Here is a 230,686-nt window from a genome sequence, read left to right as displayed (position 1 = left end):
TGGTCGGTCCGGGTGCGGTGCTCCGCCGGGTTCATGAGGGACGACCTGATCTATGACCAGCCCATCACGGTGCGCTGAGGTTCCCGCCGCCGATGAAGCTGCTCGCCGCCCTCCGTCGCTCGAAGCCGTCACGCTCCGCGGAGCCCGCCGCGCCGCTCGCCGCCCGCGGTCCTTACCGGAGCGGCGGCTCCGGCGGCCCCATCGAGCGCTACCGCGCCGTGCTGGATCGGCTGCCGTTCCCCGACGTGCGCACGGCGCCGGGCGCGCACCTGCCCGTGCGGCTCCTGCCCGACACGACCCCCGTCGGCCCGCCGAGCCATCGCGTCCAGGTGGCGGTCGTCATCGCCGCCGTCTCGCTCTACGTTCTGGTGGCTTCGCTGGCGCGCCCCGGGGGCGTATCGCTGCTCGCGGCGCTCGGCCTTGCCCTCGGCGCGTCGATGGTCTGGTGGTCCCTGGTCGGCCACCTCCGGCTAGCGCGCCGGGACCTCGCCATCGAGCTCGCGGAGGAGCCGCTGTTCCTCGGGGCCCCGCTGCGCGCCCGCCTTGTCCTGCGCGGGCCGCGGCGCGTGCGCCGCGCGCGCGTCACGCTCGTCTGCGAGGAGCGGGTCCAGTACCAGAGCGGCTCCGACCCCGAGTCCGAAACGCACCTCCTCTCGGAGCGGGTGCTGCTCCTGGCGGAGGACCTCGACATCGCGCGGGAGAGCGCCTGGAGCCAGGAGATCACGGCGGACCTGCCCGAGCAGGCGATGCACTCCTTCCTCTCGGCGAGCAACGAGATCCGCTGGGCGCTCCTGGTCGACATCCAGCCCGAGCGCGGGCCGAAGGTGACGCTGGCCTATCCCGTGCGCGTCTTGCCGCCGGCGTGACGTGGGCCCAGCGCGCGGTGACCGGCGGCGAGGGGGAGCGTCGTGTCCAGGACACCGAACACGTTGAAACCCCGAGAAAAAAAAAATGAACCACAGAGGCACAGAGGGCACAGAGGGAAGAGAGAGATAAAGAAATTTCTATCTTCTCTCTCCTCTGTGCCCTCTGTGCCTCTGTGGTTCAAATCTCTTCATTCCTGAGCGTTTCAAGCTCTGTGGTTCAAATCTCTTCATTCCTGAGCGTTTCGAGCTGATCGGCGCTCTCGCTGGAGATGGCCTTCACGGCGCTGTCGTTGCGGACACCGGCGCTTGCACGAGGCCGGCGCCGACATCCGAGGCGGGCGCGTTGAGCTGGCGCGCCGTCGCCAGCATGCGCCGCCATATCTCCGGGGCGCTCGCGTGCGGATCGGCCTCCATGAACAGCGCGAGGACGCCCGCCACGTGCGCTCCCGCCGTGCTGGTGCCGCTGAGGGTTTGGTAGGCTTGCGGCAGCGGCCACGAGGAGAGCACGCCGACGCCCGGCCCCACGATATCGATCTTGCCGCTGGGCGAGAAGTTCGCGATCCGGAGGCTGCTGTCCAGCGCCCCGGCCGAGAGGATCGTCGCGACGTTCATGACGGGCGCCTCGGCCCGAGGTGGGCTCGTGTTCTGGATGGATTACCGGGTGTCGGACGCTCGCGGCGAGGGGATCTGGACTCCACCCCTCTCCATGATGGGGCCCTCGCTCTGCGCGGGCGGCGAGGAGGGGGCCGACGCCTTCTGCTTCCCGATCGGCTCCTCCTGCTCCGTCCTCGCAGACACCGGCGCCTGCACCAGGCCAAAGCCGACATCCGACGCGGGCGCGTTGAGCCTGCGCCCCATCCTCTGCAGGCGCCGCCAGATATCCGGGGCGCTCGCGTGCGGATCCGCCTGCATGAGCAGCGCCAGGACGCCCGCCACGTGCGGGGTCGCCATGCTGGTGCCGCTGATGCTGTTGTAGCCCTGCGGCAGCGGCCACGAGGAGTGCACGTTGACGCCCGGCGCCGCGATGTCGATCTTGCCGCCGTTCGAGAAATCCGCGACCCGCAGGCTGCTGTCGAGCGCCGCGACCGAGAGGATCGTCCCGGAGTTCGCCGGCGCGCCGGTATACTGGATGTCGCCCCGGGAGCGATGGCTGGCGTTGCCCGCGGCGGCGACGATGATCGCGCCCTGGTTCAGGGCCCGCTCGCCGAGCGCCCGGTACGCCTCCACGGGAGGCCGCTGGCTGCCGAGGGACATCGAGATGACCCGGCACCCGTTCACGAGGGCCCAGTTGATCCCGTTCATGATCCAGCCATCCGCGCCGGCGCCCTCCGGGCCGCCCAGGACCTTGCCGATGTACAGGTCGGCCTCGTACGCGACGCCGTAGCGCGGCCCCTGCGCCGAGGCCTGCGGCCCGCAGGCGGTGCCGGCCGTGTGGGTGCCGTGACCGGCCTGGTCCTGGACCGTCTCTCCGGGCACGAAGGACTGATGGACGACCTTACGACCCCTGAAGTCCGGATGGCGCAGATCGAGCCCCGTATCGAGGACGGCGACCCGGATCCCGCGCCCCGTGAACGGCGAGGCCTCGACGCCGATCGCGTTGAGACCCCAGGTCACGTTCCCCTGCCCGAGCGGCCTGGTCCCAGGCTCGTGGAGCTCGTGGCCCGGCCTCTCCTCGCGGACGCCGCTCGGGGACTCGCCGCGCGCGCGGGCCTCTCTCGGGTACCCCTCTGTCGCCGCAGGCGCGCCCCCGGAGAGGAGATGATCGATGAGCCCGTTCACGCCGGCCCGATAGCCATCGAGGTACTCTCGCTGCGAGGACTGCAGGGCGGGCGCGGAGATGGCGTAAACGTACCCCTCGTCCTCCACGGAGAGGATGACGCCGCGCGCCTGGAGCTCCTTCATGACCGCGAGGGCCGCCGGTGACGGGTCGGCGACGACCATCGTCTGGAGCCTGTCGAACACGACCGCGTCGGCCGTGAGCATCTTGTCCGGCGGCACGGCGCCGCCGTACTGGGAGGCCATGACCACCTCCATGCCGACGGCTTCCAGCGCGCTCGCCATGGCGGCGATGTTCACGGTCGGGCTGAGCACGACGAGCTTGCGGCCCGTGGTCCTGTGCTCGTCTCTCGGCGTATGGATGTCTGTCATGGCTCACTTCTCCAGGGTGAATCGACAGTTCGGCAGCACGGAAACCCCATCACGGGGCTCCGCGTGAGTCTATGAAGTCGACCTCTCACCACGGCAAGCTGACCGTCCGAGCTGCTCAGAGCAGACTCCGCGCAATCCAGCGCCGAGCGCGGGCACGCTGGTTTCAGCGGACTCCACGCAATCCAGCGCCGGGAGGTCCAGCCTCTCTCCTTTCGCGGAGAGGGCTGGACCCGAGGCATCCCCTCGAATTCCTCGAAAGAAAATTGAACAGGGAGGCGGGGAGACGGGGAGACGGGGAGACGATCCTCAAATACCCCCTGTCTCCCTGTTCAATTTTCCCGCCGAAAGTGGCTGCAAAAATGAGCGGATTCCTCAGGGGCTGGGCCCGAGAGAGCTGCTCACCCTACGCCGCGAACGCCGCCGCGTGCTCCGCCGCCCACTGCGCGAACGTGCGCGCCGGCCGCCCTGTCACCTGCTCGACCGTCGGGACGACGGTTTTGCCGATCTCCGGCGTGTTCCCGTAGATCTCGACGAAGAACTCGATGGCCTCCGGCGAGAACCCCGCCGCCGCCCACCGCTCCCGCGCCTGCTGCTCGGTCAGCTCGACGAGCTTGATCTCGCGACCTGCGGCGGCGGCGAGGAGCTCGATCTTCCGGCGCAGACTCAGCACTTCCGGCCCGGTGAGGGTGTACGTCTTGCCCGCGTGGCCGCCCTGCGTCAGCGCCGCGACCGCGACCGCGGCGATGTCGGCCTCGTGGACCGCCGCGCTCAGCCGATCGCAGAACGGCTCTCGTACCACCCCCTCGCTGCGGATCGACGCCGCCCATTCGAGGTGATTCGCCATGAACTCCACCGGCTGAAGGAAGGTCGCGTCGACGCCGCTGGACGCCACCGCCGCGTCGAGCGGGGCGGACGATCCGCCGAGCAGCACCGAGATCCGGCGCACCCCCGCTCGCCTGGCGAGCGCGACGATCTGCTCCCCGGTCTGCAGCGGCGCGTAATCGTCGCCGCCGAAGTTGATCAGGTGCAGCGCCTCGACGCCCTCGAAGGCTGCCGCGAACGTCTCCGGCGCGGCCAGATCGCCGGCCACGGCCTCGACGCCCGCGGGGAACTTCACCCTGCCCGGGTTGCGGCTCAGCGCGCGGACATGGTGACCGCCCTCGGCGAGCTGCTTGACGATCTCGCGGCCGACGGTGCCGGTCGCGCCTGTGACAAGGATCTTCATGAATTTTTCCTGTACCTTTGTAAACACCGCCGATGTCCCGGCGGCCTCTCGGCGGTTGTGCTCGACGCCTCGAGGCGCGGATTCAGCGCCTGGAGACGGTGAACGGCGCCCGGAGCGTCGTGGGCTCCCCGGCGGCCGTCGCACCCACCAGCCTGCGCCACCCCTCCTGACAACCCGTGGCAGCAACGCGCGCGACGCGATCGCGCCGCGCCCTCGCCGGCCTCACGCCGGCGCGCCGCCGCCGCGCTCCCAGGCCTGACGCCACTCCTTCGTCAGCGTCCGGCGCGGCTTGCCGTAGGGCTGCGCGGTGAGCGCGAGGCCGGCGATGCGATCGGCGCGAAAATGCCGGAACGACGCGCGCAGGCAGCACCACGCCGCGATGATCTGCTTGCCCTCGTAGTACGCGATCTGCACCGGCCAGACGTCGCGCTCGGTGCTGCTCCCCGACTCGCTCCGATAGCGCATCGCGAGCGCGCGCTCGGTTCGCATCGCCTGCCGCACGAGGCCGAGCACGGGCTGCGGCGCGGCGCCGGACCCCGCGAGCACGACGGGCCAGAGCCCCGTGTCGTCGATGCGGCCGCGGAGGTCGTCGGGAGAGGCGGCCGCGATCTTGGCCACCGCGTTCTGCGCGGCGCCCGCGAGGCCCTCGTCGGCCTGCGAGCCGACCCAGCGCGCGCCGAGCACGAGCGCCTCGAGCTCCTCCGCGGTGAACATCAACGGCGGCAGGAAGAAGCCGGGCCGCAGCACGTAGCCGACGCCCGCCTCGCCGTCGATCGGCGCGCCGAGCCGGATCAGCGTCTGCACGTCGCGGTAGATCGTGCGCACCGAGACGCCCTGCTCCTCGGCGAGCTGCGCCGCGGTGACCGGGCGCCGGTGGCGCCGGAGCGCGTCCATGAGCGCGAAGAGGCGCTCGGTCCTGTCCATCGCCGGCGACGATCGCAGGACGGGCGGCCCGTGTCGAGCGCCGGACCGAGCACGGCGCCCGCGCCGCTCCCGTCGGTTCGCCGGCGGCCGGGCTCGTTCCTGGTTCCAGGAGAGAGGGAACCACAGAGGCACAGAGGGCACAGAGGAGAGAGATACACAACGTGGATCAGGCGCGCCTCCGTGGCCCGGATCGTCGGCGCGCACTGCCCACGACGCGACATCGACGCTCGCGGCGGTCTCGCCCATTGCGGGTCTCCACACCGCGCCCGCGAGCGCCCTACATGCGTTGCTCGCCGGAAGATCTTCACAGCGTCATCGCGCAGTGTTCGAGAACCTCGATGCGAGTCGCCCTCACCGTCGACTCGCGCGCTTGCGTCCGGGAGACGCGCCGCGTATCGTCGGCCGTCGAGAGCCCTCCGCGGCGGTGAAGGCGCGCGGGCCAGTCGAGGTTACGCCGTGCGAACGCCCTGGCCGCTCCCCGTCGTCGCGCTGACGCCGGCCTCTTGCGGGGCCGTGCGGTGGCGCATGCAGGGCGCAGAGCGGCTCACGGTCATCGTCAAGGCCACGTTCGCGCTCGTGCCCGACCGGAGCGCGGAGCTCGCCGCCCCGGCGGACCTCATCGGCTCCGATCGGCCGCGAGACGGGCGCGGCAGCCTCGAGGAGGCGTGTGAGACAGCGCCTTACCTGCCGAGCGCAGGGGTCCTGGTGCGCGGGCACGCGGCCGCGCCCGCGGGCACGACCGCGACGGCGCTGTCGGTGCGGGTCGCGCTCTTCCGCGAGGGTCGCTGGATCCTCGACAAGGTGCTCCACGTCCACGGCGACTGGACCCGAGAGGCCCCGAGCCCGCGTCCCTTCAGCCTCATGCCGCTCGTGTACGAGCGCGCGTACGGCGGGCCGCACATCGACGCGAACCCGGTCGGCGTGGGCGCCGGGGCGGCGCTGCCGAACATCGTCGATCCGACCGATCCGGCGAGGCCGGCGGGCTTCGGGCCGATCGCGAGGCACTGGGCCCCGAGGAGCGGCCTCCTCGCGCGCGATCGGTCGATCGAGCCCTCGGCCCCGGAGCTCGATGGGGGCTTCGACTTTCGCTATTTCCACGCCGCTCCGGCGGACCAGCAGATCGAGTTCCTCCGCGGCGACGAGTGGATCTTCCTCCAGGGGCTGCACCCCCGCTGTCCGTGGATGCGGTCCCGCCTGCCCTCGGCGCGCGGGCTCGCGCGGCTCCATCGGACCGGGGCGGGAGGGGAGGAGCACGCGCAGCCGATCGAGCTCGTCGCGGACACGCTGACCATCGACGCGGACCGCCTGCGCTGCTCGGTGATCTGGCGCGGAAACGTCGCGCTGCTGCCCGACGACGCGCCGGCGCGCATGCGCGTTGTCGCGGGCGTCGAGATGCCGGGGTGGCCCCTCCTCTGGCCCTCGACGGCGGCCCCTGCTCCGCCCCCTTCCTCGAGGGCAGCGCCGGGGCCGCCTCCCTCGGCTCCAGCGCCGGGACCGCCCCCCTCGAGGCCAGCGCCGGGGCCGCCCCCCTCGGCTCCAGCGCCGGGGCCGCCCCCCTCGGCTCCAGCGCCGGGGCTCACCGGGGACGAGCCAGCGACCGAGAACGACGCGCGCGCTGCGATCGAGGGCGAACGTGGGGCCGCGGCCGGGCCTGGTGGGCTCGCGCTGGGCGTCGCTCGGCCGCTCGCGCCCGTCGTGATCGCCGACGCGGCGAGCGCGCCCGTCGACCGGGGCGTGGAGATCCCGGCCGGGCACTGGAGCGTCGTCACGCAGCAGGTGACGCGGCTCCACGCGACGCCTGCCCTGCCCTTCGTGCAGCCCGAGGGGCCGCGACTCGGGCCCGAGGAGCCGCGCCTCGGACTCGAGGTGCCGCGCCTCGGGCCCGAGGAGCCGCACTGGAGCGCCGTCACGCAGCAGGTGCCGCAGCTCCACGCGACGCCTGCCCTGCCCTTCGTGCAGCCGGGGAGCCGCGCCTCGGGCCCGAGGAGCCGCACTGGAGCGCTGTCACGCAGCAGGCGACGTCGCTGGCCTCGGCGCCTCCCCTGCCCTTCTTGCCCGCGCCCGAGCCGCCGCCGCGCCCCGAGCCGCCGCCGGGATCGGTGCCGTTCGCGATGCCCTTTGCGCGCGCCGGGGCCGACGCCTCCTCGCCCGAGCCGCTCCCCGCGGTGCTGGCGCCTCCGCTCGCCGGACTCGACGAGACGCACCCCGTCGTCCAGCCGCCTGCGACGGTGCCGCCGCCGCCCGCGATGCTCGATGACACCAACGCTGCCGCTGCCGCGCCCCAGCCGCCTGCGACGGTGCCGCCGCCGCCCGCGATGCTCGATGACACAGCCGCTGCCGCGGACACAGCCGCTGCCGCGGACACGGCCGCTGCCGCGGACACGGCCGCTGCCGCGCCCCAGCCGCCTGCGACGGTGCCGCCGCCGCCCGCGCCGCTCGACGACACCAACGCTGCCGTGGACGGCCCGCGTTCGCTCGCCGCTGAAAGGCTCGCTCCGGCGCCCGCGAGCGCCGCCACTCCCGCCGTCGCTCCGCCCACCGACGCTCCGCCCACCGACGCTCCGCCCGCCGACGCTGCACTCACGGGCGCCGCCGGCTCCCCTGCGGCCGCGCCCGCCGAGCCGCCCCCGCCGGAGCCGGAGGCCCGCGGCCTGCGCGCGGAGGTGATCGCCCGCCTGAAGAGCGGCCAGCCGCTCTACGACCTGGAGCTCGCGGGCGCTGACCTCGAGGGCGTCGACTGGAGCGGCGCCTCGCTCGAGCGCATGAACCTCGCCGGCGCCACGCTCGCCCGGTGCAACTTCGCCTCGGCGCGCCTGGCGAGAGCCAACCTGAGCGGCGCGGACCTGACCGCCGCCCGTCTCCACGCGGCCGACCTGACGCGCGCCGATCTCTCCCGCGCCACGCTGGACGACGCGCAGCTCTGCTCGGCGAAGCTCGACGGCGCGGACCTCACCTCGGCCAGAGGCGCCAACGCGCGCTTCGACGGCGCGTCGCTGGACGGCGCCGACCTGCGGCGAGCGCGCCTCACCGAGGCCGTCTTCGACCGGGCCAGCCTCGCCGGCGTCAACGGGAGCAAGGCGGACATCCCGCGATCGAGCTTCGCGCGCGCCAACCTCTCCGGCGCCATCCTGCGCGCCGCGAAGCTCAAGGAAGCGCGGCTCCCGTGCGCCAACGTCGACGGCGCCGACCTGCGCGAAGCGGACCTCACGGGCGCCAACGTCTATGGCGTCACGCTCGCGAACGCGAAGTCGGGCGGTGCAATTTTGCGCTCCTTGGTCGAGATCCCGCCTCCTGACGACGAGTTTAACGTTTCTTCACAACGTTGACTCCGTCGCTCACTTCCGCCTAGCTCCATGAGACGCGTCCCCTCGGGACGTCCAGGCGGAGCATTCATCACCTCGCACCCCGGAAGAGACACGGTCATGAGCGATCTCATCACGTTCTCCTCGAGCGTCCTGCAAGGCCCGGCGCGCGTCGTCGGCTTTCGCGGGGTGGAGGCGATCTCGCGCCCGTACAGGCTCGAGATCTTCCTCTCGATCCCGAGCGATGGAGAGGACGACACGAACTTCGCGGAGATGGTCGGAGCGCGAGCGCGCCTCTCGATCGACCGCCAGGATGACGTCGTTCCGCCTCACGTGTTCAGCGGCGTGCTCGCCGGCGTCGATCTCGTGCACGAGTTCGGCGGCCGCGCGCTGCTGCGGGCGGTGCTCGTGCCGCGGCTCTGGGGGCTCACGCTGTCGAAGCACAGCCGCATCTTCACGAAGAAGAGCGTGCCCGACGTGATCAAGCTCGTGCTCGAGGAGAACGGCATCACGAGCGCGGACATCGAGCTCAACCTCGGCAGCTACGAGCCCGAGGAGCACATCTGCCAGTACCGCGAGAGTGACTTCGACTTCATCTCGCGCTGGATGGAGCGAGAAGGAATCTTCTATTATTTCGAGCACACCGAGGACGGCGAGAAGCTCATCCTCTGCGACGACAAGAGCTACCCCGCCGAGGCGCTCGGCGCGCCGGTGCGCTACCACCCGCAGGCCGGCCAGGACCGGAGCGCCTCCGCCTCGTTCCGCACCTTCTCCTGCCAGCACGGGGCGCTGCCGTCGCGGGTGAAGCTCAAGGACTACGACTATGTCCGGCCGCAGTTCCCGCTCGCCGGCGCGGCGCCGGTGTCCCAGTACGGCGCCGGGGAGATCAGCCTCCATGGCGAGCGCTTCTTCAGCGCCGACGCCGGCAAGCGGCTGGCCCAGCTCCGCGCGGAGGAGTACCTCGCCCGCGAGGCGGTCTACCAGGCCACCGGCGCGCGGCTCCACCTGCGCTCGGGGTACACGTTCGAGCTCGAGGACCACCCGCGCGCGCGGTTCAACGCGAGGTACCTCGCGGTCGAGCTGCGCCACCACGGCAACCAGTCCGCCGGGCACAGCGACTTCGAGGAGCTCGTCGGGCTCGCGCACGAGGAGGTCTATCTCGTCGAGGTCTCGGCGATCCCGGCCGCGACGCAGTTCCGGGCCGAGTCGCGGACGCCGTGGCCGCGCATCTACGGGTACGAGAACGGCACGGTCGACGGCTCCGCGTCGAGCGAGTACGCGCAGATCGACGACCACGGGCGCTACCTGGTCAAGCTCAAGTTCGACGAGGCGAGCCCGCGCGACGGCAGCGGCTCGACCTACGTGCGCATGATGCAGCCGCACGGCGGCGGCGTCGAAGGGTTCCACTTCCCGCTGCGCCGGGGGACCGAGGTCGTGCTGAGCTTCCTCGGCGGCGATCCGGACCGCCCCGTGATCTCCGGCGTGGTGCCCAACGTGCTGACGCCGAGCCCGGTGACGAGCGGCAATCACACGAAGAACGTGATCCAGACCGGCGGGAGGAACCGCCTCGAGCTGGAGGACCAGGCCGGGGCGCAGCGCATCACCCTGTCGACGCCGTACGCGAACTCGTACATGCGCATGGGGGCGCCCAACGCCGAGCACGAGCTCATCGGCAAGACGGACGGGAACATCCTGCTCGACAGCGGGGTGAACATGGACTTCGAGGTCGGCGCCGACTGGACGAGCAACGTGGTGACCAACATCACGACCACGGCCGCCGGCGGCAACATCACGACGACGGCCACCGCCGGCGACATCTCGACGACCGCCACCGCCGGCGACATCTCGACGACCGCCACCGCGGGCACGCTCACCGAGAAGGCCAAGGGGGACGTGACGATCACCTCGGAGGCCGGCAGCGTTCACATCAAGTCGCTGGCCGCCGACGTGAACGTCTTCGCCCAGGGTCACTACAACATCGAGGCGAAGGGCAACAAGAACGAGACCATCACGGGCGACCACAACACGACGAGGCACGGCAACTTCAACCTGACCACCCATGGAAGCGTCACATCCATGGTGTTCGGATCGAGCACGTCGATCACCAAGGGGAACGGGTTCGATCTGAAGAACGGCACGTTCGAGTCGCACACGTTCGGCACGACGAAGGAGTTCAAGCACAGCGACGCCGAGACGCACACGGACGGCAGTTCGTACGAGCACAAGAAGGGCACCTTCACGTCGGTCGTCGTGGGCGGGACGCTCGACGCCAAGCTGTCGGGGGCCCTCGAGTTCACGATCGGCGCCAAGCTGTCGATGGCGTGCAGCCTCTCCACGGAGATCATCATGGGGGTCAAGACGTCGATGAACGTCGCGGCCAACATCGACATCAAGAGGGGTACGACGGTGACCGTCAAGTCCGGTCCGGAGCTGGTCCTCCAGAGCGTCGTCTACGAGAACTCGGCTGTCAGGATCAGGAGCAGGGCGGTCTCGCTGGCGCGGACCGCGGCCGAGATCAAGAAGAGCGGCATCTTCATGGTCGCGTGAGCCTCGCCGCGGCTCACCCCCTCCGCCGGCGCGGCGCCGGCGTCCACCCGCGCCGAGGCCCTCGCCAGGCGCTCCGGCAGCGACCCACGAATCGAGCCCCATGCGCGTCATCAAGCCTCTTCGCCTGTCCGTCCTCCAGCGCGTGCTCACGATCAGGCGCAACCATCACCTGAGCGTCGGGATCCTCGTGTTCTTCCCGCTCGACGCCCCGGAGGCGCCGTTGCCGGAGGTCTCGATGTGGCAGCGGGTGATGCCTGCGCTCGGCAAGGAAGCGCTCCTCGACGAGGGCATGCCCAAGCCGCGGGGCGAGGTCCTCGTCTTCGGCAAGGCGTTCTCGCCCGGGGGGGAGCCGCGGCCGGCGTTCGCCGCGGGCGTGACGGTCGGCCCGGCCGACACGCCGCTCATCGACAAGTCCATCGCCGTCGTCGGCAAGCGGCGGTGGCGCCACGGCGCGCCGACCGAGCCGGAGCCGATCACCGAGATGCCGCTCGTCTGGGAGAACGCCTTCGGCGGCCCGGACTACCCGCTGAACCCGAAGGGAATGGGGCTCGGGCCGATCGACGAAGAGGGCGCCAAGGTGCATTACCTGCCCCACCTCGAGGACCCGCGGCGCCTCCTCAAGTCGCCAGGCGACAGGCCGCCGCCCGCGTGCTTCGGGGCGCTCGACCCCACGCTCGCCTCGCGGATTGCCAGGCTGGGCACGTACGGCGCCGAGTGGCTCCAGCAGGATTTCCCCGGCTTCGCCCGGGATCTCGACCCCGAGTACTTCCAGGTGGCCCCGGAGGATCAACGGCTGTCGGAGTACTTCGAGGGAGGAGAGCCGGTCAGCCTCAGGAACCTTCACCCGAGGCGGCCGCACATCGAGACGCACGTCCCGAGGCTCCGCGCCCGGTGCTTCGTGCGGCAGCGGGGCGGGGCGGAGACGGGCGGCGAGGAGGGCCTCCGGGAGGTCGCGACGCGCCTGGAGACGGTGCTCCTCTTCCCCGACCTGGAGCGCGGCGTCGCGATCTTCCGCGGGGTGGTCCCGGTGACAGAGGACGACGCCGACGACGTGCGCCTGCTGGTCGCCGGCCTGGAGCGGGCCGACGCGCCGAGGCCCGTCGAGCACTACCGTGCGGTGGTCGAGAGGCGGCTCGACAAGGACAAGGGGCACCTCCACGCCCTCGATGACAAGGGGCTCCTGCCCGAGCCCGAGCCCGGCGCGCCGTCGTTCCCGGACGAGGTGAGCAGCGACATGGATGCGCTCCTGCAACGCGAGCAGGCCATGGAGCAGCGATCGCTCGCGCGGGCGCAGCGGGAGCTCGACAAGGCGCGGCTCACCCTGCTGATGCTCGGGATCAACCCGGACGACAGGCTCCCGCGGGAGATCGAGCGGCCGGAGGAGCCGAAGCCCGACGAGCTCGCGGAGTACACCGAGCGGATGGAGCTCGAGGCCGAAGGCCTCGAGAAGGAGGCCGAGTCGCAGCGCAGGACCGCCGAGGAGGAGGCGCGGAAGCTCTGCGCGGAGCAGGGCATCGACTTCGACGAGATGGTCGCGAAGGGCAAGCGCGAGGGGGGCGGACCGCCGAAGTTCAGCGCCGACGAGGAGGTGGCCCGCCTGCGCGAGCTCGCCGAGGCGGGGCGCAAGGCGGGCGCGCCGCTCGCGGAGCTCGAGGCGAAGCTCGCGGACCCGGCGTTCGCCGCGAACCTGCGCACGATCGAGGAGGGCGCCCGCTCGACGTACCGCGCCTTCGCGCACTTCCTCCCTCCGGTCGAGCCCGCGGACGAGGGCGCGCGGACCGGGCTCCGCGCCGAGGTGGAGCGGGCGCTCGCCGCCGGCGAGTCGCTCGCCAGGCGCGATCTGACCGGCGCCGACCTCCACGAGCTCGGCCTCGCGGGCGCCGATCTGCGCGAGGCGCTCCTCGAGGGCGCGGACCTGTCGGCCTGCGACCTGACCGGGGCCGATCTGACCGGCGCGGTGCTCACGCGCGCGAAGCTCGAGGGCGCGCGGCTCGGCGGCGCCAAGCTGCGCGGGGCGAACCTCGGCGAGGCGCGCGCCTCCGGCGCGAGCTTCGACGGCGTCGACCTCCGCAAGGCGGTCCTCCACAAGGCGTGGCTCGAGGGGGCGCAGCTCTCTGGGGCCGACCTCGCCGAGGCCGATTTCCTGGAGGCCAGGGTCGCCGGCGCGGACTTCAGCGGCGCCCAGGCGGACGACGTCCTCTTCTTCCAGCTCGACCTCGCGGGCGCGCGCTTCACCAGGGCGAGCCTGCGCAAGGCGACGTTCTTCCAGTGCACGGGCGCCGGCGCGGACTTCGGCGAGGCGCAGCTCGAGGACGCGGCCTTCGTCGACTTCAAGGGCGAGAAGGCCTCGTTCCGGAAGGCGCGGGCCACGGCCCTGCGCGTGGTCTCGGCCTCCGCGCTGCCGGGCGCTGACTTCTCCGGGGCCGAGCTCGCCCGCGCGAACCTCCGCGGGGTCGACCTGGAGGGCGCGACCTTCGAGGGCGCCTCGGCGGACAACGCGGATCTCAGCGAGGCGAACCTCCGGAAGGCGCGCCTCGTGGAGCTCAGCGGCAAGGGCGCGCGGTTCATGCGGTCGGACCTGACCGAGGCGGACCTGACCGGCGCAAATCTCATGGACGCCATGCTGCAGAAGGCGAAGGTGCCCGGCGCCCGCTTCGAGAAGGCGAACCTCTTCCGCGCCACCCTGCTGGACGCGAAGGGCGATCAGCGGACCACCTTCTCCGACGCGCACATCAAGCACGTCGTGTTCACGGGGCAGAACAAGTGACCCGCGACGAGCTGCTCGCGAAGGTGGAGGAGGGCGAGGTCATCGCCGGGGAGGACCTGTCGCAGCTCGACCTCTCGGGGCTCGACCTGTCGGGCGTCGTCTTCGAGAAGACGAGCTTCCGCGGCGCCAGGCTCAAGGACGCGAAGATCAGCGAGTCGATGTTCAACGGCTGCGATCTCTCGGGCGCCGACCTGTCCGGCGCGCGCGCCCGTCACGCCGTGTGGACCCAGTGCGCGCTCCTCCACGCGCGCCTCGACGGCAGCGACCTCGTCTCCGCGAGCTTCGCCGGGTGCGACGTCTCGCGCGCGAGCTTCGAGCGCGTGAACCTCACGATCGGGAGCATGGTCCAGGGGCGCGCCGACGAGGTGAGCTTCCGCGAGGCCAACCTGGACCGGTTCTCGCTCCTGGAGACCGACACGGCGCGCCTCGTGCTCGACGGGGCGAAGCTCAGGCAGACCTGCCTCATCAAGGCGGATCTGTCGACCGCGAGCCTCCGCGGCGCGACGATGCACCTCGCGGCGCTCATCGGCGCCAGCCTGCGAGGTCAGGACCTGTCGGGCATGGACCTCACGCTGACGCAGTTCATCGACGCCGACCTCGCCGGGTGCGACCTGCGGAACGCCAGGCTCGTCCAGGCGAGCTTCAAGGGCGCCGATCTCACCGCCGCGAAGCTCGACGGCGCCGACGCCGAGCGCGGCATCTTCGTCGGCGCGCGGCTCGCCGGCGTCTCCGCGGCCGGCCTCAAGGCGCGGCAGGCGATCTTCTCCGAGGCCGACCTCGAGGCGGCGAACCTCACGGGCGCCGACCTCTACCAGGCCATCTTCCAGCGGGCGTCGTGCCCGCTGGCGAGCTTCCGCGACGCGGACCTGACCTACGCCGACCTCTCGCACGCGAGCGTCGAGAAGGCCGACTTCTCCGGCGCGAGGCTCTTCCGCGCCCGCTTCCACCAGGCGCGCGACGCGGGCGCCGTCTTCACGAGCCGCGCCGCCGCGCTCGGCGACGACCCGGATCTGCTCGAAGCCGAGCGCTGGACACCCTGAGGGGACGCCCCTCCCGACAGCAGGAGAGAGAGACGATGCGAGACAATCTGGCGAGACAGCGGGTGGAGACCTTCGCGATCCAGGAGGTCGGCACGGTCATCGGGTCGGTCGACAGGTCGTTCCAGGTGCGCGTCGGGTCGGGCGACTACGCGGCGAAGCGCGCGGTGAGCTGCCTCGTCGAGCCGGCGCTCGGCGACCGGGTGCTCGTCGCGATGCACGACGCCGGGTGCCACGTGCTCGCGGTGCTCGACCGCGAGGGCGACGCGCCGACGCGCCTCGTCGCCGAGGGGGACCTGGAGGTGAGCGCCCCGGGCGGGCGGTTCACGGTGACCGCGGGCGAGGGCGTGCGCCTCGTCACGCCGGCCGAGGCGACGGTGGCCGCGGGCAAGGTGCGCGTCGCCGCGAGCGAGGGGTCGCTCGCCGTCGGGGCGATGACGTACGTGGGCGAGCGGCTCGTCGCGCAGGTCGACCGCGTGAAGACGGTCGCGCGGTCGGTCGAGTCGATCGCGGACCGCTGGGTGCAGCGGCTCGATCGGGCGTACCGCTTCATCGCCGAGTCCGAGCAGGTGCGGACGCAGTACTACGAGGTCACCGCGAAGGCCGCGGTGAACATCAAGGCGCAGGCGACGCTCGTCTCCAGCGGCGAGCTCACGAAGATCGACGGTGGGCAGATCCACCTCGGCTGACAGGAGGCACCGATGTTCGCGAACACGCAGATGGGAGGCATGGCCCTGGGCGGGCCTGACGTGTGCCTGACGCCGCCGGCGCACCTGCCGGTGCCCTACCCCAACCTGTCGGCGCAGCCGATGGGCGTGCCGGCCGTGTACAACGTCCTGTTCATGTGCACGCCGGCGCACAACATGACGACCCAGGTGCCGCTGACGAACGGCGACAACGCCGGCCTGGAGACGGGCGTCGTCTCGCACACGGTGATGGGCCCCGCGCGCCACGTCACGGCGGCGTTCACCGTGCTCGTGGGCAGCGCGCCCGCCACGCGCATGACGAGCGTCACGCTCCAGAACTCGGTCAACTCGCCGGGCGTCAGCCTGGTGCCGAGCCAGGTCAAGGTGCTGCTCCTCGCCCCCTAGGCAGCACATCGCATTCCGCTCGGTACGCCCGCTCCCGATGGATCCGCTCGAGACGGGGCGGACTCAGCCTTGACGCGCCGGGCCGGCCGCTCGGCGACAGGGGTGGGGTTCGAGGCTATGCTCCGCGGATGAGTACCACAGAGCTCAGCGCGGCGAACTTCGAGCAGACGGTCGACTCGAACGACATCGTCCTCATCGACTGGTGGGCGCCCTGGTGCGGCCCCTGCCGGGTCTTCGCGCCCGTCTTCGAGAAGGCCTCCGAGAAGTACACGGACATCGTGTTCGCGAAGATCAACACCGACGAGCAGCAGGATCTGGCCCAGGCGTTCAACATCCGATCCATCCCGACGCTCTTCATCTTTCGCGAGAAGGTCCTCCTCTTCGCGCAGGCGGGCTCCCTGCCGGCGTCGGCGCTCGATCAGGTGATCGAGAAGGTGCGCTCGCTCGACATGGACGAGGTGCGCACGAAGATCGCCGAGGAAGAGGCCAAGCGGACGGCCGGCGGCGCCGAGGGCGGCGAAGGCGCCTGAGGAGCGCCGGCGCCTCGGCTCGCCGAGGCGCCCGGAGCGCGGAGGCGCGGTGTCAGCTCTGGCTGCCCGTCTTGTTCCCGCGGTAGTCGGCGACCCCCGGGATGGGCGGGAGCCAGGGGACGCGGTGCACGGTCCAGATCTGGAAGGACGGGGGCGGTAGATCGCTGGGCCTGTCCATCGAGCCCAGGAAGATATCGATCTCCCGCGCCCCGTCGCGGCGCCAGAACAGCGCGGATCCGCAGGTCGAGCAGAACTGGCGGACAGCGATGCTGGAGGACCGATAGGTCGCGGGAGAGCCGGAGAGCACCGCGAAGCGCTCGTCAGGGAAGGTGGCGAACGCCGGCATGGGTGAGCCGCTCTGTCGCCGGCACTGGTTGCAGTAGCAGAGGTTGGTGCTCGAGGGCGCGCCGCGCGCCTGGTAGCGGATCGCGCCGCACAGGCAGCCGCCGGTGTGGTGAGCCTCGGTCATGGACGTCGCCTCCGTTCTCCTGGATGGTGCGAGCGCCAGCCTGGCCCCTCCCGGCGCACGTCGCAACCGCGCGCGCGCCGCGACCGCCGCGGTGCGGCGGCTCATGGCGAGGCCCGGAGCGGCCGGCAGAGCGCGTAGCCAAGGGCGCAGCCGAGGCCGTACAGCGGAAAGTCCATCAGGTCGAATCCGCCATTTCCGCCGAGCAGGAGCCGCCCCGGCACGGTGCTGCGCGCGGCCCACAGCCAGGGCGCGTCGCTGAGCTGCAGCAGCTCGATCGCGCACGTGGCGGCGAGCACCGCCAGCGCCAGCCGGTGGGTGCGGGCGGAGATCCACACGAATTGCGCCGCGGCGATCCACACGACCTCGTAGAGCACCGCACCCGCGCTGTTCCGCAGCCACGCCGGACCGCCGTGGAACCGGGCGATGAGGCCGACGGGGACGACTGCCACGATGAGGAGGGCGAGCAGGATGCGCTTGCGCGCGGCGTCCGGCATTCGCGCAGCCTACAGCGCCGCCCGCGTGGAGCGAGCACGACCGTGAAGACGCGTGCGCTCCTCATCGACGGAGCCAGCGCGCAAACCGCCCTCGACCACCACGGCGGCGGACAGACAGAGAGGAAAACTCCTCGCCTGCTTCAACCACGGTGCCGCTTCGACGGCTCTCGCGAGGCAGGAGGGCCAGTCCTGCCGTGGGAGGTAGGGATGGTGCCCCCGCGGAAACACTGGTAAGTTTCAAGGCCTGTGCCGGCTGCGTCGTCCGCGCTCGCCCTCCGCGCTGCCCGAACGGCCGGGAGCGCCGTCGCCTGCGCGCTCCTCGCCCTCCCTGCCGCGGCGGACGAGCCCCGCGCCGCCCGCGGGCCGGTGCTCGTCCTCGCCGCCTCCTCGGGCGCCGACCGCCTCGACACGCGGGCCGTCGACCTTGTCGCGGCCCACATCCGTCCCCTCGGAATTCGCCTCCAGATCGTCCGTTCCGGCGCGCCGCGGCCCGCGCTGCAAAGGCTCCTCCCCGACGCCCGCGCGCTCGCCGACGCGTGGGACGCGCGGGGCGTGCTCTGGGTCGACGCCGGATCGAGGGGCGAGCTCGCCCTGTACGTGGTCGAGCGCGACGGCCATCAGATCTACGGCCGCCGCATCCCGGTCGTGCCCGGGCAGACCGCGACGGCCCTCGAGTCGCTCGCCAACATCGCCGGCGCGGTCGCCGAGGAGCTCCGCGAGGGGCACGTCGCCGCGCTGACCGAGGTGAAGGTCGCCGCGAGCGAGGCGGGAGCAGTGGCTCCGCCCGAGCCGGCGGCTGCGCCCGCGCCGGGCGCGCCCCTCGCCGCGCCGGGCGGGCCCCTCGCTGCGCCGGGCGCGCCCCTCGCCGCCCCCGCCGCGCCGCCGAGCCCGCGACCGCCCGTGGCCCCGCCGGGAGCCCTCCGCGCGCCGGTCCGGCTGCCCGCGGTCGCGGTCCTCGCCGGCTATACCGGCGCGAACTTCAGCAGCGAGGCGCCCTGGCAGAGCGCCGCGGCGATCCGCGCCTCCTGGGCGCCGGTGGACCGCGCCGTCCTCGGCCTGGGCTACGAGCTCATGCCCGCGACCACGATCGGCGACGAGCAGTTCGGGTTCGAGCTCGCGCGCCACCCGGTGACCACCACCGGCCAGATCCGGCTGCGGCTGCCGCTCGGCCTCGACCTGCAGCTCGGGGCGCGCGCCAGCGTCGATATCGTCCAGCGCGTCCCGCAGGGCGGCGCGCCGCCGCCCGCGCGGCAGCCGCAGGCGGCCCCGCCGTGGAAGGGCGATACGCCGCCGCCGTACTACCCGCCGCCGTACTACCCCCCGTGGCCGCCGCCGCCCTCCTACCCCCGGTGGCCGCCGCCGCCGATGACATGGCCGCAGATGGCGCCCGAGGAGCTGCCGCCGCTGGAGACCCAGACCGACGTGCTCGTCAGCGTCGCGCCGGTCGCCGAGCTCGGGTACCCGATCACCGAGCGGCTTCGCCTCAAGGCGATGCTGGGCGTGGACTTCCTCCTGACGCAGCCCGACGCCTCCGTGCACCCGAGCCTCGCGCTCCAGCCCCACCCGGTGCGGGTCGTCGCGGGCCTCGGGCTGGAGCTCGGGCTCGCCCTGCCAGAGCCGCCGGCAGCGGCGGGCGTGGTCGGGCAGTGAGCGCCCGCGCCGCGTGAGCCGACGCAGAAAGAAAATTGACCCGGTTCGGCCGAGGCGCCGCACCAGGTCACGGCGATGGACGCTGAGCACTCACGAGCGCTTCGCGCGAGCCTCGGTCCGGTGCCCGAGCTGCGCCTGGCCAGCGCCATGACGCGCCCCGTCCCTCCCGCGGCCTCCGCCCCCGCGGCGACCGTGCCGCTCGACCTCGAGCGGATGCGCCGCGCCGGCGCGGGAGATCCCGCGGCCCAGGCCTGGCTCATGACGCAGGTGATGTCGCGGGTGCGCCGGATCGCGCGCGCGTTCCTCCGCAGCTCGGCCGACGCCGACGACGCCGCGCAGCTCGCCCTGCTCGCGATCCTCGAGAGCGCCTCGACCTACCGCGGCGAGGCCGCCGTCGAGGCCTGGGCCAGGCGCGTCGCCGTGCGGACCGTCCTCCGGTACGTCAAGCAGCAGCGCCGGGACGGCGTGCCGGTCGCCCCGGAGAGCGCGATCGACGAGGAGGTCGCCCAGGCGCCGCACCAGCCCCCGTTCGAGTCCCTCCCGCGCGAGGCCCGCGCGTACCTCGACGCGCTGCCCGAGGCGCAGCGCGACGTGATCATCCTGCACCACGCGCTCGACTACTCCATCGACGAGATCGCCGGCATGACCGACGTCAGCCCCGACACGGTGAAGAGCAGGCTCCGCCTCGGGATCGGCGCGCTCCGCAAGCAGGTGCGCCAGGACATCGCGGTCGGCCGCAAGAGGACAGCATGACAGGGACGCAGAAGTCCGAGATCGACCTGGACCGCCTGCCCGCCATCCTCGCCGCCGACGCGCGCGGCGAGCCGATCGGCGCGGAGGACGCGGAGCTCCTCCGCCGCGCCGAGCAGGACGACCCCGCGCTGCGCGCCGAGGCGCCGCTCTGGGCCGCGATCGGCGAGCTCGGCGATCCGCGCGCCGACGGCCGCGAGCTCAGCGACGCCGCCATGCTCCAGCGGGTGCTCGCGCGCGCCGCGGCGGAGACGGCGCCCGCGAGCGCGGCGCGGCCCCGCGCGGCGCCGCGGCCGGCGCTGCGACGCGGGTTCGCGGGGTCGATCGCCGGCGTGGCCGCCGCGGCGACCCTCCTGGCCGCGCTCGCGGCGGAGCTGGTCGACGGGCCCGCGCAGGCGCCCCCGCCCGCGCCGGGCGGCGGCGAGGCGCTCGATCCGGGCGGCGCGGGGCGGGAGGTCCCGAGCGTCCCCCCGCCCGCGCCGGGAGCGCCGGCGCTCGACCGGGGCGCGGCGGCGAGCGAGCCGCCGCCCGGCCCGCCGGCGAGCGCGCCCGCGGCCGACGGCGCCCCGGCGAGCGAGCCGCCGCCCGGCCCGCCGGCGAGCGCGCCCGCGGCCGACGGCGCCGCCGAGGCCCAGGGGCGCGCGCCGCAGCCGCCCAGGCCGCGCGCGGAGGAGCCCGCGGTGAGCGCCGAGGCGCTGCTCCTGCGCGCCCAGTCCCGGCTCGCGCAGGGGAAGACCGCCGAGGCGAGCGCCGCGTACCGCGACCTGCTCGCGCAGCACCCGTCCAGCCCCGAGGCGCGGGCGGCGCTGGTGTCGCTCGGGCAGCTCGCGCTGCACCAGGGCAAGGCGGCGGCGGCGCTCGGCTATTTCGAGCGCTACCTCGCCGGCGGCGGCGGCTCCCTCGCCGCCGAGGCCCGCGTCGGGCGGGTGCAGTGCCTGCGCCGGCTCGGGCGCACGGCCGACGAGCGCGCGGCGATCGCCGACTTCCTCGCTCGCCACGCCGCGAGCGTCCACGCGCCGCGGCTGCGCGCGCGCCTGTCAGAGCTCGGCGGCGGGTGAGCGCGAGGGCCCGCGAGGCCCGAGATCCCGAGATCACCGGGGTTCGCGCCGGTGCGCCGCCCGTAAAAAACTTTGACCCGCGATCTCGCATGGCCACCACCTGGCCACCGAGATGTCGCAAAAACTTCTTCGAATCGTAAAATTCCTTTCCCGCGGCGCGTGGCGCGTCAGCGCCCTCGGCGGGGTCTTGAGCCTCCTGACTGCCAGCTGCTCGACCACGACGACGGGCAACAACCCCCCGGACCCCGACGGGGCCGGAGGGTCGGATGGCTCGACCGGGGAGGGGGACTCCACGCTCCTCATCGGCGCCTTTCAGGTGCGCTCGTCGCCTGCCGCGCCCTCGGGGGACGGCGCGCCGGAGGCGGCCGGGACCACCGCGGTGCTCGGCAAGATCTACGACGGGACCACGCCCTCGCAGATCATCTGGGAGCTCGCGGCCGAGGAAGGGAGCTGCCGGCTCCTCACGCCGCGCGTCCCGTTCTGCAACCAGCCCTGCGGCGGGAGCGCCGTCTGCGTGGAGGACGACACGTGCCAGGCCTACCCGGCCGCGCACAGCGCCGGAGACGTGACGGTGCTCGGCCTGAACCTCCAGTCGGGCGAGGCGTCCTTCGTCATGAAGCCCACGGCGAACAACTACCAGCCGCCCGCGGGCGTGAAGCTCGGCTATCCGCCCGCCGACGAGGGACAGACGGTTCGCCTGGACGCGAGCGGCGATTTCTTCAGCGCCTTCTCGGTGGAGTCGAAGGGCGTGAGCCCCCTGGAGCTCCTGAACGACGCGGTCAACCTCGAGCCCGACCAGGCCGTGCAGCTCACCTGGACCCCGCCGGGGCAGGCCGGCATCTCGGAGGTCTACGTGAAGCTCGATATCAGCCATCACGGGGGCACGAAGGGGATGATCGAGTGCTCCGCCGAGGACACCGGCTCGCTCGACCTCCCGGCGTCGCTCGTCACGCAGCTCCTCGACCTCGGCGTCGCGGGCTTCCCGACGATCGTCGTCACACGCAGGGCCGTGGGCTCCACGACGATCCAGCAGGGCCGGGTCGATCTCGTCATCTCGTCCCAGATCGAGCGGTCGGTCGTGATCGCGGGGCTCACCTCGTGCAACGACGACTCGCAGTGCCCCGAGGGCCAGACCTGCCAGAGCGATCTCACCTGCAAGTGAGCCTCACCGGTTCCCGGTGCGACGAACAGTCCAGCTTAATAGAACAAAGGAAACAGAGACCATGACCATCGCTTATCGCTCTCTCTCCCTGCTGCCCCTCGCCCTCGCGCTGTTCTCACCCGTCGTCGGCTGCTCCGGCTCGGACCCGGAGGTCTCGGACAACGGAGCGACCGGCACGTCGTCGAGCGCCGGCGGCGGCACCACGACCACCGGCGGCGGCACCACGACGACCGGCGGCGGCACCACGACGACCGGCGGCGGCGCCACGACCACCACCGGCGGCGGCACCACGACCACCACCGGCGGCGGCACCACGACCGAGAAGTTCAGCTTCTTCGTGACCAGCCTCGTCGCCATGCAGCAGCTGTCGGGCTCGCAGGAAGGCTTCGGGGGCGATCTCCGCTTCGGCGAGACGGGCCCGGGCGCCGGTCTCCGCGGCGCGGACAAGATCTGCGCGGCGATCGCCGAGAAGAGCATGCCGGGCGCGGGGAGCAAGGGGTGGCGCGCGTTCCTGAGCGCCGCGGCAGGCGAGGACGGCAAGCAGGTCGACGCGATCGACCGGATCGGCGAGGGGCCCTGGTACGATCGGCTCGGCCGGCTGGTCGCCAACAACAAGGCGGAGCTGCTCAACGATCGTCCCAGCGCGGCCGACGAGGCGATCATCGACGATCTGCCGAACGAGGACGGCGTCCCGAACCACCAGCCCGATCCGAGCCAGCCCGAGGTCGACAACCACGATATCCTGACGGGGACCAACGACGAGGGCAAGCTCTACAGCGCGACGGCGACATGCAAGGACTGGACGTCCGCGGAGGGCAACAGGGACACCGAGGGGAGGCCGCGCGTCGGACACTCGTGGCCGAGGGACTTCGGAGGAGGATTCGGAGACGGCGGCGGCCCCGGCTTCCCCGGCGGCGGGCCCGGCGGCCCCGGCGGCCCCGGCGGCGATTTCAACATGGCCAACTGGATGTCGTCCCTCGACGAGTCGGGGTGCGCGCCGGGCGTGAGCCTCGTGGAGATGGGGCCGCCGCAGCTCGACGTGCCCACGGTCGGATCCGGCGGCGGTTACGGCGGGATCTACTGCTTCGCCCTGACGCCCTGACGCCCTGACGCAGGCGTACCGCCGCGCGCCCCCCTCGATCAGCTTACTTGTCTCAGGAGGATTCATGGTTCATCGCAATCGCATCACGTCCATCCTCGCGCTCGCCCTGCTCGCCGCGGCGCTGCCGGGCGCGTGCGGCGGCGGCTCGCCCGACGACGTCGGCGCGACCCCAGAGGTCTGCGAAGGCACGAGCGAGGACGGGTCGACGGAGTTCCTGAAGCGCGTGGGGTGCGCCGCGGACTTCGAGGCGCTCGCGTCGGCGCCCGTCGACGCCAGCCTGCCCGGCGCGCGCTCGGTCAAGGTGGTCCTGGACCGCGCCGATCAAGACGCGCTGTATTTCCAGAACAGCGTGCTTTATCAGATCCACTACGACTTCGTGTCATCGCACCTCTCCGGCGACCCGCTGCCCTACGTCCCTTCCCTCGCCGAGTTCAACGCGACCGAGTACTTCACGCCGGATCGCCGCTTCGTCCTCGGCGCGGTGACGCATTACCAGGGCCCCGACGTGTGGGCGCTCGAGCTCTCGCCCTATGACACCGCGTCTGCGGACATGATCACCGCCCTGTTCAAGGCGGTGAAGGCGGCCTCGTTCTTCGGAACGAAGCTCGCCTTCCACCCCACGTCGGAGGCCGTGGCGGTCGAGGCGCAGAAGCTCCCCGCCGACATCCCCGTGGTCAGCACCGGCGATCTCTACGCCGGGATCGACTACCAGCCGCTCTCGCTGGGCACGGCGGTGGGGCGGCTCCACTTCGCGAAGGCGGCGGATCTCGCCGACGAGTACCTGTCCCACCAGGACATCGTGGTCCTCGACGAGGCGCCCAACGACATCTCGGTCGTCCAGGGGATCATCACCGAGGAGTTCCAGACGCCGCTCTCGCACGTGAACGTGCTCTCACAGAACCGGCGCACGCCCAACATGGGGCTGCGCAACGCGATGAGCAACCCGGAGCTGCTCGCGCTGAAGGACAAGCTGGTCGAGCTCACCGCGGGGCCGTCGTCCTGGAGCGTCCGCGAGGTCACCGAGGCGGAGGCCGAAGCGTTCTGGGAGGCGCACAAGCCCGAGCCCGTCACGCTCCCCGAGCTGGATCTGACGGTCACCGATCTGCGCGACATCGAGGAGGTGACCCCCGACCCGAAGGACGGCGAGCCGCTCCGGGACGCGATCAAGAAGGCCGTCCTCGCCTTCGGCGGCAAGTCGGCCCACTACTCCATCCTGGCGAGGATCCCCGAGGTCCCGATCCAGAAGGCGTTCTCGATCCCTGTCTACTACTACGACCTGTTCATGAAGGAGAACGGCTTCTACGATCAGATCGAGTCGCTGCTCGCCGACCCGCAGTTCAACACCGACGCGGCGGTGCGCGACAAGGCGCTGAAGGCGCTCCGCGACGCCATGAAGACCGCGCCCGTCGACGCCGGGCTCCAGGAGCTCCTCAAGGCGAAGATCGAGGCGGAGTACGCCGGGCACCCGATGCGCTTCCGCACCAGCACGAACAGCGAGGACCTCGACGGGTTCCCGTGCGCCGGCTGCTACGACTCGAACACCGGCGATCCGGCCGACTGGGAGGATGTCCTCGACGCCATCCGCAAGACGTACGCGAGCGCCTGGAAGCTCCGCACCTTCGATGAGCGCACGTATTACGGCATCGATCACCGGACCATCGGGATGGCGTTGCTCGTGCACCACAACTTCCCGGACGAGGAGGCGAACGGCGTGGCGCTGACCAACAACCCGTTCGACCCCACCGGGATCCAGCCCGCCTTCTACGTCAACGTGCAGACGGGCGGCGACGTCGAGGTCGTGGCCCCGCCCGCCGGCGTGACGAACGACGAGATCCTCTATTTCTTCAACCAGCCGAACCAGCCTGTCACGTACCTCACCCACTCGAGCCTCATGCCGGAGGGCCAGACGGTCCTCACGGCGGCGCAGATCCATCAGCTCGGCGTGGCGCTCGACGCCATCCATGAGCGGTTCTCGCCCGCCTACGGCGCCGCGGCGGGCAACAACGGCTGGTACGCGATGGACGTGGAGTTCAAGTTCGACGACGACGCGAACCCGGGCGAGCCGGCGACGCTCTACATCAAGCAAGCGCGCCCCTACCCCGGCCGCGGGGCGGCCGCCGGGGCGCCGTGAGGCGGCTCCGCGCGGCGCTCGCGCTCCAGAAGGCCGGCCCCGCGATCACCCTGGCGCTCACGCTCGGGGCCGCCCTGTGGCTCCACCTGGACATCAGCCCGGGCGGGCAGGTCCTCGGATTCGCGGTCGCCCAGCCGGGCGAGCCCCCGCAGCCCGCGGGCGCGGGCTCGCGCGCGCACGCGGTCGCCTGCGTCCCCGAGCGCGCCTCCCTTGGCTTGCGCGAGGGAGACGCCGCCGAGCTCCGCGTCCATGGCCAGCGCGGCGACTCGATCCCGGGCACGGTCGTGGCGGTGGGCCCGCTCGTCTCCGCGCTCCCGCTGCACTGCTGGCCGACGCCGAAGGTGTCCGCATGGGGCCGCGTGGTCACGATCGCGCTCGACACGCCCGTGGCGCTCGCCCCCGGTCAGGCGCTCGACATCACGCTCGACAGCCCCCGCGGCGACGACGGAGGCCGCCTGGTACGCCGGGAATGATGAGGAAGCAGCTCGCGGTGTCAGAGGGGCAGACCTGCCAGGGCGATCTCACCTGCCGATCAGCCTCGCCGGACACGGCGCGACGAACAACGTGGCTTGATCAGGACAAGGAGACCGACACCATGACCTTCGCTTATCGCTCCCTGTGGCTCCCTCTCACCATCGCGCTGTTCTCGCACGTGCTCGGCTGTTCCAGCGGGGAAATTGGCGCCTCGAGCGACGGCTCGAGCGACGGCGCGACCGACGCGTCGTCGAGCTCCGGCGGCGCTGCGACCACCGGCGGCGGCTCCGCGACCAGCGGCGGCTCCGCGACCAGCGGCGGCGCCGCGACCTCCGGCGGCGGCGCCGCGACCAGCGGCGGCGCCGCGACCTCCGGCGGCGGCTCCGCGACCAGCGGCGGCTCCGCGACGGCCAGCAGCAGCTCCACCGGCGGCGCGACGACGGAGCCGTTCAGCTTCTTCGTGACCAGCCTCGCGGCCATGCGGGAGCTGTCGGGCTCCCAGGACGGCTTCGGGGGCGATCTCCGCTTCGGTGAGACGGGCCAGGGCGCCGGTCTCCGCGGCGCGGACAAGATCTGCGCGACGATCGCCGAGAAGAGCATGCCGGGCGCGGGGAGCAAGACGTGGCGCGCGTTCCTGAGCGCCGCGGCAGGCGAGGACGGCAAGCAGGTCGACGCGATCGACCGGATCGGCGAGGGGCCCTGGTACGATCGGCTCGGCCGGCTGGTCGCCAACAACAAGGGCGAGCTGATCGGCGAGCGTCCCAGCGGGGCCGACGAGGCGATCGGCGATGATCTGCCGAACGAGGACGGCGTCCCGAACCACCAGCCCGAGCCGAGCCAGCCCGAGGTGGACAACCACGACACCATGACCGGGAGCAACCAGCAAGGCCGGCTGTCTGGCCCGACGGCGACGTGCAACGACTGGACGAGCGCGTCGGGCGACATGAACTCCGGGAAGCCGCGCGTCGGACACTCGTGGCCGAGGAACTTCGGCGGCGGGGGCGGCGACTTCAACATGGCCCACTGGATATCGGCCCACGAAGCGCCGGGGTGCTCGCCCAGCGTCAACCTCGTGGACGCGGGGGGACCGGCGCCGGGCGCGACAGGCGTGGGATCCGGCGGCGGTTACGGCGGGATCTACTGCTTCGCCCTGACGCCCTGACGCCCTGACGCCCTGACGCCCTGACGCAGGCGTCCCTCCGCGCGTGGCGCCGACGGAGGCCGCCTGGTAAGCCGGGAATGATGAGAAACCGTGGCACTTTCCCCCTCCTTTCCCTGCCCCTCGTCGTGGCGAGCCAGAGCGGCTGTCCGGTCGACGAGGGGGCCGCGTCCGCGGTGGTGTTCGACCGGTCGGTGCTCCACAGGGTCGAGATCACCGTCGACGACGCGCATCTGAACCAGCTCGCGACGGACCTCGACGAGCGCGTGCCGTGCACCCTGACCTACGACGGCGAGGTCGTCGCCGGCGCCGGCATCCGGCAGAAGGGCAACGCGCTCGTGGATCTCTCGGAGAAGCCGAGCTTCAGCCTCAAGTTCGACGAGTTCGACGAGAAGGCGGATCTGCACGGGCTCAAGAAGCTCCTGCTGAACAGCGCCAAGCAGGACCCGACGTTCATGCGCGAGCAGGTCGGCGAGGAGCTGCACGCCCGCGCCGGGTTGCCCGCGGCGCGCAGCGTGCACGCGGTGGTGACGCTGAACGGCGTCGACAAGGGGATCTACGTCGTCACCGAGGCGATCGACAAGCGGTTCCTGAGGCGCCATTTCGGCGAGGTCAACGACGAGGGGGCGCTCTACGAGGGTCCGTGCTGCGGCGACTTCGTCGAGGATATCGACGCCGTGGAGCTCGACGGCGGGGACGACGACGGCGCGGCCGAGCTCCGCGCGCTCGCCGACGTCATCCGCGACGCGCCGGACGAGCAGCTCGCCGCGCAGGCGAGCCAGCACCTCGACCTGGATCGGTACATCACGACCTACGCCCTCGAGGCGCTGATGGGCCACTGGGACGGCTACGCGTACCGGGCGAACAACTACTATCTTTACGAGAACCCCGTGGACGGGCGCTTCGTGTTCATGCCCCACGGGATGGATCGAATCCTGGAAGACCCGTGGTTCGACACCGAGACGGCGCCCGTCGCCGTGCTCCCGGGCCGGATCCGCGAGATCCCGGCGCTCGACGAGCGCTTCCGCGCGGAGCTCACCCGCCTCGCGAGCGAGGCCTGGGACGAGGGCGCCTTGCTCGCGGTCGTCGATCAGGCGGCGCGGGTGATCGGCAACGCCAGCGCCGGCGAGGCGACCCGCGCCGATCTGCGCGAGTTCACCGCGAACGTGAACGCCCTGCGCGACGACCTGAAGCTGCGCCGCGACCTGATCGATCCCGCGGTCGCGTGCGGCGACGGCGACGTCGGGGGGCTCGAGACGTGCGATGACGGCAACACGACGGGGGGCGACGGGTGCAGCGCGAGGTGCCGCATCGAGCCGTGATCGGCGGCGCCCTCACGCCGCCCCGGGACCGCCGATCACCCCGTGATCCCCAGGACGAGGCGCGCCGGCGCGGGCAGGAGCTCGGCGTCGTCCACGAGGGTTGACGGCATGCCGCGGTGCTCCCGCGCGACGAAGCCGCACTGCAGCGCGCGCCGCGGGGCGCCGCTGCGGTTGCGGGTCCCGGCGTGCCAGAGGTGGCCGTTGAAGATGAGCAACGAGCCCGCCTGGGCCTGGACCGTCGTCTCCTGGGGATGACGGCTCGCGGGATCCGCGAGATCTTTCGGCGGCCTCCGGCGCAGCTTGTGAGACCCCGGCACGAGCCGCGTCGCGCCGTTCTCGGGCACGGCCCTGTCCAGGTAACACAGCGCTGTCACGACGTGGAACAGGCCCGGATCCCCCTGCGCGCCCCAGTCCATGTGCAGGCCCTGCTGCCCAAGGCCGGGCCGCGGGCAGCGCCACGCCACCGCCCCCAGCGCGAACGGCCGGCGGAGCACGTGCCGCGCCGCCGCGAGCAGCCGCGGCCACTGGAGGACGCGGAGGACGGCGCCCTGGCGCTCGCCGAGGCACGCCAGCTGCTGGTTGCCGCCCTGGGCCGTGACGCCCTCGCTCCCGTCGCAGTCCGCGCGCAGCGCCTCGAGCCACGCCGGGTCGATCGCCGCGCGGAACAGGACGTGGCCCGCGTCGTCCAGCGCGCGCTTCTCGTCGGCGGAGAGCGCAGCGGGCCCCGCGCCGAGCGCGGCGAGGGCCTCCTCGAACGCGCCGTCCGGGCCGAGCGTCGGATCTCCCACGGCGCCCAGCATACACCGGCGGCAGCCGGGCCGGACCGCCGAGCCGCCGGCGCGCGGGGCGACATCAGGGCGACGTCACGCGCCGCCGCGCGCGGGGCGGAGCGCGAGCGGCGCGGTGCCGGCGAGCAGCCCCGCCGCGAGGGCGACCACGCCGCCGAAGCCGACGCAGGCGCAGCCGAGCGCGCCCGTCAGCGCGGCGACGCCGCACGCCGACGCCCACGAGGCCCCGAGCCGCTCGGACCGGCGCAGCGCGCGCGAGAGCAGCACGCCCGCGGCGACGCCGCCCGCCAGGCACGCAGGGACGCAGATCGACACGCACCCTTCCGGCGTGCACAGGTGACCGTAGACGCGCGCCGCGTGCGCCGCCGCGAACGGCACGAGCCCCGCCGCCACGCCCGGGAGCACGCCCCGCCCGAGCTGCCGCCCTCGCCAGGAGAGCAGCGCCGCCGCGACGTAGAGCGCCGCGCCGATGACCGCGGTGGCGAGCGGGCGGTCGCTCATCAGCGCCGCCACGAGCGCGATCGCGAGCGTCGGGGACGCCGCCCAGGCGGCCTGTCGCGCCCTCCCGCGCTCGTACGCGCGATAGGCCCTCTCCTTCAAGCCCACGAGCGCCTCAGGTTCCATAGATCCTCCTCCACGCCTCCCGGAGGCGGGCAAATGCGCGCTCGCGGCGCTTGCGGAACGCCGCGCCCGACAGCGAGGGGTCGCGATCGCTCTCCAGCACGGTCGCCCGCAGCGTCTCGCGATCCGCCTCGGCCAGCGTGCCGAGCACCTCGCGCGCCGCGTCGTCGAGATCGCGGGCGATCGCCGCGTCCTCGGGCGTGGGCGCGTCGGCCGCGATCGACGGGACGAGCTCGTCCGGCGCTTCCCTGGACCGCGACCGCCGCCGCCGCGTCGTGCGGCACTCCCACGCCGCGATCGCGAGCGCCCAGGTGAGCGCGTCCGCCTCGGGCTCGAACGAGCTGGCGCGGTCGAAGACCTTGAGGAGCGCCTGCTGCGCCGCGTCCTCGGCGTCCGCCTCGCCCCCGAGCATGCGGCGGCAAAACGCGCTGATCGCCGGCCACAGGGCCGCATAGACAGGATCGAACGCCGCGCGATCGCCGTCAGCAAGGCGTCTCATCGACGCGTTGAGCAGCGATCGCGCGCGCGGTTCCAAGGGCGATGGTCCTCAGCCGCAGGGGCAGTCCGGGCAGGGGCAATCCGCGCACGGACAGCCGCCCGCGAGCTGCGTACCCGCGTAGGCCGCCGTGGGAATTCCGAGGACGGCCGCGATCAGGGTCACCTTGAGCCAACGACGCATGGGCGTTCTCCTTTTCTGCTTCTTGTTCCGGTCCGGCCGGCTGTCGTCGCCTGCCTTCCTCGGCTCTAGGCGCGAGCAGGGCCGAGCGTGACACCCGCGGCGATCGAAATCCTGGCGCGCCCGTCGTCGCAGCCCTGTCGTGCTCGGTTTACCGCCGGCGGCGCTCGCGCGCGTCCGGATTCCAGCTTTGCAGGTCATTCCGCCAGACAGGCTGAACGTGCTAGGGTGGCGCGCCTATGTCCGGCCGCTTGTGCACCGCTGCCCTCGGCGTCCTGTGGCTCGTCGGGTGCACGCCGTCGCGGCGCGACGCCGGATCGAGCGCCGGCCCGGCGGGGAGCACCGGCGTGGCGGTCGCGGAGCCCGCCGGCGCGCCCCCGGCGGACGCCCCCGGCGCCGTCGCGCCGGCCGTCGCTCCGGCGCCCTCGCCGGCGGCTCCGGCCGCCGCGGCCGCGCCCGCCGTGGCCGCAGCGGAGCCGCCGGCGGCGGTCGCCCGCGTGTACGCGAAGAGCCGCGAGGTGATGATCCGGGCGGCCCCGCGGCCGAAGTCCCAGTGGATCGGCCAGCTCACGATCGGCAGCTCGGTCCGGCTGAAGAGCGCCGAGCCCCTCCGGGGCGCGGGCGACTGCCCGGCGTTCTACGCCGTCGAGCCGCGCGGCTACGTCTGCGTCGACGGCGAGCGCGCCACGCTCGACGCGGCCGATCCCATGCTCCAGACGCTGGCCTCCCACGCCCCGCTCGCGGATCAGCCGTTGCCGTACCGCTACGGCGAGTCGCTCGGGCTCAAGCGCCTCTTCCAGGTGGAGGGCATCGAGACCCCGGAGTGGCCCTCGGGGATGCACGATACGCGGCACATGCAGGTCCGCCCGCGGTCGTCGGTCGCGTGGACGAGGGAGGTCGAGGCTGGCGGGGCGACGTGGCTCTGGGCGTCCGATCTCACGTTCGTGCCGAAGGACAAGGTCAAGCCGTACGAGGGCGCCACCTTCCAGGGCGTGCACCTCACCTCCGAGGTCCGCCTCCCCGTCGCGTTCTTCCGCCGCAAGCCGCGCCCCAAGTACCGCCTCACCGAGGGAAACCAGATCGAGAAGACCGACGCCGTGTGGGAGCGCCTCGACAGGGTCGGGCTGACGGGCAAATCGAGGCAGGTCGGCAAGCTCACCTACCTCGAGACCCGCGACGACGGGCACTGGGTGCTCGAGCGCGACGCGGTGGTCGTCAAGCCGCGGAAATCGCGGAACCCGTGGGGGCGCCCCATCCAGCTCGGCGGCGGCGCGCCCGAGGCGGTGGCCGAGGGGCCGAGGAACACGTGGATCGAGATCGCCGCGCTCGAGGGCTGGCTCATCGCCTACGAGGGCGACCGGCCCGTCTTCGCGACGCTGATCTCGGCCGGGCGCAACGGGGCCGAGGATCCGGAGAGGACCGAGGCCGAGCCGTTCGTGCCGCCCTCGACGACCCCGCTCGGCCAGTACCGCATCAACCGCAAGTGGATCACGAAGACGCTGATCACGCCCCACGTCGACGAGGACGACTGGATCGAGGCGGAGGTGCCGTGGAGCCAGCACTTCTTCAGCAAGTACCTCCTGCACGCCGCGTACTGGCACAACAACTGGGGCGATGGGCAGAGCGGCGGGTGCGTGAACCTCTCGCCGGTCGACGCGAAGTGGCTATTTCACTGGACCGAGCCGGCCGTGCCCGAGGGGTGGTACGCCGTCCAGGTCACGCGCAAGGACCCGTCGACCCGCCTCGTGATCCACCGCTGATCCGCGGCCGCACACGCGCTCATCACGCGCTCATTTCGCCGCCGGCGCGCCGCCGCCGCGCTCGCCCGCCGCGGCCATGCGCCGCATGCAGAGCTTCAGGCCGGCGCGCAGGTTGCTCACCGTCGTCACGCTGGACAGGTCGAGCCCGAGCGCGATCATCGTCTGCGCCACGTTCGACCGGATCCCCGTGATGATCCCCTCCGCCCCCAGCAGCCGGATCGCGTTGATCATCTCGATCAGGTAACCGGCTGTCCCCGTGTCCACCGCGTCCACCCCCGTGAGATCCAGGATCGCGAACCGAGCGTCCTTGTTCACGATCGCGTTGAGCAGGTTGTCCATCACCTCGGAGATCCGAAGGCTGTCCACCACCCCCACCATCGGCAGCGTCAGCACCTTGTCCCATACCTCGATGATCGGCGTCGACAGGTCGCGGATGACCCGCTGCTGCTTCTCGATCAGCTCCAGCTTGCTCCGGAGCTCCTGCTCTCGCTGCCCCGCCGCGGTGGCATCCATGGTGATGCTGACCGCGCCGGGCTCCCCGCCGTGGCGCACGGGGATGACCCATGTCTCCCAGTTGATGCCGTGCGCCTCGGTGACCGTGTGCGACGCCTCCCCCTCGATCGCCTGCCGAACGGACTGCACCGCCTCCGGCGCGCCCGCGTAGAGCTCGTAGAAGCTCTTGCCGACGTGCTCTCCCGGCTTGATGCCGGAGACCTCCAGCCCCTTGCCGTCGTGGAACCTGAAGGTGCCCTCGCGATCGTACCGGCACACGGCGATCGGCAGGTTGTCGAGGAGGGTCCGGAGGAGCAGCTCTGCCTCTCCGGGCTCCGCCTCGGGCTCATTGTCGATCTCCGCGCCCGTCAACGGCTTCCCTGCCCCCATGACGCGACCGCTATTTCGCCGCCGGTGCGACGCCGCCCTCGCCCGCCGCGGCCATGCGCCGCATGCAGAGCTTCAGGCCGGCGCGCAGGTTGCCCACCGTCGTCACGCCGGACAGGTCGAGCCCCAGCGCGATCATCGTCTGCGCCACGTTCGACCGGATCCCCGTGATGATCCCCTCCGCCCCCAGCAGCCGGATCGCGTTGATCATCTCGATCAGGTAACCGGCCGTCCGCGTGTCCACCGCGTCCACCCCCGTGAGATCCAGGATCGCGAACCGAGCGTCCTTGTTCACGACCGCGTTGAGCAGGTTGTCCATCACCTCGGAGATCCGCAGGCTGTCCACCACCCCCACCATCGGCAGCGTCAGCACCTTGTCCCATACCTCGATGATCGGCGTCGACAGGTCGCGGATGACCCTCTGCTGCTTCTCGATCAGCTCCAGCTTGCTCCGGAGCTCCTGCTCTCGCTGCCTCGCCGCGGTGGCATCCATGGTGATCGTGACCGCGCCGGGCTCCCCGTTGTAGCGCACGGGGACGAACCATGTCTCCCAGGTGATGCCGTGCGCCTCGGTGACGGTGTGCGTCGCCTTCCCCGCGAGCGCCTGCTGGATGGCCTCCACGGCCCCCGGCGCGCCCGCGTAGAGCTCGTAGACGCTCTTGCCGAGGTGCTCCCCCGGCTTGATGCCGGAGACCTCCAGCCCCTTGCCGTCGTGGAACCTGAAGATGCCCTCGCGATCGTACCTGCACACGGCGACCGGGAGGTTGTCGAGGAGGGTCCGGAGGAGCAGCTCTGCCTCTCCGAGCTTCGCCCCGGCCTCATTCTGGATCTCCGCCCCCGTCAGCGACATCGACGTACCGCCCCCCGTCATGGAAGCCTTCTACCCCGCGCGCGTGCTGCTCGTCGAGGGTCTGTCGACCGCCGCCGGAACGTTTCGTGAACCCGCCGGAGGAAATATCGCACCGCATCGCTGAGCTCGCCTGGCGCTCGCGGCGCGATCAACGCACTCGCCACCTCCGCGGCTCCCGTGCTCGCCAGAGGATCGCCGCGCGCCTTACTATTTCGCCGCCGGCGCGCCGCCGCCGCGCTCGCCCGCCGCGGCCATGCGCCGCATGCAGAGCTTCAGGCCGGCGCGCAGGTTGCCCACCGTCGTCACGCTGGACAGGTCGAGACCGAGCGCGATCATCGTCTGCGCCACGTTCGACCGGATCCCCGTGATGATCCCCTCCGCCCCCAGCAGCCGGATCGCGTTGATCATCTCGATCAGGTAACCGGCTGTCCCCGTGTCCACCGCGTCCACCCCCGTGAGATCCAGGATCGCGAACCGAGCGTCCTTGTTCACGATCGCGTTGAGCAGGTTGTCCATCACCTCGGAGATCCGAAGGCTGTCCACCACCCCCACCATCGGCAGCGTCAGCACCTTGTCCCATACCTCGATGATCGGCGTCGACAGGTCGCGGATGACCCGCTGCTGCTTCTCGATCATCTCGATCTGTATCTGGAGCTCCCGCTCTCGCTGGCTCGCCTCGGTGGCGTCCAGCGTGACGGTGATGAGCCCCTCGGGCTGCCCGCGCTGGTCGCGCACCGGGACTTGCCATGTCTCGAAGACGACGCCGTGCGCCTCGTGGATCCGGTGCGAGGCTTCCCCCGCCAACCCCCGCCGCAGGTCCTCCACGGCCTCCTCGTGATCCGCGTAGAGATCGAGCACGTTCGCGCCGACGAGCTGTCCCGGCTTCATGCCGACGGCCCCGAGCCCCTTGCCGTCCTGGAAGGTGAAGACGCCCTCTCGGTCGTACCTGGCCACGCTGATCGGGAGGTGATCGAGGACGGCGCGGAGCAGCAGCTCCGCCTCTCCGCGGTCCTCCGCGAGCTCATTCTGGATCTCGTCGCCCGCCGTCAGCTCGCCAGCGCCCGTCATGGAAATCTTCTACCGCGAGCGCGCGCCGCGCGTCGAGAGTTTGCCGATCTTCGCGGAGCCTTTCGCGAACGCGCGGAGGGAAACATCGCGCCGCCTCGCGGAGCAAGCCTGAGCCCGCCTGGCTCGCCGACGCGCGCATGAAAAGACCCCCCGGCGCCCGCTCGTCCCCGCGCGCCGCGGATCCGGAAAGTGTACATCGGACACCGATGTTCGTGTACAGGATACACCGATGGAGGATCGCATGTCTGTCTCGTACGAGCACCCGCGGCCGGCGCTGACGGTGGATTGCGTCGTGTTCGGCCTCGACGACGGGGACCTCAAGGTCCTGCTCATCCGGCGGGACCTCGAGCCGTTCCGCGGCAGGTGGGCGCTCCCGGGCGGCTTCGTGCGCGTCGACGAGGCGCTGGACGACGCGGCGCGGCGGGAGCTCGCCGAGGAGACGGGGCTCTCGGGGGTGTTCCTGGAGCAGCTCTACACGTTCGGCGCCCTCGGGCGCGACCCGCGCGAGCGCGTCGTCTCGGTGGCGTACTACGCGCTGGTCAAGCTCGGGGATCACCGGGTCAAGGCGGCGACCGACGCCCGCGAGGCGGCGTGGTTCGCGGTGGACGACACGCCGGCGCTCGCCTTCGATCACGAGGAGATCCTCGCGGCCGCGCTGGAGCGGCTCAAGGGCAAGGTGCGGTACCGGCCGATCGGGTTCGAGCTCCTCCCGCCGAAGTTCACGCTGTCGCAGCTCCAGCGGCTCTACGAGGCGATCCTCGAGCGCCCGCTCGACAAGCGCAACTTCCGGAAGAAGGCGCTCGGCACCGGGCTGCTCGTCGAGCTCGACGAGGTCGAGCAGGACGTCGCGCACCGCGCGGCGCGGCTCTACCGGTTCGACCGGCGGAAGTACGAGCGGCTCGAGAAGGACGGCTTCAGCTTCGAGATCTAGGCGCCCGCCGCGGCCCGGCGGCCCCCGGGCGCCACATCCCTCCGGCCTGCGCCCGCGCAGGGCGCGCTCCGCCCGGCGAGGGCGGCCGGCCCGCCTCCGGCCGGGTTGACAAGTGTACGATCGACACTAAGCTTGGTGTGTAAGCAACACGAACCGCCGGCCGCTCACCGAGCCCGGGCGCAGGAGGGAACACCATGCCTCGCGAGGTCGCTTTCTTGGCTGACATGGGTGGCGACGCGGCCTTCGAGGTCGCCGGCGGCACGGTGACCGGGACCGACCACCTCGCGGCGGGGCGGCCCAACCAGGACGCCTATGCCTTCCGGATCGAGGGCGGCTGCCTGGCCGCGGTGGTGTGCGACGGCTGCGGCAGCGGCGCGCGCAGCGAGGTGGGCGCGGCGCTCGGGGCGAGGATCGTGACCGAGCAGGTGCTCGGCGCGCTCGGGCGGGGCGGAGACATCGAGTCGCCGGAGACGTGGGAAGAGGTGCGGCGCGGCGCGCTCGCGCCGCTCCGGGCGGCGGCCGGCGCCATGGGCGGGCGCCTCGCCGAGGTCGTGTCGACCTTCTTCCTGTTCACCGTGGTCGGCCTCGCGATCTCCGGCGACAGGGCGTGCGTGTTCTCGCTCGGCGACGGCCTCATCGCGCTCGGCGACGACCTCCTGCGGCTCGGCCCGTTCCCGGGGAACGAGCCCCCGTACCTCGGGTATGGCCTGCTCGATCGCCCGCCCGGCGGCGAGGCGCCGCGCTTCACCGTGCACCGCGCGTTCCCGGCGAGCGCGCTCCGGGCTGCCCTGCTCGGGACCGACGGCGCCGTCGATCTGCTGGAGTCGTCGGCGCGGCAGATCCCGGGCGGCGGCGGCGAGGTCGGCCCGCTGTCGAGGTTCTGGGAGGACGATCGGTATTTCCGGAACCCCGACGCGGTGAGGCGGCGGCTCGCGCTCATCAATCGAAACGTGGCGCGGCCGGTGTGGAAGGAAGAGCGCATGGATCGCGAGGGCGGGCTGCTCCGCGACGACACGACGCTGGTGGTGGTGCGGAGATCCCCGCGGCAGCGCGATTGACGCGCGCCGCGCGCGGCTCGGCGGAGGACAGCTCGGCATTTCTTGCGCCCGAAGGAGGCGAAGGTGGACGTGTATCTGGGCACGAAACGGATAAAGCTCGATCCTCGGGCCTCGATCGGCAAGGGCGGGGAGGCGGACGTGTTCGACCTCGGCGACGGCCGCGCGCTCAAGGTCTGGAAGACGCCCGATCACCCGGATTACGCCGGTCAGGACGCCGAGCAGCGCGCCGCCGAGGCCCGCATCGAGCGCCACCAGGACAAGCTGCGCGCGTTCCCGGCGGCGCTGCCCGACCAGGTGATCGCGCCCGCCGAGCTCGCGACCGACAGGTCGAAGAAGCGCATCGTGGGGTACGCCATGCGCCTCGTGCGCGGCGCGGAGCCGCTCCTGCGCTACGGCGAGCCGTCGATGCGCCACGGCGGCCTCTCGGCGGCCGCCGTGTCCGGGGTGCTCGCGCGGCTGCACCGGACGGTGGCGGCGATCCACGACCGGGGCGTGGTGATCGGCGACTTCAACGATCTCAACGTGCTTGTCGCCGGCGGCGAGGCGTTCGTCATCGACGCCGACAGCTTCCAGTTCGGCCCGTTCCTCTGTCAGGTGTTCACCGAGCGCTTCGTCGATCCGCTGCTCTGCGACCCTTCCCTCCCCCGCCCGATGCTGGCGCGGCCTTACGCGCGCGAGTCCGACTGGTACGCGTTCGCCGTCATGGTCATGCAGAGCCTGCTCTGCGTCGGCCCGTATGGCGGCGTCTTCCGGCCGCGGTCCGCGGCGGCGCGGGTGCCCGAGAGCGCGAGGCCGCTCCGCCGCATCACCGTGTTCGATCGCGAGGTGCGGTATCCGAAGCCGGCGATTCCGTACCGGGTCTTGCCCGACGACCTGCTCGACGCGCTGTACCGCGTCTTCGTCAAGGACGAGCGCGGCGTGTTCCCGCGCCGGCTGCTCGACGCGCTCGCCTGGACGAGGTGCCCTTCGTGCGGCGTCGAGCACGCGCGCGCCGCCTGCCCGACCTGCGCTTCCGCCGCGCCGGCGGCCGTGAAGTCGTCCACCGTGGTGCACGGCGAGGTGCTCGCGACGCGGATCCTGAGCACGCGCGGGGTGATCCTTGCCGCGTCCGTCGGCGCCGGCGGGCTCTCTGCCCTGGTGCACGAGGGCGGGCGCTTCGTGCGGGAGGACGGCGCCGTCGTCATGTCCGGCGCGCCCCACCCCGCGATGCGCTTCGCGGTGCAGGGCGGGGCGACGCTGATCGGCCGCGGCGGCGAGCTCGTGGTGCTCTCGCCGGGCGCCGCGCCCGAGCGCATCCAGGTGGATTGCCTCGGGACGAGGCCGATCTTCGCCGTCAACGCGCGGGCCCGTTACTGGGCGCGCGGCGGCCAGCTCCTGCGCAGCGGCAGGCCGGGCGCGGCCGCGCTCTCGGGCGAGGCGGGCTCGGTCGCGATGGGCGATGTCCTCGAGGGGCAGACGATGTTCTGGGTCGGCCCCAGGTTCGGCCTCGGCTTCTACCGCGCCGGGAGCGTCTCGATCGCGTTCGTCTTCGACGCCGAGCGGCCTGGCCTCAAGGACACGGTCAAGCTGCCTTTCCCCGGCGGCAAGCTCACCGCGGCCACGTGCGTGTTCGACGCGGGCGCCGGGCGAAGCGCCGGCGGCGCGCGCTCGCGCGACGACCGCGCGCGCGCGTGGCTGTTCCTCGCCGCCGAGCAGGCGGGGCGCACGGTGCACCGCTGCGTTGTCGTGCGCGAGGACGGCGAGGTCGAGGCCGCCGCCGACGGCGACGCGGGGGGCGGCTCATGGCTCGGGGCGCTCACCGGCAAGTGCGCGGCGTCGGGGTTCCTGCTCTCTGCGACCGACAGCGGCGTCGTCCGCGTCGAGGTCCGCGGGGGAGCGCTCGTCGAGGCGCGGCAGTTCCCCGGCACCGAGCCGTTCGTCAACCAGGCTTCCCGGCTGCTCGTCGGCCCCGAGGGGCTGTTCGTCGTCGACGCGCAGGCGATCACCTTGCTTCGCATCTCGTGAATCCACGGCTGTTCTTCAGGCCCGCGCGCGCGGGCCGTTCGAGAGGAGAGAGACAATGAAAACGACAGAGCTCCCGCTGCCCGCCTTCTATGATCCGAAGAACGCCGAGCGGTGGGGTCATCACCCGGACGAGACGGCGCTGCACGGCGCGGCCGCGGCGTGGAGGAAGGCGCACGGCGTGAAGCCGTCGGCCGCCGACGCGCAGAACGTCCACCTCCTGCTCATCGACGTGCAGAAGGACTTCTGCTTCCCGCAGGGCTCGCTCTACGTCGCCGGCAGGAGCGGCACGGGCGCGGTCGACGACAGCCGCCGCATCGCGGAGTTCATCTACAGGAACCTCGGGTCGATCACGAACGTCACCGTCACGATGGACACCCACTTTGCATACCAGATCTTCTTCCCGGCCTTCTGGGTGGATCGCGAGGACCGTCCGCTCTCCGCGCACCGCGAGATCACGACGGCGCAGATCGACGCGGGCGAGGTGCGGCCGAACCCGGCCGTGGCGCGGTGGCTCTGCGGCGGCAGCTATCCGTGGCTCATGAAGCAGGTCCGGTATTACTGCGAGGAGCTCGAGAAGGCGGGCAAGTACAAGCTCTACCTGTGGCCGCCGCACTGCATCCTCGGCAGCGACGGGCACGCGCTCGCGGGGGTCGTGCACGAGGCGCGGATGTTCCACGCGTTCGCGCGCGGGGTGCAGTCGTGGGTGGAGGTGAAGGGCGGCAACCCGCTCACCGAGAACTATTCGGTGATGCAGCCCGAGGTGCTCACGCGGCACGACGGTCAGCCGCTGGCGCAGCGGAGCACGCTCTTCCTGAAGACGCTGCTCCACGCGGACGCGGTGATCATCGCCGGCCAGGCCGCGAGCCACTGCGTGCGCAGCTCGATCGAGGACATCCTGACGGAGATCGCGCTGACCGATCGCGCGCTCGCGAAGAAGATCTACGTCATGACCGACTGCATGTCGCCGGTCACGGTGCCCGACGGCAAGGGCGGCTTCCTCGCCGACTTCACCGCCGAGGCGGACAAGGCGCTGAGCCGCTTCGCCGCGGCCGGCATGAACCTGGTGAAGAGCACCGACCCCATCGCGCGCTGGCTCGTCTAGCGCGGTGGTGACCGGGCCGGTGAGGTGAAGAAGAGAAGAGAGAATTTGAACCACAGAGGCACAGAGGGCACAGAGGAAGAGAGAAAGAGAGAAAGAGAGAGAGAGAGAGAGAGAGAGAGAGAGAGAGAGAGAGAGAGAGAGAGAGAGAAGAGATAGATAGAGATAAATATTTTCTCTCCTTCTCCCCTCTGTGCCCTCTGTGCCTCTGTGGTTCAAATCTCTTCTCTTCCTCTCATCGAGCCAAGGAAGAGCGCCGGCGAACGCGCGACCAGCGCCGGCCGCCCCTGATTTCGCGCGCTTGAAACGTGTGACCGTGGAGGTTTCGATGAACATGAGCAAGGACGACGGGAACAGGCCGGCTCGCGATGGCTCGCTCGATATCGAGCAGCTCTTCGAGGCGGCGCGGGACGAGGGCGCGCTCTCGCCCGAGGCGATGCAGGCGCTGCACATCACCGACATCGGCGCCCAGATCCAGGCCGGCTTCGGCGTGCAGGTGGACGACGTGGCGTCGTCGGAGGTGGTGCTGGTCACGGTGATGCCCGACGACTCGGGATCCATCAAGTTCGCCGGCAACGCCAAGGCGGTGCGGGACGGGCACAACCTCGTGGTGAGCGCCCTCGCCGACTCCAGGCAGCGCGACTCCATCCTGGCGCACAATCGTTATCTGAACGGGACGGTGCTGTACCCGTATTGCCCGATCGCGCAGGCGGTGAAGATGGACACGAAGAACTACGATCCCCAGCTCGGCACGCCGCTCTACGACCAGACGGTGGTGCTCCTCGGCACGGTGATCGCGAAGGCGCAGGAGTTCGCGCTGAGCGGCGTCCCGGCGCGCACGGTCACGCTGATCATCTCCGACGGCGCCGACGCGGGCTCGACGTGGGCCAAGGCAAAGGACGTGTGCGCGCTCGTCCGCGACATGCGGCGCGCCGAGTCCCACATCGTGGCGGCGATCGGCATCCACGACGGCAACACCGACTTCCACGCCGTCTTCCGCGACATGGGGATCGAGGACCGCTGGATCCTGACGCCGAAGAGCGACGCGGCCGACATCCGCAAGGCGTTCGCGCTGTTCTCCCAGTCGGCGGTGCGCGCCAGCCAGGGCGGCGCGTCATTCTCGAAGACGGCCGCCGGGGGCTTCGGCGGATAAGGCGGATCAGGCCGCGGCCGCCAGGGGGAGCACGCCGTAAAGGCGGCGCAGCTCGTCGAGATCCACCGCCATGACGGACCAGAAGTCCCAGTCATCCATCAGATCGATGTTCATCCTCGTGCCTCGAACGAACGATCGCACGATGTCGTCGGCGAGCCCGGGCGTCGCGAGCATCCCCTGCTGCGCGGGCGCGAGCACCGTGAGCTGGACCCCTTGCTGGAGCTGGACGAGCAGGAACACGAGGATGCCGAACGGGTTCTCGCGGCGATACCCCGCCTGGAAGGCGATCGTCATCGCCTCGCCGCGCAGGTCCGTGCCGTAGCCCGCGAGGATGTGGCTGAGATCGTGGGTGAGCACGCCCTCGGGCACACCGCGCTTCTCGCCGGGAAAAGCGAAGCCGTTCGCTCGATAGAAGGTGAAGAGCGCCTTGCCGAGGGTGCCCTCCCTGTACCCCTCGAGGGAGCGATAGCGCGCGGCGACGGGCTCGTTCTCCGCGAGGCCGGCGAAGCTCGCGAGGTTCCTGGCAAGGCCGTAAACACCGCCCTCGTCCAGCATGCGCCGCACGCTCTTGCCGAGCAGCGCGTTGCGGGCGATGTCGATGCGCAAAAGCAGCAGCCGCCGCTCGTGGAGGCGATGGATCTGGCGGACCGCGTCGGGGCGGGCCCCCAGCGCCGCGGCGAAGCGCTCGACCTCGATCAGCTCGCGCTCGTCGATGCGCTCGCCGCACAGCGTCATGGCGCACAGGCCGTTGACGAGCTGCTCGCGGAGCGCGGGGTCCCCGACCGCGCGCGCGAGCTCCTCGGGCGTGATCGGGGCGAGCGCGTCGATGTCGAGGTCCGTGTGGAGGAGGTGCCGCTGCACGGCGGCGATGGCGGCGCGGCGTGGCTCGTCGAGGGGGCCGGCCGAGGTGAGGACGTCCTTGATGGCGCGCAATCCCGCGTGCGCCTGCGCCTGGCTCGGAATGATGTACGTCATGCCAGCAAGGATGCGGACGAGCGCGCGTCCCGTCCTTGACCGGCGGCGCCAACGTGTTGTCCGGGCGCGCCGTCAGGCCACGGTCAGCACGACGTTCCCCCGATGGTGGCGATGGCGGGCCCGGCGGCTACGGCGGCCCAGGGCGTGGCGGCGACTCGATCGGCGTCGCGCGTCGCCTACCTCGACGAGGACCAGCTCACGCTCGAGGGCGTCACCTTCGAGATCGGACCGGCGGGCCCTGGCGGCACGAGCTGGAATCACGCGACCAGCGCTTCGAGCTCGCGCGCTGCGGCTTCGAGCTCGCGCTTGGAAGCGATGCCGCGTGGAGTCTTCGGCGTTCGTCAACCACCTGGTCGACGAACGGCCAGTCACCAGCGCCCGATGCGTCCCTCGACCTTCACGGCCGGCTCCGCGCACCGGCCAGGCGGACACTGACGGCCCCGAGCCCGGCTCGCGGGCGTCCACCTCGTCCCCGCGGCCGCTCTGCGCTCAGCCTGGCCGCGGCACAGGCCCGCGCTCGAGGACCTCACCGGCGACCTGGCCGAGCTCGGCCGGATCGATGAGCTCGCGCGCCAGGGAGTGGCCGTCCTGGCGCCTGGTAGGACGGGCGCGCGGGGAAGTGCAAAGGATGACCAGTCATCATCGACGGATCCAGACGTACATGGACCTTGAAACGAAATCGCTGCTCGTTGCTGCGGAGCGTGCCCGCGTGCTTGACCACAACGGAAACCGCGGTTCCGACGCAGAGCACGCCAGCAGGGAGTGGCTGCGGCGCCACGTCGAGCCCGAGTACACGGTTTCCTCTGGCGAGATCATCGACGCGTTCTCGACAAATCGGAATCGCTTTGCGCGGACTATCCTCAGCGAGCACCATGCCAGTCCCACCGCACCCGTGAATCGCTCAGCGCGTGAGTTAGCGACGGGAGCTCACCCGGTATTCCCCGGCTCGCGGTGGTGGCCGAGGCTCCGCCGCTCCGATCCTCGCGTGTCGATCGCCTCGTTCCCGAGCCACGATCCCAACCTGGGTCGGAGCGCCGGTCGTCGGGCTGGCGCGTCAACCGCAGGCTGACGCGCCGACGGCCGGCTGACGCGCCAGCGCGCCGGCGTGACAGGCCCCGCGCAGCCGAGAGCGCACCTCGAGGCGCGCGGCCCGCAGGGTGCCCTTCGCGGGCGTGTGGCGCCCCGGGTTGCCCATAGGCCCCCGTCGGCGGGCGGCACGTAGCTTGCGAGTACTGCCAAAGCCCCGGCATGAATTGAGCGCCATGCCCTCGCAGCGCGCCATCGCGCGTCGACCCGTGAAGCGTGCGCGCCGCCCGACGGCGCAGGGGCCCGCAACGACTCGCCCCCGGCCGATCTTCACCTGCGCCCGCCACGGGCCCGTTGCCAGCTCTCATCACAAAGAGGTTCATACTTGTCTATGCTACGCCACCGAACGTTCGCCGCCCTTCCCCTCGCTTTTCTCGCCGGCATCGGCGCGTGCGACGCGCCCGTCGACGACGCCGACGCCACGGCGCCCGAGCCCGTCGACGCGGTCGCCTCGCCCGCCGTGGCAATTGCGTGCGAGACCGGCCTCGAAAGCGAACCGCCCCTCACCTCGTGCGCCCCCCCCGCAAATCAGCAATGCCAATACGTTTCTTGCGGCGGCTACCCCTGGCCGAATGCTCGCATCCCCTTCCGGTTCGAGGGCAACTATTCGTCGCTCGACAAAGCTCGAATTCGTCGCGTCACCGAGCTCTGGGAGCAAGCGACCAGCGGGGCGCTCGACTTCGTCGAGTGCCCCGCCAACAATTGCGCCGGCGAAGCGAGATGGCTGACCATCAACCTGCAGAGAAACAATGGCGGTACCCCGACCGACGCGGGCAACTGGGATATGGGCATCGACGCCAACCAGTCGCCCCAAACCATTGCGCACGAGCTGGGTCACGTTATTGGGCTGCCCCACAACTTCGAGCGCCACGACCGCGATCGGTACGTCCGCCTTTCAAAATCGTATTTCTGTGAAGAGCCCGAGACCGCAGGCGCGCCGCCGCGCGGCTTGCCCTTCAAATGTCGCGCCTGGCCCGCGGCCTCAGCGGGCGACCAGCCGAGCATCACCGGCCTTTTCGGCCCCTTCGACTCGACCTCGGTCATGGGCTACCCAAACTCGACCGATATCTGCGAGCTCGACCATCAAGAGGCCAACCATGATGGCTGGGTCCCCGCCGGCTCGGCCAACGAAGCGCCGAACAACGGGCCCACGGCCGCCGACGGCTCGGCCGTGCTCGAACTCTACCGGTCGTACGCCGGCTGGGTGCCTTTTCACAACCTGGGCAAAGATATGGGCGCCGACCACCCCCTCGAGCACGTGCTCGCCGGCTCGGGCGCGAGCGCCGTGTACATGGCCGGCGACCCCGCGGTCACATCGTGGGGCGCCCCCGACCTGTCTTTCTTCGTTCGCGGCGAAGACGACAAAACCAACCACGTTGGGCGCATTTACCAAAAATACAAGACCTACAACGGGGGCGCGTTTCAATCGTGGTCTGACTGGGTGCAACACCCGCTGACTGGGCTGCCCGCCGGCGTCATGTTCAACAGCGACCCTGCCGTCACGTCGTGGGCCTCGGGCCGCACCGACCTCGTCGCCCGGGCGTCGAACAACAACATTTACATTCGAACCTACTCAGGCACGTGGAGCAACTGGTCGTCGATCGGGGCGCCCGCCGGCGGCGCGGCCTCGGCGCCCGCGATCGCGTCGTGGCTCAACCACCTCGAGGTCTTCGTGCGCGGCAGCGACAACCGGTTTTACGTGCGCACTTTCGACCAGGGCGTCGGCTGGTCGGCCTCGTGGTCGGCGATCAACACGGGCACCTTCGTCGGCAAGCCCGCGGCCGTCTCGGCCGCCGCCGGCATGGTACACGTCGCCGGCCACGGCATCGACGACCGGCCTTGGATCTCGGTCAAGAGTGGCGGCGCATGGGGCGGCCCCCAGCCCCTGGATGGCACCTTGCTTTACCCCGGTTCGGCGCCGGCCATCGCGTCGTGGGGCCCTGACCGCTTCGATGTCTTCGTGCGCGGCCTCGACGGCCGCCTCTGGCACAACCAGTGGACGAGCACCACGAGCTGGTCGGGCGCCGTCCCGCTCGGGGGCATGCTCGGTTCGTCGCCGGCCGCCGTCGCCACCCGCAACGTGCAGCGGCTCGAGCTCGCCGCCCTCACCGAAGACTTCTTTCACAACGACCCGCCCGGCAACCAGAGACACCTCGGCCTTTGGTACAAATACTGGCCTGATTTTACCTTGACAGATCACTATTACGGCATCAACGACCCCGTACATCAAGTCTGCCAATGAACGCGTTGCCATGATTCGCTCCAGACCGTCGAGAAGGCTCGCCGTCACCGCGTCGATCGGGTCGGGCGGGGGCCCACCGCCCTGACCAGCCGGCGGGCGACGTAGCGCGCTCTTCGGGCCCCCTAAACCCGCCTCTGGCGCAAACAGCAGGGACCCCGCCCTCCGAGCGCGACGTCACCGGCCGGCTGGAGGCAACGGCGAGCGACCGCGCTGCGAGACGCATGCCGACAATCGCAGTGGGCAACAGCGCTGCAGTACGCATGCCGATAAGCGCAGCAAGCGACGCCAACGCAAAGCGCATGTCGACAAGCACGGCGAGCAACGTCGCTGCCCCAGGACGCCTGCTGACAAGCGGCGGTTGACGTTGCGCGCCGTCGTGTGTTCCGAGCGCGGGCGGTGCGGGGCCGCCCCCACTGGACGCGCCAGCGCATCGGCCGCTTGTCTCTCGCGTCGTACCAGGCGACCCGATTCTGTGTCTGGAGGCACCTCGACTGCCTTCGGGCGGTCGACCTCGGTGTCGAAGGGGCACGCGAGCTGCCTCGGGAACGAGACATCGATGCCGGGGAGGCACCTCGACTGCCCTTCGGGGGCCGAATTCGATGCCGGGGAGGCACCTCGACTGCCCTTCGGGGGCCGAATTCGATGCCGGGGAGGCACCTCGACTGCCTCTCGGGGGCCGAATTCGATGCCGGAGGGCAGTCGGACTGCCCCAAGGGGGGCCCCTTCCTCCCCCGAGAGGCACCCTGACTGCCCCCTGCCACTGACGACTACCACTCTAATCAAAAAGCCGGTTTCGTGGACCTCAACGACAGCGGTGCGGCAAATGTCACCCGCGACCGCCAGCACCGGCACGGGCGCGCGCCCATGGCACCGTACAGCTCCCCCGGCCTCCCCGCGCTTGCCGCGTAGCGGCCGGGTACAGCAGTCAACATTTCGAAACCATTCAGGATTATTTCTGCATCCATGAATTGTTTTCCCCTTGCACGCCAACGAGGCCTACGCGGCCGCGTTCACCAAGGGGCCGCATGATAACCCTGCCGATCATGCGCACGTTCGCCGTGTCCGACGTTCCCCGTGCAGAGCGCCCCCTCCGGCCCGTCTCCTGACCGACCCCGAGCAGCTCGCGCCCTTCGATGCGCTCGTCAGGCGGAGCGGCGGTACGCGGCGGGGCTGTGCCCGGTCCAGCGGCGGAAGGCGCGCGAGAAGGCGCTCACCTCGGAGAAGCCCAGGAGGAACGCGACCTCGGAGATGGTGCGGCCGCGCTCGCGCATGTGGGCCACGGCGAGCTTGCGGCGCGCCTCGTCGAGGACGCTCTTGTAGCTCTCGCCCTCGTCGCCGAGCCTCCGTTGCAAGGTCCGCGCGCTCATGCCGAGGGCGCGCGCCGCGGCGGCGACGTCGGGGGCGCCGCGCCCGAGCGACTCGATGAGGTGGCGCTCGAGCGCGCTGCGCACGCTGGGGTCTGCCGGGAGGCCGGCGAGCAGCTCGTCGGCGTGCCGGCGGAGGACGGCGCCCAGCGCCGGATCCGCGCGCAGCGTGGGGGCGTCGAGGAACGAGGCGTCGAACAGGACGGCGTTCTCGTCCGCGTCGAAGGCGAGCGGCACGCCGAGGAGACGGTCGTACTCGGCGCGATCCGCCGGGGCGGCGTGGGCGAAGGTGACCCGGTGGGGCGCGAACGGCACGCCGGTGAGGGCGCGCGCGCGCAGGACCCACAGGCCCATGATGAAGCTCGAGAGCTGGGGCGGCGCGACGGCGCCGACGAAGCGCTGCGAGATGCGGGCGCGCGCGCCGTCCACCGTGAGCCGCACGTCCAGGGCATCGTGGATGAGCCGCTGATACCGCAGCACGCAGCCGATCACCTCGCGCACCGTGGCGCACTGGCCGGTGACGAAATCGACGACGTCAAACAGGTGGTCGACGAGCAGCTCGGCCGCGTGCAGGCCGAACGCGGGGTCGCGCGCGAGATCGGGGACGCGGGTCCACGCGCGGACGACCGTGTCGTGCGGAACGCGGGCGGTCGGGTCCTCGAGCAGGGCGGGGTCGACCTCGGCGGCGGCGAGGGCCGCGCGCGGGTCGACGCCCGCGCGCGACGCGGTGAGGACGCAGAGTCGGATGGCCTTGATACAGCCGGTGGGGCCCATGGCGCTCGACTCCCTGTCCTATCCGATCTCCGGCCCGCCATCACGGGTGCGCGCCGCTGCGCGGTGGGCGGGGGCGCCGCGCGCGGCCCCGCGGGACCGGCCCGCGCGACCTGGTGGCCGCGGTCGCCATGGGCTACCCATGCCCCTCCGGGCTCGCCGCGGACGATCCGGAGCGCCCGGGCTCGGAGGTGGTTCTTCATGGCGGTCGTGCGGTGGAAGGCACTGGAGCGGCGCGTGATCCAGCACTCGCCGTGGCGGAGGATCGAGGACGTCACCTTCGAGCTTCCGGACGGGCAGGTGCGCACGTTCTCGCTCAAGAAGGAGGGGCGGGTCGTCTGCATCCTCCCGATTTCACTGGAGAATCGCGTGATCCTGGCGCGCCAGTACAGGCCGGGGCCGGACCGGATCCTCGACGAGCTCCCCGGCGGCGGCGTCGAGCCGGGCGAGACCCCGGAGGACGCAGCGGCGCGCGAGCTGCTCGAGGAGACGGGGTATGTCGCCGGGCGGCTCCTTCCGCTCGGCCGACCGCTCGAGTGCGCCTACTCGACGATCGAGCGGCACGCGTTCCTCGCCGTGGAGTGCGCGCGTCGCGGGGCGCAGTCGCTGGACGAGACCGAGTTCATCGACGTGATCGAGAAGCCGATCGAGGCCTTCGTCGCGCAGCTCAGGGAGGGCGCGTGCACGGACCCGGAGGTCGGGTGGATGGGGCTTCACGAGCTGGGGTATCTGAAGGCGCACGAATGATCCGGCCCGCTCCGGCGTAAGCGCGGCGTCGCGTGCGCCGCCCGCACGTCCATCGCTGCCAGGCGCGCGCGCCGCGCTATGTTGCGGCCGATGCCCAAGCGAGATCGCGCCCCCCTCGCCCCGGGCGTCGACGGCTCCGGTCGCACGCCCAACGCGCCATCGACCTCGGGCGGCAGGGCGCGCGCGCGCCTGCCGCACGTGGACGACCGGCTGGCCCCGCCCGAGACGCGGGTGGAGTACCTCGACGGCGCCGAGCTGTTCGCCGCCCCGGCCGAGCCGCCGCAGGCAACCCAGCACTTCGATCTGACCTACGTGCTCGGCGCCCACGTCGCGAAGGGCTACCGCGGCGCCGTCGACATGCTCACCCGGACCGACGAGGCCAGCGATCACGCGCCCGACGCCAGCGTCTTCGCGCAGAAGCCCGACCGCGGAGGCCGCCGGCGGCTGGAGGAGATGGCGTTCGAGATCTGCGAGAAGCAGGCCCTCGCCGTCCCGACCGATAAGGCGCGCCGGCTCATCGGGCGCGGCGTGCGGCGGGTGTTCTGCATCCTGGTGAAGCAGCGCCGGGTGCTGGAGTGGTCGCGCGAGACCGACGGCTGGCAGCCCCTCCCGAAGAACGCGACCATCGAGGACCCGTGCCTCGTGCGCCCGATGCCGATTCAATCGTTATTCGATGCCGCGTCCTCGGACGACGCCGTGGCCCGGGCGCTGCTTGACAAGCGCGTGCCCGCGCTCGTGGAAGCGCTCGCCGCACGCGTGGCGCGCAGAGTGGCCCACGGCGAGGGCCGCGGCACGGCCGTCGGCGAGGCCGACGGCGAGGCCATCGACGAGGCCCGCGGCGAGGCCATCGGCGAGCTCAGGATGGCGCAGCAGGCCATCACCACCGTGCTGCGGTCGCGCGGAATCGCGATACCGGCCGGGGTGGCGCGCGCGATCGCCGGCTGCAACGACGTGAACAAGCTGCGCCGATGGCTCGCGAAGGCGGCCACCGCGACGACGGCGGCCGCGGTCGTCGCGCGCTCCCGGCGCAAGCGCTGACGGCGAGCGCGGCGCGACCGCGCCCCGCCTCACTCGGCGTGGCCGCCGCGGCGCACCTGCTTCTTCTCGCCCGTCCGCCGCTTCTCGTCGAGCCGCCGTGCCTTCGACGCCCGCGTCGGCCGCGTCGGCCTCCGCAGCACCGGCGGCTCGAGCGCCCGCAGCAGCAGCGCGCGCAGCTTCTCGCGCGCATCGTCCAGGTTGCGCTGCTGATCGCGCGTGAGCTGGCTCACGATCAGCAGGCGTCCCTCGGCGTCGAGCCGCCCGCGGGCGATCTCGCGCAGCCGCGCCTTGGCGTCGGCGGCGAGCTCCGGCCACGCCGCGAAGTCGAGGCGCAGCTCGACCTTCGAGGCGACCTTGTTGACGTTCTGACCGCCGGGGCCCGACGCGCGCACGGCGCTCCAGCTCAGGAGGGCGACGGGGACGGTCAGATCATCCTTGATGACGAGGGGGTGGGACACGGTGGCTCGCTCTGCCCAGCGGAGGCCGCGCGCGACGCGCGGGCGGGCGCCCTGCACCTAGCACATGCCGCGGACGAGCTCGGCGCCTCGCGTGGCGGGTTGCCCCGACCCTCGCCACGATCGGGGCATGAAGCGACACCGCCATCCACCGTGCCGAGGCTGCCGGGCCGGCGCGCAGCCCCTCACCCCGCGGCCATCGCGGGCGCCGGGGCGTCGTCGCGCCGCACGCGGCGGAGGATGAGCTCCTCCAGCCAGCGCTCGAACGCCTTGCCCTCCTGCTCGTCCGGGTCGTCGCGCGTCACCTCGACGCCCTTCTCCGCGCGGCCGCCGCTGCGCTCGATGACCGTCTCGACCAGCGAGGTCCACGTGTACGTCTGGATCGCGCCGCCCAGCGTCTCCATCACCAGCAGATCGGCCAGGGTCGACGCGCGGTTCCACGTCTGCACCTCGAAGCGGACCGCCCCGTCGCCCGCCGGCTCGGCCAGGAAGCGCACGGCGCCCGCGAGCGGGTGGCCCTCGAGCGTCGCGAGGGTGATCGCGCGGGGCGCGACCTCCTCGACGCGCACCTGGACGTGCCCGCGCAGCGGCAAGGCCATCGTGAGCGTCGCGCCCGGCGCGATGCGCTTCGGGCTCGCGGGCTCCGCGCCGACCACGACCGTCTCGCGCGGCGCCAGCGACGGGAACTCGTCGCGCAGCAGCGCGATCAGCCCCTCCGCGTCGAGGCGCGAGCCGCGGATCACCGCGCGGTACAGCTTGCGGTGCATCGGGCCGATCCCCTCGGACGGCAGCCGCTCGGGCAGCGAGTCGCCGAGCTTGCCCAGCGCCTCGTCGAGCGGCGTCGCCTGGACGCCGAGCACGTCGAGGGCGTTCTCGCGGCCCTCGGGGATGACGTTGCCCTCGGTCACCATCGTGATCTGGTCGGCGTTCACCGGCGTCTCGATGCCGAACTTCGCCGCGAGCTTCGCCCCCGTCGACTCGATCCACGCCGGCAGCGGGAGCCGGGTCGGGTGCCTGTCGGTCATGGCCTCGAAGCGGTCGAGCACCTTGTTCATCGACGTCACCTCGGCGCCCGCCAGGTCGAGCTCGCGCCCCGCGAGGTCGGCGCGCTCGGCCGCGGCGGCGAGCGCCTCGCCGCAGTCCTCGCACCAGACCGGCTGGAACGGATCGTCCCCCTTCCCGACGAGGGGCACGACCGGCAGCGTGCGCATCATCTTGAGCAGGAGCGAGATCTGCTCGTCGCCCGGGCCGAACACGTTGCCGGGGCGGACGATGATCCACTCGCGCGAGAAGGTGCGGGCGATGTCCTCGCCCTGCTTCTTCGAGCGGTGGTAGGCCGACTCGCCCCGGTCGGCGCCCAGCGACGAGACGTGGACGAAGCGCAGGACGCGCGCCCGCTCGGCTTCGGCGACGAGGTTGCGCGTGCCCTCGACGTTGACGCGCTCGAACGTGACCTCCGGCGGCCGCTCCGCCACCACCGCCGCGAGGTGGACGACCGCGTCGCACCCCTCGGCGGCGCCGTGCACCGACGCGGCGTCGCCGATGTCGCCGTCGAACGCCTCGACGTCGCCCTCGAACGCCTTGCGATCGTCGCTCGCGTGGCGCGACAGGAGCCGGACGCTGTGCCCCTTCCTCAGGAGTCGCCGCACCACCTCCGGGCCCACCACCCCTGTGCCGCCGGTCACCAGTACCTTCATCGCGCGTTCTCCTTTGCACCCATCGGTGGCCGTCGACAGGCGAACGCCGTGCCAGGCCCGGCCCGCGGCGCGCCCGGGATTTGCTGGAGCGCAGCCGCATGAGCCCCCGCGCGAACGCCTCACGGCGCCCCGCGACCGCCCCGCAGCGCGCCGGAAGCGCCCCGCAGCGCCCCGCGAGCGCCGCGCCGGCGCCGCTCGTGACGCCCGACGGTCGCTACCTGATCGTGCGCGGGCGCCTGTGGCGTCGGACCAACCCCGCGCTGCCGGAGGACGTGCGCGAGCGCCTCGTCGCGGAGCTCATGGCGGCGCGGCGCGAGGTCGGGCGCGCGCTGCGCGCGGGCGACGAGCGGGCGCTGCGGGAGGCGCGCCGCCGCGTGCACGCGGCGAAGATCGCCCTGGGCGAGCGGGGTCCGCCGTGGTGGACGGACGGCGCTCCCGACGAGAACCGGCGCCTCGTCGCGTCCACGGCCTACGCGCGCTGGTACGACGAGCTCCGCAAGGGCGAGGCGCCTGTGCGATAGAGGCGCGCATGCAGCGCCAGCCCGACCCTTCCGCCACGCCGCCGGGCGCGCCGCGCCGCGGCCGCGCGCCCGCTCCCCGCGTGAGCCCGCTGCGCTGGCTCGGCGTCGCGTCGGGCCCGGCCGCCGCCCTCGCGATCGCGCTGATCCCGAGCGGGCTCCACGCCATCCCCGGCCACGGCCACCGCCCCGCGTACGCGGCCGCTGTCGCGGCGTGGATGGCGCTGTGGTGGCTCTTCGAGGTCCTCCCCATCGCGATCACCGCGTGCTTGCCGCTCGTGCTCTTCCCGCTGCTCGGCGTGTTCGGCCGCGGGCCCGCCGGCGACGCGGCCCGCGCCGTCGCGCCGTTCCTCGACGCCTACATCTTCCTGTTCCTGGGCGGCATGGCGATCGGCGCGGCCATGGAGCAGTGGAGCCTGCACCGGCGGGTGGCCCTCCACATCATGCGGGCGATCGGCGCCGATCCGAGGCGGCTCCTGCTCGGCATGCTGGTCGCCACGAGCGCCATCTCCCTCTGGATCTCCAACACCGCGACCGCCGTGATGATGGTCCCGATCGGCCTCGCCCTGCTCGCGCAGCTCGAGTCGGCCGCCGGCGGGCGCCGGCTCTCGCACTTCGGGACGGCGATCATGCTGGCGGTGGCCTACGCCTCCAACGTCGGGGGCATCGGCACGAAGATCGGCACCGGCGTGAACTCGATCTTCTGCGGCTTCCTCGCGGAGAAGCTGCACCGCGACGTCGGCTTCTTGCAGTACATGGCGATCGCCCTGCCGTTCGTGGTCCTGTTCGTCCCGCTGCTCTGGCTCGCCCTGTGGCGCGTGGGCAGGCGGGACGGGCTCGCCGCCGGCCACGCGCGCGACGTGCTCGACCGCGAGCTCGCCGCGATGGGCCCGATGAGCCGCGGCGAGAAGAAGGTCGCCGCGGTCTTCGCGGCGGCCAGCGCGCTCTGGATCCTCGGCGACCCGCTGCGCGCCGCGATCGCGCCGCACCTCCAGGCCGCGCTCCGGGGCCTCGGCGCCGCGACGGGATCGGACGCCGTGGCCACCTTCGCGGTGCGGGGCAAGCACGTCGAGGCGGGCGTGGCGATCCTCGCGGCGTCGAGCCTGCTCGCCATGCGCGCCCTCTCGCTCGCCTCGCTGCGGCGGATGCCCTGGGGCACGCTCGTCCTGCTCGGCGGCAGCTTCGCGATGGCGGCCGGCATCGAGGGGGGCGGCCTGTCCGCGTGGATGGCCGCGCAGCTCGCGGCCGTCGCGGAGGCGCCGCTGCTCGCGCAGATCGGCCTCGCCAGCGCCGGCACCATCGCCCTCTCGGCGCTGGCCTCCAACACGGCGACGGTCAACGTCGCCCTCAACGTGCTCCCCCGCGACCTCGGCGTGCTGTTCGCGGCCACCATCGCGGCGTCGTGCGACTTCATGCTGCCCGCCGGCACGCCGCCCAACGCGATCGTGTTCGGCAGCGGCTACGTGCGCCTCCCGGCGATGATCAGGACGGGCTTCCTGCTCGACGTCGCCGCCGCCCTGCTCATCACCGCGTACGTCTACGGCTATGCGCGGCACCTGTTCGTCGGGTGAGCGCAAGAGGCTTCGCGGCGAGAATTCGTGTATATACGCCAGGAATTGCGTCGATCTGGGCCCGCGGGAGGCAGGACGCCGATGGAGGGAAATGTCATGATCGCGACAGACATCCTGTCGAGCTCGCCAGGCAGCGCGCCGCATCCGGCGGATCGGATCGAGAGCACGGGAGAGCGGGGCACATGAAGATCGCCACCTCGGCGTCCACCGCGGCGGCGGCGAGCACGGCGTTCGGCGAGGCCATGTCCGCGCTCCGCGCGAGCCTCGGCGCGGAGCCCGATCACGTGTTCCTGAGCTACACCGAGCCCTACGACGTCGGCGAGCTCGCGCGCGCCACCGCGGCGCTGCCGCCGTCGGTGCGTGTCCACGGATCGAGCTCGTGCCTGTCCGTCATGACCGGCGCCGGCGTCCATGGCGCGCCCGGCCCCGGCCTCGCCCTGCTCGGGCTCGCCGACGCGGAGGGCGCTTATGGGGTCGCGGCCGAGCGGATCGACGGCGCCCCGCGCGCGGCCGGCGCGCGCGCGGCGCGGCGCGCGATCGAGGACGCGGGGCGCGCAGGCGAGCTCCCGGCCCTGCTCTGGCTCACCGCGCAGACCGGCGCGGAGGAGGACGTCCTGCTCGGCATCGAGGACGTGGTCGGCCCCAACGTGCCTGTGTTCGGCGGCTCGTCGGCGGCGGACTCCCTCGACGGGCGCCAGTCGCAGCTGGAGCGCGGGCGCGCCCACGAGGGCGCCGTGCTGCTGTCCGCGCTCTACCCGTCAGGGGAGATCTCCTATGCATTCAGCAGCGGCTACGTCCCCACCGAGCACCGCTGTCGCGTGAACCGCGCCGAGGGCAGGCGCCTGCCCGAGATCGACGGGCTGCCGGCCGCCGAGGTCTACAACCGCTGGACCGACGGTCTGATCTCCGCGCAGCTCGGCGGCGGATCGATCCTGGAGCAGAGCGCGTTCCACCCGCTCGGGCGGCCCTCGGGCTGGATCGGCAAGGTCCCCCAGTTCCTGCTCATCCACCCGAGCACCGTGGAGAAGGACAACTCCATCACGCTCAGCGCGAACATCCACGACGGGGACGAGCTCGTGCTCATGCACGGATCGCGGGAGAGCCTGATCGGCCGGGTCCGCTCCGTGATCGACGCCGCGCTGGAGGCCGCGCCGCCCTCGTTCCGCGTGCAGGGCGCGCTCGTGATCTTCTGCGCCGGGTGCATGCTCGCCGTGCGCGACGAGATCGAGCGCGTCGCCCAGGGGGTGGTCGCCTCGCTCGGGGCGACGCCGTTCCTCGGCAGGTTCACCTTCGGCGAACAGGGGTGCTTCGCCCGGGGCAAGAACCAGCACGCGAACCTCTCCATCGGCGTCGTCCTGCTCGGCCACTGAGATGTGATGGAGGACGAGGCCGCCCGCGAGACCATCGCCGAGCTGCAGCGCGCGCGTGAGGAGGAACGGGCGCTCCGGCTGGAGGCCGAGGGGCTGGCGGAGGCGCTCCTGCTCTTCACCGAGCCGGGGACCTTCGCGGAGACGCTGGCGCGCGTCGTCGACGCGACCGCGCAGCGGGTCGGCGCCGCCGCCGGGCTGGTGATCGCCTTCGCGGAGGGGCCGGACGGCCACGTCCTCCTCTCGACCGATCCAGGCCTGTCCGGGACCGCGTGGGAGGCCGGGCCCGCGTTCACGCGCGCGCTCGCGGGCCGGCCGGTCGCCAGCTTCGATCTGAGCCAGCTCGTCGAGTGGCAGCGCCAGCCGGAGTCCATCCTCCAGCGCTACGGCTCCGCGCTCCACGCGCCGCTCGAGGCCGGCCCCCTGCGGGCGCTGCTCGTGCTCGTCCATCCGACCCGCGCCTTCTTCGACGCGCGCCACGTCAGCCTCGTGCGCCGCCTCCTGCCCGCGGCGGCGCAGGCGCTCGCGCGCGCCCGCGCCGAGGAGGAGCTCGCCCGGGCGCGCGAGCTCGCGCACGAGCGGGAGATCACCGAGAAGCTGACGCTCATCGAGCACCAGCGCGCCGTGATGCGCGCGCTGTCCATGCCCATCCTCGAGGTCTGGAGCCGGATCCTCTGCGTCCCCGTGATCGGCTCCGTCGACGAGGAGCGGTGCGCGCACCTGATGGAGCGGCTCCTCGCCGCCGTCACGGCCAGGCGGGCGCGCGCGGTGGTCATCGACGTCACCGGGCTCGACCGGATGGAGGCGAGCGCCCTCACGCTCTTCCTGGGCGTGGCGACGGCGGTGCGGCTCCTCGGCAGCGCCTGCGTGCTCGCGGGCATCGGCCCGGAGGTCGCCCGTGATCTCGTGCGGGAGGGCGCGCCGTGGGGCGAGCTCATGACGTACCGCCGCCTGCACGACGCGCTGAAGGCGCTGCTCCCCTCCTCCCGCCGGTGATCCGGGAGCGGACCGCCGGGCTCGGCAGCGGCGCCCGCGCGCGGCTCAGGACGCCTTTCGCCGCGCCGACTCCCAGCCGCGCCGCACGGCGCCCCTGGCCTGGTCCCAGGTGCGCCCGCTCTTCATGTCGTTCCACTCCTCCCGGAGCTTGCTCTCGACCCGGTCGTCCCAGTCGCTGTGCTCGCTGTACTGGCCCGCCGCGCCCCAGCCGTAGCGCAGCCCGGGCTCGACGTCGTCCCAGTTGCTGTTCGGCACGTGGGGCGGCGGGATCGGCTGCTTTCCGAGCGCCTGCTTCACCGTGTCGTCGATGTCCTGGTTGAGCTCCTGCCCCTTGTTGTTGGTGAAGTCCGCCTTGGTCTGCTCCCAGTCGCGGCGCAGCGCTTCCTTCACGCGCTCCCACCCGGACGTCTTGTGCTCATCCCACCACCTCGGATTGCTCGCATGGCTCATCGGTACCTCCTTGGATTCGATCGAAGGGGCGCCGGCCCGGAGGCCGAGCGCGCTGCGAGGAGGCGCTGATACACGAACGGTGCCGTCGCGTTCGAGCGCAGGAGACCTGCACGAATCACCATGTCTGCATGCAGCACGCGCGATCGCGGTCTGCCCTCTCCTCCGCTCCCCGGGGCGCGCCTGCGGCAGGCGGCCACGGGTGGGACAAGCTGCCTCAAACCGTCCCTTCGAGGCTGCTCCGCGCCGCGACGCTCCCCGAGGCGCTTCGATTCAAACGAGGCAGGTCGGCCGGTCGTGTACGATGGCCCGCATATGACCGAACGGGCGGGGCGGGACGGGGCGCGGCTTCGCGCAGCACCAAGCTTGTCCTTCTGGGTTGCAGGGCCGCTCGTCTTCGCGCTGCTCGTCTTCGTGGGGCCGGGGCTCTGGATCGCCGCGTGGGCCATCGAGCGCGCGATCCTCACGAACGAGCTCGGGGTCCACACGCGCACGCACGACGAGTGGACCCGCCGCATGAACGACCGCCTGATCGAGGCGGAGGCGAGCGTCGCCCGGTACGCCCGCATCCTCACCATGGCGCTCGAGGAAGACCCGGCGGGCTCGCCGGAGCGGTTCGACGCCCTGGTCGGGCCCGCGCGCGACGGCGGGATGGTGTCGCGCAAGGCGGGCTTCGCGCCCGGGCGAGACGCCGTCGTCTGGCTGCCGGCGGGCTACCCGCTCGACGACAGGGAGAAGCTCTTCCTCCTGGAGGCGAAGCGCGTGACCGAGCTGTACTCGGCGGGAGCTCCGGGGGAGCCCATCAACACGTGGCTCATCCCCAGCCGGAACGGCCTCGTGATGTACTGGCCCAGCTACACGAGCTACATCGACCAGGTCGACACGACCGTCGATTTCGTCAACTCCGAGTGGATGACGCTCGTGCTCCCGGCGAACAACCCCGAGGGGAAGCCGCGCTGGACGCCGACGAGCTACGACCCGGCGGCGCGCGAGTGGATGGTGAGCGTCGTGGCGCCGCTCTTCCGCCGCGGGGTGTTCGCGGGCAGCGCCGGGCACGACGTCACGGTCGACGCGGTGATGGCGAGCTTCCGGGAGCTCTCGCTGTACCCGGGAACGGAGAACGCCCTCGTGAGGGGCGATGGAACGCTGCTCGTGTCGAGCGTCCACCAGCGCGCGATCCACGACAGCAAAGGGACGCTGACGGTCGACTCCGTGGGCGACGCGGAGCTGAAGCGCGCCTTCGAGGCGGCGAAGGTCGCGGGCGCCGGCGCGGCGCGCGTGGTCGGCGGCAACGATCAGCGCGTGATCGTGGCGGCGCGCCTCGCGGCGCCGGACTGGTACCTCCTCACCGACGTGCCCCGCGCGGCGCTCCTCTCGTCGGTGAAGGGGCTGTACTGGAACTACTGGCTGATCGCGGCGGTCTCGATCCTGGCGATCGTGGCGCTGCCCGTGCTCGTGATCATGCGCGTGACCTTGCCTTCCGTGCGGAAGCTTGTCACGGCGGCGGAGCGCATCCGGGGCGGCGATCTCGATCAGCGCTTCGAGGCGTCCGGCACCCGGGAGTTCGTGCACATCGGCGACGCGCTCAACGCCATGGCGCAGCAGCTCCGCGCGTCGTTCGCCGCCCTGGAGAAGACGAACGAGGAGCTCGAGCAGCGCGTCGAGCAGCGCACCGCCGAGCTCAAGGAGGCCACGGTCGCCGCGGACGCGGCCAACCGCGCGAAGAGCGACTTCCTCGCCAACATGAGCCACGAGCTGCGGACGCCGCTGAACGGCATCCTCGGGTACGCCCAGATCCTGAGGCGCTCCACGCGCCTCGGTGAGCAGGACCAGCGCGGCGTCGACGTCATCGCCGAGTCCGGCGCCCACCTGCTGACCCTCATCAACGACGTCCTCGATCTGGCGAAGATCGAGTCGCGGACGATGGAGCTCCACCCCAACGATTTCGACTTTGCGTCGTTCCTGCGCGCGACGGTCGAGATCTGCCGGATCCGCGCGGAGCAGAAGGGGATCGAGTTCGTCTACAAGCCAGGCCCCGCGCTGCCCGCGGGCGTGCGCGCCGACCAGCGGCGCATGCGCCAGATCCTGCTCAACCTGCTCGGCAACGCCATCAAGTTCACCGAGCGGGGCCGCGTCACCTTCACGGTCGCGGTGGTGCAGGACGGCGCGCGCGAGAGCCTCCCGGACGACGGCGCGGGCCGCGAATCGCGGACCGGGAAGCGCACGATTCGCTTCGAGATCGAGGACACGGGCAGCGGGATCAGCGCCGAGCACCTCGACCAGATATTCTTGCCCTTCAAGCAGGTCGGCGACAAGAAGCGTCACAGCGAGGGCACCGGGCTCGGGCTGGCCATCAGCCAGCGGATCGTCGCGCTGATGGGCAGCTCCATCCAGGTCAGGAGCGAGCTCGACAAGGGCAGCGTCTTCTGGATGGACCTGACGCTCGCCGAGGCGCCGAACTGGATCGACAAGGCGCGGCTCACCGAGCAGGGTCGTATCGTCGGCTACGAGGGCGCGCGGCGGAAGCTCCTCGTGGTGGACGACAAGCGCGAGAACCGCGCCGTGATCGTCAACATGCTGGAGCCCCTCGGGTTCGCGGTGACGGAGGCGAGCGACGGCCAGGAGGGCCTGGACAGGATCGCGAACGAGGCGTTCGACTTGATCATCACCGACATCGCGATGCCCGTGCTCGACGGCTGGGAGATGATGCGCCGCGTCCGGAAGATGCCAGAGCGCGCGGGGGCGATCCTCATCGCGTCGTCCGCCAGCGCCTTCATCACCGACCAGGACAAGAGCCTGGAAGCAGGCGCCAACGACTTCATCGCCAAGCCGCTGCAGATGGATGAGCTCCTCGAGAAGGTACAGCGACACCTCTCGCTGGCGTGGATCCACGAGCGGCAGGACGGCGCGCGCGAGGAGGCGGAGCCCAGGCCCGACCCGGGGGCGACCCCGGCGGTCGACCCCGCGGACATCCCCCCGCCCCCCGTCGAGGATCTCAGGGCCTTGCGCGACCTCGCGCACAGGGGGCTCGTCAACCAGATCCAGAAATACGCCGACAGGCTCGATCAGGCGAGCCCCGGGAACGCGCCGTTCACCAGGCACCTGCGCAAGCTCGCCAGGGACTTCCGGCTGGACGCCATTGAAGAATTCCTCGGCCGGCACCTCGACAGCGGCGCCCCGTGAGCGGCGCCACGCGAGCGCGCCTTTTTCATTGTGAAAATTTTCACTTCACGTACGTTCGCAAAATGCTGCCCGCATGCTGCCTGCGCCGCATCCTGGCTGTATGCACCGGTGCTACAGCCGCTCTTCTCGCTGCCGCTCTCCCTGCGGCGGCCGCCACGCCGTTCACGACCTTCGAATCGGGCCAGGTCCGCCCCATGGCCCTGTCGAGGGACGGCAAGCTGCTCTTCGCGGTGAACACGCCCGACAACCGGCTGGAGATCTTCCGCGTCCAGGCGGATCGTCTGCGGCTCAAGGCGTCTGTGCCCGTGGGCCTCGAGCCCGTCGCCGTGGCCGCCCGCGGTGACGATGAAGTCTGGGTGGTGAACCACCTGTCCGACAGCGTGAGCGTCGTCGATGTTCGAGACGAGGAGAAGGCGCGCGTCGTTCGCACGCTGCTCGTCGGCGACGAGCCGCGCGACATCGTGTTCGCCGGGCGGGGGCGCTCGCGGGCCTTCATCACCACGGCCCACCGCGGGCAGAACATCCCCTTCGATCCGCAGCTCACGACGCCAGGCGTCGGGCGCGCGGACGTCTGGGTGTTCGACGCCGACCACCTCGGGACGTCGCTCGGCGGTACGCCGCTCTCCATCGTGACGCTCTTCAGCGATACGCCGCGCGCGCTCGCGGTGACGCCGGACGGCAGCCGCGTCTATGCCGCCGCCTTCCACTCGGGGAACCGCACGACCAGCATCGACGAGAGCCTCGTGCCGAACGGCGGCGAGGCCGAGGGCGGATTGCCCTGGCCCACCACCAATTTCGAGGGCATTCCCCAGCCGGAGGTCGGGCTCATCCTCAAGTTCGACGGGGCCCACTGGGTCGACGAGCTCGGTCGTGACTGGGACAGCGCGGTGCGCTTCTCGCTGCCCGACAAGGACGTCTTCGTCATCGACGCGCTCGCCAATCCGCCGCGCCAGGTGGACGGGCCGGGCGGCTTCTTCACGGGCGTGGGGACGATCCTGTTCAACATGGTCGTGAACCCGGTGAGCGGGAAGGTCTATGTGTCCAACACCGACGCCCGCAACGAGGAGCGGTTCGAGGGGCCGGGCCTCTTCGCCGGCCACAGCGTGCGGGGCCACCTGCACGAGAGCCGGATCACCGTCCTCGGCCCGGGCGGCGTCGTCCCGAGGCACCTCAACAAGCACATCGACTACGACGCCTGCTGCGCGCCGGTCTCGAACGGCGAGAACGCGAAGAGCCTCGCGCAGCCGACGGGAATGGCCGTGACGCGCGACGGCGCGACGCTGTATGTCGCGGCGCTCGGCTCGGACAAGATCGGCGTGTTCGACACCAGGCAGCTCGAGAAGGGCACGTTCGTGCCCAGCACGGCGAGCCAGATCCACGTCCCCGGGGGCGGCCCGACCGGCCTCGTGCTCGACGAGGACAGGCAGCGGCTCTACGTGCTCACGCGCTTCGACAACGCGATCTCGGTCATCAACACGCGGACGCGCCGCGAGGTCGCGCGCGTGCCGATGCACAACCCGGAGCCTCCGAGCGTCGTCCGGGGGCGCCGCTTCCTCTATGACGCGTCGCTGAGCTCGAGCCACGGCGACTCGTCGTGCGCGAGCTGCCATATCTTCGGCGACTTCGACAGCCTCGCGTGGGACCTAGGGAACCCGGACGGCACCGCGCTGGTGAACCCGGGGCCGTTCTGCACCGATCTCTTCGGCCAGGACCCGACCCTCCATCCGATGAAGGGGCCGATGACGACGCAGAGCCTGCGCGGCATGGCCAACCACGGGCCGATGCACTGGCGCGGCGACCGGACCGGCGGCCATGACGCGCCCACCTCGCAGCCGGACAGCGGGGTATTCGACGAGCGGGCGGCGTTCCAGAAGTTCCGGACGTCGTTCGTCGATCTGCTGGGGCGCGACGAGCCAATCTCGGAGGAGGACATGGAGGCCTTCACGGACTTCATCCTCCAGGTCACCTACCCGCCCAACCCCATCCGGGCGCTCGACGACTCGCTCACGCCCGATCAGCGCGCGGGGCGCGACTTCTTCGGGGGGCCTGTCTCGAGCATCCTCGGCGAATCGTGCATCGGGTGCCACGACGTCGACCCCGGCGCCAACCCGGACGACTTCGCGCCTGGCTTCTTCGGCAGCGACGGCGGATCGGCCAACGCCAACGAGTCCCAGGTCTTCAAGGTCCCGCACCTGCGCAATCAGTACCAGAAGATCGGGATGTTCGGCATGGCGGAGTCGTTCGTGTTCCCGTTCGGCGGCTCCAACGCGCACATGGGCGATCAGGTCCGCGGCTTCGGTTTCCTCCACGACGGCGGGGTCGATACGCTCTTCCGCTTCAACTCGTTCTCCGATTTCGTCCAGATCCCGGAGAACCCCGGCGGCTTCCCCATCGGCCCCGAGGGGGACCTCCTGAAGCACCAGGTGGCAGCGTACATGCTCGCGCTGGAATCGAACCTGAAGCCGATCGTCGGCCAGCAGATCACGCTCACGTCATCGAACGCGGCGGTGGCCGGTCCGCGCATCGCGCTGCTCATCGCGCGCGCCAACGCCGGCGACTGCGATCTCGTGGTGAAGGGCTGGTCGCACGGCGAGGAGCTGGGCTTTCTCTACACCGGGAATGGCCGGTTCGAGCCCGACCGCGCGCGCGAGCCGCGGCGTTGGGACACCGAGCTCCGTCAGCTCCCCCGGGGGCACCGCGGCGAGCTGACGTACACGTGCGTGCCGCCCGGATCGGGGGAGCGGATCGGCATCGATCGCGACGGCGACGGCTTCCGCGACGGTGACGAGCGGGACGCGGGCAGCGACCCGGCCGACCCGACGAGCGTTCCGTGACGGAGGGTTGACGGGGGATTGCGGGGCTGGCCCGCGACCCGCCGCCGGACGAGCCGCCGTGGCGATCCGTTGCTTCCCCCGAGAATTCGGAGGGGCGCGGCGACGGATTGCAGCCCCTTGGGGATGGCCCCAGCCCGGACCCGACCGGCGAGCCCGAAGAGAGACCGTGCGCTCCGCCGGCACCGCCCCGCGCCTCGTACCGGAGAACCCGCCCCTCGTCGGGCAAAACCCCTGCCTGGTCATCCGTCGCTCGATCTCGCCACCTCGTCTGGCAACGTGGGTGTCCCATGACGTCCCGTACAAGACGAGATTCTCCGTCGATGGTAGTTGCCCTCACCGCGCTGATGGTTCTGAACACCGCCTGCGGGTCGAGCTCCGGTACGCCGGACGCGCCTGACGACCTCCGCAACGAGCTGAATCGCCGCCTCGATGCCGCGGCGATGGCCGGGTTCTCCGGATCGGTGCTGGTCACGGTGGACGGGGTCACGGTGCTGGCGCGCGGCTACGGCCTCGCGGACCGAGACAATGGCGTGCCCGACGTCGCCGACACGGCGTACGATTTCGGCTCCGTCATGAAGGACCTCACGGCGGCGGCCATCTTCAAGCTCGAAGGCGAGGGCAAGCTCAGCGTGACGGACTCGCTCGCGACCCTCTTCGACGACGTGCCGGCCGACAAAGCCGAGATCACCGTCCTGCAAGTCGTCCAGCACAGCGCCGGGTTCGACGAGTACCACGACACCGAGGGAGACTTCGAGCCCATGGCGCGCCTCGAGGCCCGCCAGCGGATCTTCGCGCAGGAGCTGCGGTTCGAGCCGGGAAGCAGGGTCGACTACTCGAATTCGGGCTATACGTTGCTGGCCGACGTCGTCGAGACCGTTTCGGGGCGAGGGTTCACCGATTACGTGCGCGACGAGCTCCTGACGCCGGCCGGGATGCAACACAGCGGCTTCTTCGGCGACCCGGTGTGGGAACGGGTCGACACCGCCATCGGGTACGGTGACGCGACGTTCGGGAGCAACGACCCGGCCGCGTGGCCGTACACGTGGTCGCTGGTCGGCAACGGCGGGCTGGTCACGACGGTCTCCGATCTGGAGCGTTGGCTGGTCGCCGTCTGGGGCGGGGACGTGCTGGACCCGGCGGCGCTCGACGCCTACCGGACGCTGTACCTTTCGGGCGGAACCTTCGAGGGCAAGACGGTTTACGGCTATGCCGGGGGCAGTGACTACGGCTTCGGGGGATACGCGGTGGACTGCCCGGAGGCGAACAGCCGCGTGATCCTCGGGACGAACGCGAACGACGCGTTCGATATCGAGCCATTCGGGGGCGAGCTGGCCCAATTCGTTCTCTCGGCGAGATAGGACGAGCTCAGCCTGGCTGACGAATGCCCACGGTGTTCTCCAGCAGCTGCTGCCGGACCTCCCGCGCCCGATCGCGCGACACGGGGACGCGGAGCGTGGGGCCGACTTCGACGATCAGCTCTCCCGCGAGCCGGCTCAACCCCTGCGCGTGCGCGGGGGCGATGAGCCAGTTGCGGTGCACGCGTAGAACGCGGCTGCCCAGGGCGGCCCCGAGCGCGTTGAGGGAGAGGTCCATCGAGAATACACCATCGACGTGGTGGACGTAGGTGAGGCGATCCACTGTCTGAAACGCCAGCATGCCATCGAGGTCCAGGAAGACCAGGCTGTTGCTCTTCCGTGCGACCAGACGCCGCCGCGCGGCGCCCTGGGTCGGCGGCCGGCGCCGCTCGAGCAGCCGTGCCGCGCACGTGGTGATGCGATCGAGCGTGAACGGCTTCAGGAGATAGTCGACGACGCCCAGCTCGAACCCGTCGAGCGCATACTGCGCCGAGGCGGTGGCGAGCACCACCGCCGGGGGGCTCGCCAGGCCGGCGAGCGACCGGGCGAAGTCGAGCCCCGAGCGATCCCCGGGCCGATCGACGAGGCGGACGTCGACGAACGCGACCTCGATGCCGAGCTCAGGGCGCGCGAGCACCTCTCGGGCATCCTCGACGCTCGTCACCGCGGCGATGTCCCCGAAGCTTCCAGTGTCGCGCAGCAGCTCTACCAGGAAGTTGCGAGCGGGCCATTCGTCATCGATGATCAGAGCGGACAGGGGCTTCATGCGGTCCTCTTTGGCAACACGATCTCGACGCGTGTCCGGCCGGGCTTCGCGTCGACCCGCAGCGAAGCGTGGGCGGATTCGAGGGCGATGCGGCGCCGCACCAGGTCTAGCCCCCGGCCCCCGGGGCGGGCGGAGCCCGGGTCGAAGCCTGGTCCGTCATCCTCGACGATGCAGCGTAAGCGGTCCGCGTCGTGGGCGATCCGCAGGGCGACACGGCCGCGGTCCGGCCGACGGAGCGCGCCGTGATGAACCGCGTTCTCCAGCAGCGGCTGCAGCAGCAATGCCGGAAGGACGCAGTCCTCCGCCGAGCGGTCCACGTCCCACTCGAACGCGAGCCGCCCGACGTGCCGGGACTCCAGGATCCGAGCGAAGCCCCGGAGCCAGCTCACTTCCTCGCGCACCGTGTGACGGTGGCGTCGCGGCTCCTGCATGGCGTCTCGCAGCAGGTCCCCGAGCGTCGCGATGAGGTTGCGGGCTTCGCGCGGCTCTTCGGTCACGAGGCCTGCGATCGTGTTGAGGGTGTTCAGCACGAAATGAGGTTCGAGCGCGGCGCGGATGCGCGCGAGCTCGGCCTCCTGGCGGAGCGCGTGTCGCTCCTGCTCCAGCCTTCGCTCGGCGCCGATCCGGCGCGGCAGCTCGACGAGCAGGGCCCAGAAGCCGAACAGCGCGTCACCGTCGAAGAACCCGACGACGGCGGTGGCCCCAAACGTCTGCCGCGGGCCTTCGGCGAAGGACTCGGGCAGCGCCATGACGAGCAGGAGGACGGCGAGGTGGGTCAGCGAGCTGGCGATGCCGGCCGTGAGCGCGAGGGCAAGCAGCTGCCGCCAGACCGGCATGCGCTGCGTGTCGAGCCTGTGCGCCACCACCGTGAGCGCGCCGAGAACCGCCGACACCCACGCCGCGATCCCCAGTGCTTCCCGGGCGTCGAACTTGCTGGTGCTGACCCAGTCGAGCAGCCAGAGCACGGCCGTCGTGATCAGCACGGCCTTGCCGAGGTGGGCCTTCCCGTGGCTGGTGGGTTCGTGCGCCGCCGCCGTGACGCCAGCAGTCTGGGCTAGCATCGTCCGGGTTCGGCCATGGGTTCCTGGGGAAAAGACATCACGGGAACGTGGCGTCCGCAACGTCATCGCCGCGCGCCGACCCGGCGGAGGGCCACCGCGACGAGCACCCGCCGAGGGTGGCGCCGGCGAGCGCGGCGAGGGTGAGGCGGAGGCGACGAACGCGCACGATACCAGGGTACACGGCATCGCGCGGCCGAGCGGGACGCTGGCGCCCGCCCGCGCCCATGAGCCCGGGGGTGCATTCCGGGGCCCAATGCCCACATCGAACCACCCGTGAACGACCCGGGCCGCCACCTCATCCCCAAGGGCGACATCGCGGCTCAGGGTGCTGGCGAGCGAGGCGACCACGGCCACCCGAGGCGACGGATCGGTCACGGCGAGCTCCCCAGGACAGGAGAGAGAGAGAGAGCAAGGTGGAGAGGCGAGAGGTGGGGAGCAGCGTTCGAGCCTGCTCGCTTGGGCTCGACTGCTTCCAGGTCGCTCATTTGCATGGCGGCCCCGCCTGGTACGCCGCGGCGCGGAGGCAGTTCGGATCTCCCGATTTCGCATCGAAGACGACCACGCCGGCATCACCAGCCGCCTCGCATCGACGCCGCCCCAGGCAGTCGGCGCCGACCCAGATGGTTTGAACGACAGCTCCCATCTCTCGCCTCCCCGCCTCCCCGCCTCCCTGTGAATCTCTCCTTCTTCCTCTCCGCCCAACTCTCAGTCGATTGGTCAACCGAAGCCGCCGGATCAGGTCACGGCCCCGGCGCCCGCGAGGATGGCCAGCGGAATGCCAGCGGCGAGCGCGCGGCCCTTGATACGAGCCGGCATCTCGAGATCGATAGCCACGATCTTGACCTGCATACCCCTCTCCTATCGATTGCAGGTCGGAGCCTATCGGCCACCCGGGGCCGCCTCCATGGTCATTTTTTCGCGCCGAGGCAGCTTCCGCGCAACGCTAGGGCAGGCGCGCAGCGGCGAGCGCGCGGCGCGAGGGAGCACCGCATTTGTGCAGGACGGCTGCGACCTGGTTCGCCACGGTGCGGATCGAGCGCTCGCGCAGGCGCGCGATCTCGGCGTTCGTCAACCCCCGGCGCAACAGCTCGAGCACGTCGCGCTCCGCGGGCGTCAAGGTCGCGACAGGGGCGTCCGACGAACGCACCCCAAACATGGCCACCGCGACCTCGACGAGCGCGTGTCGCGACCGAAGACCGACCTTCGCCGCAGCGCTGGCCAGCGCGGTCGACACCGAGCTCGGCGGCAGCCCGAGAGCGTAGGTGATGCCCTTGCCCGTGAAGCCTCGCGCCGCCAGACGCAACACGTCGATCTCCCGCGCCGAGAAGCGCGCGTGCGACTCTGCGACGGCGGCGTTGCGGATCAGCAGGTAATGACGTTTTCCATCGGTATCATCGCGCGGGACGACGCTGTAGCGCCCCTCGATGAGGGCTTGCCAGTCGTCGAGGGCGGCGGGGTCCTTGCGGCGGCCGCGCAGCCTCGCGCGCTCGAGCGTGATCACGCGTTCGGTGAGGCGCTCGCGCTGGGCGCTCTCGATGCTCGCGTCGTCGAGGTCGAGGAACCGACCGGAGGGCGAGAGCACGGCGGCGATCGCGAGATCGGGGCGATAACGGAGGCGCAAGGAGCTGTCGAGGTGCCCGGCGACGCGGAGCAAGACGCGCTGCTCGGCGCGGGAGAGGGTGAGGTCGTGATCGACCGGGACGAAGAGCAGGACGGGCAGCCCGGGTCGGGGATAGGCAAAGAGCGCGAGGCCGTCGCGACCGCCCCAGGGATCGCGGGACGCGCAGAAGCAGGCCTTGCCCTCCTCCGTGAGCGTCGCCGCGACCTCGCTGTGCGTGACCACCGGCCGGCCGGGATAGTACGCGGCCCGGAAGACCTCGCGGTTGGCCATGGCGATCTTCGAGCGATCCGAGATCGCCATCAGCGACGGCTCGGACACGGCGGAGAACATGAACGCGGGGTTCTCGTAATCGTCCTCGTGGGCCACCACGCCCATGCACAGCCCCCGCGGTGCCTCCACGACGCCCCCGATCGCGACGAGCAGATCGCCAGCCCACCGGGTTGTATCGGGCTCCGGCTGGTAGAGCGCCTCCAGTACCGAGATGAAATCCGTACCTGCCCGAACGATGGACGGCATGGTCCCCTCACACGTGGAGCGATGGCCTTTGCGGGGCCAGGCATCCTAGGAACGTGGCGTCCGCAAGGTCAACCTGCTGGTGCCCGCACCTCGGCGAAGCGCCTTACCGACGTGCGCAGAGCCAGGCTGTGGGAGTGAAGGCGGCCCCTTCGACGCGTGGATACATCATTGACATAACGTCGCTTTCCAGGCGGGCCGGATCGCATGGAAGGGTATCCTGTCAACCCAGAGCAGGTCCCGCAGCGGGTGCTTGACGCCGCCGAAATCCCGCCAGGATCCACAGCCCGGGCGAGTACGACGCCCTCAAGGCTTGAGCGGCCGCCGCGCTGAAGCATCCCTCAACTTCTTCGGAAAATTGAACAGGGAGGCGGGGAGACGGGGAGGAAAATCTTCAAACACTCCCTGTCTCCCCGCCTCCCTGTTCAATTTTCTGCTGAAAAGGACTGCGATAAGGGGATTCCTTATGTCGCCAAGGTGAGCGCCGAAGGTTCTGCCGGAGCGGCAGTTTTTCTCAATTGGGCGTCTACGCAGGGAGCGTAGGAGATGCTCGGGTATCCGTGATAGGGTCGGCTCGTGATGGCATCGGTCATCGGGGGGAGCCGTGGCGACGGGCGCGGGCATCGGCGCGGGCCGTCCGCGAGCTGGGTCCTCGCGGCGGCGCTCGTGACGGTCGCGTGCGATGGGAGGATCACGCGAGGGACCGAAGAAGACGAGGATGGTCCGGCACCGAGCGCCGGCGCGGACGAGGGCGGGGACACGGCCTTCTTGCTGACTGTTCATCGCGGGCAGCGCCTACGGCGCCGAGGAGAACCCGATGCTCGTCCGCCTCACCGCCGACGGCACGCCGGGCGAACCGGAGGTCTTCAACGCGCCCGGACGCTTCTTCGCCGTCTGCACGGGAGGAGAGCGCTCCGTCTACCTCGCCGGCCAGCTCGACGGTCCCGATGACTTCGGCTTCGGACCTGTCGGCGGGCAGCGCGAAGTCGTCGTGGTGCGGTTGGTCAGATAGCTGTTGACAGAACATTCTTCCACGCGATCCGACTCTCATGAAAAACGACGCTCTATCTACAATCACTCCATGCATCCGACGGACCGCCTCCACGGCACAGCCCGCCGAGCGGCGGCTGCCCCCCCGCGAAGCACCGGCGCCGGCTGCCGGCGAATGTAAGGAAACAGGAGCACTGGTACGACAAAGCGGATTGTCTCCGCCGTGTTTCTTGTCGCTAGGCTCTTGCTTGGTTTCCCCGCACACTCGTACAGTCACCGAACATAGTAAACCTTGCGAGTAGCGTGAATCCTGCGCCGAATGCCTTATCCAGCGCCCCGGCCGAGCTCGGTCCCGGGTCCGTGCTGGGTCGTTACGAGCTGCTGCTGCCGATCGCAGCAGGCGGCATGGCCATGGTGTGGGCGGCGCGGCTGAAGGGGACGCGCGGCTTCCAGAAGATCGTCGCCGTCAAGACGATGCTGCCGCAGCTCTCCGAGGACGACCAGTTCGAGCGCATGTTCCTCCTGGAGGCGTCGCTCGCGTCCCAGATCCGCCACCCGCACGCCGTCGAGATCCTCGATCTCGGCGAGCAGGACGGCGTGCTGTTCCTGGCGATGGAGTGGATCGACGGCGTTCCGCTCAGCCAGGTGATGAAGACCTCGAAGCGGCAGAACGGCATCCCGATCCCGATCGCCGTGCGCATCGTGGTGCAGGCCTGCGCCGGCCTGCACGCCGCGCACGAGCTCAAGGACGCGAGCGGCAAGCTCGTCGGCCTGGTGCACCGCGACATCTCCCCGCAGAACATCCTGGTCACGTACGACGGCATGGCCAAGGTGGTGGACTTCGGCGTCGCCAAGGCCACCGCGTTCAACGACAGCACGACGCGGGCCGGCCAGCTCAAGGGCAAGGTGAGCTACACGGCGCCGGAGGCGGTGCGCGGCGACGCGATCGACCGGCGCGTCGACGTGTTCGCGATGGGCATCTTGCTCTACGTGCTCACCACCGGCGTCCACCCGTTCCGCAGAGAATCCGAGGGCGCGACGCTGTTCGCCATCTCGTCGCCGGACCCGGTGGTGGCGCCGCACACGTTCCAGCCCGGCTACCCGCCGTTGCTCGAGGCCGTGCTGCTGCGCGCGCTCGAAAAAGAGCGCGACCAGCGCTACGACACGGCCAAAGACCTGATGCGCGCGCTCGACAGGGCGCTGCCGCCCAGCCAGCGAGCCACCGACGAGGACGTCGCGAATTTCATCCGCGAGCTGTTCGAGGACCAGCAGCAGCGAACGCGCGCGGCCCTCACCGAAGCGCTGGAGCGCGCCGACCGCAGTCCGGTGAGCGGCAACCTCGGCATCTCCGACGTGACCGGCACGAGTCACTCGACGGTGAGCGCCTTCCACACCGTCGACGTCCGCCGCGCGGCCTCGGGTGAGACCGCGACGAGCACGCCCGACATCGAGATCCCTCCGTTCGCGCGCTCCAGCAGCCGCGTGCTCCCCGCCGTCGTGATCGCCGGTCTCGTCGCCGCCGGCGTGCTCGCCTTCCTTCAGCTCCGAAGCGCCGACGCACCAGCCGCTCTTCCTTCCCTCACCACGCCCGCCGCCCCGGCGCCGGCGCTCCCCAGCACGGAGGCGTCAGCGCCCGCGCCCCCCGAGGCGCAGACGCCCCCTGCGGCCGAGGCGGACGCCGACGGCGTGCCCCCGGTCGCGCCGTCGGCCTCCGCCTCGGCCAGCGCAGCGCCGGCGACGGCTCCGCGCCCGGTGTCACATCCGAGCGGGGCGCCCCGCCGTCAGAACAAGCCCGCCGAGCAAGCCAAGCCGCCGAGCCCGGCGCCAACCCCCGCGCCGCCCAGGTCGTGGAAGCAGGATCCGGGGTTCTAGCTCGACCCGCTCAGAACGCTCCCGAGAGGCTCGCGCCCATCTCGGAGCCGCCCACGATGGGCACGAGCTCGAGCGAGATCTTCTCGGGCTCTTTCGGCTTCTTCCTCTGAAGGAGCAAGATCGCGGTCGCCGTGCCGACCGCGGCGACGCCGACGCCGAGCGCCACCTGCGCGCCGTAGTGATAGAACTTGAGGTCGTCGTAGCGCGACTCCATGGAGGCCGGGCACGACTTGCCGCCCGGACCGCAGGCGTCTTCCAGATCCTTGAGCGCTCCCTGGCGGAGCACGAACAGCACCCCGGAGCCGATCAGGCTCGCGGCGCCGACGCCCCCGATGACGTACGGCACCACCTTGGACGGCGGCTTCTCCGGCGAGGCGCCCGCCTGGATCAGCAACTCTTGCGGCAACGCTTCGAGCGTCACCTCGACGCGCGTCACCCCGCCCTCCTTCAGCTCCACCGTCTCTTGAAACAGCCTGTGATTGGGAGCCTTGGCGGTGAGCGCGTGAGGCCCGGGATCGAGCGGCACCTCGACGCCGATGGACGTACCGCCGAGGGCGACGCCGTCGAGCTCCATGGCCGCAGAGCCCGCCCCTTTGCCGCGCACGATGACGAGCTTCGGGATCCGGGAGCGCAGCCGGCCGATCGCCTGCTCGACCTCGGCACGGAAATCGGACCCGACGGCGTCGGCCTCGGCGAGCGCCAGCTCGTAGCCGCCGAGCGCGGCCACGAGCCGCCCCAGATTCTCCTCGCACACGGCGATGTGGAAGCGGACCTGCGGGGTCATCCGCACCTGGCCGACCTCGCGGAACCGCTGCAGGGCCGCGGCCCAGTTACCCGCCTGCTCGAGCTCGGTCGCCTGCTGGAACTGCGCGCGAGCTCGCTTGAGCTCGTCGGCGTCCTGCGCGAGCGCGGGCGCCTCCAGCAACAGCAGCAGCACCGCTGCGACAGGGAACATTCGTGGAAAATTCCTCACCGCTGCGGCGCGGAACATTCGTAGAAAATTCCTCACCGCTGCGACAGGGAACATTCGTAGAAAATTCCTCATGCGACGCTCACCATCGTGAGTTTACCATAGTGACTTGCCTTCTCCGCCGCTGTCAACGCGGCGTTCGCGGCGCGCGACGCCGCGCCGCGTCGTCGGAGGTGCGAGCGTGCCGGCAGAGCTCCGCGCGCGGATCCTGACGCTGGCTCGATTTATGGCCGCGAAATCCGCCGGAGAATGGTACTTTTGTCGTTGGATGTCGACCCCGACCCTTCTACGTTGCTTCGCGCTGCTCCGCGCGTTCTCGGCCGCCGCGCTGACGGCGGGGATCTCCGCCGTTTCGTGCAGCGTGCCGGACTTCGAGTTCGCGCGTCCCGGCCTGCCGGCGCACTGTACCGACGACGTGCAGTCCGACGGCGAGACGGGCCTGAACTGCGGCGGCGAGTGCGATCCATGCCCGCTCGGCTCCGCCTGCGCCGCGAGCCGCGACTGCGCCGAGGGCGAGTGCATCGACGGGCTTTGCCAGGAAGCGGGTTGCATGAACGGCGCCCGCGACGGCTCGGAGTCGGACGTCGATTGCGGCGGCAGCTGCGACAAGAAGTGCGCGACCGACGAGACCTGCAACGAGGCCAGCGACTGCGAGAGCCTCGTGTGCCGAGAGGGCCTGTGCGTCGGGGCGACCTGCACCGACGGCGTGACCAACGGCGCCGAGAGCGACGTGGACTGCGGCGCCGAGTGCGAGCTCTGCGAGGACGGCGAGACGTGCCGCTCGAGCAGGGACTGCCTGAGCGACGATTGCATCGGCGAGGTGTGCGGCCCCACCTGCCCGGATGGCTACGCCAACTGCGATCGTCTGGTCGAGGGTGAGTGCGAGGTGAACGTGCGCGCCGACGCGGACAACTGCGGCGGCTGCGGCCAGAAGTGCGCGCTGCCGCACGCGACGGCCGACTGCCAGGGCGGCGCCTGCAGGGTCAAGGCGTGCGAAGCGCCTTACGCCGACTGCGACGGTGATCCCGAGAACGGCTGCGAGGTGAACACCTCGACCGACTCGAGCCACTGCGGCGGGTGCGACGAGCTGTGCCCGGCCGCGAACGGCGACGCGTACTGCGAGCAGTCGGAGTGCAAGGTCGAGTGCGACGAGGGCTTCACCGACTGCAACGGCGACATCGACGACGGCTGCGAGAGGGCGACCACCCGCGACGTGTTGCACTGCGGCGGGTGCGGCATGGCGTGCACGCCCACGGAGGGCGGCAGGCCCTGGTGCCGCAACGGCGTGTGCGGCGAGACGGTTTGCCCGGCCGGCAGGGGCGACTGCAACGGCGACCCCGAGGACGGCTGCGAGGTGGACCTGGCCGCCGATCCGGAGAACTGCGGCACGTGCGGCGGCCTGTGCACGGTCGCCAACGGCACCGGCAAATGCACGGCCACCGGCTGCGCCATCGACAGCTGCGCGCCGGGCTTCGCCGACTGCGGCGGCGGCTACGCCGACGGGTGCGAGACCAGCACGGACACGAGCCTCAGCCACTGCGGCGGCTGCGGCGAGGCCTGCACCATCGCCGGCGGCACCCCCAAGTGCGAGGCCGGCGAATGCCAGGTGAGGACCTGCAACAGCGGGATGGGCGACTGCGACGGCAATCCGGACAACGGCTGCGAGACGAACATCAACGTCAACCAGACCCACTGCGGCGCCTGCGCGGCCGCCGGCGGCGTCGACTGCAACACCATCTACGCGAACGCCACCGCGACCTGCCAGGCCGGCACCTGCACCTTCGCCGGATGCAGGGCGGACTACGCCAACTGCAACAGCTCGCTGACCGACGGCTGCGAGGCCAACATCAGGACCGACGAGGGGCACTGCGGCAACTGCAGCACCCAGTGCAACACCCTCCACACCACCAGCAACCAGTGCCTCGACGGCACCTGCAACCCGGTGTGCACGAGCACGCAGTACGACGACTGCGGGGTACCGAAGAACGGCTGCAACATCGACCTGTGGAACGACGAGAGCAACTGCCTCGGCTGCAACCTCGTGTGCCAGAGCGGGTCCAGCGCCCACGTCGTCAGCAACAACTGCAGCGCGTCGGGCTGCAGCCCCGTGTGCAGCGGCCTGTGGCGCGACTGCGACGGCAACGCGATGAACGGCTGCGAGAAGGACACCTCCAGCGACATCAACGCGTGCGGCGCTTGCAACACCCGGTGCCTCCTGGCGCACGCGAGCGCCACCGCCTGCACGGCCGGCACCTGCGTGCCCACCTGCGACCCGGGCTGGAAGGCTTGCGGCGCCCCCAGCGCCGGCTGCACAACCCAGCTCGGCACCGCCAGCAACTGCGGCGACTGCGGCCACGTGTGCTCGGGGACGAGGTCCATCTGCTCGAACGGCAACTGCGTCGTCACGCCGGACATCGTCGTCGTCAACTCGGGCACGACCGGCACCTTGAGCACCATCGGGGACTCGGCGCCCCTCATCAACGTGAACCACGCCCTGCAGACGCCGCGGGACCACGATCGCATGGTCCTTGTCGGGGTCGTCGCCTCCGAGAACTCGCTCGTGCCGGTGAGCGTCACCTACGACGGCACGCCGATGACGCTCTTCAACACGCAGCGGGTGCCGGGCGAGAGCAACGCCGCGGCGCACATCTATTACCTCCTGGACAGCCAGCTTCCGGCCGCCGCCGGCAACCAGCCCGTGGTGGTGCAGATGGCGAACTCGAACACCTGGGGCGTGTACTTCGCCAACGTGGTGGAGCTGAAGGGCGTGCACCAGGCGAACCCGTTCGCGAGCACCACCACGACCGGCATCCACACCAGCGCGACGGACTGCGGCGCCACGGCGATCCGAGGGGTCAGCACCAACTTCAGCGCGAGCGGGTCGTTCGTGTACACGGTGATGGCGGCGCGCAACGCCAACGCCAGCCCCACCATCAGCCCCGGCGCGGCGACCTCCCTCATGAACCGGCGCCTGACCGAGCCGGCGACCATGGTCGCGCTGGCCGGCTACCTCGTGGCCAACTCCAACACAACCATCTCCTGGACGATGGGCGGCTGCTGGAGCACCGCCGGCGTCGGCGTCGCCGTACGGCGCGCCGGCCTCTGAGCACCTCGAGGCGCCGCGCTCGATGTACGCGGCGCAGAGGTCGCGTGCGGGGCGCCTGGGTGCTCGTGGGTCTGCTGCTCGGGTCCGGGGGCGCGTGCGCCGCCGCACCGGATCGCGCCGGCGCCCCACCCGCCCCGCAGGCCGCGGCCGCGCCCGGCGCAGCGCAGCCGCCGCGGCCGGCGCTGCCCACGCCGGCGCGGGGCCGCCTCGACGCGGCCGTGGCCGCGAACCGCGCCTGCGAGGGCTGCCACGACGAGGTGGCGCGGGAGTGGCGCGCCTCGCTGCACCGCAGCGCCGACACCGAGCCGGCCTACCGCCGGGCGTTCGCGATCGAGCCCATGCCCTTCTGCCGCGGCTGCCACGCGCCCGAGGCCGTGCCGGTGGAGCCCGAGACCGAGGCCGTGGGCGCCCTCGGCGTCGGCTGCGTGACCTGCCACGTCACCGCCGCCTCGTCCGCCGACGCCTCGGCCGGCGTGCTCGCCGCGCCCTGGACCCGGCCCGGGCCGCCGCCCGCCGCGCCGCACCCCGTCGTGCGCGACGCCCGCTTCGCCGGCGCGGCCGCCTGCGCCTCCTGCCACGAGTTCTCCTTCCCCACCGCGCGCGGCAGCCGCAGGCCCGAGCACCTCATGCAGTCGACCCTCACCGAGCACCGGCGCTCGCCGGCCGCGGACCGGCCCTGCGCCGACTGCCACATGCCCGCGGGCGCGGCGGGCCGGCGCAGCCACGCCTTCGTGGGATCGCGCGACCCGGCCTTCGTCCGCAGCGCGGTCTCGGTGTCGGCCCGGCGCACCTCGGCCACGGCGGTGGAGATCACCCTCGCGCCCGCGAACGCGGGGCACGCGTTCCCGACCGGGGACCTCTTCCGGCGCCTGGAGATCAGCGCCGAGGCGCTGGGGCCCGACGACATGGTGCTGGGGCAGGCGGACCGATTCCTCGCGCGCCACTTCGCGATCAGGCCGGGCCAGGTCGGGCGGCACCTCGCCGCCGACGACCGCGTGCACGCCGCGCCGGTGACGGTGGCGCTCGAGGTGGGGCCCGCCGGAGAGGGCCGGGAGATCGCCTGGCGGGTCGCGTACCAGCGGGTCGCGCACCCGGGGGGCGTCGGCGAGCGCGACGCCCTCGTGGAGGGCGAGATCACGGTGGCGTCCGGGAGGCTCGCGCCGTGAGCGTGGCGGCTTGCGGGCGAGCGACGAGGAAACGAGCGGAGGAGGCCGAATAGCGATGCGCGGAAGATCGATGGGAGCGGGCGTGCTGTGGATGATCCTCGCGGGCTGCGGCTCCGCGCCGCCGCCGGATCCGGCGGGCCCTGGCGCGGGCGCGCCCCCGTCCGGCGACGCGCCGGCGGCGGCCGGCGACACCGCCCAGGGGGCGCAGCCCGCGCCCGGGGCCTCCGCGCAGGCGGCGCCGGCCTCGCCGTTCATCCCGGTGGCCCGCGCGCCCTTCGACGAGGTGCGCCTCTTGCCCATCGAGGGCGCGATGCTCCTCGCCGGCGGCGTCAGCATCAACGACGAGGCCGACGCCTGGTGGGGCTACCCGCTCGGCGTGCTGCTGCCGGACGGCACGATCGAGGTCCAGAAGTCGCTGCGGCTGCCGTCCGGCCTACGCCAGGTGGCCGGCGTGGTGGGGCGCTGGCCCGACTCCCTCGACGTCATCGCGACCGGGGATACGGGGCGGACCGGCATCGCCGAGCTCTGGACCCTGGGGCCGCGGGGCTGGCAGCAGCGCCACGAGAAGCACGGGAACTCGTTCGTGGGGCTGGCGAAGATGGGGGCCTCGGTGGTCGCGCTGCAGGCCCCGGTGATGGCGCCGTTCTTCGATTCGCAGTTCGTGGCCGTGCGGGGGCCGAAGCCCGGGCTGAAGCTCACCCCCTCGGTGAAGAAGGAGTGCTTGATCGAAGGCTGGGACCACCCCATCCAGCGCACGGCGGTGCTCCCGGTCGCGGTGGGCTCGACCGGCGACGGCAAGGTCCTCAGCTACGGGCGGAGCTGCGCGGGCGACCCGTCGCTGGAGCTATGGCAGCCCGGCGCGACGACCTCGACGATCCTCGGGCTCGATCGCGCGAAGCGCGAGGACCACCAGAGCGCCTCGCCGCAGGTCCTCGCGGGCGCGGCGAACGACGCCTGGATCTTCGACGGGTTCGTATCGCGCTTCGACGGCGCGACATGGAAGGAGGTCGAGGGGCCGAAGCCCGAGGCAGGCGTCGCCGACGCCGCCGTCGCCGGCGACGGGACGCTCTGGGTGCTGAGCGACGGCGCTGTGTTCGCGCGCCGCGGGGAGACGTGGGAGCGCACGCCCCTGCCCGAGGGCGTCAAGGCCCACGACCTGGCGACCGCGAGCGACGGCACCCTGTGGATCGCGGCCGGCGGGGCGCTCCTGCGCCACGGCAAGCCCGGCGAGCGCTCCGGCGCGCCCGGCGGCGCGACCGTGCCGCTCGACAAGGGGCCCGGAGCGGAGCCGAAGTCCCCGCAGCGTCGCCTCGTCAAGCCGGGTGGTCCGGCCTGCCCGCGCAACCTGGTCGTGCTCTACACCTTCAGCAAGGTCACCCCCGACGACTACGACTTCCCGCTCACCCGCAAGGCCCTCAAGGGGCACACCGAGTTCGCGAGCGCGCGCTTCGCGGTGACCCGCGACGGCGGCCAGAGGTTCTTCGCCGCGCTCGTGCCGAGCTTCGACATGGGCCAGAAGCTCTCCGCGCTCATCCGCAAGGAGGTGCAGGGCTCGAGCCCCAACGTCGTCTGCGCCGACCCGGAGGTCCTGCGCGAGCTGAAGCTCGATCTGAAATCGGGCGAGGTGGTGAAGTAGCCCTGAGGGATCCCCTTATTTAGCAGCCCTTTTCAGCGGGGAGCGGGTCAGAAGTCTTGCCAGGGATCTGCCTCGCGAGAGGAGAGATTCAACGCAAAGGCGCAAAGGCGCAAAGGCGCAAAAATGCATGAATTTATTCTTGATCTTGCGTCTTTGCGTCTTTGCGCCTTTGCGTTGAAATCTCTATCCGGATCCATGGCCGGACTCCTGGAGGGCGGAACTGGTCCTTGTCATCCGTGTGATGGGAGGCCGACGCTGGCGAGGTAGCCTTCCAGAGCCGGTGCATGATCGGACGACACGATGGCGCCGATATATCCGTCCGGCCGGACGAGCACCCAGTCGCCGGGCGACACGCCGTAGGCAGCGCGGAGATGACCGCCATCATCAACGATGTCGCCGTGCGGCCCGACGGCGTGGATGTGGAGCCCGGGGCGCGGCTCGACGGCCGAGAGCCGGTCCAGCCCGTAACCCAGCAAGGTCCAGTGCGGCCCCTGGAAGAGCTTGAAGAGCCGTGTCGGCATCCCCGCCACGCCGCGGACGGGGGCGTCCGGCGCTCGGTCGCCCGCGAGGATGCCGCCGCTGCGCTCCGGCGTATTCATGGCCAGCGACGACTCCGGGTATCCCAGATCGAGCTGATGCACCTCGCGCCCGCGGCGCATGACGCCTCGCTTCGCCGCCTCCAGCAGCTTCGTCGCCAGGCCGAGCATCCCCGCGGCGATCGGCCGGCGCTCCTCCTCGTAGGTCGCGAGCAGCGCCTCCGGCGCGCCTCCCAGGACGGCGGCGAGCTTCCAGCCGAGGTTGTAGGCGTCCTGCACGCTCGTATTGAGGCCCTGCCCACCCGTCGGCGGGTGGATATGCGCGGCGTCGCCGGCGAGGAAGACGCGCCCGTCCCGGTAACGGTCGGCGAGGCGCGCGTTCATGGTGTAGGCCGAGGCCCACGAGACCGAGCGGATCACGATGTCGCCCCGGCCCGTGCGGCCCGCGACCATCGAGGTGAGGCCTTCCGCGGAGAGATCGACATCGCCCTCCAGAGGGATCGGCGCCTGCAGCTGGAACATGTCGGTGCCGGCGAGCGGGCACAGCGACATCCGCGTTTCCATCGATGCTGCGTTGAATTGATGCCAGGCGGCCCTGCTGAGCCCATCCAGGACGACGTCGGCGACGACGGCGCGCACCCCCAGGGTCTTGCCGGGAAAGCCGATCGCGAGCGCGTGCCGTACGACGCTGCGGCCGCCGTCCGCTCCGACGAGATAGCGGGCGCGGACGGTCTCCTCGCCCGTCGGGCCTGCGATGCGGGCGTCGACGCCCTCGCCATCCTGCTCGAAGCTCTTCAGCTCGCGGCCGAACTCCGGGTAGCTCCCGAGCTCCGCCAGGCGCTCGCGCATCGCGGCCTCGGTCAGGAACTGGGGCACGAGGAGCGCCAGACGATAGGGCTCGCCTGGCGTCGGGTCCTGAGGCTCCATGATCTGCGACTCCTCGTAGCCTCCGTCGTCGCGATACTCCCGCTGGGGTGGGTACAGGCCGCCGGCCGCGACGACGCGGTCGAGGATGCCCAGATCCTCGAACACCTCCTGGCTGCGCGGCTGGATCCCCTTGCCGCGCGAGCCGGGAAACGGCCCGTCCAGCCTGTCGATGATCCGGAACGCGACGCCCCGGCGGGCGAGCTCGATGGCCAGGGTCAACCCAGCAGCACCTGCGCCAACGATCAGGACGTCGGTCGAAAAATGTGATTCCACGGCGAGCTCCGATATTTCTTGAACTGCGTTTCAGATATGTGTACTATGCATATAGTTACGCCCGCCGAAGCGTCAAGAGAATTTGTGCAAAATACACGGACTACAAAAAAGAAGCTCCGCGAGCTCCACGGAGCCATGGTCGATCTGATGGCGCTCATGAATCAGCCGCAGCGCGATCAGGCGCTGCTCGCGGAGGCGGGCGTCTCCCTGGATCGAGCCCTCTTTCCGCTGCTGGTGGGGATCGAGCGCTACGGGCCGATCGGCGTGGTCGAGCTCTCGGAGCGAGCCGGGCGCGATTACACGACCGTCAGCCGCCAGGTCGCGAAGCTCGAGAGCCTGGGGCTGATCGAACGTCGGCCAAGCCCAACCGATCGTCGCATCCATGAGGCGGTGATCACCGACAAGGGGCGGCAGATGACGGACGCACTGGACGCCGCGCGTCAGAGGATCGCGGCCCCCATCCTCGCCAGGTGGAGTGAGGAAGACTTCAGCGACCTGGTGCGCCTGATGCGCCGGTTCGTGGACGACTTGATGTCGACGTCGAGCGGAACGGACAGGACCTGAGGGGCAGGTCACGCTCCTCCTCGACGGGGTGTCGCCTGGGAGCGGACGCCGGTGGCGGCCAGCGGCCGGCTTGCATTTGCGGGTTCGCGACAGGTAGCTTGATGGAGCCGCGGGCGCCCAACCTGGGTCGGTCTCCCGCGGCCTCGTGCCCAGGAATCGCCTTGCTTTCGATCGTGGCACTGGGTTTGCCTGGGGGCGTTCGCCCGGCCGGCGGGCGAGGAGGTTGTGGACGATGCGCAAGCTGTGGGCGGCTACGGTGATGGCGGCGGTGGCGCTGACGACAGCGCCACGACCCGCCGAGGCGTGCGGCGGATTCTTCTGCGGACGACAGCCGGTGGACCAGACCGCGGAGCGGATCTTGTTCGCGACGAACCAGGACGGCTCGGTCACGATGGTGACGCAGATCCAGTATGCGGGCGCGGCGCCGGACTTCGCCTGGGTGATTCCGCTCGCCGAGGTGCCGGCGGCGGGCAGCCTCGATGTGTTCCCGCAGCTCGCGCTCACCGCCCTCGATGCAGCGACGGGCCCGCAGTTCCAGTGGCCCAACGACCCGAGCTGCTCCCCCCCCGTGTTCGACAGCGCGGGGCCCACCGCCGGCGGCGGCGGCGTCGATGACGGCGGCGTCACGGTGCACCTCCGGGAAGAGGTCGGGCCGTACGACGTGGCCGTGATCGAGTCGACCGATCCCGCGGCGCTCGTCGACTGGCTTCGTGACAACGGGTTCCGCGTCAATGACGCGATGGCGCCGTACATCCGCATCTACACGAGCGAGGGGATGAAGTTCCTCGCGCTGCGGCTCCAGCCGGACGCCGAGGTCAGCGACATCCAGCCGTTCCGCTTCACGCTTCCGTCGGGGTCGCCTTCGATCCCGATCCGGCTGACGGCGATCGCGGCCGAGCCGGAGATGGGCATCACCGTGATGATCCTCGGCGACCGTCGCTACGGGCCGGCCAACTGGCCGGACGTCGAGATCGACGACGACCAGATCGTCTGGAGGCCGTACGAGTGGCCGCTGCAGACGAACTGGACGGCGCTCGTCGCGCGCGGCGTCGACGAGGCCGGCGGCCGCGGCTTCGTCACGGAGATGAGCGGACCGACGGCCAGCATCGCCGAGCAGGTCCGCAACACGATGAGCTCGGACGAGGCGCAGGTGGCCGCGCGCGACGCGCTGCTGCCGCTCCTGGAGGGCAACGCGACGATCACCCGGCTCTATACCCGCCTGTCGCCCGAGGAGATGACCGTCGATCCGATCTTCCGGCGCACCGACGGTCCCGAGGTATCGAACGTCCGCGTGCTCCCGCGGTACGTCGAAGGCCGCGACCTGTGCGTGGCCGCTCCGGGCGGCGAGTCTGCCGCCGCGTCGCCGTGCGACTTCGCGGCGTGCGGCGCAGGCGGCCTGTGCCGCGTCGTCGAGGTGGAAGGCGGCGCCCAGCCTGTGGCCGCCTGCGCGTGCGTGCCGGGGACGACCGCGCGCACCACGTTCGATCCGTCGGGTCGGCCGACGGTGACCTGCCAGGACCTCCGCATGTCGTTCCTCAACCCGGGTGACCGGGCGCTTCCGGACGCGCCGCCGCTCGCGGATCCCTGTGCGACGTTCGATTGCGGTCCGAACGGCGAGTGCGTGCCCATGAACATGACGCCGACCTGCCGCTGTTCGACGGGCTATGTGGCGGTCGGCGCCATCGCCGCCGACGGCAGCCGGGAGACGACCTGCGTGCTCCCCGACGAGCCCGTCCCCGCGTCCTTCTACGACGGGCGCGTCCCGCAGCTGCCCGATTCGCTGCCGGGCGGCCGACCTGTCGACGTGCCGCCGCCCGCCGTCGAGGCCACCTCGGGAGGCTGCAGCGCCGGCGGCCATGCTGGCAGCGCCGGCGGCCTCGGCGGCGCGCTGCTCGGGCTGCTGTTGGCCGTGCGCCGCCGCCGGCGCGCGTAGGAGTCGCCGCCGTGGCCTGCTCGACGTCCGCCGCCGGTCTCGTCGTGCTCCTCGCGCTCGCCCCTGGCTGCGCCGGCGGGGACGAGCCGCCGGCGCCGGGCGTCGCCGAGCTCGGCACCGGCGAGTGGCAGTTCGAGCCGCTGGCCGACGGCCAGGAGGTCGAGCTCGCCCACGGCGCGCAGGGCGGCTGGCACCTGTGGACCAGCGTCCGGACGCTCGGCCTGGAGCCCGAGGGCGTCGAGCTCGAGGTCACGACGACCGTGATCGGCGACCCCTCCTCGGCGACGACCAGCCGGGGGAGGATCGAGCTCACGGAGCTCGAGGACGGCCGGTGCGAGTTCATCGGATGGCCGGCCGTGCTCGGCGAGCCAGCTTGTGCCATCGGCCAAGCGCTCCGGATCAGGGGGGTGGTGACCGACGCGCGAGGCACGGTCGCGATCGGCGAGCGGCAGGTGCGCCCCCGATGGAACAGCGACGAAGCATGTGCTGGGCGGCCGTAGAACATCGATCACGTTGAACGAGCGAGAAATGAACCGCCAAGAACGCCAAGAACGCCAAGAAGAGAACAATATCTTGGCGTCTTTGGCGCCTTGGCGGTTCGAAGCTCTGCTCTTTCGAGCGGTTTCAAGCTGCTTGTCGCTCTAGCGCTGTCGCCGGACATCGCTGCGATTGGGCGCATGGACCGCGCAGGGGTCGTGGTGACCGCGCTCGGCGACGCGCCGTACGATTTCGTCAGCCGCTACTTCGCGCCGGCCAAGGGGATCCCGGAAGATCCCGTCACAGGCGGCGCACATTGTGCACTGACGCCGTACTGGGCTGGGCGACTGAACAAGACGGCATTCTTCGCGTTCCAGGCTTCCAGGCGAGGCGGAGAACTTGTCTGCCGGCTGGTCGACGGCCGTGTCGAGCTGGAGGGCGCGTGTGTCTTTTATCTCGAAGGCAAGGTAGCGATCTGAAACCCATCACCCGCACGATCCTGGACGACGGCGTGCTGTCGCCAGAGGACGTGGGCCGGGCGCTGGGCGGCCCGAGCAGCCGGCCGATCGCCGAAGCGCGCTGTATCAAAAAATACTCGCCACACCACCATCCTGTGGCGTGAGGCGGTCGAGCGGGCGGACGGGGCAGGCCACAACAAATTCATTTGAAGGATCGATCCCCGTCGCGGCATCAAGAGCACCGAACAGAAGCTCCCGCTGCCAGGCAGCCAATGTCGGTCGCACCGCATCGTTGGTCCTCGTCGCCCTGTGTCCGTAGGATCCTCGGCGCGCCCAGCGCTGCACCCGACGTCGGCCGCCTGGCTCCGTCCGGTCTTGTCCGGCGATCCATTTCGACGGAGTTCAATATGAAATTTTACACCATTCTTGCTTCGTCAGTTCTCCTTTCGGCGTGCATGGGACAGATGGATGACGTCTCCACCGATGGGACGGGCGGCAATTCCGCCGCAACCCTCGGAGGCGCTGCCGATGGCGCGCCGCTCTCGGGGGATCGCCCGCCGACGCGCGAGGAGGCGGAAGCGATCCTCGATCGCGTTGTCGCGCTCTACCAGGACCACGCCGCGGCCGCGAATCCGGCGGGTACCCACAAGATCTCGTGGAGACTCGACTGGGACAGCGATGCGGTCAGCGCCCATGTGCTGCTCAAGCCCGGGGAGGACTGGACGATCGAGGTGAGCAAGGGATACCTCACGGTCGCGAGCATGACGACGGAGGTGTTCGCGCTCACGATGTGCCACGAGATGGGGCACTTCATCGGCGGGTTCCCGTTCAAGACCTCCCGCAGCGGGGACAGCACCGGCGCGCTGGGCACGTCGGTCTCCTCCGAGGGGCAGTCCGACTACTTCGCCACAAAGGATTGCTTGCCGCGGCTGTGGGCGAATGAAACCGAGGCCAACGCCGCGGCGTTCGCCGCGCTCGACCCTTCCGCGCGCGAGCGTTGCACCGCGGCCTACAGCGACCTCGCGAGCCAGCAGCTCTGCGGCCGGATCCTGCTCGCCAGCCTGCAGACGGGGCGGTTCTACGAGGAGCAGGACGTGCTGCAGGCTCCCAGGGAGCTCGTCTACCCGCGGTTCGACACACCGGACACGACCGAGGCCGCGGTGACGAAGGAGGGCCATCCTGCGCCCCAGTGCCGCCTCGACACGCTGGTGGCGGGAGCCGTGTGCAGCGTGAAGGCGACGGGGACCGGGATCCCGGGGTTCGTGCCGCCGTACGCCGAGTACAGCGACGCGAGCGAGGAAGCAGCGCGCCCGTTCGCGTGCCAGACCGGCCCCGGGGCTCGACCGAGGTGCTGGTTCCAGCCGGACACCGTGGCCACCGACTGCTCCGAGCTCGGTGAGCACACGTGCGTCGTCAACGACGACGGGGCACATGGGGTCCGGTACTGCGACACGACGTCCGGTGTGGACTACTACTGGTGCTTCGCGGACGAGGTGTGCAAGACGAGCAGAGACGGTTTCTCGGACTGCTATGCTCCCGATGTCGATCCCGACGAGGGATCTCCCTGAAGCGAGGTCGACGCCGCGTGTGAAACGGCGGCGACACTGGGCCTTCTGGCGTATACAATTTGCGTCTTCCGGCGCGAGCCAGGCTGCCGGATAGAGCACCTCGGGCGGCGATGGTGAGCCCACCTGGACGGACGCGCCTCCGGCGGGGCCCGCGAGCACAGGGGTTCCGCCCTCATTTCGAGGAGATCCGTCGTCCGGAGCGCGAGGCCACGACCCGGGCAGCTTCCTTGCATGGCGGCGCCGTCTGCAGGAGGTACGATGAACGCTCGAACCGGGGCGCGGCTCGCCGCGCTCGCCGCCGTGTTTGCGACCGTCGCCGGGTGCACGCTGTACGATTACTCCGACCCCTTGGAAGAATTCGAGTATCCGGAGGGCGGCTCGTGGACAGGTCCGCCCCCCCGTGTCTCTGCGGTGCCGCCTCCCCCGGTGAGCGGCGGAACGCTCCTCGTGACCGCCGACAACACGCTGGCCGTCGCTGCGGATCCGGATCGCGACAGGATATCGATCATCGACCTCTTCGACGACGAGGTCCACATTCTCCCTCTGGAGAAGGGCGACGAGCCAGGGCGCGTGGCCGAGGGGCCCCTTGGCGTCGCTCATGTGGCGCTCCGCCGGGGGGGCGCGGTGGTCACGATCGACCTGGCGACCAGGGAGGTGCACCGCAGGCCCGTCTGCCCCGCGCCTCGCGGGCTCGCCCACGACGCCTCGACAGGCCTGCTCCACGTGGCCTGCGCGGGCGGCGAGCTCGTGACGCTCTCCTCCGACGTCGAGGCCCCGCCCGTCCGCGAGCTTCGCCTGGACCGCGACCTGCGCGACGTCATCGTCCAGGGGGACTCGCTCCTGGTGAGCCGTTTCCGGTCCGCCGAGCTCCTTGTCGTCGCGAAGGACGGGACGGTGGCCGAGCGCATCAAGCCGCCTGTCTTCTTTCATTCCGCCCCCAGGGCGAACAGCGGCGTCGAGCTCGAGTTCATGCCGGGGGTGGCGTGGAGGACGCTCTCGCTGCCCGGGGGCGGCGTCGCCATGGTGCACCAGCGCGGCGTCGTCAACCCCATCGACGATACGCAGCCCGGAAGCTATTACGGCAAGAATTGTCAACAGAGGATACTCCACTCGGCGGTGACCGTGATGCGCCCGCGTCCCGGCGAACCCGGATCGCCGCCCACCCCTTCAAGGTCCGACGTGGGCGGCATCGGGACGGGCGTGCTCCCGGTCGACATCGCTGTATCGCCGGATGGGCTCAACGCCGCGATCCTGCAGGCGGGCAGCAAGAGCGTGCTCGAGACGCCGCTCGTGACGCTCGAGCGGCGCGACGCGTTCGACACCTGCTCGGCCTCCGCTGACCAGCGTGTGCTCGACGTCGAGATGAGCGGCGATCCCATCGCCGTCGGCTACGACGCAGAGGGAAACCTGCTCGTGCAGCTCCGACAGCCGCCGGGCATCGTGCGCCTCTCGGCCCTGAGCGGCAAGCCGATCAACCTGATCGAGATTCCTGGCGAGAGCCGGCTCGACGACGCCCATTACTTCTTTCATCATGGCGACTGGTCGCAGACCTTGACCTTGGCGTGCGCTTCCTGCCACCCGGAGGGGCACGAGGACGGCCGGGGCTGGCACTTCGCGTCCACCGGGTGGCGCCGCACGCAGACGGTCGCAGGCGGCGTGCTCGCGACGGCGCCGCTGCACTGGGGGGGGGAGCTGGCGGACTTCGGCGCCCTCGTCGAGGAGGTGTTCCAGCGACGGATGGGCGGCTTTTCCCAGTTCCCCGAGGAGGTCGCGGCGTACGCGGCGTGGATCGACACAATCGAGCACTTGCCCCGGTCGAAGCCGGCGGACGAGGCCGCCGTCGCGCGCGGCGAGGTGCTCTTCAACGACCCGACCCTGGCGTGCGCCACGTGCCATTCCGGAGAGCGGCTGACGAACGGCGAGACCATGGACGTGGGCACGGGCAAGCCCTACCAGGTGCCGTCGCTGCGCGGGCTCGCGGCGCGGGCCCCCTACATGCACGACGGCTGCGCCGCGACGCTCCACGACCGCTTCGAGCCGTGCGGCGGGGGCGACCTGCACGGCGTCACCTCGGCGCTCACGCCGGCCGACATCGACGATCTGGTCGCGTACCTGGAGACGCTCTGACCTCGAAGCGCACGCGCGCGGCGCCGCCCGGCGACGGCGCCCGTGCGCAAGGCACCTGCCATCGAGCCCGTCAACGCGCGTCGCGACACGCGTCGTCGAGAACGCCAAAGGGACGCATTCACCGAGCCTGCACGTAGAGCGAGAACGGGAAATTGCCCTCCCCGCCGACGAAGGTCGCGTCAGGGACGTCGATCACGAATTCGTGCATGCCGGCGCTCGCGGCCCCCCACGGGACGATCCGGGTGTCGATCACGTCGCCAGGGCACCAGTTGCTGAACGACTGCCACTCCTCGTCCGACCGCGGGGAGAGCCCGTAGATGCCGTTGCTCTGGGTATTGTACTTGCGAAACGGCTCGCACGACGCGCGCCCGGGCTTGTACTGCAAGGCGAGCTTGCCGTCGACGTAGGCGTAATGCTCGCGGCGAACATACTCCTCGCCGCCCTGGTTGGCGCCGTGGTTCGACGTGATCAACACGAGCTGCGCGTTCTGTGTATCTGCCGGCAACGCGAACCTGACGGTCTTGCGGGTCGTGCCGATCTTGTCGCTGGCGCCCATGGCATAATTGTTTAAATCTTCGCCGATCGCCAGCGGCAACAGGACGCTGAAGTCCTGGGCCTCCTGCGTGCTGTCGGTGTACAAAAGCAGCGATCCGAGCTGCGTGTCATTGCGACCAGCGCAACCGGCGACCTCGTCGTTTGCGGCGTAAGGCACGCCGAAGATGCTCAATTCGAACCAGACATCGTGATCGGCCAGGAGGTCGGCGTCTCTCAAGATCGGCACGAGGTTGCTGGCCTCCCATTCGTAGGGGACCGTCGTCGGCTGCCTGTTCATGTCCATGAACGGCGTGACGAACCGAGCGACCTCGATCCGGTCGACCTCGCCGGGATCGTAGGTCTGGGCCCCCTTGGGGACCAGCGCCAGGTTGACCGAGCCGAGTCGGTCGTAGTTGTCGCACAGCGCTCCCACGACCACGCGGATCTTCAGCGCGGTCTGGACCTTGGCGAGCAGCTCGTCGGTCAGCCTGGTCGCAACGAGCGAGTTGTTGTGGCGGATCACGCCGTCCGGGATCGGTTCGTCGACCGTCGCGGCGTAGCCGTCGTAGAATGCGACGTTCTCCAGCACCGGGACCTCCTCGGGTTCCGGGAGCGGCACCTCGCTGCTGCCGTCACCGCCGCCACTGCCGTCACTGCCGCCGGTGCCGCCGGTGCCCGCGCTGGTCCCGCTCACTGCGCTCGTGCTCCCGGTGCTCTCGGAGGTCCCCGTGCCTCCGCCGGCGCCCACGTCAGAGCCCTGTTCCTTCGTGCACGCGGCGAGCAGGGCCAACGGACAGAAGTAGGGGATCGCGCGGCGCAGGTTCATTCGTCGAACCTATCAGATCGCCGACTCGATGTCGCGATGGCGCGGCGGCCCCACCACGCCCAGGTGGGTGGTGTCCTGTTCAGGGCGCTCGGCCTTCACGATAGCTTCCCGGGATCAGCCGCTGCGGGGGGAGCGGGCCAGTGCCAGCCGACCGAGGACCACCCCGATCAGCCCCAGCGCCAGGGCCACGATGGCCCCGCCTCGCCCATTGCCGGTGCCGACACCACCGGTGGAGGTGGCGAGGTGCAGCCCGGCGAGGAGCATGCCGATCACGCCCAGCACCAGGGCCACGATGGCCCCGTCACGCCCGTTGCCGGCGCCGATACGACCGGCGGAGCGGGCCAGCGCCAGCCCACCGACGGCCACGCCGATCAGCGCCACCACCGCGGCCACGGTGGCCCCGGCTCGCCCGGAGCCGGTGCCGATGACCCCTTGCGCGGCCGCCGGCGCGGCAAGCCCGACCCCCCCGAGCAGGGCGGCCGCGGCCGCGAAGCGCTTCCCTGCCCCGTTCACCCTGACGGTGTCGCGCGGCCGTGCGGCCGCCCGCGGGGCTGCTTTGCACTTGTTCCCGGGATCGCCGACCTTCGTGTCAACCTGGAGCGAGCGTTGCGTCATGACCCAGGTGTACGACCGTCGGGCAACCCGGTCTTGGACGAATTGGAAGCGGCCCGGCGCAGAGCCTTCGCGGTCATCGGATCAGGACACCTCGAGGTCGCGCGTGGCGCCGGCCCCTTCCCCGCGCCCCCTCCGGCGCGGCTGACGCGGCGATGGCGATGTGGTGCAACTTGACGCGTTCGCGGGACGACTGGGCGACGAGCGCGGTCGGCGAATCACCGGCGAGGGCCACGAACTCGCGGATGAGGTGCGACTGATCGCAGAACCCCGACGCGGCGGCGAGCCGGGCCCAGTCCGGCTCGCGCTCCCTCTCGGCCCACGAAAGCGCCCGCCGAAAGCGGGTGATCCGGGCGAAGGCCTTCGGGGCGAGGCCGGTCTCGGCGGTGAACACGTCGATGAGCCGGCGGTGGCTGATGCCGAGCGTGGCCGCGACGTCGGCGACGCGCCTCTCGCCTCCCTCGAGCGCCGCGATCGCGTGCGGCACCAGGGGATGACCTGGGCGCGCATGCGCCAGGCGTTCGAGCAGCGCGCGCTCGAGCAGCGCGAAGCGAGCGCGCGGCTCCGGCGCCGCGCACAGGCGCTCGCGGAGCTCCGCCGCTCGGTGCCCCCAGAGCTCCTCGAGGTCGACGTGCGTGTCGGTCAGCGCGCCGGGCGGCGCGCCGAGGAACGGCCACGCGCCGCCGGGGCGGAAGTGGACGCCGACCATCGACGCGTGCTCGCGTGTGTCGACGCCGAAGGCGGACTGGTACGCGCCCGACACGACGGCGCCGGCGTGGCGGCGAACGGCGGGGCCGTCGTGGGTGCGAAGCTCGTCCTGGTCGAGGTTGACGACCAGCTGGAGGGTGCCGGAGGGCAGGATGCGCTCGGCCGCGCGGGGCGGAGCAGCCGAAAGGCACCAGAGCTCGGCGACGTACGCCGAGAGCGGCGGACCCGGCACGTGGCGGACATACAGCACGTGGACATCATGGCCGACGATCACATCGCCGGCCACACCGCTGCGCGGCGCTCGCCCGCGCCGGCGAGCCTCTCGGCCGGGTGGAGCGTCCCGCGGCGGAACGCTCACTTCATGTAGCGTCTGTCGAGCTTGCCGAGCTGGCTGGTGAAGCCGGCTCTCTGCATCTCCGTGGTCTGCGGATCGTGCAACGCGTGAAGCGTCACGGTCATGTGCGCGCCGTGCGGCAGCGGGGTGAAGAGGACCTCGATGTGGCTCTCGTAGGCCTCGACGCCCGGGAGAAAGTCGATGACGCTCGTGATGGTGAGCGCCTTCTGCGGCGAGAAGGCGCTGAAGCGGGCGCGCACCTCGTGGGACGTCGGCTGCCCGCCGCGCTTCATGGCCTCGATCATCTCCTGGGAGTCGGCGATCATCGTGTAATGGAGGAGCCCGTTCTCCTTCGGCTCGATCGCGTGGACCTCGACCCGGAATCCCTCGGGACCCCACCAGGATTCGAAGCCGTCCTTGGTCGCCCAGAGCTCCCAGAGCTCCGAGACCGAGGCCGGGTAGGTGCGTTCGATGAGGATGCTGGCTTTATTGGCTATCGCGTTCATTCACTTCGTCCTTTCTTGGTCCCGCTCTTCCGCGCCGTTCGTCTCGCCTCGAGCGCCTCGCCGAACCGATCCAGGCGCTTCTCCCAGAGCGACCGGTAGCGCCCCACCCAGTCGTCGAGCTGCCGGAAAGGCTCCGGGCGCAGCGAATAGAGGCGCCTCGTGCCCTCCGCCCGCACCGCGACGAACCCGGCCTCCCCGAGGATCCGCAGATGGCGCGAGACGCCGGACTGCTGGATCGAGACGATCTCGACGAGCTCACCGACCGCGCGCTCGCCGTCGAGCAGCGCCTCCACGAGGAGACGCCGCGTCGGGTCGGCCAGCACTTCGAACAACTCCGAGCTGGGCATGGGCGGAGTATGCATGATCGTGTATATTCACGCAAGTGAATATTATCGCGCGCCGGGGCCCTCGGCGCCGCGCCCGGCGGCCTCACCGCCGGCGCTTCGCCACCTCGCTCCTGGAAGCGTCGGGCGAGAGACACGCCTCCAGCGCGTCGCAGATCCTCGACAGCTCCTCGCTCGTGTGGGCCGCGAAGCCGAATCGAAACGCGGGTACGGACCCGGCCGCGACGTGCGCAGACCCCGGCGTGAGGGCCAGGCTGCGCGCGAGCGCGCGCTCGACGAGCTCTTCGGACGTCACGCCGCGCAGGCGCATCCAGAGCGCCAGTCCCCCGCCGGGCGGGTCGCAGGCGATCGCGGCGCGCAAGGGCGACCTCGACGCGAACTGCTCCAACAGGTGGTCACGGCGCTGCCGGTAGAGCTGCCGGGCGCGCCGCGCGTGACGCTGGACCTCGCCGTCCTCGATGAGCTCGGCCACGGCGCGCTCGAGGACGACGTCCCCCTGACGATCGAGCAGCTCGCGCACCGCTCTCAGGCGCGCGACAACGGACCTGTCCGCGATGATGTATCCGAGCCGGATGGCCGGGGCGATGAGCTTCGAGAGCGAGGCGATGTAGATGCAGCGCGACGAGAGGTCCTTGGTCGCGGAGAGGGGCAAGAGCGGCGCGCCCTCGAAGTGATACTCGTAGTCGTAGTCGTCCTCCACGATGTAGAGCCGGAACGACTCGCAGATCCGCCGCAGGTGCATTCGACGCTCGGCGGACATCGCGACGGTCGTGGGGTATTGATGGTGCGGCGTCACGTACACCGCCTTGAGGCGCCCCTTGAGCCTCCTGGCGTGCGCCTCCAGCTCATCCGTCCGAAGGCCGTCGGCGTCGACGGGCACATGGACGACCTCGGCCCGAGCGAGCTGGAACGCGCGCCAGGCTGGCGCGTAGCCGGGGTGCTCCGCGGCGACGACGTCTCCGGGCTCCAGCATCGCCAGCGCGAACAGGCTCAGCGCGCCCTGGCTGCCGCGCGTCAGGACGACCTCCTCCGAGGAGCACGAGAGCCCGCGAGCGTGATTGACGAAGCCCGCAAGGACATCCCTGAGCACGGGATCGCCGGCAGCGTCTCCGTAGCCGAGGCCCGTCCGGGCCAGCGATCGGAGGGCGCGCCGCTGGGCGCGCGCGACAGCGTCCACGGGCGCGATCCGGGCGTCTGGAACCCCGTCGCTCACCGCGATCACGGCGGCGCCCCGCTGGACGAGCGCCGTCTCGACGGAGCGGCGGCCCTCGGCGTCGGCGACAGCGAGCGTCGGCAGGTTGAGCGCGACCCGGGTGCCGCGGGCGGGCAGCGCCTCGAGCCACCCCTGGGCCACCAGGTCGCCGACGGCGGCGACGACGACCTTCCTGTTGACGTTGAGCTGGTCTGCGAGCGTCCGGCTGCCCGGAAGCGTTGAACCCGGCAGGAGTCGTCCGCGCTGGATCTCCTGCACGATCGCGCGGCTCAGCTGCGTTTGCCGCGGCACCGACGCGCCGCCGTCGAGCACCAGATCGAAGCGCCAGGGCCGACCAGCTGGACCCGTCGATATGTTCGTTCTGGAGCCTTTCATGGGTCCAGCTTCGCGCTATTCCTTTTCCTGCGCAAGGCGCTCTTCGCGCCGACAGGGAGCAGAGATGAGCGATCGATTCCATTCAGCAGACTTCGACAAGACGCCGCCGCGGCCTCGCGCGGTGATGCCAGAGAAGCTCGCGCACCCCGCGGTCGAGTCCGCCGGGCATCGCGGCGACTACTCGAGAAAGAGGAAGCACGCGGTCTTCTTCGTGGACGTCCCGTCCCACGCGATCAGCATGACCATCGGCTGGCTCGAGCCGGGGCAATCCTCGAATCGGCATCGGCACACGTACGAGACCATCCTCTACGTCCTCGAGGGAGAGGGCTACTCGTACGTGGGCGGGAAGCGCCTCGACTGGAAGCAGGGGGACGCGATCTACGTCCCGGTGTGGGCCTGGCACAACCACGTCAACACCGGCGCGAGGCGGGCGCGCTACCTCGCCTGCGAGAACGCGCCGATGCTGCAGAACATGGGAGGGGTCGCGCTGCGCGAAGAGGTGCCAGACCGGGGTGACCAGCTCTTCGACAGCGACCACGAGGCGGAAGGCGGCGCGCGATGACCTCCTCTCTCCGTGGGATCGTCGCTTACCCCATCACGCCGTTCACCGAAGCCGGGCGCGTCGACGAACAGCTCCTCGGCCGCATCGTCGACGACATGCTCGCCGCGGGCGTCCATGCGATCGCGCCGCTGGGCAGCACCGGGGTGTTGCCCTACCTGTCGGACGAGGAGCGCGAGGCCGTCACCGATCTCGTCGTCAAGCGCGTGGCGGGCCGGGCTCCGACGCTGGTCGGCGTGTCGAGCCTCACCACGGAGCGGACCGTGCATCACGCGAAGTACGCGGAGAGGGCTGGCGCCACCGCGGTGATGATCCTCCCGATGAGCTACTGGAAGCTCTCGGACAGGGAGATCGTGGCGCATTTCGAGACCGTCGCGAAGGCCATCTCCATCCCCATCGCCGTGTACAACAACCCTGCGACGGGCGGCCTCGACCTGAGCCCCGACACGATCGCGCGGCTGCTGCGCATCCCGAACGTCACGATGGTGAAGGAGAGCACCGGAGACGTGAACCGGATGCACCGGCTCGTGCAGCTCTGCGGTGACCAGGTTGCCTTCTACAACGGAAGCAATCCGCTCGCGCTCGCCGCGCTCGTGGCCGGGGCCCGCGGCTGGTGCACGGCTGCCCCGCACGTCATTCCTCGCCTCAACGTCGAGCTCTACGACGCGGTGACGCGTGGCGACCTCGACGCCGCTCGGCGTTCCTTCTACCGCCAGCTTCCTTTCCTTCAGTTCATCGTCGCGCACGGCCTGCCGCGAGCCATCTCGGCGGCCCTCGAGCTGATGGGCCATCGGGTCGGGCCGCTGCGGGCCCCGCTGCAGCCCCTCGAGAGGGAGCGGGTCGAGGAGCTTCGACGGATCCTCGTCGATCTCGCCGTGCTGCCATCCGCCTGACGCCCTCTTCGCGGTGAGCGCTGCTCGCCGGCGAGGGTCGAGGACGTCGTCAGGCGCCACGCCCGACGTCGCCGACGCGATCGCGGTGTACAGCACCAGCCCGGGCGAGGGCGGGCTCACGGGGGCGCATCGCCGCAATACGTGGCGGTGTAATCGCCATCGATCTCGCCGTTGTCATAGGGCGGCTCCCCCCAGTCGAGCTTCACGGAGACGGAGCTCGCGTCGCTGCTCACGATCTCGAGCGTCTTCTCCCACTTTCCCGACTCGAGGGTAGTGCCGGTGCTCCAGACCTTCCACGCCCCCGAGCCGGGGCTGTCGCCGATGCTCCCGGCGTAGGGGGGCTTCCAGAAGCCGTGATACATGCCGATGCGATCGTCCCTGAGATCGATGAGGCCGGGTTGATTGAGCTCGGGCGGGATGACGAGGATCACCTGCCAGAAATAGCGCGGGTCTGCGCCCGGGTCCGCCGGCAACTCGGTCAAGGGCCGGAGCACCGGCTGGCTGCACTCCTGGACGGATTCGCTGAAGGCGAGCACGAGCGCGTCGGGATGCGGCGGGGGGTCCAAGAGGTACGATGAGAACTCCGTGAAGAATGTTGGAGCGACCACGGGCGGCAGCGGCCAGTCGCCGGCGCGCATTGCGAGGGCGTTGGGGGATGGCGGGGGCGGCTCCTCTTCCGCCGACTGAGGCTCCACGGGAACGAGCACGATCGGGTCGCACCCGCCGTTCATCATCGTCACCGCCCCGATGGCCGTGATCCAGCGCTTCATTCGATTCCCTCCAGGCATGTTCCTGAGGTGAAGTCCTCCGACGGGGCCGCCGCGGCTCATCGAAAACGACCAACCTCGACGCCCGTCGGGCGCCCCGCTGGGCGCGCGCCGGCGGCGTGGGCGCGCGCCGGCGGCGTGGGCGCGCGCCGGCGGCGTAGGCGCGCGCCAGCTGATGCGGAAGATGGTGTCGCGGCGGATCGGGTCGCCGGCGCCGAGCGCCTTCGCGCCGATCGTATCGACGTGCACCTCGCCGCGCCGGCTGACCAGCGTGACCAACCCCGGCACCTCGGCGCGCTCGACATGGCCGGCCATGACGTGGCCGCCTGCCTCGGATGGTGACGCGCAGGGGCTGACAGTCCAGCAGACACAACAGATCCGCGCATCGAAGGGGCCGTCTTCGCTCCGGTGGCGGGCGGGCGGAAAAGATGTAATGTCGCCGGAACATGCATCTCATGCATCCGTCGAGGAAGACACGTCGATCCAGGGCATGCGGGGCGTTTGAGGAGAGGTCGCCCGCGTGCCGCCGCTCCTGATCCTCACCTACGTGGGGTTCGTGAGCCTCGGCCTGCCCGACGCGGTGCTCGGGGTCGCGTGGCCCTCGCTGCGCGCCGCGTTCGCGCTCCCGCAGAGCGCGCTCGGCGCGCTCCTGGTCGGGACGGGCGTCGGGTATTTCTCGTCCAGCGTCGCGGCGGGGAAGCTGGTGGACCGGCTCGGCGTGGGCAAGCTGCTGACGCTCAGCAGCGGGCTCATCACGGTCGCCATGCTCGGTTACGCGACGACGCCGGCCTGGCCGCTGCTGATCCTCTGCGGGCTGATCGCCGGGCTCGGCTCGGGCGCGATCGACGCAGGGCTCAACACCTATGCGGCGAGCAACTTCTCCGCCCGCCACGTGAACTGGCTGCACGCCTGCTACTGCGTCGGCGCGGCGCTCGGGCCGCTCATCGCGACGGCGGCGCTCGCGATCACCGGCTCATGGCGCTCGGGCTACGCGATCATCGGCGCGATCATGCTGCTCCTGACCACGGCCTTTGCCGTGGTCAAGGGAGCGTTCCGCGCGCGGGCGGCGGCCGCCGGAGGCCCGCAGGAGGCGCCGGGCGTCCCCGTCCCGCTCGCCGCGGCGCTGCGGCAGCGCCGCGTGTGGCTGCAGATCGCGGTGTTCTTCCTCTACACGGGCCTCGAGTTGATACTCGGGCAGTGGAGCTTCACGCTCAACACCGAGGCGCGCGGCGTCGCGGCGGAGACGGCCGGGGTGTGGGCGAGCGCCTACTGGGGCAGCATCGGCGTCGGGCGCGTCGTGCTCGGCATGGCGATCGATCGGGTGGGCGCGGACCGGCTCCTGCGCATGGCCACGCTGACGGCGCTGCTCGGAACCGTGCTGTTCGCGGTCGGCCCGGCCTGGCCAGGGGCCGCGGGGCTCATGCTGGCGGGGCTCGGCCTCGCGCCGATCTACCCGACGTTGATGTCCCGCACCCCGGCTCGGCTCGGCCCTCATACCGCGCACGCGATCGGGTTCCAGGCGAGCGCGGCCATGGTCGGCGGCGCGGTCCTGCCGAGCCTCGGCGGCGTGCTCGCCGCGCATGTGGGGCTCCCGTCGATCGGGACGCTCGCGGTGGTCACGGCCGCGGGCCTGTGGCTGCTGCACGAGGTGCTGCTCCGGTCGACGCCCCCTCAGGGCACGAGCGACGTCGCGTAGGCGCTGCGCGAGCGCCACAGAGGCCGCTTGCCACCCAGACGCCGCTCGCCTCACCCGAAAGGGTGGCCGCCGCGCGGCGTGATCCGGGCAGGCCTCGCGCCACGGGGCCGCCGGGCGGCCCGCCTCACCCCATGGATGACCCCGAGCGCAGCGAGCATCCAGCGCGGCGCGCCGCTCGAGGCCCCCGCCGGCCGCGATATGCCACATCCTCCGGCGGGGGCGTCCAGGGCGACCACCTCGACGCTGGCCCGGCCCTCTGCCGTGTTCTCGGCGAAGTCGCGCGCCACGAGTCGAATCTCGTAAGACCCTATCTCGAGATCGAACGGCCCGAACGCGTCAGCTCCGAGGCTGTGGGACTCCCGGGCCCGGGGTCGACCGAGCTCGTCGACGATCGAGAGCTCGGCCTGCCGCACCCCCCATCCTGTATCGCTCACCCGAGCCGCGATCTCGACGCTGGCGGTACCCTGCTCCGAGGCGACCAGCGTCCTGGATCGTGCCTCGATCCGCACCGAGGGAGGCCAGACATCGGCGACGTCACCCCCGAATGGCTCCCCGCACGTGCTCGAGAACGGCCCCGAGACGCGGCCGGCGACGGGATCCTCCGCGGCGGCGCCATCATGGTCGCGGCAATCTGGAGACGGCGCCCACTGGCCGGAGGGCGCTCCGCACGGCGACACGTCACATCTCGTCTGCTGCTCGATCCACTGCACGAAGCCGGCGACCGGAGTGTAGTATGAAGGGCCATCGCCACAATCGTAGGTCTCCCCGGCCGACAGCACCCCCGCGACGCGCCAGGCTCGGCCGTCCACGCGCACGAGCGCCGGTCCGCCCGAGTCGCCCGCGCATGTGCCCACGCCCGCGGAACGAACCACGATCTCCGCCCCGACGTCCTCGATCTTCGCAGGCGCTGCTCTCTTGATCCCGAGGCCGTGATCCTGGTCGTCGTGCGCTCCATACCCGACCATGAGCACGTCGGCACCAGGCGTGATCGCGTCTTCCTCGCACCCCAGCACCGGCGGGATCACCTCGACATCGTCGAACGCCTCGGCGAGGCGACAGATCGCGATGTCCGTCCCGTAGAAGGCCGCTTCAGGGTGCATCCAGCACGCATCCACCGCCCGGGAAGCGCCGGAGGAGGCTCGAGCCGACACGAACCCCGTGCCGCAGTGCGCCGCGTACAGCACGACTTCAGGATGGATCAGAACACCCGTGCAGACCTCGTCGAGCGCGACGACACCCGACCACGCCGAGGTCGGTGCGCCGTTGTAGATCGGCGCAGCATGGGCAACTACGTCGTCGGCGCTGGAGCTCGCGGCTCCAGAGCAGCCGAGCATCGCGACGGCCGCGGCCGTGAGCCCCGCCCGTTGCCCGGCTCGACTCATCGATGGACTTCCGGGGTCGGCTCTTTGATCCCCACCGTGATACGACCGACCGAGCATTCGGGCGGGCAATCCGGACCGTTGGGCCGCTCGACCGCATAGATCGGCGCCGCGCGGGTATCCGAGAGGACCGCCTGGTCACGCACCACGCGGAGCGCGACCACCTTCGGTTGCATTCGGGGGATCGTGATGGCCGCCAGGGAGCCGTCGCCCTGACGGATCAGGCACTCGGGCATCATCTCCTGCTGGCTGGGGTTGGGCAGGGATGCAGAGCAGCGCCGCGTCACGCCGTCCAGATCCACGATGAAATGATAGCGACCGGGCGCTACCAGCTCGGGTTCGAACTTGATCTCGACCTCATCGCCGCAAGCGGCTTCCGTGCACGCCTTGGTGCCTCCGGGCCGGCACGACGCCAGCCCGATGAGGAGGATGGCGGCCGCGGCGCGACCGAGCCTGCGCGACGTGGATGCTGACGACATGCGTGTTCTCCTGATGTTCTGAGCACCGCCTGCAGCAGCGCGGGGTCCCGGAACGCTCATCTAGCACGACTCCAGAAGATATCGCCAGCGCTTCCAGTCGCGCGACGGCGGCGCGGTCGGCGTGGATGGGCGCTAATAGCCGGCAAATTGCTGGAGGAAGGTCACGACCTCGCTGGTGAAGCGCCGCCCTCCGTTGCTCTGCGTGAAGTACCCGGGGTCATAGCCCCAGTGAACGGCGCGCACGTACTGGAGCCCTCCAGACTCTGTCCAGTATGGGGCGCCGCTCTGGCCGCGGTTGCTGTCATTCTGGTGCCAGAGCTGTGTCGGGTACAGGGGGGCGCTCGATGTATAGCCGGAGTTGTTCGTATGCGTGAACATCTCTGCTTCGAGCCAGAGCCCGCCAGGCGCAAAGGACGCCTCCTTGTCGGGGTAGCCGGCTACCGTCCCGGAGAGCCCGGTCACGCCGGAACCGATGGTCTGGTACCCGAAATAGCCAACGTTGTAGGTCGACGAGACGCAGTTGGCGCCCCCGCCACGAAGACCGAGGACGGCGTAATCGTAGGCCTTGTCATTGGATGCGTTCCAGCCAGCGGGGACGGTCCTGAAGTTGCAGGCAGCCGTCGCGAAGCCGGTCGGCGACGGACTCGTGGCGGAGTGGCCGAAGCCGATGGCCCGCGGCGCCAGCCATGAGGTCCCATCATGCTGGGAGTGCGCGGCGCCCATCGCGGTGTAGTGGTTGTGCACCTTGAACACCGTGGCGAAGGCTGCCGTGGCGGACCCGTAAACGCCGATCCACTTCATCGGGGGCAAGAACCAGGGTGAGGGAACGAGCACCCTCTCCTCGAATCCGAAGACCCCTCGGGGCACCCTCACCCCGTTGGTGGCGAGCGGCTCGGGGACGTCGGTGTACACCTGCTCCGGGTCCACTCGCTCTGACGGGCTGCTCTCGTGAAACGCCTGTGCGGCGTCCCTCTTCACCTTTTCTGCGAACCTCCAGAGGCTCGCCTCGTCGAGCGTGTACTCTACACCTTGAAACTCCATCAGCGGCCGCATCTTCTCCGCGATCTCACGGACTGACATGTCTGCGATGTTCGGCTCGTCTTCAGGAGGCCCGATCTCCGGCCCGAGGACGGCTGCAGGGGCTTCGCCGTCCTCCGCGTAGGTGACATCGCGAACCTTCACCCAGCGCATGCCCTGCGGGTCTGTGAAGCTCGATGAGTCCTCGTCGCCATCCACGACGACGGAGTCCGGGTCGGCCAGGCACCCGGTGGCGAGGGTGGCGGCTGTCAGCATGATGGCTATCCGGTGCTTCATGGTGCTCCTCTGTGTTTGTTCGTGTCGACGACCTCGAGCTCCACACCAGGGCGGCTTGGCGCCGTTCATGGATGCCGACAGATCGCAACGTAGGGTGCTCGCCGCGAGGCCCCGCCTCCGCGGACCTGCAGGTATTCAGTCCTGAGGGTGGTCGCAGCCTGAGCAACGTGCGTGCCCGCGGTGTCTTCTCCTCCTCGCCATCTGTCGACGGTCGAGCTTGGCGATTCGCGTGCCGCGGAGATACAGCCGCGCCGGAAGATCGCTGCTGGGATGCGCGCAATGAGAGTTGATGCGCGTCGGAGCCGGCGAAGGCGAGCGGGAACTCGTGACGAGCGGCTCCGGACGACATGCCAGCGTGCCAGCGTGCCAGCGTGCCAGCGTGCCAGCGTGCCAGCGTGCCGGCGCGAGCCCTGACAGACCTTCTGCCCGCGGTACTATCCGACGGAGGGCGCCCCGGCGGGCGGCGCTGCGGCCGGCGGCGCCTGTGTCCCGGCGCCGTTCGGCGCGGCGGCCGGCGCTGCGCCTGCGGCCGGCGCTGCGCCTGCGGCCGGCGCTGCGCCTGCGGCCGGCGCTGCGCCTGCGGCCGGCGCAGGCGCGGACGCGCCGGGGGTGGCGTCGGTGTCCTCGGGTTCGGGCGCGGTGTCGCTGGACGACGCCGCGCGGCCGCCGCGGCCCTTGTAGAGCGACGGCGCGAGCGTCTCGGCGTCTCCCTCGTTCCAGCGCAGGTAGGCCACGGCGCGGCGGGTCTGGTCGTAGGCGTGCACGAGCAGCGCGAACGCGCGCGCCCGCCTGTCTGCGGCCTCGGTCGGCCCGGGCCCCTTGCCGTGCTCCCGCACGCCGAGGGCGGCGAGGAGCTGCGGGCCGATCTCCCCGGCGCGCTTCACCTCCTCTTCCGTCGCCGCCGTCTTGCCGGCGATGGCGGACCAGCTCCCGCCGAAGAGCGCCGAGAGCGCCACGAGATCGTTGGCCAGGTCGATGTGCCCCTGCCCCGCGCGGATCTCCGCGACCGTCGCCGCGTCGAGCAGGCCGCGGCGGGCGAGCGCCTCGGCGTCGCTCAGCAGGTTCTCGCGCAGCGGGGCCGCCTCCGCGAGCAGCGGCTTGAGCGCGTTCTCGGCGCCTCCGCTCGACAGCCACGCGAGGTGCGCGTACCAGGCGGCGAGCGCGTAGGTCTCGAGCCGGTCGAGCAGCGCGACGTCGTGCGTTTGCAGGTGCTCCGCGATGGCGGGCCGCAGCGCGCGCAATCCAGGCAGCACGCCGAGCACCTGGGAGACGGCGCGCGGGATATCGATCTTGATGGAGATGAGCCGATCCGGGCTGAGCGCCTCGATCTCGGGGAGGATGCTGTCGAACGCCGCCGCCGCCTGGGGCGGGGCCGCGGGCTTCCTGGGAGCAGGCTTGTTCTTGATCGGAGCGGAAGGCTTGGCCATGAGGGGAACACCTCTCGTTGAATGTCCTTCGCCGGGTGACGAAGCGACATGATGGCCATGTCCCCTGCCCCCCGCGCCGGACGTGATGTGAGCGTCCGGCGCACACCGGAGTCCGGCCAGGGGTAAGCACCTGTGTCGGTGGGTCAACGAGCCTGGCAAGGTCCTGACGGCGGGTCGCCCGACGTCGTGATCGTGCGCCTGGCCTGAGCCGATCGGCGGCACCGCCGGCGAGGACCGGTTGCGGTGCCCGGGGCAAGCACGGCGAACCCAGGAGGCCGGTGCCGGAGCCGGAGGAGAGCTCAGCTAGCCGGGCAGGACCGCTGCCGGTGCCGGAGGAGAGCTCAGCTAGCCGGGCAGGACCGGTGCCGGTGCCGGAGGCAAAGCTCAGCTAGCCGACCCAGACCGCATCCGGTGCCGAGGGCAAGCTCAGCTACCCCGCCCGGACCGTTACCGGTGCCGGAGGAAAGCTCAGCTACCCCGCCCGGACCGTTACCGGTGCCGGAGGAAAGCTCAGCTACCCCCGGGACCGTTTCCGGTCCCCCGAGGGCAGCTCCGCGGGCCCCGGGCAACCGCGGGCGGTGACCGGGAGCGCCTTCGTCGCGTGCACCGGGCGGTGCGTTTTCGAGACGGACCCGGGAAGCTCCGCGCAATTCTGGGTATGAGCACACGCGTCGCTGCCTCCGACGACACCTCCCGCGATCTCACCTGGAACGCTGTTCACGCCGCCGCCCTGAACGTCCTCCCCCGCGCGCTCCGGCTGCTGGGGGTCGACGAGACCGACATCGACGACCTGTACCAGGAGGTCCTGCTCGCGGCGTACGAGAGCCTGGATCGGTTCGATCCCGCCTACCCCGCCTCCGCCTTGCCGTTGCCGCCGCTCGAGACCGCCTCCGCGGGCCATCCGCCGCCGCGGCGGGAGGGATGGCACCCGAGCGGCGGCAGCGCGGAGGCTCGATGGGTCTTCGGGATCGCCTTGCGGAAGGTCAGCCGCTACCTGGACCGCGCCCACCGCCGCCGCGAGGTCCCGAACGGCTTGCACCCCGCGCCGTACGGCCAGCCCGTCGATCCCGTGCCGAGCAGCGAGCAGCGCATCGCGGAGCGAGAGCGGCTCGCGATCGCGCTCGAGGTGCTCGGCACGCTCGCCCCGGAGCGGCGGATCGTCCTCGTCCTGCACGAGGCGTACGAGGTGCCGATCGTCGCGATCGCGCGCGAGCTCGCCATCAACTACAACACCGCCTGCAGCCGGCTGCGCCTCGCCCGCGAGGACTACCGCGCCGCCGTCAAGCGGCTGCGACCGGAGCGGCGACAGGCGCTGCGCGCCTGCTGGCTCGCGTTCCCGCTGACGTCGGACTTCCTGGCGCGCGATGACGGCGCGAGCTCCTCCGCACCGCCCGCCCCTGCGCCGCACGCGCCTGCGCCGCCCGCCCCGGTGCTGCGCGCGCCTGCGCCTGTACCGCACGCGCCCGCGCCGCACGCGCCTGCGCCGCCCGCCCCGGTGCTGCGCGCGCCTGCGCCTGTACCGCACGCGCCCGCGCCGCACGCGCCTGCGCCGCCCGCCCCGGTGCTGCGCGCGCCTGCGCCTGTACCGCACGCGCCCGCGCCTCCGCCGCGCTCGCCTGCGGCCTCGGCCTTGCGGCGGAGGCTCGCCCAGATCGGCCTCTCCTTCGGGTCGGCCGCGGCGGGCGGCGCCGGGACCGTCGCCCTGCTGCTCGCCCTCGCCCCGCCGCCGGTCCTGTGGGCTGGCCGCTTCGGGACGCTGCTGCCCGAGAGCCTGCCCGCGCGCAGCGCCTGCCTCGCAACGGCCCCGCCGCAGCAGGCGCACGAGCTGCCGCCCGTCCCTCCCGCGGCCCAGGCGCCCTCTCGCCCGTGCGCCGCCGCGCCGCGGGCAGCGCCACCCGCCGCCGATCGGGACGGCTCGGAGGACACGTTCCAGGAGGAACGCCGGCTGCTCGCCGCGGCGCACGAGGCGCTCGCCGCCGGCGATCCCGCCGGGGCGCTCCGGCAGCTCGCCGCGCACGAGGCGCGGTTTCCCGCTGGCCGGCTGAAGTCCGTACGGGAGCAGCTACGCACCGTCGCCCGGGCGCGGCTCGCCCATGCCGCGCAGAGCCCGGCAGGAAGCGAGCCGTCGCGATGAGAAGGCGCAGCATCGGACACGCGCGCCACGCGCGCCGGGCCCGCTGCGCCCCCGGACCGCTGCGGCGCGCTCGGCTCCCGGCGCGCGCCGCGGTGGCCGCGGCCATGGGTCTGTTCCGCGTCGTGGACGCGCACGCCGCGCCGGAGCCGCCCCGGCCGGCGATGCGGCTCGAGGTCGTGCAAGGCCCCGGCGCCGAGGAAGCCGCGCCGGAGCCGCCCCGGCCGGCGATGCGGCTCGAGGTCATGCAGGGCCCCGGCGCCGAGGGCTGCCCCGACGCGACGTTCCTGCGCGCGGAGGTGGCGCGCGGGCTCGGCGCCGACCCGTTCCGTGGTGACGCGCCGGAGGTGCTCACGGTCAGCATCGCCCGGGAGGGGCCGGAGCTCACGGCCTCGCTGGCGCTGCGCGACCGCGAGGGAGAGACCCGGTGGGCAGAGGCCTTCAGCACGCAGAGCCGCTGCGACGAGCTGCTCTCCGGCGCGGCGCTCGCGATCGTGGCTCACCTGCTCGGCATGCAGGAGCGCTCACCGCCGCCCGGGCGCTCACCGCCGCCCGGGCGCTCACCGCCGCCCGAGGCTCCGCAGCCCGAGGCTCCGCAGCCCGAGGCTCCGCCGCCCGAGGCTCCGCCGGCCGAGGCTCCGCCGCCCGAGCCCTCGCGGCCCGAGCCCTCCACGCCGCCTCCGCAGGCGAGGCGCGCATCGCCGGAGCCACCTCGCCGGGCCGAGCTGCCGCAGGCGCGATCGCGGCCGGACGCGGCGCCGGCGCCCGCGGAGCGGCCGCGGCTCGAAGCGGGGCTCGGGGCGACCCTGGGCCTGGGGATCACGCCCGGGGCCGCGGCCGGGATGACGCTGTCCCTCGGCGTTCGCCGGTCCGGGTGGTCGATCGCGATCGAGGGCCGAGGGCTCGTGTCCCTCTCGCAGGAGGTGAAAGAGATGGCCATCAGCACGAGGGCCTTCACGGCGACCGGTGTGGGCTGCGTGCACGGCCACCACCTGTTCGGCTGCGGGGTCGCGACCGTCGGCCTCGTCCGGTTCGTCCCCCGGCATCCGTGGGACATGACGTTGCGCGACGACGCGCTGTTCAGCGCTGGAGCGCGGCTCGGCATCGACTGGCCCCTCTCGGACAGGTGGACCGCGCACGCTCACGCCGAGGCCACCGCGATCGTGGCGGACGCGGTGCTCCGGCGCCAGGGCGAGCGGCGCGAAGCCGCTGGATCCCTCACGTGGTCATCCCCTCCGATCGGCGCGGCGCTCGGACTCGGTATCAAGGCGACGTACTGAACGACCTCGTCCACGTCGTGCACTTCGTGCCGTCCTCGCAAGAAGACCCCATCGACTTCATTTTTTGAAACGAAACCACAATGCTCTACGTAACAGGCTATTTCGCGCAGATCGCCCGTTGTCAGCGCGAGGGCTCCTTGAGTACCTTGCTGGGCATGCGAATCGTCCCGTTGCTGCTCGCTGGAATCCTCTTGTTGCCTGGCTGTCCCGGAGATCCGACCGTCTACGGTCCCTGTCAGCCGCAGGAATACGGCAACCCAGGCTGCCCGTGGCCCGAGGAGGGCGGCGGCGGGGCCGGCGGCGAGGGTGGAGGCGGCGGCGGAGGCGGCGGTAGTGACGGCAACGGCGGCGCCGGCGGCGGCGACGAGACCGCCTGCGCCGGCGACTGCATCCCGCCTGCGCCGCTCGGGTGGTTCGGCCCGGCGCTCCTCTGGTACGGCCCGCCGGACCAGGCGCCGGACTGCCCCGCCGCCGCGCCGAACGTCGGCTACGAGGGGTTCGCCGACCTCGCGCCCGCGCCGCTCGCCTGCGCCGCCTGCCTGTGCGACCCGCCCGAGGCGGCAGCGGCTTCATGCCAGCTCCCGCTGGGCTGGTCGGCGCACGCGGCGACGTGTGCCGCGACGGTCCCCGGCACCGCCGAGACCGCCTTCGCGGCGCCCGAGGCCTGGGACGGCGCGTGCACCGCCGTCAACGCGATCCCGGCCGGCCAGGACTGCGGCGGGCAGCCGTGCGTGCAGTCGCTCTCGATCGACGCGCCCGCCGTGCTGGTGACCGCCGCGTGCACCCCCAGGGTGGACGAGCCACCGGCGCCGGAGCGCCTCGATCCGTGGCAGACCCGGGCCCTCGCCTGCGTCCCCGGCGCCTACACCGAGTGCCCCGGCGACCGCAGCACCTGCATGCCGTCGCCGGACCAGCCCGGGGTTCCGCCGCCCGGCGGCTTCCTGACGTGCATCTTCCACGAGGGCGACGTCACGTGCGAGGAGCCGTATCTCGACCGGCACGTCTTCCACGGCGGCGCCGACGACACGCGCGGCTGCTCGGAGTGCGGTTGCGGAGAGCCCGAGGGCGCCTCGTGTACGATCCTGGCGTCGGTCTACAGCGACGGCGCCTGCGCGGACGTGCTTGTGTCGGCCGTCGTGAGCTCGACGACGCCGTTCTGCGGGGTCACGCCGCCCGGTGTCGCCCTCGGCAGCAAGTCCGCGGAGATCGTCGCCGTGGATCCCGGCGGCTGTGCGCCGAGCGGCGGCGAGCCGCTCGGCGACGTGGTGCCGACCGAGCCGTCGACGTTCTGCTGCCTGGCGTAGGCGTCGCGCCCGGCCCTGATGAGGCTACGCAGCGACCGGCGCCTCGAGCGTCAATCGCTTTCCACGCAGATGGCATCACCGAGCGGGCGGGAGTCGGTCGCGCGGACGTTGCAATCGTAACCTGCACCGTCGATGGAGCCCCCTCCACCGATCCTCGCAATGCCCCAGAGCCCGACGTGCGAGCAGATCTCCGCCGAGTTGGCGGAGACGGTGGCGAAATCCGCGAGCTCGAAGCCCTCCAGGCACTGCTCTCCGCCTCTCACGACCGCAAAGGTGGTCCCGCCGATCTCGAACAGCTCGTAGTTGGGCTTGCAGAGGACGTAGTCCAGCTCGCGGGTATCGTCAGCGTGCTGCTGGCAGCCGTTCCACGGGCCATCGATCGAGGACCCGTCTGCGAGGCGAAAGACTCCTGAATAGGGGAGCTCATCGCAACTGAAGACAAACGTCCAGAAGGCGTCGAGCGGGGTCAAGGGCGTGTATCCTGCGGGGCAGGTTTCACCTTCGTAGACTCCGTACTCCACCGCCTGAGCTTCAGCGGGTGCGCTCAGCGAGATGCCTCCGACGACGAGGCTGCAGATCAGGGCGCGCATGGGCGTCATGTGAGAGATGTGTTTCATTTGTTCGCCAATGTTTTGTCAGGATGAGTTATGTTTCCAGACCAGGCGCGTGGCCGGGCGCAGGGACTCCTTGGTGCGTCCGGAGACAGGCGCATCCCGCCCGCCCCGCAACCGCGCCGGGATCACGTCCAGAGTATGCGGCGACACGGTATGCGACGCCAGACAGCGAGATGAAACGGCGGCGTTCGAGGAGTGGAACAGTGCTATCGCTGCTGCGGCTTCATTTTTGCGGCCCTTCTCAGCGGAAAATTGAAGGGATGGCTCGGAAGAGGCACACGAAGGTCACATGGCATGACGAATCCGGGAGGCTGACCGGAACTCTTGGGATGAGAGACGGCTGCTTCGGCCGGTGCGGTACCCGCCGCAGGGGCCAGGCATGTCGCTCGAGGATCCAGAATGCCTGTAACCATCCGAGAGACACCCCGATGCGCTCAGTGACCCATGAAGCCCTGGTGGAGCTGTTCAAGAACCGGCCGAAGCTGGCCGCCGAGATGCTCCAGGACGCGCTCGGCCAGCCGGTACCGCTGCCCGACGTGGCTGCTGGTCGTGGCCATCGACGCAGATGTGGCTCGGTGGTGCGCGCGGCCAATCGACGCGGGCCACCCCGGCTTGCCGCTGACGCCGCTGGTGCTGGGGCCCGAGGGCGTCCCGGTCGTCACCGACGCCGGGCAGGCGAGTGCGGCGCCCGAGGTGGTCGTGCTGTCGGCGATGGCGCACGGGCAGGGAGAGGCGGCGGAGGCGATCGGCGTGGCGTTCCTGGCGGCGGCAGCCGGGCTCGATGAGGAGCGCCGCGCCATGTACGGACTTCTGGTGCTATCCTCGCTGAACGCAGCGGCGAGGCGGACGTTGGAGGCGATGATGAAGGCTGGATACGAGTTTCAGAGCGAATTCGCGCGCAGCTATGTAGCGAAGGGGGAGATCAAGGCTAACGCGCGGGCCGTCCTCGCGGTGCTCGACGCCCACGGGCTCGAGGTCCCCGCCGAGGTGCGGGAGCGCGTCCTCGCGGCCTGCATGTTATTACCCGCCGCCAGGCCCTACGACGCAACTGATTGCGACGTTGGCCGGTCGAAAACCGTCGCAATTGACAGGGCCGTGGCGTGCTGATGTTGATGTGCTCGTTCGGCCAGCGGGTGCGCAGCAAGTGCTTGCCACCTCCCTCCCGTTCGGGTAATTATTCGGCTGGACCATTCCAAATGTGCAAGCAACGAAAACCACAAGGGCGGCGACATGACCAGCAATCCCGCTGACTTGGCGCAGCTCCAGCGCAATCGTCTGCGCGCCCAAGCGGATCTGTTCGCGGCGGTCGCGTCGCATGGCACGATTGTCGGGACGGCACGCGAGATTGCCCTAACCGAGTTCTTCCGAGGGCTGGTGCCTCGACGATTCGAGATACTTTCCGGAGCGATCGCTCTTACCGAGGGCGGCAAGCTCCAGAAGGCTTCGAATCAGCTAGATGTGCTCGTCGTTGATACGTTGGACTATCCGACCGTTTTGCGCACTGGGGACCTCGCAATCACCCTGGCGCCCTCCGTGCGGGTCGTGGTCGAGTCCAAGAGCGATCTCGCGAGGGGCGATAAGTTCCTCGACGCGATGGAGCAGATTGGTCAAGCGCGAAGCTTGACCGGCGGCGGCGCGCTATCCGCGCTGTACTGCTTCGGTGATCCCACCAATGCAAGCACTCTGCGCACCTGGATCGACGATCTTCTCACGCGCAGGAGAGAGCTTGTCAACTGGGCGCGGGACGCCGAGGCGACGCGTCAAAAAAAGTTCAAGTCATGGACCCCGGCGCAGCTGCTGACGGTTGCCGCCACCTATTCGGCAGCGAACTTGCCGGACGTCATTGTTGCCGACTCCGGCGCGATTGCGCTCCGCGTTGATGAGAACGGGAAAACTCGCTTCGAGTTCTATTCACCATTAGATGGCGCGCCCAGCATCGTTGCCCTCGCGGCGAAGGTGCTTGCCCATGTTTCGCAACACGTCGTCTCAGCCGCGGCTCCGGCAGGGCAGACGGGGGGCGCGACGGGTGCATTCCAGCTTCTCGTCACCCATTTCGAGGCATCACTTGAGAAGGCCGATGTCGACCCACTCGACGTGACGGACCCCCAGCCGTCATTGGGAGGATAGTAAGATGTACGCTGTTCAGATCAGCGATCGCGCAACGTTTGTCCATAAATCGAAGGAGCTCGGTGGTCCTGTTGTCGTCGTGCGCACAGCGACCGTAATTCCGGTGCAGCAGGGAAGTGCGGTCCTCATGCACCCAGCCGTTACAATCGAATACGCCATTGAGTTTGAGGACCGCACGATGGGTCCGACGAGGTGGACATTTCGAGAGGTCGTTCTTACCGACAACAGAGGAGAAGCGCTGATCTCTGATTCGCTCTGGGGCATGCTCAGCGAGGAATCGATACCGGTCCGAATCATCCAACGGAGCGGGTCCTTCTAACCGTACGCATGGGCGTGCAGCGCGCACCAAGAGCGAGGGCGCGGGCTCGTCTTGAGCGCGCAGGAATACGGCCCAACCGGACATTGGAGGCGATGTTGAAGGCCGGATACGAGTTTCAGAGTGAATTCGCGCGCAGCTACGTGGCGAAGGGGATGGTGGAGGGCAAGGCGCAGGCCGTGCTCGCCTTGCTCGACGCCCGCGGGCTCAAGGTCCCCGCCGAGGTACGGGAGCGCGTCCTCGCGAGCACGGACCTCGCCGAGCTGGACCGCTGGATCCGCCGGGCCGCCGTGGTCAGCGACGCCAGGGAGCTCCTCACTACCAGCGGCTCCTGAGCCGCGCGGCCGCTCCGAGCGCGCCCGCGGGGGGCCGTAGCACCCGCCCCAGGTCGGCGACCCGACCCAGGGCGCCCCCACCCCGCTTCATCGCAACGCACGTGCCACCATCGTGGAGCGGGGCGCGGTGATCAGCTCGCGCTGGGGTCGGCGATGCGGCCGACGAACAGGACGCTGCCGGTCGCGTTGTCGCGGATGAGGAACAGGAAGGGATTCACGAGCGCGAGCGACGCCGGCGAGGGCGCCGACTCGTCGCCGACGATGACCGCGGTCGCCGCCGCCGCCTCGGTGCCGGCCTCGTTCACGCCGACGAACGCCTTGTGGATGACGTCCTGGATGAAGGGCTTTCCCTGGGCGTTGATCCCGGTGAAGTCGGCGGCGCCGGGCGTGAACGCGACCTCCATCCCCATCGCCTCCAGCGTGTCCTTCAGGCTCAGCTTGTATTCGAATTTGAACTTCGGCATCGTTGTGTCGACCAGGTGCTCGCTCATCGCGCCGACGATGTCGTCGACCTTCGCCGCGTCGAGCGACGCCTCGAACGCGTCGAGCGTGCCCGCCTCCGGCAGGAGGATCACCATCGACAGCTCGTCCCCGTCGTAGGGCATCGCGACCGCCTGGTAGCCGTCGCCCTCGGCGTACGGTATCTCCAGGCTGCCGTGCATCAGGGGCACGGTCACGTCGGTCCCGTCGGCCTTCGTGAACGGGCCGTCCTCCGTCGCGGTGGTCTCGAACGGGGTGCGCCACGCCGCGTTGAAGTAGATGGCGTTCGTGAGGATCAGCACCGTCTCGGGGGTGACCGCCTCGACGGGCACCAGCTTCTCGATCTTGCCCTCGGTCTGTTCGCTGACCCAGCCGTTGACGAGATCGACCGACTCCTGCGGCTGGCCAACGAAGTCGACGACGTGCATTCCGGCGCCGTAGTTCAGCCCGAGCGTGTCCAGGAAGGCAGTCTCGAACGGATAGCCGATCTGCCCCCAGAGCGCGTTCACGACGTTGAGGCGAAAGCCCTTGCCGTCGGCGCCCTGGGCGCCCTGACCGCGGCTCTCGAGCTCCTGGTCGATCCAGTTGAACGCCGGGTGGAGCTCGTCCTGCCCGAGGTCGAAGTGCAGCGTGGCGGCCATGGCCGTCTCGGTGTCGCCCTTCGCGCCGGCCCACGTCATCGCGAGCGCCGTCGAGATGCTGTAGGGCGAGTAGAAGACGTTGCCCGGCTCCTCGCGGAGCTGCTGGTAGAGGTCGAGCGCGAAGGCGGAGTTGCCCGAGACGAGCGCCGCCTGGTCCTCCGCAGGCACGTCCGGGGTCGAGATGCGCTGTTTGTCGGAGGCGACCACACATCCGGGCGTGTCGTGGCACGTCTCGCCTCCCGGGTCGGGGTCCGGGCCCTCGTTCGGCGGATCGGTGGAGGAGGTCTGGCAACCGAGGGTCGCGGCCAGGGACAGGGCGAAGAGCGGAGCGAAGGTTCGAAGGGTTCGCATCATGCCGCTCCGCCGAGCATTCGCCGTGCCGCGCCGGCGCCCGATCGCGGGCTCCTGGGCTCCGAGGCGGCCCGCGCGGCGAGGACGAGCCGCCGCACGCCGCGCGCGGCCGAACCCTGACATCCGGCGAGAGGGCTGGCCCGATCTGGCACACGGAGGGTTCGTGAGCATGCCGGGGAGACCGAGCTGCCCGATCACGGATCGCGGCGGGCGTTGAGCCACCGCAGCTTGTCGGGATTGGCCATCGCCCGGATGGCGCGCACCACGCCGCCGTCGATCTCGAGCGTGATGACGACGCGGATCGCTGCGTCCGTGCGGCCGCGCAGGACGAGCGCCGGCTCACCGTTGATGTCGCCGATCGCCGCGTCGAAGGGGCCGGCCGGGAGCCGCGGGGTCGAGGCGACGAAGCCCGCCACCGCCTCGCGGCCGCGCAACGGCGCCAGGACGGCGCCGGAAAATCGCCCGCCGCTGTCGGCGTCGAGCACGACGTCCTCGGCGAGCAGGTCGATCAGCCCGCGCAGGTCGCCCGAGCCCACGCTGCGGGCGAAGCGCGCGACCAGCGCGCGGTGGGCCTCCGGGGTGGGCGGAAACCGCGGCCGCTGCCGTTCGAGGTGCTCGCGGGCGCGGGACCCGAGCTGGCGGCAGGCGGCGGGCGTGCGCTCGACGATCCGTCCGATCTCGGCGTAGTCGTGGTCGAACACCTCGTGCAGGACGAAGACCGCGCGCTCGAGCGGCGAGAGCTGCTCCAGCGTAGCCGCTCCGCAGACCGCGTCTTTTCCCTGGCCAGCTTCGGTTGCACGCTACGCGGCGTCCGATGAGGGCCGTGCCCTCGTCGAGCGAAGAGGAGCGAGCGATGCCAGGAAGCAGGGAGCTGGTGCAGCTGCGTGCGGAGCTGTCGAGGTATCGAGAGCAGAAGAGCCGTGGGAAGTACCCGGGCGAGCTGCGAGAGCGAGCCGAGGCGTACGCCAGGGAGCGTTCCCGGGCGGGGGCGACGCCGACCGAGATCGCCACGGAGCTCGGTGTCCACAAGATGACGGCCGACCGATGGGTGGCTGGCGGTGAGCGCGCAGATGAGGGGGCGTTGCCAGCGACCATCAAGGCGGCTCAGCATGTTTCGTTCCTACCCGTCGTGGTGCGCCCGGAGCGCCGAGAGGCGCCGCCTTTGCGGCTCAACGTCGCATTTGCCGATGGGACACGGATGCAGGTACGTGGGATAGGCGCGCGCGACCTCGTGGAAGCGATCGAAGCGTTGCGGAGGGGGCAGTGACGCCCGCGACGATAGCCGTGTATCTGGCGGTCGGACCAGTGGACTTGCGTGGCGCGTTCGACCGGCTCGCCGCGATCACCCGGCAGGTGCTGTGCCTGGACCCGGCCAGCGGCGCGCTGTTCTTGTTCCTTAACAAGAGGCGCAACCGGCTGAAGGCACTTTGGTGGGACCGCAACGGATACACAATTCTGTACAAGCGTCTCTCGAAGGGTGCGTTTGCTCTGCCCTCGTTCACCGAGGCCGACGGCAAGTGTATAGAGCTGTCAGCACAGGACTTCGCGCAGCTGCTCGCCGGTCTACCCGTGGAAGAGCTGGCAAGCCGCCGCCGCGTGGTGCACTGAGGTGTCTGCGCCGGCGCTCGTCCACCGCGCTGCCGGACACCGCGCTACGGGCGCCAGCGCGGCCCGATGGCGGCCGGCTCAGCCCGATGCCGAGGTGGAGCAGGGCGCGAGTTGCATCATCCCGAAGACCTCGCGACAGCGCAGCGCCGAGGGCGCATCACGCTTGTTCCGCGTTCCCACTTTCGACAAAATATTCTCATCAAAAAACAGCGGAAAGTGTCTACGTAAGGTACTTGCCAGGAGCAAGCGGAGCGGGCATCCATGGCGCGCTTTGACCTCGACGACACGACCCGGTGGGACCGAGCTGCCGCAGTCGGCGGAGACAGAGCGCCTTGACGGCGCGGCGCTCGTGCTCGGCTATCTCCAGGCCAGGGGACAAGGACAGGGGAGCCCCGCCGACCCCGCGTCGGCGGTCGACGCGCTGCTCCGGCGGGTGCAGGAGCTCGAGGCGAGGCTGACCGAGCTCTCGACGGCGGAGCAGCAGGCCCAAGAGCTCGCTCGCTCCGTCGAGTCGCTCAAGGCGTACAATCGACAGCTGCAGGAGACGATTCGGACGTTGGAGATCGGGTTCCGGCGCCACGTCTCCGAGCAGATCTCGCCTGACCAGCTGCGGCTTTCGCTGGCCGGTGAGCCAGGCGCCTGTCCGGCTCCCGCGTCGCAGGCCGAGAGCCTCGGCACCTCGCCCGAAGCGGACCCGAGCGAGGGCAGCAGCCCGCCGCCGGACCCCGCGAGGCCGCCGGAGCGTGGGGGGACGGCAGAGTCCTCCTCCGGCTCCGATCCCGGAGGTGGCAAGCGAGTTAAGCGCCACGAGCACGGGCGCCGTCGCATCGGTGTCATCCCGAGGGTGATCATCGAGACGCTGCCGCCGGAGGTGCTGCTCCAGGGCATCGAGCGCTTCGAGCGTGTGGGCGTCGAAGACAGCTCGGTTATCGGCCACCGGCGCGGCGGCCCCGTGGAGATCGTCTGGCGTCGACCCAAGTACGTGGCCAAGGCGGAGGTACCGGCGGCGAGCCGCGCAGCGGGCCAGGAGCCTGCTTCTTTGCCAGCCGTAGGGTCGGCCTTCACGCGCGAGCTCGACGAGCCCCTCGTCCTGCGGGAGCACGAGTTCCTGGGGATCCCCACGGACACGGGCTTCAAGCAAAGCCCCTTCGTCGACGGCGTCCTCGTACGCTACACGCCCGAATCGGACGCTGAGGAGGACAGCGGCGGACCGGTGAAGATCGCCTCGCTGCCGGAGCGCCCGATCGACAGGTGCCTTGCCGATCCGAGCCTCTTGGCCCACCTGTTCGTCCACAAGCTCGACTACCACATGCCCTACTACCGGCAAGAGGTGGAGTCGGATCGCCACGGCTTTCGCATCGGCCGCAGCAACATGACACGCTGGCAGTACGATTGCGGCGGCATCGCGATGCGCATTGCCGATGCCATGTGGAGCGACGCGCTTTCGAGGTCGTGGTTCGCCATGGACGCGACGGGCACCGCCATCCGGGCCAAGGAGAAGCACCGCTATGGGCATGTCTTCGTCCTGGTCGCGCCAGGCGATGGCGTGCTGTTCCGCTATACACCGACGTACGACGGCCTCACCGTCGCGAAGCTCTTCGGCGGCTACCAGGGGACGCTCGTCGCCGATGCTTCGGCCAACCACAACGTGCTGTTCGGGCCGGGCAAGGCCCGCGAGGCCGGCTGCTGGAGCCATGCACGGAGGCGCTTCTTCAAGGCGTTCAAGGCCGGGGCGGGCAAGGAGGCGGCGTTCGCGCTCCAGACCCTCCAGGCGCTCTTCCGCGTCGAGGAGGAATGCGCCCTGTGCAGCCCGGACGAGCGCCTCGCGATCCGGCAGCGCGAGTCCGCACCGCTGATCGAGAAGCTCTTCGCCTGGGCCGAGGCGCAGCGGCAGGTCGTCCCGGAGCATTCGCCGTTGCGCGAGGGGCTGGTCTATTTGCACAACCAGAGGGAGGCGCTCTGCGAGTTCCTCTCCAACGGGGAGATCCCCATCCACAACAATGCCAGCGAGAGGGCTCTGCGCCGCGTCGTCAAGGGACGGCGCAACTGGCTGTTCCACGGCAGCGACGAGCATGCTGTCCGGGCGTGTGCCATCACGTCGCTCATCGCGACCTGCCAGATGCACGGGCTCGACCCCGAGCTGTACTTGCAGGAGATCCTGACCGTGGCTCCGAGCTACCCGCTCCGTCGCATCCTCGACCTGAGTCCCAAGAACTGGGTCGCGACGCGACAACGCCTCATCGCCGAGGGGCGGCTCAAGTACCTGGACCTGGCTCGGATCACCGGCTCGCGGCTCGCCTTCCGCGACCGCTGATCGTGCGGCGTTGCCCGCTTCCGTCGCGCCCACAGCGCTCGTCGCGTCCGGAGCGGCCGAGTGGGGCGCGCGTCCTCTCCGCGCCGAGGTGCGTCGGCTCGTCGAGCCGGTGCTGTCGTCGCTTCGCCCCGCCACCGTCGAGTTCGTCTTGGCGGGGCGCCTTCGGGTCGCTTCGCTTCGGCGCGGCTTGTCCGCGCCTCCGGTCGGCGGCCGTTCGCCCACCTCCTCCGCGAACGGCTGGGCGGCGGTCTTGCGGCGCCGCACGCCGGCGGCCTCGGCAACTCCCGCGCGCTCCTGCTGCGAGGCCGCGCGACGCGGGCGCCCCTTCGCGCGGGCGGGGGCGTCCTCGCGGCCCTGCCACGCGACATGCGGCGCCGACAGCTTCAGCACCGCCGTCGTCAGGCTCGGGACTTCGGCGCCTGCGTCCCCGCTCCGTCGCTTCGTCATCGCATCGCGACTCTACGCACGTGGCCGCCCTCCACAAGCACGCTTCAGAACGCGCTCTGCGGAGCGGCTACGCTCCAGCAGCACCAGAAACGCCACCGACACCGACTGCCAGCGGTCCAGGGGGGACGAGGCGTCGAGCGCGTCGGCCTCGCTCCAGACCGGCTCGGGCAGCCAGCTTCCGACGTAGCTCTCGCGCCGGCGGCGCGCCGAGCCCAGCAGGTTGAGGCACAGCCGCGTGACGATGGTGGCGAGCAGGGCCTTCGGCGACTCGACCTCGGTCTCGGGCACGGCCAGGTAGCGGATGTAGGCGTCCTGCACCACGTCCTCGGCGTCGGCCCCGCTGCCGAGCAGGCGGTAGGCGATCGCGAACAGGAAGCGGCGGTGGATCTCGACGTCGGATTTCATGGTCATGGCTTGCCTCGATCCTGAGACAGCGCGGCCGGCGCGGATGTGACATCCGCCCGGATGTCACACGGCGACCCGCTGCGTGGTCTCGCCGGCACCATGCGCAACCTCGTCCTGCTCGTCCTCGTCCCGCTGTTCCCCGCCTGCAATGGATCCTCCTCGCCGCCGTCGGGCTTCGAGGGCACCTGGAACTACGACCTGCCTGACCGCGCCAGCGGCACCAACCTGGCGCACGTGTCCTGTCCGGCCCAGAACGGCGCCCCCGCGGTGGAGCTCGACATCCCGCAGATCGGCAATCTGGTGCTGGCCCGCGACGGCGACGGGACGCTCGCCGGCCGCACCGATCAGGGTTGCTCGTGGACCTTCCACGACGCCGACGACGAGCACGCGAGCTTCGCGTCGGCGGAGGCGACCTGCGATAACCCGGTCATCGGATCGAGCTACACCATCACAAGCTGGACACTGGCCCGCGACGGCGCCGAGGCCACCGAGGTCGTCGACGCCATCAGCCACCGCCCCGGCGGCGCCGACTGCGACTTCGTGCTCGCCGCCGGCAAGCGCACCTGGGTCGACCCCGACGCCGACGACGATCCCGCCGCGGCGTTCGTCGGCTCGTGGGCCTACGCCCCGCCCGACCCGCTCACCCGCACCAACGTCGCCACCGTCGCCTGCGCCGACGCCGAGGGCAACCCGCTGCCGCCGAGCTACGAGCCCCAGGTCGGCAGCATCGCGATCGAGCGCACCGGACCGCACGCCGCCGCCGCCACCGACGGCGACGGCTGCACCTGGACCTTCGCGGTCCACGGCAACACGGCGTTGCTCGACCCGCCGGCGCAGCGCTGCGGCCCGCTCACGCTCCATCACTGGGCCCTTGCCGGCGACGGCGGCCACGCCTTCGAGGTCCGCAGCGGCGAGCGCGCCGGCTGCCGCGTCCTCCTGACCATCGGCGAGCGCGCCCGCCTGCAGGAGATCAGCCCATGATTGCCGCAGCGCCAGGCACGCTCGCGCCGAGCTCGGCGAGGCGACCGCCTGTCCCCCCATCGCTTGGGGCAGCATGGTTGCAGGCGGTCAAGCCTGGGTTGGTGAGCCCACGGCGCTCCCGGCCCAGGCTTCCCGAGGAACATCCGCTGCAAGGCTGGTGCACCAGCTTTACCGTTCACCGGGAGCGTCCGTCAGATCCGCGCACGAGGGCGGGCGGCGCTACCTCCGGGAGTTCGAGTCGCCGGAACGCGGCGGGGTGCAGGCCGACACGCGCTGGATCCGCGCAGGTCGCTGCGCACTGGCGCACGCTCTGGACGGTACGACCTCTGGCCCGTGTAGTGTTCTCGTCTAGATTCTGTTTGACGCCGATCCTGTGATCAGAAGAATGGGCCGCCTCGCCACGCTGCTCGCGTGTTTCGGACGACCGTGAGGGAGACGATGAGCACGACAGACCGGCAGCTCTCATCGTCGGCAGTGTTCGCTCTCCTGCTCAGTGTCGTTCCGACGCAGACAGACGCGTCCGAGCTGAGTGCCGGAATTAGCTTCGGGGGGATCCAGGCTGGCACCGTGACGCACCTGGCGGTGAGCCCACACGCGGGAATATCGTGGCGCATCAACGGCAATACCCTATTCAATGTTCACGACCTGCTCAGCGTCGTGCTTCCAATCCAGACAGGTGGGGCCGGCGTCTACAATAGCACCATCGCCGCTCTCGGATATGGTTGGAAGAACGGCGACTTTAGCGCTGGCCCATCCGTCGCGATCTACTTCATGCCGGCTTGCGGAAGTACATTGTGTGGGCACGTTGCCGGGATGGCGGTAGGCGCGCATGCGCAAACCAACGCATACGTTGCAGGACCGCTCGGCGTGTCGCTGAGCGCCAATGTGGATTGGGTCGACGGGAGCAGCCTCGTGCTCCCAGGTTACGTGTCCGTGCTTGTCGTTGTCGGTCCTGTGCTTCGGTGGAGCATCAGATGAACGCAAAAAGAATTCTGCTGATGATTCTGGGCATTGCCATCTGCATGCTGACGGCATGCAACTGGACGGTAGGGGACTGCTATCCCCGCGAGGAGTGGGTGAAGGGTGAGGGCGCAGGTGGACCAATCGGGCCGCCCGTTCCCATCTTCAGCTCCAGCGCATCGGGGGACTTCGGGGCTGCGCCGCCGGAAGGCCCGCAGGATGGCGACAAGGAGAAGATCCAGTGCAACAAAACGGAGGACGAAGAGGAGGAGGAGGAAGAAACGCACCCGACTCCGAGCCCGGAGAAGCCGGCAGATCCCTGCCAGCAGAGCGGCGCTCCGAGCATGGGGTGCACCGGTACTAAACCGATTGACCCGCGGGCGTTCAATTTTGTTACGATCGTCGCCGACGACGGGACTGTGAGCGGTTGGCAGGAGGCAAAGGCAAATCTGTTTTTTAGTCACAACCAAGAGGGCGACGACGCGTGTGTTATTCGCATCGGGATGCCTATCCGAAGTGAGATCTGGGGCAAGATCTCCCCAGATAGAGCAGCATCCATCAGCGCTGATGTGACGAATGCGTCGGCGAGAGAATTGTACGAGAATCAAGGGGGCGAGGATCTTCCACCTGGCATATTCTGCGATCGGCTCAAAAGCGAGATGAGAATACGGTTTGCAAAAAGATACGATGGTCTCGGCGCTAGGGTAATGAGTCCATGAAACACAACCTGGGCGAGCTGCTAGATCTTGTCTACAGATACTATCCACGCGGGGTTGGGATAACCCATGACGTCGACGAACAGCTCCGCAGCAAAACCGAAGAGCACGCCCGGCTAGTGGCCGCGCGGATCCAGGCTGCAAAGGACGCGCGCTGGCACGCCATGCGGCGTCGCGTCGGAGAACGCTTTCCCGGCATGCTCACGGATCAGTCGCTACATCTCCTCAGCGGTGGCTGCGATGGTTGCTATTCCTTTACGATCAATCTGCCACAGTCTGCCGGCCGAACGCTCTGGTTTGAAGTGAGCTTTCTCGCTCCTTACTACATCATCCACAGTCCTCGCACGATCGAAATAGTGAAGGATCCAAGGGATGCTTTCTCGATCACCTTTCGGGACATGCTGTTCATCGTGTCTCGAAGCCCGCTCGATCCGAGGCTGATCTCAAACCCGGACCATGAACGCCCAAGGACCGTCACCATAACGCGGCAATACGTCACCTTCGATCTGTCGCCTGACGAGCAGCCGTACGCGGACTGGATCGCCCACGAGATCGAAGCAACCTTCGGTTGCGAGCGCATGCCGCCGGAGGTCGGAACCGTCCTCGTGCCGGATGTGACGGCAGGCGTGCGACTTCCCGGTGAGGCCAGACTCTACGACTGCTTGTTCTCGGACCAGCATACATGGGTGAAACCGTCGCCGTCCGAAGAGCCGGCACCCCGGGTAGAGGTCGATGCGAGCAGCCTCACGGAACGGTTTGTCGATGTGCTTACCGTGCTCCGGGCGCACCACCAGATTGGATTGATCCTCAGGTTACCAGCGATTGCTCGAAAGCTGCCGGAGCCAGAACGCCAGTCGCTAGCGGTCTTTTTGTCGGCGTCGACGGATGGATTCCTGCACAAGGATAAGATGCTACAGGAGCTTGCGCGCATGCGTCCGCACGACGAGTCGCCGGAGACTCTCCGCGCCATGGCGGCCAAGCGCGAGCTCGAGGCGCTGGTCGCGTCGTGGGACGGTGAAGGCGAGCCGCCGGCCGCCATGGTAGCCTGGGCCTCCAGCTTCCTGGCGAGCTGGCCCGTGGACTCGGAGTCCGAAGTTTCGTCGTAGCCGTCGTGGAGATCCGCGCCGTCCTCCCCTGACGTGACTGCGGCTATTCGGGGAAGCGAAGCGTCGGGTGAGCGCTCCGTCGTCACCTGGGACCCTCCTCTACGCCTCAGCCTCGTGGGCCGCGCAGGATGCACCAGCGCGATCACGAGCGACGATCCGCGCGATCACGACCGTGATCCCGCTGATCACGATGCTCATCCCGGTGATCACGATGCGCTGATCCGAGCGATCACGATGCGGTAATCTCGGTGATCACGATGGCGTGAAATCCGCACCTACTGCGCTGTCGGTCTGGGCGTTCCGGGGAACATGCGCTGCAACGCAGGTGCACCAGCCTTCCCGTTCACCGTGAGCGTCCCGTCCGCTCCGCGTAGCCGCTCCGCAGACCGCGTCTTTTCCCTGGCCAGCTTCGGTTGCACGCTACGCGGCGTCCGATGAGGGCCGTGCCCTCGTCGAGCGAAGAGGAGCGAGCGATGCCAGGAAGCAGGGAGCTGGTGCAGCTGCGTGCGGAGCTGTCGAGGTATCGAGAGCAGAAGAGCCGTGGGAAGTACCCGGGCGAGCTGCGAGAGCGAGCCGAGGCGTACGCCAGGGAGCGTTCCCGGGCGGGGGCGACGCCGACCGAGATCGCCACGGAGCTCGGTGTCCACAAGATGACGGCCGACCGATGGGTGGCTGGCGGTGAGCGCGCAGATGAGGGGGCGTTGCCAGCGACCATCAAGGCGGCTCAGCATGTTTCGTTCCTACCCGTCGTGGTGCGCCCGGAGCGCCGAGAGGCGCCGCCTTTGCGGCTCAACGTCGCATTTGCCGATGGGACACGGATGCAGGTACGTGGGATAGGCGCGCGCGACCTCGTGGAAGCGATCGAAGCGTTGCGGAGGGGGCAGTGACGCCCGCGACGATAGCCGTGTATCTGGCGGTCGGACCAGTGGACTTGCGTGGCGCGTTCGACCGGCTCGCCGCGATCACCCGGCAGGTGCTGTGCCTGGACCCGGCCAGCGGCGCGCTGTTCTTGTTCCTTAACAAGAGGCGCAACCGGCTGAAGGCACTTTGGTGGGACCGCAACGGATACACAATTCTGTACAAGCGTCTCTCGAAGGGTGCGTTTGCTCTGCCCTCGTTCACCGAGGCCGACGGCAAGTGTATAGAGCTGTGTACGCGTTCTGCGGACCCCATCCTGTCTTCGAGCCTCTGCGCCGCTTAGAAACCGGCGCCGGAGGTATCGATGGACGAGAGCACACGCACCTGGCGCGACCGCGTGGCGCGCTGGCACAAGAGCGGGCACTCCGCCCGCGTGTTCGCGGAGCAGGAGGGGGTCAACGCCGGCACGCTGTACTCGTGGAGCCGCCGACTGGGCATGAAGCGGAGCGACTACCGGCAGCGCTCGGAGAAGGCGACGCTGCCCACGTTGCTCCCGGTGGTGGTCGCCCCGTCGGGCGCTGCGGCCTGCCCTTCGGGCGCGGCGCTGGAGATCGTCTTCCCAGACGGCGCGGTCGTGCGCGTACCACCGACGTTCGACGAGGAGACATTGGCGCGCGTTGTTCGAGCGCTCGGGGGTATGCGATGATCCCGGGCCGCGTCTCGATCTACGTTGCCACCGAGCCGCTCGACCTGCGCCGGTCGTTCGATGGCCTCGCTGCTGTCGTGCGGGAAGTGCTACGGGAGGACCCGCTCTCCGGAGCGCTGTTTCTCTTTTTCAACAGGGCAGCTGACCGCTGCAAGGCCCTGTGGTGGGACCGCAGCGGGTACTGTCTTCTCTACAAAAGGCTAGAGCGCGGAACGTTTCGAGTCCCGCGCGCAATCACACCGGGTGGCACGAGCGTCATCATCGACGCCGCCGAGCTCGCGAAGATCCTGGAGGGCATCGCGCTTGCGCCCTCGAAGCTGCGGCGAGAGGTCCGCCTCGCTGAGGCTGCACCCCCTCCAGCCCCCTGATCCTACCTGATAGCACTGCATTCTCGCGGGCAGCACCCATGGTTGCATTCCCGCGAGACGCTGTAACTTTCCTCAACAAGCCCCTTCAAAAAGCAGGAGCTCACGAGTACTTACCGCCCCGTGAGCAAGCCGGTCGAAGAGCAGATTCGCGAGCTCAAGGACAAACTCGCGCGCGCTGCCCACGAGCGGGACGAGTACCGCAAGCTCTACGAGCTCGCCAGCATCGAGCTGGAGCGGCTTCGCCGGCACATCTTCGGCCAGAAGGCCGAGCACGTCGACCCCGGGCAGATGCAGCTCGCGTTCGACGCGATCGTACAGATGCTCGCGGGCGCCGGTGCGCAGCCGGACGCGGGCGCGACCGGCTCGCCGGAAGGCCGCGATGACGCCACGCCGAACGGCTCTTCCGGCGGCGGGGACAAGGGGCGCCAGGCCCGCCCGCACGGGCGGCAACGCCTGCCCGAGCATCTGCCTGTCGAGCGGATCGAGCTGTTGCCGCCGGAGGCGCAGGATGAGCGCGCGACCGCGCTCGTCCGCGTCGGCGAGGAGGTGTCGGAGACGCTGGAGTGGCGGCCCGCGAGCTTCGTGCGGCTGCAGATCGTGAGGCCGAAGTTCGCGGTCAAAGGTGAGCCCGAGCAAGGCATCACGATCGCCGACGTCCCCGACAGCCCCATCCCGCGCTGTCTCGCCGGTCCGGGTTTGCTCGCGCACGTGCTGGTGAGCAAGTACGCGGATCACTTGCCGCTTCACCGGCAGGAGAAGATGTTCGAGCGCTGGGGCCTTCACCTCTCGCGCTCGACGCTGTGCGGTTGGGTCGAATCGTGCGCCGACAAGCTCGCGATCCTCGTCGGGGCGATGGCCAAGGACGCCCTGAACGCGCACTGCATCGCCATCGATGCCACCGGCGTGCTGGTGCAAGCAAAGGAAAGGTGCCGGCGGGGCCACTTCTGGGTCCTGGTGGCGGACCGAGATCACGTCCTGTTCCGGTTCACGCCCCATCACAACCAGGATGGCCCCAAGGAGTTCCTTCGGGGCTACAAGGGCTATGTCCAGGCCGACGCCTCCAACGTCTACGAGCAGCTCTTCCGCACCGAGCAGGTGACCGAGGTCGGTTGCTGGGCCCATAGCCGGCGGAAGTTCTTCGAAGCGATGACCTCCGACCGGGAGCGCGCGACAGTCGCCATCGGCTTCATTCGCAAGCTCTACGCGATCGACAAGGCGACCAAGGAGCTGCCTCCGAGCCGCCGGACCGAGAAGCGCCGGACGGATGCCGAGCCCGTGCTCGTGGCCTTCCGCGCCTGGCTTGAGACAGAGGACGTGCTCGTCCTGCCGAAAAGCCCCATCGCCGGGGCCATCGGCTACGCGCTCAATCAGTGGACCGCGCTCACTCGCTTCCTTGAGGATGGTCGGCTCCGCCTGGACAACAATCGGAGCGAGCTTGAGCTCCGCCGCGAAGCCGTCGGCAGGAAGAACTGGCTCTTCGTGGGCAGCAAGGACGGCGCCGAGTGGAACGCCACTATCGTGTCGCTCATTGCCTCCTGTGGGCTGAACGGCATCGAGCCCTGGGCCTACCTGCGCGACGTGTTGATCCTGCTGCGAACCTGGCCTCCCGAGCGGCTCATCGAGCTCGCTCCCAAGTCCTGGAAGCAGACCCTCGAGAACACTGACGCTCGGCAGCAGCTCGCGGCCAGTCCGTGGCCTCGGGCGCCGGCCGCGGCCGCCAGCTGATCGCTCCCCGGCCTCGCCGTCCGCTGCCGCAGGCACCGGCGCCCCCTTGCCGGCCGCCGGACTCGCCGCTCGCCGGCGTTGCTGCGCTGGTGCCGCCTCTTCGGCGCTCGCTCGGCCGACGCGTGGCCTCCGGCGCCTCGTCGACGACTCGGGGTCGGCAGTGGCATCGGCGGCACGCGGCTTCGCTGCCGTGCGCCTGCGGGCGACCTGCACGCGGGCGGGGAGATCGGCATCGACCGCCGCTTTACCCGCTCGCTGCTGCGCCCAACCACCCTTCGCCGCAGGCCGCTCTTGCTCTCGCATCGCGTCGCGAATCTACGGCGACGGCACGCACCTCGCGAGGATGGGGTCTACAGGACGGATACGCATTTTGCGTGCGACAATGACTCCATCACCGTCGTTCCGCCATTCTTCTGGCCTGTAGACACCGGTCGTCCCGTCCGGATGCTGGACGATCACAGCCTCGGGATAGCTGTCGAGGAGCTCGCGGTTTCGCCGGATCTCCGCGGCGGTTGGCGTGCCGTGGGGATCGGCAGGATCGAACGCTGGCGTGTTGTGCTCCGTTCGCTCGGGAACGCTGGACGGCTTGGCCTTGTGGACCGGCGCGACGAAGGCCATGCAGATGGCCAGTTGCGCCTTCGTCGAGGCGAGCTCGGTACGTTCGGCCTTGCAGCCGTCTCGGGTAGGCGCCGCGGCGATGGGCGACGATGGCGCAGGGGACGACGAGGTCGATGCGCTCTCGAGCGCCTGGGCGAGCGGTGCGCCGCGCGGCATGGCGCGTCCGATGAAGACGCCGGCGATGCCGGCGACGAGCGCGAACAGAAGGGAGCCGCGCATGGTCATGAGAGGCCTCGCCGCTACAGTGGATAGCCGGGTGGTACAGGCTGTGCGGTACTGGTGAGCTCGGTTCGGCACTCCTGAGGAATGACAATGGCCGCAGGCTTGTTCCCGATGGATGACAGCTCGCGGGGCACCAAGCGCTGGCGGCTATCCTCGAGAACGCGCTGGAGTCTGGCTTCGGCGGCTTGCCTGGGGTCTCCTCCCTCGCTCGGCGGGGGTGGATAGGGCCGGAGGCGGGGATGCGGCGGCGCGGCGGCGGCCGGCGCCATTGATGGGCTTGCCGTTCTGCTCGCGCTCGGCGCGGAGGCGATCGATGAGGACGGAGGCGGGCTCGTCGTTCGGGTCCTGGGGGACGAGCTCGCCGCGGAAGGCTTTGGCGAGGATGGCGCGATTGAAATCGATGAGCCGTCTGTTCGAATCTGCACAAGCTTGTGAAAGGCGAGACAGTCGAGCCTGCACATTCGCTATTCGTCGTACGATCTCAACCTGTTCGTGTGCTGGTGGAAGCGCTACGCGCACCGCAAGAATGTCGTCGAGCCCAAGCCCAGCTTTCGTCATACCGCGGTTCTCTGCGAGAAGTTGTCGTTTTCCTGCGGAGGGCGCCGCCAAGAAGTGCGCCAGATACTCGCTCAACTCGGGTGTAACGAGCCGTGCAAGCGCGATATGCTGGTTTACATAAGCTTCGCCGAGCCCGTCTCGGGCCAGGCCAACCATGCCAAGATCCGCAGTGATAGAGATGAGTATATCGCCGGGTTGCACCCGTGTACGAACTCCTTCTGCTCCATGTGGTGGCTTCACACATTGTATATCCCGAAGATCGAGCTCGATTGTGTGATGCTCGAGGTTGCCAACCCGGATAAATAGAGGCCCTTCTTCCGCGTAAAATTCGGCCCAACCACGTGATCCACTCGTTACAAATTGCAACAGCTCCTCGTTGGTGGCCCACGCCCATCCCTCCGGCAGCTCCGGTAGTTCGCTCGCATCCACTGGTGCCGGCTCTTCGTACTTGTCCTTCCACCGATCGTCCCCCGGTACCTTCCCCTTCGCCCGCATCTTGGCGAGCTCCGCCTCCTCCCACCGCCGCCGCCGCTCGGCGCGGATCCGCTTGAGCAGCTCCTCGGCCGGCTCCACGTCGGGGTTCTTCTCCCGCCAGTCTGCCGTGAGATCGCCGCGGAAGGCGGCTGCGAGCACGGACTGGCGGAAGCGCTCGAGGAGCGCGGGAATGGCATCGAGGGACTCCTTGGCGTGGCGACTCTTGGCCGTGAGGGCGTCGATCTTGGCCACGATGCGGCGCTGCTCTGCGATAGGTGGCAACAGTACGGGCATCTCCAACAGTTGAGTCGTATTGATGCCGTCCCGAGTGGCTCCGTGGTTCACCTCATCTAGGTAATCACGAACGACAGCTGACCCGCGCACATAGTGCATGAAGAGCTGCGGCACACACGCGGAGTCTGCGAGACGGAGCCTCATGATGTGATAATTAAACAGGCTACCATCCAACGCCTTGGGCACAATGCTCGCGCGACCAACGGATGCCATGCGCGAGAACAGGATGTCTCCGTCGCGCAACCTGTACCTATCTAGGCCTTCCGCCTTGTCAGGGCTTACATAATTAGCTTTACCCAGTGAGATTCCAGCGTCCGTTAGGCACCCGATCGTCAGAACCAGCGTACCCTTGCTTACAAAATCCTCGCGACCGAGATTGGTACCAAATGGTCCGGTGAGGACTGGCTGTTCGCCTGGTCTTGCGAGATCTGCGACTCGCGCGGTGCACCAACCTGTGGGGACATCACCATCAGTCACTTCTCCACCCCCAGCTCCGACTGCAGCACCTCTATTTCCGTCGTCGCCACCCGCAGTTTCTCCAGGATCTCCGCCGCGATTTCCTCCGGCTCTGGAAGGTCGTCCACGCCATGGTCGCTCTCGTCCTTGAGCCACGCGATGTCGAGGTTATCTCCCCTCGCCTTGATTTCCTCCCGTGTGAACCTCCGGAACCGCCCCTCCGCCCCCTGGTCCTTCCGCCGGCTCTTCCCGTACGGATCGCTCCCGGACGCCTTCTCGAATTCCGCGAAGTGCTCCTGCCCGAGCCGCGTCCGCTTCCCGAACGACGGCATGTTCGCCCGCAGGTCATAGACCCACACCGCCTTGGTGTTGCCCTTGTCCTTCCGGTCCTCCCCGCGCGTGAAGAACAGCACGTTCGTCTTCACCCCCTGCGCGTAGAAGATCCCCGTCGGCAGCCGCAGGATCGTGTGCAGATCGCACTTGTCCATCAAGTCGGCTCGGATCTGCGCCCCGGTGTTCTCCTCGAAGAGCACGTTGTCCGGCAGCACCACCGCGGCCCGCCCGCCCGGCTTCAGACTGCGGTAGATGTGCTGCAAGAACGCGAGCTGCTTGTTCGAGGTCGGATACGTAAAGTCCTTCCGCGACGGCAGCCCGCCCCCCTTCTTCGTCCCGAAGGGCGGGTTCGTCAGGATCACATCCGCAGGCGCCAGCCGCTCGCCGTCTGACGCGAGCGTGTCGCCGCGCACCAGGTTCGCCTCGATGCCGTGTAGCATCAGGTTCATCAGCGCCAGCCGGTGCGCGTCCTCCACCAGCTCGATGCCGTAGAACGCCTTCGTCCGCTGGAACTCCTGCTCCCGCTGGCTCAGCGCATAGATCTTGTCATCCGCCTTGATGTACCGGTCCGCCGCGATCAGAAACCCCGCCGTCCCCGCCGCCGGATCCTGCACCAGCTCCCCCGCCTTGGGCTGGACCAGCCGCACCATGCAGTCGATCAGCGGCCGCGGCGTGAAGTACTGCCCGGCGCCCGACTTCTTCTCGCTCGCGTTCCGCTGGAGCAGGTCCTCGTACATGTTGCCGAGCCCCTCCTCGCGCGCCGAGTACCAGTCGAGTCGCTCGATCTCCTTCACCAGGGTCTCGAGGTTCCTCGGCTGCTTGATCGACGTCTTGGCGTTGACGAAGATCCCCTGCACGCGCCCCGACGCCTCGGTGCCCAGGTGGAGCAGCGTGGCGCGGTAGAAGTTGAGCAGCCCGATCCCCGTCTTGCCCGAGAGATCGTCCCAGCGATACCCCTTGGGCAGCTCCTTCTCCGTGCTCGTCTCCTTCGCCATCTTGAGGAAGAGCAGGTACGTCAGCTCGGTGAGGTACTCGTGGTAGGTGATGCCGTCGTCCCGGAGGACGTGGCACAGATCCCAGAGCTTGCGGACGATGTCGGCGGTGGTCATGGTCGGCGCGCCCTCCCTATCACAGTCAGCCCGCTGCCCTCTCCCAGATCGCCTCCCTCAGGTCGCCAAGCACCTTCTCGAGCTGGCCGTCGAAGATCTTGTCGATCCGCTGGAAGCCGCCGTCGGCCTGGAACTGCCCGCGATCGAGCGCCGCCCGGTCCACCACCTCGTCGGCCTTGATCTGCTTGCCGATGCGCTCCAGCCAGCGGCGCTGCACCGGCGTCCACGCGCGGCTCTGGACGATCTTCGCCACGGCCCGGTCCACCCGCTCGCCGTAGGGCACGAGCGGATCGCCGAGCGCCGCCCGCCGGATGAAGCCCATGATCGACGCGGCGATGTCGGCGTTCGTCTTGTCCCGCCACGCGGTCCGCAGCACCGACTCGCTGTACCCCGCCCCGTCGAGCGCGAGCTTGAGCTCCCGGAGCTGCTCCCGCGTCAGATCGCGCGGGCGCTGCGTGACCACCATGAGCGCCGGGTGCGTGTTGAGGTGGTCGCGGACGTAGGCAGCAAAGCTCTCCAGGTAGTCGTCCGGCCGCGCCGCCTTGCCATAGCCGCGGCCCACCTCGATCACCCGGTCGGCGTGATCCGAGACGATCAGCGGCCGGCCAGCCTCGAGCCGCTCGTCCAGGACCGCGACGAGATACCCGTGCTGCGCGAAGAACTCCACCGCCGCGTCCGGCGTCCCCGCCTTGAGCCGGCGGGCGACCTCGGCCGGCGACATCCCCGCGACGTTCTCGAACCGGGCGAGGCGCTCGCCCTTCAGCACCTGCCGCTTGCGCTGGAGCTTCGCGATGAGCTGCTCCAGCACCACCGCCCGCACCTCGGCGTCCTTCTCCTCCCGGAGCTCCTTCACGAGCTTCTCGAACGAGAGGCTCACGTCGTTCACCACCGACGTCATCGAGGTGAGCCGCTCGAAGTTCTCGTAGAGCGCCACCGCGTCGAAGATGCGAAAGCTCGCCTTCTCGATCTCCGGGCAAAGACGCGTGGCCCGGCCGAGCATCTGCTCGTACAGGATGCGGCTCTTGACCTGCCGCAGGAAGACCAGGTTGCATATCTTCGGGACGTCGATGCCGGTGGTGAGCAGATCCACGGTGACGGCCACGCTGGGGAGCCGCTCGTTCTTGAAGTGCCGGATGAGCTGGAGCGGGCGATCGACGCTGGGATGGCCGGTGATCTTGGCAACCGTCCCGTCGTCGACGTCGCCGTACAGCTCGCGGAACGCCTTCTCCAGGAGCAAGACGACGAGATCGGCGTGCGCGTCGTTGACGCAGAAGATCAGCGTCTTGCCCGGGAGCGTCGGGTCGATGTGCCGGGCGAGCTCGGCGCACACGGCCTCGTTGAAGCTCCGGGTGATCACCTTGCTGTTGAACCCGTCGATGTCGACCTTCACCTCGTCCTTGACGTCGACGAGCTCCTCGGCCGCGGTGCGCGGGTTGAAGAGGCGCATCGTCTCGCCCTTCTTCCAGAGCATCCCCTTCCTGGCCAGATCGGTGACGATGGTCACCGGCGGCTCGTGGTCGACGAGGCAGCCGTCGATCACCGCCTCCCGGTACGAGTAGAGGAAGACCGGCTCGCCGAAGATATCCTTCGTGTGCGCCGCGGGCGTGGCCGTGAGGCCGATCTTCACTGCGTCGAAGTGATCGAGCACGCGCCGGTACCTGGAGACGTAGTCGTCGTCGCTGCGGAAGCGCAGCTCGACGTCGCTCATCTCCTGATCGAGCGTGTATCCGCGGTGGCACTCGTCGACGACGATGCAGTCGTACTGGTCGACCGACGGCACGTCGCCCTCCACCTTCGGGTCGAGGACGCGCTTGACCATGCCCTGGATTGTCGCGACATGCAGCTTGGTGCCCGCGTCGGGCCGCGCGTCCTCGAGCCCCTTGATATTGTAGATCTCCGCGAACGTCTGCAGGTTCTCGAGCCGTACGTCCTTGAGCGCGTCCACCGTCTGTTCGCCGAGCGCGCTCCGGTCGACGAGGAAGAGGATGCGCCGGAACCGCTGGGCCTTGATCAGCCGGTAGACGAGCCCGATGGCCGTGCGCGTCTTCCCCGTCCCCGTGGCCATCGCCACGAGGCACGCCCGCTGCCCGCCCTCGATCGTCGTCTCCACGGCCCGGATGGCGCGGATCTGGTAATCGCGCAGGTCGAGGTAGCCCGTGGGCTCGCTGTCCAGCCGGGCGTGGGCGGCGGCGATGTCCTGCTTGAAGAGCGCGACGAGCCCCTCGGGCGTGTACCAGCCCTCGAGCGGGCGCGCGAGGTTGGTTGAACGCCGCGCGTCGCGGAACCAGATGCCGCTCTTGGTCTCGATCTGCTTGAGATACGCCCGCCCGTTGGTGGCGAAGAGGAACGGCACCTTGTGCCCCTTGTCCCACGGACCGCCCGCGAACCTGGCCTCACCCTCGAGCGTGAGACCGCGGCTGTAGCGGACCGTCTGCTGTTTGAGGACATTGGCCACGTCCACGCTCATCTTCTTCGCCTCGACGACCGCGAACACCTCGAGCCCGACGAACAGCGCATAGTCGACAGGGCCCGTCTCCGTCGGCCACTCGGCGATGGCGAGGTTCTTCCCCTTCTGCGGCCTCGTCCCCCGCCGGTAGTCCAGGTGCTCGGAGTCGGCCTCCCAGCCCGCGTTGCGGAGCTGCGCGTCGATGATCCGTCGGGTGGCGGCCTCGTCGAGGTGGATCGCCTGCGCCGCCTCGGCGGCCCGCTCGACCACGGCCTGGATGGCGGCGGGCGGTGCCGCCGCGGCCTGCTCCTGGAGGGCCGCGAGCTCGGCCGCGAGCTGCGCCTTCTGGCGCTCGAAGGCCGCGACGTCCTTCGCCCGCTTCTGCTCGGCCTCGGTGGCGAGGGCTTCCCAGAGCGCCCCGTCCTCGGCCGCCTTCCGGGCACGCTCCTCGGCCGTGAGGCGCTTCTTCCCTTCCTCCTCGGCTGCCGCGCGGACGGCCTCGATGTCGACCTTGCTCCTGGCCAGCTCTGCGCGCAGCCGCTCGAGCTCGGTGGCGAGCGCGGCGTCTTCCTTCGCCGGGTCGGGGGGCGGCACGAAGGGGCCGGGGTCGAACTTCCTGTCGTTCCCGAACGAACGCTGGAACCAGACGGCGAGCTCGCGCGCCATCTTGAGCTGGTGCAGCGCCTCGCGGTGGTCGCCGCGGATCTCGTGGGTCGCCTTGTTGCCGGCGACGCGCAGGTCGTGGAAGAGCTGCCGCGTCGTCACGTCGAGCGCGCCCCGCTCGCGGAGGCGGGTGATCAGCGTGGCCTGGTTGTCCTCGGGCGACGCGTAGAGCCCGAGGCGCGCGGCGGCGCGCTGCGCGAGGATCTCGCCGAACTGCCGCAGCTTCACCAGGCAGGTGTTCGGGTCCTCAGCGAAGTAGCGCTCCGCCTGCGTTCCGAGGACGACGAGGCGCGGGTCATGGTGGGCGAGAAAGAAGAAGTTGGGCGATGCAGCAGGGGGCACAGGATCGAGCTCGCGCGTGGGTGGGGGGGACCGTTCCATGGAACACCAGCCCGGGGTGCCGGTGGAAGCGGAACGAAACCAATCTGGACGGCACCACGTAAGGAGCAGGTGCTCAGGGGCACGCGAGCGAAGGGCACCTTTCCGGAAGATGTGCGCAAGGACCGGCGCGGTGCTGGAGGCGCCAGCCTCCACACATGGAGGTCATGGCCCCCAGCGCGCGACGAGGGCGGCCGCGCCCGGGCTTCCGGCATCCTCCGAACACCGCTCCACGCCGGCGCTCGCCCCGCGAGCAAACCCCTTGTTTCCTCGGCCAATATCGATCACCTCGCGCCGATCGCCGTCGCGAGCCGCGCCCTGCCCGGCCCGCCAGCGCGGCTTGCGGAGCATGGACCTGAAGTTGCTATTCGGTAGGTCAAGTCGGTCGCGCTGCTCGCGCTGGTCAGTTCATCGAGCTGCTCGATCCACCTGAGTCGCTGACCCAGCGACTTCCACCACGACCGCAACGGGCGTCGAGGGGGCCCCGTTGACGTCTCGATCTCCCCTCTCCCGGGCGCGCCCCGCGCGCAGGCTTGCCTGCGCGCTGCCGCCGAGGCGCGAGGATCGTCTTCACATGAATGCAACCAGAGGTGAACGCATGAGATTGACATCCAGCAGAGCATCATTGACGCTCGTCTTCCTCTCCTTGCTCGCGGGCTGCGCTGCGCCCGCCGAGCCAGACCCGGCGGAGGACACGGGGGTGGAGTCCCAGTCGCTCGAGTGCGACAGGGACTGCATCCAGGCGATGGTGAACAGGCACCTTTCGCTGATGGGAGAGCTCGGGGACGAGCGCACGTACGAGGTCTCCCTCCGTGAGCTCAGGGCGGTCGGTCCGGAGGTCGTCTCGGGGGCCGTCTCGGCCTACCGCGCCTGGTCGCTGTCGGCACCGCCGGACCCGAAAGAGCCGGCGCGGCCCGGCGAGATGCGGTGGCGCGCGGCGCACCTGCTCGGCGCCCTCGGGTTCCGCGAGGCCATCCGCTCGCTCGACGCGATCGCGCAGTCTCCCCTCCCCGAGCCCGGCGCGGACGAGGAGCTCTTCGCGGACGAGGTCCGCGTGCGCCTGCGCGCGATCGCCGGGCTCGAGAAGCTCGGCGCCGCGGCCGAGCTGCGGGCCATCTACGCGCTCGGCGGCCTCCTGGGCAGGCCGGCGGCGGCGAGCCTCTACGCGCTCGGCATCGACGTCGGCGGCCTCCGGTTCGTCGATGGGCGGACGGCGCTCGCCGAGGACGTCGCCGACTCCACCGACCTGAACCCGAACGCCGGTCGACCGGTGCAGCCGGACACGCCTGGCTCTCGTGAATTCCGTGTGACGCCTCGGATCGACACCCCAGCCACTGATGCTCGATGAGGGATTGACCATGCGAACGACGATCAAAGCGACTCTTGCGCTCTGCCTGCTCCTTGGCCTCTCCTCCGAGGCCCGCGCCCAGACGTGCGACACCATCAGGAACACCGAGCCCGCGGTGCAGAAGAGCTTCTGGTGCACGCAGCCGTGGGTCGACTTCTTCTGGGACGCCTACGATTTCGACAAGGGGGACTGGGACGGCGGCTTCGGCTGGGAGGCCCCGTGCGATCTGAAGAGGCCGCTGGCGCGCACGTTCCAGGCGATCCAGCTCCTCAGCTACGCGTCGCCCAACCAGCCGACCAAGACGAACGATTTCAAGGGGAATATCCTGCGCTGGGGCGGCAACTACGCCATGCGGGAGATCGACGAGCTCGACGGGCGGTGCGGCGACGGGACGGCGCGGGCGCAGACGACCTGGGGCGTGTTCGTCGACAACCGCACCGAGCTCTACATGCCGTTCTTCTTCAACGAGAACGTGGTGGAGCGCGCGGGCACGCTGATCCACGAGGCGCGCCACGCGGACTGGTGCGGTCACAACGGCAACGACGGCAGCAACGCCTGCCCGGCGAAGAGCGACTCGTGCGACGAGAAGTACATGGACGGCTGCTCGGGGGTCGGGTCGCCGAGCGGGAGGGGCGCGGCCGGCTTCCAGGTCCTGTGGCTGTGGTGGTATGCCGCCGAGGCGGACGCGGCGCACAGCTCATCGACGATGAAGGACTTCGCGAGGGACGAGGCGAACCGGATCTTGAACACGATGTTCGACGTCGACCCGTGCTTCAACATCACGAGCAATGGCGGCAAGATCATCACGTGCTAGGAGGGCGGCGCTCGCCGGGTGCCTGTGGGGCGCGCTGTGCGCGGCGGGGTGCGCTGGCCATCGCGGCTCGGACATCCCGCCGGCGCCCTGGGCGCAGCTCGAGGTGAGCCGCGGCGCCGGCGAGCAGACCGTCCTCTGGATCGACCTGAGCGGGACGTTCGAGGGGCACAAGGGGAAGGTGGCGCTCGGCGGCGCGCTGAGCCCGGAGCAGCTCTCGGGCCTCCGCGCGCTGTTCCGGGACGAGCGGGTCGCGATCTACCGGCGCGACGCGCTCCCCACCGACGGGAGCGTCGATCTCGCCGGCAGCGCCGACCGGCCGGTCTTCCGCGTCGTGGTGCGCGAGGAGAGCGCCCGGATCCAGCCGGGCTCGGAGCGGCTGTCGGCGTACTTCGCCGAGCGGTCGCAGCACGCCGAGACGGACGAGATGCTGGCGGAGGTGAAGAAGATCATCGCCGCGGCCACCGAGGCCCGCTAGCGATGCAACCCCGTCGCGCGCGCTGAGCCGACCTACTGCGCCGGGAACCGCTCGGCCATCCAGGCCTGCCACGACGGCTCGGCGCGCGCGGCTGCAGGCTTGGCCTCATCGCCGTAGAGATAGACGCGGATCGGCAGGAAGACCCGCCCCGCCATGGGCAGCGCGAACAGGTGCGCGATGCCGGGCGCCGGCTCCTCGAGGCGGAGGAGCAGCTCCGGGTGTTCGCTCGATCCGACCCGCTCGACCACGCCGGCGAGGGGCGGCGCGCCGGCCGCCGTGCTCACCCGCTGCCCCGCGGCGGCGCTCGCGAGCCCGAGCGGGCCGACAAGCGCGTCCCACGTCGTGGCGACCGGCGCGGCTCCGGCGCCCATCACCTGGAACGGCACGCAAGGGCGGCCGCGGAAATGCGCCAGGTAGAGCCGCAGGAGCCGGAAGAACGCCACCCAGCCGTGCTCGTGCCCCTCGAACTGCTTGTCCCAGTCGTCGGTGCTCGCGAACCAGCTATGCACGACGCGCACGACGCACGTGCCGCCGGACTGCGCCTCGACGATCCACTCGGTCGCGACCGCCGGGGCGCCCGGCCCCATGTCCTCCGGGCTCTCGGCGGTGAACCGGCGAGGCGGATCCCAGGCGGTGATCTTCGCGATCGAGTCCATGCTCGAGCCCGGACCGAAGTGAGAGACGGTGGTGCCGCCCTCGCGCTCCTCCACCTCGCTCGGCACGAACCACGACGAGATCCCGGGCCCTGTCGCGATGGCCTCCCACACCTCCTCGGGGTTGCCCGGGACCTCGACCTCGGCTTGCACGGACCGGCGCCCGGACGCGTCTTTTCTCACTGGCATGCTGGCTCCTTTCTGGGTGTCTCGTTCGGTGTGGGGTGAGCGACGATCACCAGGCGATGCGGCCGCCCGCCGGGCGCTGATTCATCGTGGTAGCGCGCGACGAGCGACGTCACGGCGCGGGTGAGCTCGCCGGTGAAGGCGGCGCGCTCCGCCGGAGACCGGAAGCGGACCTCGGTGTCGATCGCCAGGGAAGCAAGGCGCTTGTCGGCCTCCCGCGACAGCCGCAGGAGGTCGCTGACCTCCCGCACGACACGGGCGCCCAGGGCGATGAGGTAGCTCGCCGAGAGGCGGTCTGCCGTGCGCTGCGGATCCGCAGCGACAGGCCCGAGCGCGCGGGGCGACACGACGTAAGAAGCGGCGCTCGCGACAAGCAGGCGCTCCGTCAGGCCGCCCCACTTTCGCGTCTCGGCGACCCGCACGAGCCCGTGCGCCTCGAGGGCGCGCAGGTGGTAGTTGATCTTCTGGCGCGCGATCCCGAGGCGCGTGGCGAGCGTGGCGGCGGAGGCCGGCGCGGCCAGCTCCGACAGCAGCCGGTTCCTGACTGGCTCGAGCGCCGCCGTGGCGGCGGCCGGGTCCTCGATGACGTCGACGTCCAGCACCCGACCCTACCTAGCCTTGACAACTTTTCTTGTCAAGCGTCGCCGACCAGGTGGCGCGCCGCGTGGGGCTGACCACGAAGGAGAAGCTCCTGAAGCTGGTGGAAGGGCGGGGGCTCTCCGGCGCGGCGCTGGAGGACCGAGCGCCCTCGCCGGCGTGGCGGCGAGTCGACCCGGCTCCGTGGCCGAGTGAGGCGGCGGTGGGCGAGCGCACAGTCGGGCTTGCTCGGGGACTCGCGCGAGCGGCAGGATCCGCCGGCGCGGCGAGCTTAGAGGCGACCACCGCAGGGGGCGAGTTCGCGTTCAGTTTCCGTACATTGGCGTGCCACTTACACACAAGCTCTACTGAGGAGACATCGATGGCAACAACGCGTCGACCAGCGTCCGAATCAGCGCTACGCCTGTGGAAACCGAGGCGTTCGTCCACGCTGTACGAGCGTGAAGAGGAGCGTCAGCAAACTCTGTTTGTAGGCCGCAAACCAGAAATAGCGCTCCTCCAGCATGCAATGAGAGGGCACGGGGCGAGCGTGTTCTATCTCTATGGGCCCGGTGGCATAGGCAAGACGTCGCTGCTCCAAGCGTTCGCGGCCGAGGCACGGCTCCGTTCTGTAACAACGACGCGGATCGACGCGCGCGATCTTGAGCCGAAGCTACCTGCGGTCTTGGCTGCCCTCGATGGTGCGGCGTTGTCCGCTGCCGAGGACGAGCCGGGCGCCGTCCGACGCATGGTCCAACTCGATACATACGAGCACCTCCGGCTCATCGAGCCGCTTGTCCGCCGCGAGGTGCTTCGTCGAGTCCGAGGCGGGACGATTCTCGTGATCGCCGGGCGGCTACCGCCGAGCGCGGAGTGGCGCTCGCTCTCGCTTTGGGGCAGCGCGATACTACCGATCGCGCTGCGTAATCTCAATCACGCCGAAACCACGGAATACCTCGGACGGCGTGGGATCCGCGATCATGCGCTCGCGACGATGCTCGCGTTCTCCCATGGTCATCCGCTCGCGCTCGCGCTCATCGCCGACGCCTGGCGACACAAGCCAGACATGCCATTCAGCCCCACGAGCGCCACCGACACCATCTCGGCGCTGTACGAGTATTTCGTGCGGGGTGTGTCCGAGCCCGAGCGACGCGCCGCGCTTGAAGTAGCGGCGGTGCTGCATACGACCTCTGAGGCGATGCTCGGCACGATGCTAGAATGCGATCCGTCCAACCTATTTATCTGGCTACGTGAGCTAAATTTCATGGAGATCGGTAGCCGTGGAGTCTTCCCACACGACCTGGCACGAGAGGTCATACTGGCAGATCTGCGGTGGCGCAATCCTGAGCGGCTCGCAGGGCTCGCCTTGCGTGCCCAGCGTCATTACGTCTCCTTGATGTCAACGCGCACCGACACCGATCCGGCGCAGGCCTTCGCTGACTTCAGCTTCGTCGTCGGTCACAACCCGCGGCTACGCATGATGATGTCCCACCCCGACGACAATCTCATGCCAGACGACCTGCGCGACGGGGACGAATCGACCCTCTGCGCGGCGGTGCTGCGCCACGAAGGTGCGACGTCGCTGCGGTGTCTTCAACACTGGCTAGAGTATCAGCCTTCAGCATTCAAGGTGGTACGAAGCGAGGCGGGTTCGGCGGTTGCCTTCGCGGCAAACATCCGACTGGATCTCACCACAGCCCAACAGCGCTCCTGCGACCCGGTGGTGCTCGCGGCATGGGACTACGGGATACGCCTGCTCGGCGGCCCCCCACGAGGACCGCTATCGTACGGCCGGTTCGTGATGGCATGCGACACCTACCAGGATCTGTCGCCTGCGCTAGCGATTTGCTGGCAGTTTGGCGCCGTGCAGTTTTTCCTTCCTGGGTTTACCCTGTCATTCGCACGCCTCCGCGATGCGCAAAAGTGGGAGCAACTCGTCACCTTCAGCGGAGCACATTTTGTGCCGGAACTGCGACATATCGTGGACGGACGCGCGTACGAGGTGACCCTCCAGGATCAACGTGGCCTTTCACCTACCGATTGGCTGAAATCAATGAACGAACGGACCGCAATGGGCGATTGGCGACAACAGACGCCGGTGCGCCCCGACCAACCATCGCTCTCCGCGTTGAGCCGCGAGGACTTCGTGTTGCGTGTGCGCGACGCTCTGCGTATGCTCCATGACCCGATCGCGCTCGCGGAGAACCCGCTCATCCACTCGCATGCGGTGCGTGCCAGGGTGACGCACGGCGCCACTTCGCGAGAGCGTGCAAGCGCGCTCCGGCTCCTGCTGCTAGAGAAGATCGAGGCCCTCCGTGGGACGCGCCGTGGGGACGCGTGGTACCGCGTGCTACATGCGGCGTACCTACAGCCCGTGGGCAAGCACGAGAGCGCAGCAGACGAGCTCGGTATGTCGTACAGCACGTTCCGCAGGCGATTGGACGAAGCGAGCCGGCATCTGGTCTCGGTCCTCTGGGAACGCGAGCTTTCGTAAGTAATCCTGGATCGTGAGCAGCCGCTGAGCACCCGACGGACAGCGCTCGAGTGGCAGCTCTGGCTCCATGAGCAGGGCGACCCGCACGTCGTTGCGGCGATCTGGGCTGAGAGCGCGGAGCCCGGTGCGCATCCTCGAACGGTGAGCAGCTGCTGAGCACCGTTGGGCAGCGGTTGAGCACCGTCTTCCATTGCCCCTTGCTCGGTCCCGTCTACGATTCGTTCGTCACGGGTCGGCCGCGCCTGGTGGCACGCTCATCTGCACCGATTTCCGTCGGAGGAAAGCGCTGTTGATGTGGCGTGGCCCTGGGGGTGTTCATATGCGTGACGACGCCTGGCTGCGCAGTCCATCCGTGAGTCAAACAAGTAGGGATCGTTTGCAACACATGACATGATGTCAACGGAGTGATACAATGATGAAGCACAGAGTCATTTTCCTCGTGGCGCTCGCGCTCATGGTCCTCCCTGGCACCGCTGCCGCCTATCGCTGGACCCCATCAGCGGGGCTTCGAATCGCATCGATCGAGGTTTATCCCAATGCGAACATGGCGGCTGTGAGGTTCGCCGGAAGAACGATTCACAAGGGTGGCCGAACGGAGTGTATGGCTCCGATCGCTGTCGAAGACTACAACGAGTACTCGCGAGTAGGAATCGATCTTAGGACGGAAGGCGGACGTGCGGCGCTGAGCGTGGCGATGGCGGCGTTCCAGGCGGGGCGACCGCTCTACGTGGAGACATCTGATGTGTGTTTGAGCGAGATAGGACTCTTCGCCTGGTCGTTCGGTGCGACGCAGTAATCGCCCAGTCGAGAATGGATCCTGGTGGGATGCGTGGTCGCGGTGAGGACGGCCCTTCGCTCCGTCGAGCTCGGGCCGCCCCCCGCACAGACCCCTGCGAGCAGGGCTACCACGCGGAGACCCCCATCGTGATCACCGGGATCGCGCCATCGTGCTCGCGCCCGGAACGATGCGATGTGGAGTCTGTGAGAAGTTGCTGTCGCTTGCCGAGGTGCTCTCCCCCGGCCCGAGCGCTCGCCAGGTTCTCCGAGTCGCAGTTCAAGACGCTCAAATACCAGCCCCGATTATCCGGAGCTGGAGTAGCCGGGCGCAGCGGTGCTCCACGAGACGCGCTCCGGGCTCCCCCGGGATCGTCCGGGCGGGCCATCCGTGTGGACGCCTGCCCCCGCGCCGCGCTCACACCCCGCCGGCGCCGGGGAGGCCCTGCGCCTCGATCTCCCGGTAGATCGCCGCCAGGCGCTGCGCCCAGGCCTCCACGCCCTCGGCGCTGAGCAGGCCGTCCTGGCGGATCTCGAGGAGCACGCACGGCAGGCCGCGGGCCTCGCCGTGCACGGGGATCCCGTAATCGCCGCCCGCGCTCACGTGGTACGGCTCGTTGTCCCCGACGCAGAGCCCGGGCTCGCGTTGCAGGAGCTCGATGAACGGCGCGGCGAGCCGCCGGTCGCGCCCGTAGAGGACGGCCGCGTGCCACGGCCGGTCCTGGCCGGGCATCGAGGGCGTGAAGCTGTGGACGCTCAGGATCGCCGTGGGATGCCGGCCGTCGCGCCGCGCGTCGAGGAGCGCGGTGATCGCGTCGTGGTAGGGCCAGAAGCACGCGTCGGCCCGCGCCCTGGCCTCGGCGGCGTCGATGGCGTTGGCGGGGATGGGCACGCCGCAGCTCACCTCGGGGATGGAGCTCGGCGCGCCCAGCGGCCGGTTGCAGTCGATGACCAGGCGGGAGTAGCCGGAGAGCACGAGCGGCGCGTCGAGGAGCACGGAAAGGCGGCGCGAGAGGAGCGCCGCGCCGATGTCCCAGCCGGTGTGCTCGCGGAGCGCTTCCTCCTGCAGGGCGAGCTCGGGGAGGCTCCGCGGGACCGCGTTGGAGGCGTGGTCGCAGAGCAGGACCGCGCTGGAGCGGCCCTCGGGGTTGACCACCTCGAACGCGGGCGGCTCGTCGGGCGCAAGGATGCGTGAGGCAGGCGGAGGGGAGCTCATGGCGTCTCGCCCGAGACATAGCAGACCCGGGCGCCCCCCGCGCCGCGCGCTCGAGGCGGCGCCGCGCGCGGTCAGGACGGCGACGTCACGCGGGCGCGCAGCGCGAGCTCGGCGCGGTCAGGACGGCGACGTCACGCAGGCGCGCAGCGCGAGCTCGGCGCGGTCAGGACGGCGACGTCATGCAGGCGCGCAGCGCGAGCTTCGCGCGGTGCAGGAGGACCGCGACGTGGCCGGCGGAGATGCCGAGCGCCCGCGCCACGTCCTCCCCCGGCTGCTCCTCGAGCATGCGCAGCGTCACGACGGCCTTCTGGATCTCGCAGAGCTCCTCGACGCACGCCCGCAGGCGGACGTGCTCCTCGGCGCGCGCGATCGCCTCGTCGGTCGCCGGGAAATCCCCCGCGGCCTCCGGGTGCGCGTCGACGTCCTCGTGCGGCCGGGCGCGGAAGTGACGGCGCCGCCGGTTGCGCGCGGCGTTGCGCACCATCGCGGCCAGCACGCCCCCCCACGCGCCGGCGTCCTCCGGGAGCGCGCCCCGCTGCGCCGAGGTGAGCAGCGTGCAGAGCCCCTCCTGCACGCAGTCGACGGCGTCCTCGGGCGTCACCCCCTCCGCGCGCGCCAGCGCGGCGAGCGCCGAGCGCTCCGAGCGCACAAGGTGCGACACATGGCTCAGAATGTCGTCCGCGTCGTTGATGGCGTCCATGGTCTACGGAGGTCAGGTCTCGAGCCTCGCCCACATTACAGCGCCGAGGGTTGTAATGGATGCCGATCTCGAGACCTGGGCAGGCATGGAGGATCACGCGATGTCCACGAACCCTGTCCACGAGATCGACGAGCTGAGCTTCGACGCCGAGGTGCTGGAGGCCGGGGTGCCTGTCCTCGTCGAATTCACCGCGACGTGGTGCCCGCCGTGCCGCGCGCTCGCGCCCATCCTGCACAAGCTGGCGGAGGAGGGCGCAGGCCGCCTGAAGGTGGTGGCGGTCGACGGCGACCGCTCCCCGGCGCTCGCGCGCCGCTTCAACGTCCGCGCGTTCCCGACGGTCATCGCGCTGGACGCGGGCAAGGAGGTGGCGCGCCACGTGGGGCTGACCACGAAGGAGAAGCTCCTGAAGCTGGTGGAAGGTCGGGGGCGCTCCGGGGCGGCGCCGGGGGACCGAGCGCCCTCGCCGGCGTGACGACGAGCCGGCCGAGCTCCGTGGCCGCGTGAGGCTGCGGCGGGCGAACGCGCGGCCGCGGCGGGCGAGCGCGCAGCCGGGCCAGCTCGGGGGCTCGCGCGGACGGCAGGAGCCGCGGGCGCGCTAGCGCCGTTGTCGGTCGCGGTCGCGCTGCGATTCGCGGTCGCGTTCGCGCTGCGATTCGCGGTCGCGCTGGGCGCCGCGGTCGCGGTGCGTGCCGCGCTCCCGCTGCTGGTCGGCGGCAGGGAAGCTGACCCGGCGCGTCGCCTGCTCCTCCCCGGAGACCTCGAACGGCCCCACCGGGAGCGGGTCGCTGACCGCCTTGCCGTTCCCGTCGAGGAGCGTGATCGTCCCGACGTACTCATCGGCGATGACCTGCACGCTCGTGTCGAACCGCTCGCACGGGACGACCTGCCTCGTGACCTCGTTGTTCTTCGTGTTGATGAGCAACAGCTCGACCGCCTGCGCGCCATACGTCTTGCACTGGTCGGCCTCGGTCCTGTCCTCGATCGCCCACTGGACGGTGACGAACCCCATCTCCTCGGGCTTTGCTTCTCCAGGCTGTGTCTCTCCAGGTTGTGTCCCGTCGGCCCCATGATCCATGCACGCGACCAGCGTCGCTGCACAGACCGCTGCCACAGAGTAGATACTTCGCATTCCTACCTCGCTGTGCTCGGCGCCGATCCGGGCGCCGCGCTCCGCGCCAGCAACACGGGTGCCACACGGGTCCCGCGGCGCGGCGGCGAGCTCGGCGCGCCCCGCGGCGGGGCGGCAAGCGGTGTATCGCCCGTGATCCGGCGCGCCGGCGCGCGCCTGGCATCGACGGCGGGCCGGCGAGCGCTGGGCTCGAGCGACGCGCACGCGCTGCGCGGCGGCGGCCGCGAGCACGGCGCGTATCGGGCGAGCGCGCGAGTCGGCGTATCCGGCGGTGGACGTGGCTCCGGGAGCGACCTCCCGTGGCGCCACCGGAGCTCCCGTGTCGCCGCCGGGACCGCGATCCCGGCCGCCGCGCCCGCGGCGCCGCGCGAAGGAAGAGCTTGAAATCCTCGACAACGTCCGACATCTTCGCCGCCAACCGGACGCGAGCGGCGCCGCGTCACGGCCGCCTCGAGCCGCGAGCATCGCACCTCAGAAGGGCCCCACCGTCGATGCGCACGCCCGAGAACGCTCGCGACAGCCGCCGAGAAGCCGCCCTCGGCGTCGCGTACGGGATCGCGGCGTACAGCTCCTGGGGCATCGTCCCCGTCTTCTGGAAGCAGCTCCGTCACGTCGGTCCGGTCGAGATCCTCGCCCACCGCACGGTGTGGAGCCTGCTCGCCTTCGCGGCCCTCACGCTGGCCACGGGGCAGCTCCGCGCGCTCGGCGCGGCGCTGCGCGACCGGCGCGTCGTCGGGGCCATGGCGGCGACCGGCGCGCTCGTGTCGGCGAACTGGGTCCTGTTCATCTACGCCGTCGCCGTGGGGCGCGTGCTCGACGCGAGCCTCGGCTACTTCATCAACCCGCTGCTCAGCGTCCTGCTCGGCATGGTCTTCCTGCGCGAGCGGCTCCGCCCGGCGCAGTGGATCGCGCTCGGCCTCGCCGCCGCGGGCGTCGTGCACCTCGCCGTGCGCGCGGGCGCGGTCCCCTGGATCGCGCTGGCCCTGGCGGGGACGTTCGGTGTCTATGGCCTCCTGCGGAAGGTCGCCGCCGTCAACTCGCTCCCTGGCTCCACCCTCGAGACGCTGTTCATCGCGCCGCTCGGCGCGGCCTACCTGGCCACCCTCCATGCCCGGGACGCCGGCGCCATGGGCCACGTCGACCTTCGCACCGACGTCCTCCTCGCCGCGACGGGCATCATCACCGCGCTGCCGCTCGTCTGGTTCACGAACGCGGCGCGCCGCCTGTCGCTGACCACCCTCGGCTTTCTCCAGTACCTCGCGCCTAGCGGCCAGTTCCTGCTGGCCGTGCTGGTCTATGGCGAGCCGTTCACGGCCACGCAGGCCGTGAGCTTCGCCTGCATCTGGACCGGGCTCGCTGTGTTCAGCGCGGACGCCGCGCTGCGCGCGTCGGCCGCGCGCGCCGCCTCCGCGCCGACGAGACCGTAGCCCGCCCGGAGCGACGCGCAGGATCACGCCCGGGGTATGCGACGACACCCGGCGCCACGCGGGACGGCGCTCTGGCTGCCCGCGCTCCGCCATGTTCGCTGACGCGCGAGAAGCGGTCGAGGACCGATCGTTCGACTCTTCCCGGAAGACCCCGTATCGCCCTCTCGATCCGACCTGCTGGCAACCCCTCCACGCCAGCGTGGTCGCTTGCGGCCAGCGAAGCTCCAGGCCATCTTGTGGTCAAGGGTCGGCGGCGCGCTCGTCGCAGCAAATGCCGTTTCGTCTACAGTTGCTGACTCGCGCGCCGGCGAGCAGAAGATTCAATGCACGCGGGGGGGGGAACTCACCATGAAAGCTCGCTGGTTCATGTCGATTGTGGCGCTGCTGTCCGCCATGGGGGCGATCGGCGCCGGCAGCGCAGCGCAGGTGGAGGAGACGACGGTGAGCAGCCCGGCAACCGGCGAGGCTCCGGCGAGAGGCGCATCGGCAGAGGCCCTGAGCGATGACGCGCCGATCGAGGCGCCAGAACAGTCGTGCAAGCTGGACAACTGTCTCCGCCCTCATGACCCCTGCACGTGCAGCAACACGGGGTGGGCCGGATATTGTGGCCATGGCCCGCATCACCCTGGGTGCCTCTACTGCCGCTGCGATTGACCGGGGTCGGGCGGCAGGCGCGAGGTGCATCGGGTCGCCTCGTTGATCGCCCCTCGAGCCGCGTCTCCGGCGCGGGCGCCTGGAGGTCCGTCGGCTCCGCACGGGGCCGGTGTCCGGGAACGAGGTGCTAGCCGTCGTCTCGCGCGGAGAGCGCCCGCCGGATCCGGTCGGCGATACCCCGGCTCCGGGCGACGATCGTCACCTGGCTCCTGCTCGTCGCCGAATAGCGCGTCCCGTCGAGGTGCTCGACCACGCCGTTCGCCTCGCGGACGATCAGGGCTCCGGGCGCATGATCCCATGGCAGCATCCGGTAATAGACACAGAAGTCCTTCTCGCCTCGCGCGACGCTCGGGTAATCGACGCAGGAGCTGCCCGCGCCCTGCGCCGGCCGGTAGGCGCCCTCCGCGCGGGCCTCGATCTCCGCGCCCACCTCGCTCGGCATGAAGCGCGTGTAGATCGTCCCCGCCGGCGCCTCCGCCCCGCCCGCGGCGTCGGCGAGGAAGCGCGCGCCGTTCAGGAAGGCGCCGGCCCCCTCCTCGGCGAAGAAGGTCTGTCGCCGCGCCGGCAGGTGAATCCAGGCGGCGCGCGTCTCCGAGGCCCTCAGCAGCGCCACCATGATCCCGAAGCGGTCGTTGCCCTCGACGAAGTTGCGCGTCCCGTCGAGCGGATCGATGAGCCAGCACCAGCCGTCGTCGCCGAGCGCGTCGAGCAGCCGCGGATCGGCGTGCGCGGCCTCCTCGCCGACCGCCGCCGACCCGGGCAGGAGCGCGCAGAGGCCCCGCGACAGGCGCCGCTCCACCGCGAGATCCACGGTCGTCACGACGTCGCCGGGATCCAGGGCCGTCGCCTTCGACGTCACCTCCGCCTGGGCGAGGCGCCGCCAGAACGGCAGCATGTCCTCGCTCGCGACCTCCTCCAGGAGGGCGCCCACGCGCGCCAGATCGGGCATCGACATCGCGGCACCCTACCTCGCCCGGCGCCGCCCGCTCCAGGCAAAGCGGCGCGCGCCTCGCCCCTGCGGCGCCGGCAGCACCGCGCTGCGGATCCGGTGCTCCGGGAGCAGCAGCGCGAGGCGCCGACCCCCGGAAATCCCAGGATCCCGGGCGAGCGGCACGCCCGCTGCATGACGAGCGCTCCATGCATAGACGTCAGTTCTTGGGGGGCGCTGCGGTCGTGGTATCCGGAGCGTTCTTCGCAGGCAGAGCCCACGCTGCTGGGCCGAGTGTGATCCGTGTCGGCGTTCCCGGCGTCGGCGTGGGCAATCGCCCCGTCACCGGCGGCAGCTTCTTCTCCTTGCTGCACCTCCAGGGCAGCCTGGCCGAGGAGTTCAAGAAGGACGGCATCGAGGTCAAGTGGAACTTCTTCCGCGGCGCCGGCCCGGCCGTCAACGAGGCCGTCGCGAATGGCCTGCTCGACATCTGGACGCACGGGCACCTGCCCTCGGTCGTCGGCCGGGCGAGCGGCTTGAAGACACGCCTCCTCGGCAGCGCCAGCCGGCGCGGCCACGCCTACCTGGTGGTGCCCTCCGACTCGCCCATCAACGGGGTCAAGGACCTGCGCGGCAAGAGGGTGGCTTTCCAGAAGGGCACGGCGACGCAGCTCTCCGCGAACCGGATCCTCGAGGGCCACGGGCTGACCGAGCGGGACATCCGCGCCATCAGCATGGACGCGGCCACGGCCAAGGCGGCGATCGCCACGAAGGACATCGACGCGGTGTTCGGCGGCACCGACTACCTCTCCCTGAGGGACCAGGGGATCGCCAAGATCGTCTACTCGACGAAGGGGGACTCGCCGACCTACCCGAGCAACTCGGGCATCGTCGCGCGGGAGGACTTCATCAACGAGCATCCCGACGTCGTGCAGCGGATCATCACGCTCGCGGTCAAGTCCGCGTCGTGGGTGGCCGACGAGAAGAACCGCATCCAGGCCTTCCAGCTCTGGTCGAAGTCGGGCACGCCCTTCGCGAACTACAAGGAAGCCCAGCAGGGCGAGGACATGAAGCAGAACGCGAGCCCCCTGCTCGACGAGTACGTCATCGCTCGTTACAGGTCGGCCGTGGCCGACTCGAAGAAGTTCGGCCTCATCAGGAACACCTTCGAGGTCGAGCCCTGGACCGACAGGCGCTTCCTCAACCGCGCGCTGAAGGACCTCGGCCTCGAGCGCTTCTGGGCGGAGTGGGACGCGAACGGCAAGCCCAAGGGGTGACCGCGCCGGGCCGCGGGCGCGTCCCGCGCGTGCGCCACGGCCCGCGCTGCGATAGACGTGCGCTCCGGCGCGCGCCTCCGGCGGAGACGCCTCGCGCGTCGCGACCGGAGGCGAGACGATGAGCTCCGGCCGCGGCTTCGCCCTGCTCCGCGGCCTGCGCGGACGCTGGCTGGATGGCCCCGATCGCCTCGACGTCCGCGCGGCCGCGATCGCGTTCCTCGGCATCGGCAGCCACCTCGGGAGCGCGCGCTCGCAGAACGCGCGCGGGCACGTCCTCGGTCACGTGAAGGACCTCGGCCTGTCGAGCCAGGACCCGAGCGTGCGCATCTACCAGACGCGCGAGCGGCAGACGTTCCACACCGACTCGTGCGACGTCGTGGCGCTGCTCTGCGGGCGACCGCGGGGGCATCGTGGTGCCCGGCGCGCGCCTCCACGCCCCGCTCGACGCGGCGTGAGCGCCGGGGATCCCGCGCGCGGGCGCCCGCCAGCCCGCAGACAGCACCCGCGCGGGCGCCCGCGGTCGCTCACGGTGGCTCGTACGGATCCGGCGCTCCCCACGTGAGCTCCGGCTCGCCGAGGAACTCGGGCGTCCCGACCACCGAGAGGAGCAGCTCGCGCAGGTTCCGCCCCGAGCTGGCGAAGGCCGCGGCCAGCGCCTCGATGCGGGGCCACAGCCCCGCCGGAGCGCTCTCTCTGGCGGCCGACAGAGGATCGGTCGCGTAGTGCAGCGCCATCCGCGCGATGCAGGCGTGGACCTCCGGGAGCTCCTTCAAGATCTCGAGCAGCTCGCGGACATCCCCGTATCTCGGCTCGCCCGGCACGCCGGTCACCCAGCCGGAGGTGTCGAACGGCTCGCCGCCGTCGTCCGCGAGCTCGCGCCCCATGCTGTCGAACCGGAGAAAGGCGAACCCCGGCGGGTTGAGCAGGCTGTGGCATGTGTCGCAGGTGGCCGGGGCGGTGGCCTCGATCAACTGCTTGCGGATCGAGCGACCGAGCACGGGCTCCTCGGCCGGCGAACCGTCGGGCAGCTCCGTGCAGAGCAGCGCGGAGCGGACGAGCCAGCCCCGCTTCACGGGCCAGGTGACGGGATACTCGCTGCGGAACGTCCGCATGATCGAGGCGCTCGTGAAGAGCCCCATCCGGTTCGGTGAGCCGTACGGCACGCGCGTGGGCTCGTCGCCCTCGACGCCGCTCATCCCGTAGTGCTCCGCGAGCCGCGCGTCGACGAAGGTGTACGGGGCGAACATCAGCGTATCCAGGGTGCCGTCCTCGTCGAGGACGACCGCGCTCCCGTAGGCCGCGACCTCCTTGCGCATCGACGTGAGCAGCGGGTCGTCGACGGGCTCGCCCTCGGGGGTGAAGGCCGTGAGCAGCTTCGAGCGCAGCCACCAGTGGAAGAAGCGCCCCACGCCGCCTCTGGCGCGCGCATCCTCGAGCATCTCGCGCGCGAGGTCCTGGACGGCCTGCGCCTCCACGGGGGCCGCGAGGCGCGCGCTGATCTCGCCGGCGAGCGCCCCGTCGTTCCACAGGAACCTGGTCAGGCGCTGCGCGACGATCTCCGGAGCTGCCGGCGGGATCTCGGGAAGAGCGGTGTCCGCGCCGCCGCCGCCCGACGCGCCGCCGTCCGACGCGCCGCCGCCGCCCGAGCCGCCCCCGCTCGCGGCGCTGCCGCCCGGCGCGCCCTCGTCCGGAGCCGAGCCGCACGCGACCAGGCTGCCCGCGGAGGCGGCGATCAGCAGCGCGGCCAGGGCGCTGAGCCCGGGAAACGCCGACTTCCCACGATGCAACGATTCGACATGCAAGCAAGTCATAGGATGAGCGCAGTCTTCCACGGTTCTCTGTCGAGTTGACCAGGAAGGCATGCTCCTGACATCCCGCCCCCGGCTCCTCCCCTTCGCGCGGCGCGCGGGCGCTGGCCTCGTGGCTCACGGCGGCCGACAGGGGCTCGTCGCGCCATCGCCGCCGCGCGGCACGCCCGGGGCGCGTGCCCAGCGCGAGGCGCGCCCGCCGCATGCGCACGCCGCGCGCACACGGCGCCGGCACGCGCCTCGCAGTGCAGGCCCCTCCCATGGCTGACTTGCCTCCGGCCCGAGCGGCAGAGGGATGCCCCGGCGGCCACGCCGGGCGCCCGGGCGGCGGCGAGGGGGCGCCCTTCACCGCCGCTTCGCCGGCCGCCCGGAGCGACGCTGCCCGCCGCGCGCGGCGCCGCGCGCTGCTCCACGCGGCGCTCGGCGTCGTTGGCCTCGCCGCCCTGGTCGCGCTCATCCGGCACGTCGGCGCGGCGGAGATGCTCGACGCGGTGGCGCGCGCCGCGCCGCTCCTGCCGCTCCTCGCCGCGCTGGAGGCCGCGCGCCTCGGGTGCGAGACGCTCGCGACGGGCGCGCTCTGCCCGCGGCGGAGCGTCCCGCCGGCGGAGCTCGTGCGCATCCACGTCGTCTCCTACCCCGTGATGGCGCTCATGCCGGCCGGCCGCGCCGCGGGCGAGGCGGTCAAGGCGGCGCTGCTCTCTCCCCACGTCGGCGCCCCGCGCGCGGCCGCGATCGCCACGGCGAACCAGTCGCTCGCGCTCCTCTCGGCGAGCCCCCTGTCGCTCCTCGCTGCCCTGGCCCTCTGGCGGATCGGCGGCGGCGCCTCCCCGCTCGCCCTCGGCGTCCTCGCGCACGCCGCGCTCCTGGCCGCGAGCGGCCTCGGCGTCGCCTACGCGGCGCGGCAGCGCGCCGCCTTCGCCTGGTTCGCCCGGCGGTTCGCCCGCGCCGGCCACGCCACGGCCGCCTTCCAGGAGGCCGTCCGCGAGCGCCCGCCCGTGCCGGCCCGCCCCTTCGCCGCCCACGTGGCGAGCCGCGCGCTCCAGGCGGCGCAGTACGCCGTGCTCCTCGCCGCGGTCGGCGCCGAGGGCGGCCCCGTGCGCGCGCTCGCCGCGTACGGCGTGGGCGCGGCCGGCACGGCGGCCGGCGACCTCATCCCGGCCCAGATCGGCGCGACGGACGGCGCCTTCGCGCTCGCCGCCCCGCTGTTCGGGCTCACCGCGAGCTCCGCGATCGCCATCTCGGTGCTGGTCCACCTGCTCCAGGCGACCTTCGCGCTCGCGGGGATCGCCGTGACGTTCGCCTGGCGCCGCGGCCATCCCCGGCCCTGAGCCGCCCCCCGGAGCGCGTGGAGCGCGTCCCCCCTCACCGGGGCTCGTCGCGCTTCCGGAACCACGTGGAGAGGTAGCGCTCCCCGAGGTCGATGAAGGCGTCGCGCATCATGCTCTCGTAGACGATGGCCTCGAGGGCACCAGGGCGCGGGGCGGCGGTCTGCTGCTGGATGAGCCCTGCCGGGACCCGCCGCGCGATCTCGTCGCTCGTGAGCAGCGGCTCCGCGTCTCCGGGCAACATGAACTTCGTCTTGAAGAAGAACTTGAGCCCCATGATGATGATCTGCGGCTTCTTGCTGCCATAGGCGATCCCGGACGACTCTACGCGATAGCTCACCACGAGGGAGGGGGAGGTCACGGAGAGCGGCTCCTCGGCGGCCCCCTCGATGGGCGGGCCCGGCTCGAAGGTGACGAGCTCCGGCTCGAACCCCCGCGCGAGCCCCTCCGCCAGCGCCGACGCGGTCCGCTTCTCCTGGGGATCGAGGCGGGTCGCATCCACGTAGCGCGTCGGCAGGGACGTGACGCCCCTGAACATCGGGCTCTTCATCACGAGATCGTCGGCGCGCTTCAGGTCCTGCGACGGAAGCCGCCGGAAGCGGACCTGGACGGCGGGGCCCCGGAGGCCCTGCGGCGTGCGCTCGGGACCCACGCGCTCCGCGTAGGCGAGGAGCCGCCGCACGAACTCCGCGTTCTGCTCGCTCCCTTCGGGCATCTCGCTCCTGTACCGATCGAGCGCGCGCGCGTAGAGCGCGTGCCTGGCGTCGTTGAACGCCTTGTCCAGCCCGTGCTTCGGGTAGCGCTCCGCGAACGCCAGCAGCGCCGCGAGCGTGCCCACCTCCCGCGCCCGCTCGAGCTCCGCGGCGAGCGCGGCGCGGCGGGCCGCGGCCACCTCGGCCTGGATGCCCGTCCTGGGGTAGGCGCGGATGAAGTCGTCGATGGCCTCCACCGAGCCTTTCGCCACCGCGAGGCGCAGCTCGGCCCGTGGCAGCAGCACCTGCGAGACGACCTCCCCGTGGCCGCGGCCGCGCGTGATGTAGCTCTGGTACGCGGCCACGTCGTCGCGCGCCCGCGCCGCGGCGTACATCCGAGCGTCGCTCATCCGGTTGCGGAGGAAGAAGAGCCCCAGGCCGAGGGTGACGCCGACCGCGGCCGCGAGGAGCCATCGATAGCTTTGCCACCCCGGTACCTCGCGCGAGAGCGGGATCGGCGACGCGAACGGGCTCTCGATGGCAGCCGGCGCGAATGGATCGAGCCGGCGCAGCTCCGCGGCGTCGGGCCTCGCTTTCATGCGGCTCCACGCCGCCTCGATCTCCCGGATCACGTCGTCCGAGCGCGACGGGTCCTCGAGGGGAAACGCGTGCCGCGTGCCGCCGAACGTGAGGACCACGGCGCCCCGAGGGGCCGCCGAGATGCGCGAGAGCTCCGCGAGCGAGAAGACCCGGAGCCTGTGGTCGCGCGCGTCGATCAGGTTCGCGGGGAAGACGAACAGGCCGGGCGTGAACGGCAGCGAGACGAGGTCGGCGTTGTAGGCGAGCGCCTGGAGCACGCCGACGACGGTGGTCGCGGCGAGCAGCACGTACGCGGCGGCCGCCGCCGTCGGGTGGAGCGCGAGGGGGCTGTTGACGTCGCCGAGGCCGGCCGCGCAGAGCGCCGCCAGCAGGAGGCCCGCCGCGGCGCTGACCGCGAGCCAGGCGACGATGATGCGCCGAGTCCCGAGCCGGCTGACGATGGGCGCCGGAGCGAACCGCCCGCGGAACGCCTCGATCAGGCCGTCCTGAATGGCACGCGGAAGCGTGTAAAAATCGATCACGTTCATCGCGCTGCTCCCAGTCGGCGCCGGAGCTCGGCGCCCTTCCGCACCTCGACCTGCCGATCGACGTTAGTGCATTTCGCCCCGAGCTCCGAGACCGGAGATGGCAACTCCGTGCAGCAGGAGCGTGCGACAAGGCGTCGACTTCTGCTCCTCTGGCACTTGTGCAGTCTACTCAGCACCGGCGCGGTCGGCGGCGGCGGCGGCGAGCCCCCGGGAGACGGCTCGAGCGCGCACTTCTTCCCGGTCTCGTACGGCGTTCGGCCAGGCGAGTCCGTGGATCGATTTCAGGGGCCGCGAGGCGACCCCAGGGGCCGACTCCGGCGCCGCCGGAGCAAGAGCAGCAGCCCGATGCCTGCCCACAGCGCCCCTGCCCTCCGAGCGGCGCCCGGAGGCCACGACAAACTAATTTGAAGGATCGATCCCCGTGACGGCATCAAGAGCACGAACAGAAGCTCGCGCCGTCAGACAGCCGATGTCGGTCGCATCGCGTCGTTGCCTCTCGCCGCCCTGGGTCATCAGGGCTCCCCGGCGCGCCTGGCGCTGCGCCCGACGTCGGCCGCCTGGCTCGGTCCGGTCTTGTTCGGCGATCCAGTTCGACGGAGTTCAATATGAAATTTTACACCATTCTTGCTTCGTCAGTTCTCCTTGGTGCGTGCGTGGGACAGATGGATGACGTCTCCTCCGATGGGGCGGACGGCGAATCCGCCGCCGTCATCGAAGGTACCGTCGATGGCGCGCCGTCGGCGGGCACGCGCCCCCCGACGGGCGAGGAGGCGGAGGCGATCCTCGATCGCGTTGTCGCGCTCTACCAGGACCACGCCGCCGCCGCGAATCCGGCGGGTACCCACGATATCTCGTGGAGAATCGACTGGGACAGCGATGCGGTCAGCGCCCATGTGCTGCTCAAGCCCGGGGAGGACTGGACGATCGAGGTGACCAAGGGATACCTCACGGTCTCGAGCATGACGACGGAGGTGTTCGCGCTCACGATGTGCCACGAGATGGGGCACTTCATCGGCGGGTTCCCGTTCAAGACCTCCCGCGGCGGGAACAGCACCGGCGCGCTGGGCACGTCGGTCTCCTCCGAGGGGCAGTCCGACTACTTTGCCACCAAGGATTGCTTGCCGCGGCTGTGGGCGAATGAAACCGAGGCCAACGCCGCGGCGTTCGCCGAGCTCGACCCTTCCGCGCGCGAGCGTTGCACGACGGCGACCAGCGACCTGGCGAGCCAGCAGCTCTGCGGCCGGATCCTGCTCGCCAGCCTGCAGACGGGGCGGTTCTACGAGGAGCAGGCCGTGCTGCAGGCGCCCAGGGAGCTCGTCTACCCGCGATTCGACACACCGGACACGACCGAGGTCGCGGTGACGAAGGAGGGCCATCCTGAGTCCCAGTGCCGCCTCGACACGCTTGTCGCGGGAGCCGTGTGCAGCGTCAAGGCGACGGGGACCGGGATCCCGGGGTTCGTGCCGCCGTACGGCGAGTATAGCGCTGCGAGCGAAGACGCAGCGCGCCCGTTCGCGTGCCAGACCGGCCCCGGGGCTCGACCGAGGTGCTGGTTCCAGCCGGACCCTGTGGTCACCGACTGCTCCGAGCTCGGTGAGGCAGCGTGCGTCGTCGAGGACGGGGTCCATGGGGTCCGGTACTGCGGCACGACGTCCGGTGTGGACTACTACTGGTGCTTCGCGGACGAGGTGTGCAAGACGAGCAGAGACGGTTTCTCCGACTGCTATGCTCCCGACGTCGATCCCGACGAGGGAGCTCCCTGAGCGCGATCGGAGGCTCCGGAAGCCAGCCCACGCGCCGGGCGAGCGGCGCCCGAGGCGGCTCGGTGACCCCTTGACAAGGTGCCGTTCGATCACGCCCACTGATGAGAATCCGCGCCGTCGTCGGGGTGGGTTGCGGGGACGTGAGGCGCATGGTCACCGGTCTCGATCTTCATGCAACCTTGCACGGCATCGTGATGGACGCCGTGGGCGCCGTGCCCTCCGCGCAGCGCGGGAGCCTCGTGGCCCGGGACGGGGAGCAGCTCGTCTACAAGGCCTCTGTCGGCCTCGCTGGCGTGCTGGCGAGCCCGCAGGAGGTCGTCGGCGACGCGGGCCCGGCCACCGTGCTCGCGACGCTCTCCACGCTCTCCACGCCTGATTCGGCGGACAGCACCCGGATCATGGCGGCCGCCGACTGGTACCGCGAGCACCTGCCGGGCGCGTCGGCGCTGCACCTCGTGCCCGCCGGCGCGGTCGTGGTCCTCACCCCGGTGGACGTGCAGGGACAGACGATCGGCGTGCTCGCCGTCGAGCAGCCGGACGGGCAGGCGCCTTCCGCCGAGGCCTCGGCGCGGCTCCGCGCGCTGGCCGCGAGCGCCGGCGCGGCGCTGGAGCGGCGAGAGCTCTACAACGACAAGGCGCGGTCGGCCCAGGAGGTGCGCGTGCTCGAGGAGGTGCTGAACGCGGTGGCCGCGCGGACCAGCACGCATGAGCTCGTCGACATGATCTCGAAGGGCATCAAGAGCGTGCAGCTCGGGCCGCAATGGCGCTCCGTGCACCTCGTCCTGCTGAGCGACGCTCCCTCCGGCGGCGCGCGCGGCGACGCCGCGGCCCGCGAGATCCGCATCTACCACGTCCCGCACCGTTCGCCGCTGTCGTTCTGGAACAACGTCCGTGACGGCGCCCTCACCGCGGGGCGCAGCGTCGGCATCCACGTCGACGTCCGCAACGCCCCCGCCCACAGCGCCGTCGAGCAGCGCGGGATCCTCGAGGACGCCATCGACCGGGGTGTGAACGGCATCGCCGTGGCGCCGATCACCCCGGAGGTCCTCGAGCCGGCGATCCGTCGGGCGGCGGAGGCCGGGATCCCGGTGGTCACCATCGACACGCCGCCCGCCGAGGGCAGCCGCGCTCGGGCCTACATCGGCACCGACAACGTGGCGGCCGGGCGGCTCGCCGCGGAGATGATGGCTCGGCTGCTCCCGGGCGGGGGCAAGATCGGCGCGCAGACGTTCTGGCTCAGCGCCATCAACAGCCGCGAGCGCATCGAGGCGTTCCGCGCGGCGGTCTTGGGCGCGCGCACGCCCCTGGACCTGCAGCCGCCGTCCGAGAGCCGGTTCGACATCGAGCTCGGGATGCAGATCGCCCGGGAGGCCGTGCAGACCGGAGGAATCGCCGGCGCCCTCGGCGTCTGCGCCGTGAACGGCCTGTCGTGGGGCGCGGCCGCGAGGGCGCTGGGGCGGGCGGGGGAGCTCAAGATCGTCGCCTTCGATCTCCTCACGGACACGCTCGAGATGCTCCGGGAAGGGACCATCCACGCAGTCCTGGTCCAGCGCGAGCACGAGATGGGCTACCGCGCGGTGAAGCTGCTCCACGACATGGCATCGAAGGGCGTCGAGGCGGCCCTGGCGGGGCTGCCCACGCGCGCCGGCTCCGGGGGAGGAGCCGCGCTGCGCTTCATCGACACCGGCGTCGACGTCGTGACCATCGAGCGCACGCCCTGGTCGCTCCCCCTCTCCGACTACCTGCCTCTCGACGCGAACCGCAAGGCGGCGAAGCGGAGGGAGCAGCTCCCCTACGAGAGCCGCGACAAGGAGCTCCTCCTCGTCACCGTGGACGCGGGGAACGAGGGGTACCGCGACGAGCGAGCCCCCCTCGACGCGAGGTCGATGGTCGGGCGGGTGCTGAGCACCGCCCGGCCGATCCTCGTCGACACGGACTCGAGCGAGCTCCACGACGCGCCCGATGTCGTCGAGGCGCGCGGGAGGGGGGCACATACCCTGGTCGGCGTCCCGCTGCTCGCCGGCGGGTCCGCCTTCGGCGCCCTGGTCCTGGAGAGCGGGCGCCGGGCGGCGTGCTCGCTCGACGATCTCACGACGATCGAGCGCGTCGTCGACACGATGGCCGTGGCGATCGAGAACGCGCGGCTCGTCCACCGCATCACCGAGCGGACCCATGCGCTCGAGCACGCGAACCGTCACCAGGAGTCGCTGCTCGACACGATCCGCGAGCTCTCGAGCCCGGTGGTGCCCATCGCGCGGAACATCCTCGTGATGCCGATCGTCGGGACGATGAACGCGCAGCGGTCCGGCCGCTTCATCGAGTCGATGTTGCAAGACATCACCGAGCACCACGCGCGCGTGGTGCTCGTCGACGTCACGGGGATGGCGTTCGTCGACGCCGCGTCGGTGGAGCACCTCCTGCGGGCGGCGCGGGCGGCGCGGCTGCTCGGCGCCGAGGTCGTGCTCGTCGGCATCACGCCGGCGGCGGCGCGGCTGATGGTGGAGCAGGGCGTGGACCTCGGGAGCCTCATCACCCGCTCGACCCTGGAGCTCGGGTTCGCTTACGCGCTGTCGAAGACCGGCGGCCAGATCGTCTATCGCCGCGCACCGCACCTCCAGCCCGTCTGAGCCGCCGCGCGGTCGAGGGACGGCTGCCGAGGAGGCCACGCGCGAGGGGAACAGCCTCGTGTCGAGGCACCTGCATGAACGGGCGCTCGAGCGAGGAGAGGCCCTCGCCCGAGCCGCCGGGGGACCGGGCTACTTCTTCATCTCGGCGAGCGTCGCCTTGAACTGCGCGACGTTCTCCTTGTTGATCACGTCGACCCCGGTGTCGATCACCTTGCTCGGGGGGATGGCGGCGATGGCCGCGTCGCCCTTGGTCGCGAGTTCGTGGAGCCACTTGCTCCCCAGGTAACCGAACTGGAACGGCTTCTGCACGACGGTGCAGGCGACGGTGCCGTTCTCGATCCCGGCGAGCGTCGCCGCCTCCTCGTCGAACACGGCCGGGAGGACCTTGCCCTTCTTCCCGAGCGCCTCGACGGCGGCGACGATGGCCGGCCCATTGTACGACCAGAGGCCGGTCGCGACGTCGAGGTCCGGGTGGGCGTTGATGATGTCCTCCACGTTCGTGCGCGCCTTGGCGAGATCGGTGTTGTCCTCCCGCTTGTCGATGAGCTGGATGTTGTGGGGAGTGACGACGTCCTGAATGCCCTTGAGGCGCTGGGCCGCGTTGTCGACCGCGAACATGCCGACGAAGGCGGCCATCTTCCCGCCGTTCGGCAAGAGCTTCACGATCTCGTTGCCCAGCACCTTGCCGGCCTCGTAGTTGTTCGTGCCGATGTAGAGCAGCCGGTTCGATTTCGGGGCGTCGGAGTCGAACGTGATCAGCTTGACCTTCGCCGCGACCTTGTTGAGCACGGTCACCTGATCGTCCGGCGCCAGGACGCTCACGCCGACGGCGTCGTAGCCCTGGCTGGCGAGGCTCTCGAGGATCTGGTTCTGCTCCGTGGGCGTGCTGTTCTGCGGCACCTTGATGTCGACCTGGATCTTGGCCTCTTGCTCGTATTTGTGGACGCCGGCGAAGGCGATCTTCCAGAAGTCGCTGGATCCGTTCGTCACGAACGCGATCTTGACGACCTTGTTCGTGGCTTCTTTGTCGTTGCCTTTGCTGCTGACCTCGCCCCCCTCTCCCTGATCGCAGCCTGCGATCAACGCCATCGACAGCATGGTGAACGCTGCACACGCGAGCTTCCAGAGACCCTTCTGTTGATTCATGGCAGTCCTCCCCGCTTCGTCCGCGCCAGGCGTGCGTCGAGACGACGTCGCGTCTCCGCGACATCGGTGATGCCCCTGAGCGAGGCTAGCGACTCACCTCGCCGATGTCGCGCCTCGCGTGAACGACCCAGGCCGATCATCGAGGTGACGCGCCGGCTCATCGGCTCCGGCATGGTGCGAGCGTGCGCGGTCCCACCAGATCTGGGTGACAAGTGAGGGGAGGCACATGGGATATGCGGTGCGAGTCTCCGGATTGGTGGGGTTGCTGCTGAGGGTGTGTCCGCAAGGCGGCGACGTGGTGCGCGGGAGGCGCATCGAGGTCCGTATCGGGAGCGAGGCCTCGGAGATGTCGGATCGCCCGGCGGCGCGCCCGGAGCTGGCGGCTCGCGTCCCCCGGGAGTGAGCATGAAGAAACATCGAGTCGGGCGGCCGCGAGCCGCCGGTCGTCGCGAGCGTTGGTCCTACGAGCTCAGCTGCGCTCGCGCGTGAGGCGCTCCAGCTCGGCCGAGGACGCGCTGCCGCTCCTCCGGCGTCCTGCGGTCCCAGAGCTCCTGCGGGGGGCTCGCGGATCGTCGGGGTCGGTCACCCAGGACATGGGCGAGCGCTGCATGGTCCGAGCATGGCGAGCCCGCGCGGGCGCGACCACGACGCGCGCACCGCCTCGCCCCCGTGGGGGCGCTCCAGACCGCGCCGCTCAGCGCTGCGCTCCCCCGCTCGCGCCGTCTTGCGCCCGGGAAGCGGGTCGCCGTCCCCGCGCGCCGTGTCTTGCGTCCCCAGAGGGGTCCCGCACCCCCGCAAGCGCTCTTCTCCGCGGTCCAGAGGGGTCCGGACCCCCCATGTGGCACAACTAGCAGGGCGTTTGCGGGGTTGATGGCACAGAAATTCCGTCGGAGGCCGCGTTCTCTGGCACAAATTTGCACTGAAGGATGCTCGGTCGGACGTTCCCGAGGGGTCCGGACCCCGGTGTGTCGCAATGCATTGCGGTTGAGCCAGTGCGGGCCCCCCCTGCCCTGGCACAGCGCAACGCCCGCCTGGCCGCCAGGGCCAACCAACCACGGTCGAGGACCGCGTTCGCGCAGGACGGCGCCCTCGTCCCTCGTTCCCGCATCCCTCGCCCGCTCGCCCGCAAACCGCCCGCCCTCCAGCGCTCCGCGCCCGGGGCGGCGATCGCGACCATGGCACAGATGCGCTGGCCTCCCTCCGGCCGTTCGGCCTAGGGTGTGCACGCATGACGGCGGAGAAGACCGGTGGCCCTGGACGGGACGTGCTCACCCAGCGCGAGGCCGAGGAGCGCGCATCGCGCATCGGCAGCGCGCGCTACGAGCTCTCGCTCGACCTCTCGCGCGGCGGGAGCGGCTACCGCGGCGAGGCGATCGCCTACTTCGACGTCCGCGGCCACGGCGACACCTTCATCGACTTCCGCGGCCGGCGCATCGAGCGGCTCGAGATCAACGGCGTCGAGGTCGAGCCCGACTGGGCGGACTGCCGCATCCGGCTCCCGGGCAAGCTGCTCGACCCGGAGACGCGCGTGCGCGTCGTCTACGAGAACGACTACGACCATACAGGCGACGGCTTCCACCACTTCCGCGACCCCGAGGACGGCGAGGACTACCTCTACACCGACCTCGAGCCGTTCAGCGCGCACCGCCTCTTCCCCTGCTTCGACCAGCCCGACATCAAGGCGAGCTACCGGCTGTCCGTCACCGCGCCCGAGGACTGGGAGATCATCGGCAACGCGCGCGTCACGCGCACGTTCGCCGCGGGCCCGGGGCGCGCGACGCGCGTGTTCGAGGAGACCACGCGGTTCAGCACCTACATCTTCGCGCTGATCGCCGGCCCCTACAGCGGCGTCCGCGACGAGCACCGCGGCATCCCCCTCGGGCTCTACTGTCGCAGGTCGCTCGCGCGGCACCTCGACCCCGAGGAGCTCTTCACGATCACGAAGCAGGGCTTCGACTTCTACCCCGACTTCTTCGACTACCCCTACCCGTTCACCAAGTACGACCAGGTCTTCGTCCCGGAGTTCAACGCCGGCGCCATGGAGAACGTCGGCGCCGTGACCCACAGCGAGCGGATGATCTTCCGGGACCCGCCGACCGACCACCAGCGCCTCACGCGCGCCGAGGTGTTCCTCCACGAGATGGCCCACATGTGGTTCGGCAACCTCGTGACCATGCGGTGGTGGAACGATCTCTGGCTCAACGAGAGCTTCGCCACGTACATGGCCTTCCTCGCCATGGAGCAGGCGACGCGGTTCCAGCCCTCCGCGTGGAAGGCGTTCAACGTCATCAAGAGCTGGGCCTACCGGCAGGACCAGCTCGTGACGACGCACCCCATCGCCGGGGAGCTCGCGGACACCGAGCACACGTTCCTGAACTTCGACGGCATCACGTACGGCAAGGGGGCGGCCGCGATGAAGCAGCTCGTCGCGGCGATCGGCCTGCCGGCCTTCCGCGACGGGATGCGCCGGTACTTCAAGCGCTACCAGTACGGCAACGCGACGCTGCGCGAGTTCCTGTCGGCGCTCGAGGAGGGCTCCGGCCGCGACCTCGGCGCCTGGTCGCGCGTCTGGCTCGAGAAGGCGTCGCTCAACACGCTGACGGCCGAGTGGGAGCCCGACGGCGACCGCATCGGCCGCCTCCGCGTGGTGCAGACGGCGCCCGAGGACTACCCGACCCTGCGGCCGCACCGCATCGACGTCGCGCTCGCGCGCGAGGAGGACGGCGCGCTCGTCGTCGACTCCGTGCCCGCCGAGATCGACGGCGCGGCGACCGAGGTCGCGGCCGCGCGCGGGCAGCGGGCGCCGCTCTTCGTGTTCCCGAACCACAACGACCTCACGTTCGCGAAGATCGCGCTCGACCCGGGCTCGCTCGCGTTCGTGCGCGAGCACATGGGCCGCGTGGACGATCCGCTCCTGCGCCAGCTCCTCTGGGCGTCGCTCTGGAGCATGGTGCGCGACCAGAAGCTCGCCTCGCCCGCCTACCTCGCGCTCGTGAGGGACAAGCTGCCCGCCGAGCCGGACCTGTCGCTGCTCGAGCCGGTGCTCACGAACGCGGTGACGGCGCTCGCGCGCTACGTGCCCGACCCGATGCGCGACGCCGAGGCGAGCGCGTTCACGGGCCTCGCCCTCACGGCGCTCCGGGCGGCGCCGCGCGGCGACGCGCAGATCGTCTGGGCGCGGGCGCTGCTCAACGCGGCCTACTCCGCGTCGGATCTCGCCCTGGCCGCGCGCCTCGTCGACGGCGAGCTCGAGGTGGACGGGCTCGAGATCGACCAGGAGATGCGCTGGACCGTCGCCGTGAAGTGGGTCGCGCGTGGCCTGGAGAGCGCGGGCGAGCGCCTCGCGGCCGAGCGCAAGCGCGACCCGTCCGACCGCGGCCAGCGCGCCGCGCTGCGCGCCGAGACCGCGCGGCCCGATCCCGCGGCGAAGGCCGAGGCGTGGGAGCGCTTCCACGAGGGCGGGTACGGCTCGCTGCACCAGACCAGCGCGGCGATGTCGGGCTTCAACTGGTCGTTCCAGCGCGCGCTGCTCGAGCCCTACGTGGCGGCGTTCTTCGAGCGGGTGCAGCAGGTCTTCGAGACGCGGACGCACGAGCTCGCGTCCGCGTATTTCACGCACCTGTTCCCCTCGTACCGCGTCGATCGGGACATCCTCCGCCTCGCCGAGGCGCAGCTCGCGCTGCTCCTCCCGCAGAGCCCGGGCGGCGCGCCGCGGCTGCCCATGCTGGTCCGGATGCTCCGCGAGGCGAGCGACGACCTCGCGCGGGCGATCGCCTGCCGGGAGCTCGCGGCGGCGAGCGGCCAGGCCGCCGAGGCGCCCGCCCGCGAGGCCGGGGCGCGCTGAGCGGGGCGACCGGGAGGCAGGGAGCGCGGCGCGCGAGGCGACGATGATCGTGCAGCTCGGCAAGGCGTCGCTCGCGTGGACGCGGGCGGATCTCGAGGCGAAGCTCGAGGGGCACGCGCGCGTCCTCATCGACGTGGGCACGGGCGACGGGCGCTTCGTGTACCGGCAGGCGGGCGCGCACCCCGACACGTACTGCATCGGGGTCGACCCCGCGGGCGAGCGGATGCGCGAGGTGTCGTGGCGCGCCGGCCGCAAGCCCTCCCGGGGCGGCCGGCCGAACGCGCTCTTCGTCGTCGCGTCGGTGCAGGCGCTGCCCGAGGAGCTCACCGGGCTCGCGCACACCCTCACGCTGAACTTCCCCTGGGCGTCGCTGCTCTCGGCCCTCGTGCTCCCCGAGGCGCCGGTGCTCGAGGCCCTGCGCCGCCTCGTCCGGCCCGGCGGAGAGCTCATCGCGCTGCTGAACCAGAGCGTCTTCGACGACCGGGCTTACGCGGCGCGGCTCGGGCTCCCCGAGCTGACGGACGCGTGGGTAGAGGACGCGCTGCGCCCCGCCTACCGCGCCGCGGGGTTCGAGATCCGGGCGAGCGAGATCGTGGACGGGGACATGCCGCACCAGACGAGCTGGGGACAGCACCTCACGCTCGCCTCGGGCCGGAGGACGCGCCTGCTCACGGCCGAGGCGATCGGCTGAGGCCGCGCGCGCAAGGGCCGCCCGGAGACATCGCCGCCATCGGGACGTGATCGCGCCGCAGGCATCGATCGGATGCGCCGGCGCGGCTCCGGACTCATCACTTCGGTGGCGCGTCGAAGCTGCTTGCCAGAAACCTGCTTTCGACGACCGACTCAGGCGATCTGCGCGCGCCATGGCCCGATCGACGCCATTCGAGCAATATCAGGTTCGTTGACGAGGCAAGGACGCCTGCTAGCTTGGCGACGGTAATCATCGCCGAGCCGAGCTGAGTAGAACCCATCGCTCGGCCAGCGCGCTTCCCCCGGGGGGGGGCGTCAGCGATGGTTATCCACCAGAACCCACGAACGATGGTCGTGCACCATGCGGCTGCCCTTGAGCGAAGATCAGCGCCGTCTCCTCTATCGCGTGACGGGGGTTGACCTCGAGCGCATCGATCTGGACGAGGATTTCCAGATAGCAAACGTCGTCGCGCGAGGAAGGACGACCGCGCGACGGATACCGCAGTGTCGCTGGGCGAGCGCAAGGCTATGGCGGCCGCGCGACACCATGGGATTCAACGAGGGGCCTACCATGCACCAGGATCGTATCGATGCGGCGATGAGCTTTCCGATGGAGCACGTCGCCTCGAAGTATGCATCGCGGATGGACGTGAGCATCGAGGTAGCCCGCGGAATCGTGGAGGAGCTCCGGCGGTACCTGCTGCTGCTCGCGACTCACGGCGCGGAGAACTACAACATCCCGGCAGGCGACGTCGATGACATGTGGCATATCTTCCTTCTGTTCAGCGCCGACTACCGGGCGTTCTGCGATCGCTTGGGCGCCGGATTCATCGACCACGCGCCGCTCCCGGACGAGGAGATCGACTCGCCGCGCGTCCAGAGCAACTACCGCCGTCTGCTCCTCGATTACGAGGCGACGTTCGGGGAGAAGCCGCCGCGGCACATCTGGCCGACGCCGCGGTAGCGTCGCGCCAGGCGACCATCGCATCCAGCACACCGAACAGGAGACCAACATGGCAGAGCCGAAGCAGGGTCAGGAGAAGTACGTACGCATCGAGCTGACCGAGGAGCAGAAGAAGAACATCAAGGATCTCACCGGCAAGGACGTCAGCACGCTGGACCTGAGCAAGTCGATCATCGTGCAGAAGGCGAGCTCGCACGCGATCATCCTCTGCTGATCGCGACCTCGCCCCCTGTCTCGAGGACGGCCCGGCGCGGTGTCCCTCTCGGATGTCGCACGCTGGACCAGCACACCCACACGGAGTTGACATGGCAGACACAAACCAGGCTCAAGACAAGCGCGTACGCATCGAGCTGACCGAGGAGCAGCAGAAGAGCATCAAGGCGCTCACCGGCAAGGACGTCAAGGTTGTGGAGATCGGCAAGTCGATCATCCAGAAGGGGGGATCCCAGGCGACCATCATCTGCTGAACGGCATCGGTCCCTTTCCTCGCGGGGTCGCCCGGCATGGGCGGCCCCGATTTCATGTGCTCTGCACCGAGGCGCCCTCGCCGGGGCGCGGTCGAGGCGGTATGTGGATCGCGCTTCGTGAGCTGGAAGCCCGGCTGGCTTCCGACCCGGACCTTCGAACGAGCTTCTTGCAGGATCCCGGGGAGCTCCTCCGGGCCGGCGGCGTCCCCGTCGATGACGCAGCCGCGGCGGACCTGCGACGCCTGGCCGCGGAGGCGACGACGCCGTACGAGGCGCCCCTCGGCTCCTGCGTGCGCACCGAGGACGCCTCGGTCTTCTCGTGCCGCCCTGGACCCCGCGCCCCGCGCGCCCGGGAGACAGCAGGCGGGATGGTGCCGGCGACCTCCGACGCCTCCGCTCGCGTGCTCCTCGTCGTGCCGCCGTTTGCCGCCGTGGACCGCCCGTCGATCGCGGCGCACCTGCTGCAGGCGTGCGCGGCGCAGCGCGGGCACCACGTCGATGTGCTGTACGCCAACGTGCTGCTCGCCAGGATCCTCGGAGAGGAGCTCTACAACCGGATCGCGTATGCGCCCTCCGGCCTGCTCCTGGGAGAGCGGATGTTCGCCGCCGCAGCTTACGCGACGGAGCCGCTCGGCCGTCACTTCGGCGATGTCGAGATGCAGGTCCTGGGGTACGACCCCGCGGTCCTCCGCGATGCCGAGCGGAGGTGCTTCGCATGGGCCGGTTCCGCCGCGCGCAGGATCGCCGACCTCGGTTACCCGGTCATCGGCTTCTCGAGCACGTTCGAGCAGACCGCGGCGAGCCTCTCGCTCCTGCGCCGGATCAAGGCGCTCACGCCGAGGACGCTCACGCTGCTGGGCGGCGCGAACTGCGAAGGCCCGATGGGCCCCGCGGTGCGCTCGCTCGCCCCCGATGTCGTCGACTACGTGTTCTCGGGCGAGTGCGAGCAGGCCTTCCCCGATTTCCTCGACCGCATGAAGCGGCGAGACCTGCCTGCCGAGCGGATCATCCAGGGCGCCATTTGTCGCGATCTCGACGCGCTCCCCTCTCCCGTCTTCGACGAGTACTACGATCAGCTCGAGCGCGCGATCCAGGACAACGACGGAGCGATACGGCACGAGAACACCTGGCTTCCCTACGAGAGCAGCCGCGGGTGCTGGTGGGGCGCGAAGCACCACTGCACCTTCTGCGGGCTCAACGCGGACGGGATGCAGTTCCGGGCCAGCTCCCCGGAGCGGGTGCTCCACGATCTCGACCGGCTGTCGAGACGCTATCCCACGAGGAACGTCAGCATGGTCGACAACATCATGCCGCACGGGTTCCACAGGACGCTGATCCCCGCGCTGGCGAGGCAGCGCCACGGCCTGCGCATCTTCTACGAGCAGAAGGCCAACATGAGCCTGAGCCAGGTGGCGGCGCTCCGCGACGCGGGCGTCCACATGATCCAGCCCGGCATCGAGGCGCTGTCCACGCCGCTGCTCCGTCTCATGGACAAGGGGGTAACCGCCAGCCAGAACATCCACCTGCTCCGCTGCACGCGGGCCGTCGACATGAGCGTCAACTGGAACCTCCTCTGGGGCTTCCCCGGCGACAGGATCGACAGCTACACGAGCACCCTGGGCCTGATCGACAAGATCGTGCACCTCCACCCGCCGACGGGGCTCTCTCGCCTGAGCATCGAGCGGTTCAGTCCATACTTCGAGCGCCCGGCCGCGTACGGCGTCGAGAACATCCGGCCGCGGGCATCGTACAGGCACATCCTGCCGCCGGACGCCGACTGCTCGGGCATCGCCTATCACTTCGAAGCCGACTACACGTCCGAGTCACGAGGCAACCCCGAGGTGATCGAGGCGCTCCGCCAGAAGGTCGCCGCCTGGCAGGAACGCTGGATGGACCTCCTGCGTCCGCCGCCGGTCCTCTCGGTGGCTCGCATCGATGCGGAGCGCTATGTCCTTGTCGACACACGCGACCTCGCCGGGTCCAGGCCGATACAGTTTCTCTCCGAGCGGCAAGCTCGAGTCGCGCTCGGCGGGGCGGAGGACGCGCGACAGGAAGACGTCGACTGGGCGGCGGGGCGCGGCCTCCTGGTCGACCTCGATGGCGACTGGTGTCCGCTGGCCGTCGCGGCGCCGGCGCTGCTCGGCGAGATGAGCGCCCGCCCGCACTCGACCCGCGCCGGCGCGCATCGCAGGCTGCCGCTCGCGCCGTGATCGCGGCGCTACGCCGGCACCGCCTCGATCGGCTCGACGCGCACTGGGACGCCGTTCAGCGCCGCGGTGCCCGAGAGCGCGTCGATCGCGAGGTGGTCTGTCAGGTCGTTGACGCTCTCGCCGGCGTGCTGCCTCGCCGTGCCGAGCTGCACGCCGTCGCGGCCGTGCCCCCAGCCGTGCGGGACGCTGACGACGCCGGGCATCACCGCGTCCGTCAGCTCGACGTCGATGTCGATGCTCCCGACCCGCGAGGACACGCGGACCCGCTGCGCGCCCGCGATGCCGCGGCGGGCGGCGTCGTCCGGGTGCATGAGCAGCGTGCACCGGTTTCTCCCCTTCACCAGGCGATGGCTGTTGTGCAGCCACGAGTTGTTGCTCCTGAGCTGGCGCCTGCCGATGAGCTGGAGGTCGTACGCCGCCCCGGCGCGCTGCCCCGGCTCGCCCGCCTCCCCCGCCCCGCCCTCCTCGCGCCCGGCCGCCCCAGCCCGCCCGCGGCCGAGCGCCGCTCGCGCGCGCTCCAGATCGGCGACGAGCACCTCCGGCGCGAGCTCGATCCGGCCGGATCGCGTGAACAGCCGGTCCGGCAGGCACGGCTCGAGCGGCCCGAGATCCACGCCGTGCACCTCGCGCTCGAGCTTGCGCAGCGACAGGCCGCTGGACAGCGGGTTCAGGCGGTCGCCGTACGGCCCGAGGCGGAGCGCCGCGTCGAGCAGCCGCGTCGGCGGGAGCGCCCGCGACACCGCCCGGGCCGCGCGGCCGGCGAGCCCCGCCGCCGGCCCGGGCGCCGCGAGGCGCGCCGCGAGCTCGACGAGGATCTCCCAGTCGTGGCGCGCGTCGTCCGCCGGGGCGAACAGCGCGGGCGCGTACTTGGCGGTGTTCCGGACCGCGAACGCGTGGAACGCCAGGTCGTAATGATCGCGCTCCAGGGGGCCGGGCGGCGGGAGGATCACGTGGGCGTGCCGGGTCGTCTCGTTGATGTAGAAGTCGATGCAGGCCACGAAATCGAGGCTCGCCAGCGCTCCGTCCAGCGCGCGGCCGTTCGGGGTCGACAGCACCGGGTTGCCCGCCATCGTGAGGAGCGCCCGGATCTGCCCCGGCCCTTCCGTGAGGATCTCCTCGGCCAGCGCGGCGGCAGGGTACTCCCCGGCGAACGCGGGCAGCTTGCGCACGCGGGTGCGGCTCCGGCCGAACTCGCCCCGCTGGCCGAGCAGGTCCTGGATCGCGACCACGTCGACGGCCGGCCGGGTGAACATCGCCCCGCCAGGGCGATCCAGGTTGCCCGTGACCGCGTTGAGCACCGCGACCAGCCACGTGGTCAGCGCGCCGAACTCCTGAAGACAGGCGCCGATCCGGCCATAACAGACGGCCGACGGCGCGGCGGCGAACGCGCGCGCGAGCGCACGGATCTCCGCCGCCTCGATGCCGACCTCCTGCGCCACGCGCTCCGGCGAGAACTCCCCGGAGATCCGCTCTATCTCATCGATTCCATTGATAAAACCGCCCAGACGCCCCGGCGCGACGAGGCGCTCGGCGAAGAGGGTCGAGAGGATCCCGAGCACCAGGAAGACGTCGGTCCCGGGCCGGATGAAGTGGTGGCGGTCGGCGATCTCCGCGGTCTCGGTGCGCCGCGGGTCGACGACAACGACGGCGCCGCCCCGCGCGCGGATCGCCTCGATCCGCCGCCGCACGCCGGGGGCCGACATCATGCTGCCGTTCGACACGACCGGGTTGGCCCCGAGGATGAGCAGGAACGAGGTGCGGTCGATGTCGGGCACCGGCACGAGGAGCTGGTGCCCGAAGAGCAGGGTCCCGATGAGGTGGTGCGGGAGCTGATCGACCGAGGTCGAGGAGAAGCAATTCCGTGTCCGCAGCGCCTCCAGAAAGGGGATGAGGTAGAGGAGCGACGCGTAGTTGTGCCCCCTGGGATTGCCCAGGTAGACCGCGACGGCGTCCCGGCCGTGGCGCGCCTGCGTCTCCCTGAGCCGCCCGGCCACCTCGTCGAACGCCTCGTCCCACGAGATGGGCTGGAACCCCGACCCGGCGCGCCGGACGGGGACCCGAAGGCGGTCGCCGTCCTCGTGGAGATCCTGGAGCGCGAGCGCCTTCGGGCAGATGTAGCCGCGGCTGAACGGGTCGCGCTGATCGCCGCGGATCGAGGTGATCCGGTCGCCGTCGACCTCGATCGCGATCCCGCACATCGCCTCGCAGAGGTTGCAGGTGCGGTGGTGCGTACGCGTGGTCCCCTGGCCCGACGAGGCGCTCGACATGGCGCCGGAGCCTACCAGCGCCCCCCGGGGCCCGCGAGCGCGCCGCGGCTACGCCCGGGCCCCGTGGGCGGCCTCCCGCTGCTCTGTCACCCGGCGGACCGTCTGCGCGGTGTTCCTGTCGTCCTCGCGCTGCGCGATGTCCGACAGGCTGATGACGCCCACCAGCCGGCCGTCCGCCTCGGTGCACAGGACGCGCGACTTGTGGTGATGCCCCATGAGCTGCTCCGCGCGCAGCACGTCGTCGTCCGGCCGGCACGCGATCACCTCGGGGGTCATCACGTCACCCGCCCTCGTGCTCAGCGGGCGGTTGTCGGCCAGCACCCGGATGGCGAGGTCGCGATCGGTCAGCGTCCCGAGCACCCGCCAGGCGTCGTCGCAGACAGGGAGGAACCCGACGTTCGCGTCGCGCATCTTGCGCGCGGCCGTCCGGATCGTGTCGTCCGCCATGATGCACTGGACTTCCCTTGTCATGATCTCCCGGCACAGCATGCTTGCCTCCTCAGCTTCGTTTGCGGCATTCGCTTTCGTCGCCGCACACGCGTGGACCTTAGGGGGTCAGCGCCGGCAGGCGAAGGAGCAGCGGGATGAATACGGCGTCGGGCGCCGCTGGACGGACATTCTCGGGCTCACCCCAGCGCGCCGGTCATGCAGGCTCGAGCCGGCGGGCGCGCCGGACCCCACGACGGCATGGCGTCGCGCCGCGGCGCCATGCAACCTGGGGTGCGAGGCACCATGTCGGAGCGGATCACGAGGGCGGTCATCCGCCGGGCGCAGCCGGGAGACGCCGCCACCATCGCGCGCGTCGAGGTCGACTCCTGGCGCGCGGCCTACCTCGGCCTCATACCGGCGTCCGATCTCAACGCCCTCTCCACGCAGGCGCGCGAGGCGATCTGGCGGCGCATCCTGAGCCACGGCGCCGCGACCGGCACGCGCGCCTGGACCCTCCACGCAGAGGACGCCGCGCTCGGGTTCGCGAGCGCCGGACCGACGCGCGACGACGACGAACCGCTCGACGTCGGCGAGCTCTACACCCTCTACCTCCTGCCCGCCGCGTGGGGCCGCGGGCTCGGCGCCGCGCTGCTCGACACCGCGCAGTCCGATCTCGCGCGGCGCCGCCACCGGACCATGACGATCTGGGTCCTCGAGGGGAACACCCGGGCGCGCCGCTTCTACGAGCTCTCCGGCTTCACCCGCGACGGGGCGCGGCGGCCGGCGCGCGTCGGCGCGGGCAGCCTGCCGGAGGTCCGCTACCGCCGGGCGCTGTAGCGCGCCGGGGAGCCCCTCCCGGCGCAGCCCCGGCTCAGCGGGTGGCCTGGACCTCGGCCGGCGGGCCGAAGCGCACGACGATGCTGCTGTAGCCGCCCCGCGGGTCGTACTCGGACGAGATCTTCCCCCACGGGTACTCGTAGGGCGGCGCGCCGAGGATCGACTCCAGCCACGCATCGTGGCTCGCCTTGCGCTCCGCCTCCTCCTTCTCGGACCAGTCGTTCCAGAACGCCTTCGACTCCGCGCCCACCTCGAAGAGCTCGACCGACGCGAGCTTCCCGCTGCAGAAGTGCAGCGTCATCCGGAAGGTCCGGAAGCCGATGCGCTGGCGCGACGTCTTGTATCCGCTCCACGGCTGCGTCTGGCTCAGGGCGTTGGCCATCCGCGCCAGCGGCGACGACAGGAACTGCGCTTCCGAATACGAGGGGCCGATGCGAACCCCGGATGAGAGCTCGATCTCGCCCGTCTGTCGATGGATCATCCAACCCTCCGGCCGGTCGGCGCAGCATACACCACGGCTCCAGGCGCCGTGCGATCAGCCGGACGCCGCCGACGACCGGGCGCGGCGGTAGCATGCGGGCGGACTCCGCCTCTCCGGGGGCGCCAGCGTGGGTGTTCGACCGAACCCCCGGCCCCTGCGCGGCGCCGCGCCGGCCCGCGCGAGGCGATCTCCGCGGCGCGCCGCGCGCACACGAGAGCTGCCGCTATCCTCCTCTGTCGACACGGCGCCCACGATGTCGCGCGCGACCAGCGCGACGCGCTTTTGCTGTGGGCGTAAGTCGATGCGGCACGACGTCGGCTTTTCCCATTCATCATGACCGGAACCCCGGTAATATCGGTCACCTCTCGAGCCGGGCCATCCGAGCCATCAGAGGTCTTCTTGCCGCGCTGCCCATCCTGTCATCGTCGACTTGCAGCCCTCGCCGTCTGCTCAGCGGACGGCGCCACGGCGCCGCGCCACGCCACGCCGCTCGATCTCGACGCCGAGGCGCCGCCGTCCCTCGCGGGCTTCCGCGTCGGCCAGCCGCTCGCGACCGGCGCGTTCTCGGTCCTCTGGGACGCGACGCGGCTCGACGACGGCGCGCCCGCGGTGCTGAAGATCAGCAGGGCCCACGCGCTGCTCGCGCGCGAGCGCTTCCGCTGCGAGACGTGGGCGCTCGAGCAGCTCGGCCCCCCGGTCTCGCCGCGCCTGCTCCAGAACGGCGTGCTCGAGGACGGCCGCGCGTACATCGCCATGGAGCGGCTCCACGGCGAGACGCTGGCGACCCGCCTCGAGAGCCTGCCCGCCGCGCTCGACCTGCGCTTCGCCCTCGACGTCGCGCTCGCCGTCCTGAGCTGCCTCCAGGCGGTGCACGAGCGCGGCCTCGTCCACGTCGACCTCGCGCCCGAGAACGTCTTCCTCGAGCCCGGCGGCGGCGTGCGGCTCCTCGACTTCGGCCTGTCGCAGCGCGAGCGCGGCGTCGTGTGCCACCCCGCGGACAGCGTCCTCACCACGCTCGGCGCCATGCTCGGCGCGCCCGAGTACGCCTCGCCCGAGCGGCTGCGGGCCGAGCCGATCGACGCGCGCGCGGACCTCTACGCCTTCGGCGCGCTCCTCTTCGAGCTGCTCACGCTGCGCGCGCCGTTCTCGGGCGACCGCGCGAGCGTCGCGCAGGGCCACCTGAGCCGGCGGCCGCCCCGGCCGGGCGAGCTCGCGCCCGTCCCCGCGCCCGTCGAGGCCCTCGTCCTCGCCTGCCTCGCCAAGGAGCGGGCGCTCCGCCCGCGCGACGCGGCCTCGCTGCGGGCCGCGCTCGCGTCGGCGGGCGCGGCGGCGCTCGGCCCGCCCGGCGAGGCCGCCGCGCGCGAGGGCGACGACGCGGCCTCGATCTCCTCGGACCGGTACGACACGGTGGTGCTCGCCCTCGAGGCCCGCGGCGCCGAGGCCGAGGTCCGCGCCGCCGTGGCACGGCACGAGGGGCACCTCGCGCGGCAGCGCGGCTACCGCTTCGTCGCGATCTTCCCCGGACCGAAGGAGGCGGCCGCGGAGCGCGCGCTGCTCGCCGGGCGCGAGATCGTCACGTCCGTCGGCGCGCCGCTCGCGATCCACGTCGCGCCGCTGAAGCTCCGGCGCGAGGCGCGCGACGCGGACAGCGTCCAGGTCGTCGCCGGGCTGGCCGTGGAGCGGCCCGAGTCGTGGCTCCCCGCGGAGCCGTGGCGCGGGATCGCGCTCAGCGCCGAGCTGGTGACCGCCCACCCCGGCTTCGACGTCGCCGCGGCGAGCGAGGACGGCCGCTACTTCTTCGCGCAGGAGGCGCCCCTGCCCCCGGGCGATCGCGACGCCGCGCGCGCCGCGCCGCCGCCGCTCGTCGGGCGCGACGCCACCCTGAGCGCCCTCGACGAGAGCCGCGAGCGCGCCCTCGCGGGGCTCGGACCCGGCCTCTGCGCGCTCGTCGGCGAGCGCGGCGCCGGCAAGTCGCGGCTCGCCGAGGAGCTCGCCGAGGGCACCCGCCGCGCGCACCCCGGCGCGCTCGTGATCTCCCTGCGCGCCGAGCCGGAGCTCCCCGCCCGCGCCGCGCCCGCGCCGCCCGGGTGCGGCCGCGCCGCGCAGACCGCGGCCGCCCTGCTCGCCGCGGTGCTCGGCGTCGCGGACGGCCCCCCGCCGGGCGACCCGCGCGCGCTCTGCGTCGAGCGGCTCGGCGATCCGCTCGGCGGCGAGGTGTGGCCCGCCGTGGCCGCCTGCCTGGGCTGGCCCGCGGGCGCCGCCGACCGGCCGCCGCCTGCCGCGCGCCGCGGCAGCGTGATCCGCGCGCTGGCCGAGGGGCTCCGCCGCCGGGCGACGGAGCGGCCGGTCGTCGTGATCCTCGACGACGCGCACCTCGCCGACGGCTTCACGCTCGACGCGCTCGACCTCGCGACGCGCCGCGAGGGACAGCTCCCGCTCTGGGTGCTCCTCGCCGGCGCGCCCGAGCTCGCGGCGCGTCGCCACGCGCTGAGCGCCCGCACGAGCGCGCGCGATCACGTCGCGCTCCTGCCGCTCGACGACGCCGCCGGGCTCCTCCTCTGCGCCGAGCTCCTCCGGCCCGCGGAGCCCCCGCCGAGCGCCGCGCTCCGGCGCATCTGCGCGTGGGCCGGCTACAACCCCCGCTGCCTCGTGGAGCTCACCCGCGCGCTGAAGCGCGGGGGCTTCGTGCGGCTGCGGGCGCGGTCGAACAGCTACCAGCTCGCGACCGCCGACCTCGAGAAGCTCCCGCCGTCGCCCGCCTGGCAGTGGTTCGCGGCGCGGCAGCTCGAGGCGCTCCCGCCGGAGCTCGCCGCGTGCGCGACGCTGTGCGCGGTGCTCGGCTTCGAGCTCTCGGAGGACGTGGCGGCGGCCGCGCAGCGCTCGCTCGAGCGCGAGGACGCGGAGGCGACGCGCGTCGACGTCCCGGCCGGCCTGCGCGCGCTCGCCGCGCGGGGGATCCTCGCGCCGCGCGGCGCGCAGGAGGTCGCGCGGCGCGAGGACACGCCGTGCGGCGGGGCCCGTTACGCGTTCCGGAGCGCGCTCCTGCAGGAGGCGATCTACGCGCTCCTCCCGGAAGAGCAGCGCGCCCGGGTGCACCGGCACGCGCTGGCCGTCTGGGAGTCGCTCGCCGAGGCGCAGCCGAGGGCGCCTGAGCTGCTCGAGCCGATCGCGCGCCACGCCGCGGCCTCCGGGGCCCGCGCGCGCGCGGCGCACGCGTACCTGATCCTCGGCGATCTCCAGCGCGACCGGCACAACAACGCCGTCGCGGAGGGGCACTACTCGTCCGCGCTCCTCTGGGCGGACGGCGACGATCAGCGCCAGCGTTACCTCGCGCTGCTCGGCCGCGCGCGCGTGCGCTACCGCGTCTTGCGCACCGGCGACGCGCTCGACGATCTCCGCTCCGCGGGCGCGCTCGCCCGGACGATGAAGGACCCGCGGATGATCGCGGAGGCGCTGCTCGAGGAGGCGACGGCGCTCGACTGGGCCGGCGCCTGGGAGGAGTCCTCGGCGCGCGTCGAGGAGGTGATCCCGCTGCTCGACCCCCGCGAGGGCCCCGTGGACGCCGCGCTCGCCGCGCGCTTCGAGGTCGCGGCGGGCCGCTCGTCGTTTCGCAAGGGCAACCTGGAGGACGCCCTCGAGCGGCTCTCGCGCGGCGTGGAGACCGTCCGCGAGGCCGACCACGACACGCACGTGACCGGCCTGACGCTCCTCGCCTGCGTCCTCGCGCGGTGCGGCCACCTCGACGAGGCCGAGCAGCGCTTCGACGAGGCGGTGCGCTGCTGCGAGGAGCGCGGCGACCGGGTCCACCTCTGCGCGGCGCTCGTCCGCCGCGCGGAGCTCTGGCCGGCCCTCGACGCGCCGGATCGCGGGATGGCCGATCTCCGGCGCGCCGTCCAGCTCGCCCGCGAGGAGGCCAACACCTGGGCGGAGCGCGAGGCGACGATCAAGCTCGCGGAGCTGCTCTACCTCTGGGGGCGCGAGGACGAGGCGCTGCCGCTCGTGCGGCAGGTGCGCTCGCTCGACGAGCAGTTCAAGGACCGGCCTGTCTACGGCAGCGCGCTCCTGCTCGCGCGGATCCACGCGATGCGCGACGAGCACGCCGAGGCGAGCCGGCAGCTCCGGTGGCTCAGGGCGCAGGGGGCGGTCGCGGATCTCCCGCACTATGCCCAGGCCCTGCTCGGCGTGATGCAGCTCGCCGTGCGCGACCCGAGGCACAGCATGGAGGGCGCGCGCTCGCGGGCGACGCTGCGCGAGGAGGGGGAGCAGGGCGGCGAGATCGGCAGCGGTCTGAGCGCCGACCAGCGGGTCGAGCTGCTCTACTGGCGCGCGCGCGCGCTGCTCGACGCCGGCCGACCCGACGACGTGGCGCTGCTCCTCGCGCGCACCGCGCCGCTGCTCGCCGAGAGCCGGGCCTGGCGCCCGCGCTTCGCGAAGCTCCGGTCGGGCTACGGACAGCTCGCGGGGTAGGCCGGCCGCGCAGCGCCCGCGCGGCCCTGCGCGGCGCGGCGGCGCCCTCGCTGGAGCGTCGCGGCGCGGCGCGGCGGCGTGGCGAGCGCCGGCGCTCGCCGGATCACCTCGGGTCGATGCGGAACACCTCCCCCGTGAGCATGACGACGTGGAGCTCGCCGGCGGCGTCCTCGCCGAAGGACGCCGCCGGAAGGCTCGACGCGAGGTCGTCCGTGATCTCCACGTGATCGCGCACCGTGGCGCCGTCCCACCGCAGCGTCCAGAAGCGGTGCGTCCCGTAGTCGCCGTAGACGTACCTCCCCTGGAGGCACGGGATCGCGGCGCCGCGGTAGACGTATCCGCCGGTGATCGAGCCGCCCTCTCCGCTCGCGTGGCTGTGCTCCACGGCGGGCGCGACGCCGACCCGGGAGCACCCCGCGGCGACGCAGTGGTTGCCCTCCATCGTCGGCCAGCCGTAGTTGCGCCGCCCGGTGCGGGCCGGCTCGATGTTGAGCTCCTCCCACGCGTTCTGCCCCACGTCGGCGATGTAGAGATCGCCCGTGCGCCGGTCGAAGCTGAAGCGCCACGGGTTGCGCAGGCCGTGGTCCCAGACGAGCGGGTTCACGCCGTCGCCGGTGAGGTTGCCGGACGGGCCGAGCCCGGTGTCCACGTCGATCCGCAGGATCTTGCCGAGCGGCGACGAGAGGTCCTTCGCCGGAGAGGTCGAGTACGGGGTGACGGCCGCGTCGCCGACGGAGGCGTAGAGGTGGCCGTCCGGCCCGAAGGCGAGCGTGCCGCCGGCGTGGTTCCAGCCGCCGTGCCGCGCGTCGAGGAGCTTCCGGACAGGCAGGTTCGCCGCCGACGTGTCGGCGACATCGGGGTTCGAGGCCGAGCGGCGGAACTCGGCGATCGTGACGTTGCCCCTGGGCGCGGCGGTGTAGAACAGCCAGAAGCGGCCGTTGCTGGCGTAGCTGGGGTGGAACGCCATCCCGAGCAGCCCGCCCTCCGCGGTCGGGCTGGGCGTGCACACGAGCGGGTGCGCGCTCGCGGGGCGCGACGGCGGGCACGAGGTCCCGCCCCGGATGTCGAGGAACGGCGTGGCCTGGAGGACGCCGTCCTTGATGAGGCGGACGACCCCGTCCTTTTCGAGGACGAACATCCTCGACCTGTCGCCCGGCGGGCTCGTGAGGAAGAGGGGCGCCTCCAGCCCGGACGCGATCTGCGTGAGCTTCAGGCGGGGCACCCCGGCGCACGCGCCGCCGGCGCCGCTGCCGGGGCTCGCGCCGCCCGCGCCGCCCGCGCCGGAGCTCGCGCCGCCGGTGCCAGGGCCCGCGCCGCCCGCGCCGGCGCTGCTGCTCGCGCTCGCGCTGCTCGCGCTGACGCTGCTCGCGCTGCTCATGGCCGCGCCGCTGCTCGCGCCGCTCGCCGCCCCGGCACGCGGCCGCAGCCCGTCGATCCACGCGCGGACCGCCGCGAGCCCCGCCGCGTCGGCGACATCCGACGCGATCGGCGGCATCTGCGCCCGCGTACCGCGGTGCGCCATCCGGCGCACGACAGCGCTCGACTCGGGATCTCCCGCCGTGATCCGGTGGACCACGCCGGCCTCCCAGAAGCTGGGCGTCACGCCCACGCCGGTCGTGTACGTGTCGGTGCTCTCCACCGTGGTGTTCGCGGCGAGCAGGCGTGTCCGCAGCGTCGCGACCCCGGTGCTGTTGTGGCAGTTGCCGCAGTTCGCGTGCAGGTAGCCGAGCGCGGCAGCGGCCTCGGCGTCGCCCGGCGGGCGGAACCCGCGCGGCCTCGGGACGGTGAGCCACCCGGCGCGGCTCAGCGACGCCATGGTCTCGCCCGGCCCGTCATGGCTGAGCTGCAGCGCGCTGAAGCCGAGGATCCGCTCCGGGAGCTTGCCGTGGCACTCCCAGCAGTCCGCGGTCCGCGGGATGTCGTGCCGGGTGCCGCGCGCGTCCTCGACGCCGTCCTCGACCAGGAACGCGTCGTTCCTCGACGGGTCCCACGCGTACGCGGCGAACAGCCAGTCGTCGATCCCGGGCCCGAACCGGTGGATGAGCCGCGTCTCCACGGACACGCCCTCGGCGCGGAACTCCTTCCAGAAGCGCGTCCCCACCGGCAGCGACCAGTGGTCCATGTCGCTCGTGTCGATGGTGGAGCAGCGGGGCAGGTACACGAAGCGCCGCTTGCTCGCCCCGTCCGACCAGAGCTCGTAGGCCGGGCGAAACTCGAGCGTGTTCGCCGCGCGCGACCGGGTCGCGATGTCCGCGTAGAGCCCGGTCTCGGAGAGCCGCGCGGGCGGCGACGGGTCGGGCGGCAGCGCGGCGGGGTCGACGCACGGATCGTCCGCCGCGGCCGAGGCGCCCGTCGAGCTCGACGTCGCGGTGCTCGACGTCGCGGTGCTCGACGCCCCCGTCGTCGCGCCCACGCAGGGCGCGCAGTGCGGCCCTCCGCAGTCGACGCCCGCCTCGTGGCCGTTCAGCACCCCGTCCGCGCAGGTCACGTAGCAGACCTCGAGCCGGGGGCGCTCCTCCGCGCGGTCGATCTCGCTGCTCCTCAGGTTGGTGACGCGCGCGGGCGCCTCGTCGAGGAGCACGCCGTGGTTCTCCGCGGTCCCGAGCACCCACGTCTGCACGAGCGACGACACGTCCGCCGCGCGGGCGCCGACGCCCGCCTCGGCCGCGATCGTCGCCACGCGCTCCGCGTCGAAGCCGCCGGCGCCCAGGCTCTGCCACGTGACGGTCCGCTCGTCCCACGGCGCCGTGACGCGGTGGACGCTGATCGCGCTGCTCTCGAGCTTGTGAGTCTGGTGGAGGCCCAGCGTCGCAGAGACGACCGTCGCGCCGGCGGGCACGCGAGAGAGGTCGAACTGCACGACGGACCGGCGGTGGCCCGCGCGCGCGACGAATCCAGTCGAGAGGTTCGGAGAGGTGGAGTCGTTCCAGGCCGGAGCGTTTTGCCACAGTGTCGCATCTCTCACCGTGCCGAGCGTCCCGCGCCGGAGCGTGACGCACACCGCTCCGTCGCTCGAGAGCGCCAGAGAGGCGCCCCCGAGCGCGGGCGCCTCGCCCGCCTCGACATCGCCGTCGCCGCCGGAACCGCGCGCGAGGCCGCCCTCCGCCTCGGGGCCGCCGCTGCAGCCGAGGGCCGCGGCGGCGGCGGCGCCGGCGAGGACGCCGCGCCTCACGAGGGGATGAACGGCCGAGATCACCGTCGATCGATGGGGGCCGCGGCGCGATCGCCCGGGCGCATGGGACCGTCGTTTCATACAGCGATAACCTCCTTGTGGGGTTGACCACAGGGGATCTCCCCCCGCGGCTGACGGCGGTAATGAGCGAGGCGCTCGGCGCTGCGCCGGATCCACGACACACTTCACCGTCGATGGGCACCGTGATCAGTTCAACGAGCGTGCCACCGAGCTCATCATAACGCGACGCGTCATGCGCTGAGATGCGGACTGAAGCCCGGACTGAAACGCGGAGGACACCCTGCGCTCCTGCGTTGTCGATGGACACCACCCTACATGAGCGCCGAGATCACGCCGTCCGCGGAAGTAGTGGTTGGATCCAGCGCGGGAGCAGCGTAGGATAACAGGTTGTGTCATCTCCCGAACCGACGCAGGGTGCCTCGCTGTTCCTCTGCATCACCTTCTTTCCGAGCGAGCGCCTGGCGACGGCGGTGCTGCGGCTGGTGTCCAGCTTCTGCGGCGCGGTCCTGGACGACGCGAACGTGAGCTCGCGGTTCTACATGGCCGCACACGAGCTCGCCGAGAACATCACCAAGTACTCCACCGGCCCTCGCGTGAGCCTCGAGCTCGCGCTCGAGGAGGACGAGCGGTCGCACATCATGAAGATCCGCGCGCGCAACGAGGCGTCCCCGGAGCGCCTGAGGGAGGTCGAGAAGCGCCTGCTCGACCTCAAGACCGCGAGCGACCCGCTGAAGCACTACGACGAGCTCATCACCGGGACGGCGATGATCGAGGGAGTCTCCGGCCTGGGACTCGCCCGCGTCCGCGCCGAGGGGGGGCTCGACGTCGATTACAAGATCGAGGGCAACGAGCTCACGATCATCGCGCACGCGCCGCTCGAGCGGTGGAGGACGAATGAGCAGCTTAAGGGTTGATCACGTCGTCACGGACAGCTTCGGCATCGAGCCGGCGCTCCTCGGAGACCGCCTCAGCATCAAGCTGACCGGAACCGGCGATATGGCGGCGGCCGCGCCGCTCGGCGGCTATTGCAAGGAGGTCCAGGAGGAGGTGAGGCGCCTCTCCCTGGCCGCCGTCGAGTTCGACATACGGGCCCTCTACTTCCTGAACTCGAGCTGCCTGAAGGCGTTCATCGCCTTCATCTGCGGCGTCGCCGCCCAGGGCCTCAAGTGCGAGATTCGCTTCGTCACGGACGCGCGGCTCGCGTGGCAGCGGCGGAGCCTGACGGCCCTCGAGCGCATGTCCCCGAGCCTTGTGTCGATCGACGAGAAGGTGCGCTGAGAGCGACGCGCATGGCGGCGAAGCGCCCAACGATCGCGCTCTTGGTCGATTATCTCACCGGCGAATACCAGTCCGAGGTGCGCTTCGGGGTCGAGCGGGCCGCCGAGGAGCACGACGTCAACCTGCTCGTCGTCTTCGGGGAGACGCACGCCCGCTCGGGCTACTCGATGATGCCGACGACCAGCATCTACCCGCTCATCAGCGCGGAGACGGTCGACGGCCTGGTGATCCTCTCGTCGGCGCTCACGAACCACCTCGGAACCGAGCGCACCCACGCGTTCTGCCGGTCGTACGCGCCCCTGCCCATGTGCAGCGTGGGGCTCGCGCTCGACGGCGTCCCGAGCGTCATCGTCGACAACGCGCGCGGGGCCGAGACGATCGTCGCGCACATGCTCGACGACCACGCCTGCCAGCGCGTCGCGTACATCAGCGGGCCGCCGAGCAACGAGGAGGCGACGCTGCGCGCCGACGCGTACAGGAGGGCGCTCGCGGCGCGCTCGATCCCCTACGACGAGCGGCTCTTCGTGTCCGGCGATTTCCTGATCGAGGGCGGCCGCCGCGCGATGCGCGAGCTCCTCGCGCGCAGGGTCGACTTCGACGGCGTCATCGCCGGGAACGACAACATGGCCCTCGGCGCGATGGACGAGATCAAGGCGCACGGCCTCGACGTCCCGGGCGACGTCCTCGTGTGCGGGTTCGACGACGTCGCCGTCTCGCGCGTCACGAAGCCGTCGCTCACGACCATCCGCCAGCCGATCAAGCAGCTCGGGGCGCTCGCGGTCGCGAAGGTCGTCCGCATGATCCGCGGCGAGCGCGTCCCGGAGTGCAGCCTCCTCCCGGTCGAGCTCACGCGCCGCGAGTCGTGCGGCTGCGGCTACTACGCGACGGTGCCGCGCACGTCGGCGCGCGCGTTCGCGGCGGCGCCGGCCGCGCACGGGCCGCCCTCGCTGGCCGACCAGCGCGACGCCGTCGAGCGCGCGCTCGCGAGCGCCGTGCTCTTCCCGGGCGCGTTGCGGGGGGCCTGGCCGGGCGAGCTGCTCTCGGCGCTCGAGGAGGAGCTCGCGGGGCAGGAGGGTCGCTTCCTGCAGGCGCTGAAGCGCGTGCTCGACGACGCGACGCGCGAGGGCGTCGCCCTCGACCAGTTCCAGGGCGTGGTCACGCTGCTCCGCGCGCGGCTCCGCCGGGCGTGCGCGGGCGCGCAGCACGAGGACGTCGAGCGGCTCTGGCACGCATGCCGCGCGCTGATCGCCCACGCCTCCACGCGCGCGGAGGCGGAGCGGCGGCTCCACCTGGAGCGCGCCTCGGTCCACCTGAGCTGGACGGGGAGGTGCCTGTCGACGTCCCTGAGCCTGCCCCTGCTCCGGCGCACGCTGGCGGCGGAGCTGCCCGGCCTGTCGCTCACGCGCGCCGCCGTGTCGCTCTACGACGATGCCGGGCGCGCCACCCTGAGGCCGCTCTTCCTGATGGAAGACGGCCGCGAGGTGGAGCCGCCGCGCGGGAGCTTCCCGGCGCGCCGCCTCGCCCCGCCCGGCTTCCTCGGCGCCGCCGAGCGCTGGAGCGTGTTCGCGATGCCGATCACCTTCGGGGAGGCGGAGCACTACGGCATCGCGGCGCTCGGCAGCGGCGCCAACGAGGTGGTCTACGACACCCTGCGCCTCCAGCTCGGCTCCGCGCTGAAGGCCGTGGCGATGCACCGGGAGATCGTCCGGGAGGTGGAGATACGCGAGCGGCTGGAGCAGGAGCAGCGCCGCCAGGAGAGCCTGGTCGCGCAGCACATCCAGACGAAGCTGGTGCCGCCGCGCCTCGCGATCGAGGGGCTCGATCTCTGCGCCTTCATGAGGCCCGCGGCCGAGGTGGGCGGCGACTACTACGACGTCATCGGGACGCCGGAGGGCGGCTGGATCGGGATCGGCGACGTCGCGGGGCACGGCCTCGCGGCCGGCCTGGTCATGCTGATGATCCAGAGCATGGTGGCGGCGATGGCGCGCAGGGCGGAGGCCGTGAGCCCCGCCGAGATCGTCTCGGCGCTCAACCAGGCGCTCCACGACAACATCCGCGGTCGCCTGAAGCGCGACGAGCACGCGACCCTGGTCCTGCTCCGCTACGAGCGCGGCGGGCGCGTGACCTTCGCGGGCGCGCACGACGACCTCATCGTGTGCCGCGCGAGCACGCGGCGCTGCACCTGCATCCCGAGCTCCGGCGTCTGGGTCGGCGTCCTGCCCTCCATCGACGCGATGACGCGCGACGCCGAGCTCGTCCTCGAGGACGGCGACGTCCTCGTGCTCTACAGCGACGGGGTGACGGAGGCGCGCAACGTCCACCGCGAGCAGTTCGGGATCGAGCGGCTCTGCGCCGCCATCGAGGCCACGCAGGCCGAGCCGGTGGACGCCATCCGCGACCGGATCCTGCGGGACGTCGAGGGCTGGTGCCCGAGCCCGGACGACGACATCACGATCGTCGTCGCGCGCTACCACGCGCCTCCGGGCGCCCGGTAGGCCGGCTCAGCGCGGGGCCCGGCGCACGGCGGCCCGCGCCTCGGCGACGGTGCTCTGCACCGCCGACACGAAGCGCGGCGGGAAGAGCTCGGGGTCGGTGAACCACGACGCCACGCTGCTCACGGCGCTGCGGATCCCGGAGCCCTCGTCCGCGACCGCGCCGGCGAGCAGCCACCCGGTGCCGAGGGCGAGCCGCGTCGGCGGCAGCCCCGCCTCGCGGACGAACGACCGGGAGAGCGCGCGGCAGGCCTCGTCGGGCAGGCGCGCGCGCCGCGCCTCGAGCAGCAGCCCGGCCGCCTCCACGAGACGCTCATAGGACGCGGCGCGCCTCGGGATCGCGCGGCACAGCGCGCGGTGCAGCACCCGCAGGTGCTGCTCCAGGAGCACGCTGGGCATGCCGCGGTTGGAGAGCAGGCCAGCGAGCCAGAGGACCTGGCGCTCCACGACGGGGCGCGTATGGGTGGCGAGCGTCACGAGGAACGCGCTGTCGCTCCTCGTGAAGCGCCGCCCGCGCTCGCCGTAGCGAAACCCGTAGTACGGCGTCAGCTCGAGGGAGAGCTCGCCGGCGCGCAGCGCCGCGGCGACCTCGCGCGGATCGTCGGGGACCGGCGTCGATCCGGCCTCGGGGTTGAGGGGGTGTCCCGCCATCGGAGCACGAGGCGCAGCGGACGGGCGAGCCCGTCAGCCGGTGACGCGCCCCTCGATGATGCCGCCGTCCGCCGTGATGGCGACGACGACCTCCGAGTCGACGAACAGCGACACGACCGGGCCGACCCAGGCGTCGTTCTCCCAGACGCACTCCCACGTCCCGGCCATCGGCGGGACGCCGCCGCGCCGCACCCAGATGCGCCCGGCGCTGCCCGCCCAGGCGCGGCCCTCGCTGTCGATCGTCGCCGCCGACAGGGCGCGCCGCGGCTCGATGTTCTCCGTGAAGACGCTCTGCCCGTACCGCCAGACGACGCTCCCCTCCGCGCCGACCGCGATGCCGAGCCCCAGATCGGGCCGCCCCGCGCACGCGACGAACGCGCGCGCCGGCGGCGCCGGGATGCGCTCCAGGTGCCAGTCGAGCGGGGCGTAGAGCGCGACCAGCCCCTCGCCCGTCGTCGACCGACCGACGAGCAGCCACCGCTCGTCCTCGACGCGCGCGACGGCCGCGAGGAGCGCGACGCCCTCGGCCGGCATCGGCCGCAGCCACCGCTTCGCGATGAACGCGTGCAGGAGCGGCCGCGGGTCGTTCTGGGTCGTCGAGATCAGGATGCCCATGTCCTCCAGGTCGCCGCTCAGCGCCACGTGGCTCTGCGGCTCGCCCGGGAGCTGGAACACGCCCGTGACGCCGCCGGTCGTGTACACCGCGAGCGTCGAGGCGTCGCCGCCGAGCAGCCAGCGGCCGGGCCCGATCCGGTGCACGAAGCGCACGCCCTGCGGGCTCGGCAGGCCCCCGGACGACGCCTCGCTCCAGCCCGTCCCGTTCCAGAACAGCAGCCCCCCCGTCGCCGCCGCGAGGCACCGGCCGTAGCCGTCCCAGGCCACGCTCCGGATGACCGAGTCGAGGCTCGGGTGGTGGAGCACGCTCCACGTCCACCGCTCGACGATCGTCGACACCCGCTGCGGCGCCTCCCGCAGCGCGCGCGGCGGCTGCACGCTGACGAGCTCGGCCTCGATCGCGCGGTCCGGGCTCGGGCGGTCGGCGCCCCTCGGCTGGCGCGGCGAGAGCATCGTCTGGCCGAGCTCCCCCGTGAGCTGCACCGGCGACTTCAGGTGCGTGGACGGGATGGTCATGGGGGCCATCTCCTCCGGGGCGCGCGCGCGCTGCTCGCTCGCGTTGGCGACGAGCCGCTGCTCCAGCGCCGAGACCGGCGAGGCGGGGCGGAGGTACGGCGAGAGCATCGCGGCCACGGCCACGGCCTCCTGGAGGCGCTCCTGCGCCTCGCCCGCCGACGCCCAGCGGAGCGCGAAATCGATCGACTTGCACGCCTGGTCGTTGCCGCGCAGCGCGGGGTGCAGCCACCTCGTCTCGAGGATGCTCCGGCGCGTGCGCGCCATCGCCGCCATGAGCGCCTGCGCCTGCGACTCCGCGACGATGTACTCCTCGCCCGTGAGCACGAAGAAGATGACGCACGCGAGGTTGAAGATGTCGGTCCACGGGCCGATGGTGCTCGGATCGGCGGACAGCATCTCCGGCGGCACGACCCCGGCGTTGCCGACGACGCCGGCCATGATCGTCTCGCGGATGCCCCGCGGCCGCGCCAGGCCGAAGTCGCTGATCTTGAACAGCTCCTCGTCGCCCGACCCGCAGCACAGGATGCTCTCCGGCGTGAGCTGCCGGTGGACGACGCCCACGTCGTGCACCGCCGACAGCCCGCTCGAGATGCACTCGATCGCGCGCGTCGCGCGCGCCGGATCGAACGCGTGGCCCGTAGCCTGGATGGTCCCCTGCACCCGCTGGCGGAGCGTCACGCCCTGGACGCCGCCGTGAACGTACTCGATCGTGATCCAGGGGAGATCGAGGGTCTTCGTGCCGCGCCGCACCGCGAACGTGCCGGTGTCGATGAGCCGGACCACGAACGGCGTCGGGGGGACCTGCTCGTTGAGGCGGCCGAGGGACACCGCCTCCTTCTTCACGATCACCGCCGCGGACGGACCTAGCTGCCTGAAGAGCGACGGCCGGAGGATCTTGACCACGACGGGGGTCTCGCCCTCGGGCGCGGTGCGGACCGCATAGTACGAGACGAACATCGCCCCGGACCCGGCGCGCGACACGATCCGATAGCCGATGCTCGACGAGAGGTCGCTGCCGATCGTGGCCCCCTGCAGACCTCCGAGGGCCTCTTCATCGCTGGGTATTGTGAGCACGTGAACGACCATAGCGCACCCGGCGCGCCGTGGCGCAACTTGCCGAGGGCAGCGAGGCGCCCGCCGCGGGCGTCGCGCTGGTCGACCCGCGCCGACCCGCGCCGCGCCCTGTAAGCCGGCGCGGGCGTCGCGCGTTGCACGGGCATGAAGAACCAGAGCTCTCTGTCGCGCCGGCTATGTCTCGCCGGGTTTCTGCTGTCGACCGCGCCCCTGCTCGCCGCCTGCGCGCCTCAGGCGACGCCTCAGGCCGTGAGCCCGGAGGTCAACACCATCACGGTCGTCGGCCGGGGCGAGGTCAGCGCGAAGCCGGACGTCGCCCGCACCCAGCTCGGCATCGAGGTCATGGCGCCCACGGTCGCGGAGGCGACGAAGGCGGCCGCCGCGCGCATGAACGAGATCTTCGTGGCGCTGAGGAAGGCCGGCATCGCGGACAAGGACATCCAGACCAGCAACTACTCCATCCAGCTCGTGCGGCAGCCCGACGTGCCGCCGTGGGCGCCGACCGCCTACGCGCAGCCCATGGCGGCCTCCGCGGCGGCGTCCGCGCCCGCCGCTCAGGCCGCCGCGCCCGCCGCGCCCTCTGCGCCCGCCGGGCGCGGGCCCAAGCCGACGCCGCCGCCCGCGGCGAAGGCCCCGCCGCCGCCCGACCTCGCGCCGCCCCAGCCGGCTCCGCCGGCGCACTTCTACCGGGTGAGCAACACGGTGACGGCCGTGATCCGCAACCTCGACCAGGTCGGGGCGGTGCTCGACGCCGTCACGTCCGCCGGCGCGAACAACGTGTGGGGCGTCTCGTTCGACCTCGACAAGACCGACCCGCTCGAGGCGCAGGCGCGCGAGAAGGCGATCGCCGACGCGCGGGCGCGCGCCGAGGCGCTCGCCAGGCTGCAGGGCGTCGCGCTCGGCCGCGTCGTCGCGATCAGCGAGATCATCGATTCGGGCCCCGTCCACGGCCGCATGGCCATGGCCGCCGCTGCCTACGGCGACGCGGGCACCCCCGTCGCGCCCGGCGAGGTGCAGCTCAGCACGCAGGTGAAGGTCGTCTACGCGCTGGACGGCGCGCCGGCCGCCACGCGCAAGTGACCTCGCGGCGCGACGGGGCCGCGCGTCCTCCGCGCCGCGCACCGCGGCCCCGCGCGCCGCTTCCGCCGAGGCCGTCCAAATGCAGCTAGATGCACCGCGCGCCGCCCGAGCGGATACAGTTCCAGCGTCCGGCTCGGGCCCCGCGCCCTCGGCCCCCTGCACCGCGCCACCATGACCGCTCCGTCCTGCCCTCCTCCCGTCCGCGCCGCCGCCCTCGCGGCGCGCCCGCGCTTCGCCGCCGCCCTCGCGCGCTCGCTCGCGACAGCGGCGCTCGCCGCGTCGGCCGCTGGCTGCCTCGTGATCTCGCCGCCGGAGTACGATCACCCCTCGAAGACCGCGCCGGTGCTCACCGCGATCTTCCCGCCGCAGCACATTCCCATCCACATGGACGATCCGAACTTCGGCAGGGCTTTCACCGCGTCGGTGCTGTCCGAGGACAGCGGCGATCCCGTGTGGGTCGCCCTCTACATCGATTACGGCAGACGCAGCAACGGCGGGAACCCGTATCGAAGGCTCCAGCCCCCGACGTCGGTCGGGGCAGGAACGATCGCCGGCGGACAGCGCTCCTTCACGCTCGCGTGGGATCTCGATACGGCGAGTCTCCCGACCGACGGGGTGACGCCGGAGCGGGAGTGCCACACCGTCACGCTGATGGCGTCGCACGCCTTCCACCCGCCGTGTTATTGCCCGGCCGATCCGGAGGACATGAGCTCGCTCACCTGGCAGATCATCAACTGCGACCCGAACGATCCGGGGTGCCCCGAGTCGTGTCCTCCGCTGGACTGTGAGACCACCCCGTGCCGATTCTGCGATGACCCCGAGTTCCTGGAGGAGTGCAAGAACCCCTGACGCCGCGGCGGCGTGGTACATGGGGTCCGATGATCGCTCCGCCTGACGTGCAGCTCGACGCCCAGCCCCCCTCCGCGCCGCGCGGCGGCGTCGTCCGGCCCGCGCGCCGGCCGCCTGGATGGATCGCCCCCGGGCCGCGGCCCGCGACGCCGCCGGATCGCCCGGAGGTCTGGCCCGGCCCCGGCGAGGACCTCTGCTACCTCTCGGGCGATTTCCGCATCCTCCAGCGGCTCGACGGCCACCGCTGGTCGGCCGACGACCTGGTGACCGCGTGGTTCGCGGCGGAGCGGGTCGCGCACGCGCCCCCGCGCCGCGCTGTCGACCTCGGGTGCGGCATCGGCACGGTGCTGCTGTTCACCGCGTGGCGCTTCCCGGACGCGCGCTGCGCGGGCGTGGAGGCGCAGGAGGTGAGCGCGGCGATGGCGCGGCGCTCGGTCGGGTGGAACGGCCTCGACGCGCGCTGCGAGGTGCGGTGGGGGGACCTGCGCGATCCGGCGTCGGTCGAGGGGCTCGGGCCCGCGGGTCTCGTGACGGGCACGCCGCCGTACCTGCCTGTCGGCACAGGCATCGAGTCCTCTCATCTCCAGCGCGGGCCGTGCCGCTTCGAGCACCGCGGCGGCGTCGAGGACTACTGCCTCACGGCGGCGCGGCTGCTCGCGCCCGGCGCGCCGTTCGTGGCCTGCGCGTCGGCGCGGCAGCGGGGGCGGGTCGAGGCGGCCGCGGCGGCCGCGGGGCTCGCGCTCGAGGCGTGGCGCGATGTCGTCCCGAAGGAGGGCAAGGCGGCGCTGTTCTCTGTCTATGCGCTGCGCCGCGCCGGGGAGGCGGCGCCCCCCTGCGACGAACCGCCGCTCGTGCTGCGCGGCACGAACGGGCGCTTCACGGAGGAGTTCAACGCGCTCTGCCGGACGATGGGAATGCCTGTGTGACGCCTGCCCCCGTGCATCACCGTTCTCGGTGATCTCCAGGCTGCCCGTCGGAGGCCCGCCGCTTCCGCGTGGACTGTGGGGCACGACCGCGGTAGTCGTTCGGCGATGGGCCTTCGGATCACCCAGGTGGATGCGTTCACGGGCAAGCCGTACCGAGGCAACCCGGCGGCCGTGTGCGTCCTGCCCGAGGCGCGCCCCGCGGCGTGGATGCAGGCCGTGGCGCGCGAGATGAACCTCTCGGAGACGGCCTTCCTTGTCGGCCGCGGCGACGGCGGCTACGATCTCCGCTGGTTCAGCCCGGCGGTGGAGATCGCGCTCTGCGGGCACGCCACGCTCGCGAGCGCGCACGTGCTCTGGGAGACAGGCCAGCTCGCGCCGGACGCGCAGGCGCGCTTCTCGACGCAGAGCGGTTTGCTCACCGCATCTCGCCGCGACGACGGGTGGATCGAGCTCGATTTCCCGGCGAAGCGCCAGGAGCGGTCGGAGCCGCCGCCCGGCCTCGAGCAGGCGCTGCGCGTGGAGCCGCTCTACATCGGCAGGAACGCGCTCGACTACCTCATCCTCGTGGGCTCGGAGGACGAGGTCCGCGCCGCCAGGCCCGATTTCGGCCAGCTCGCGACGGTGCCCGCGCGGGGCGTCATCATCACGAGCCGGAGCTCGTCCCGGGACTTCGATTTCGTGTCGCGCTTCTTCGCGCCCGCCGCCGGCGTCAACGAGGATCCGGTCACCGGCTCTGCCCATTGCTGCCTGACGCCGTTCTGGGCGGCGCGCCTCGGCAAGACCGAGATGGTGGCCTATCAGGCCTCTGCGCGCGGCGGCGTGGTGCGCGTGCGCCTGCGCGGCGATCGCGTCGATCTGGCCGGACAGGCCGTCACCATCCTGGAAGGCGAGCTCCGCGCGGAGCCGAACATCCGGCGCGAGAGCTCACCCCCCTCCGACAGCCCCCCTCCCCGCCTGGGATCTACCTGATTCGCCCGTCGTCGCCGGCCGTCAGCTCGGCTGGGACACGAGCGGCAGGGGCACGGTCTGCGCCTGGAACAGCGGCCGTCCTTCGCGCGACGCGAGCGCGCCTTTCCCCGGAGCGCCCGAGTTCGCACGCGGTCGAGCCGGACGAGCGGGCTTGTCCCTGGGCTCGGGCGCCGGCGCCGGCGCGGTCGTCGACCGATGCGCCGGCGCGTCGGAGAGGCGCTCGACCGGGGCCTCCCACGCGTTCCGGGTGCCGCCGGCCTCGTTGGCCTGGAAGAACACGGCGCGGAGCGCGCGCCCCTCGACGTCCGTCTCGATCGCCATCATCCAGAACCACGGGCCGTCCGGCTCGATCTCCTGCCCCATGAACGAGAACGCCATCTGCCGCGGCTCCGAGCGGCGATTGTGCTCGCTGCGGGCGGCCTCGAGGTGCCGCTGCGAGGGCTTGTCGGCCGGGCCGCGGTACACGCGCACCGCCACCCCCTCGATGTGCGGCATCAGGTACAGCCCGTCGCGGTAGACCGTGAGCCAGGGGTGGTTGCCGCTCTCCGAGAGCCGGCAGAGGGCGTGACCGAACCGCTCGTGCGCCTTGCAGCCGATTCCCCAGCTCGTATCCCCCTCTTCGCGGTTCGCCTCGCTGAACGCCTTGTTGCGGACGTCGAACGCGGTCTGCGCCAGGAGCAGGAGCCGGCTCTGGTCGAGGACTGGATTCAGCTCCCACGGCAAGGTCGCATCCATAGGGACTGGCACGGTACGCGCGTTCACTGAAAAGTCAATCGGATCCGGCCCTTGCGCCCGGGCGAGCGCCCGCGCGGCGCGGCGCGGGCGGGCGGCAGATCCGCGCGGCGCCGCCGTGGTAGAGGGCGCTCTCGCGCGCGCGCTTGTTCCGCCGCGCGGGAGGTGTCCTGTGGGAGGAGCGATCGTCGGAGCGAGCGCCGCGGAGCGGCCGCAGGTGGGCGTGGGCGTCATGCTGGTGCGCGACGGCCGCGTGCTGCTCGCGCGGCGGCGCGGCAGCCACGGCGACGGCAGCTACTCCTGGTGCGGAGGCCACCTCGAGCTCGGCGAGTCGTTCGAGGACTGCGCGATCCGCGAGGTGCGCGAGGAGAGCGGCCTTGTCGTCGAGAAGCTCTCCTTCCTGTGCCTCAGCAACATCGTCGCCTACGGCAAGCACTACGTGGACATCCAGCTCCTCGCCGAGGAGTTCGAGGGCGAGCCGGAGGAGCGCGAGCCTCACAAGATCGCCGGCTGGGGCTGGTACCCGCTCGACGCCCTGCCCACACCCCTGTTCCGCCCGGTGGAGCTGGCCGTCGCGAGCTACCGCACCGGCCGCCGCTACAACCCCTGACCCTGCCCGCGCCGCGCCCGCGGCCCCGCCTCTCCCCTCCCCGCGACGCTATTGACCCAGGTTCAACACTATTGACTCTGGTTCAATAACTGGTATGGATGCGCCCGGCGCCCGTGCTCTGGGCGGCGCTCCGGCGCGCCCGGGAAAGGCTCCGCCGGCGTCGCGGAGGGCACCGGAGGCGCCTCGGGAGCAAGCACCTCGGGAAGTAAGGAGAGCACGATGGTCACCGAGCAGCCGTCCCTCAGACCGCGCAAGCCGCCCGTGCAGTTCGAGCAGGGCCTCACGCGTTACTGGCTCGGCGGGGCGGCGGTGCCGACCCACATCGCCAACGCCGTCAACCTCCTGTTCCCCGCGGGCGAGCGCTTCTTCATCCGGAGCGTCGCCCGCTACGCCGACCGGGTCGACGACCCGGCGCTGCGCGCCCAGATGAAGGCGTTCTTCGGCCAGGAGAGCCACCACGCGAAGGCGCACGAGCGGTTCTTCGATCTGCTCCGCGGGCAGGGCTACGCGATCGACGGGTTCCTCCGCGCCTACGAGAAGGTCGCCTACGACGGCATCGAGCGCCTCTGCTCTCACGAGCTGCGGCTCTCGGTCACCGCGGCGCTCGAGCACTACACCGCGATCCTCGCGGAGGACGCGCTCCAGGCGGGGACGCTCGACCTGGCCCACCCGACCGCGCGGGCGCTCCTGCTCTGGCACGCGGCCGAGGAGATCGAGCACAAGACCGTGGCCTTCGACGTGCTCAAGGTGGTCAACCCGAGCTACGCCCTCCGCATGCTCGGCTTCGCGGTCGCCACGATCACGCTCTCGATGTTCTGGCTCGCCGCCCTGCTCGTGCTGCTCTTCCAGGAGATCCCCCGCCGCGACGAGCCGGGGGAGCGCCTCCCCTTCCACAGGCCGCGGGCCATCGTGAAGGACGTGTTCCTCCGCGGAATCCGCGAGTATGTGCGCCGCGACTTCCACCCTTCCCAGAACGACAACATCCACCTCGCGAGGGCGTACCTCGCCGGGATCGGCGCGCCGTGAGCGATGGCGCTGTGACCGATCGAACGCCATGAGCGGCCACGAGCGCGAGCGCGCGCTCATCGGCGCTCCGCCAGGACGCGCGCCAGGTGCTCCGCGCGGCGCGCGTCGGCGCGCGGCGGCTGCCGAGGCTGCCACGGCTGAAGCCGCTCCCGTCGCAAGGGGCCGCGCCGCGCTCGCGAGCGCTGCGCAGCTCACAGAACCAGGCGCGCTGAGCCGCGCGTCCTCCCGACACAATCTCGACATCGCGCTTGACTCCGCGCGGTCGCGTGCTCAGCAGTGCCCGTTCACCGTGACGCTCCTGCGACACGTCCTCCGACAGCCGCGTGCACGATCCTTCGCATCGGCGATGCGTGTCGCTCGTCATTGATAGGCATGAGCAGGGCACGTATCATGCGCTCCATGGCAGACGCGGCGGGCGGCCCGCCCGGCTTCAGCTCCGGAAGCGAGAACGGCGGTGATCCACCGGCGCCGCTCGTGCACGACGTCGCGGATACGCTGCAAGGCGTGGACACGGTGGTGCGCGACCGGTCCCCCGTGCGCGTCGAGCCGCCGGTCGACCGCTACGCCGAGGGCTCGACGCTGAGCGACGAAGACCTGGCCCTGGCCGCCACGCGGTCGAGCATGCACGAGGGTGGAGGCCATGTTCAGGTGCCTCCCGACGGCACAATCCTTGGCGGGGTCTATCGCATTCTCGGACGTCTCGGAGAAGGCGCGATGGGCGTCATCCTGCTGGCGCGCGACGACCAGCTCCAGCGGGACGTGGCCATCAAGCTGCTCCGCCCCGAGCAGCTCGACAACGCGCAGATGCAGGCCCGGCTGCTCGCGGAGGCGCGGGCGATGGCGCGCGTGCACCACCCGAACGTGGTCGAGATCTACGCGTTCGGGGAGTACGAGAACGCGCCGTACTTCGTCATGCAGTACGTGCCCGGCGTCACGCTCGACACCTACGTCCACAGCAAGGGCGGCCGGCTCGGCCTCGACGAGGCGCTGAGCATCCTCGACCAGGCCTGCCTCGGCGTCTCGGCGATCCACGCCTCGGGCATCGCGCACCGCGACGTCAAGCCGAGCAACATCCTGGTCGGCCACGCCCTGCGCGTCGTGGTGGCCGATCTCGGCCTCGCGAAGCGGATCCCGCGCGGCGATCGGATCGAGCTCGCCTTCTCGGGCACCCCGGCGTACCTGGCGCCCGAGGTCGCGCTGGGCCGGCAGCTCGACCCGGCGCTCCTGCCGCGGATCGACGTCTACGCGCTCGGGGTGGTCGCCTACTACCTGCTCGCCGGCCGCCTGCCGTTCCAGAGCACGAGCACGGTCGATCTGGTCATGCAGCACGCCTATCAGCCGCCGATCCCGCCGAGCGAGCTCTGCCTCGACCTCCCGTCGTCGTTCGACGCGCCGGTGCTCGCGGCGCTGGCCAAGGAGCCGGACCAGCGCACGGCGAGCGCCGAGGCGCTGCGCGAGGCGCTGCTCGACGCGCGCAGCGCCATGCCGACGTACGCGCGCTCGACGCGCGTCATGGTCGCGGACGACAGCCCGTCCTTCCGGGCCTTCCTCGTCAGCGTCCTCGCGCAGGCGCTGCCGGGCGCGATCATCGAGACCGCGCCCGACGGCAGCGCGGCGCTGGCCGCGATCCAGGCGAACCCCCCGTCGCTCGGCGTGTTCGACCTCGACATGCCCGGCCTGGATGGCATCGCCCTCACCGCGGCGGTGAGGAAGCTGCCGAAGGGCGGAGATTTTCCGATCATCGTGGCGACCGGGACAGGGGGCGCGGCCGACTGGCAGTGCCTGTCGCGCCTCGGCGCCTCGGCGTTTCTCGTCAAGCCGTTCGACGCGGGGCAGCTCATCACCCTGGCGCGCGCGTTCGTGGGCGTCGCGGACGAGCAGAAGCGCCGGCAATGATTACTAGAGCGAGGACCATGACCACGGCCACGGCCCCGCGGCGGGCGGCGTGGCGCGGGGCGGCACGGCGCGAGAGCGACCGGGCTCCGCGGGGTCGGCGACGTCGAGGCTCCCGATGAGTGACAGCGAGATCAAGGTCCTTCTGGTGGATGACGACGAGGTCGATCATCTCGTCACGCGCCGGCTCCTCCGCGAGATATCCCGGACCCGCTACGACGTGACGTGGCTGAGCACGTCGGACGAGGCGATCGAGGCGCTGCTCGCCGGCGGCTACGACGTCTGCCTCCTCGACTTCCGGCTCGACGCCCGCACCGGGCTCGACGTCGTGCACGAGGCGAACCACTTCGGCTGCGCGATCCCGATCATCATGCTGACCGGCGTCGGCGACGAGGCGATCGACATGGCCGCGATGAGCGCGGGCGCGGCGGATTACCTGGTGAAGGGGCGGTTCGACGCGCAGATCCTCGAGCGCACGATCCGCTACGCCATCGAGCACAAGCGGAGCCAGCTCAAGCTCAAGCAGTACGCCGACACGCTCGAGGAGAGCAACCGGCAGCTCCTCCAGATGCACGAGGAGCTCGCGGCGAAGAACGCGGAGCTGGTGCGGCTGAACGAGGAGAAGAACCGCTTCGTCGGCATGGCGGCCCACGATCTCAGGAATCCGCTCGGCGTCATCCTGGGCTACAGCGACTTCATGCTGATGACACAGCGGCGCGGGGAGCCGTCCTCGCTGCTCCGGGAGGGCGGCGTCGAGATCATCGAGATGATCCGGAGCTCGAGCAAGTTCATGCTCTCGCTCATCAACGACCTGCTCGACGTGTCGATGATCGAGCTCGGCAAGCTGAACCTCGACCGGAAGAGCACGGATATCGTCCAGCTCGTCGAGTCGAACGTGGCGCTCAACATGGTGCTCGCGGGGCAGAAGAGCATGAAGCTCGTCGTCGAGAGCGACGAGAGCGTCCCGCGGGTCGACGTGGACGTCCACAAGCTGGAGCAGGTGCTCAACAACCTCATCAGCAACGCGATCCACTACTCCCCTCCGGGCACGACCATCCGCGTCCGGGTCCAGAGCGCCAGCGCCCCGGACGGCGCGAACGGGGACGGCAGCGAGGTGATCGTGTCGGTCCAGGACGAGGGGCCCGGGATCGCGCCGGAGGACATCGGCAAGCTCTTCCGCCCGTTCGGTCGGGCCAGGACGGTCAGCACCGGCGGCGAGCGCTCGACCGGCCTTGGGCTCGCCATCGCGCAGCGCATCGTCGAGGGCCACGGCGGGCGCATCTGGGTGGAGAGCGTGCTCTCGAAGGGCGCCACGTTCTCCGTGGCGCTCCCGGCGCCGCCGTCGCCGGACGCCGAAGCGGCCTCCTGACGAGGGCGCCAGGCGAGACCGCGACGAGGGCGACGGCGGGTCGAGCAGAGGGCCGCGCTCAGCGGCCCTGCGGGAGCTCCTCGTAGTCGAGGTAGTCGAAGTCGGCGGGCAGGCTCTGGCCCGTGAGGTCGTGCGCGCACAGCGCGGCGAAGGCGCCGGTGAAGCCGATGCCGAGCGAGGCGCGTTCGTCCGACAGGAGCGACGCGTCCACCACCGGCCCGAGCGCGTCGAAGCGCACACCGTCCGGCGAGCACGAGAACTGGAGATCCTTGCCGGAGAGCTCGAAGTGGAGGTGGAGGCGCGGGGCCGAGACGGCGAGCGGCCGCGCGAGCCAGGTCAGCTTCCCGAGCTCGCTGCCCAGGAGCGCGACCGAGCGCCCGACGCGCTCGTCGTGGCTCAGCAGCGCGTAGAAGAAGTTCTCGTCGTCGTACATGCACATGAGCCCGGCCATCTGCTGGAACGAGGTCGGCTCGAACTCGAGGCAGGTCTCGACGCGGCAGCGGATGGACTGGATGCGGCGCCCGACGACGCTCTGCCGGTGCAGCGACTGCGGCGACTCGCGGCCGCGGACGCGCAGGTGGCCGGGGCGCTCGCGCAGCGACACCCAGCTCTCGTCGGGCACGTCGCGCAGCGTCTGGTAGTGGACGCCGAGCGACCCCCTGTCGAAGTCGTCCCGCACCGGCGGCGCCTCGACCGGGTCGGCCGGCAGCCTGGGCGCCGGCACGCGGACGGCGGGCGAGCGCGGGCTGCTTGCCCCGTCGAGCGCGAGCCATCCGTCGTCGGTCCAGCGCACCCGCTGGAGGGCCGTCTCGCGGCCGAGGATGCAGCGGCGCTCGCCCGGGAGCGGCCTCCCGCACAGGTGGACGAGGTACCACTCCCCGGTCGACGTCTCGACGAGGCAGCCGTGTCCAGCCTTCTGCAGCTCGAGGCTCGGGTCGTGGCGAGACGTCAGCAGCGGGGTGTTCGGGTCGACCTCATAGGGCCCCTCGATGCGGCGGGAGCGCGCCAGGGTCACGGCGTGCTCGTAGCTGGTGCCGCCCTGGGCGAGGAGGAGGTAGTAGTGGTCCCCGCGCCGGTAGAGGTGCGGCCCCTCGGTGAGGCCGAGTCCGCTGCCGCGGAAGATCCAGCGGCGCTCGCCGACGAGCCGGCGCTGCTGCAGGTCGAACTCCTGCATCACGATGCCGGGGAACTGGTCGTTGCCGGGGCGGTGGTCCCACACCATGTTGACGAGCCACATCCGTCCGTCGTCGTCGTGGAACAGCGAGGGATCGAAGCCGCCGCGGTTCAGCGCGATGGGCTCGGACCACGGCCCCTCGATGCGGCTGGCGGTGACGACGTAGTTGTGCGCGTCCACGAAGCCGCGGCCCCAGCATTTGACGTCGGTATAGACCAGATAGAACACGCCGCGCGCGTGCGTGAGGCAAGGCGCCCAGACGCCCCCCGAGCGCGGATTCCCGAGCAGATCGAGCTGGGAGCGGCGGTCCAGGGCATGGCCGATGGGCCTCCAGTGGCGGAGATCGCGGCTGTGGTGGAGCCGCACGCCCGGGAACCACTCGAAGGTGGAGGTGGCGATATAGTAGTCCTCCCCCACCCGGAGGATGGAGGGGTCCGGATGAAAGCCCCGGAGCACGGGGTTTTCGATGAAGGTCGGTTCGTTGGTCATCGCTGTCGCCGCTGCCTCCAGAAGTGAAGTTGAACGTCGCGCGCGCTGCCCGGGTGGCGCCGGATGCTGCCTGGAAGGCCACGCCGGGCGGCGCGTGACGTCGTGCGTCCGGGCCATCTTGCAGCGGACTGGCTGGCCCTTGCAACGAAACAGGGCCGGCCGGCGCAGGGGATGCCCCCGAGTCGTCGTCGCTTCGCGTCAGACGGACCCCGGCGCCGCCCGCGCTGTAGGCAGACGGGTCCTCGTGTGAGCCCCCGGCGCTCCGCTCCGACCAGGCGCGACGGCTGTATGTCGCGCGAAGAACCGCGTCTTCTCTCGTTCCTTCAGCGCATTCCGCATTGAGCGGCCCATCCGGAAGGTGGATAATCCGCTCGATGCAACTTCACGGTCCATGGTAGCGCGAACCCGCGAGGACCGACCCGATCGCGGGCTGCGCCGTGCCGGACGCGCCCTCGACCGCTCACCGGAGAGTCGGGGCGCCGTCGTCCTTGGACGGGGACGTTCTGACCGCGGCTGAACCGTGTAGGACACATCGATGTGCGCAGGCTCCGTACCTCGCGCGAGGTACTAGGGAGGAGTGGGCAGTGGCGAAGAGAACGCTAGCGAGAGGCGTGCTGTCAGCGCAGGCCAGCGTGATGGCCGCGCTCCTGTTGCTGTTGGGACAGGGATGCGGGAGCGACGAGAACAAACCCGAGCCCCAGGAGGAGGAGCAGATCCCGCCAAAACCGGGACCAGACGACGAGGAGAACGAAAACCCGCCCGACGAGGAGGAGCCCGACCCCGACCCCGACCCCGACCCTGACCCCGACCCCGACCCCGAGACGCCCGAGGGGCCAACCGAGTTCGTCTCGGCCGACGATCCCTTCACCGAGGGCTACCTCGGCGAGGAGGAGGAAGAAGAAGAGGAAGAGGAGGAGGAAGAAGAGGAGGAGGAAGAGGCCCGCGAGCTCGAGGAGGGCGACATCTACCGCGTCCTCGGCAACGGGCAGCTCCTCAACCTCAACCCCTACCGCGGCCTCCAGGTCATCGACATCCAGGACCCGTCGAGCCCGCAGTTCCTCGGCCAGATGCAGATCGCCGGCACCCCGGTCGAGATGTACGTCGTCGGCGATCGCGCGGTCGTGCTCCTGAACGACTGGGCCGGCTACCAGCTCAAGGCCGACGGCCTCACCGTGGAGCGGCGGACGGGCGCAAACGTCCTGTTCATCGACATCACCGATCGCACCGCGCCCAAGCTCCTGTCGCAATACCCCGTCACCGGGGCCATCTCGACCAGCCGCCTCGCCCGCGGCGAGACAGCGACCTCGCTCTACGTCGCCTCGAACGGATCGGAGCTCGTCGAGATCTCCCCCGGGCACTTCCAGTGGGAGAACAAGACCCTGGTCAGGAGCTTCGATGTCGGCGTCGACGCGCTGATCGAGCGCAACGAGATCGAGCTCGGGGACACGGTGACCGCCATCCACGCCGAGGCGGACGTGCTCCTCGTGGCGCGCAACAACTTCGGCTGGTCCGGAGAGCCCAGCGAGATCTCGATCATCGACATCTCGAACCGCGACGGGTCCATGGTGGAGCGCGGCAGCGTCAATGCGGCGGGCTACGTGCGCTCCCAGTTCCACATGGACTTCCGCGACAACATGCTGCGGGTCTTCTCCGGTCCGAGGTGGGCCGACGGAACGCCCAGCTACCTCGAGACGTGGGACGCGACCGATCCCGAGAACCCCGTGTCGATCGACAGCGAGGACTTCGGCGCCGAGCAGTCGCTCTACGGGGCCGTCTTCCTCGACGACCGCGCGTTCGCGGTCACCTACCGGCGCCAGGACCCGTTCCACGCCTTCTCCATCGATCCGGACGGGAACATCACCGAGGAGAGCGAGTTCATCGTGTCCGGGTGGAACAACTTCTTCCGCCCCGTCCTCGGCGCGACCCGCCTCATCGGGATCGGCGTGGACGACGCGAACGGCCGCCAGCTCGCAGCCAGCCTCTACGACATCACCGACCTCACCAACCCGACGCCCCTGATCGCGCGCGCGAACGTCGACAGCGGCGCCGAGGGCTGGAGCTGGTCCGAGGCCGACTGGGACCACCGCGCGTTCACCGTGCTCGACAACGCCGTGGACGCGGTGGCGCCGACCGGAGAGGCAGAGACAGGCCTCGTGCTGCTCCCGTTCTCCGCGAGCAGGAACGTCGACAACACCTGGCGGCCGTTCTCCGGCGTGCAGATCTTCACTTTCTCGGGCACCACGTTGACCCGCCGCGGCGTGATGGAGCACGGCACCCCCGTGCGCCGCACCTTCCGCGCGGGAGACGAGGCCACGGCGAACGTGTCCGACGAGGAGCTCACCCTCTACGATCAGGACGCGCTCGACACCCCGGACAAGCTCGGGCGGCTCGAGCTCGCCCCCGACTACGTGCGCGTCCTCGCCTTCGGCGATCACCGCGTGCGCATCAAGGTGCCTTACGACCTCTACTGGAACCCGCCCGAGAGCCGGAAGCTCAAGGCGGAGGTCGTCCCGACCACGGGGCTCACCCAGCTCGTGGAGCCGGTGGCCAGCTTCGAGCTGCCGCTCAACGCCCAGATCCACCAGGTAGGGGACCTGCTCGTGTCCCTCACCACCACCTTCGAGAACTGGGTCGGCAAGGTGACGCACGTCGAGGTGATCGACCTGTCCGATCCGACGGCGCCGCGGCGCGCGGGCACGCTCGACACGAGCGATCTCCCCGCGATGTCCGCCTACTACAACGGGTCCCGGTCGTTCCAGACCGTGCACCCCGCGCGCGACGCCCTCGCCTTCCTGCGCGTCATTGGCCACAGCGAGGACCTCGGGGTCGGCTGGGGCTGCCGGACGAGCGCGATCGGCCAGCCGGGCTGCTTCGGGCAGGAGGGCTGCACGTACGTCGCCGGAGAGCGGATGTGCCGCAAGATCGGCGGCGACGAGTACTGCAACGGCGGGTTCGCCGAGTGCACCGACCACCCCGGCGCGGACACGACCTGCACGCCGATCGAGATCGGTCGGGACGACATCCCGAACGTGACCTCGACGTACTGCTACGAGTACGTGCCGCGCCGGAGCTGGGCGCAGATCGAGATCAACGTCGTCGATCTCTCCGACCCGGACAACCCGACGCTCGCGCCGACCGTCGCGCTGCCGGACGACAGCGAGACGGTCAACGTGCTCAACGACAACGGCGAGCTCTACTTCAACATCAAGCGCTCGATCGGGGCGCCGGACGACCCGCGCCCGCACACGCAGTACTTCCTCACGCACCTCGACCTGACCGATCCGTCGCAGCCCGCGATCGATCCGGGGATCAACGTGCCCGGCGAGATCCTCGCGATCCAGGGCACATCGATCTACTCGAACGACCGGGTGTGGGGCGACCAGTTCATCGAGACGGCGATCGCGCGGCTCGAGCTGCACGAGGGGCTCGCATACCTGAAGGAGTACCAGCGCTTCCCGAACCGCCGGGTCAACACGATCTCCATCGACGGGCGCGGGCTGCCCGTCCTGACTCACGGCCTGATCTGGCAGCCGGCGTACGGGTGGTACTACGGCTGGGATCCCAACCAGAAGCTGACGACGCTCGGGCCCTGGGCCGCCGGGGAGACGCCGCCTCCGCCGCCGGAGACGGAGAACGAGGACCCCGCGGTCCCCGAGTTCGAGATGCTCTCGACCGTCCGCATGGCGTCGTGGGCGTCGCTGCGCAACACCGCCGACATGCGCGCCTTCTTCGAGGTGCCTGGCGGCGCGCTGGCGATCTCCCTCGAGCAGCCCGAGGCGCCGAAGGCGCAGGCGTTCTTCTCCCTCTGGGGCTGGCCCGAGCGGTTCGTGGTCAGCGGGGAAGAGGTCATCTTCGCGGCCGGCCGCTACGGCATTCACCAGATCGACCGCGAGACCGTCAACCTCGTCCCCTACCTGGGCGAGTAACCGGATAGCGGGGCAAGCCGGCCAGGGCTGAGCGCCAGGCCGGCTTGCCGGAGCCCCGAGCCGCTCCGGCGTGGCCGACCGGCCACGCCAGCGCGGCAGGGCGATCACCTCCCGGTCGAGAACCCGACCCACAGCGCCTCAGTCCAGCCGTCGCTCGGTCCTCCGCGCCGCGCAGCGCGTCGAGCTCCGGCTCCCCCGCGCAGCGCATTGCTGCGCGCTGCGCGACGAGCTCCGGCCAGCCAACCGCGCAGAAAAGACGCAGGGCTCGCGAGCATTGCGCGCGCGGGGCGGCGCACCGAGGCGGCCACGCGCTGGCCGGCCAGCTGGCCAGTCGGCGGCCACACCGGCGGGCCCACGCCGCGGAAAGCAGCCTTATGTCCCGATATCACCGGGCACGGCAGCAGGCCGAGATCTTGCAATCTTTCCAGCCAGCTCCCGACGCTCGCGGGACGATCAAGGCGAGCTCGGTTCAGTTCTTGGCCCACGCATGTACGCTGATGTAGGCAAACGTGGGAAGAGGTTAACGTGCGAACCCTGGGCTTCACAGTACTAATGACACTGTTTGGCGTCGCGGCCTCGAGCTGCGGCAGCCAGTCGGACACGGAAGACGGCGACACCCGGACCGTCGAGATCCGCGAGGTTCCGGGCGAGATGGCCGGCCCTCGGCAGGTCGCGTCTCCGCAGACGGAGACCGTCGGGCCCCTGGCCGATCCCACGCTGGACGATCCCACCGCAACCGAGGCGCCGGTCGACTTGCCCGGTGCGACCGACGCGCCGGTCGACGTGCCCGGTGCGACCGACGCGCTGGCCACCGCGCCCGGAGCGACCGAGGCGCCGGCCGACTTGCCCGGTGCGACCGAGGGCTGCCCCGGCGGGATGGTGCGGGTGGAAGGCGAGTATTGCCCCGCCGTGGTGCAAGAATGCCTCGAGTACCACCCCGAATGGACGAAGCGCCACGGCGAGCCGGGCGTGGCCGCGCGGTGCCTGCGCTTCCGTGAGCCGTCGCGGTGCGTCGCCAAGAAGACCGAGAGTCTCTCGTTCTGTATGGACCGGTACGAGTACCCGAACGTTCCGGGCGAGCTGCCGCGCACGCTGACCTCGTGGGAGCAGGCCGCCGACCTCTGTGAGGCGCAGGGCAAGCGGCTGTGCACCGAGGCCGAGTTCAACTTCGCCTGCGAGGGCCCCGAGATGTTGCCGTACGTGTACGGCTACGAGCGGAACGCCGAGACGTGCAATCAGGACCGCGACTACCGCTTTCCGGACCACTCGCAGCGGCTGCTCCACTACGAGGCGTGCCAGCAGAACGAGCGGTGCGCCGCCGAGCTCTCGCGCCTGGACGGCCGCGAGCCGGCCGGCTCGCGCGCGGCGTGCGCCTCGTGGGCAGGCGTCTTCGATCTGAACGGCAACGCCAACGAGTGGGTGGTGCGCACCGACCAGAAGGCCCCCTACCGCAGCGGGCTCAAGGGCGGCTGGTGGGGTCCGATCCGCAGCCAGTGCCGTCCGATGACGACCTTCCACAAGGAAGACGACTACGGCTACGAGGCCGGCTTCCGCTGCTGCGCGGACGCCGAGGCGCAGGCCGCGGAGTGAACGCGGCGGTTCAGCGTCCGTCCTGCCAGAACATCGTTTGACCGGCCCTGGGTGAGGGCTGCGCTCCTCGCCGGCAGGCGCCGTGGGCCCTCGGGGCCGTGATGGCGACCTCGGTCCTCATCCTGACCGCAGAGGAGGACAGCAGTACGCAACCCCAGCAGAGCTCGCCGCCTCTCGTCATCGCGTCGCGCCGCGCGCCTTGCGCGGCCGGCCGCCCTCGGGGCGGAGGCCCGCCGGCCCTTTCTTCGTCCGCTTCTCTCGCTCTTCCCGCTGCGGCAGGCACATCACCCGCACGGCGACGGACATGGCCTCGACGAAATCCTCGCGCGTCGCGGCGCTGTGCTTCAGGCCGCGCGCCGAGGCGTACAGGGTGTCCGCGAGCTGGCGCCCGGTGACGCCCGCGGGCGTGTAGGCGGCCACGAGCCCGGAGGCGCGCAGGGCGTCCGCCACGGCCTCGATGAACTGCCCCTCCCGCTCGGCGGCCAGGGGGCCGACGAGATCCTTCGTAACGGCCGCGAGGTCCGCCGCGTCGGCCCCGAACGCGCCCACGAACCGGCCGGTCCACGTGTCGAACGCGGCCACGAGCCGCTCCTCCAGGGGGCGCTCCGCGGCGGCGAGCGCGGTCGTCACCGCGGCCAGCGAGGAGTCGAGGAAGTACGCCACCGACGCGCGAAAGAGCTCCTCCTTCGTGGCGAAGTGGAGGTAGAGGCCCTGTCGCGAGACGTTCGCGGCGCGCGCGACCTCGTCCATCGACGTCTTCCGGAAGCCGAAGCGCAGGAACACCGTCAGCGCCGCGTCCATCAGCTTGCGGCGGCGCTCGTCGGCGGGCCTGTCGGCGGCGCTCGTCTCGCTCACGATGACCAAAATTGACACGACGGGTCCATCCTGTCAACACGACACTTGACAAACTGGTCACCGGTCGTAAAGCTCGTGCGGTGCGCCCGCCGGATCCTCTGCCCGAACTCGCGCTCCCGCCCGGCGGCGCGGCCGCTTCCCCCGGCGAGCCGGCCGGGACCTCGCCGCCTGCGCCCCTGCCCGGTCCGGCGGCGGCCGGCGGCGCCCTCCGGGGCGCGAAGATCGGCGCTGTCGCCGCGGTGATCGCGCTCCTCGCCGCCGCCCAGCGCGCGGGCCTGCTCGAGATCTTCGGCGAGCCCGCGCGGATCAAGCAGGCGCTCGTGGAGCTCGGGCCGTGGGGGTATGTCGCGTTCGTGGCGGCGTACGCCGCGCTCCAGCCGTTCGGCGTGCCGGGTACGGTGTTCATCCTGGCAGCGCCGCTCATCTGGCCCTGGCCGGTGGCGTTCGCGCTCTCGATGGCGGGCACCATGGCGGCGAGCGTCGTGGGCTTCTCCTTCGCTCGCTTCGTCGCCCGCGACTGGGTATCGAAGCGGGTGCCGGCGCGCTTCCGCGCCTACGACGAGGCGCTCAGGCGGCGGGCGTTCTTCACGGTGTTCATGCTCCGCCTCGTGCTCTGGATGCCGCCCATGCTCCACGTGTTCTTCGGCGTCTCCGGGGTGCGCTTCTCCACCCATTTCTGGGGCTCGCTGGCCGGTTATACCCTTCCCTTGCTGGCCACTGCGTACTTCGGTGAACGTGTCTTCAACGCCCTGCGCGACGCCCCCCCGTCGGCGTGGGTCGGCATGGGCGCCGCTCTGGTCACCGTCACGTTCGGACTCTGGCTCGCCAGGCGCCGCGCCCGGCAGGAGGTCGTCCCCTCATGAACGATTCTCAGCGTCGCAAGGGGCTCCGGATCGAGCGGGCGCGCGCGTCCGCTCAGTTCAGGGGCGGCAGGTTCGAGAACCCGTCCGGCGCCGGACCGGCGATGAAGGGCGGCGCGCTGCCCGTGATCGGCGAGTACTTCTTCGGTCGCGGCCGGCGGTCGCCGCCCGGTCCGCTGCCGCTCGCGCGGCCTCACGAGACCTGGGCGCGGCGGAGCACGACCGGCCTGCGGGTCACGTGGCTCGGCCACAGCACCGTGCTGCTCGAGATCGACGGCCGCCGCGTCCTCACCGATCCGGTGTTCGGCGAGCGCGCCTCCCCCGTCTCGTTCGCAGGCCCGGCGCGCTTCCACCCCGTCCCGGCGACGCTCGGGGAGCTGCCGCCGCTCGACGCCGTCCTGCTGTCGCACGACCATTTCGATCACCTCTGCGCTCCCACCATCGAGGCGCTGGCCCGCACGCGCGTCCCCGTGGTCACGGGGCTCGGCGTGGGGGCGCACCTCGAGGCGCTCGGCGTCGACCCCGCGCGGATCACCGAGCTCGACTGGCACGAGCGCGCGGAGGTGGGCGGCCTTCGCTTCACCGCGACGCCGGCGCAGCACTTCTCGGGTCGCGGGCCGACGAGCGGCAACAAGACGCTCTGGGCCTCCTGGGTCATCGAGGCAGAGCGGCGCAAGGTCTTCTTCTCCGGCGACACCGGGCTGACCCCCGAGTTCGCGGACATCGGCCGGAGACACGGCCCCTTCGACCTGGTGATGCTCGAGGTCGGCGCGTACCACCCCGCGTGGGGGACGATCCACCTCGGCCCCGAGAACGCGCTGATCGCGTTCCAGATGCTCGGCGGCGGCACGCTGCTGCCGGTCCACTGGGGCACGTTCAACCTCGCCCTCCACGACTGGGACGAGCCGGCCGAGACGTTGCTCTCCGTGGCGGCCGAGCGCGGCGCGCGCGTCGTGACGCCGCAGATCGGGGCGGCCATCGAGCCCGAGCACATCGACGCGCCGACCCCCTGGTGGCGCGCCGTCGCCGGCGCGCGCTGAGGGCCAAAGGCGGTCCCGGGCTCACTGTTGCTCGCAGGAACGCGAGAGCTCAGCGGGCGGCGAACTCCCGCTCGTGGATGGATCGCACCTTCTCCAGCACCCTCGGGCCGTGCTCTCGGAACGGGAGATCCATCGCGCGGTCCTTCCTCAGGTAGACGCCCGAGAGCCCCCGGTTCGCGCCGAACGCGCCCTCGTACAGCCGCGAAGCGCCCTGGCTCGGGGGTGGGAAGAAAAACCTCATCAGCGGCTCCACGTAGAACGGCAGCCCCGACCGCTTCCCCTTCCTCAGCGTGTTGTTGGCCCCTGGATCCACGCTCCGGATCTCGATCCCGTCCCCCTCGAGCAGCGGCGCCACCTCACGCGTCCAGAGCGAGAGCGCGAGCTTGGAGGTCGCGTACGGGCCGAAGAGCTGCTTGAACGACGCCGGGCGCTCCAGGGCGTCGGGATCGAAGCGCCTCGTCGTATCGAACGCGTTGGAGGAGGTGTTCACGACCGTCTTCAGGGTCCCCCTCCGCAGCAGATCTCTGAGCTCCATCGCGATGATGTAGGGCACCACCGTCTGGACCTCGAAGTGCAGCTCACGGCCTTGCCTGGAGAAGGTCAGCTCCGGGACGCTGCCGCCGGCGTTGTTGAACAGCACATCGATCTTCTCTTCGGTCGCCCTGATCGCGCCGAGCGCGCGCCCGAGGCCCTCGAAATCGGACAGATCCGCCCTGTGGACACGGAGCCTCCGGCGATCGAGGCTCTCCCGGATCAGCGGATCGTCCTCGGAGAACGCCGACCGGTTCAGCGCGATGACCTGAAAGCCCTCCGACAGCAAACGGCGCGTGAGCTCGAGGCCGATGCCGTGGTTTGCGCCCGTGATGAGCGCGACCTTGTCGTGTTCCCTGGTGTTCATCATGGCTCCTGTGAGGCCGGCTCCCCGCGCGTGTTCGGCGGACAACGGCCCTGGGCGCGCGGATCGCGCGAGCCGACCCGCGCGCGGCGGTGGTGACGTCGGTATCCGCTGCAAAGCGGCCTCCGGCGATGCGCCCGCGCGCGAGGGCCCATGCTCGCGATGGCCGCGCCGAGGCCTCGGCCGCCGCCCGAGGGGACGGCCCTGGATGGACTCCGACCCTGTGAAGCCGCGCTCCCTCGCCCGAGATCGGCAGGAAGCAGCGACAGGGGGAAGAATGTGCCACTGAGTAGCATTTGTCAAGGAGGGGCACCCGGATCCTGCGCGTGGTAGCCTGGCCGCATGGCAGAGGGCCAGGCCCCGGGGCTCCGAGAGCGGAAGAAGGAGCGGACGCGCGCGCAGATCATCGAGACCGCGATCGACCTCTTCCTGAAGAATGGCTACGAGCAGACGACGCTCGACGAGGTGCTCGGAGCGGTCGAGATCTCGCGGAGGACGTTCTTCCGCTACTTCGAGTCGAAGGAAGACCTCCTCATCGCCTGGATGGATCAGCTCATCGAGGTGGCGCGCGCGTCGGTCGGCGCGCGCCCTCCGGGCGAGCCGCCGCTCGTCGCGCTGCGCAACGCGATCCGGGACACGCTCGGCCAGCTCCACGAGGGGAACCTGCCGCGGTTCGTCGCCGTCCAGCGGTTCGTCTCGAAGACGCCGGCGGTCCGCGCGAGGCAGAGCGAGCGGCTCGGCCACTGCGCGGAAGCCATCTGCGAGCCGCTCGCCGCGCGGATGAACCTGGATCCGCAGCGCGACCTCGCGCCGCGGGTGCTGGCCAGCTGCGCGATCGCGGTCATGCAATGTGCGATCGACGCCTGGATCGCCCGCGGCGCGACGGAGGATCTCCTCGATCTCGTGGAGGAGAGCTTCCAGGCGCTCGCGCGCGAGCACGAGCGCCCGTGATGATGGGGATGAGCCGAGAGCACCCCGGGCTCGAGCCGAGCGGGCGAGGGATCCGGTTTCGCGGAGCCCCGGACAACGCTATGGAGCAGGCCCATGGTCGAGCACAACACAGCGGACAACGAGGAGGGGCAGCCGGAACGCGCGGAGCCCGGCGCCGAGCGCGCGCCGCACCAGAGGGCGACGGACGCCGCTGGTGAGGCGGCGGAGGGCGCCGCGGAGGCCTCGTCCAGCGACGCCACGGCGGCGGCCGGGGGCGCAACGGCCGCGGCGACGCCCGCCGGCACGGCGGCTTCCGACGCGGCGCACGCCGCCGCAGCGCCCGCCGGCACGGCGGCTTCCGACGCGGCGCACGCCGCCGCAGCGCCCGCTGGCACGCGGCCGCGGAGGGTCATCGATATGAGGCGGCCGCGCACGCCGCCGCCCGCGCAGGAGGCCCCGGCGCGACGCCCGGCGGCCTCCGGGGAGCGCGGACCGGGCGACCGTGGGGCGCGCGAGCGCGGTCCCGCCGAGCGCGGAGCGAGCGAGCGCCGGACGCGCGACAGCGGCGCTGCCGAGCGCGGAGCGCGCGAGGGACGAGCTGCCGAGCGCGAGGCGCGCGACGGTGGAGCTGCCGAGCGGCGCTCGACGGAACGGACCAGGGCGCCGCGGGAGGGGGCGGCGCAGCACGGCCGGGCAGGCGCCGAGGGCGCCGACGACGCCTCCCAGGCCCGCGCGCCCGGACCGCGTGCCGCGCCGGGATCCGCCTCTCGGGAGCGCCGCGCGCCCGCCGCAGGGGCCGCCGCCCGGAGCGATGCAGGAGGCACCGGTGCGGCGCCCGCCGAGGCGAAGGCCGCCCCTGCCGCCGGAGCGCCCAGCGCCGCCCGCAAGGCGTCCCGACAGCCGCAGCGCGCCGAGGCGCCGGCTCCGCCGCCCCCCCCGGAACCGGAGACGACGGCGGCCCCCGAGCCGCGCCAGCAGACAGCGTGGGTGCCTCCGCCGAGCGCCGCGTTCCCGAAGAAGAAGAAGCCGGCGCTCACCGCCAAGGAGGCGATGAAGGCCAAGGTCCAGGCGCGGTCCGGCAAGAAGGCAGCGAAGCCCGCGCCGGACGGGGCGGCGGAGCGCGCCGCGCATCGAGCCGCAGACGTCGCCCGCGACGCCGCGGACAGCAGGCCTCGCGACGCCGCGGACAGCAGGCCTCGCGACGCCGCGAACAACAGGCCTCGCGGCGCCGCGAACAACAAGCCTTCCGCCGCCGCGAGCAAGCCCCGCGACGCTTCGAACAACAAGCCTTCCGCCACCGCGAGCAAGACCCGCGACGCTGCCGCGGCGGCGCCCGCCGACGCCGCGCCCAGGTCCGCGCGCCGCGGTCAGGAGCAGGCGACGGCGAGCGCTCCGGCCAAGAAACCCGGGCTGCTCCGCCGGCTGCTCAACCTGTTCCGGCGATCCGGATAGCCGCGCCGTCGTCAGCCCCCTCCAGATCACAGGCCTGTCGCGCCCTCGGCGCCTTCCGCCCGGCACACAACAGCTCGACTCCCGCGTACGCCGCTCACGACATCTGGTTGTGCTCGCTCCGCGGCGCCCGCGCAGATTCAGGAACTGCCCGGTAGGCCTCCTCCGCGGCGTGCCTCATCCTGCCTCGCGGGAGGCGCCCGCATGAACAAGACTGCCGTCAACAAGCTGAACGACCTCATCCAGCTCGACGCCGACGCGGTGCTCGCGTACCAGCAGGCGCTCGACGCCTGCGAGGTCTCCGAGATCCGCCGGAAGCTCAAGGGCTTCCAGGACGATCACCAGCAGCACATCAACGATCTCGCCGAGATCGTCCGCGCGAGCGGCGAGGAGCCGAAGATCAAGCGCGATCTGAAGGGGTTCTTGATCGAGGGGTTCACCGCGATCGCGAGCCGAGGCGACAGGAGCGCGCTCCTCTCGATGCTCGGCAACGAGGAGCTGTCGAATCACATGTACGAAGCCGCGCTCAAGATGGAGCTCCCGGGCGAGGCGCGCGCCGTCGTCGAGCGCAATCGCGGAGACGAGGCGCGACACCTCGCGTGGATCAAGGAAGCCATCGCCGCGCGGCTCTGGGAGACGAAGGAGGGCGCGGCCGCCGTCGAGCAGGACGAGCACCGCAAATAGGGCGCACCCGGGCGGCCGTCGCGCTGGCCAGGCACGGGGCTCCGAGCGCCCCGGCGGCCGCGGCGCGCTCAGAGCCGGCGCACCCGGATCGCGTGCGGATCGGCCCGCTCCACGCCGGAGCCATCCTTGTTGGTGATCGGCGTGATGGCCTTGAGCTTGCCGCTGCGCCCGTTCGCGGTCACGTGGATGACGCCGACGCCGGGCGTGCTGCCCACCGAGGCGTGCGGGTCGCCGCTCAGCGGCGTCGGACCGCGCAAGGTCACGAAGATGCGGTTGCCCGAGGGCGACATGTCCATCAGGTCGGGCGCGGGATCGCTCGAGTACGGCCCCTTCAGGTCGACCGTCCCCGTACGCGCGTTCGTCGCGACGTCGAACACCTCGGCCACGCCCCGGATCCGGTCCAGCACCCAGACGGAGCGCGCGTGCTTCGTCAGCAGCGTGCCGTGGGCGTCGCGGTCCGGCGAGGGGTCGGTGAACACCACCTCGGGCGGCGGGGTGTTGGCCGCGTTGGTCGCCGCGTAGCCGGTGAGCGGGAACCGGTACAGGTCGAACTGATCCAGGTTCGCCGCCGTCCCCCCGCCGGAGTCGATGAACATCGAGCCTCCGGCCTCGACGCCGCCGCAGCCGTTGCCGTGCACCGTGGTCGCGTCGTACTCGCCCACGATCTGTATCGGCGTCGCCGCGGGGTCGACGACGAACAGGCCGCCTCCGCGCAGCGTGATGAAGCCGTGGGTGCCGGTGGCGTCGATGATCGGGCAGATGGGCGCGTTGTCGGGCCGGATGTGCGGGAACTGGCAGGGATCCCCGCTGGGCGCGATGCACCTCGTCAGGTCGAGCGTCGCGTCCTGATCCCACGCGAAGGTGCCCGCGGCGTAGTCCGTCGCGATCCGCTCGAGCAGCTTGCCGTTCTGGTTGGCCACGAGGATGTACGAGTCGTCCGGCGCCGGCACCGCGGCGTGGGCCTGCCGCGCCCCGTCCGCGCCCGGCGAGGAGCGGAGGCACGCGACCGGCGCGCGGGTCTCGGCGTCGAAGATCGCGACGTGGCCGCTGGCCACGAAGGACAGCACCGCGTGGGTGTGCGCGGCGTTGAAGAAGAGCATGTGCGGCCGCACCGGATTGGCGCCGGTCTGCGCGAAGCACAGCGCCGCGGTCTCGTCCCCGAGGTCGATGACCTCCGCGGCGGCCGGATTGACCCCGGAGGCGCCCACGAGGCCCTGGCCATTGTAAATGTACACCGTGCCGCCGTACGCCAGTCCGTTCGTGTTGGACTGGTCGATGGCCCAGACCTCGAATGGCTGGTCCTCGGCGGCCGCCCCGAGCTCGCTCTCCGTGGCGGCCTCGCTGGCAGCGAGCCCGGTCGAGCCGACCGGCTCGACACAGGCAGATAGCAGACAAAGACCGACCGTCGCCCCCAGAAAGGGGCCGAGTGACATCCTCATGGCGCGCTCTCCCAGCATTGGTGAAGGCCGAAGCCTCTCGTCGACCAGACCGCGGACGATCGCGGCCAGCAGCGGGCACCGGGCGTCGAGCATTACATGGCGCCCAGTTGCGCCGCAAGGGCGACCTGGCTTGAACGTACGGTGTCACCGCGGTCGCGGTCGGCGGCGTCGCGCTGGCGCTGGCTCTCGCCCTGGGTCCCCTCGCTCCTCTCGCGCTGATTCATCGCGCCGTTTCATCGCGCTTTCATCGCGCTGTTTCATCGCGCTTTCATCGCGCCGTTTCATCGCGCTGTCATCGCGCTGTTTCATCGCGCCGTTTCATCGCGCTGGGCCCTCGCCCTGGTGAAGTGCTCGATCGCCATGCCGGCCGCCATGGCCGCGATGAAGGCGACGACGGCGCGCGAGCCGGTCGCGAGCGAGACGAGCGCCGGCCCGGGGCAATACCCCGCGAGCCCCCAGCCGACGCCGAACAGCGCCGCTCCGGCGAAGAGGCGCGCGTCGAGGTCGGTGCGGGTCGGGACGTCCATGCGGTCAGCCAGCAGGGGAAAGCGCGGCGCGCGGGCGGCCCCGGCGCGCTCTCGACCCTCCTGCCAGCGAAGGACGCGGTAGGCGAGGAAGTGCACCGAGATCGCGCCCACCATCACGAACGCGAGGCTCGGGTCCCAGTCGCCGGCCACGTCGAGGAAGCCGATGACCCTGGACGGCTGGGTCATGCCGGAGACGCCGAGCCCCACGGCGAACAGCGCGCCGGCGAGCAGCGCGAGCGCGACTTGCCTCATCGCGCCGCTCCGAGCACATGCAGGCTGACGTACACGGTGATGGCCGCGGTCGCCATGAACGTCATCGTGGCGCAGAGCGACCGGACCGACAGGCGGCTCAGGCCGCAGACTCCATGGCCGCTCGTGCACCCGTTGCCGAGCCGCGCGCCGTAGCCGACGAGCAGCCCCGCGACGGCCACGAGGCCGATCGAGCGAGCGCCATCGACGGCGGGGAAGGCGCCGCGGTGCGCGGCCGCGAGCGCGAGGCCGCCGAGGAGGAGGCCAGCCAGGAACGCCGCGCGCCAGGCGGCGTCTCCAGGCCTCCGGGACGGGAACAGGAGCCCTCCGAGCACGCCGCTGACGCCGGCGACTCTCCCGTTGAAGAGGAGGAGCAGGGACGCGCTGAGTCCGATGAGGGCGCCGCCGACGAGCGGGCCAGTCGCGGTGAATTCATGCATGATGAGACCTCTCCGAGGGCGGCGCGCCAGCATAGCAACGCGCAGCGGCGCGCGGCGCCCGCCGCGCATCTCCCCTGGGCGCGCGGCGCAAAACTTCGCCTGGCGCGCCGGCCGACTGCGCGGGTGGGGTCGAGAGCGAACATGTCGCACACGGCGCCGGCGCGGGTGGGATCGGGGCGAGATTGTGCCGGAGGGCCGGGGGGGCTGGTGTATACTCATCGGTCGATGGCCCAAGCAGGCTGGGAAGCGGCGGAACCGGCTTCGTGGCGCAGGATTCCGCGCATCGGGGACATCATCGGCGGCAAGTACCGCGTCGAGCGGGTGATCGGGCGCGGCGGCATGGGCCTCGTCGTCGCGGCGCACCACGTCTCGCTGCGCCACCGGGTCGCGCTGAAGTTCCTGCTCCCCGAGGGGCGCACCACCCCCGGCGCCGTCGAGCGCTTCTTCCGCGAGGCGCAGGCCGCGGCCGCCATCGCCAGCGAGCACATCGCGCGCGTCATCGACGTGGGGCACACCGACGACGAGCTGCCGTACTTCGTGATGGAGTACCTGAACGGCATCGACCTCGAGGCGCTCCTGGAGACGCGCGGCCCCCTGCCCCCGGAGCAGGCGGTGAGCTACGTGATCGAGGCCTGCGAGGCCCTCGCCGAGGCGCACGCGCTCGGGATCGTCCACCGCGACCTCAAGCCCGGCAACCTCTTCCTCGCGAGCCGCAAGGACGGCGCGGCCCTGATCAAGGTGCTCGATTTCGGCATCTCGAAGGCGTCGGACGCGGGCGTCCTCGGCGCGAACGCCAAGCTGACCGCGTCGTCGGTGGTGCTCGGCTCGCCCCGCTACATGTCGCCGGAGCACATCCGCAGCACCCGGACGGTGGACGCCCGCAGCGACATCTGGGCGCTCGGCATGACGCTCTACCAGCTCCTGACCGGGCGGCTGCCGTTCGAGACCGAGTCCGTGTCGGCGCTCTTCGTGAGCATCGTGACCGACCCTCCCGTGCCGCCGCGCGCGCACCGGCCCGAGATCCCGGTCGAGCTCGAGTGCGTCATCCTGATGTGCCTGGAGAAGAACCCGGACCGCCGGCCCCAGACGGTCGCGGAGCTGGTCGCGCTGCTCGAGCCGCTGGGGTCGGAGTCCGCGCGCCGGAAGGCGGCCCGCATCCTGCGCAGGGCCATGGGGGGCGAGACCGCGGACGCGCTGCCGCCACCGGACCGCCCGAGGGCCGTCGACGAGGACGCCCAGACCCTGACCGGACCGCGCGACGCCGCGCCGGCCTCCCGGTGCGTCGCGATCGAGCGGCCGAACAGGCCCACGTCGTCGTCGCCGCCCACGCAGGCGTCCGCGGTCGACGTCGCGCCGGCGACGGCGCGGTCGCCGTCGCTGCCGCCCGCGCGGGCGTCCGTCCCGGCGGCGACGGTCGCGCTGGTGACCGCGGCCGCCCCCGCGCCGGCAGCGACGAGCGCGCCAGGGGCGACGCCCGCGCTGGCGCCCGCGGCCGACCCGTTCTCCACGACGGCGACGCGCCCGGACGCGCTGCGGGCGAAGGCCGCCGCGCCGTCCGAGCCCCGCGAGCGCGGCCGCGGCGCAGAGGCGCGCGGGCGGCATGGATGGCGGCACGCGGTCGCGGCAGCGCTCCTCGTGATCGTCGGGGGCGCGGCGGCGCTCGCGTGGCTGGGACGCGCGACGGCGCCGGTCGCGGGCGCGCCGCCCGCCGGCGAGGTGGCCTCGCCGGTCGCGCCGGCGCCGGACCGGCCTGCGGCGCCCGCGGGCGCCGACCCCGGGCCCTCGTTCCTCCCGCCGTCCGCGGCCGTCATGCCCCCCGCGGCCGTCGCGGCGAGCGGGTTCGGCGCGGCCGGCGCGGCGCTCGCGCCCGCGGGGTCGTCGAGGCCGGCCCGCCCGCGCCCGGCGCTGCCGGCGGGCAGCGGCGAGCCCGCGGCCGCCAGCGAGCCCGCGGCCAGCGGCGAGCCGGCGCCGGCGAGGTCGGCGCGCCTGCGCGAGCGCCGCTAGTTCCGCCGGGCAGAAATCCTGCCAGGGATCTGCCTCGCGAGAAGAGAGATTCAATGCCAAGGCGCCAAGGCGCAAAGACGCAAAAATGCATGAAATGATTGATTTTTTTGCGTCTTCGCGCCTTGGCGCCTTGGCGTTAAAATCTCTGCTGATCCCTGGCCGGACTCCTGGCGGGCGGAACTAGCGGCATGCGTCGAGAGCCCTCGAGCACGCGCGCCGGACGGCCCCCGCGCGCCCGCCGGTGGCGGCTCGCCGCGGTGCCCCTGCTCGTGGGCGCCCTGCTGCAGGCCTCCGTCGCCCGCGCCGACGGCGAGGGCCAGGCCGACGAGGCCGATCTCCACTTCGACCTCGCCCGCGATCTCTTCAAGAAGGGGCAGTTCCACGCCGCCCTCGAGCATTTCCTCGCGTCGAACCGGCTCGTGCCGAACCGCAACGTGGTCTTCAACATCGCGCTCACGTACGAGGAGCTGGGCCGCTTCGCGGACGCGCACCGGTACTACGACGACGCGCTCGAGGGCGAGACCGACGCGCAGATCATCGCCGAGGTCCGGGCCGCGCTCGAGCGGATCGCGCCGCGCGTGGCCGTGCTGCACATCGTCACGTCGCCGCCGGACGCCCGGATCTACGTCGACCGCAAGGACCTCGGCGTGCGGGGCAAGACGCCGCGCCGGCTCGCCCTGGCCGAGGGGCGCTACCGGATCCTGGTGGAGCTCGCGGGCCACGAGACCATGACGGTGGACGACCTCGAGGTGAAGCTCGGGCAGACCAAGGAGGTGCTCGTCGTGCTCCGCCGCATCGTCGGCGCGGTGCGGGTGGACGTGCGCGGCGCGAGCGATGCCACGGTGCACGTCGACAGCGAGGGCGCGCCGCCCGCCTGCACCGCCCCCTGCGACATCGACCTTCCGCCGGGCCGCCACGTGCTCTACTTCGCGCGCCCGGGCTACCAGGCGGCGCCGCAGACGCTGACCGTCAACGCGCACGAGACCGTGCCCGTCACGGCGACGCTCAGCCCGCTCACGGGCTCGATCCTCGTGCGCGGCGGCGAGCCCAACGCGCTCGTCGAGATCGACGGCCGGCCCATGGGCTTCACGCCGTCCGTGATCCAGGGCGTCCCGGTGGGCCGGCGCCGCGTCCGCGTCAGCCTGCGTGGCTTCGCGCCCGTCGAGCGGACCATCGAGGTGGCGGCGGGCCAGCAGGCGGAGCTGCGCGACCTCACGATGGAGCCGCTCCGGGAGGTGTCGTCGGCCTCGCGCGTCCTCGAGCGCATGGAGGACGCGCCGGCCTCGGTGAGCGTCATCGATCAGGAGGAGCTGCGCGCCTTCGGGTACCCGACCATCGCCGAGGCGCTGCGCGGCACGCGCGGCGTCTACCTCTCGAACGACCACGTCGTCTACTCGGCCGGGATCCGCGGGCTCGGCGAGCCGCTCGACTACGGCAACCGGCTGCTCGTGCTCTCGGACGGGCACTCGACGAACGACAACACCCTGAACGCCTCGTTCGTGGGCTCGGACGCGCGCGACGACCTGCACGACGTCGATCACATCGAGGTCGTCCGCGGCCCGGGCTCGCTGCTCTACGGCACGGGCGCCCTCTCCGGCATCGTCAACCTCGTCCCGCGCGGGCGCGACGAGCCCACCTCCGCGCACGCGGCGGTCGGCGCCTACTACGACAGCGTGGGGCACGCGCGCGCCGGGTTCCACTACAACGCCGGCAAGGACGCGGGCGTGCGGGCGAGCGTCTCCGCGGCCCGCTCCGACGGGTTCGACGTCCCGGTCGCGCTGCGGGAGCCCGGCGACGGCCCGCGCACGCAGATCGCCGAGCACACCGAGGCCTTCCGGGCCGGCGGCACGTACGGGCGCGCCTGGTACGGGCCGCTGACCGCGCAGTGGATGGCCCACACGCGCGAGCAGCTCGTGCCGATCGGCTACGTGGGCACGCGGCTCAACGATCTCGGGACGAGGTACGAGGACACGCACATGATGGCCGAGGTGCGCTTCGAGCCGCAGCTCACGCCCGATCTGCAGCTCATGGTGCGCGGCCACGTGAACCGCTTCGTCTGGCACGGCCATTACGCGTTCGACGAGCTGGTCTCGGAGAACCAGTACGGCACCTGGATGGGCCTGGAGGCGCGGGCGGCGTGGACGCCGCTCTCCGGGCTCCGGATCACGGCGGGCGGCGAGGTGCAGACGCACCCGGAGGCGACGCTGCACAACGTCCGCCTGGACCCTCCCGCCGTGATCCTGGACAAGCGCGCGACCTACGCCTTCGCGGCCGGCTACCTGATCGCCGACGGCTCGCCCGCCCCGTGGCTGCGCCTGTCGGCGGGCGCGCGCGTGGACGCCTACAGCGACTTCGAGCCCATCGTCGTCCCGCGCGCGGCGATCATCGTCCGGCCCACGCCCGGAGGGGTCCTGAAGATCATGGGCGGGCGTGCCTTCCGCGCCCCGAGCATCTCCGAGCAGTTTTACGCGGACGGCGAGACGCAGGTGGCCGGCGTCGACCCGGATCGGGGCCTCAGGCTCTCCCCGGAGTCGATCCTCTCGGGCGAGATCGAGTACTCGCAGCGCCTCGGCGACGCGTGGGTCGCGCTCGGCGCGATCCACGCGAGCCGCGCCTCGGACCTCATCAGCTTCACCGAGGACAGCCCCGGGGTGGTGCGTTACGCGAACAGCAGGTCGGCGGCGATCGTGGCCGGGGCCGACGTCGAGCTGCGCCGCGAGTGGCGGCAGGGGTGGATGCTGTCGGCGAACTACGGCTACCAGCGCGCGCAGCGCGCGGGCGGGGAGCGGCTCATCAACGTCCCGGAGCACCTCGCGTCGTTCCGCGGCGTCATCCCGGCGGTCGACCGGCTCCTCTCGGCCGGCTTGCGGCTCAACGTGGAGGCCCCGCGGCGGATCCCCCGCGGCGGGGACGCCTCGACGGGGACGGCGATCGTCGCGGATCTCACGATCTCCGGGGAGATCCGCCGCTTTCACACGCGCTACGTGTTCGGCCTCTACAACGCGATGGACGCGCGGTACGACTACCCGGTCGCCGAGACCTACCGCTCGTCCACGAGCCGCCAGAACGGCCGGACCTTCCTCGGCGAGATCACCGTCAGCACCCCGTAGGCCGGGCGCCTCCGGGCGCTCATGGCCGGGGCGATCGGGGAGAAATTGCAACGCAGGAGCGCAGAGGCGCAGGGGCGCAAACAGGGAAATTTCGTTTGATTTCGGACACTTGTGCGCCGATCAGCCCCCGAGCCCTCCCGGCCGCGCGCTCGCGAAGATCGCGATGTTGCGCGGCGTCACCTCGGGCTCGAAGACGACGGCCGCCTCGACCTCGTGGCCCCGCTCGAGGAGGGCCATCGCGCGATCGAGCGAGACCGTGACCTCGGTGAGCCGGGCCAGGAGGTAGCGCGGCAGCGTGAGCCGGCGCATGCGGCCGAACGCCGCGCGCGCCGCCGCCTCGCGCGCGCGGAGCTCGGCCTCGGTCGCCGGGGCCAGGCCGCGCAGCGCGAGCGCCCGCGCGGCGAGCTCGCGCAGGCCGCCGTGCGCGCGCCGCCGGTTGATCCCGCGCATCTCCTCGCCCAGGGCGACGTCGAGCCCGCGGCCGCGGAGCAGCGAGAGCAGCGCGTGCCGCCGCTCGCGCGCCGCGAGCTCCTCGTCCAGGCTGGCCTCGACGCCGGCGCGGCGCGCCGTGAGGTTGGTGAGGCCCAGCGCCTCGCGCCGCAGGACGAGCCCCGCCGCCGAGCCCGCGGCCGAGAGCGGGGCGCGCGCCGGCGCCCCGATCTTCTGCAAGCAGCACGACACCAGCGCGAGGTCGCAGGGCGCCTCGGCCGCCGCGGTCACCATGCGGTCCCCGAGCTCGCCGCACGCGTGCAGGCCGACCGGCAGGTCGTCCGGCGCGAACGCGAGCGCCTCCTGGCACGCGTCGAACGCGACGAAGCGCGCCCGGCCCCCCGCGGCGAGCGCGGAGGCGGTCGCCACGCGATCGGGCTCGCGCTCCAGGCCGATCGCGTCGCGGTCGAAGCGCGCGGCGGCCAGGCGGGTGAAGTGCCCGTGCCCCGCGCCCACGTCCACGAGGCGGCGGGCCCGGGCGGCCATCGGCGCCACGGCGCCGAGCAGGGCCTCGAGCTGGAGCCGCTTGCGCGCCGGGACCGCCCTCAGCTCGTCCAGGGACGCCGGCGGGAGGGGCTGGACCGGGCGCCGGGGCAGCCTCGCGGCCTCGTCCGCGGCACGCGCCAGGGCCACGAGGCTCGGCGGCGCGCCGTCGAGCCCGCCGATGCACGCCGCGAGCCCCTCGGCCTCGCAGCGGGCGAGATCGCCGTCGGACAGCGAGAGGAGGAAGCCCGTCCACCCCCGCGCCTCGCACCAGGCGGGCGGCGCGCCCTCGTCGACGCGCGCCTCGACGATGTCGAGCGCGGGCACCAGCACCTCGAGGGCGCGCTCGAGGCGCTCGGCGACGGACGGAGACCTTGTCGAAAGGGGCATACGCGGGCGGAGCCGGGGCCAGCACTACCGGATCGGCGCGGCGCCCGGAAGGCGCCTCGGCCGCGGCGCCGACAGGGCTGCCGAGGGGCTTGCGGCCCGAAGGGGCGGGACTGATCCCGGCCGGCCGATCGCCTCGCCGTGAGCATCCGGCGAGCGCGGCCTTTCGCCCGGCGGCGCGTGGTAGCGTGGGGACGCCATGCGCCTGCTCGCCTTCGCGCTCCTCGCCCTCTGGACGTGCGGCTGCGCCCCGGCCCTCTCCACGTTCCAGCCAGCCCACGTGGCCGAGAAGGGCCATGTCCAGGCCGAGCTCGGGCTCGACGTCTCGATCCCGACCGGCGCGATCGCCTCGATCATCGACGCCGGCCTCGTGCTGGCGGACGTCGCGGAGTCCCGGGAGCTGTCCGACCGCGAGCGACAGACGCTCTTCGAGGCGGGCGGCGCGCTCGCGCTGAACCCGCCCTCGGTCACGCCGCACCTCGGGATCGGCTATACAGCGCTCGATCGCTGGGAGCTCAACCTCCGCTACACCGGCAGCGCGTTTCGCCTGGGCACCCGCTATCAGCTCCTGAAGCGCGACAAGGATGGCGTCGATCTGACGGCCGGCGTCGGGGTCGGGCGTTACGTGGTGGGGTTCCCGGTCGTGAGCATCCTGGGCATCGTCGAGCTCGAGGACTTCACGCGATGGCAGATCGATCTGCCGGTCCAGATCGGGACGGCGGGCACGTGGTACCGGGTCTGGGGCGGTCCTCGCCTGATGTTCACGACGTTCGACGCCGGCCTCACCGTGGACCTGCCCGCCTTCACCGGTTACCCGGGCGAGCATGAGATCGCCTCGTTCTCCGGCACCGGGCTCTACGTGGGCGGCCAGGCCGGCGTCGCGCTCGGCTACAAGCACGTGTTCTTCGGCTTCGAGCTGACGCTCGCGGAGATCTTCACGGGCGGCGAGCTCTCCGTGCTCGGGGAGCGGGCGGTCGCCGTGGATCTCGACAGCTTCATCATCTATCCGACGGTGGGGCTGATGGTCGAGTTCTAGCGTGGCGCGCTGAGCGACGCGCAGGTCGTCCCTGGCTCCTTGGTGGGCAAGATGAGGGGAGAGAATTTGAACCACAGAGGCACAGAGGGCACAGAGGAGAGAGAGAAGAATTTATTTTTCTCTCCTCTGTGCCCTCTGTGCCCTCTGTGTTTTTTTCTCTCATGAACCAGGAACGAGCCTGGTGACCTTGACAGTGCGCTTCTGGGGAGAGGCACCATGTCCGTTCGCCGACTGACCGACGCAGACGCTTTCCTGCTCCGTGCGCTCAGGCTCCGCGCGCTGCGCGAGGAGCCCGATCCGTTCCTGACCACGTTCGAGGAGGAGCAGGCGCGGCCGATCGAGGATCTGGTGGCGCGGCTCCGGCAGCAGAGCGACACCTCGGACAGCGCGGTGCTCGGTGCGTTCGAGGGCGAGGCGCTGGTCGGGATGCTCGGGTTCTACCGGGACGGGCACCGCAAGGCGCGGCACCGCGTCGACCTGTGGGGCATGTACGTCGCGCCCGAGGCGCGGGGGCGCGGGCACGGGCGCGCCCTCATCGACGCGGCGCTGGCCCGGATCGCAGCGGTACCGGGCGTCGAGCAGGTCCACCTCGGCGTCTCCGCGACGAGCGAGGCCGCGCGCGAGCTCTACGTGCGCGCGGGCTTCAAGGCGACAGGCGTCCTCCCGCGCGCGATGAAGGACGGAGACCGGTACATCGACGAAGAGCTCATGATGCGACCGCTGTAGAGCGCGCGCACCCGAGGGACCACGCGCCGGCGCTCGCGCGAGAGGCGCGCCGCTCCCCTCCCCCGGACTCGACGCCATCGCGCATAGATGCATGCGCTGCATGAGGCGCATGCCGCCTATGCACTGGAAGGCGCACACCCGTTCGCTAGATACCGGACGTCGAGCCACGCGAGAGCCCCGCGCGAGCACGCCCGGACGACGCGGCGGAGCGCTGGCCCCCTCGGCTGGCTCGGCGTGCTTCCTCAAACCTCACGCCCGCGTCGCCGCCCCTCGCGCGCGGCGCGGAGCGTCTCTCAGGGAAGGTTCGATGCCGAACGATAGCGCTTTTCAGACACATGCCAGCTCCTTCCGCGCGTCGCGCGCCGCCCGCCTGGGCGCCTCTGCCGCGCTCCTGCTCCTCGGGGCGCTCGGCCCGAGCGGATGCGTCGCCGGGGCGGACGAGGAGCCCCTCGGCGTAGCTACCCTGGCGTGGGGCAGCTACGACCTCACGAGCAGCTACACGGGCAACATCGATGACACGCGCGGCTGGATCATCGAGTGGGAAGTGCCCGAGCTCCTGAACGAGAGCACCGCCTGGACCGCGGTGGGCCAGTGGTACTACAACATCGAGTCGGGCCTCTACCACACGCCGGAGGGCTGGTTCGTCTACTACTTCGGCGACGACAACGGCGTCGTGGGGAACCACCCGAACTGCAACACCCAGTGGGGCTCCGGGGGCACCTGCGGCGGGACCCTCGGCGGCAACCTCGGCTATCTGCAGCCGGGGCAGCAGGTCGTCTTCAAGTACGAGCGGTGCACGCCGGCGCACGTGGCGGACGTGAACGGCACGCGGATCTGCCTCCACGTCGACATGAAGGACGGCACGGGCTGGCAGTTCCTGGCCGAGGACGCGCCCGATACCGTCGAGATGTACACGCACGACGTCGAGCACTGGGGCACGGACGGCTACGTCACGCCGCAGATATCGTGCGACGCGCCGATCAAGATGCTCCGCCAGGAGCGGAAGACGACGGCGGGCGTCTGGCAAACGATGTCGGGCGCGAGCACCTGGTCGTTCAACCAGGTCGCGCCTTACGCCTACCAGAACCGCAACCTCGCCGCGTCGCCCTCGACCTGGGAGGCCTGCACCCCGCCGCCGGACGGCAACGGCACCGGCCTCCGCGGCGAGTACTTCGCCAACACCACCCTGTCGGGCACGCCGGTCGTCCGCACCGACCCGGGGGTGAGCTTCGACTGGGGTGAGGGCTCGCCCGCGAGCGGCATTCCGGCCGACAACTTCTCCGTGCGCTGGACCGGAGAGTTCGAGCCGCGCTACTCGGAGACCTACACGCTCACGACCCGGTCCGACGACGGGGTGCGCGTCTGGGTCGACGGCGCGCTGGTCATCGACAACTGGACCGCCCACAGCCCGACGGACGACAGCGCCACCCTCTCGCTCGTGGCGGGCCAGAGCTACGACCTGAAGGTCGAGTACTTCGACTCCGGCGGGGGCGCGCTGAGCAGGCTGTACTGGTCGAGCCCGAGCCAGGTCCGGGAGGTGATCCCCCAGGGCCGCCTCTATACAACAGGGACCAGCTGCCGCAGCGCTCCGGCGTGGGCGTCGGGGCAGGTGTACTCGCCCGGCGCCCGGGTGGTCCAGGGCGGCCATCTGTGGACGGCGACGCAGCAGATCTGGTGGTCCAACCCGGCCTGCCCGCCCAGCAACCCCGCGTCGTGGTGCCCGGCCGAGTGGGCCGATCTGAGATCGTGCAACTAGCGATCTCGCTCCGCGCGCCGGAGATCCCCTGAGAGAACGAACCACAGAGGACACGGAGGATCAAAGCGTCTTTTTCTCTCCTCTGTGCCCTCTGTGCCTCTGTGGTTCAAATTCTCTCCCTGACGCGCGTCGCCGGCTCGACGAGGCCTGCAGCGCGCAGGTTGGAGCGCAGGAACATCGAGCTTTCGGCGTGCTGGACGAGGAACGCCTCGAGGGCGGCCTCGTCGCCGGGAACGAGGGTGCGGAGGTCCGGCATGACCGCGAGAGCATAGCAAGGCCGACGACCTCACCCGCAACGCCCCTCCCCGTCGAAGCACGAAGCGCACCCTCCGGTCACGCCGCGTGGTTCGCGAAGAGCGGCACCGACGTGCAGCGGGCCCCGGCGGCCCGGTCAGGGCGTTACGACAGCTTCTCGTCCCCGAAATGCGGACGAAACCGGCGCCGGATGACAATGCCCGGGTCCCGCGGCGGCTCGCGCCGCGGGGCGACGTCCTCGTCCACGGAGGCATTCCGCGTGGTGACCTCTGCCGATCTCGCCATCAAGGATCTGGGCCCCTGCCGGTACCCCTCGCCCGTCGCCGAGAAGCTCGGCGAGAAGGCCACGGTGTACGTCGGGGAGGCCGACAAGGTGCTGTTCGACGATCGCCTGTCCGCCGTCCTGGCGGGCGCCTCCGGCCCGCGGCCGCCGGCGTTCGAGCTGGCCGGGCCGCGCAACCGCGTGTTCTGGGATCCGAGGGAGATGCGCGCCGGCATCGTGACCTGCGGCGGGCTGTGCCCCGGCGTGAACAACGTCATCCGCGGGCTCGTGCTCACGATGGCGGACAGCTACGGCGTGCCGGAGATCTTCGGCTTTCGCTACGGCTACGAAGGGCTGATCGCGCGCTTCGGGCACGCCCCCATGCGCCTCGACCCGCGCAGCGTCGAGGAGATCCACCGCATGGGGGGCACCGTCCTCGGCACGTCCCGGGGCAACCAGGACCCGCACCAGATGGCGGACACGCTCGAGGCCATGGGCATCAACGCGCTCTTCGTCGTCGGCGGAGACGGCACCATCCGGGGCGCGATGTCGCTCGTCCGGGCCATCGAGGAGCGCCGCCTGCCCATCGGGGTCATCGGCGTGCCGAAGACCATCGACAACGACATCCAGTTCATCGACCGCAGCTTCGGCTTCGAGAGCGCCTTCGCCGCCGCCGTCGACGTCATCCGCAGCGCGCACGTGGAGGCCTCGGGGGCGAAGAACGGCATCGGGCTCGTCAAGCTGATGGGCCGGCACTCGGGCTTCATCGCGTGCTCGGCGGCGCTCGCGTCGGCGGACGTGGACGTGGTCCTCATCCCCGAGGTCCACGCCGAGATCGACGGCCCGTGCGGCCTGCTCGCGCACCTCGAGCGCCGGCTGGCCCGCCACGGCAACGCCGTGATCGTCGTCGCCGAGGGGGCCCTGCAAGAGCACTGCACCTCGAGCGCCGAGCCGATGGCGACGGATCTCAGCGGCAACGTCCGGCTGAAGGACATCGGCCTCTTCCTGCGCGACCGCATCAACGCCCATTTCAAGGCGCGCGGCGTCGAGGCGACGCTGAAGTACCTGGACCCGAGCTATCATATCCGCAGCGTCCCCGCGTCCCCCTCGGACAGCGTGTATTGCTGGAACATGGCCCGGAACGCGGTCCACGCCGCGATGGCGGGCAACACCGAGATGCTGATCGGCCGGTGGCACGGCCGCTTCGTGCACGTGCCCATGCCCCTCGCCGTCCGCATGCGCAAGCAGGTGGGGCCGACGGACGATCTGTGGATGGCGGTCGTGGAGGCCACGGGACAGCCGCTGTCGTTCTATTAGCCCGCGCACCGCGCCGCGCGCTCCGCGATGAGCACGCCGATGCCGTCGAGCACGCAGCGCAGGCCGAACTCCAGCCCGTCGTCCGCGGGCGGCCCGAAGGCGCCCGACGACATCGCCTCTCTCACCGCCGGGTAGCGGTCGCCGTGCTTCTGCACCAGCTCCGTCATCACGGCCCCCCACGGCTCGCCCGGGATGCCTCCCTGCTGCCGCAGGCGCCTGTCCACCGCGTGGTGCGCCGCGGTCCGGACGTGGCCGAGGACGACGAGGAACGCCTCGAGCCGCTCCCCGCCGGAGAGGCCGGTCCCGGAGAGCGCGTCGAGCGCGGAGTTCAGCCACCCCAGCTCGTTCGGCCCCATGAACCGGGGGTGACCGGTGGCCCCCAGCGCCCAGGGATGCCGGAGGAACACCGCCCAGAGATGCCGTGCCCACGCCTCCAGCTTGTGCCGCCACCCGCCTGACACGCATTCCAGGGCCGGCGGCTCGCCGATCGCCATGTCGATCATGAGCTCGATCAGCTCGGCCTTGCCCGGCACGTAGCGGTACAGCGCCATCGTCGTGAAGCCGAACTCGCTCGCGACCCGCTGCATCGACGCGGCCGAGAGCCCCTCGGCGTCCGCGATCCCGATCGCGGCCCTCGCGATGCGCTCCACGCTGAGGCCGGGCTTGGGCCCGCGGCTCGGCCGCTCGCGCTCCCCCCAGAGCAGCTCGGCGCTGCGCGACGGGCTCCCGAGGATCTCGTCCTCCTTCGCCTCCGCCCGCGCGCGCTCTCCCGTCCCCCGCTCCCGCGACCGCTTCTGACGCCCGTTGACAGCCATCCCGGAACTGTGTATCGCATAAACAAAACAGTGTACGAAACAAACAGTTTTCCGAACGAGGTGACGACGTGATGCACACCCTCCTGGCCGGCGTGGCCGGCGTCCTCGCAGCGCCCGTGCTCGGCGGGCTGGCCTACCGCGCGGTGCGCCAGCGCCGGATCGCGAGGGCGCTGGAGATCCGCGCCCCGAACGCGATCGTCGAGGACAGGTTCGTCCGGCTCGGCGGCATCGACCAGTGGATCGGGATCCGGGGCGAGCACCGGGACAACCCGGTCCTGCTCGTGCTGCACGGCGGGCCGGGCTCGCCGTACTCGATGTTCACGCCGGTCCTGCGGCCGTGGGAGGAGCACTTCACGATCGTCCAGTGGGAACGGCGCGGCGTGGGCAAGACCCTGGGCCGCAACGGCAAGGCAGGCAGCGGGGAGATGACCTTCGACCGCATGGTCGATGACGGGATCGAGCTCGCGGAGCTGCTGCGCGCGCACCTCGGGCAAGACAAGGTGATCCTGCTGGCCAGCTCGATGGGCACGGTGGTGGGCGTGTCGATGGTCCAGCGCCGGCCCGACCTGTTCTCCGCCTATGTCGGCACCGATCAGAACGTGAACATGGCGCGCAGCGAGGCCATGTCCTACGAGGTGACGCTCGAGCGGCTGCGCGCGGCGGGCAACGCCGAGGGAGCCGCGGCCCTCGAGGCGATCGGCGCCGACCCGTCGCGGTGGGACGTGCGCGGCTGGAGCCGGAAGCAGCGGTGGGTCATGAAGATGGATCCAGTGATACGCGACCTGGACAGGAGGCTGCTGCTCCCGCTGATCCTGTCGTCGCCGACCTACACGCTCCGCGACATCGGACACGTGGTCGCCGGCCTCGATTTCGCCGCGGCCAGGCTGTTCGACGAGTTCATGTCCCACGACGCCCGGCGGCTGGGCACCCGCTTCGAGGTGCCGTTCTTCATCTTCCAGGGCGAGGCCGACGTGTTCACCCCCGCCTCCCTGGCCGAGGAGTACTTCGCCGAGGTCGAGGCGCCGCACAAGGCGTTCGCGCTGATCAGGAACGCAGGGCACTTCGCCGCGTTCACCCAGCCAGACCAGTTCCTCACCGAGCTCCTCACCCGGGTACGCCCGCTGGTCACCGCGCCGGGGCAGCGCTCGCTCAAGGCGGCCTGAACTTCGCCCCCTCGTCCCGCCGGGGACAAGAAGACCCTGGTGCGCACGGACCAGGAGTGGGCCACGGCGCGCTCGTGCCATGATGGCCGGCATGAAGACCTCGTCGCGCGCTCTCTCGTTCGTGCTCGTCGCCCTCTCCGTTCTCGCCGGCTGTCGCAGCGAAGCCCCGGCGCAGGCGCCGGCGCCCACGACCACCACGTCGCCCACCTCCATCGCGCCCACGTCCGGCGCCCCGGCGCCGACCGGCTCCGCGGCCCTGGACGGCAGCGGCGCGGCGTCGGAGCCTCGATGCGCCACCGACGCCGACTGCGTGGTGTCCTGCGCTCGCCCCGAGCAGTGCTGCGACCAGCTCTGCCCGCCGTGCAACCAGGCGTTCCACCGCGACGCGCTCGCGGCGCACGAGCAGTGGCGCGCCCGGAGCTGCGCGGCCGAGAGCTGCCCGGTCGCGAAGTGCATGGCGCCGAAGGAGGACACGCTCGCCCGCTGCTCGGCGGGGCAATGCACCGTCGAGCGCGTCCCGCGCGCCGAGCAGTGAGCTCGCGCCGCTGCGCCGGCCCCAAATAGCGGCGACACCGGCCAGCAGCGACCCACGCGGCGTTCTGCCACAGGCCGCCAGCGCGCCACACCGGTCGAGCTCGACGGACGCGGGGAACCGCACAACCAGGAACCAACCTCCTCCGCAGCGCGCCCCCTCGACGAGCTCGCCGCTCATGGCCCTGGCTTTGCAGTGCGCGAGCCCTGGCAGGAAGATCACGATCACGGCGACGCGCGCGCTCCAGCCCACGGCGGGAGCCCGGTTCGAACAGCGGCTCAGCTCTCGCCGGGATCGCAGCGGGAGGTCCCTTGGGCATCGAGATCCAGCAAGATCATTTCAGGACCGTCGATTACGGGCTGTTCAAAGCGCGCCTCCAGCAGAACCTCACGGCGCTCGAGATGGTGCTCAGCCGGCCGGGGTTCGGCCTGGGAGAGACGACGATCGGCACCGAGCTCGAGATGTTCCTCGTCGACCGCGAGGCGCGCCCCGTGCCGATCGGGCCGGAGATCGCCAGCGCGGCGGCGAGCCCGATGATCACGCCCGAGATGGGCGCGTTCGACATCGAGCTCAGCACGCAGGCGGTGCCGCTCGCGGGCCGGCCGTTCTCGGCGCTGCGCGAGCAGATGCGCGCGACAGCCGAGTCGATCCGCCAGCGCGCCGCGGCGCGGGGGGCGCGCGTGGTCCCGGTCAGCATCCTGCCGACGTTCCGGCGGCAGGACTTCAACCCGGGGACGATCACGAACCTGCCCCGGTATCGCGCGCTCGCCGCGGGGCTCACGCGGCTGCGCAAGGCGCCGTTCCACATCCGCATCGACGGGGCCGAGCCGCTCGATCTGATGTCGGACGACCCCGCGATGGAAGCGGCGAACACCGCGTTCCAGGTCCACCTGCGGGCGGCCCCCGACGCCTTCGCGCGGCTGTTCAACGCGGCCATGATGATGACCGCGCCCGTGCTCGCGGCGTCCGGCAACTCGCCCATCTTCCTCGGCCACCGGCTGTGGCACGAGACGCGGGTCGCGGTGTTCAAGCAGGCCGGCGACGACCGCCCGCCGGACCCCGACGCGGACTGGAAGAAGCCGGCCCGCATCGGCTTCGGCACCGGCTGGGTGCGCGACGGCGCCGCGGAGCTGTTCATGGAGAGCGTCGCGCTGCACGAGCCCATCCTCCCCGTGTGCAGCGACGAGGACGTCCTCGCGTGCGCGCGGGCCGGCGGCGTGCCCCAGCTCCACGAGCTCCGCCTGCACCACGGCACGGTCTGGAACTGGAATCGACCGGTCTACGACCCGGCCGGGGACGGCCACCTGCGGATCGAGCTGCGCGCCCTGCCGTCGGGCCCGACCCTCGACGACATGCTCGCGAACGGCAGCTTCCTGCTCGGGGGCATCCTCGCGCTCGCGCCCTCCGTCTCCGAGCTCCTGCCGTCATTCCCCTTCAGCCTGGCCGCCAGGAACTTCTACCATGCAGCGCAGTTCGGCCTCGACGCCGAGCTTGTCTGGCCGACCGCGCCGGGGGCCCCGCCCAGGGGGATCCGCGCGCGCGATCTCCTGCTCTCGCTCCTGCCGCAGGTCGAGGAGGGGCTGCTCACCGCCGGGGTGGACGGGGCAGAGGCCCGCCAGCTCCTGGAGATCTTCGAGCGGCGCGTCGCCAGGGGCGTCACCGGGGCCGTATGGCAGCTCCGCGCGCTGGAGGCGATGGAGGCGCGCGGGGCGCCGCGAGACGAGGCGCTCCGGAGGATGCTGGAGCGGTACATGGCCGAGGTCGACTCCGGACAACCCGTGCACGCCTGGGCGATCCCGGGCGCGGGCGCGGCGTGAGGTGGTCATGAACCGGGACACGAGAGGAGCGCTCGCGGAGCAGCTCGACGCGCAGCTCGCCGCGCCCGGCGCGATGGATGCGGCGCGGTTCGCGTCGTTCCTCGAGGGGCAGCGGGAGCTCGGGCTCGTGCACGGGACGCGCGCGCTGTGCCGCCACCTGCGGCCCTACCTCATCACGGAGCAGGACTACGCCGCGGTCGCCAGCGCCGCCGAGCGGGTCGCCGCCGCGCTCGAGCGCGTCGCGCGGCGCGCGCTCGTGGATCCCGCCCTGGCCGACGAGCTGGGGATGTCGGCGGACGAGCGCGCCCTCGCGGCCCTGGATCCCGGCGAGGGCCCGTTCCTCACGGTCGGGCGCCTCGACATGCTGGTGACCGAGGGTGGCTTTTCCTTCATCGAGCTCAACGCCGACTCCCCCGCTGGCATCACCGATCAGCTCCTCATCGAGCAGACGCTGATGGCCCTCCCCCACATGGCGCCCTTCCGGGGCCGGCCGGGCCTGCGCACGCCCGCGCCGCACCGCGGGCTGATCCGCGCGCTGCGCGAGGGGTACGCCGCGCGGGGCGGGCGCGAGCCGCGGCCCACCGTGGCGATCGTCGACTGGGCCACCGCCGACACGGCGGCCGAGTTCAAGGTGCTCGCGCACCTGCTCTCGGCCGACGGGCACCGGACGATGATCGTCGATCCGGACCAGCTCGAGTACGACGGCGTCCGGCTGTCCGCCGGCGGAGAGCCGATCGATCTCGTCTACCGCCGGGTGATCACGCAGGAGCTCATCGGGCGGCGCGGCGTCGATCACCCGCTCGTCCGCGCGTACCGGGACCGCGCGGCGCATGTCGCGAACTCGTTCCGCACGAAGCCCCTCAACAAGAAGGCGGCGTTCGCGGTCCTCAGCGACCCCGAGTTCTCGGGCCTGTTCTCGCGCGAGCAGCGCGCGGCGATCGCGGCGCACGTCCCCTGGACGCGCCGGGTGAAGGCAGGTCGGACCGAATGGAGGGGCCGCGAGGCAGATCTCGTCGAGCTCGTCCTGGGCGAACAGGAGAGCTTCGTGCTGAAGCCGAACGACGAGTACGGCGGCAAGGGCGTCCTGCTCGGGTGGCAGACGCCGCCCGACGCGTGGAGGGAGGCCGTCCTCGGCGGCGAGGCGCAGCGCGCGATCGTGCAGGAGCGCAGCGCCTCGCGCACCGCGCGCATGCCGACGTTCCGCGACGGCATCGTCGAGGAAGAGGTCTATTTCGATCTCTGCCCCTTCGTGTTCGCAGGCCGCATGGAAGGCGCGATGGTGCGGCTCTCGGCCTCGGCGGTGAGCAACGTCTCCGCGGGCGGCGGCGTCACCGGGCTCTTGATCGTCGACGATGCGCTCGCGCGGCGGGAGGATCCAGGTCATGTGTGAGCTCCTTGGCATGGTCTCGAACGTGCCGACGGACATCGTGTTCTCGTTCACGGGGCTCGCGCTCCGCGGCGGACAGACGGGGCCGCACGCGGACGGCTGGGGCGTCTCGCTGTATGACGGGCTGTTCGCTCGGACGTTCCTCGAGCCTGACCCCGCGTTCTCGAGCCCCCTTGCCCGGTTCATCCGCGAGAACCCGATCCACACGGCGCTCTCCATCGCCCACGTGCGCAAGATGACGCGCGGGGGCGCGGCGCTGAAGAACACGCACCCTTTCATGCGGGTGCTCCACCGGCGCCACATCGTGTTCGCGCACAACGGCACCCTGCCCACGGTCAGGGATCGACAGCTCCACCTCGAGACGCCGATCGGCGACACCGACAGCGAACATGCCTTCTGCGTCATCCTCGAGGAGCTCCGGAGCGCCTACGGCGCGCAGTACCCGACCGACGGGCGGGAGCTCGGGAGAACGCTCTACGAGCTCGGGAACGAGCTCGGCAGCGACGGAGTCTTCAACTTCCTGTTCGCGGACGGCGAGCACCTCTTCGCCCGCTGCGGCGACAACCTGTCCTGCATCCTCCGCCAGGCCCCCTTCGGCGAGGCGACGCTCGTGGACGCGGACCTCAAGGTGAACTTCAACGACGTCCACGGCATGGGCCCCGACGCGCGCATGGCCGTCGTGGCCACCGAGCCGCTCACGCGCGACGAGCTCTGGAACAAGGCGACGCCCGGCACGCTGTGGGTCTTCCGCGCCGGCGAGCTCCTGGCGACGTTCCCCGAGGCCCCCGCCGGACAGGGCTCGTTCGCGGAGATCGCCGAGCGGGCGCCTCCCGGCTGAGCTTCGCCGGCCGGCGTGGGTGCCAGTCCGCAGCGCGGCTGACAGCGCGCGGCGGCGCCCCGTCAGCCGCGCGGCCGCACGAACAGGCTGCGGAAGAAGTCGCCGAGCGTGTGTTCCTTGTAATCGCGGAACTCGCCGGCATCGAGGTAGACGCCGCCGCACACGCTGCAGGTCTCGTACCAGATGTGCGGCTGCTGCGGGTCGACCATGCGCACCATCGGCGTGGTGCAGCGGGGGCACGGCACGCGCCGGATATCGTTGTTCTTCCGCCCCACCGCGGGGTCGCCGGTGTCGATGTGCTGGGAGCCCTCGATCGTCTTGAGCGACTCCTTCTCGTGGCTGTCGAACCAGATACCGCCGCACGCGGTGCATCGGTCGACGTCGATCCCGCCGAAGGTGATGACATCCATCGAGGCGGTGCATTTCGGGCAGTTCACGTCGCGCTCCAGTGCGGCCGGCGCCGCGGTCTGGGGCGAGGCTACCAGACGAGGAGGATCGCGTGAAGCGCGCAGCGGCCGGGGCGCGCGCCGGGCGCCGCCCGCGGGCAGGGCGCCCCGGGCGACGCTCCCCCGTCAAGCGTACGACGCCGGCAGCAGCCGCACCTGCTGGATGAGCTGCGGATCGTGGCCGAGGAGGAGCCTCGCGCCGCGCTCTCGCGCGATCTGCTTGAGGCGGCGGATGCTGGCGAGCGCGGCCTCGTCATCGACGCTCTCCCCGGGGAGGATCTCGTCGGAGAAGTTCTCGACGAGGTCGCCCGCGTCGCCGACGAGCACGACGCTGCCGGTCTCCTTCAGCGTGACGACGACGGATTGATGGCCTGGCGTGTGGCCGCGCGTGAGGACGACCTCGACGCCGGGCAGCGCCTCCCAGTCCCCCTCGACGAGATCCCAGCGCAGGCCAGGAAGGTCGTAGTCGCGCTCGAACCAGGCGGGCCCGTGCGCCGGGCTGAACGCAAACGCGTGCTCCGCGCGCTGCACCGAGATGCGCGCGTGGCGGAACATCCCGAGATTCCCGGCGTGGTCGAGGTGCATGTGCGTCAAGATGACGTGACGGACGTCCTCGGGTCGCACCCCGATCTGCGCGAGCTGCTGGGCGAGCTCGTGCTCCGGGAGGATGACCGGCGGGCGAATCCCCTGCTTCGTGTAGTGCTCCTCGCGCAGCGCCGGGTCGTGGACGATGGCGCTGTTCAGCCCCGCGTCGATGAGCACGTGCCCCCGCGCCGTCTCGAGCAGGTAGGCCGAGACCGGCTCGGCGAGGACGAAGCGCCCCCCGCTGTCGCGCGTCGAGACCGTCTTCTCGAGGATCTCGTAGCCGCAGAGCAGGACATAGAGCCTTCTGACCTCGGTGCTCATGGCGCGACCTCCGCGGGACAGGCGCCTTCGGGGCTCGCGCCCGCGGCGCTAGGCCGCGGGGTGTGCCAGCTTCGAGTACTTCGTGCAAAAGAACATGTACACGCCGTACGCGCACAGGCCCGCGGCGACGAGCACGAGCAACGCCGTCCCGAAGGGCGAGTCGGCCACGGTCGAGAGCGCCTCGCGGACGCCCTTCGACTCGCCCGGATCGTGGGCGATCGCGGCCTTGATCAGCGCGACGCCGATGATGCTGAAGACGACGCCGCGGGAGACGAGCCCGACGCGGGCCATCCGGAACACCCAGGTGCGCTCGGGGGGGCTCATGCCCTGCGTGCTGAGATCCTTCGCGAAGCGGGACTTCATCGCCTTGCGGAACTGCTGGACGGCGACGCCGATCACCGCGAGCCCCGCGATGCCGACGAGGACGCCCCCGAACGGCTGCTCCATCACCTTGCCGACCCAGGTCCTGGCGCCGTCGCCGCCGGTGTCCTGGCCCAGCGCGAGCTGGAACGCCGTCAGCGCGAGCCCCGCCGAGATGACGCCGCTCACGGCCCATCCCACGCGCTCGGCCGTGCCCTTCGCGTCGTTCCCGACGTGGCCCGGGTCCTTGAGGGCGAGGACCTCTCGCCACAGCGCATACCCGAGCAGCCCTATCCCGACGAGGAACAGCAACGCTTGCCCGAACGGCTGCTCGCCGAGGAGCCCGACCGCCTCGCGCCCGCCGGCCGTCCCGCCGCCGCTGAAGGCAGCCTGGAGCGACAGCGCGCCGATCAACACGTAGACGACGCCCTTGGCTGCAAACCCAAACCTGGCCAGGGTGCGCACCCACCCGTTGTTCTCGGGCTGGGTGAACATTTCTCGCTGCACCGGAAATTCCATGGTTTCAGCTCTCCTCGGAGAGGCTGGTGCAGCGGGCATGCCATCGAGCGGGCGCGGCGTTTCGGGCGCGCGGCGCGCAATCGCGCCTGCGGGCTGGGGCGCGCCGCCACGCCTCGTCCCAAGACTGCCTCACCCGCGGGCGTCGCTCGGCCTCGGCGCGATCGACCTCGCGCCGCGGGGCGTCACTTCGACTTCGAGCTCGTCTTCTCTTTCACGATCTGCTGCAGCTGCTCGAAGTACCGGCTCTCGCGCCGGATGGCGATGCCGAACTGCGATGTCCCGAGCTTCTTCTTCGTGTGGACGACATAGCGGGACATCTCCGGGTGGGCCTCCAGATCCTCGATCATCTTCACGTAGTGCGGGTGAGGCATGTAGATGAGATCGGGCTTGTAGGCCGCGAAGAACCTGTCCGCGGAGAACGGCTCGAGCGCGAAGCGCCGGTCGTTCAGGCCGGCCATGTCGATGATCGTCTTCTCGAGGTTCATCGCGCCGAGCATCCCGACCTCGGTCGTGGCGATGACGAGGTCGTCGGGGAGCGTCGAGACGCGATCGATCGCGAACCAGTAACTCTGCGGTCCCGAGGTGTTGCCGTGCTTGACGATGTTGAAGTGTCCGAGCCGGTTCCCCGCAGCGGCGCCCGCGAGGTCCTTGCCCGCCGTGGCGAGCGGCGTGGCGAGGTGGAGCCAGAGGATCGCCAGCGCGGCGACGCCGGCCACGGGCAGGGCGGCCGGCGCGGGCTGCCCGAGCGCGTCGGAGAGCGTCCGCGCGAGCCGGACAGCGCTCCGACATGCGAGGTAGATGAGACCTGGCAGCGGCGCGTAATAGAAGCGCTGCGCAAACCCCATGATCGGGACGACGAACAACCACGAGTAGGCGAGGCACAGGAGCGTCGCGGCGAGGACCCCTTTGTCGAGCGCCGTGGACGCCGCCCACCACGCCCGGGGGCCGGTCCTCTGCCCCTCCCCCGCCGGCGCGCCGGGGGCCGCCTGGCGCGCGCCGAGGCCCACGAGCACGTCGAGGGCGATGACAGCGAAGAGCGGCCAGAAGAAGTCGAGCCAGTCGAGGAGATCGATGGTCGGCCGGCCGCGGTAGGCGCGGAGGATCCCTGACCCGTAGAGGTTCGTCGACTTGGCGTAGAACGGGAGCGGGAGGGGCGAGCCGAAGTACAGCTTGGCGGCCCCGAGATGGAGGGCGAGGACGCCCGCGGTCGCGGCGAGGGCGGCGAGCCCGAAGCGCCGGCGGGCGCGGTCGCGCTCGAGCACGACGAGCGCGAGCGGGACGAGGACGGTGTAGGCCGTGAGCTCCGGCCGCACCGAGAAGGCGAGCCCGCCGAAGGCGCCGAGCGCCACCCCGCCGGTGACCCGGGCCGGGCCGAGCAGCCGCAGCGCGAGGAGCAGGTAGGCGGTGAGGAAGGAGAGGCCGAACGACGTGTCCATGCCGCTCACGAAGTGGTCGGCCAGCGTGGAGCGGGCCACGCAGAACGCGACCAGCGAGAAGCAGGACAGCCGCGCGATCTTCCCGTCGCCCGCCGCGCGCAGGACGAGCAGGACGAGCAGGACGAGCAGCACCGGGCCCCAGATGAAGCTCTGAAGCATCGCGGCGAGGCTCGTGTTGCCGCCGGTGATGAGGTGGAGCGGCACGGCGGCGACGATGAAGGCGAGCGAGGTGAGCCCGTAGGCCGGCGGCCCGCCCGGGTTCCACGAGACGCCGTGCCCGGCGAGGATGTTGTGCGCGTAGCGCTGGAACATGTACGCGTCGTCCCAGAGCGTGGTCAGGTCGAAGCGCGCCGCCGTCTTGCACGCCATCAGCGCGAGGCAGAGCGCCATCGTGATCCAGAAGCACGCCCAGACGAGCCTGCGCACCGCCGTGCGCGGCACGGAAGGGAGGCGCTCCGCCGCGTGCGCCGCCGCGCCCTGCCCTGCAGATGCGTCCGCGGGCAGCTCGGCGGGATCCTCGCCGGGCAACGTGGTTTCTATGTGCGTTGTCATCGTGCCCGGCTCGGTGCCTGGCGCGCTCGATTCGCCGAAAGGTTCGCGCCATCGAGGCGAGCCGCGTGCAGAGGCTCGAGGCGCTCGGATACTCCACGCCGATAGACGCGCTGCGCCGTCCGCGTGGGCCGCTTCATCAGAGGCCGCATGCGGCGAACATAATCGCAACCGCAGCGCGCCGTACATCTGGAACCGGCGTGGTAAAGCTGCCCAGCGGCAGCCCCCCGGAGGCGGAGCCCTCATGGGAGCGCGGCGTCCCGGCAAGGTCGAGGTCGCTGTTCGCGACGCCCGCCGACCGCGGCAGCGCGACCGGACGCGTCGCGATCAGGCGCAGCCTGGCGAGCGAGGTCTCAGGCGAGTCCGGCGGGGTCCCCCGCGCCGCGCGAAGAGCAGGGTCTCCTCGGGCCGGGCAGCTCCGCGAGGCCCGGCTGGCCCGGCTCCGCGAGCCGCGGACAAAAGCAAAAGAGCCCGCATGGCGTCCGCCATGCAGGCTCTCTGTTCGCGGTGATCCTCACCGCGTCGTCGTTCTGAAGCGTCTCTCGCTCGCTGCGTAGCGCTGCTCACACCCGAGCTCCGGGCGCGATGCTCGTCACGTTCCATGGAGTATGGTCAAGCCGCACGACCTATTAGTACCGGTTAGCTCCTCCGATTGCTCGGCTTCCACACCCGGCCTATCAACCTCGTGGTCTACGAGGGGTCTTTAGGGGCCTTGCGGCCCGGGACACCTGGTCTTGAGGCCGGCTTCCCGCTTAGATGCTTTCAGCGGTTATCCGTTCCGTACATGGCTACCCGGCTATGCCCTTGGCAGGACAACCGGAGCACCAGAGGTACGTCCACCCAGGTCCTCTCGTACTATGGGCAGCTCCTCTCAAGTGTCCTA

Annotated in this window: 188 protein-coding genes, 1 rRNA gene and 1 pseudogene (2 of these 190 only partly in view); 118 read left to right on the top strand and 72 right to left on the bottom strand. The window is 71.3% G+C overall.

The features are described 5' to 3' along the window. A protein-coding gene (locus WME76_RS07615; RefSeq protein ID WP_437959518.1) for a hypothetical protein crosses the window boundary here: on the top strand, nt 1-78 show its 3' end. It extends 288 nt beyond the left edge of the window; the window shows 78 of its 366 coding nt (coding positions 289-366); its start codon lies off the left edge, out of view; its stop codon occupies nt 76-78. Nucleotides 79-92: 14 nt separating this feature from the next. Further along, nucleotides 93-866 (top strand): hypothetical protein, encoded by a 774-nt coding sequence (locus WME76_RS07610; RefSeq protein WP_437959517.1) that lies wholly within the window; start codon nt 93-95, stop codon nt 864-866. Between the two features lie 276 nt (nt 867-1,142). On the opposite strand, the gene WME76_RS07605 is transcribed toward WME76_RS07610, so the two are convergent. The 4 genes from WME76_RS07605 to WME76_RS07590 all read right to left on the bottom strand — a co-directional run bounded on the left by WME76_RS07605 (nt 1,143) and on the right by WME76_RS07590 (nt 5,163). Continuing rightward, on the bottom strand, nt 1,143-1,478 hold the full coding sequence (locus WME76_RS07605; RefSeq protein WP_437959516.1) for a S8 family serine peptidase: 336 nt from the start codon (nt 1,476-1,478) through the stop codon (nt 1,143-1,145). 42 nt (nt 1,479-1,520) lie between these two features. Further along, nucleotides 1,521-3,014 (bottom strand): S8 family serine peptidase, encoded by a 1,494-nt coding sequence (locus WME76_RS07600; RefSeq protein ID WP_437959515.1) that lies wholly within the window; start codon nt 3,012-3,014, stop codon nt 1,521-1,523. A 403-nt stretch (nt 3,015-3,417) separates the two neighbouring features. After that, nucleotides 3,418-4,239, bottom strand: coding sequence for an NAD(P)H-binding protein (locus WME76_RS07595; RefSeq protein WP_437959514.1), 822 nt, complete (start codon nt 4,237-4,239; stop codon nt 3,418-3,420). 222 nt (nt 4,240-4,461) lie between these two features. Then, nucleotides 4,462-5,163 (bottom strand): helix-turn-helix transcriptional regulator, encoded by a 702-nt coding sequence (locus WME76_RS07590; protein ID WP_437959513.1) that lies wholly within the window; start codon nt 5,161-5,163, stop codon nt 4,462-4,464. Between the two features lie 456 nt (nt 5,164-5,619). Between WME76_RS07590 and WME76_RS07585 the strand changes: the two genes are divergently transcribed. From WME76_RS07585 to trxA, 8 genes are all read left to right on the top strand, one after another. After that, nucleotides 5,620-7,830, top strand: a complete 2,211-nt coding sequence (locus WME76_RS07585; RefSeq protein WP_437959512.1) for a DUF2169 family type VI secretion system accessory protein — start codon at nt 5,620-5,622, stop codon at nt 7,828-7,830. Beyond that, nucleotides 7,827-8,489 (top strand): pentapeptide repeat-containing protein, encoded by a 663-nt coding sequence (locus tag WME76_RS07580; protein WP_437959511.1) that lies wholly within the window; start codon nt 7,827-7,829, stop codon nt 8,487-8,489. The genes WME76_RS07585 and WME76_RS07580 overlap by 4 nt, the downstream gene beginning before the upstream one ends. 96 nt (nt 8,490-8,585) lie before the next feature. Beyond that, nucleotides 8,586-11,012: a type VI secretion system Vgr family protein gene (locus tag WME76_RS07575; RefSeq protein ID WP_437959510.1), complete on the top strand. Its 2,427-nt coding sequence runs from the start codon at nt 8,586-8,588 to the stop codon at nt 11,010-11,012. A 100-nt stretch (nt 11,013-11,112) separates the two neighbouring features. Further along, nucleotides 11,113-13,779, top strand: a complete 2,667-nt coding sequence (locus WME76_RS07570) for a DUF2169 domain-containing protein (protein ID WP_437959509.1) — start codon at nt 11,113-11,115, stop codon at nt 13,777-13,779. Continuing rightward, complete coding sequence (locus WME76_RS07565) at nt 13,776-14,819, top strand: pentapeptide repeat-containing protein (protein WP_437959508.1); 1,044 nt, start codon at nt 13,776-13,778, stop codon at nt 14,817-14,819. Before WME76_RS07570 ends, WME76_RS07565 begins: the two co-directional genes overlap by 4 nt. 35 nt (nt 14,820-14,854) lie before the next feature. Then, the gene (locus WME76_RS07560; RefSeq protein WP_437959507.1) at nt 14,855-15,505 is read left to right on the top strand and encodes a DUF3540 domain-containing protein; all 651 of its coding nucleotides are present in this window, start codon (nt 14,855-14,857) and stop codon (nt 15,503-15,505) included. 12 nt (nt 15,506-15,517) lie between these two features. Next, nucleotides 15,518-15,907: a DUF4150 domain-containing protein gene (locus WME76_RS07555; protein WP_437959506.1), complete on the top strand. Its 390-nt coding sequence runs from the start codon at nt 15,518-15,520 to the stop codon at nt 15,905-15,907. A 128-nt stretch (nt 15,908-16,035) separates the two neighbouring features. After that, nucleotides 16,036-16,437 carry a thioredoxin gene (gene trxA / locus WME76_RS07550; protein WP_437959505.1) on the top strand — a complete coding sequence of 134 codons (402 nt, stop codon included), beginning with the start codon at nt 16,036-16,038 and terminating at the stop codon, nt 16,435-16,437. Nucleotides 16,438-16,489: 52 nt separating this feature from the next. Here the strand turns inward: trxA and WME76_RS07545 are convergent, their stop codons facing one another. Together WME76_RS07545 and WME76_RS07540 are read right to left on the bottom strand one after the other, a co-directional pair. Beyond that, a complete protein-coding gene (locus WME76_RS07545) occupies nt 16,490-16,906 on the bottom strand; it encodes a GFA family protein (protein WP_437959504.1) in 417 nt (138 codons plus the stop codon). 101 nt (nt 16,907-17,007) lie between these two features. Next, nucleotides 17,008-17,400 (bottom strand): DUF2809 domain-containing protein, encoded by a 393-nt coding sequence (locus WME76_RS07540; protein WP_437959503.1) that lies wholly within the window; start codon nt 17,398-17,400, stop codon nt 17,008-17,010. Nucleotides 17,401-17,646: 246 nt separating this feature from the next. Here WME76_RS07540 and WME76_RS07535 point away from each other — a divergent pair, with 246 nt between their 5' ends. The 9 genes from WME76_RS07535 (at nt 17,647) to WME76_RS07495 (ending at nt 28,208) form a co-directional block, all read left to right on the top strand. Then, complete coding sequence (locus WME76_RS07535; protein WP_437959502.1) at nt 17,647-19,050, top strand: hypothetical protein; 1,404 nt, start codon at nt 17,647-17,649, stop codon at nt 19,048-19,050. A 120-nt stretch (nt 19,051-19,170) separates the two neighbouring features. Then, nucleotides 19,171-19,803: an RNA polymerase sigma factor gene (locus tag WME76_RS07530; RefSeq protein WP_437959501.1), complete on the top strand. Its 633-nt coding sequence runs from the start codon at nt 19,171-19,173 to the stop codon at nt 19,801-19,803. Continuing rightward, a complete protein-coding gene (locus WME76_RS07525; protein WP_437959500.1) occupies nt 19,800-20,858 on the top strand; it encodes a tetratricopeptide repeat protein in 1,059 nt (352 codons plus the stop codon). Before WME76_RS07530 ends, WME76_RS07525 begins: the two co-directional genes overlap by 4 nt. Nucleotides 20,859-21,045: 187 nt before the next feature. After that, nucleotides 21,046-22,020, top strand: a complete 975-nt coding sequence (locus tag WME76_RS07520; protein WP_437959499.1) for a hypothetical protein — start codon at nt 21,046-21,048, stop codon at nt 22,018-22,020. 61 nt (nt 22,021-22,081) lie between these two features. Continuing rightward, the gene (locus tag WME76_RS07515) at nt 22,082-23,122 is read left to right on the top strand and encodes a hypothetical protein (RefSeq protein WP_437959498.1); all 1,041 of its coding nucleotides are present in this window, start codon (nt 22,082-22,084) and stop codon (nt 23,120-23,122) included. Between the two features lie 64 nt (nt 23,123-23,186). Then, nucleotides 23,187-25,253, top strand: a complete 2,067-nt coding sequence (locus tag WME76_RS07510) for a PEP/pyruvate-binding domain-containing protein (protein ID WP_437959497.1) — start codon at nt 23,187-23,189, stop codon at nt 25,251-25,253. Next, a complete protein-coding gene (locus WME76_RS07505; RefSeq protein ID WP_437959496.1) occupies nt 25,250-25,726 on the top strand; it encodes a hypothetical protein in 477 nt (158 codons plus the stop codon). Before WME76_RS07510 ends, WME76_RS07505 begins: the two co-directional genes overlap by 4 nt. A 122-nt stretch (nt 25,727-25,848) precedes the next feature. Next, nucleotides 25,849-26,889: a hypothetical protein gene (locus tag WME76_RS07500; protein ID WP_437959495.1), complete on the top strand. Its 1,041-nt coding sequence runs from the start codon at nt 25,849-25,851 to the stop codon at nt 26,887-26,889. Nucleotides 26,890-26,966: 77 nt separating this feature from the next. Continuing rightward, nucleotides 26,967-28,208, top strand: a complete 1,242-nt coding sequence (locus WME76_RS07495; protein WP_437959494.1) for a CotH kinase family protein — start codon at nt 26,967-26,969, stop codon at nt 28,206-28,208. 35 nt (nt 28,209-28,243) lie between these two features. Here WME76_RS07495 and WME76_RS07490 read toward each other — a convergent pair whose 3' ends face one another. The 4 genes from WME76_RS07490 to WME76_RS07475 all read right to left on the bottom strand — a co-directional run bounded on the left by WME76_RS07490 (nt 28,244) and on the right by WME76_RS07475 (nt 30,296). Next, nucleotides 28,244-28,996, bottom strand: coding sequence for a phytanoyl-CoA dioxygenase family protein (locus WME76_RS07490; protein WP_437959493.1), 753 nt, complete (start codon nt 28,994-28,996; stop codon nt 28,244-28,246). A 75-nt stretch (nt 28,997-29,071) separates the two neighbouring features. Next, nucleotides 29,072-29,620, bottom strand: coding sequence for a hypothetical protein (locus WME76_RS07485; RefSeq protein ID WP_437959492.1), 549 nt, complete (start codon nt 29,618-29,620; stop codon nt 29,072-29,074). Further along, nucleotides 29,610-30,116, bottom strand: coding sequence for an RNA polymerase sigma factor (locus tag WME76_RS07480; protein ID WP_437959491.1), 507 nt, complete (start codon nt 30,114-30,116; stop codon nt 29,610-29,612). Before WME76_RS07480 ends, WME76_RS07485 begins: the two co-directional genes overlap by 11 nt. 48 nt (nt 30,117-30,164) lie before the next feature. After that, complete coding sequence (locus WME76_RS07475; RefSeq protein ID WP_267888043.1) at nt 30,165-30,296, bottom strand: hypothetical protein; 132 nt, start codon at nt 30,294-30,296, stop codon at nt 30,165-30,167. Between the two features lie 236 nt (nt 30,297-30,532). On the opposite strand from WME76_RS07475, the gene WME76_RS07470 reads away from it, so the two are divergent. Beyond that, a complete protein-coding gene (locus tag WME76_RS07470) occupies nt 30,533-32,053 on the top strand; it encodes a L,D-transpeptidase (RefSeq protein ID WP_437959490.1) in 1,521 nt (506 codons plus the stop codon). Between the two features lie 30 nt (nt 32,054-32,083). On the opposite strand, the gene WME76_RS07465 is transcribed toward WME76_RS07470, so the two are convergent. The 3 genes from WME76_RS07465 to WME76_RS07455 all read right to left on the bottom strand — a co-directional run bounded on the left by WME76_RS07465 (nt 32,084) and on the right by WME76_RS07455 (nt 34,850). Continuing rightward, complete coding sequence (locus tag WME76_RS07465) at nt 32,084-32,935, bottom strand: STAS domain-containing protein (RefSeq protein WP_437959489.1); 852 nt, start codon at nt 32,933-32,935, stop codon at nt 32,084-32,086. A 10-nt stretch (nt 32,936-32,945) separates the two neighbouring features. Beyond that, the gene (locus WME76_RS07460) at nt 32,946-33,803 is read right to left on the bottom strand and encodes an STAS domain-containing protein (RefSeq protein ID WP_437959488.1); all 858 of its coding nucleotides are present in this window, start codon (nt 33,801-33,803) and stop codon (nt 32,946-32,948) included. Between the two features lie 186 nt (nt 33,804-33,989). After that, entirely contained in the window at nt 33,990-34,850 is an 861-nt protein-coding gene (locus tag WME76_RS07455) for an STAS domain-containing protein (RefSeq protein ID WP_437959487.1), read from the bottom strand. Between the two features lie 241 nt (nt 34,851-35,091). Between WME76_RS07455 and WME76_RS07450 the strand changes: the two genes are divergently transcribed. The 6 genes from WME76_RS07450 to WME76_RS07425 all read left to right on the top strand — a co-directional run bounded on the left by WME76_RS07450 (nt 35,092) and on the right by WME76_RS07425 (nt 41,095). Next, nucleotides 35,092-35,781, top strand: a complete 690-nt coding sequence (locus WME76_RS07450) for an NUDIX hydrolase (RefSeq protein ID WP_437959486.1) — start codon at nt 35,092-35,094, stop codon at nt 35,779-35,781. Nucleotides 35,782-36,005: 224 nt separating this feature from the next. Then, the gene (locus WME76_RS07445; RefSeq protein WP_437962086.1) at nt 36,006-36,839 is read left to right on the top strand and encodes a protein phosphatase 2C domain-containing protein; all 834 of its coding nucleotides are present in this window, start codon (nt 36,006-36,008) and stop codon (nt 36,837-36,839) included. A gap of 63 nt (nt 36,840-36,902) precedes the next feature. Then, on the top strand, nt 36,903-38,843 hold the full coding sequence (locus WME76_RS07440; RefSeq protein WP_437959485.1) for a hypothetical protein: 1,941 nt from the start codon (nt 36,903-36,905) through the stop codon (nt 38,841-38,843). Nucleotides 38,844-38,898: 55 nt separating this feature from the next. Further along, nucleotides 38,899-39,945, top strand: coding sequence for a hypothetical protein (locus WME76_RS07435; RefSeq protein ID WP_061616767.1), 1,047 nt, complete (start codon nt 38,899-38,901; stop codon nt 39,943-39,945). 24 nt (nt 39,946-39,969) lie between these two features. Beyond that, the gene (locus WME76_RS07430) at nt 39,970-40,101 is read left to right on the top strand and encodes a hypothetical protein (RefSeq protein ID WP_437959484.1); all 132 of its coding nucleotides are present in this window, start codon (nt 39,970-39,972) and stop codon (nt 40,099-40,101) included. A gap of 169 nt (nt 40,102-40,270) precedes the next feature. Next, complete coding sequence (locus WME76_RS07425; RefSeq protein WP_437959483.1) at nt 40,271-41,095, top strand: hypothetical protein; 825 nt, start codon at nt 40,271-40,273, stop codon at nt 41,093-41,095. Between the two features lie 6 nt (nt 41,096-41,101). On the opposite strand, the gene WME76_RS07420 is transcribed toward WME76_RS07425, so the two are convergent. Beyond that, nucleotides 41,102-42,070 (bottom strand): hypothetical protein, encoded by a 969-nt coding sequence (locus WME76_RS07420; RefSeq protein WP_437959482.1) that lies wholly within the window; start codon nt 42,068-42,070, stop codon nt 41,102-41,104. A gap of 1,417 nt (nt 42,071-43,487) precedes the next feature. Between WME76_RS07420 and WME76_RS07415 the strand changes: the two genes are divergently transcribed. Next, a complete protein-coding gene (locus WME76_RS07415) occupies nt 43,488-45,398 on the top strand; it encodes a M12 family metallopeptidase (protein WP_437959481.1) in 1,911 nt (636 codons plus the stop codon). Nucleotides 45,399-46,540: 1,142 nt separating this feature from the next. On the opposite strand, the gene WME76_RS07410 is transcribed toward WME76_RS07415, so the two are convergent. Continuing rightward, nucleotides 46,541-47,536: an AraC family transcriptional regulator gene (locus WME76_RS07410; protein ID WP_437959480.1), complete on the bottom strand. Its 996-nt coding sequence runs from the start codon at nt 47,534-47,536 to the stop codon at nt 46,541-46,543. 198 nt (nt 47,537-47,734) lie between these two features. Here WME76_RS07410 and WME76_RS07405 point away from each other — a divergent pair, with 198 nt between their 5' ends. Together WME76_RS07405 and WME76_RS07400 are read left to right on the top strand one after the other, a co-directional pair. Beyond that, on the top strand, nt 47,735-48,280 hold the full coding sequence (locus WME76_RS07405) for an NUDIX hydrolase (RefSeq protein ID WP_437959479.1): 546 nt from the start codon (nt 47,735-47,737) through the stop codon (nt 48,278-48,280). A 90-nt stretch (nt 48,281-48,370) separates the two neighbouring features. After that, nucleotides 48,371-49,318, top strand: coding sequence for a Uma2 family endonuclease (locus WME76_RS07400; RefSeq protein WP_437959478.1), 948 nt, complete (start codon nt 48,371-48,373; stop codon nt 49,316-49,318). Between the two features lie 29 nt (nt 49,319-49,347). On the opposite strand, the gene arfB is transcribed toward WME76_RS07400, so the two are convergent. Both arfB and WME76_RS07390 read right to left on the bottom strand, forming a co-directional pair. Continuing rightward, the gene (gene arfB, locus WME76_RS07395) at nt 49,348-49,776 is read right to left on the bottom strand and encodes an alternative ribosome rescue aminoacyl-tRNA hydrolase ArfB (protein ID WP_437959477.1); all 429 of its coding nucleotides are present in this window, start codon (nt 49,774-49,776) and stop codon (nt 49,348-49,350) included. Nucleotides 49,777-49,958: 182 nt separating this feature from the next. Continuing rightward, nucleotides 49,959-51,470, bottom strand: coding sequence for a DUF1990 family protein (locus WME76_RS07390; RefSeq protein WP_437959476.1), 1,512 nt, complete (start codon nt 51,468-51,470; stop codon nt 49,959-49,961). A 98-nt stretch (nt 51,471-51,568) separates the two neighbouring features. On the opposite strand from WME76_RS07390, the gene WME76_RS07385 reads away from it, so the two are divergent. The 4 genes from WME76_RS07385 (at nt 51,569) to WME76_RS07370 (ending at nt 55,922) form a co-directional block, all read left to right on the top strand. Next, the gene (locus WME76_RS07385) at nt 51,569-51,991 is read left to right on the top strand and encodes a hypothetical protein (protein ID WP_437959475.1); all 423 of its coding nucleotides are present in this window, start codon (nt 51,569-51,571) and stop codon (nt 51,989-51,991) included. 8 nt (nt 51,992-51,999) lie between these two features. After that, nucleotides 52,000-53,559, top strand: a complete 1,560-nt coding sequence (locus WME76_RS07380; RefSeq protein ID WP_437959474.1) for an SLC13 family permease — start codon at nt 52,000-52,002, stop codon at nt 53,557-53,559. Between the two features lie 182 nt (nt 53,560-53,741). Next, entirely contained in the window at nt 53,742-54,929 is a 1,188-nt protein-coding gene (locus WME76_RS07375; protein WP_437959473.1) for an FIST signal transduction protein, read from the top strand. Between the two features lie 6 nt (nt 54,930-54,935). Further along, nucleotides 54,936-55,922 carry an STAS domain-containing protein gene (locus WME76_RS07370; RefSeq protein ID WP_437959472.1) on the top strand — a complete coding sequence of 329 codons (987 nt, stop codon included), beginning with the start codon at nt 54,936-54,938 and terminating at the stop codon, nt 55,920-55,922. A 45-nt stretch (nt 55,923-55,967) separates the two neighbouring features. Here the strand turns inward: WME76_RS07370 and WME76_RS07365 are convergent, their stop codons facing one another. Continuing rightward, entirely contained in the window at nt 55,968-56,372 is a 405-nt protein-coding gene (locus WME76_RS07365) for a hypothetical protein (RefSeq protein ID WP_061616168.1), read from the bottom strand. Nucleotides 56,373-56,735: 363 nt separating this feature from the next. Between WME76_RS07365 and WME76_RS07360 the strand changes: the two genes are divergently transcribed. The 3 genes from WME76_RS07360 to WME76_RS07350 all read left to right on the top strand — a co-directional run bounded on the left by WME76_RS07360 (nt 56,736) and on the right by WME76_RS07350 (nt 63,744). Continuing rightward, nucleotides 56,736-59,552, top strand: coding sequence for an ATP-binding protein (locus tag WME76_RS07360; RefSeq protein ID WP_437959471.1), 2,817 nt, complete (start codon nt 56,736-56,738; stop codon nt 59,550-59,552). A 62-nt stretch (nt 59,553-59,614) separates the two neighbouring features. Then, nucleotides 59,615-62,386 (top strand): beta-propeller fold lactonase family protein, encoded by a 2,772-nt coding sequence (locus WME76_RS07355; protein ID WP_437959470.1) that lies wholly within the window; start codon nt 59,615-59,617, stop codon nt 62,384-62,386. A 287-nt stretch (nt 62,387-62,673) separates the two neighbouring features. Further along, nucleotides 62,674-63,744 (top strand): serine hydrolase domain-containing protein, encoded by a 1,071-nt coding sequence (locus tag WME76_RS07350; RefSeq protein WP_437959469.1) that lies wholly within the window; start codon nt 62,674-62,676, stop codon nt 63,742-63,744. Nucleotides 63,745-63,751: 7 nt separating this feature from the next. Here the strand turns inward: WME76_RS07350 and WME76_RS07345 are convergent, their stop codons facing one another. The 3 genes from WME76_RS07345 to WME76_RS07335 form a co-directional block, all read right to left on the bottom strand. After that, nucleotides 63,752-64,507 (bottom strand): LytR/AlgR family response regulator transcription factor, encoded by a 756-nt coding sequence (locus WME76_RS07345; RefSeq protein WP_437959468.1) that lies wholly within the window; start codon nt 64,505-64,507, stop codon nt 63,752-63,754. Then, nucleotides 64,504-65,568 (bottom strand): sensor histidine kinase, encoded by a 1,065-nt coding sequence (locus tag WME76_RS07340; RefSeq protein WP_437959467.1) that lies wholly within the window; start codon nt 65,566-65,568, stop codon nt 64,504-64,506. The genes WME76_RS07345 and WME76_RS07340 overlap by 4 nt, the downstream gene beginning before the upstream one ends. A 943-nt stretch (nt 65,569-66,511) precedes the next feature. Then, nucleotides 66,512-67,705, bottom strand: a complete 1,194-nt coding sequence (locus WME76_RS07335) for a LuxR C-terminal-related transcriptional regulator (RefSeq protein ID WP_437959466.1) — start codon at nt 67,703-67,705, stop codon at nt 66,512-66,514. Nucleotides 67,706-68,519: 814 nt separating this feature from the next. On the opposite strand from WME76_RS07335, the gene WME76_RS07330 reads away from it, so the two are divergent. Together WME76_RS07330 and WME76_RS07325 are read left to right on the top strand one after the other, a co-directional pair. Next, nucleotides 68,520-68,714 (top strand): hypothetical protein, encoded by a 195-nt coding sequence (locus tag WME76_RS07330; RefSeq protein WP_437959465.1) that lies wholly within the window; start codon nt 68,520-68,522, stop codon nt 68,712-68,714. A gap of 338 nt (nt 68,715-69,052) precedes the next feature. After that, a complete protein-coding gene (locus tag WME76_RS07325) occupies nt 69,053-70,564 on the top strand; it encodes a serine/threonine-protein kinase (RefSeq protein WP_437959464.1) in 1,512 nt (503 codons plus the stop codon). Nucleotides 70,565-70,574: 10 nt separating this feature from the next. Here WME76_RS07325 and WME76_RS07320 read toward each other — a convergent pair whose 3' ends face one another. After that, nucleotides 70,575-71,519, bottom strand: coding sequence for a PEGA domain-containing protein (locus WME76_RS07320; protein ID WP_437959463.1), 945 nt, complete (start codon nt 71,517-71,519; stop codon nt 70,575-70,577). Nucleotides 71,520-71,802: 283 nt separating this feature from the next. Between WME76_RS07320 and WME76_RS07315 the strand changes: the two genes are divergently transcribed. Genes WME76_RS07315 through WME76_RS07305 form a run of 3 tightly spaced genes read left to right on the top strand, consistent with a single transcriptional unit; the run spans nt 71,803 to nt 77,442 of the window. Continuing rightward, on the top strand, nt 71,803-74,640 hold the full coding sequence (locus tag WME76_RS07315) for a hypothetical protein (protein WP_437959462.1): 2,838 nt from the start codon (nt 71,803-71,805) through the stop codon (nt 74,638-74,640). A gap of 44 nt (nt 74,641-74,684) precedes the next feature. Next, a complete protein-coding gene (locus WME76_RS07310) occupies nt 74,685-75,806 on the top strand; it encodes a multiheme c-type cytochrome (protein ID WP_437959461.1) in 1,122 nt (373 codons plus the stop codon). A 55-nt stretch (nt 75,807-75,861) separates the two neighbouring features. Next, complete coding sequence (locus WME76_RS07305) at nt 75,862-77,442, top strand: WD40/YVTN/BNR-like repeat-containing protein (RefSeq protein ID WP_437959460.1); 1,581 nt, start codon at nt 75,862-75,864, stop codon at nt 77,440-77,442. Nucleotides 77,443-77,672: 230 nt separating this feature from the next. Here WME76_RS07305 and WME76_RS07300 read toward each other — a convergent pair whose 3' ends face one another. Further along, nucleotides 77,673-79,178: an FAD-dependent oxidoreductase gene (locus WME76_RS07300; RefSeq protein ID WP_437959459.1), complete on the bottom strand. Its 1,506-nt coding sequence runs from the start codon at nt 79,176-79,178 to the stop codon at nt 77,673-77,675. 45 nt (nt 79,179-79,223) lie between these two features. Between WME76_RS07300 and WME76_RS07295 the strand changes: the two genes are divergently transcribed. The 6 genes from WME76_RS07295 (at nt 79,224) to WME76_RS07270 (ending at nt 86,305) form a co-directional block, all read left to right on the top strand. Beyond that, nucleotides 79,224-79,742, top strand: a complete 519-nt coding sequence (locus WME76_RS07295; RefSeq protein ID WP_437959458.1) for a MarR family winged helix-turn-helix transcriptional regulator — start codon at nt 79,224-79,226, stop codon at nt 79,740-79,742. A gap of 232 nt (nt 79,743-79,974) precedes the next feature. Beyond that, complete coding sequence (locus WME76_RS07290) at nt 79,975-81,675, top strand: DUF2330 domain-containing protein (protein ID WP_437959457.1); 1,701 nt, start codon at nt 79,975-79,977, stop codon at nt 81,673-81,675. Between the two features lie 11 nt (nt 81,676-81,686). Further along, nucleotides 81,687-82,175, top strand: coding sequence for a hypothetical protein (locus WME76_RS07285; RefSeq protein ID WP_437959456.1), 489 nt, complete (start codon nt 81,687-81,689; stop codon nt 82,173-82,175). A gap of 90 nt (nt 82,176-82,265) precedes the next feature. Next, nucleotides 82,266-82,631 (top strand): PhzF family phenazine biosynthesis protein, encoded by a 366-nt coding sequence (locus WME76_RS07280; protein WP_437959455.1) that lies wholly within the window; start codon nt 82,266-82,268, stop codon nt 82,629-82,631. A 443-nt stretch (nt 82,632-83,074) separates the two neighbouring features. Further along, nucleotides 83,075-84,178 carry a hypothetical protein gene (locus tag WME76_RS07275; protein WP_437959454.1) on the top strand — a complete coding sequence of 368 codons (1,104 nt, stop codon included), beginning with the start codon at nt 83,075-83,077 and terminating at the stop codon, nt 84,176-84,178. Between the two features lie 258 nt (nt 84,179-84,436). Next, nucleotides 84,437-86,305, top strand: a complete 1,869-nt coding sequence (locus tag WME76_RS07270; RefSeq protein WP_437959453.1) for a c-type cytochrome — start codon at nt 84,437-84,439, stop codon at nt 86,303-86,305. 118 nt (nt 86,306-86,423) lie between these two features. Here the strand turns inward: WME76_RS07270 and WME76_RS07265 are convergent, their stop codons facing one another. From WME76_RS07265 to WME76_RS07240, 6 genes are all read right to left on the bottom strand, one after another. Continuing rightward, nucleotides 86,424-87,665 (bottom strand): peptide-N-glycosidase F-related protein, encoded by a 1,242-nt coding sequence (locus WME76_RS07265; protein ID WP_437959452.1) that lies wholly within the window; start codon nt 87,663-87,665, stop codon nt 86,424-86,426. A 114-nt stretch (nt 87,666-87,779) separates the two neighbouring features. After that, entirely contained in the window at nt 87,780-88,139 is a 360-nt protein-coding gene (locus tag WME76_RS07260) for a DUF6223 family protein (protein ID WP_437962085.1), read from the bottom strand. Between the two features lie 214 nt (nt 88,140-88,353). Further along, on the bottom strand, nt 88,354-89,235 hold the full coding sequence (locus WME76_RS07255; RefSeq protein WP_437959451.1) for a DUF6597 domain-containing transcriptional factor: 882 nt from the start codon (nt 89,233-89,235) through the stop codon (nt 88,354-88,356). A 104-nt stretch (nt 89,236-89,339) separates the two neighbouring features. After that, a complete protein-coding gene (locus WME76_RS07250; protein ID WP_437959450.1) occupies nt 89,340-89,825 on the bottom strand; it encodes an SRPBCC family protein in 486 nt (161 codons plus the stop codon). Beyond that, nucleotides 89,822-90,172 (bottom strand): ArsR/SmtB family transcription factor, encoded by a 351-nt coding sequence (locus tag WME76_RS07245; RefSeq protein ID WP_433935367.1) that lies wholly within the window; start codon nt 90,170-90,172, stop codon nt 89,822-89,824. The genes WME76_RS07250 and WME76_RS07245 overlap by 4 nt, the downstream gene beginning before the upstream one ends. A gap of 82 nt (nt 90,173-90,254) precedes the next feature. After that, nucleotides 90,255-91,757, bottom strand: a complete 1,503-nt coding sequence (locus WME76_RS07240; RefSeq protein WP_437959449.1) for a PLP-dependent aminotransferase family protein — start codon at nt 91,755-91,757, stop codon at nt 90,255-90,257. Between the two features lie 64 nt (nt 91,758-91,821). Between WME76_RS07240 and WME76_RS07235 the strand changes: the two genes are divergently transcribed. Further along, on the top strand, nt 91,822-92,319 hold the full coding sequence (locus WME76_RS07235) for a cupin domain-containing protein (protein ID WP_437959448.1): 498 nt from the start codon (nt 91,822-91,824) through the stop codon (nt 92,317-92,319). Beyond that, nucleotides 92,316-93,209 (top strand): dihydrodipicolinate synthase family protein, encoded by an 894-nt coding sequence (locus WME76_RS07230; protein WP_437959447.1) that lies wholly within the window; start codon nt 92,316-92,318, stop codon nt 93,207-93,209. The genes WME76_RS07235 and WME76_RS07230 overlap by 4 nt, the downstream gene beginning before the upstream one ends. Before the next feature lie 116 nt (nt 93,210-93,325). On the opposite strand, the gene WME76_RS07225 is transcribed toward WME76_RS07230, so the two are convergent. Further along, a complete protein-coding gene (locus WME76_RS07225; RefSeq protein ID WP_437959446.1) occupies nt 93,326-94,291 on the bottom strand; it encodes a hypothetical protein in 966 nt (321 codons plus the stop codon). Nucleotides 94,292-94,496: 205 nt separating this feature from the next. On the opposite strand from WME76_RS07225, the gene WME76_RS07220 reads away from it, so the two are divergent. After that, nucleotides 94,497-95,672 (top strand): MFS transporter, encoded by a 1,176-nt coding sequence (locus WME76_RS07220; protein ID WP_437959445.1) that lies wholly within the window; start codon nt 94,497-94,499, stop codon nt 95,670-95,672. A gap of 50 nt (nt 95,673-95,722) precedes the next feature. On the opposite strand, the gene WME76_RS07215 is transcribed toward WME76_RS07220, so the two are convergent. The 4 genes from WME76_RS07215 to WME76_RS07200 form a co-directional block, all read right to left on the bottom strand. Beyond that, a complete protein-coding gene (locus WME76_RS07215; protein WP_437959444.1) occupies nt 95,723-97,054 on the bottom strand; it encodes a S1 family peptidase in 1,332 nt (443 codons plus the stop codon). Continuing rightward, nucleotides 97,051-97,530 (bottom strand): hypothetical protein, encoded by a 480-nt coding sequence (locus WME76_RS07210; RefSeq protein WP_437959443.1) that lies wholly within the window; start codon nt 97,528-97,530, stop codon nt 97,051-97,053. Before WME76_RS07210 ends, WME76_RS07215 begins: the two co-directional genes overlap by 4 nt. Before the next feature lie 132 nt (nt 97,531-97,662). After that, complete coding sequence (locus WME76_RS07205; protein ID WP_437959442.1) at nt 97,663-98,844, bottom strand: trypsin-like serine peptidase; 1,182 nt, start codon at nt 98,842-98,844, stop codon at nt 97,663-97,665. 434 nt (nt 98,845-99,278) lie between these two features. Further along, nucleotides 99,279-100,271, bottom strand: coding sequence for a hypothetical protein (locus tag WME76_RS07200; RefSeq protein ID WP_437959441.1), 993 nt, complete (start codon nt 100,269-100,271; stop codon nt 99,279-99,281). 658 nt (nt 100,272-100,929) lie between these two features. On the opposite strand from WME76_RS07200, the gene WME76_RS07195 reads away from it, so the two are divergent. The 3 genes from WME76_RS07195 to WME76_RS07185 all read left to right on the top strand — a co-directional run bounded on the left by WME76_RS07195 (nt 100,930) and on the right by WME76_RS07185 (nt 104,986). Continuing rightward, nucleotides 100,930-102,405, top strand: a complete 1,476-nt coding sequence (locus WME76_RS07195) for an RNA polymerase sigma factor (RefSeq protein ID WP_437959440.1) — start codon at nt 100,930-100,932, stop codon at nt 102,403-102,405. Between the two features lie 104 nt (nt 102,406-102,509). Then, nucleotides 102,510-103,682, top strand: coding sequence for a hypothetical protein (locus WME76_RS07190; protein ID WP_437959439.1), 1,173 nt, complete (start codon nt 102,510-102,512; stop codon nt 103,680-103,682). 155 nt (nt 103,683-103,837) lie between these two features. Continuing rightward, nucleotides 103,838-104,986 carry a hypothetical protein gene (locus WME76_RS07185; protein WP_437959438.1) on the top strand — a complete coding sequence of 383 codons (1,149 nt, stop codon included), beginning with the start codon at nt 103,838-103,840 and terminating at the stop codon, nt 104,984-104,986. A 50-nt stretch (nt 104,987-105,036) separates the two neighbouring features. On the opposite strand, the gene WME76_RS07180 is transcribed toward WME76_RS07185, so the two are convergent. Next, a complete protein-coding gene (locus tag WME76_RS07180) occupies nt 105,037-105,603 on the bottom strand; it encodes a hypothetical protein (protein WP_437959437.1) in 567 nt (188 codons plus the stop codon). Nucleotides 105,604-106,149: 546 nt separating this feature from the next. Here WME76_RS07180 and WME76_RS07175 point away from each other — a divergent pair. The 4 genes from WME76_RS07175 (at nt 106,150) to WME76_RS07160 (ending at nt 108,378) form a co-directional block, all read left to right on the top strand. After that, entirely contained in the window at nt 106,150-106,707 is a 558-nt protein-coding gene (locus WME76_RS07175; protein WP_437959436.1) for a hypothetical protein, read from the top strand. A gap of 123 nt (nt 106,708-106,830) precedes the next feature. After that, a complete protein-coding gene (locus WME76_RS07170) occupies nt 106,831-107,727 on the top strand; it encodes a DUF6602 domain-containing protein (protein ID WP_437959435.1) in 897 nt (298 codons plus the stop codon). Between the two features lie 4 nt (nt 107,728-107,731). Continuing rightward, entirely contained in the window at nt 107,732-108,046 is a 315-nt protein-coding gene (locus tag WME76_RS07165; protein WP_437959434.1) for a hypothetical protein, read from the top strand. Nucleotides 108,047-108,138: 92 nt separating this feature from the next. Then, nucleotides 108,139-108,378: a hypothetical protein gene (locus WME76_RS07160; protein WP_437959433.1), complete on the top strand. Its 240-nt coding sequence runs from the start codon at nt 108,139-108,141 to the stop codon at nt 108,376-108,378. Nucleotides 108,379-108,509: 131 nt separating this feature from the next. On the opposite strand, the gene WME76_RS07155 is transcribed toward WME76_RS07160, so the two are convergent. Beyond that, nucleotides 108,510-109,853 carry a serpin family protein gene (locus WME76_RS07155; protein ID WP_437959432.1) on the bottom strand — a complete coding sequence of 448 codons (1,344 nt, stop codon included), beginning with the start codon at nt 109,851-109,853 and terminating at the stop codon, nt 108,510-108,512. 191 nt (nt 109,854-110,044) lie between these two features. Beyond that, complete coding sequence (locus WME76_RS07150; RefSeq protein ID WP_437962084.1) at nt 110,045-110,599, bottom strand: sigma factor-like helix-turn-helix DNA-binding protein; 555 nt, start codon at nt 110,597-110,599, stop codon at nt 110,045-110,047. A 65-nt stretch (nt 110,600-110,664) separates the two neighbouring features. Here WME76_RS07150 and WME76_RS07145 point away from each other — a divergent pair, with 65 nt between their 5' ends. From WME76_RS07145 to tnpC (WME76_RS07135), 3 genes are all read left to right on the top strand, one after another. Beyond that, on the top strand, nt 110,665-111,117 hold the full coding sequence (locus tag WME76_RS07145; RefSeq protein ID WP_437954402.1) for a helix-turn-helix domain-containing protein: 453 nt from the start codon (nt 110,665-110,667) through the stop codon (nt 111,115-111,117). 17 nt (nt 111,118-111,134) lie between these two features. Further along, entirely contained in the window at nt 111,135-111,458 is a 324-nt protein-coding gene (gene tnpB, locus WME76_RS07140; RefSeq protein WP_437954403.1) for an IS66 family insertion sequence element accessory protein TnpB, read from the top strand. A 271-nt stretch (nt 111,459-111,729) separates the two neighbouring features. Beyond that, complete coding sequence (gene tnpC / locus WME76_RS07135; RefSeq protein ID WP_437954404.1) at nt 111,730-113,772, top strand: IS66 family transposase; 2,043 nt, start codon at nt 111,730-111,732, stop codon at nt 113,770-113,772. 459 nt (nt 113,773-114,231) lie between these two features. On the opposite strand, the gene WME76_RS07130 is transcribed toward tnpC (WME76_RS07135), so the two are convergent. Further along, a complete protein-coding gene (locus tag WME76_RS07130; RefSeq protein ID WP_437959431.1) occupies nt 114,232-114,630 on the bottom strand; it encodes a sigma factor in 399 nt (132 codons plus the stop codon). A gap of 54 nt (nt 114,631-114,684) precedes the next feature. On the opposite strand from WME76_RS07130, the gene WME76_RS07125 reads away from it, so the two are divergent. From WME76_RS07125 to tnpC (WME76_RS07085), 9 genes are all read left to right on the top strand, one after another. Then, nucleotides 114,685-115,605 carry a hypothetical protein gene (locus WME76_RS07125; protein WP_437959430.1) on the top strand — a complete coding sequence of 307 codons (921 nt, stop codon included), beginning with the start codon at nt 114,685-114,687 and terminating at the stop codon, nt 115,603-115,605. 438 nt (nt 115,606-116,043) lie between these two features. After that, nucleotides 116,044-116,583 carry a hypothetical protein gene (locus WME76_RS07120; RefSeq protein ID WP_437959429.1) on the top strand — a complete coding sequence of 180 codons (540 nt, stop codon included), beginning with the start codon at nt 116,044-116,046 and terminating at the stop codon, nt 116,581-116,583. Nucleotides 116,584-116,603: 20 nt separating this feature from the next. Further along, nucleotides 116,604-117,284 (top strand): hypothetical protein, encoded by a 681-nt coding sequence (locus tag WME76_RS07115; protein WP_437959428.1) that lies wholly within the window; start codon nt 116,604-116,606, stop codon nt 117,282-117,284. Next, nucleotides 117,281-118,387 carry a hypothetical protein gene (locus tag WME76_RS07110; RefSeq protein ID WP_437959427.1) on the top strand — a complete coding sequence of 369 codons (1,107 nt, stop codon included), beginning with the start codon at nt 117,281-117,283 and terminating at the stop codon, nt 118,385-118,387. The genes WME76_RS07115 and WME76_RS07110 overlap by 4 nt, the downstream gene beginning before the upstream one ends. Nucleotides 118,388-118,821: 434 nt before the next feature. Further along, a complete protein-coding gene (locus WME76_RS07105; RefSeq protein ID WP_437954402.1) occupies nt 118,822-119,274 on the top strand; it encodes a helix-turn-helix domain-containing protein in 453 nt (150 codons plus the stop codon). A 17-nt stretch (nt 119,275-119,291) separates the two neighbouring features. Continuing rightward, nucleotides 119,292-119,588, top strand: a complete 297-nt coding sequence (gene tnpB / locus WME76_RS07100) for an IS66 family insertion sequence element accessory protein TnpB (RefSeq protein WP_437959426.1) — start codon at nt 119,292-119,294, stop codon at nt 119,586-119,588. 21 nt (nt 119,589-119,609) lie between these two features. Then, a complete protein-coding gene (tnpA, locus tag WME76_RS07095; RefSeq protein WP_437954793.1) occupies nt 119,610-119,951 on the top strand; it encodes an IS66 family insertion sequence element accessory protein TnpA in 342 nt (113 codons plus the stop codon). Then, nucleotides 119,948-120,319 (top strand): IS66 family insertion sequence element accessory protein TnpB, encoded by a 372-nt coding sequence (tnpB, locus tag WME76_RS07090; protein WP_437954794.1) that lies wholly within the window; start codon nt 119,948-119,950, stop codon nt 120,317-120,319. The genes tnpA and tnpB (WME76_RS07090) overlap by 4 nt, the downstream gene beginning before the upstream one ends. Before the next feature lie 120 nt (nt 120,320-120,439). After that, nucleotides 120,440-122,044 carry an IS66 family transposase gene (tnpC, locus tag WME76_RS07085; protein ID WP_437954795.1) on the top strand — a complete coding sequence of 535 codons (1,605 nt, stop codon included), beginning with the start codon at nt 120,440-120,442 and terminating at the stop codon, nt 122,042-122,044. Nucleotides 122,045-122,359: 315 nt separating this feature from the next. Here tnpC (WME76_RS07085) and WME76_RS07080 read toward each other — a convergent pair whose 3' ends face one another. The 4 genes from WME76_RS07080 to hsdR all read right to left on the bottom strand — a co-directional run bounded on the left by WME76_RS07080 (nt 122,360) and on the right by hsdR (nt 129,598). Next, nucleotides 122,360-122,887: a hypothetical protein gene (locus WME76_RS07080; protein WP_437959425.1), complete on the bottom strand. Its 528-nt coding sequence runs from the start codon at nt 122,885-122,887 to the stop codon at nt 122,360-122,362. A gap of 144 nt (nt 122,888-123,031) precedes the next feature. Further along, a complete protein-coding gene (locus WME76_RS07075) occupies nt 123,032-124,687 on the bottom strand; it encodes a restriction endonuclease subunit S (RefSeq protein ID WP_437959424.1) in 1,656 nt (551 codons plus the stop codon). Continuing rightward, entirely contained in the window at nt 124,684-126,108 is a 1,425-nt protein-coding gene (locus tag WME76_RS07070; RefSeq protein ID WP_437959423.1) for an N-6 DNA methylase, read from the bottom strand. Before WME76_RS07070 ends, WME76_RS07075 begins: the two co-directional genes overlap by 4 nt. Before the next feature lie 25 nt (nt 126,109-126,133). Beyond that, nucleotides 126,134-129,598, bottom strand: a complete 3,465-nt coding sequence (hsdR, locus tag WME76_RS07065) for a type I restriction-modification system endonuclease (RefSeq protein WP_437959422.1) — start codon at nt 129,596-129,598, stop codon at nt 126,134-126,136. 595 nt (nt 129,599-130,193) lie between these two features. Between hsdR and WME76_RS07060 the strand changes: the two genes are divergently transcribed. The 3 genes from WME76_RS07060 to WME76_RS07050 are packed head-to-tail and all read left to right on the top strand — an operon-like array spanning nt 130,194 to nt 132,232. Further along, nucleotides 130,194-130,943 carry a hypothetical protein gene (locus WME76_RS07060; protein WP_437959421.1) on the top strand — a complete coding sequence of 250 codons (750 nt, stop codon included), beginning with the start codon at nt 130,194-130,196 and terminating at the stop codon, nt 130,941-130,943. A 10-nt stretch (nt 130,944-130,953) separates the two neighbouring features. Continuing rightward, a complete protein-coding gene (locus WME76_RS07055) occupies nt 130,954-131,757 on the top strand; it encodes a hypothetical protein (RefSeq protein WP_437959420.1) in 804 nt (267 codons plus the stop codon). Next, complete coding sequence (locus WME76_RS07050; protein WP_437959419.1) at nt 131,732-132,232, top strand: hypothetical protein; 501 nt, start codon at nt 131,732-131,734, stop codon at nt 132,230-132,232. Before WME76_RS07055 ends, WME76_RS07050 begins: the two co-directional genes overlap by 26 nt. A gap of 32 nt (nt 132,233-132,264) precedes the next feature. Here the strand turns inward: WME76_RS07050 and WME76_RS07045 are convergent, their stop codons facing one another. Both WME76_RS07045 and WME76_RS07040 read right to left on the bottom strand, forming a co-directional pair. Continuing rightward, nucleotides 132,265-133,074, bottom strand: a complete 810-nt coding sequence (locus WME76_RS07045) for an SRPBCC family protein (RefSeq protein ID WP_437959418.1) — start codon at nt 133,072-133,074, stop codon at nt 132,265-132,267. Continuing rightward, complete coding sequence (locus WME76_RS07040) at nt 133,065-133,673, bottom strand: helix-turn-helix domain-containing protein (RefSeq protein WP_437959417.1); 609 nt, start codon at nt 133,671-133,673, stop codon at nt 133,065-133,067. The genes WME76_RS07045 and WME76_RS07040 overlap by 10 nt, the downstream gene beginning before the upstream one ends. A 356-nt stretch (nt 133,674-134,029) precedes the next feature. Here WME76_RS07040 and WME76_RS07035 point away from each other — a divergent pair, with 356 nt between their 5' ends. Next, nucleotides 134,030-136,141, top strand: a complete 2,112-nt coding sequence (locus WME76_RS07035; RefSeq protein ID WP_437959416.1) for an AAA family ATPase — start codon at nt 134,030-134,032, stop codon at nt 136,139-136,141. 412 nt (nt 136,142-136,553) lie between these two features. After that, nucleotides 136,554-136,937: a hypothetical protein gene (locus tag WME76_RS07030; RefSeq protein ID WP_437959415.1), complete on the top strand. Its 384-nt coding sequence runs from the start codon at nt 136,554-136,556 to the stop codon at nt 136,935-136,937. A 396-nt stretch (nt 136,938-137,333) separates the two neighbouring features. On the opposite strand, the gene WME76_RS07025 is transcribed toward WME76_RS07030, so the two are convergent. After that, nucleotides 137,334-138,131, bottom strand: a complete 798-nt coding sequence (locus WME76_RS07025; protein ID WP_437959414.1) for an N-formylglutamate amidohydrolase — start codon at nt 138,129-138,131, stop codon at nt 137,334-137,336. Nucleotides 138,132-138,294: 163 nt separating this feature from the next. After that, entirely contained in the window at nt 138,295-138,831 is a 537-nt protein-coding gene (locus tag WME76_RS07020; protein ID WP_061620177.1) for an RNA polymerase sigma factor, read from the bottom strand. Nucleotides 138,832-138,931: 100 nt separating this feature from the next. On the opposite strand from WME76_RS07020, the gene WME76_RS07015 reads away from it, so the two are divergent. Next, the gene (locus WME76_RS07015; RefSeq protein WP_437959413.1) at nt 138,932-139,303 is read left to right on the top strand and encodes a thioredoxin family protein; all 372 of its coding nucleotides are present in this window, start codon (nt 138,932-138,934) and stop codon (nt 139,301-139,303) included. Nucleotides 139,304-139,426: 123 nt separating this feature from the next. On the opposite strand, the gene WME76_RS07010 is transcribed toward WME76_RS07015, so the two are convergent. Continuing rightward, nucleotides 139,427-139,840 carry a hypothetical protein gene (locus WME76_RS07010; protein ID WP_437959412.1) on the bottom strand — a complete coding sequence of 138 codons (414 nt, stop codon included), beginning with the start codon at nt 139,838-139,840 and terminating at the stop codon, nt 139,427-139,429. 611 nt (nt 139,841-140,451) lie between these two features. Between WME76_RS07010 and rarD the strand changes: the two genes are divergently transcribed. Then, nucleotides 140,452-141,387, top strand: a complete 936-nt coding sequence (gene rarD, locus WME76_RS07005; protein WP_437959411.1) for an EamA family transporter RarD — start codon at nt 140,452-140,454, stop codon at nt 141,385-141,387. Between the two features lie 781 nt (nt 141,388-142,168). Here the strand turns inward: rarD and WME76_RS07000 are convergent. Further along, the gene (locus WME76_RS07000) at nt 142,169-142,996 is read right to left on the bottom strand and encodes an inositol monophosphatase family protein (RefSeq protein ID WP_437959410.1); all 828 of its coding nucleotides are present in this window, start codon (nt 142,994-142,996) and stop codon (nt 142,169-142,171) included. A gap of 299 nt (nt 142,997-143,295) precedes the next feature. Here WME76_RS07000 and WME76_RS06995 point away from each other — a divergent pair, with 299 nt between their 5' ends. Both WME76_RS06995 and WME76_RS06990 read left to right on the top strand, forming a co-directional pair. Continuing rightward, nucleotides 143,296-144,246, top strand: coding sequence for an ABC transporter substrate-binding protein (locus tag WME76_RS06995; protein WP_437959409.1), 951 nt, complete (start codon nt 143,296-143,298; stop codon nt 144,244-144,246). Nucleotides 144,247-144,373: 127 nt separating this feature from the next. Continuing rightward, nucleotides 144,374-144,643: pseudogene (locus WME76_RS06990) on the top strand (TauD/TfdA family dioxygenase); the annotation flags it as partial. A 127-nt stretch (nt 144,644-144,770) separates the two neighbouring features. Here the strand turns inward: WME76_RS06990 and WME76_RS06985 are convergent. Further along, nucleotides 144,771-146,033 (bottom strand): DUF1588 domain-containing protein, encoded by a 1,263-nt coding sequence (locus WME76_RS06985; RefSeq protein ID WP_437959408.1) that lies wholly within the window; start codon nt 146,031-146,033, stop codon nt 144,771-144,773. A gap of 281 nt (nt 146,034-146,314) precedes the next feature. Between WME76_RS06985 and WME76_RS06980 the strand changes: the two genes are divergently transcribed. Next, the gene (locus WME76_RS06980; protein WP_437959407.1) at nt 146,315-147,382 is read left to right on the top strand and encodes a lysylphosphatidylglycerol synthase domain-containing protein; all 1,068 of its coding nucleotides are present in this window, start codon (nt 146,315-146,317) and stop codon (nt 147,380-147,382) included. A gap of 34 nt (nt 147,383-147,416) precedes the next feature. On the opposite strand, the gene WME76_RS06975 is transcribed toward WME76_RS06980, so the two are convergent. Continuing rightward, the gene (locus WME76_RS06975; protein ID WP_437959406.1) at nt 147,417-149,198 is read right to left on the bottom strand and encodes a hypothetical protein; all 1,782 of its coding nucleotides are present in this window, start codon (nt 149,196-149,198) and stop codon (nt 147,417-147,419) included. Between the two features lie 653 nt (nt 149,199-149,851). Here WME76_RS06975 and WME76_RS06970 point away from each other — a divergent pair. Both WME76_RS06970 and WME76_RS06965 read left to right on the top strand, forming a co-directional pair. Beyond that, nucleotides 149,852-150,961 carry a hypothetical protein gene (locus tag WME76_RS06970; RefSeq protein WP_437959405.1) on the top strand — a complete coding sequence of 370 codons (1,110 nt, stop codon included), beginning with the start codon at nt 149,852-149,854 and terminating at the stop codon, nt 150,959-150,961. A gap of 101 nt (nt 150,962-151,062) precedes the next feature. Beyond that, nucleotides 151,063-153,588: a substrate-binding domain-containing protein gene (locus tag WME76_RS06965; protein WP_437959404.1), complete on the top strand. Its 2,526-nt coding sequence runs from the start codon at nt 151,063-151,065 to the stop codon at nt 153,586-153,588. Nucleotides 153,589-153,717: 129 nt separating this feature from the next. Here the strand turns inward: WME76_RS06965 and WME76_RS06960 are convergent, their stop codons facing one another. Beyond that, nucleotides 153,718-154,734, bottom strand: a complete 1,017-nt coding sequence (locus WME76_RS06960; RefSeq protein ID WP_437959403.1) for a sugar-binding protein — start codon at nt 154,732-154,734, stop codon at nt 153,718-153,720. Nucleotides 154,735-155,962: 1,228 nt separating this feature from the next. Between WME76_RS06960 and pepN the strand changes: the two genes are divergently transcribed. The 6 genes from pepN to WME76_RS06930 all read left to right on the top strand — a co-directional run bounded on the left by pepN (nt 155,963) and on the right by WME76_RS06930 (nt 162,909). After that, entirely contained in the window at nt 155,963-158,578 is a 2,616-nt protein-coding gene (pepN, locus tag WME76_RS06955; protein ID WP_437959402.1) for an aminopeptidase N, read from the top strand. Nucleotides 158,579-158,621: 43 nt separating this feature from the next. Next, complete coding sequence (locus WME76_RS06950) at nt 158,622-159,269, top strand: class I SAM-dependent methyltransferase (protein WP_437959401.1); 648 nt, start codon at nt 158,622-158,624, stop codon at nt 159,267-159,269. 570 nt (nt 159,270-159,839) lie between these two features. Next, on the top strand, nt 159,840-160,232 hold the full coding sequence (locus tag WME76_RS06945) for a hypothetical protein (RefSeq protein ID WP_437959400.1): 393 nt from the start codon (nt 159,840-159,842) through the stop codon (nt 160,230-160,232). A 49-nt stretch (nt 160,233-160,281) separates the two neighbouring features. After that, nucleotides 160,282-160,446 carry a hypothetical protein gene (locus WME76_RS06940; RefSeq protein WP_437959399.1) on the top strand — a complete coding sequence of 55 codons (165 nt, stop codon included), beginning with the start codon at nt 160,282-160,284 and terminating at the stop codon, nt 160,444-160,446. 91 nt (nt 160,447-160,537) lie between these two features. Further along, entirely contained in the window at nt 160,538-160,699 is a 162-nt protein-coding gene (locus tag WME76_RS06935) for a hypothetical protein (protein ID WP_437959398.1), read from the top strand. Nucleotides 160,700-160,800: 101 nt separating this feature from the next. Further along, nucleotides 160,801-162,909: a RiPP maturation radical SAM C-methyltransferase gene (locus WME76_RS06930; RefSeq protein ID WP_437959397.1), complete on the top strand. Its 2,109-nt coding sequence runs from the start codon at nt 160,801-160,803 to the stop codon at nt 162,907-162,909. Nucleotides 162,910-162,917: 8 nt separating this feature from the next. Here the strand turns inward: WME76_RS06930 and WME76_RS06925 are convergent, their stop codons facing one another. Together WME76_RS06925 and WME76_RS06920 are read right to left on the bottom strand one after the other, a co-directional pair. Next, nucleotides 162,918-165,176, bottom strand: a complete 2,259-nt coding sequence (locus WME76_RS06925) for a molybdopterin oxidoreductase family protein (protein WP_437959396.1) — start codon at nt 165,174-165,176, stop codon at nt 162,918-162,920. A 48-nt stretch (nt 165,177-165,224) separates the two neighbouring features. Continuing rightward, on the bottom strand, nt 165,225-165,665 hold the full coding sequence (locus WME76_RS06920; protein ID WP_437959395.1) for a CBS domain-containing protein: 441 nt from the start codon (nt 165,663-165,665) through the stop codon (nt 165,225-165,227). 243 nt (nt 165,666-165,908) lie between these two features. On the opposite strand from WME76_RS06920, the gene WME76_RS06915 reads away from it, so the two are divergent. After that, nucleotides 165,909-166,442 carry an N-acetyltransferase family protein gene (locus tag WME76_RS06915; RefSeq protein ID WP_437959394.1) on the top strand — a complete coding sequence of 178 codons (534 nt, stop codon included), beginning with the start codon at nt 165,909-165,911 and terminating at the stop codon, nt 166,440-166,442. Between the two features lie 34 nt (nt 166,443-166,476). On the opposite strand, the gene WME76_RS06910 is transcribed toward WME76_RS06915, so the two are convergent. Then, complete coding sequence (locus WME76_RS06910; RefSeq protein WP_437959393.1) at nt 166,477-166,923, bottom strand: hypothetical protein; 447 nt, start codon at nt 166,921-166,923, stop codon at nt 166,477-166,479. Nucleotides 166,924-167,322: 399 nt separating this feature from the next. Here WME76_RS06910 and WME76_RS06905 point away from each other — a divergent pair, with 399 nt between their 5' ends. Then, nucleotides 167,323-171,390 (top strand): serine/threonine-protein kinase, encoded by a 4,068-nt coding sequence (locus WME76_RS06905; protein WP_437959392.1) that lies wholly within the window; start codon nt 167,323-167,325, stop codon nt 171,388-171,390. A 103-nt stretch (nt 171,391-171,493) separates the two neighbouring features. Here WME76_RS06905 and WME76_RS06900 read toward each other — a convergent pair whose 3' ends face one another. Then, a complete protein-coding gene (locus WME76_RS06900; RefSeq protein WP_437959391.1) occupies nt 171,494-174,643 on the bottom strand; it encodes a PQQ-dependent sugar dehydrogenase in 3,150 nt (1,049 codons plus the stop codon). 329 nt (nt 174,644-174,972) lie between these two features. Between WME76_RS06900 and WME76_RS06895 the strand changes: the two genes are divergently transcribed. From WME76_RS06895 to WME76_RS06885, 3 genes are read left to right on the top strand one after another with little or no spacing between them, the layout of a single operon-like run. Next, nucleotides 174,973-175,497, top strand: coding sequence for a hypothetical protein (locus WME76_RS06895; RefSeq protein ID WP_061617816.1), 525 nt, complete (start codon nt 174,973-174,975; stop codon nt 175,495-175,497). Next, nucleotides 175,478-175,861: a hypothetical protein gene (locus tag WME76_RS06890; protein ID WP_433935323.1), complete on the top strand. Its 384-nt coding sequence runs from the start codon at nt 175,478-175,480 to the stop codon at nt 175,859-175,861. The genes WME76_RS06895 and WME76_RS06890 overlap by 20 nt, the downstream gene beginning before the upstream one ends. Before the next feature lie 11 nt (nt 175,862-175,872). Beyond that, nucleotides 175,873-178,356 carry a SpoIIE family protein phosphatase gene (locus WME76_RS06885; protein WP_437959390.1) on the top strand — a complete coding sequence of 828 codons (2,484 nt, stop codon included), beginning with the start codon at nt 175,873-175,875 and terminating at the stop codon, nt 178,354-178,356. Nucleotides 178,357-178,362: 6 nt separating this feature from the next. On the opposite strand, the gene WME76_RS06880 is transcribed toward WME76_RS06885, so the two are convergent. Next, complete coding sequence (locus WME76_RS06880) at nt 178,363-179,004, bottom strand: hypothetical protein (RefSeq protein WP_437959389.1); 642 nt, start codon at nt 179,002-179,004, stop codon at nt 178,363-178,365. 33 nt (nt 179,005-179,037) lie between these two features. Beyond that, complete coding sequence (locus WME76_RS06875; protein WP_437959388.1) at nt 179,038-181,209, bottom strand: serine/threonine protein kinase; 2,172 nt, start codon at nt 181,207-181,209, stop codon at nt 179,038-179,040. A 144-nt stretch (nt 181,210-181,353) separates the two neighbouring features. Between WME76_RS06875 and WME76_RS06870 the strand changes: the two genes are divergently transcribed. From WME76_RS06870 to WME76_RS06855, 4 genes are all read left to right on the top strand, one after another. Beyond that, a complete protein-coding gene (locus WME76_RS06870) occupies nt 181,354-182,289 on the top strand; it encodes an SIMPL domain-containing protein (RefSeq protein ID WP_437959387.1) in 936 nt (311 codons plus the stop codon). A gap of 171 nt (nt 182,290-182,460) precedes the next feature. Further along, on the top strand, nt 182,461-183,138 hold the full coding sequence (locus WME76_RS06865) for a hypothetical protein (RefSeq protein WP_437959386.1): 678 nt from the start codon (nt 182,461-182,463) through the stop codon (nt 183,136-183,138). A gap of 29 nt (nt 183,139-183,167) precedes the next feature. Then, nucleotides 183,168-184,064, top strand: coding sequence for a tRNA1(Val) (adenine(37)-N6)-methyltransferase (locus WME76_RS06860; RefSeq protein WP_437959385.1), 897 nt, complete (start codon nt 183,168-183,170; stop codon nt 184,062-184,064). Nucleotides 184,065-184,169: 105 nt separating this feature from the next. Next, entirely contained in the window at nt 184,170-185,033 is an 864-nt protein-coding gene (locus tag WME76_RS06855) for a PhzF family phenazine biosynthesis protein (protein ID WP_437959384.1), read from the top strand. Nucleotides 185,034-185,054: 21 nt separating this feature from the next. On the opposite strand, the gene WME76_RS06850 is transcribed toward WME76_RS06855, so the two are convergent. Beyond that, the gene (locus tag WME76_RS06850; RefSeq protein ID WP_437959383.1) at nt 185,055-185,756 is read right to left on the bottom strand and encodes a hypothetical protein; all 702 of its coding nucleotides are present in this window, start codon (nt 185,754-185,756) and stop codon (nt 185,055-185,057) included. A 181-nt stretch (nt 185,757-185,937) separates the two neighbouring features. Between WME76_RS06850 and WME76_RS06845 the strand changes: the two genes are divergently transcribed. From WME76_RS06845 to WME76_RS06830, 4 genes are all read left to right on the top strand, one after another. Further along, nucleotides 185,938-186,375: a nucleotide triphosphate diphosphatase NUDT15 gene (locus tag WME76_RS06845; RefSeq protein ID WP_437959382.1), complete on the top strand. Its 438-nt coding sequence runs from the start codon at nt 185,938-185,940 to the stop codon at nt 186,373-186,375. A gap of 219 nt (nt 186,376-186,594) precedes the next feature. Further along, complete coding sequence (locus tag WME76_RS06840) at nt 186,595-187,401, top strand: metal-dependent hydrolase (protein WP_437959381.1); 807 nt, start codon at nt 186,595-186,597, stop codon at nt 187,399-187,401. A gap of 399 nt (nt 187,402-187,800) precedes the next feature. Next, nucleotides 187,801-189,297, top strand: coding sequence for a protein kinase domain-containing protein (locus tag WME76_RS06835; protein ID WP_437959380.1), 1,497 nt, complete (start codon nt 187,801-187,803; stop codon nt 189,295-189,297). Nucleotides 189,298-189,412: 115 nt separating this feature from the next. Further along, nucleotides 189,413-190,663 carry an ATP-binding protein gene (locus tag WME76_RS06830; RefSeq protein WP_437959379.1) on the top strand — a complete coding sequence of 417 codons (1,251 nt, stop codon included), beginning with the start codon at nt 189,413-189,415 and terminating at the stop codon, nt 190,661-190,663. A 58-nt stretch (nt 190,664-190,721) separates the two neighbouring features. Here WME76_RS06830 and WME76_RS06825 read toward each other — a convergent pair whose 3' ends face one another. After that, on the bottom strand, nt 190,722-192,326 hold the full coding sequence (locus WME76_RS06825) for a glycoside hydrolase family 43 protein (RefSeq protein WP_437959378.1): 1,605 nt from the start codon (nt 192,324-192,326) through the stop codon (nt 190,722-190,724). Between the two features lie 611 nt (nt 192,327-192,937). On the opposite strand from WME76_RS06825, the gene WME76_RS06820 reads away from it, so the two are divergent. Both WME76_RS06820 and WME76_RS06815 read left to right on the top strand, forming a co-directional pair. Beyond that, nucleotides 192,938-196,252: a beta-propeller domain-containing protein gene (locus WME76_RS06820; protein ID WP_437959377.1), complete on the top strand. Its 3,315-nt coding sequence runs from the start codon at nt 192,938-192,940 to the stop codon at nt 196,250-196,252. A 552-nt stretch (nt 196,253-196,804) separates the two neighbouring features. After that, nucleotides 196,805-197,842, top strand: coding sequence for an SUMF1/EgtB/PvdO family nonheme iron enzyme (locus WME76_RS06815; protein ID WP_437959376.1), 1,038 nt, complete (start codon nt 196,805-196,807; stop codon nt 197,840-197,842). A 177-nt stretch (nt 197,843-198,019) separates the two neighbouring features. Here WME76_RS06815 and WME76_RS06810 read toward each other — a convergent pair whose 3' ends face one another. Continuing rightward, nucleotides 198,020-198,715: a TetR/AcrR family transcriptional regulator gene (locus WME76_RS06810; RefSeq protein ID WP_437959375.1), complete on the bottom strand. Its 696-nt coding sequence runs from the start codon at nt 198,713-198,715 to the stop codon at nt 198,020-198,022. 62 nt (nt 198,716-198,777) lie between these two features. Between WME76_RS06810 and WME76_RS06805 the strand changes: the two genes are divergently transcribed. Both WME76_RS06805 and WME76_RS06800 read left to right on the top strand, forming a co-directional pair. Continuing rightward, on the top strand, nt 198,778-199,560 hold the full coding sequence (locus WME76_RS06805) for a TVP38/TMEM64 family protein (RefSeq protein ID WP_437959374.1): 783 nt from the start codon (nt 198,778-198,780) through the stop codon (nt 199,558-199,560). Continuing rightward, nucleotides 199,557-200,597: an MBL fold metallo-hydrolase gene (locus WME76_RS06800; protein WP_437959373.1), complete on the top strand. Its 1,041-nt coding sequence runs from the start codon at nt 199,557-199,559 to the stop codon at nt 200,595-200,597. The genes WME76_RS06805 and WME76_RS06800 overlap by 4 nt, the downstream gene beginning before the upstream one ends. Before the next feature lie 49 nt (nt 200,598-200,646). Here WME76_RS06800 and WME76_RS06795 read toward each other — a convergent pair whose 3' ends face one another. After that, the gene (locus WME76_RS06795) at nt 200,647-201,495 is read right to left on the bottom strand and encodes an SDR family NAD(P)-dependent oxidoreductase (RefSeq protein WP_437962083.1); all 849 of its coding nucleotides are present in this window, start codon (nt 201,493-201,495) and stop codon (nt 200,647-200,649) included. 339 nt (nt 201,496-201,834) lie between these two features. On the opposite strand from WME76_RS06795, the gene WME76_RS06790 reads away from it, so the two are divergent. From WME76_RS06790 to WME76_RS06780, 3 genes are all read left to right on the top strand, one after another. Then, the gene (locus WME76_RS06790; protein ID WP_437959372.1) at nt 201,835-202,443 is read left to right on the top strand and encodes an acyl-CoA-like ligand-binding transcription factor; all 609 of its coding nucleotides are present in this window, start codon (nt 201,835-201,837) and stop codon (nt 202,441-202,443) included. 93 nt (nt 202,444-202,536) lie between these two features. Further along, entirely contained in the window at nt 202,537-203,874 is a 1,338-nt protein-coding gene (locus WME76_RS06785) for a hypothetical protein (RefSeq protein ID WP_437959371.1), read from the top strand. A 201-nt stretch (nt 203,875-204,075) separates the two neighbouring features. Continuing rightward, a complete protein-coding gene (locus WME76_RS06780) occupies nt 204,076-204,555 on the top strand; it encodes a DUF2383 domain-containing protein (RefSeq protein ID WP_433935260.1) in 480 nt (159 codons plus the stop codon). Nucleotides 204,556-204,623: 68 nt separating this feature from the next. On the opposite strand, the gene WME76_RS06775 is transcribed toward WME76_RS06780, so the two are convergent. From WME76_RS06775 to WME76_RS06765, 3 genes are all read right to left on the bottom strand, one after another. Beyond that, nucleotides 204,624-205,994: a hypothetical protein gene (locus WME76_RS06775; protein WP_437959370.1), complete on the bottom strand. Its 1,371-nt coding sequence runs from the start codon at nt 205,992-205,994 to the stop codon at nt 204,624-204,626. Between the two features lie 305 nt (nt 205,995-206,299). Beyond that, a complete protein-coding gene (locus tag WME76_RS06770; RefSeq protein WP_437959369.1) occupies nt 206,300-206,773 on the bottom strand; it encodes a DUF6691 family protein in 474 nt (157 codons plus the stop codon). Then, complete coding sequence (locus tag WME76_RS06765) at nt 206,770-207,210, bottom strand: YeeE/YedE family protein (RefSeq protein ID WP_437959368.1); 441 nt, start codon at nt 207,208-207,210, stop codon at nt 206,770-206,772. The genes WME76_RS06770 and WME76_RS06765 overlap by 4 nt, the downstream gene beginning before the upstream one ends. A 225-nt stretch (nt 207,211-207,435) precedes the next feature. On the opposite strand from WME76_RS06765, the gene WME76_RS06760 reads away from it, so the two are divergent. Together WME76_RS06760 and WME76_RS06755 are read left to right on the top strand one after the other, a co-directional pair. Next, nucleotides 207,436-209,214, top strand: a complete 1,779-nt coding sequence (locus tag WME76_RS06760) for a protein kinase domain-containing protein (protein ID WP_437959367.1) — start codon at nt 207,436-207,438, stop codon at nt 209,212-209,214. Nucleotides 209,215-209,402: 188 nt separating this feature from the next. After that, entirely contained in the window at nt 209,403-212,324 is a 2,922-nt protein-coding gene (locus WME76_RS06755) for a TonB-dependent receptor domain-containing protein (RefSeq protein ID WP_437959366.1), read from the top strand. A gap of 120 nt (nt 212,325-212,444) precedes the next feature. Here WME76_RS06755 and WME76_RS06750 read toward each other — a convergent pair whose 3' ends face one another. Next, nucleotides 212,445-213,686 carry a methyltransferase gene (locus tag WME76_RS06750; RefSeq protein ID WP_437959365.1) on the bottom strand — a complete coding sequence of 414 codons (1,242 nt, stop codon included), beginning with the start codon at nt 213,684-213,686 and terminating at the stop codon, nt 212,445-212,447. Nucleotides 213,687-213,882: 196 nt separating this feature from the next. Between WME76_RS06750 and WME76_RS06745 the strand changes: the two genes are divergently transcribed. From WME76_RS06745 to WME76_RS06735, 3 genes are all read left to right on the top strand, one after another. After that, nucleotides 213,883-214,719 carry a hypothetical protein gene (locus tag WME76_RS06745; RefSeq protein ID WP_437959364.1) on the top strand — a complete coding sequence of 279 codons (837 nt, stop codon included), beginning with the start codon at nt 213,883-213,885 and terminating at the stop codon, nt 214,717-214,719. 216 nt (nt 214,720-214,935) lie between these two features. After that, entirely contained in the window at nt 214,936-215,445 is a 510-nt protein-coding gene (locus WME76_RS06740; RefSeq protein ID WP_437959363.1) for an N-acetyltransferase family protein, read from the top strand. Between the two features lie 544 nt (nt 215,446-215,989). Next, on the top strand, nt 215,990-217,201 hold the full coding sequence (locus WME76_RS06735) for a PA14 domain-containing protein (protein ID WP_437959362.1): 1,212 nt from the start codon (nt 215,990-215,992) through the stop codon (nt 217,199-217,201). A gap of 106 nt (nt 217,202-217,307) precedes the next feature. Here WME76_RS06735 and WME76_RS06730 read toward each other — a convergent pair whose 3' ends face one another. Beyond that, entirely contained in the window at nt 217,308-217,457 is a 150-nt protein-coding gene (locus WME76_RS06730; RefSeq protein WP_437959361.1) for a hypothetical protein, read from the bottom strand. Between the two features lie 258 nt (nt 217,458-217,715). Between WME76_RS06730 and WME76_RS06725 the strand changes: the two genes are divergently transcribed. Further along, a complete protein-coding gene (locus tag WME76_RS06725) occupies nt 217,716-219,035 on the top strand; it encodes an ATP-dependent 6-phosphofructokinase (RefSeq protein ID WP_437959360.1) in 1,320 nt (439 codons plus the stop codon). On the opposite strand, the gene WME76_RS06720 is transcribed toward WME76_RS06725, so the two are convergent. Next, nucleotides 219,032-219,850, bottom strand: coding sequence for a TetR/AcrR family transcriptional regulator (locus WME76_RS06720; protein ID WP_437959359.1), 819 nt, complete (start codon nt 219,848-219,850; stop codon nt 219,032-219,034). The two genes, WME76_RS06725 and WME76_RS06720, sit on opposite strands and share 4 nt — an antisense overlap. Before the next feature lie 71 nt (nt 219,851-219,921). On the opposite strand from WME76_RS06720, the gene WME76_RS06715 reads away from it, so the two are divergent. The 5 genes from WME76_RS06715 (at nt 219,922) to WME76_RS06695 (ending at nt 225,587) form a co-directional block, all read left to right on the top strand. Beyond that, nucleotides 219,922-221,013: an alpha/beta fold hydrolase gene (locus tag WME76_RS06715; protein WP_437959358.1), complete on the top strand. Its 1,092-nt coding sequence runs from the start codon at nt 219,922-219,924 to the stop codon at nt 221,011-221,013. 91 nt (nt 221,014-221,104) lie between these two features. Next, nucleotides 221,105-221,548 carry a hypothetical protein gene (locus tag WME76_RS06710; RefSeq protein ID WP_437959357.1) on the top strand — a complete coding sequence of 148 codons (444 nt, stop codon included), beginning with the start codon at nt 221,105-221,107 and terminating at the stop codon, nt 221,546-221,548. Between the two features lie 308 nt (nt 221,549-221,856). Continuing rightward, entirely contained in the window at nt 221,857-223,362 is a 1,506-nt protein-coding gene (locus tag WME76_RS06705) for a hypothetical protein (protein WP_437959356.1), read from the top strand. Nucleotides 223,363-223,369: 7 nt separating this feature from the next. Then, a complete protein-coding gene (locus tag WME76_RS06700; protein WP_437959355.1) occupies nt 223,370-224,752 on the top strand; it encodes a hypothetical protein in 1,383 nt (460 codons plus the stop codon). Next, the gene (locus tag WME76_RS06695) at nt 224,745-225,587 is read left to right on the top strand and encodes a class II glutamine amidotransferase (RefSeq protein WP_437959354.1); all 843 of its coding nucleotides are present in this window, start codon (nt 224,745-224,747) and stop codon (nt 225,585-225,587) included. Before WME76_RS06700 ends, WME76_RS06695 begins: the two co-directional genes overlap by 8 nt. Before the next feature lie 62 nt (nt 225,588-225,649). Here the strand turns inward: WME76_RS06695 and WME76_RS06690 are convergent, their stop codons facing one another. The 5 genes from WME76_RS06690 to WME76_RS06670 form a co-directional block, all read right to left on the bottom strand. Further along, complete coding sequence (locus WME76_RS06690; protein ID WP_437959353.1) at nt 225,650-226,024, bottom strand: zf-TFIIB domain-containing protein; 375 nt, start codon at nt 226,022-226,024, stop codon at nt 225,650-225,652. Between the two features lie 135 nt (nt 226,025-226,159). Then, nucleotides 226,160-226,939, bottom strand: coding sequence for an N-acyl homoserine lactonase family protein (locus WME76_RS06685; protein WP_437959352.1), 780 nt, complete (start codon nt 226,937-226,939; stop codon nt 226,160-226,162). A gap of 48 nt (nt 226,940-226,987) precedes the next feature. Then, nucleotides 226,988-227,818: a DUF1206 domain-containing protein gene (locus WME76_RS06680; RefSeq protein ID WP_437959351.1), complete on the bottom strand. Its 831-nt coding sequence runs from the start codon at nt 227,816-227,818 to the stop codon at nt 226,988-226,990. A gap of 182 nt (nt 227,819-228,000) precedes the next feature. After that, nucleotides 228,001-229,806: a hypothetical protein gene (locus WME76_RS06675; RefSeq protein WP_437959350.1), complete on the bottom strand. Its 1,806-nt coding sequence runs from the start codon at nt 229,804-229,806 to the stop codon at nt 228,001-228,003. A 605-nt stretch (nt 229,807-230,411) separates the two neighbouring features. Then, nucleotides 230,412-230,686 (bottom strand): 23S ribosomal RNA (locus WME76_RS06670); it runs 2,733 nt beyond the window's last position.

The organism is Sorangium sp. So ce119 (assembly GCF_051524405.1).
Lineage (GTDB): Bacteria > Myxococcota_A > Polyangia > Polyangiales > Polyangiaceae > Sorangium > Sorangium cellulosum_G.
This window is presented reverse-complemented; position numbering and strand designations above follow the sequence as displayed.

Coding starts and splice junctions, on each gene's coding strand:
- WME76_RS07515 (WP_437959498.1), top strand. CDS start 22,082: ATGACCATCGCTTATCGCTCTCTCTCCCTGCTGCCCCTCGCCCTCGCG.
- WME76_RS07125 (WP_437959430.1), top strand. CDS start 114,685: ATGTCACACGGCGACCCGCTGCGTGGTCTCGCCGGCACCATGCGCAAC.
- WME76_RS07250 (WP_437959450.1), bottom strand. CDS start 89,825: ATGAACGCGATAGCCAATAAAGCCAGCATCCTCATCGAACGCACCTAC.
- WME76_RS07290 (WP_437959457.1), top strand. CDS start 79,975: ATGCGCAAGCTGTGGGCGGCTACGGTGATGGCGGCGGTGGCGCTGACG.
- WME76_RS06830 (WP_437959379.1), top strand. CDS start 189,413: ATGAGTGACAGCGAGATCAAGGTCCTTCTGGTGGATGACGACGAGGTC.
- WME76_RS06715 (WP_437959358.1), top strand. CDS start 219,922: ATGCACACCCTCCTGGCCGGCGTGGCCGGCGTCCTCGCAGCGCCCGTG.
- WME76_RS07400 (WP_437959478.1), top strand. CDS start 48,371: ATGCCCAAGCGAGATCGCGCCCCCCTCGCCCCGGGCGTCGACGGCTCC.
- WME76_RS07165 (WP_437959434.1), top strand. CDS start 107,732: ATGTACGCTGTTCAGATCAGCGATCGCGCAACGTTTGTCCATAAATCG.
- WME76_RS06710 (WP_437959357.1), top strand. CDS start 221,105: ATGAAGACCTCGTCGCGCGCTCTCTCGTTCGTGCTCGTCGCCCTCTCC.
- WME76_RS07200 (WP_437959441.1), bottom strand. CDS start 100,271: ATGGCCAAGCCTTCCGCTCCGATCAAGAACAAGCCTGCTCCCAGGAAG.
- WME76_RS07045 (WP_437959418.1), bottom strand. CDS start 133,074: ATGCCAGTGAGAAAAGACGCGTCCGGGCGCCGGTCCGTGCAAGCCGAG.
- WME76_RS07155 (WP_437959432.1), bottom strand. CDS start 109,853: ATGATGCGAACCCTTCGAACCTTCGCTCCGCTCTTCGCCCTGTCCCTG.
- WME76_RS07205 (WP_437959442.1), bottom strand. CDS start 98,844: ATGAAGCACCGGATAGCCATCATGCTGACAGCCGCCACCCTCGCCACC.
- WME76_RS06795 (WP_437962083.1), bottom strand. CDS start 201,495: ATGAACACCAGGGAACACGACAAGGTCGCGCTCATCACGGGCGCAAAC.
- WME76_RS07340 (WP_437959467.1), bottom strand. CDS start 65,568: ATGCTAGCCCAGACTGCTGGCGTCACGGCGGCGGCGCACGAACCCACC.
- WME76_RS06770 (WP_437959369.1), bottom strand. CDS start 206,773: ATGAGGCAAGTCGCGCTCGCGCTGCTCGCCGGCGCGCTGTTCGCCGTG.
- WME76_RS07060 (WP_437959421.1), top strand. CDS start 130,194: ATGAGATTGACATCCAGCAGAGCATCATTGACGCTCGTCTTCCTCTCC.
- WME76_RS07215 (WP_437959444.1), bottom strand. CDS start 97,054: ATGAGTCGAGCCGGGCAACGGGCGGGGCTCACGGCCGCGGCCGTCGCG.
- WME76_RS07560 (WP_437959507.1), top strand. CDS start 14,855: ATGCGAGACAATCTGGCGAGACAGCGGGTGGAGACCTTCGCGATCCAG.
- WME76_RS06870 (WP_437959387.1), top strand. CDS start 181,354: ATGAAGAACCAGAGCTCTCTGTCGCGCCGGCTATGTCTCGCCGGGTTT.
- WME76_RS06760 (WP_437959367.1), top strand. CDS start 207,436: ATGGCCCAAGCAGGCTGGGAAGCGGCGGAACCGGCTTCGTGGCGCAGG.
- WME76_RS07345 (WP_437959468.1), bottom strand. CDS start 64,507: ATGAAGCCCCTGTCCGCTCTGATCATCGATGACGAATGGCCCGCTCGC.
- WME76_RS06755 (WP_437959366.1), top strand. CDS start 209,403: ATGCGTCGAGAGCCCTCGAGCACGCGCGCCGGACGGCCCCCGCGCGCC.
- WME76_RS07385 (WP_437959475.1), top strand. CDS start 51,569: ATGAGCCCCCGCGCGAACGCCTCACGGCGCCCCGCGACCGCCCCGCAG.
- WME76_RS06745 (WP_437959364.1), top strand. CDS start 213,883: ATGCGCCTGCTCGCCTTCGCGCTCCTCGCCCTCTGGACGTGCGGCTGC.
- WME76_RS07240 (WP_437959449.1), bottom strand. CDS start 91,757: ATGAAAGGCTCCAGAACGAACATATCGACGGGTCCAGCTGGTCGGCCC.
- WME76_RS06680 (WP_437959351.1), bottom strand. CDS start 227,818: ATGGAATTTCCGGTGCAGCGAGAAATGTTCACCCAGCCCGAGAACAAC.
- WME76_RS07145 (WP_437954402.1), top strand. CDS start 110,665: ATGAGGGCCGTGCCCTCGTCGAGCGAAGAGGAGCGAGCGATGCCAGGA.
- WME76_RS07160 (WP_437959433.1), top strand. CDS start 108,139: ATGTTGAAGGCCGGATACGAGTTTCAGAGTGAATTCGCGCGCAGCTAC.
- WME76_RS06935 (WP_437959398.1), top strand. CDS start 160,538: ATGGCAGACACAAACCAGGCTCAAGACAAGCGCGTACGCATCGAGCTG.
- WME76_RS06950 (WP_437959401.1), top strand. CDS start 158,622: ATGATCGTGCAGCTCGGCAAGGCGTCGCTCGCGTGGACGCGGGCGGAT.
- WME76_RS07480 (WP_437959491.1), bottom strand. CDS start 30,116: ATGAGACGCCTTGCTGACGGCGATCGCGCGGCGTTCGATCCTGTCTAT.
- WME76_RS07485 (WP_437959492.1), bottom strand. CDS start 29,620: ATGGAACCTGAGGCGCTCGTGGGCTTGAAGGAGAGGGCCTATCGCGCG.
- WME76_RS07500 (WP_437959495.1), top strand. CDS start 25,849: ATGACCTTCGCTTATCGCTCCCTGTGGCTCCCTCTCACCATCGCGCTG.
- WME76_RS07015 (WP_437959413.1), top strand. CDS start 138,932: ATGTCCACGAACCCTGTCCACGAGATCGACGAGCTGAGCTTCGACGCC.
- WME76_RS07545 (WP_437959504.1), bottom strand. CDS start 16,906: ATGACCGAGGCTCACCACACCGGCGGCTGCCTGTGCGGCGCGATCCGC.
- WME76_RS07370 (WP_437959472.1), top strand. CDS start 54,936: ATGGAGGACGAGGCCGCCCGCGAGACCATCGCCGAGCTGCAGCGCGCG.
- WME76_RS06910 (WP_437959393.1), bottom strand. CDS start 166,923: ATGATCCATCGACAGACGGGCGAGATCGAGCTCTCATCCGGGGTTCGC.
- WME76_RS07070 (WP_437959423.1), bottom strand. CDS start 126,108: ATGACCACCGCCGACATCGTCCGCAAGCTCTGGGATCTGTGCCACGTC.
- WME76_RS06860 (WP_437959385.1), top strand. CDS start 183,168: ATGATCGCTCCGCCTGACGTGCAGCTCGACGCCCAGCCCCCCTCCGCG.
- WME76_RS06930 (WP_437959397.1), top strand. CDS start 160,801: ATGTGGATCGCGCTTCGTGAGCTGGAAGCCCGGCTGGCTTCCGACCCG.
- tnpB (WP_437954794.1), top strand. CDS start 119,948: ATGATCCCGGGCCGCGTCTCGATCTACGTTGCCACCGAGCCGCTCGAC.
- WME76_RS07115 (WP_437959428.1), top strand. CDS start 116,604: ATGATTCTGGGCATTGCCATCTGCATGCTGACGGCATGCAACTGGACG.
- WME76_RS07105 (WP_437954402.1), top strand. CDS start 118,822: ATGAGGGCCGTGCCCTCGTCGAGCGAAGAGGAGCGAGCGATGCCAGGA.
- WME76_RS07410 (WP_437959480.1), bottom strand. CDS start 47,536: ATGGGCCCCACCGGCTGTATCAAGGCCATCCGACTCTGCGTCCTCACC.
- WME76_RS07350 (WP_437959469.1), top strand. CDS start 62,674: ATGACGTCCCGTACAAGACGAGATTCTCCGTCGATGGTAGTTGCCCTC.
- rarD (WP_437959411.1), top strand. CDS start 140,452: ATGCGCACGCCCGAGAACGCTCGCGACAGCCGCCGAGAAGCCGCCCTC.
- WME76_RS06785 (WP_437959371.1), top strand. CDS start 202,537: ATGGTCGAGCACAACACAGCGGACAACGAGGAGGGGCAGCCGGAACGC.
- WME76_RS07330 (WP_437959465.1), top strand. CDS start 68,520: ATGCTCGTCCGCCTCACCGCCGACGGCACGCCGGGCGAACCGGAGGTC.
- WME76_RS07110 (WP_437959427.1), top strand. CDS start 117,281: ATGAAACACAACCTGGGCGAGCTGCTAGATCTTGTCTACAGATACTAT.
- WME76_RS07605 (WP_437959516.1), bottom strand. CDS start 1,478: ATGAACGTCGCGACGATCCTCTCGGCCGGGGCGCTGGACAGCAGCCTC.
- WME76_RS07210 (WP_437959443.1), bottom strand. CDS start 97,530: ATGTCGTCAGCATCCACGTCGCGCAGGCTCGGTCGCGCCGCGGCCGCC.
- WME76_RS07420 (WP_437959482.1), bottom strand. CDS start 42,070: ATGACGTACATCATTCCGAGCCAGGCGCAGGCGCACGCGGGATTGCGC.
- WME76_RS07610 (WP_437959517.1), top strand. CDS start 93: ATGAAGCTGCTCGCCGCCCTCCGTCGCTCGAAGCCGTCACGCTCCGCG.
- WME76_RS06890 (WP_433935323.1), top strand. CDS start 175,478: ATGAGCAGCTTAAGGGTTGATCACGTCGTCACGGACAGCTTCGGCATC.
- pepN (WP_437959402.1), top strand. CDS start 155,963: ATGACGGCGGAGAAGACCGGTGGCCCTGGACGGGACGTGCTCACCCAG.
- WME76_RS06685 (WP_437959352.1), bottom strand. CDS start 226,939: ATGAGCACCGAGGTCAGAAGGCTCTATGTCCTGCTCTGCGGCTACGAG.
- WME76_RS07195 (WP_437959440.1), top strand. CDS start 100,930: ATGAGCACACGCGTCGCTGCCTCCGACGACACCTCCCGCGATCTCACC.
- WME76_RS07035 (WP_437959416.1), top strand. CDS start 134,030: ATGGCAACAACGCGTCGACCAGCGTCCGAATCAGCGCTACGCCTGTGG.
- WME76_RS06750 (WP_437959365.1), bottom strand. CDS start 213,686: ATGCCCCTTTCGACAAGGTCTCCGTCCGTCGCCGAGCGCCTCGAGCGC.
- WME76_RS07415 (WP_437959481.1), top strand. CDS start 43,488: ATGCTACGCCACCGAACGTTCGCCGCCCTTCCCCTCGCTTTTCTCGCC.
- WME76_RS06885 (WP_437959390.1), top strand. CDS start 175,873: ATGGCGGCGAAGCGCCCAACGATCGCGCTCTTGGTCGATTATCTCACC.
- WME76_RS07445 (WP_437962086.1), top strand. CDS start 36,006: ATGGGTGGCGACGCGGCCTTCGAGGTCGCCGGCGGCACGGTGACCGGG.
- WME76_RS07025 (WP_437959414.1), bottom strand. CDS start 138,131: ATGAGCTCCCCTCCGCCTGCCTCACGCATCCTTGCGCCCGACGAGCCG.
- WME76_RS07540 (WP_437959503.1), bottom strand. CDS start 17,400: ATGCCGGACGCCGCGCGCAAGCGCATCCTGCTCGCCCTCCTCATCGTG.
- WME76_RS07170 (WP_437959435.1), top strand. CDS start 106,831: ATGACCAGCAATCCCGCTGACTTGGCGCAGCTCCAGCGCAATCGTCTG.
- WME76_RS07000 (WP_437959410.1), bottom strand. CDS start 142,996: ATGTCGATGCCCGATCTGGCGCGCGTGGGCGCCCTCCTGGAGGAGGTC.
- tnpA (WP_437954793.1), top strand. CDS start 119,610: ATGGACGAGAGCACACGCACCTGGCGCGACCGCGTGGCGCGCTGGCAC.
- WME76_RS07190 (WP_437959439.1), top strand. CDS start 102,510: ATGGGTCTGTTCCGCGTCGTGGACGCGCACGCCGCGCCGGAGCCGCCC.
- WME76_RS07185 (WP_437959438.1), top strand. CDS start 103,838: ATGCGAATCGTCCCGTTGCTGCTCGCTGGAATCCTCTTGTTGCCTGGC.
- WME76_RS06835 (WP_437959380.1), top strand. CDS start 187,801: ATGGCAGACGCGGCGGGCGGCCCGCCCGGCTTCAGCTCCGGAAGCGAG.
- WME76_RS06960 (WP_437959403.1), bottom strand. CDS start 154,734: ATGAATCAACAGAAGGGTCTCTGGAAGCTCGCGTGTGCAGCGTTCACC.
- WME76_RS07180 (WP_437959437.1), bottom strand. CDS start 105,603: ATGAAACACATCTCTCACATGACGCCCATGCGCGCCCTGATCTGCAGC.
- WME76_RS07020 (WP_061620177.1), bottom strand. CDS start 138,831: ATGGACGCCATCAACGACGCGGACGACATTCTGAGCCATGTGTCGCAC.
- WME76_RS07375 (WP_437959473.1), top strand. CDS start 53,742: ATGAAGATCGCCACCTCGGCGTCCACCGCGGCGGCGGCGAGCACGGCG.
- WME76_RS06780 (WP_433935260.1), top strand. CDS start 204,076: ATGAACAAGACTGCCGTCAACAAGCTGAACGACCTCATCCAGCTCGAC.
- WME76_RS06945 (WP_437959400.1), top strand. CDS start 159,840: ATGCACCAGGATCGTATCGATGCGGCGATGAGCTTTCCGATGGAGCAC.
- WME76_RS07470 (WP_437959490.1), top strand. CDS start 30,533: ATGTCCGGCCGCTTGTGCACCGCTGCCCTCGGCGTCCTGTGGCTCGTC.
- WME76_RS07230 (WP_437959447.1), top strand. CDS start 92,316: ATGACCTCCTCTCTCCGTGGGATCGTCGCTTACCCCATCACGCCGTTC.
- WME76_RS06740 (WP_437959363.1), top strand. CDS start 214,936: ATGTCCGTTCGCCGACTGACCGACGCAGACGCTTTCCTGCTCCGTGCG.
- WME76_RS06695 (WP_437959354.1), top strand. CDS start 224,745: ATGTGTGAGCTCCTTGGCATGGTCTCGAACGTGCCGACGGACATCGTG.
- WME76_RS07595 (WP_437959514.1), bottom strand. CDS start 4,239: ATGAAGATCCTTGTCACAGGCGCGACCGGCACCGTCGGCCGCGAGATC.
- WME76_RS06730 (WP_437959361.1), bottom strand. CDS start 217,457: ATGCCGGACCTCCGCACCCTCGTTCCCGGCGACGAGGCCGCCCTCGAG.
- WME76_RS06765 (WP_437959368.1), bottom strand. CDS start 207,210: ATGCATGAATTCACCGCGACTGGCCCGCTCGTCGGCGGCGCCCTCATC.
- WME76_RS07010 (WP_437959412.1), bottom strand. CDS start 139,840: ATGGGGTTCGTCACCGTCCAGTGGGCGATCGAGGACAGGACCGAGGCC.
- WME76_RS06880 (WP_437959389.1), bottom strand. CDS start 179,004: ATGGCGGGACACCCCCTCAACCCCGAGGCCGGATCGACGCCGGTCCCC.
- WME76_RS07320 (WP_437959463.1), bottom strand. CDS start 71,519: ATGTTCCCTGTCGCAGCGGTGCTGCTGCTGTTGCTGGAGGCGCCCGCG.
- WME76_RS07435 (WP_061616767.1), top strand. CDS start 38,899: ATGAAAACGACAGAGCTCCCGCTGCCCGCCTTCTATGATCCGAAGAAC.
- WME76_RS07315 (WP_437959462.1), top strand. CDS start 71,803: ATGTCGACCCCGACCCTTCTACGTTGCTTCGCGCTGCTCCGCGCGTTC.
- WME76_RS07495 (WP_437959494.1), top strand. CDS start 26,967: ATGATGAGAAACCGTGGCACTTTCCCCCTCCTTTCCCTGCCCCTCGTC.
- WME76_RS07570 (WP_437959509.1), top strand. CDS start 11,113: ATGCGCGTCATCAAGCCTCTTCGCCTGTCCGTCCTCCAGCGCGTGCTC.
- WME76_RS07455 (WP_437959487.1), bottom strand. CDS start 34,850: ATGACGGGCGCTGGCGAGCTGACGGCGGGCGACGAGATCCAGAATGAG.
- WME76_RS06790 (WP_437959372.1), top strand. CDS start 201,835: ATGGCAGAGGGCCAGGCCCCGGGGCTCCGAGAGCGGAAGAAGGAGCGG.
- WME76_RS07450 (WP_437959486.1), top strand. CDS start 35,092: ATGTCTGTCTCGTACGAGCACCCGCGGCCGGCGCTGACGGTGGATTGC.
- WME76_RS06775 (WP_437959370.1), bottom strand. CDS start 205,994: ATGAGGATGTCACTCGGCCCCTTTCTGGGGGCGACGGTCGGTCTTTGT.
- trxA (WP_437959505.1), top strand. CDS start 16,036: ATGAGTACCACAGAGCTCAGCGCGGCGAACTTCGAGCAGACGGTCGAC.
- WME76_RS07265 (WP_437959452.1), bottom strand. CDS start 87,665: ATGAACCTGCGCCGCGCGATCCCCTACTTCTGTCCGTTGGCCCTGCTC.
- WME76_RS07390 (WP_437959476.1), bottom strand. CDS start 51,470: ATGAAGGTACTGGTGACCGGCGGCACAGGGGTGGTGGGCCCGGAGGTG.
- WME76_RS07365 (WP_061616168.1), bottom strand. CDS start 56,372: ATGAGCCATGCGAGCAATCCGAGGTGGTGGGATGAGCACAAGACGTCC.
- WME76_RS07555 (WP_437959506.1), top strand. CDS start 15,518: ATGTTCGCGAACACGCAGATGGGAGGCATGGCCCTGGGCGGGCCTGAC.
- WME76_RS07380 (WP_437959474.1), top strand. CDS start 52,000: ATGCAGCGCCAGCCCGACCCTTCCGCCACGCCGCCGGGCGCGCCGCGC.
- WME76_RS07055 (WP_437959420.1), top strand. CDS start 130,954: ATGCGAACGACGATCAAAGCGACTCTTGCGCTCTGCCTGCTCCTTGGC.
- WME76_RS07295 (WP_437959458.1), top strand. CDS start 79,224: ATGCATATAGTTACGCCCGCCGAAGCGTCAAGAGAATTTGTGCAAAAT.
- WME76_RS07335 (WP_437959466.1), bottom strand. CDS start 67,705: ATGCCGTCCATCGTTCGGGCAGGTACGGATTTCATCTCGGTACTGGAG.
- WME76_RS07575 (WP_437959510.1), top strand. CDS start 8,586: ATGAGCGATCTCATCACGTTCTCCTCGAGCGTCCTGCAAGGCCCGGCG.
- WME76_RS06920 (WP_437959395.1), bottom strand. CDS start 165,665: ATGCTGTGCCGGGAGATCATGACAAGGGAAGTCCAGTGCATCATGGCG.
- WME76_RS06700 (WP_437959355.1), top strand. CDS start 223,370: ATGAACCGGGACACGAGAGGAGCGCTCGCGGAGCAGCTCGACGCGCAG.
- WME76_RS06940 (WP_437959399.1), top strand. CDS start 160,282: ATGGCAGAGCCGAAGCAGGGTCAGGAGAAGTACGTACGCATCGAGCTG.
- WME76_RS06800 (WP_437959373.1), top strand. CDS start 199,557: ATGAACGATTCTCAGCGTCGCAAGGGGCTCCGGATCGAGCGGGCGCGC.
- WME76_RS06980 (WP_437959407.1), top strand. CDS start 146,315: ATGGCTGACTTGCCTCCGGCCCGAGCGGCAGAGGGATGCCCCGGCGGC.
- WME76_RS07600 (WP_437959515.1), bottom strand. CDS start 3,014: ATGACAGACATCCATACGCCGAGAGACGAGCACAGGACCACGGGCCGC.
- WME76_RS07405 (WP_437959479.1), top strand. CDS start 47,735: ATGGCGGTCGTGCGGTGGAAGGCACTGGAGCGGCGCGTGATCCAGCAC.
- WME76_RS07120 (WP_437959429.1), top strand. CDS start 116,044: ATGAGCACGACAGACCGGCAGCTCTCATCGTCGGCAGTGTTCGCTCTC.
- WME76_RS07225 (WP_437959446.1), bottom strand. CDS start 94,291: ATGGCCGGCCATGTCGAGCGCGCCGAGGTGCCGGGGTTGGTCACGCTG.
- WME76_RS06720 (WP_437959359.1), bottom strand. CDS start 219,850: ATGGCTGTCAACGGGCGTCAGAAGCGGTCGCGGGAGCGGGGGACGGGA.
- WME76_RS07305 (WP_437959460.1), top strand. CDS start 75,862: ATGCGCGGAAGATCGATGGGAGCGGGCGTGCTGTGGATGATCCTCGCG.
- WME76_RS06840 (WP_437959381.1), top strand. CDS start 186,595: ATGGTCACCGAGCAGCCGTCCCTCAGACCGCGCAAGCCGCCCGTGCAG.
- WME76_RS06815 (WP_437959376.1), top strand. CDS start 196,805: ATGACACTGTTTGGCGTCGCGGCCTCGAGCTGCGGCAGCCAGTCGGAC.
- WME76_RS07130 (WP_437959431.1), bottom strand. CDS start 114,630: ATGACCATGAAATCCGACGTCGAGATCCACCGCCGCTTCCTGTTCGCG.
- WME76_RS07460 (WP_437959488.1), bottom strand. CDS start 33,803: ATGACGGGGGGCGGTACGTCGATGTCGCTGACGGGGGCGGAGATCCAG.
- WME76_RS06900 (WP_437959391.1), bottom strand. CDS start 174,643: ATGAAACGACGGTCCCATGCGCCCGGGCGATCGCGCCGCGGCCCCCAT.
- WME76_RS07235 (WP_437959448.1), top strand. CDS start 91,822: ATGAGCGATCGATTCCATTCAGCAGACTTCGACAAGACGCCGCCGCGG.
- WME76_RS06825 (WP_437959378.1), bottom strand. CDS start 192,326: ATGACCAACGAACCGACCTTCATCGAAAACCCCGTGCTCCGGGGCTTT.
- WME76_RS06925 (WP_437959396.1), bottom strand. CDS start 165,176: ATGTCGAGCGCCTCGTCGGGCCAGGGGACCACGCGTACGCACCACCGC.
- WME76_RS07525 (WP_437959500.1), top strand. CDS start 19,800: ATGACAGGGACGCAGAAGTCCGAGATCGACCTGGACCGCCTGCCCGCC.
- WME76_RS07465 (WP_437959489.1), bottom strand. CDS start 32,935: ATGGGGGCAGGGAAGCCGTTGACGGGCGCGGAGATCGACAATGAGCCC.
- WME76_RS07590 (WP_437959513.1), bottom strand. CDS start 5,163: ATGGACAGGACCGAGCGCCTCTTCGCGCTCATGGACGCGCTCCGGCGC.
- WME76_RS06675 (WP_437959350.1), bottom strand. CDS start 229,806: ATGACAACGCACATAGAAACCACGTTGCCCGGCGAGGATCCCGCCGAG.
- WME76_RS06965 (WP_437959404.1), top strand. CDS start 151,063: ATGAGAATCCGCGCCGTCGTCGGGGTGGGTTGCGGGGACGTGAGGCGC.
- WME76_RS06865 (WP_437959386.1), top strand. CDS start 182,461: ATGACCGCTCCGTCCTGCCCTCCTCCCGTCCGCGCCGCCGCCCTCGCG.
- WME76_RS07425 (WP_437959483.1), top strand. CDS start 40,271: ATGAACATGAGCAAGGACGACGGGAACAGGCCGGCTCGCGATGGCTCG.
- WME76_RS07475 (WP_267888043.1), bottom strand. CDS start 30,296: ATGCGTCGTTGGCTCAAGGTGACCCTGATCGCGGCCGTCCTCGGAATT.
- hsdR (WP_437959422.1), bottom strand. CDS start 129,598: ATGGAACGGTCCCCCCCACCCACGCGCGAGCTCGATCCTGTGCCCCCT.
- WME76_RS07275 (WP_437959454.1), top strand. CDS start 83,075: ATGGATGACGTCTCCACCGATGGGACGGGCGGCAATTCCGCCGCAACC.
- WME76_RS06915 (WP_437959394.1), top strand. CDS start 165,909: ATGTCGGAGCGGATCACGAGGGCGGTCATCCGCCGGGCGCAGCCGGGA.
- WME76_RS06855 (WP_437959384.1), top strand. CDS start 184,170: ATGGGCCTTCGGATCACCCAGGTGGATGCGTTCACGGGCAAGCCGTAC.
- WME76_RS07080 (WP_437959425.1), bottom strand. CDS start 122,887: ATGACCATGCGCGGCTCCCTTCTGTTCGCGCTCGTCGCCGGCATCGCC.
- WME76_RS07245 (WP_433935367.1), bottom strand. CDS start 90,172: ATGCCCAGCTCGGAGTTGTTCGAAGTGCTGGCCGACCCGACGCGGCGT.
- WME76_RS06975 (WP_437959406.1), bottom strand. CDS start 149,198: ATGAACGTGATCGATTTTTACACGCTTCCGCGTGCCATTCAGGACGGC.
- WME76_RS07355 (WP_437959470.1), top strand. CDS start 59,615: ATGCTGCCCGCATGCTGCCTGCGCCGCATCCTGGCTGTATGCACCGGT.
- WME76_RS07050 (WP_437959419.1), top strand. CDS start 131,732: ATGGCGGCAAGATCATCACGTGCTAGGAGGGCGGCGCTCGCCGGGTGC.
- WME76_RS07510 (WP_437959497.1), top strand. CDS start 23,187: ATGGTTCATCGCAATCGCATCACGTCCATCCTCGCGCTCGCCCTGCTC.
- WME76_RS07030 (WP_437959415.1), top strand. CDS start 136,554: ATGATGAAGCACAGAGTCATTTTCCTCGTGGCGCTCGCGCTCATGGTC.
- WME76_RS07270 (WP_437959453.1), top strand. CDS start 84,437: ATGAACGCTCGAACCGGGGCGCGGCTCGCCGCGCTCGCCGCCGTGTTT.